Here is a 225042-nt window from a genome sequence, read left to right as displayed (position 1 = left end):
TCCCTGGATGTCGATTGAGACGATGTTTTCGGCCTTGGAGTCTTCCAGACTGGCAAGGACTGTCTTGATGGCGAGGGAGGCAGCATCGCTTCCGCTGATCCCGGCCGGCGAAGGCACGATATCGGCCTTCTTCCGCAGTGCTGTTCTCAGTGTGTTTCCTTTCCCAATAAGAACAACCAAATCACCCGGCAAATCAGGTGACCCTGCTTAGATAGGCAGAGTTCCATTGCAGTTTCAAGACGGGCGCACGCTCAGGCCAGCCGTCTGTCGGTCGCGACAGGCTCTCGGAAGCTGAAAAGAGCGGAACCCCTGCGCGCCGCACGGGTTATCGGCACACCGGACAAGGGGATTCCCAACCATGCCAATCGACCCGCAGAGCGCCCTCATCACGATTCAGGCCGGGCTTGCGCAGCTCAGCTCGCTGATAGTCTCCTATTCCTTCTCGGCAATCGGCGCCGTGATCCTTCTGGTTGTCGGCTACCTCGTTGCCGGCCTTGCCGAGCGATCGATCTATGCCGGGCTCGGTCATATTCACGGCTTTGACGAGACGCTACGCCACTTCTTCTCCCAGGTCGTCCGCTACGCCATCCTGATCCTGGTCGTTATCATGGTGCTCGGCCAGTTTGGCGTGCAGACGGCTTCGATCATCGCCGCCATCGGCGCTGCCGGTCTGGCGATCGGCCTTGCACTGCAAGGCACGCTGCAGAACATCGCCGCCGGCATCATGCTGCTTGCGCTGAGACCCTTCCGCATCGGCGAATATGTGGAGGTCGGCGCGATCGCCGGCACGATCGAGGAGATCGGCCTGTTCGCGACCAAGCTGCGCACTGTCGAAGGCATCTACATCCTGGCGCCCAACCAGACGCTGTGGAATCAGCCGGTGCGCAACTTCACCCGCAACGGCGTCAGGCGCACCGATATCAGCTTGAGCATCGGTTCATGGAACGACATCGATCGCGGGCAGAAGACGCTGCTTGCCATCGCCAGTGCCGAGAAGCGCATCCGGCGCGAGCCGGCGCCGATCGCCTTCATCGCAGGGCTTGGCGAGAGCACGGTTGCACTGACCCTGCGCTACTGGACTTCGGCGGCCGACTATTTCGCCACCCAGATCGACATGACCAAGCGCGCCAAGCAGGCCTTCGACAACGAGGGCATTTCAATCCCCCTGCCGCCGCCCGAGGTACCGTCCCCGGAAGTCCGCAGGCAATAATCTCGTCAGTCCTTGGCCGGCTGTGTCGGCTCCTCCGGCGCGAAGGCAAGCTCCACCGGCAAGGGTGTCTGCGCCGACATCGGCGCGAAGCTGCCGGTTGCGGCAGCGGGCATTGGTCGCGCCGCAAACACCCGCCACAGCACGAACAGGCAGAACGCGGAAGCGATGACGATGCCGACATAGATGAAGGTGTCGGTGCCGAAGACGGCGGAAAGCGCCGTCACCATGCCGGGGACGATGAAGCCGGACAGCGACCAGGCAAAGAGCAGCGAGCTCGACAGCGCCAGCAGCTCTTCCTTCCTGGCGCGGTCGGCGGCGTGGGCGCTGGACAGCGAATAGATCGATTCCGATGCGCCGTCCCAGATCAGATAGATCACCACCAGCGCCATCAGAGCCCCGCCGTCGAAGGCGATGGCGAACAGGCTCGCCGCCACCGCCAGCGCCGCCGCGCCCGCCAGCACATAGCGCCGGTCGGTACGGTCCGAGAGCCAGCCGAGCGGTATCTGCAGGATCAGCGTGCCGACCGGCATCGCCGACAAGAGCAGCGCCACATCTGCCTGGCTGTAACCCTTGGCGGTGGCATGGATCGGCGCGAAACCGGAAATGATCATCGACAGGCCGCCCACCGCCAGCATCCCAACGACGCCGACTGGCGAGATCCGCCACGCTTGGCCGAGCGCCACCGAAGCGGCCTGCGGCGCAGGCGGCTGGGCAAGCCGCGTCATGCCCACCGGCAGGATGGACAGCGCGGTGAAGGCGATGCCGATCAGCGGCGCCGCCGCCGTCTGGATGTCGATCGCGGCGAGCGTCGCATAACCGACGCCCAATCCGGCGATATAGGAGACGTAGAACACGGCCATCACCCGGCCGCGTATGGCGTTCGGCAGCGCATCGTTGAGCCAGCTCTGCGCGACGATGAAGAGGCCGCATATGGCGAAGCCGTAGAGCGCCCGTGCTGCGATCCACAGCAGCGGCATCGGTCCGGCGCCGATCGCGACGTTGGAGAGGGCGATCAGCGCCGAAAGCACCATGAACGCCCGGGCATGGCCGACCCGGCGCACCAACGGTCCGGTCAGGATGCAGCCGGCAAGCCCGCCGGCCGAAAGGCCGGTGACGATCAGTCCGGCCCAGGTCGGATCGAAACCGTCGGCGCCGAGCCGCACGGGAATGAACGCGAACATCAGCCCATTGCCGATGGCGATCAGCGCCATCGACACGATGACGCTGGCAATGGCAATCAGTGGCGCCGATTGCGCGCCCGGATCGGTCTTGGTGCGGCTCTTCTCCAGCATGCCTTGTCAGCATCGCTTACCGGACGGCAAAAGGCCGCCGTAAAAGCGACATCGCGGGGCCCTTGTGGGAGAAGGAAGGCCTCAGCCCTTCGCAGCGTTGCGGATCGCCGTCGAGGAAAGCGACGAGCGCGGGCCATGGATGAAGGTCCAGGCAGGCGCCCGCATGCGGGCAAGCAGCGGCGCGTCGCCTTCGTCGACGCGGGCGTAGTCGAAGGTCTTGGCGACGACCGAGGACAGGAAGGAGAGCGTGGCGCCCGGCCGGTCGATGACCGCGATCGGGAAGGTCAGCACGATCTCGCGCCAGCGCTGCCAGCGATGGAAGTCGCGTAACGAATCCGCGCCCATGATCCAGACGAAGTCGACGCCCGGATTGCGCGCCTTGACCAGCGCCAGCGTGTCGGCGGTGTAACGGACATGCTGCGCCGCCTCGAAGGCAGTGACCTTGATTTTCGGATTCCTGGCGATCTTTTCGGACAGTACGACGCGCTCGGCGAGCGGCGCCAGCTCGCGCGCGCTTTTCAGGGGATTGCCGGGCGTCACGATCCACCAGAGCTGGTCGAGGGCCAGCCTTCTCAGCGCAATCTCGGCGACCAGCGCGTGGCCGGCATGCGGCGGGTTGAACGAGCCGCCGAACAGGCCGACCGCCAGCCCTTTGCCAGCGTGGGGCATACGAAGGTACGAGGCGGGGACGAGTTGCTCAGGCTGGGAAAGCATGGTGCTTCAGGCCCTTTGGGCAAGCAGCATCAAGGCCTCACCTGTCCCGACCCGCGCACGCGATACTTGAACGAGGTCAGTTGCTCGACGCCAACCGGTCCGCGCGCATGCATCTTGCCGGTGGCGATGCCGATCTCGGCGCCCATGCCGAACTCGCCGCCGTCGGCGAACTGGGTCGAGGCATTGTGCAGCAGGATCGCCGAGTCGACCTCGTTGAAGAATTTTTCGACCGCTTGCGGATCCTCGGCGACGATCGCCTCGGTGTGATGCGAGGAGAAGGTCTCGATATGCTCGATCGCGCCGGCGACGCCGTCGACCAGTTTCACCGCGATGATGGCATCGAGATATTCCGTCACCCAGTCGGCGTCGGTCGCCGGGCTGGCGTCGGAAAAGGCCTGCATGACTTCGGTATCGGCATGGATCTCGCAGCCGGCCGCGTGGAGCGCTTCGAGGATCGGCACCAGATGCGTGGAAGCCACCGCACGGTCGACCAGCAGCGTCTCGGCCGCGCCGCAGACCCCGGTGCGCCGCATCTTGGCGTTGACGGCGATCTTCACCGTCATGTCGAGCTTCGCTGAGCGATCGACATAGAGGTGGCAGAGGCCTTCGAGATGGGCAAAGACCGGCACGCGCGCCTCGGTCTGCACGCGCCCGACCAGGCTCTTTCCGCCGCGCGGGATGATGACGTCGAGATTGCCGCTTAGGCCTTTGAGCATCTCGCCGACCGCGGCGCGATCGGTGGTCGGCACCAGCTGGATGGCGTCCTCAGGCAGGCCGGCTGCCTTCAGCCCTTCGACCATGCAGGCATGGATAGCCGAAGACGAATTGATCGAATCCGAGCCGCCGCGCAGGATCACCGGATTGCCGGCTTTCAGGCAGAGCGCGCCGGCATCGGCCGTCACGTTCGGGCGGCTTTCATAGATGACGCCGATGACGCCGAGCGGCGTGCGCACGCGCTCGATATGAAGGCCGTTCGGCCGGTCCCATTCGGCGATCACGTCGCCGACCGGATCCTTGAGCGCGGCGATCTCGCGAATGCCGTCGGCCATGGCCTTGATGCGCGACGGCGTCAGCTTCAGCCGGTCTATGAAGGAGCCGGACAGCCCGGCTTCCTCGCCATTCGACATGTCGATGGCGTTGGCCTCGAGGATCGCCTGCTCGTTGTGAAGAATGGCGTCGGCCATGGCGGCCAAGGCGTTGTTCTTGGCGTTGGTCGAAGCGACGGCCAACGGTCGGGCAGCGGCGCGGGCGCGGCGGCCGATATCGGCCATCAGCGCCACCGTGTCCTCCCCGGATTTGTCATGCAGCTTCAGCATGGTTCATCCTCCGCTGGGTCATTCGTCGGCCAAAACTTGGTCGGCCAATACTTGATCACTGGATTGGCTTACCACAAGGTCGTCGCGATGGATCATCGCGGAGCGCGCCTCGTAGCCGAGCACGTTTTCGATCTCGGCCGTCTTCAAACCCGCGATCCTTACGGCATCGGCGGCGTCATAGGCAACCAGCCCGCGCGCGATCTCGCGGCCCTCGGGCGACAGGATCGCCACCGTGTCGCCGCGAGCAAAATTGCCGCTGACGAGTTTCACCCCGGCCGGCAACAACGACTTGCCCGACTTCAGCGCGCCGATGGCGCCGGCGTCGACGGTGAGCCGCCCTGCCGGTTCCAACTGCCCGGCGATCCAGGTTTTATAGCCTTTCACCGGATTGGCGCTCGGCTTGAAGAAAGTCGCGCGCTCGCCGCGCTCGATCGCCATCAGCGGAGACAACCTGGTGCCGGCGGTGATGATCATCGCCGTGCCGGCGGCGGTGGCGATCTTGCCGGCGTCGAGCTTGGTGCGCATGCCGCCGCGCGACAGCTCTGAGGCCGCCGCTCCAGCCATCGCCTCGATGTCCGGCGTAATGCGGTCGACCACCGGGATGAATTTTGCTCCCGGATCCTTGGCCGGCGGCGCCGTGTAGAGCCCGTCGATATCGGAGAGCAGCACCAGGAGATCGGCGCCCATCATCGTCGCCACCCGCGCCGCCAGGCGATCATTGTCGCCATAGCGGATTTCGGAGGTCGCCACCGTGTCGTTCTCGTTGATGACCGGCACCGCCTTCATCTTGAGCAGCGTTGAGATCGTGGCGCGGGCGTTAAGGTAGCGGCGGCGCTCCTCGGTATCGCCGAGGGTCAAAAGAATCTGCCCCGATTTGAGCCCGTCCTTGCCGAGCGCATCCGACCAGGCGCCCGCAAGCGCGATCTGGCCGACCGCGGCGGCGGCCTGGCTCTCCTCCAGCTTCAGCGCGCGCTTGCCGAGCCCGAGAATGGTGCGGCCGAGCGCGATGGCGCCCGAGGAGACGACCAGCACCTCCGCGCCGGCATTGGCGAGCACCGCGATGTCCTCGGCCAAAGAGGTCAGCCAATCGCGCTTCAAGCCGGTCGCGCGGTCGACGAGCAGCGCCGAGCCGATCTTCACGGTGATGCGCCGGTATGATTTCAGCGATCTCATGGGTTTTGCCGCCAGCGCGTATCGACAGGGCCGGGCACGGCATCGCGCGCCTCGGCGACCACCGCCATCAGCGCGCGCAGCACAGCCTCGACGCCTTCGCCGGTGACGGCCGACAACAGTATCGGCGCGCGGCCGGCGGCGCGCTTCAGGGACGCGGCTTTCTTCTTGCGGGCGTCCGCGTCGAGGATGTCCGCCTGGCTGAGCGCGACGATCTCAGGCTTGTCGGCCAGCCCATGACCATAGGCTTCGAGCTCGCCGCGCACGGTCTTGTAGGCCTTGCCGGGATTTTCCTCCTGCGCCGAGACGAGATGGAGCAGGACGCGCGTGCGCTCGACATGGCCGAGGAAGCGGTCGCCGATGCCGACGCCCTCATGTGCGCCCTCGATCAGGCCGGGGATGTCGGCCAGCACGAATTCGCGGCCGTCGATGCGGGCGACGCCGAGACCGGGATAAAGCGTGGTGAACGGATAGTCGGCAATCTTCGGCTTGGCGGCGGTGACAGCCGCCAGGAAGGTCGACTTGCCGGCGTTGGGCAGGCCGACAAGGCCGGCATCGGCGATCAGCTTGAGCCGCAGCCAGATGCTCAACTCCTCGCCCGGCTGTCCGGGATTGGCGCGGCGCGGCGCCTGGTTGGTCGAGGTCTTGAAATGCTGGTTGCCGAAGCCGCCATTGCCGCCCTTGGCGAGCAGGAAGCGCTGGCCGACCACGGTCAGGTCGCAGATCAGCGTCTCATTGTCCTCGGCGAAGACCTGGGTGCCGGCCGGCACTTTCAGCGTGATGTCGGCGCCCTTGCCGCCGGTCATGTTGCGGCCCATGCCGTGCATGCCGGTCTTCGCCTTGAAATGCTGCTGATAGCGGTAGTCGATCAGCGTGTTCAGCCCGTCGACCGCTTCCGCCCAGACATCGCCGCCGCGGCCGCCGTCGCCGCCGTCCGGACCGCCGAACTCGATGAATTTCTCGCGCCGGAACGACACCGAGCCGGCGCCGCCGTCGCCGGAGCGAATGTAAACCTTTGCCTGGTCGAGGAATTTCATCGGATGTTCAGGTTTCTGCTATTGCGCTTGCGGGATTGCTCTAAACCAAGGCGGAGCCAAGGGCGAGGCCCGTTTGCAACTAAAGCGCCGGATGTACTTTAGCCAGAGGCGCGGTAGCACTGTTCGCGGGCGAGACCGGGAGGCGCGGGAATGAAGCTTGTCACCTACAACATCCAGTACGGCATCGGCCTCGACGGCAAATACGATGTCGGCCGCATCGCCGACGCGGTGCGCGGCGCCGATGTCATCGCCCTGCAGGAAGTCACCCGCAACAACCCGCGCAACGGCGACCGCGACATGGTGGCCGAGATCGGCGAGGCGCTGCCGGACTATTTTGTCGCCTATGGCAGCAATTTCGAGGTCAATATCGGCTCGCGCCTGGATGCCGGCCGCGCCGTCACCTGCACCTTCCAGCTCGGCAACATGGTGCTGTCGAAGACGCCCATTCATCTGTCGCGCAATCTCCTTCTGCCGCGCAGCCGCAGTCTGGAGCGGATGAACTTCCAGCGCGGCGCGCTGGAGGCGCTGATCGAGACGCCGCTCGGCTTCATCCGCTTCTACTCCACCCATCTGGACCACCGCAGCCCCGTCGAGCGTCAGAGCCAGATCCGTTTCCTGCGCCAGCGCCTGCTCAATTACGCGCTGGAGGGCGGCGGCCTTTCCGGTATTCCCGAAATCGGCCTGCCGGACCTGCCCTATCCGGAAGCCTTCATCGTCATGGGCGACTTCAACATGCTGCCCGGATCGCCCGAATATGTCGAACTCGCCGGACGTCCTGACCATGAATTCGGCATGCCGCTCACCGCCGATCTCGCCGTCGATGTCGCCCAGCGGCTCGACGTGTCCGGCCTCGTCACCTGGATCGACCCCAATCGCCCCAACGATGCGGGCCGCCACAAATGCATCGACTACGTCTTCACCAGCGCTTCGCTCGCCGGCTCGCTGAAGCGCCTATGGGCCGACCGGCAGGCGCGTGGATCCGATCACCTGCCGGTCTGGGTCGAATTGAACTGAGCGGCTTTTTGACCTCTTCCTCGAGGGACCGGCGCTTAGGCGGCTAAAAGTGGACCCAGTTCCGCAGGCTGGTCCAGGTCTTGCGGTCCAGCCGGTAGCGCTCGACCGGCACCTGACCGGCGACGATCGAGTTCAGCATGCCCTGGCCGGCATACTGGAAGCCGCACTTGTGGATGACGCGGCGCGATGCCGGATTGATGACCCTGGTCGAGGCATGCAGCACCTGTGTCGAGGTCTTCTGGAAGGCAAGGTCGACCAGCGCGTGCGCCGCCTCGGTCGCATAGCCGCGCTTCCAGTAAGGCTCGCCGATCCAGTAGCCCAGCTCCAGCCCGCGATCGGTGGTGTTCAACCCCGCGCAGCCGACGAAAGTGCCGGTTCCGGCAAGCGTCAGCGCATAGACGATGCCGGCGCGGCGCGACGAAGCCATGGCGAGGAAGGCGCGGGCCTCGGCTTCGCCGTAAGGATGCGGCATGCGGGCCAGCATTTCGGCGACGTGTCGGTTGTCGGCCAGAGCGGCGAGTTGCTCGAGATCGCTCCCGCGTGGCGCACGCATGACCAGCCGCTCGGTGGCGAGCACCGGGCAATCTATCGCGTAACTTTCGTCTTCGGTGTCTTCCGCTTCGGCAACCATTTTAGTCCTCCAGGGCATGGAAAAATGAAAAGGAGAGATGGAAGCCCATCTCTCCTGATCCTTTCCTGGCCTGGCCAGACACCGGTTCCCGAGATGGGCGCCGGTGTTATGGTGCGGAACCGGCTACTCCGCTGCTTTGGTAATCGGGTTCACCGACACGTAGGTTCGGCCGTTGGCTTTTTTGTTGAAGGCGACTGCGCCGGCTTCGAGCGCAAAAAGGGTGTGGTCCGTGCCCATGCCTACATTGGTGCCCGGATGCCATTGCGTGCCGCGCTGACGAATGATGATGTTGCCGGCGACGACGGCTTCGCCACCGAACTTCTTCACGCCGAGACGCTTGGAGTGCGAATCGCGACCGTTGCGCGACGAACCGCCAGCTTTCTTGTGTGCCATCTTACTAACTCCGATGCGCCCTGAGGCGCTTGAATGGTCTTATGAACGCGTTCGCGTTCCGTTTCAAGTCCGTACCGGCGACGATTATCGCCGGCCGTCCTTACTTCTTCTTCGCCAGTTCCTTGGCCTGCTCGCGCCAGTCCTTGATCTGGTCGGCGCTGAACGGCATGTGCTCGTCGATCTTGGCGACATCCTTCTCGGTCAGCTTGGCCAGCTGCGCGAAGGTGACGATGCCCTGCTCGGCGAGATCCTTCGCCGCGACGGGGCCGATGCCCTTGATCACGGTCAGATCGTCCGGCTCGCCCTTCGGCGCCTTGAACAGCGGCGCGGCCTTGGCCTCTTCGCTGGCGGCAGCCTCCTTGGGGGCGGCCTCTGCCTTGGCTTCCTTCTTGGCCTTGGTCTCCTTCGGAGCGGCTTCGGCCTTCGCCTCGGCGGCGACTTCTGCCTTGGCTTCGGGCGCCTTGGCCTCAGCCTTGGCGGTGCCCTTCTTCGACGGCTTGGCGCCGCCCAGCAGGATCTCGGAGATCCTGACGGTAGTCAAAAGCTGGCGGTGGCCGATCTTGCGGCGCGAATTCTGGCGGCGGCGCTTCTTGAAAGCGATGACGGTGCGGTTCTTGCCCTGCTCGACGACTTCCGCCGTCACCAGAGCGCCATCGACGAACGGCGCGCCGAAGGTGACGTTCTCACCCTCGCCATGCGCCAGCACCTGGCCGATCTCGACGATCTCGCCGACCTGGGCTTCGAGTTTCTCGATCTTGAGCAGATCGTTGGCGGCGACGCGATACTGCTTGCCGCCCGTTTTGATGACTGCGAACATTTTTTGCCTTTCGCTGTTCGGTCGGCCTCGATGAACCGCCTCAGGCGGTTCGGCCGTCTTTTTGTCAGTCTGCGGGTTCAAAAAACAAGCGGCGCGGAGAAGCCCCACGCCGAATGCGGGCTGTCCCTAACCGAAGGTCGCGCGGAAGTCAAGGCAAGCGGCCCGTGGAGATATGCTGAGCGACGCTGCCGGCAACATCAGCCTGTCGTTCGCCGAACGCTTTTCCAAGAAGCGGGAAATCGCTCGACTAGGGCCTTGTAACTGCAGCGGTCAACCGTTATCTAGTGCGCCGCGCCGGCAACGGCCGACCATGACCTCGCGGAGAGGTGGCAGAGTGGTCGAATGCACCGCACTCGAAATGCGGCATACTCGCAAGGGTATCGGGGGTTCGAATCCCTCCCTCTCCGCCATCCTGCTTCTGTGTACAGCCCGGAGACATAGGTAACGTATCGTACCTAAGACATGGGTGACAATCTCGTGCCGAACGGATTGTCGATGGTCTGCAAGGTCCTCTGTTCCAGATCGATATAGCCGAGATCATAGTGCATGAAGGAGACGAGCCAAATGCCTTCGTCCACTTCCTTGATGCCGAGCTTTTGGCCTGCCAGCACATGCGAGATATTGATGCCGCTTGCGATGCATGCAGATGCGACCGCAGTGGGTAACGAGAACATCGCGGTCTTGGAATGGGTAGTGCACCTCGTGCAGGCCGGCATAGGTTCTTGAAGAGGGAGCATAAAGGTCCGCCGTCGCCTTCATCTCCAGCGCCTCGTGCGGCCGTTCGGTGTTGAATTCCTTGACGAAGCCGTCGAATCTTACCTGCTGTTGAAGGATGTTGGCGCCAGCGGTCTGGTTGTCTCTGCCTTCAGCGTCCGGTGCATTCGCTCGTGGCGGCCGTTTTGCTGTGGCTTGCCGGGCTGGATGCGCTCGATGGCAATACCAAGCCTGAGCCAGAAGACAGAGAGCCTGGAGAGATTGTAGAGGCCATTGGGCGAGGCAAAAGGCAGGCCGTTGTCGGAGCGTATGGCGGTGGGCAGGCCGCGCTCTTTGAACAGTCGCGCGAAGACCTGGATGACCGGCACCTCCTTTGTCGACTCAAGCGCTTCACAGGCGAGCAGATAGCGCGAAGCCTGGTCGGAGACGGTCAGTGGGTAACAATAGCGGCCATTGCCGAGCTTGAACTCGCCCTGAAGTCAACGCACCACAGATCGTTGGGCAAGAGCGCCTGCGATAGCTCGGTCCCCTCAGCTTTGTAGCGATGCCGGCGGCGCGCATGGGCGACCAGGCCGTGGCGGTCGAGCACCGCATGCACCGTGCTCCTGGCCGGAATGCGGATATCGCCGTCCAGCTTGCGAACCAGCAGCTCGCGTATCTTTCTGGCACCCCAATGCGGCTTATCCTTCTTGGCCGTCACGATCATCCGCTCGATCGGGTCCGGCAGGTGGTTGGCATAACGCACCGGCCGGCGCGAGCGATCGCAAAGCGCCTCGAGCCCCTCTTGCCGGTATCGGTTGAAGATCTTGTAGCCGGTCTTGCGCGAGATGCCGAACTCCCGGCAAACATCGCTCATGCTTTCACCGTCAAGAAGACGACCGACGAAACGAACCCGCTCGTCCATCACCGAACACTCCTTCCACGGCATCAACACCTCCCGCAAAGCGAAAAGTGTTACCCATGTGTCCGGTACGTTTCGTCACCTATGTCTCGGGTCGTTCATTCGCGCTGCGCGCTTCGCAGGACGAGCCCCAAATGCCTCTCAGCGCGAAGCAGGATGCCCCCGTAGCCTTGGCGAAGGAGGGCCGAAGCGCCTCTTTAATGACGCTCGCTCTCAGCAATATCCGAAATAGGCCATCAGCTCCTGGGCTTCACCCGCCTCGAAGCGCGAGGCGACGTCCGCGGGCAGCTTCGATCGCCAGCCGCCCCTGTAGTCGGTGATCGGCTGGTTGACCTGCGCCGAACGGCGAGCCGAATGCGCCGTGCGAACTCTTCTTGCCCTTCCCCAGACGACCGGCTGCCGGTGATAGTCCAGGATGGCAGCATCGAAAGCCACACCCATGAAGCGGCATAGCCGTTCGATGGAAAGCGCAGGCGACTCGATAAAGTCCTCGTAGCGCCACAGCATGCCTCCGCCCCTCTCGACACAGAGCATCGAGGCCCTGCTGTCGGCGACCCACCTTTGGAAAGCTCTGTCGAAATCGCCCTCGTAGCGCTGCCCGAGCGATGTCACCACATCGCGGCCATCGCGCGTCACCACGATGAAACGGGCGTCCGGAATCGTCTCGAGTATCTGACGGGTGTAATGAATATGCCCGGGGGTTTTTTCGACCCAGACGCTCCGGCGCGAAATCGCCGCCTCAAGCAAAAGCAAGCTTAGCTTGGTCCATCTGGCGCCTTTGTCCGAGACAAAAGCGCTTGTCTCCCGCGGGACACTGAAGACATCCGGATGTGCTGCCAATATCCGGGCGAGCAAGGTCGAACCGGTATGACCGCAACCACAGATGAATATTGAGGCCCTCGGCTTTGGAATAAGCCGTACCACACCCCTGTTCACAATTTTTGATCCCCCGCAGAGACTTATTCGAACTGTTTACCTCGAGGATTGCAACAGGAATGTTTCCACAGGAACGGCGCGGATCCACCGATCCGCGCCGTTCACATTTCAGCGTCTTACCCCCGGTGATGCGCCGCGAGCATTCACTGTCTCGACCGGCCCTACCGACATTCCAAGGACCGCGCCCGCTGCCGCCTTGCTGCATGCAGAGGCGGCATTCGGGCAGATGCCCCATTGCCGGCTGCAGACGCCGGTGATCCGGCAATCCATTTTCATATCCTCGACGAGCGCGCTCATGCAGCCAGCCTCTGCATGGCTTCGGCCATCTGAGCCGAGACACGGCGGTCGTAGTCGTCGGCAAGCGCCCGCAGGGCCGCGGCACCATCGCCTGAAAATGAGGGGCCGTGCATGAGCGCCAGCGTGCGCGGCGCGAGCTTGGCGAGATCACGGATCGTCGCTCCCATGCCGGGATTGAGGGCCGCGTATTTGAACAGATCCTCGGCAGCGATCGCCGGCCCGACAACATCGCCGTCGGTCAGCGCGCGGTCGTTGCCGAGTTGCGTGAACAGATCCCCGCAGAGCAGCGTGCCGGTCGATTCCTCGTACATGACGCCGGCGTCCCAGCCGTGCGGGGTATGGGGTGTATCGATGAAGCGCACGCGCTTGCCGCCACCGAGGTCGATCACATCGCCATCCTTCAGCACGCGAGGGGCGCGATCGGCGAAATCGTTGAGCGACACGTAGACGCCTGTCTGTCCGTGCGCGGCCGTCGCCTGCGGCGCAACGGCGAGCCACTCGTTCATGGCGCCGCATTCGTCGGCCTCGAAATGGCCAAATCCGATCCAGCGCAGGCGTTCCGGCGTGATGATGCGGGCGAGCGCGTCGCGGTTGAGCGCGAACATCTTCCGCAAGCCGGTGTGGAACATAAGCGGCTCATCACCGAGGACGAGGAACTGGTTGAAAGTGAAGCCGGCGGGCGGCGCAATGTCAGGCACATAGGTCGAGAGGCGGTAGATGCCGTCAGCGATTTCGTTGACCTTCGTTTCCATGGGTTCTCCTGCAAAATAGGGCTTGCGTTTCCCTCCTCCGGTCGATCCGGGGCTGGACTTCGGCGAATTCGAAGTACATATATGTGTAGTGAAATACGAGAGCCCTGTCAATAATGGATGCACACGCGTGTGCAGTCGAAATATGACCCGCAAATACACCCTTAAGCGCCGGGCCGAGCAGCAGGCCGAAACCCGGCGGCGCATCGTTGAAGCCGCGATTGATCTCCACGGCAGCGTTGGCCCTGCGGCGACGACCTTTAGCTTGGTTGCCGAACGCGCTGGGGTTCAGCGTCACACGCTCTACGCCCACTTTCCCGATGAGCGCAGCCTGCTGCGCGCCTGCTCGAGCACACACATGGAAGCCAATCCGCTACCGAGCCCGGAGTCGTGGCGTGAGATAGCTGAACCGCGCCACCGGACCGAAAGTGCGCTGCTGGCAATCTACGAATGGTATGGGCGCAACGAAGGGCTGGTCGCCAGCGTGCTGCGTGACGCCGAGCATCACCCGCCAACCCGGGAGGCTGTCGAGACGAGCATCGGGCTGTATTTCGAGGCCTGCCAGGAGGTGCTCGGCCAAGGCCTCGACGGCAGCCAGCGCTCGATGCTTCAGCTGGCGTTGAGCTTCTTCACCTGGCGCACCTTGGTGCGCGAGGCCGGCTTGCAGCCCTCGGAAGCTGTAAACGCTATGGTCGGGTCTATCCACGGCGCAGCTTGAGAGCGGGCGCCGGCTGCGGGCGACTACATCGTTTGAACGCGAATGATCCGCCGTAGGTTGGGCCGGAAGAGCGTGATGCGCCGGCCGATTGTGCCTCAACCTGATTCGCCGCATTGGTGCGCTGCAATCGCGCTCAAGAACACCTCGCCGAATTCTTTAAGCTTGGCTTCGCCGACGCCGTTCACCTCGGCGAAGGCATCGAGGTCGCCCGGGCGGCGCTCGGCCATGTCGATCAGCGTGCGATCGGAGAAAACGACATAGGCCGGCACCTGGCGTTCCTTCGCCAGGCGCAGCCGCAGCGCCTTGAGTGTGGCGAGCAGCGCGGCATCCAGGTCTTCGGCGCCCGCCGCGGCCTGGGCCGAACGCGCCTTGTTGCGCAGGGAACGATGCCGCGTCTCGACGCGATACTCGAAGGCGATCTCGCCGCGGCCGAGCGCGCGGCCGCTCTCGGAAATGGCAAGGCCGCCATAGCCGTCCGGGTCCGGCATCAGGAACCCGCCCGCCACCAGCTGGCGGATCAGCGACAGCCACGCAGGTCGCTTGTGCGCCGTCCCGGTGCCGAAGCTGGCAAGCGTCTGATGGCCCCTTGCCAGCACTTTCTCGGTCTCCTGGCCGAGCAGGATGTCCACGATATGGGAGGCGCCGAACCGCTCGCCGGTTTGCGCAACGGCCGAAAGGATGATGCGCGCCTCGATGCTGCCGTCCGCGCGCGGCGCCTAGCTGAGGCAGTTGTCGCAATTGCCGCAAGGCGACGCGCCTTCGCCGAAATAGCCAAGCAGCACCTGGCGCCGGCACTGCGCCGTCTCGCAATAGCCGATCAGCGTGTCCAGCCGGCCATGCGAGCGCCGCTTGTGCTCCGGCGAGGCATCTTCGTCGTCGATGAACAGGCGGCGTGTGCGGATGTCGCCGAGGCCGTAGAGCATGTGTGCCTCGGCCGACCGACCGTCGCGGCCGGCGCGGCCGATCTCCTGGTAATAGGCCTCGAGGCTCGCCGGCAGGTCGGTGTGGAAGACATAGGCCACGTCCGGCTTGTCGATGCCCATGCCGAAGGCGATCGTCGCCACGATGACGACGCCCGACAGCGTCATGAACGCGTTTTGATTCGCTTCCCGCGCGTCCTTGCTCATGCCGGCATGATAGGTCAGCGCGGTGACGCCGTTCTTTTCGAGGAAGGCCGCCATCTCCTCTGTCTTCCGGCGCGACAGGCAATAGACGATGCCGCTCTTCCCCGCATGGCGTTCGACGAAACGCAGCAGCTGGCGCTTGCTGTCCTGCTTCGGCTCGATGGCAAGGCTGATGTTGGGCCGGTCGAAGCCCAGCACCAGCGTGTCGACGCGATCGGCAAACAGCCGTGCCGATATGTCGGTGCGCGTCGTCTCGTCCGCGGTCGCCGTCAGCGCGATGATCGGCACTTTCGGAAAGAGGTCGCGTAGGCGCGCAAGGTCCTCATATTCGCGCCGGAAGGCTGGCCCCCATTGCGAGATGCAATGCGCCTCGTCGACGGCGATCAGCCGGATGTCGAGCCTGGCCAGCGCGTCGAGCATCCGCTCGGTCATCAGCCGCTTCGGCGCCAGATAGAGCAGGCGCGTCTGGCCCGACGCGACGCGGCGCCAGGCGGCGACATTGGCATCGCGGTCGAGTGAGGAGTTGATCGTATCGGCGGCGACGCCGGCGAGCCGCAGTGCCGCGACCTGGTCCTGCATCAGCGCCACCAGCGGCGAGACGACGATGGTGAGCCCGCCAAGGACCAGCGCCGGAACCTGGTAGCAGAGCGATTTGCCGGCGCCGGTCGGCATGACCGCCAGCACGTGGCGGCCGCACAGCAGCGCCTCTATCACGTCGGCCTGACCGGGTCGAAAATCGTCGAAGCCGAACACGTCCTTCAGCACGCGCCGCTTCGGATCGCGTCCCTCCGCCGCAATGCCCGCCACCGATGCCCGCTCCGCCATCGAGTTTTGCATTGAGAGTGATTCCCGGTTTCGGCTGAGGCTACGTTCTTAAGGCGCAGATCGCCCGAATGCCATCGCAACCCACGCGCTCCGCTCCTTCCTGCGCAACCCGGCGTGGCAGGTCGGTCGGCAGTGTCCACTGCGTCCCGGGCGTGCGGCTCGCGCTGCGGTAGCGCTGAGCGAAGGTTCGCAAAGGGAGGGCGGCGTTAGACTCCGAGCCGGCTCCATAGATTCGCGATCGATCTTCGCAGCCCAGCAGCCCTGGGTTCCCCCGGTCGGATTTCGGCCAGCGCAATGCCGCTCTCGCCCGCGATGGCATAGAGCAGCCAGGTCCGGCCATCCTCCTCGAAAATGGCCGGATCGCGCAGCCCGTTCTCCTTGCTTCTTGCCACGCCCGCCTTGCTGCGGCGAACCGGCAGGCCGGCGCCCTCGTAGTCGGTGCCGGGTCTCAGCAATTCGGTCCTGCCGCGCACGACCCAACGCCGCCAATCCTTGCAAAGGTCGATGCTGCCGTAAATCACGCGCTCCGGCGCGTCGCCCTTGCGCGTATAATAGACGATCAGCGAATCCCCGCTCTTCTGCACTGCCACATGCCGTGGCCGAACCCGGCGCGAGCCCGGCAGCACGACCGGCCCCTCCTCGAAACCGGAAAGACCCTCGATTGATCGGCGAAGTCTGACGGTGCCGGTGCCGAAAAGCCCGTACCACCAGCCGTCGTGCCGAAAGATCCGCGCATAGAACGGCCCTAGCGCCCGGGGACTGGGGTTGAAGTAAAGGCCGTCGACCGATGTGGCCGCGAAGGTCGTCTGCTCGCGGGCACGTCGCTCGGGGCCGTGAAAATACATGACGATGCGCCGGGTTTGCTCGTCCACATGCACGTCGGGAGAGGCGATGTGATCCCTCAGAAAAGGACATTCGCCAAGCGAAAGCACGCCGCCCGGGTGGATCCGCCAAGGGCCTTGCAGCGTATCTGAATAGGCTAGGCGGATGTAGGTGCCGTTGTGATGCGCGAAATACAGGTGATACGTTCCTAGCCGGCCGGTCGCCCAGGCCGGCATCTTGACCATCGATGGGCCGTTTATGCTGGCTCCCTCATCGCCCGGCAGCATATCGGGAGTAATCAAAGGTCCGCCCCGTTCGGCTGAAAGACCGAGCATCAACGTCATGCGTTTGCCCACTCCGGCATGTCATAGTCGAACTCCTCACAGAACCCTCTCAGCCGGGCGAGGAACGCCGGGGGCAGGGCTTTGATATAGCACGGTATTCCTCGTTCCGTTCCCACTTCTTGAGCGATGTTGCCCGTATCGGGTTACCGGCATCCTCGCTGAAGCGGATACGCGGCCTGAGGTCGAATGCTCGCGCGATCCTCTCCTGGACCTCGTCCGGCCGAGCGATCATGTCCTCGTAGCGGACATAGACGATCGCGCGGTTCGGCTGCGCCTTTCTCAGCCGCAGCAAAGCTTCGTATTCGGCCAGCCACCGTTCGGAGGTGACATGGAACCGGCGCTCCGCCCTGCTTTCCGGATGCGAGCTGGTGAGCACGTCGTAAGGATGGCGAACGCAATAGATCAGGCCAATGGCGGCGGGCAATTTCGCCAGATGCGCATGACCCCGATCGGTGCGCTTGACGACAAGGTTGGATTCGGGGCGGTCCAACATATCCAGCCGGGTATATTTCGCTTCGGCTCGATTGACGAAGGTGTCCTCGAAACACCCCATCAGGCGCTGGGTCAGCGTCGTTCCGCTGCGCGCACAGCCGGCAATGAATATCTTCTTGTAAGGCGCAGAGCGTCGAGCAAACCAAAGCCGCCACAGCCGCTTCACATCCAGCGCCAAGCGCCGGACCTCTCTGATCGGCCGCCTGATTGCCTTGCGCAAAAAGGCTTCTGATTTTTGTACGACGTCCATTTCGACTTCCGCTCCCGGGGACTTAGTTCATCCGTTGCCAAAGCCGGCACCCGGAGCCGAATGATGGATCTGCGGCGCCGTCTCTTTGGCCGATATGCCGGCAGACTGCCAGTCCTCTTCGTTAAATCTATCTTCACCATGTTGCGGCACCGTTGTCGTCCTGCGGCAATGTTTGAGTACCGCGGCGGCGCCACGAGCGCCCAGGCAACAAACCCGCGTCTTACGGCGCGGGTTTTCCTTTAGAGCAGTACATAAGCTGTCTCCTCAGGCGAGGAAGTCGGCCCGATAAGGCGCAAAACTGTCGACCAGCCTCCCCGCTTCCAGCGCCTTGACGCCGTGCACGAGGTTGGAGGGCACGATAAAGCTACTTCCCGCTGCCAGAATCTCCGACCGGCCGGCGATCGTGACCTCGAACCGGCCTTCGGCGACATAGCTTGCCTGGACATGCGGATGCGAATGCAGTGCACCGACGCCGCCCTTGTCGAAGGCGAATTCGACCATCATCAGTTCGGCCGTGTGCACCAGCACGCGCCGTCCGTTGCCGTCCGGCGTCGGCTCCCACGCTGTTTCGCCGACATGTGAAAAGAGATGGGTCATCGCGAGCTTCCATTCAGCTTGAAATGGTCACCGTGCCAGCCAGCCGCCGTCCACGGGTACGACGGCGCCATGCATGTAGTCCGACGCAGGCGCGAGCAGGAAGACGGCTGCATCGCCGATATCGCCGGGCTGGCCCCAGCGCCCCGCGGGAATACGCCCGAGGATGGCGGCGCTGCGGTCGGGGTCGGCGCGCAAGGCCTCGGTGTTGTTGGTCTGGATATAGCCCGGCGCGATACCGTTGACGTTAATGCCTTTCGCCGCCCATTCGCAGGCGAGCAGCCTCGTGAGGCCAAGCACGCCATGTTTCGAAGCGGTGTAGGAGGCGACACGGATGCCGCCCTGGAAGCTGAGCACGGAGGCTATGTTGACCACCTTGCCGCGCCGCCCGGGCTGCGCCAGCACGCGTCTGGCAAAACTCTGGCAAAGCCGGAAGACCGTCTTCAAATTGATGTCCATCACGTCGTCCCAGTCGGCCTCGGTCAGATCGACCGCGTCGGCGCGTCGTATGATGCCGGCATTGTTGACCAGGCCGTCGAGCGGTCCCTTCTCGTCCCATATCCGGTCGAGCATTACGGCAGCCGCGGCAGGATCGCCGAGATCGGCGGCCACGGTTTCGAACTGGCCACCCCTGGCCGCGATCTTCTCCGCAGTTTCATCCATCGCCGAGCGGCCGACGGCGATGACCGCGCCGCCGGCGCGCGCGACCGACACGGCAATGCCCTGGCCGATGCCGGTGTTGGCGCCGGTGACGAGGATGCGCTTGTCGGCGAGGCTGAAGGCGGAGAGATCGGGCTCGGTCTTGGTCAAGATGTCCCCCGTGTCTGTCATCGATGGCCGAGCCCCATGAACGCGTCAGAGCCGGTAGGCTTTTTTCGCCAGCGCATAGGTCAGCTCGCTTGCCAGCTCATGTGCTTCGTCCTCGCGCAGCCTGTGCTCGGCGACGAGCCGTGCCAGGAAGGCGCAGTCGACGCGGCGGGCGATGTCGTGGCGCGCCGGGATCGAGGGAAAGGCGCGTGTGTCGTCGTTAAAGCCGACGGTGTTGTAGAAGCCGGCCGTCTCCGTTGTCATCTCGCGGAAGCGGCGCATGCCTTCCGGGCTGTCGTGGAACCACCAGGCCGGCCCGAGCTTCAGCGCCGGATAGACGCCGGCCAGCGGCGCCAGTTCGCGCGCGTAGCTGGTCTCGTCCAGGGTGAAGACGATGACGGCAAGGTCGGGCTCCAGCCCGACGCAGTCGAGCAGCGGCTTCAGCGCGTTGACATAGTCGGTCCGGGTCGGAATATCGAAGCCCTTGTCCCGGCCGAATTTCTGCAAGATGGCCCGGGAATGGTTGCGCGACGAGCCCGGATGGATCTGCAGGACGAGGCCATCGTCACGGCTCATCTTGGCCATCTCGGTCAACATTTGCGCGCGAAACAGTTTCCGCTCGCGCTCATCCTGCGAGCCGCGGCGAATGCGGTTGAACAATTCCACGGCCGCGGCGTCCGAGAGATTGGCGGTCTCGGCCGTCGGATGGCCATGATCGGATGAGGTCGCGCCGAACCCCTTGAAGAAGGCGCGGCGTTGCCGGTGCGCGTCGAGATAGCCGGACCATGTGCCGGTGTCGCGGCCGGTGATCTCGCCGAGGCGATCGAGATTCGCCAGGAACCCTTCGGAGTCCGGATCGACGACGGCGTCCGGCCGGTAGGCGGTGACCACCCGCCCCTGCCAGTCGCTGTCGCGGATTATCTGGTGCCATCTCAGATCGTCGAGCGCCCCCTCGGTGGTCGCGATCACCTCGATGTTGAATCGCTCGAACAGCGCCCGCGGGCGATAGTCGTCCCGCTGCAGCAGCGTGGCAATCGTATCGTAGTGGCGATCCGCCGTGCTGGCATTGAGCGGCTTGTCGATGCCGAACAAATGCGACAGCACATGGTCGAGCCAGAGCCGCGTCGGCGTGCCGCGGAACAGATAATAATGCTCGGCAAAACGCCGCCATATCGCCCGGCCGTCGGTCTCGACCGGCGACCCATCGAGCCTCGGCACGCCGAGTTCCTGCAGTCGCACGCCTTGGCTGAACAGCATGCGGAAGATGTAATGATCCGGCACGATCAGCAATTGCGCCGGGTCGGGGAACGGCTCGTTGAGCGCATACCAGCGCGGATCGGTATGGCCGTGTGGGCTGATGATTGGCAGGTCTTTGATGCCGGCGTAGAGCGCGCGGGCGAGCGTGCGCGCGGACGCTTCGGGCGGGAACAGCAGATCCGGATCGGTCAGAGCGATCATGGACATAGCAGCTCCTCCAGGGTGGGCTATCGGTAGGATCGCCAACGCATCATGTCAACGTTTGCCGACCGCACGCGGCTGTCCTTGCAGCAGCGGGAAACAGGTGTTACGCCGGGTCCGATCCATGACACGGGACACCGACATGCCGCTCCGCCGAAACCCCTCAGCCGTTTTGGCGCCATGACCCGCGGCCGTCTCTCCAACGGAACCCTGCGGTCCTTGCCGGCGGCAGTTTCAGTTCCCGCCTTTGATCGGGATCGGGTCGCGCCCGGCATCGTCCATCTCGGCGTCGGCGCCTTCCATCGCGCTCATCAGGCGGCTTATGTCGACGCCTGCCTGGCTGGTGGCGAGACGGGTTGGGGCATCATTGGCGTCTCGCTGCGCAGTCCCGATACACGCGACGCGCTGGCACCTCAGGACGGGCTCTACACGCTGGCGGTGAGGGAAAGCGCCGGCGAGCAGTTGCAGGTCGTGGGCTCGATCCTCTCGTTGCTGGTGGCGCCCGAAGATCCGGACGCCGTGCTTACCGCCCTCACCGATCCGCGCACCCGCATCGTCACGCTGACCATCACCGAAAAGGCCTATCTAAGGGCGGCCGATGGCAGTCTTGACGAAACCCATCCCGATATCGTCCACGATCTGGGGAACCCTGGATCGCCGAAGACGGCGCATGGTTTCCTGGCCGAGGCGCTTGCGCGCCGCCGCGCCGCCGGCACCCAACCCTTCACCGTGCTCTGCTGCGACAACCTTCCGGCCAACGGCGCCACGCTGCACAAACTGTTGGTCGAGTTTGCCAAGCTGCGCGATGCACGGCTCGCCCGACAGGGCGATGCCGAACTCGCCCGCCATGTCGCCAACGAAGTGGCCTTCCCGTCGAGCATGGTCGACCGCATCGTGCCGGCGACCACCGATGCCGACCGCGCCCGCATCGCCGGCGAGCTCGGCCTCGAGGATGCCTGGCCGGTGATGACCGAGCCTTTCTGTCAATGGGTGATTGAGGATCGTTTCCCCACCGGGCGGCCGGCCTGGGAGAAATTCGGCGTCACCATGGTCGAGGATGTCGGTCCCTTCGAGGACATGAAGCTGAGACTGCTCAACGGCGCGCATTCGTCCCTTGCCTATCTCGGCCTGCTCAGCGGCCACGCCACCGTCGACCGCGCCTTCGCCGACCCGTCCATCCGACGGTTTGTCGACGCATTGTGGGCCGAAGCCGTCCCGACGCTGCCTCAGGCTGCAGGCCTTGATACGGCTGCCTACACGGCGGAACTCGCTGAGCGGTTTTCCAACACCGCGCTTGCCCATCGCACGGCGCAGATCGCCAATGACGGCAGCCAGAAGCTGCCGCAGCGGATCGTCGCCTCCGCCCTTGCAAGGCTGGATGCCGGGTTGCTTCCAGAGCACCTGTCGCTGGCAGTCGCCGCCTGGATCGCCGCATGCGCGGCGCGTGGCGGGACCTTGCCCGAAGGCCATTTCACCGACCCGCTCGACGCCGCCCTCCGCGACATCTTCGCCCGGAATCTGCCGACGGCGGAAATGACAACGGCCGTGTTTGATCTTGCTGGCCTTGCCAAGGGCCATCCCCAGCGTCAAACCCTGATCGAGGTCGTCGCCACCCACCTCGTCCATCTCAGGGAAGGCGGCCCGGCACTTGCGCTGGGCGCGCTTGGCATCGGCGGCGAGCGCGGAAAAACCGAATAGCCTCTGCGCGTCACCTATCTGGCCGCGTTGATGACCTGGCGTGAGGCATAGTCAACGCCGTTTGAATTCCAGAACAGGCGCACTGCCTTGCCGACGAGGTTGCCGTACGGCACCGTACCCATGGTGAAGCGGCTGTCGGCCGAGTTATCGCGGTTGCCGCCGAGCATGAAGACAGAGCTCTCGCCGTTTGCATGAAACGGCAAGACGCCCTGACAAGCGGGCGGACTGTCTCCCAAACGAGAAAGCCGGGCAAACAAAAAAGCGGGGCAAGCCCCGCCGCCGTCAGGCCGGCAGCAGCGCGCCTTCCAAGGTGGTGAGCTGGCTGAGAAACTGCTCGGCCTTGCTGCGGGCCTCGTCGTCCTTGGCGTCCGCGGCGTCTTCCCTGGCTTCCTGGATGCGGCGGGCGAGGTCGGCGCGGTCGATGTCGCCGACGGCGACTGCCGATTCGGCCAGCAGCGTGCAGCCGGAAGGCAGGATGTCGGCGAAGCCGCCGAACACGACGTAGCGCTCTTCCTTGCCTGCCGCGGTCTTCACCGTGACGACGCCGGGCTTGATCGTGGTCATGACCGGAGCGTGTTGCGCCATCACGGTCATCTCGCCTTCGGCGCCCGGGATGACGACGGACTCGACCTGCTCGGAAACGAGCAGCCGCTCCGGCGAGACCAGTTCGAACTTGAAAGCTTCAGCCATGATCAATCTAGCGAATGGTGAATGGTGAATGGTGAACGGTCCAAATGACCTTCACCCAGCCCGATTTCCGATCCGCTACTCCCTTATTCACCATTCACTATTGACCATTCACCAGCTTACGCCGCTTCAGCCGCCAGGCGCTGCGCCTTTTCGACCGCTTCCTCGATGCCGCCGACCATGTAGAAGGCAGCTTCGGGCAGATGGTCGTAATCGCCGGCGCAGAGGCCCTTGAAACCCTTGATGGTGTCGGCGAGGTCGACCAGCTTGCCGGGCGAGCCCGTGAACACCTCGGCGACGAAGAACGGCTGCGACAGGAAGCGCTCGATCTTGCGGGCGCGGGCAACCGTCTGCTTGTCCTCTTCCGACAGCTCGTCCATGCCAAGGATGGCGATGATGTCCTGCAGCGACTTGTAGCGCTGCAGGATCGACTGCACCTGGCGGGCGACCTGGTAGTGCTCCTCGCCGACGACCATCGGGTCGAGCATGCGCGAGGTCGAGTCGAGCGGATCGACGGCCGGGTAGATGCCCTTTTCCGAGATGGCGCGATTGAGCACGGTCGTGGCGTCGAGGTGGGCGAAGGACGTCGCCGGCGCCGGGTCGGTCAAGTCGTCGGCCGGAACGTAGATGGCCTGCACCGAGGTGATCGAGCCCTTGGTCGTGGTCGTGATGCGCTCCTGCAGTGCGCCCATGTCGGTGGCCAGGGTCGGCTGATAGCCCACGGCCGACGGGATGCGGCCGAGCAGCGCCGACACTTCCGAGCCCGCCTGGGTGAAGCGGAAGATGTTGTCGACGAAGAACAGCACGTCCTGGCCCTGGTCGCGGAAATACTCGGCGACGGTGAGGCCGGTCAGGCCTACGCGGGCGCGCGCGCCCGGCGGCTCGTTCATCTGGCCGTACACCAGCGCGGCCTTCGAGCCCTGGCCGCCGCCCTTCTTGTTGACGCCCGATTCGATGAACTCGTGATAGAGGTCGTTGCCTTCGCGGGTGCGCTCGCCGACGCCCGCGAACACCGAGAAGCCGCCATGCGCCTTGGCGACGTTGTTGATCAGTTCCTGGATCAGCACGGTCTTGCCGACGCCGGCGCCGCCGAACAGGCCGATCTTGCCGCCGCGGGCGTAAGGCGCCAGCAGGTCGAGAACCTTGATGCCGGTGACCAGGATCTGCGCTTCCGTCGACTGGTCGACATAGGCCGGGGCCGGCTGGTGGATGGCGCGCATTTCGATGCCGTCGACCGGGCCGGCCTCGTCGACCGGCTCGCCGATAACGTTGATGATGCGGCCGAGCATGCCCGGGCCGACCGGCACCGAGATCGGTCCGCCGGTGTCATAGACATCCTGGCCGCGGACGAGACCTTCGGTCGAGTCCATGGCGATGCAGCGCACGGTGTTCTCGCCGAGATGCTGGGCGACTTCGAGGACGAGTCGGTTGCCGACATTGTCGGTTTCCAGCGCGTTCAGAATGGCCGGCAGATGATCTTCGAACTGCACGTCGACGACGGCGCCGATGACCTGGCGCACCTTGCCGGCGGCGCCGACCCGCTTCGCAGCGACGCTGGCCGCCTTTGCCGGAGCCGCTGCTGCCTTGGCCGGAGCGGCCGCCTTCTTGGCCGGAGCGGCATTCGCGGCTGCCGGAGCCTTTGCCGCCTTGGGGGCCGGTGCCGCCTTGGCGGCGGTCTTCGGGGTAGCTGCTTTCGCCATCGTCTTTGCCCTTTTCGTCTATCTGTTGCTCACGCCGTCCGCCGCGAGGTGGTGGCCTCGGCGGCGGGGCGCGCCTAGAGCGCCTCGGCGCCCGAAATGATTTCGATGAGTTCCTTGGTGATCTGCGCCTGCCGCTGGCGATTGTAGGTGATCGACAGCCTGTTGATCATGTCGCCGGCGTTGCGCGTCGCATTGTCCATCGCGCTCATCTTGGCGCCCATCTCGCCGGCCGCGTTTTCCAGCAGCGCGCGGAAGATCTGCACCGCGATGTTGCGCGGGATGAGGTCGGAGAGGATCTCGCCCGGCTCCGGCTCGTATTCGTAGACGGCTGTGGCTCCGTTGCCCGTCTCGGCAGCGGTGGAAGCCGGAGCCGCCGGGATGATCTGCTGCGCCGTCGGGATCTGGCTGATCACCGACTTGAACTGCGAATAGAACAGCGTGCAGACGTCGAAGCCGCCCTGATTGAACAGGTGGATCACCTTGCGCGCGATCGCATCGGCATTGACGAAGCCGAGCGTCTTGACCTCGCGCAAATCGACGCGCTCGAGGATCAGCGAGCCGTACTCGCGGCGCAGGATGTCAAAACCCTTCTTGCCGACGCAGATGATCTTGACCTGCTTGCCGTCGGCGAGAAGCTTACGAATATGCTCGCGAGCCAGGCGCGCGATCTGCGAATTGAAGCCGCCGCACAGGCCGCGCTCGGCGGTGCAGACGATGAGCAGATGCACGTCGTCCCTGCCGGTGCCGGTCATCAGCGCCGGGGCATCGCCGCCGCCGCCGATCGCCTGGGTGATGTTGGCCAGCACCGCCCCCATCCGCTCGGAATAGGGCCGCGCCGCTTCCGCCGCTTCCTGCGCGCGACGCAGCTTCGCCGCGGCGACCATCTGCATCGCCTTGGTGATCTTCTGCGTCGCCTTGACCGAGGCGATACGGTTACGAAGGTCTTTTAACGAAGGCATGCTTCAAACCTGATCCCGTGCGTCCGGCTGCTCGTCAAGCGAAGGTCTTGGCGAAGGCGTCGATCTCGGCCTTGAGCTTGCCGCGCAGGTCGTCCGACAGCGCCTTCTCCTTGCGGATGCCGTCGAGCACGTCCTTGCCGGCCGAGCGCATGTGGCTGAGCAGGCCATGCTCGAACTTGCTGACCTGGTTCAGCGCCAGCTTGTCGAGATAGCCGTTGACGCCGGCGAAGATCACCGCGACCTGCTCTTCGGTCTTGAGCGGCGAGAACTGCGGCTGCTTCAGGAGCTCCGTCAGGCGCGAACCGCGATTGAGCAGACGCTGCGTGGCGGCGTCGAGGTCGGAGCCGAACTGCGCGAAGGCCGCCATTTCGCGGTACTGCGCGAGCTCGCCCTTGATCGAGCCGGCGACCTGCTTCATCGCCTTGACCTGCGCCGAGGAGCCGACGCGTGACACCGACAGGCCGACGTTCACCGCCGGGCGGATGCCCTGGAAGAACAGGTTGGTCTCGAGGAAGATCTGGCCGTCGGTGATCGAGATCACGTTGGTCGGGATATAGGCCGACACGTCGTTGGCCTGCGTCTCGATGATCGGCAGCGCGGTCAGCGAGCCGTTGCCATTGTCGTCATTGAGCTTTGCGGCGCGCTCCAGCAGGCGCGAGTGCAGGTAGAACACGTCGCCCGGATAGGCTTCGCGGCCCGGCGGGCGGCGCAGCAGCAGCGACATCTGGCGATAGGCGACGGCCTGCTTCGACAGGTCGTCATAGCTGATGAGGGCATGCATGCCGTTGTCGCGGAAATACTCGCCCATGGTGCAGCCGGCGAACGGCGCCAGGAATTGCATCGGCGCCGGATCCGACGCGGTGGCGGCGATGATGATGGAGTAGTCGAGCGCGCCGCGCTCCTCCAGCACCTTGACGAACTGCGCGACGGTCGAGCGCTTCTGGCCGACGGCGACGTAGACGCAGTAGAGCTTCTCCTTCTCCGGGCCGTTGTCGTGCACCGACTTCTGGTTCAGCATCGTGTCGAGGATGATGGCGGTCTTGCCGGTCTGGCGGTCGCCGATGACCAGCTCGCGCTGGCCGCGGCCGACCGGAATCAGCGCGTCGATGGCCTTGAGGCCGGTCGACATCGGCTCATGCACCGATTTGCGCGGAATGATACCGGGCGCCTTGACGTCGACGCGGCGGCGTTCGGTCGCCTGGATCGGGCCCTTGCCGTCGATCGGATTGCCGAGCGCGTCGACCACGCGGCCGAGCAGGCCGGGACCGACCGGAACGTCGACGATGGCGCCGGTGCGCTTGACGGTGTCGCCTTCCTTGATGTCACGGTCGTTGCCGAAGATGACGACGCCGACATTGTCGGCTTCGAGGTTAAGCGCCATGCCGCGGATGCCGCCCGGGAATTCGACCATCTCGCCGGCCTGGACGTTGTCGAGGCCGTAGACGCGGGCAATGCCGTCACCGACGGACAGAACCTGGCCGACTTCGGAGACCTCGGCCTCCTTGCCGAAATTCTTGATCTGGTCTTTCAGAATTGCGGAAATTTCCGCGGCGCGGATGTCCATCAGCCGACCTCTTTCAGTGCAAGCTTGAGCGAATTGAGTTTGGTTTTGAGCGACGTATCGATCTGGCGCGAGCCCATCTTGACGATCAGACCGCCGAGCAGCGACGGGTCGACGGTCATGGCGATGGCCACGTCCTTGCCGGCGATGCCCGTCAGCGTCGTCTTGAGTTCGGCCTGCTGCGCATCCGTCAGCGCATGCGCCGAGGTGACTTCGGCGGACGCCTCGCCGCGATGGTCTGCGGCAATCTGGCGGAACGCCTTGATCATGCCGGGCACGGCGAACAGGCGGCGGTTGCGGGCGACGACGCGCAGGAAATTACCAACGAGGCCGGTGATGTTGGCCCTGGAGATGATCGCGCCGATCGCCTTGGCCTGATCGTCGCTGGAGAACACCGGGCTGTTGATCAGCCGGGCAAGGTCGGCGCTGCCGTTCAGCATCGCCTCGAAATCGTTGAGGTCGGCCTCGACCTGGGCGACCGAATTTTCCTGCAGCGCGAGCTCGAACAGCGAGCTTGCATAGCGCTCTGCGACAGCTGAGATTGGCGATGACGATTGGGCCACGGACCGTCTTTTCTCTTGTCTGACAGGCCGCAGATTGTTGGCGCGAGCGAAAACTCTGGCTAAATCTTTGACCTTACTGCGATTTTTCCAAGCACGGAGGGATGGCTTCCGCTATCCCCGGCCGAAAGTCGATTGCCGTCTAGCACAGGCCTTTTGAGACCGCAATGCATCGTCCGGCATGCTTTTCAGGCACTTTTGTCGCATCAGGCGGCGAAGTCCGGGCCTGAGCGCCGGATTAGTCACGAATTCACGGCACGAAGCCGAAGGCGAAGGCCAGCGGCAGCGCCGCCAGGGCCAATTCAACCACGATGGAAGCCCAGTTGAAAGGTGTGTTGGCGCCGTCCGACATCATCGACAAAAGTCGGCCGAACGCGGTGAACAGCCATGAGAAGCCGAGCGCCATGTAGAGCAGCGGCTGCGCGAGCAGGATGCAGCACAGGCTGACGCCGAGATAGAAGCCCGACATGCGGCCGCGCCCTTCGGCGATCGCCGCCGCTTTCTCCGGCTTCGCCTGCAGGCGCAGGATGCGGAAGGCGAGATTCGGCGCCAGGAACAGGATGAGGCCGATGAGCAAGGTCACGACGGCGCTCGACCATGCCAGCCATTCGCCCTGGCTCGACGGCCACGGAAACGCGAATTCCATCTGATCCCCTCGTAAAGTCTTGTTCTGAAATTACCGGCATTCTAGCCGAGGAAAATCCGGACGCCAGATGGGCGCCGGCACTTTAGAAAGACGCAAGAGAAGACGCGTCAGAAGAGCGCCCCATCAGGACAAGGCGAAGTCGACCGCGGCCTCGGCATGGATGCGCGTGGTGTCGAACACCGGGATGTCGAAATCGGGCTGACCGATCAGCATGGTGATCTCGGTGCAGCCCATGATGAGGCCGTCGATCATTTCGTCGCGCCGCAGACGGCCGACTTCCTCAACATAGGCGGACTTCGAGTCGGCTTTGACGATGCCCTGGCAGAGCTCGTCATAGATCACCCGGTGCACCATGTCGCGGCCGGCCTGATCGGGCACTACCGGCTGCAGGCCGTATTTGCCGGCAAGCCGGCCCTTGTAGAAATCCTGCTCCATGGTGAAGCGCGTCGCGAGCAGCGCCGGACGCTTCACGCCTGCCTCAACGATGGCACCGGCCGTGGCATCGGCGATGTGGATGAGCGGTATTGACACCGCCGCCTGCACATCGTCGGCGAGTTTGTGCATGGTGTTGGTGCAGATCACCAACCCTTGCGCCCCGGCCGCCTCCAATCCCCGCGCCGCCTCGACAAGCAGCACGCCAGCGCCGTGCCAGTCGCCGGCGTGTTGTCGCTCCGCGATCTCGGCGAAATCGAACGACCAGAGCAACAGCTTCGCCGAATGCAGGCCGCCGAGCCGCTCGCGCACGATCTCGTTGAGCAGCCGATAATAGATCGCCGTCGATTCCCAGCTCATGCCGCCGAGCAGGCCCAAGGTTTTCATTTGCAAATGCTCCAGCCTTGAAGGGTCTCACAAGAAACTCTGCGGGTCGATGTCGACCTGCACGCGCACCGAGCCCCGCAGCTTCGGCCCATCCGCCAGCATAGCCCGAATAAAGCCCTGCATGTCGGCGCGCCGCTCGCCTTGCACCAGCAGCCGAAAGCGGTGGCGGCCGCCGATCAGCGACAGCGGCGCCTCGGCCGGTCCGAGCACGAAGAGATCGGAGGCTGTAGGTGCCGCGCGCCGCAAGCCCCGCGCATGGGTTTCGGCCTCGGCGCGTGTCGCGGCACTGACGATGATGCCGGCGAGCCGGCCGAACGGTGGCAGTGCGGCCCGCTCGCGCTCGGCGATTTCGCGCGCGTAAAAGGCTTCCGAATCGCCGGAGACGATCGCCCGCATCACCGGATGGTCCGGCTGATAGGTCTGTAGGAGGCCGAGGCTCTTCTTGCCGGTGCGGCCGGCGCGCCCGGTCACCTGGCTGAGCAGCTGGAAAGTGCGCTCGGCAGCGCGCGGATCGCCATTGGCGAGACCGAGATCGGCATCGACCACGCCGACCAGCGTCATGCCGGGGAAGTTGTGACCCTTGGCGACGAGCTGCGTGCCGATGACGATGTCGGCCTCGCCATTGGCGACGGCCTCAAGCTCGAGCCGCAGCCGGCGCACACCGCCCAAGAGATCGGACGACAATACGATCGTGCGGGCTTCCGGGAAATGTGCCACCACTTCCTCGGCGATGCGCTCGACGCCCGGCCCGCAGGCGACCAGATGATCGAGCGTGCCGCATTCCGGGCAGGCCTCCGGCCGCCGCTCATTGTGCCCGCAATGATGGCAGACGAGCTGGCCGCGAAAGCGGTGCTCGACCAGCCACGCCGAGCAGACCGGGCAGCCGAAGCGATGGCCGCAGACGCGGCAGAGCGTCAGCGGCGCATAACCGCGCCGGTTGAGGAAGAGCAGCGACTGCTCTTGTCTCTCCAGCGTGCGCTGCATTTGCTCCAGAAGGACAGGCGACAGGAAACCGCCGCGCGCCGGCGGCGAGCGCCGCATGTCGATCGATTTCAGGTCGGGGAGCGCTGCCTCGGCAAAACGCGACGACAGCACCGCTCTGGTGTAGCGGCCCTGGCTGGCGTTGACCCGGCTCTCGACCGACGGCGTCGCCGAGGCGAGCACGACCGGGAAAGCGCCGATATGGCCGCGCACCACCGCCATGTCGCGCGCGTTATAGAAGACGCGGTCTTCCTGCTTATAGGCCGGGTCATGCTCCTCGTCGACGACGATCAGCCCTAGCTCCTTGAACGGCAGGAACAGCGCCGAACGCGCCCCGGCGACGACGCGCACGCCACCCTCCGCCACCTGTCGCCAGACGCGTTCGCGCATCCTGGGCGGCAGGTCCGAATGCCACTCCGCCGGTTTGGCTCCGAACCGGTCTTGGAAGCGTTCGAGGAAGGCGTGCGTCAGCGCGATCTCCGGTAGCAGGATCAGCACCTGCTTGCCCTTGTCGAGCGCCGCCGCCACCGCTTCGAAATAGACTTCCGTCTTGCCCGATCCGGTGACGCCGTCGAGCAGGGTGACATTGAAGGCGGTCGCCGCGACAGCGGCGCGGAGCTTTTCGGCTGCCGCCTTCTGGTCCGGCATCAATTCGGGCACGGCGTGGCCGGGATCGGGCGCCGCGACCACCGGTCTTGGCGGGATCATCACCGTCTCGAACACGCCTTGCGCCCGCAAACCGTCGATGACGGTCGAGGAGACGCCCGCTGCATGGGCGAGACCGGAACGCGTCCAGGCAAGGCCGCCTTCGGCCGTCGCCAGCACGCGGCGCCGCGCATCGGTCAACCGGTCGGGCTCGGCAAGCGTGCGCTGCAGGCCTTCGATCCACGGCTCCGGGTCGAAGGCTTCCGGCGCCCTCAACAACATGCGCGCCACCATGCCGGGGGCCGACAGCGTGTATTGGGCGATCCAGTCGACGAAACGGCGCATGGCCTTGTCGATCGGCGGGCAGTCGAAGACCTCCTCGATCGGCCGCAGCTTTTTCGGATCGACGGATTCGACGACGACGTCCCAGACGATGCCGGCGACCTGGCGCGGCCCCAGCGGCACGCGCACGATCGAGCCCGGGACCACGCGCATGCCTGGCGGCACGGCATAGGTGTAGGGCCGTTCGGCCGGCATCGGCACCAGCACCGGCGCGGCCGCGACAAAGGGCGAATCTTCGATCATCGGGCGTGACCTTGCCCCGACTTTGCTCTAGATCAAAGGGGACCCTCGCATCTGCCTGGCCGGCGTCAGGCATTCCCCAAGGAGACAGCCATGAAGTTTTTTGTCGATACCGCTGACATCAAGGAAATTAAGGAGCTGCACGATCTGGGGCTGCTCGATGGCGTCACCACCAACCCGTCACTGATCCTGAAATCGGGCGGCAAGATCTCCGAGGTCACCAGGCAGATCTGCGACATTGTCGAAGGCCCGGTCTCGGCCGAGGTTGTGGCGACCGAGTACAAGGAGATGATGGCCGAGGCCGAGGTGCTGGCCAAGATCGCGCCGAATGTCGCCATCAAGGTGCCGTTGACGCTGGATGGGCTGAAGGCCTGCAAGACGATCCGCACCGAGATGAACCGCATGGTCAACGTCACTCTCTGCTTCTCGGCCAACCAGGCGCTGCTTGCCGCCAAGGCCGGCGCCTCCTTCATCTCGCCTTTCGTCGGCCGCATCGACGACACCGGCTCGGACGGCATGGAGCTGATCTCGGAAATCCGCACCATCTACGACAATTACGATTTCAAGACCGAGATTCTGACGGCCTCGGTGCGTACGGTGAACCACGTCAAGCAGGCGGCTTTGATCGGCGCCGATATCGTGACCGCGCCGCCGGCGACGTTGAAGGCGCTGGTCAACCATCCGCTCACCGACAAGGGCCTCGCCGCCTTCCTCGCCGACTGGGCCAAGACCGGCCAGAAGATTGGCTGAGGCCGGAGATCAGACAACAAAAAGGCCGGGTCACCTCGGCCTTTTTTCTTGGCAGAGTGCCTGCCTTGGCAGATCGCATGCCTTGGCGATTGGCCGGAACGGCGATCGCGATCGTCATCCCAGGGTCTCCGCGACGCCGCTTCGCGGCTGCTCCGCCCAGGGATGACGAGGTTGGCAGGCTTTAGCCAATCCCCGGCGGTGAACTAGGCCTTCTTGCCATTCTTGGCCAGGTCCTGGGCGATCGCCAGCCTGAGCAGGTCGGCGAGCTCGCGAGCGGCACGGTTCTCGGCGTCGATCTGCGCCCGGTAGGCTGCGAACTCCTGGCGCGGCCGGTCGAAGGAGGACGGGATAGAGCGCTTGCCGAGCGCGACCACCGTGCCGGTTGCGGCGTCTCTGAGCACATAATTGGCCGTGAGGGTCACGGTGCCCGCCGTCGGCTCGTCCTCTTCGGTCTGCACCTGAACGATGGCCGCCGACTCCACAAGCTCGGTGACGCCGAGGTCGAGCGTATAGGCAGGCGACGCCGGCTCGCCCGAGCCTTGGCCGAAAGCGAAGATCAGGTTGTTGCGCACCTGCTGTGCAGGGCGGGTGCCGACCGGCTTGATCGAGATCGAGGCCAGCTCGGCGGCGGCTCCGACCTGCGAGCCGGCGGTGAGCGGCGCGCTGGAATAGAGCGGCCGCACGGTGCAGGCGGAGACCAGGGCCAGCGAGGCGACCAGGCCGCTGAGAGCAGCGCGGCGCAGCAAACGCGCCGCCTGTGACTTTTCCGGATCAGGCAACGACATTGACGATCCTCTGCGGGACGATGATCACCTTGCGCGGGGCTTTACCATCGAGCGCTTTCTGCACGAAGTCGAGAGCCAGCACCGCTTTTTCGACGGCACCTTGATCCGCGTCGCGGGCAATTGTCAAATCCCCGCGCTTCTTGCCGTTGACCTGCACCGGCAGCATGATCTCGTTGTCGACGACCAAGGCCGGATCGTAGGCAGGCCACGGTCGTTCGGCGACCATCTCGGTGCCGCCTAGCGCCTCCCAGCATTCCTCGGCCAGATGCGGCATCACCGGCGCAATCACATGCACCAGGATCTCGACGGCCTCGCGGCAGGCGCCCTCCAGCGCCGTATCAGCCTTGCCTTCGGCGACGTCGTTGAGCGGCACGGTCAGCGCATTGGCAAGCTCGTAGATGCGGGCGATGGCCCGGTTGAAGCCGAGCTTCTCGATGTCCTCGCCGATCGCCTTCAGGATCTTGTGCGCGGCCTTGGAGACGACACCCGCCTCGCCTTCGCTCGCCGCGGACGGCTTCACGTCGCAAAGCTGCTCGGCCGCGATCTGCACCAGGCGCCAGACGCGCTGCACGAAGCGATGCGCGCCGGCGGCACCTTCGTCGGTCCATTCGACGTCGCGCTCGGGCGGTGAGTCCGACAGCATGAACCAGCGTGCGGTATCGGCACCGTAGCCGTCGGTGATCTCTTCCGGACTCACCGTGTTCTTCTTCGATTTCGACATCTTCTCGAGCGCGCCGATCGTCGCTTCCTCGCCGGTCGCGGTCTCGATGGCGCGGCGCTTGCCGCCGGCATCCTCGATGCTGACCTCGCTCGGCGACAGCCAGCGCCCATTCGTCGACGGACCGCCGACACGGTAGGTCTCGTGCACCACCATGCCTTGCGTGAACAGGCCTTTGAACGGCTCGGCGAGGTTCAAGTGGCCGGTCTCGCGCATGGCGCGCGTGAAGAAGCGCGAATAGAGCAGATGCAGGATCGCGTGCTCGATGCCGCCGATATACTGGTCCACGGCCAGCCATTCGTCGGCCGCCTTCGGCTCGGTCGGCTCGTTCGCCCACGGCGCGGTGAAGCGCGCGAAATACCACGACGAATCGACGAAGGTGTCCATCGTGTCGGTCTCGCGCCGCGCGTCGCGCCCGCATTGCGGGCATTTCACGTGGCGCCATGTCGGATGCCGGTCGAGCGGATTGCCCGGACGGTCGAACTCGATGTCGTCAGGCAGTTTCACCGGCAGATCGGGCTTCGGCACGGGCACGACGCCGCAGGCTTCGCAGTGGATCATCGGGATCGGGCAGCCCCAGTAGCGCTGGCGCGAGATGCCCCAGTCGCGCAGGCGGAAGTTCACCTTGCGCTCGGCCATCGGCCGGCCGCCGATCGTCTTCTGTTCGAGCAGCTCCGCCACCTCGTCGAACGCGCGCTGCGGCTTCATGCCGTCGAGGAAGCGCGAATTGATCATCACGCCGTCGTCGACATAGGCCTCCTCGGTGATCTGGAAGCTTCTTGCGTCCGCACCTTCCGGCATCACAACCGGGACTACCGGCAGGCCGTATTTGTTGGCGAACTCGAGGTCGCGCTGATCGCCCGACGGGCAGCCGAAGATGGCGCCCGTGCCATATTCCATCAGCACGAAATTGGCGACATAGACGGGCAGCGTCCAGCTGTCGTCGAACGGATGGACGACGCGGATGCCGGTATCGAAGCCCTTCTTCTCGGCCGTCTCCAGCGCCGCCACCGAAGTCCCCATATGGCGGACCTCGTCGATGAACTTGGCCAGCGCCGGATTGCTCTCGGCGGCTTTCCTCGCAAGCGGATGGTCCGCCGCGACCGCCATGAAAGAAGCGCCGAAGATGGTGTCCGGCCTGGTCGTGTAGACTTCCAGCTCGTGCATGTCGCCGAGCGGGGCCGCCAGCGGCCAGCGGATCAGCAGCCCTTCCGAGCGGCCGATCCAGTTATGCTGCATCAGCTTGACCTTTTCCGGCCACTCGTCCAGCAGGTTGAGCGACTCCAAGAGGTCCTGCGCGAAATCGGTGATCTTGAAGAACCACTGCGTCAACTCGCGCTGCTCGACCAGCGCGCCCGAGCGCCAGCCGCGGCCGTCGATGACTTGCTCGTTGGCGAGCACCGTCATGTCTGCCGGGTCCCAGTTGACCTTGGAGGATTTGCGCGTCACCAGCCCCTTCTCGACGAAGTCGAGGAACAGCATCTGCTGGCGGTGGTAGTAATCGACGTCGCAAGTCGCGAATTCGCGCGCCCAGTCGAGCGACAGGCCCATCATCTTGAGCTGCTCGCGCATGACGGCTATGTTTTCGTAGGTCCAGTCCTTGGGGTGGACCTTGTTCTGCATCGCCGCGTTCTCGGCCGGCATGCCGAAGGCGTCCCAGCCCATCGGGTGCAGCACGTTGAAGCCCTTGGCCCGCTTGTAGCGCGCCACGACGTCGCCCATCGTATAGTTGCGGGTGTGGCCGATATGGATCTTCCCCGACGGATAGGGAAACATCTCGAGCACGTAGTATTTCGGCTTCGGGTCCTCGTTCCTGGCCTCGAACAGCTTCTTTTCGGCCCAGGCCTTCTGCCATTTGGGCTCTGACGTGCGCGGATTGTATCGTTCGGTTGCCATCGGATGTTTTTCACTTAAAAGCGGATGCGCGGGCGCTGGACTAAGGCGTGTTGATATTCAGGTCAGGCCTAGCCGAAAATGGCGGGTTCCGAGAACCGGAGCGGAGCGTACTTGAAGTACGTGAGCACCGGAAGCGCAGGAAACCGGCATTTGCAGGCCGGCATCACCTGAATATCAAACACGCCTAGGCCGGCGGCCGAGACTATGTCGTCGCGGTGTTCACCATGGATTGCCAGACCCGTCAACTGTGGCGATCCGGCGTTGGTGCTAAAACTATAGGCAGGATATGGGCATGACGAGCGCCGTCGAACAGCTTCGCGCGGTCAAGGCGAAGATCGCAAGCGCCGAACGCGAGGCAAAGCGTGAGCCCGGCGCCGTCATGCTGGTCGCGGTCTCGAAGACCTTCGCGGCCGAAGATATCCGCCCGGTCATCGAGGCGGGCCAGCGCGTTTTCGGCGAGAACCGCGTGCAGGAAGCTCAAGGTAAATGGCCCGCGCTGAAAGAGGCGTTTCCCGACATCGAGCTGCACCTGATCGGGCCGCTGCAATCCAACAAGACGAAGGAAGCGGTGGCGCTTTTCGATGTCATCGAGACCGTCGATCGCGAAAAGATCGCCGCCGAACTTGCCAAGGAGACCGCCAGACAAGGCCGATGGCCAAAACTCTATGTCCAGGTCAACACCGGCTCCGAGCCGCAGAAGGCCGGCATCGAGCCGCGCGAGGCCGTCGCCTTCGTAAAGCGTTGCCGCGAGGTGCACGGCCTCGCCGTTGAGGGCCTGATGTGCATTCCGCCGGCGGACGAGAATCCCGGCCCGCATTTCGCGCTTTTGGACAAGATCGCCCGCGAGGCCGGCGTCGCAATGCTCTCGATGGGCATGTCAGGCGATTACGAGACCGCGATCGCCTTCGGCGCGACCAGCGTCAGGGTCGGCTCGGCGATCTTCGGCAGCCGCTAAGCGCCTCGACACCCCCCGTAACGATGTTGTTACCGACCCGCCAATCGAACGATAACGCCTACGCCGGCGCTTGAAACGAAACGGTGCGTTCCTATTTCCCTGTCGTCGTCCAATCCTTCTCTCGGGGAAATACCACCATGCGCTACAACCAGCTTGGCAACACTGGCCTTTTCGTTTCGGAACTCTGCCTCGGCACCATGACCTTCGGCGCCGCCGGCGAGAACGCTCAATGGGGCCTGATCGCCAGCCTCGACCAGAAGAGCGTGAACGACATCGTCGGCCGCTCGATCGCCGCCGGCGTCAATTTCTTCGACACTGCCGACGTCTATTCATTCGGCCAATCGGAGCGGCTGCTCGGCCAATCCTTCAAGGACCTCGCCATCAAACGTTCGGACGTCATCATCGCCACCAAGGTGCATGGCGTCATGGGCGAAGGTCCGAACCAGCGCGGCTCCTCGCGCGGCCACATCATGGATTCGATCGACGGCAACCTCGAGCGGCTGCAGACCGATCACATCGATCTCTATCAGTTGCACGGCACCGATACGGTCACGCCGATTGACGAGACGCTGCGGGCACTCGACGATCTCGTCGCCAGCGGCAAGGTCCGCTATGTCGGCGTTTCCAACTGGCAGGCCTGGCGCATCGCCAAGGCGCTGGGCATCGCCGAGCGCAAGGACTATGCCCGCTTCGAGACGGTGCAGTCCTACTACTCCATCGCCGGGCGCGATCTCGAGCGCGAGATCGTGCCGTTGCTCAACGAAGAGAAGCTCGGCCTGATGGTCTGGTCGCCGATGGCCGGCGGGCTGCTCTCCGGCAAATACGGGCCCGGCGCGCCGGGCAATGGCGAAGGCCGTCGCGCCAATTTCAATTTCCCGCCGGTCAACGAGGACCGCGCCTGGGCGGCGGTCGCCGTCATGCGCGAGATCGCCAGGAAGCACGATGTCAGTGTCGCCACGGTGGCGCTGGGCTATGTGCTGGCCAAGCCCTTCGTGATGAGCGTCATCATCGGCGCCAGCCGCATGGACCAGCTCGAGCAGAACCTCGCCGCCACCGGGCTGAAGCTCGACGCCGATGATCTCGCCAAGCTCGACGAGGTCAGCGCGCTGCCTTCCGAATATCCCGGCTGGATGCTCGAACGGCAAGGCGCCGGACGCCGGCCCGCGCCCTTCGTGCCAAAGGCATAGTCCGTCTTCGAGACAAGCCGGCCTTTCGGGAGCCGCGTGTCCTAAGACGCGCGGCTTGTCCCGTTTCAGAGACGAACGGTTTCCGCGAGAAAGTCGAGAAAGGCGCGCACCCTGGCCGGCAAATGCTTGCCCTGGCCGACATAGACCGCGTGTGTCCGCTCCTCATCGCCCGGATTGAACTCCTCCAGCAGCGGGATAAGGCGCCCGGCGGCAATATCGGGCGCGACATGCCAGCGCGCCAAGCGCGCGATGCCTGCCCCGGCGAGCGCGGTCAGCCGCATCGCCTCGCCGTCGCTGACCGCGGCGTTGCCGCTGATCGGGACCATGACCGGCGCGCCCTTCGCGTCCACGAATGGCAGGCCGTCGATATGCCGAGCGAAGCCGAAGGCGAGCAGATTGTGACGGTCGAGATCGGCGGGTTCGCGCGGTGTGCCGTACGCTTCCAGATAGGCGGGCGCGGCAATCACCACCATCCGGCTCTGGCCAAGTTTGCGCGCCACCAGCCGTGACTCGCGCAGCGGCCCGGCGCGGATGGCGACATCGGCGCGTTCTTCCATGAGATCGATGACGCTGTCGGTCAGCACTGCCTCGACCGAAACCTCCGGATAGCGTTCGAGGAAGCGCGGCAGCAGCGGCATCAGCCGGTGCTGGCCGAAAGGCACATAGGCGTTGACCCGCAGCCTGCCGCGCGGCGCCGCACCCGCCGCAGCTTCGCGCTCGGCGGCATCGAGGTCGGCGAGGATGCGCATGCCGCTGTCGTGGAAGGCCGCCCCTTCCGGCGTCAATTGCAGCCGGCGCGTCGAGCGGCTGACGAGCCGGGCGCCGAGCCGCGCCTCCAGGCGCGCGATCAGCTTGCTTACCGCTGATGGCGTTATCCGCAACACGCGCGCCGCAGCCGAGAAGCTGCCCGCCTCGACCACGCGGACGAACACTTCGATCTCGCCGGAGCGATTGATTTCGGGCCTAGCCATTCGTGAATCTATTTCACAGAAAATATGCCCGATGCAAGGCTGGTTCACAGCTTGGCGGAACACGATGTTCGGGGCCGGGGCGGGACACTGGCGTCCCTGCTGACCAGAACGGACCACCGCCATGCCTCTTGCTCTTTATCCTTGTGCCGATTGCGGGACTCGCCGCGGTGTTTCTGACGCTAGGCCTGGAGCGTAGCGGCGCTATCGGCGTGCCGGTCACCGCCCCGGTGCTGACCAGCCCAAATCAGCCCTCGACATTACAAGGAGCAAAGATCATGGAATATCGACATCTCGGCGCCTCCGGCCTCAAAGTGCCCGCGCTTTCATTCGGCGCTGGAACCTTCGGTGGCTCCGGGCCGCTGTTCGGGGCTTGGGGCAACAGCGATGCGAAAGAAGCACGCCGGCTTGTCGACATCTGCCTGGAGGCGGGCGTCAATCTGTTCGATACGGCCGACGTCTATTCGAACGGTGCCTCGGAGGAGGTGCTGGGCGAAGCACTCAAAGGACGCCGCGATGCGGTGTTGATCTCGACCAAGACGTCGCTGCCGATGGGCGACGGGCCGGCCGACTCGGGCTCGTCCCGTTCGCGGCTGATCCGGTCCGTGGACGCGGCGCTGAAGCGCCTCGGCACCGACTATATCGACCTCCTGCAGCTTCACGCCTACGACGCCGCAACGCCGGTCGAGGAGGTGCTGTCGACGCTGGACGACCTCGTGCGCGCGGGCAAGCTGCGCTATGTCGGCGTCTCCAACTTCTCCGGCTGGCAGGTGATGAAGTCGCTCGGCCTAGCCGATAAGCATGGCTATCCGCGCTATGTCGCCCATCAGGTCTACTATTCGCTCGTCGGTCGCGACTATGAATGGGAACTGATGCCGGTCGGCCTTGACCAGGGCGTCGGCGCGCTGGTCTGGAGCCCGCTCGGCTGGGGCCGGCTGACCGGCAAGATCCGCCGCGGCCAGCCGCTGCCGGAAAAGAGCCGGTTGCACGACACCGCAAGCTTCGGCCCGCCTGTCGAGGACGAGCATCTTTATCGGTGGTCGATGCGCTCGAACGCGTCGCCGCCGAAACCGGCAAGACAGTGCCGCAGGTCGCCATCAACTGGCTGCTGCAACGCCCTACAGTGTCGTCGGTGATCATCGGCGCGCGCAACGAGGAGCAACTGCGCCAAAACCTCGGCGCCGTTGGCTGGGCGCTGACGCCTGAGCAGATCAAGGCGCTCGATGAATCAAGCGAGGTGACGGCGCCATATCCCTACTTCCCCTATCGGCGGCAGGAGGGTTTCGCCCGGCTCAACCCGCCGGCCGTGTGACTATGTGACGACCATCTTTATCAGGGCGAGCGTGCCCCTCCGAGCTTCGTCATCCTCGGGTCTGCGCCGCGTCGCTTCGCTCCTTGCTCCGCCCGTTGATGAGGAAGTGATGGCGTTCCCCCAAGCATTCGACGCCCAGAGAACCTCTGCGCGCTCAGTGAACCAAAAACTCCCCGTCCACTTTCCGCCACTCGTTCGGCGCGATCAGCTTCTGGTGCGTGTAGGTCACTGAATGCAGCGGGCCGTCGAGCTTGGTCTTCCAGAATTCGATGAAGCGGATCAGCACCGGAAACTCCGGCGCGATGTCGTAATCCTGCCAGATATAGCTTTGCAGCAGATGTGGATGGTCTGGGAAGTGATAAAGGATCTTGGCCGTGGTCAGCCCATAGCCGCTGAGCATCAGGTTCATTTCGAGATGATGGCGCATTGCCGTCCTCAGTTGATTCTCCTTTCCTCCCAACGCGAAACTCTGAGCCTCGTTGCTTAACCGTCTATTGATTTTCGCACATCAGAACCAAGTTTTCCATCGGAGAAACAGTCGCTTAGCAGCCGTATGGCGAGAGTGCTGACAGGCGTTTGCACTTGCCCCTGCGTCATCCGGCCGCGCGAATCCAACGTCTAATATTGCCGTCAGGGCGGAACTGTTAATAATGCCGCGAATTCGCGGCTGCTTCGCCGTGATGCCGCCGGCACATCAAGCCGGCGGGACGGTTCCGGAGGAAAGCTAAAAAATGTCCGATGTCCATGTCCACCGCGTCCAGCCGGCGTGGAAGAAAAACGCGCTGATCGACAACGACACGTACCTCAAATGGTACGGCGACAGCGTCAAGAACCCGGACAAGTTCTGGGGCAAGCACGGCAAGCGGATCGACTGGTTCAAGCCCTTCACCAAGGTCAAGAACACCTCCTTCGACGGCAAGGTCTCGATCAAATGGTTCGAGGACGGTCAGACCAACGTTTCCTACAACTGCATCGACCGGCATCTGAAGAAGCGCGGCGATCAGACCGCCATCATCTGGGAAGGCGACAACCCTTACGATGACAGGAAGATCACCTATAACGAGCTCTATGCGCATGTCTGCCGCTTCGCCAATGTGCTGAAGAAGCACGGCGTCAAGAAGGGCGACCGCGTCACCATCTACATGCCGATGATCCCGGAAACGGCTTACGCGATGCTTGCCTGCACCCGTATCGGCGCCATCCATTCGGTCGTCTTCGGCGGCTTCTCGCCCGATGCGTTGGCCGGCCGCATCGACGACTGCAAGTCGACCATCGTCATCACCGCCGACGAGGGCCTGCGCGGCGGCAAGCCGATCCCGCTGAAGGACAACACCGACAAGGCGATCGACATCGCGGCCAAGGCCGGCACCAAGGTGGAAAAAGTGGTGGTGGTGCGCCGCACCGGCGGCAAGACCGGCTGGGTGCCGGGTCGCGACGTCTGGTACCATGAGGAGGCCGCGACCGTTAAGGCCGACTGCAAGCCCGAGAAGATGAAGGCGGAGGACCCGCTGTTCATCCTCTACACCTCGGGCTCGACCGGCAAGCCGAAGGGCGTGCTGCACACCACCGCGGGCTATCTCGTCTATGTCTCGATGACGCACCAATATGTCTTCGATTACCATGACGGCGACATCTATTGGTGCACCGCCGATGTCGGCTGGGTCACCGGCCACAGCTACATCGTCTATGGCCCTTTGGCCAACGGCGCCACGACGCTGATGTTCGAAGGCGTGCCGAACTACCCGTCGCAGTCGCGCTTCTGGGAAGTTGTCGACAAGCACCAGGTCAACATCTTCTACACCGCGCCGACGGCGCTGCGCGCGCTGATGGGCGCCGGCGATTCTCATGTGAAGAAGACCTCGCGCAAGTCGCTGCGCGTGCTGGGCACGGTCGGCGAGCCGATCAATCCGGAAGCCTGGGAGTGGTATTTCAACGTCGTAGGCAACGCCAAGGTGCCGATCGTCGACACATGGTGGCAGACCGAGACCGGCGGCATCCTGATCACGCCGCTGCCGGGCGCCACCGACCTCAAGGCCGGCTCGGCGACACGGCCCTTCTTCGGCGTCAAGCCGCAGCTGGTCGACGGCGACGGCAAGGTGCTAGCAGGCGCGGCCGACGGCAATCTCTGCATCACCGATTCCTGGCCCGGCCAGATGCGCACCGTTTATGGCGATCACGACCGTTTCGTGCAGACCTATTTCTCGACCTACAAGGGCAAATACTTCACCGGCGACGGCTGCCGCCGCGACGCCGACGGCTATTACTGGATCACCGGCCGCGTCGACGACGTCATCAACGTTTCCGGCCACCGCATGGGCACGGCGGAAGTTGAATCGGCGCTGGTCAGCCATGACAAGGTCTCGGAAGCCGCCGTCGTCGGCTATCCGCACGACATCAAGGGTCAGGGAATCTATTGCTACGTCACGCTGATGGCCGGCACGGCGTCGAGCGAGGATCTGCGCAAGGAGCTTGTCGCCCACGTGCGCAAGGAGATCGGCGCCATCGCAACGCCCGACAAGATCCAGTTCGCGCCCGGCCTGCCCAAGACGCGTTCAGGCAAGATCATGCGGCGCATCCTGCGCAAGATCGCCGAGGACGATTACGGCGCGCTCGGCGACACCTCGACGCTCGCCGATCCGGCCGTGGTCGACGATCTCGTTGCCAACCGGCAGAACAAAAGGGCCTGATGAACGCCCAGGCCGCACTCGGCACCGTCAGCCAGCTCTGGCGCTATCCGGCGAGCTCGCTCGCCGGCGAGCGGCTGGACGCCATCTCCGTCGGCACGTCGACTGTCGACGGCGACCGGCTGTTCGGGCTGGTCGATGCCTCCGACGGCGAGATCGCCAGGCCGGACCGCGGACCGAAATGGCACAAGGTGCCGCTGATCCGCACCCGGCTGACCGAAGACCGCCGGCTCGAAGTGGCCGTGCCCGGCGGCGACTGGCTGCCGGCGCCCGACCCGGAAAGCGACCGGGTTCTTTCCGGATTTCTTGGCTTCGACGCCTCGATCCGGCCTTACTTCCGCGAGCACGCGCCGGGCTATGCCGGCCCGCTGACGGTCGAGCGCTACAGCAGGACGCCGATCCATCTGCTCACCACCGCCTCGCTGGCGCGTCTGAAGGCGCTGCATCCGCAAGGCGTGCCCGACCCGCGCCGCTTCCGCCCCAACATCGTCGTCGACATGGAGCCGGTCGAAGGCTCCTTTCCGGAGACGGAATGGCTCGGCCGCAAGCTCGCGGTCGGCGATCTGCTGCTCTCGATCTCCGAGCCGTGCCGCCGCTGCGGCTTCACCATCATCGCCCAGGACGGCTTCGACAACGACCCCGGCATCCTGCGCAACCTGGTCCGCTACAACGCCCATAATCTCGGCGTCTATTGCACCGTCGACCGGCCGGCGCGCGTCGAGATCGGCGCAGAGGTGCGGTTCGTCTGACCTGCCTTCGTCCCTACCGGTACAAATCCTCACGCGTCGGCGGCAGGCCGCTTGGTCCCCGCGCGCGCCTGGTGGCGACGGTCTGGAAAATCTGCGCCGAGGCGCGTTCGAAGGTGATCGAGCAGCCGGTGAGATAGAGCAGCCAAAGCCGCGCTTTCGCCTCGCCGACCTCGGCGATCGCCTCTTCGAAGCGCGCATGGAGACGCTCGGCCCACAGCCGGCAGGTGCGCTGATAATGCTCGCGAAGGTTCTCGACATCATGGACGAGGAAGCCACGCGCCTCGAGATTGCCGAGCGTCATGCCGATCGTGTCGAGCTCGCCGCCGGGGAAGATGTATTTGATCAGCGCCTTGTATTCGGGGCCCTTGCGCAACGTCCTGCGCATGTCGCCCTTGCTGCGCCTGGTGATGGCGTGGTGCAGATAGATGCCGCCGGGCTTGAGCAGACGATGGACGGCCGAAAAGTAAGCGTCGTGATTGGCGATGCCCAGATGCTCGAACATGCCGATCGACGATATCTTGTCGAACGTGCCGGAAAGCTCGGCGTAGGATTTGATTTCGATGGTGATGCGGTCCTCGAGACCCTCGGCGCGGATGCGCTCGCGCGCAAGTTCCGTCTGGGCCCGCGACAGCGAGACGCCATGGCCGACGACGCCGTAATGCTTCGCCGCATGGATCAGCATCGCGCCCCAGCCGCAGCCGATATCAAGCAGCCTTTCGCCGGGCTTCAGCCTGAGCTTGCGGCAGATATGGTCGAGCTTGTCGACTTGCGCCTGGTCGATGCCGTTGGCGAAATCCTTGAAATAGCCGCAGCTATAGACCATGCGCTCGTCAAGGAAGAGCCTGTAGAAGGCATTCGAAATGTCGTAGTGATGCTGGATCGCTTCCTTGTTCGACCCGCCGGCATAGGGGTTGCGGCCGGAGAGGTCGCTGCGCGCCGTCATCTGTTTTCGCGAAAACAGCACCGCCGGCAGGTCGCGCAGGATCTCCAGCTTGGGCAATGACCTGAGCTTCGTCTTGAGCTTGCCCTGCGAGGGCACGGCGTAGAAGTCGAACAGCGTGCCGTCTTCGATGTCGACGGTCTTGGAAATCCACATCTCGACAAGCGTCGAGAAGGCAGGACGCCGCACCAGTTGCCAGACGATGTCCTGATCGTTTATGGCAAGCACCGGACCGCCGGCGGGCCCGATCCGCTCGCCGGTCCACAGCCTGACCGCAAAACCCGGCTTCAGCGTGTCGACGACTGTTCGCACGATCCGCGCGGCTCTGTCGGCGGCGTCCATTCCCACCTCCCAATGCGGCGCAACCTCTTACGGCGCCGACATCCGGATTATGTCGGGAGCTCAACGAAATTCAAAGGCCGGGGAGACGAGAGAGATAGTTGACCGCCGGATCGGCGCCCAACTGAAGTTCCTTGGCGCAAGACATCCCTGCTCGCTTTCGGCAAAGCTACGCAACGCAGATGCCGGACACCGCAACCTTCTGAAACAGGTGCGGGGAAGCCGCGGCTGAGGACGGATAGGCCGAGAGCTTCGCCCTGAACTCCGGATGCATGAACGCTGCCTTGAAATCAGCCGTCGATTCCCAGACGGCGTAGTTGAGGTAGGTCGGGCTGTCGCCCAGGGCCCGGTGAAGCTGGGTCGAGATGAAACCCGGCTGCCGCTTCATGAAATGCGCGTCAGCCTCCCAGGCATTGAGGAAGGTCTGCTCGTCGGCCTTGTCGAGCGTGAAGACGTTGACGAGCACGACGGGGGAAGCGTCGACGGCGATCTGGCGTTCGATCGGGAAGGCAGGGTCGAATGGGCGCATTTGCGGCATGACAAACTCCGTTCGATATGGTTTCATGATGTCAATTTGGTGCGATAGAGCCAATATACCTATTTGACATCATGATGTCAATATCATTGTATGGTGACAGATATGCATGGAATCAAGCGAACCAAGGCCGCCACCGCGTTGACCGGTCTCTTTCTCGATCTGTTCAGGCTCAATAACCTCGTCATCACCTCGGGCGACAGGCTCGTCGCGGAGCTGGGCCTGACGAGCGCCCGCTGGCAGGTGCTCGGCACCATCGTCGCGGCGGACCGGCCGCAGCCGGTCGCGTGGCTGGCGCGCGACATGGGAGCCAACCGCCAGAACGTCCAGCGCATCGCCAACGATCTGGCAGAAGAGGGACTTCTCGCGTTCAAGCCCAATCCGCACCACCGGCGGGCGCAGCTCGTGGTGCTGACGGACGCGGGGAAAGAGGCGTTCGACGCCGCCATGCGCCTGCAGGCGCCCTGGGTGAACGGGCTCTCGGAGGGGATCGAGGTCGGTGAATTGGAGACCACACACTCTGTCGTGAAGGCGCTTCGCCGGAAACTGGAAGGAGAAGCAGAAGAACAGGCGTGACGTGGCGCGGCTAGGCTCTGAAGGTGGCGACATTGGCGGAGGCATTGCTCCCTCAGCCGCAATCCCGATCTGTTGCGCAAAAACATCGCCGGAGGAGGATTTTCCCGCCCGGGGCAGGGCCATTCCGTCTCGTCATCTTGTCTTTTGCCGCGACGCACCCCATCATTTGGCTGTGTTCAACAAACCGAAAGGAGGTGATCCGATGTCGAGTGATTTCGTTTTCCATAACGTGAGCTCAGCGGATTGCACTTCCGGGAAGCAGTCTTCCCGTTAAGGCGCGAGACGCGCGGCAGGTGGCCCGAAGGGGTCGCCGCCAGGAGCCGCGTCATGAACGGAAACACGGAAGGCCGCCTGCTTCGCCAAGAAGCGGCGGCCTTTTCCGTTCTGCGGTCTGCCCTGTGCGGTCAGCGATTGATGGTGAGCTTCTCGATGTTGCGGGTGATCTGATCGAAGGCATCTGATAGTTCGGCGCCCGTGGCGGCCTCGTAAAAATGCTTCAGCGACGACGTCTCGTCGGTCGCACAATCCTTCAATACGGATCTCGCTTGATCCCTCTCGGTCGTCGTCATCGACGGATCGTTGAGATCGAAGCCGATGGTGAAGACCTCGATGCCGTCGTGCTTCATATTCTCGCAAACGGCTTCGGCATTGGCGCGCGACCTCTGGCCCTCGTCCTGGGCCGCGGACGTGCCGCGCCCGCGGGCAAAGGCGGTGTTGAACTGGCCATCCGTCATCAGGATGGCGATCTTGGCCACTTTCTTGGGATCGAAATTCGCCGGACCGGCGCCCAGGCGGGCATCGGTGATGGCCGAACGCCAGGACGGCGAAAGCATGTAATAGCCCCATTGCGCGGCAATGCCACCTGCCGTCACGCCCGCAGCTTGGAAATGATCGATGGCCGTGAGCAGCTTGTTCTGATCGGCCGTCAGCGGAACCAGAGCCGCGGATGGACACACTTTCATGCGGTAGTCGCGGTTGACCTTGGCCTGATAGGTCCTGCCATTGTTGTCCTGCCGCAGCGTATACGGGCCGTCGGACGAATAGTCGGCATAGCCGTCCTTGTCCTTGCGCTCGGTGGCGCATTTGTCAGGCGCGGTCGTCACGGAAACGGAAAGCGGCGCATCGATCGGCGGCGGCACCTTCGGTCCGGCCGACCTCTCGACGAAGACGGTGTCGCCGAGGCCGCCAGTGTTGACGGCCTCGGCATAGGGGACAATCGCCACCCGGACCCGAGGCTCGCTGGGATCCCGATTCTGTCCCAGGAGATCCTTGACCGTCTGCGACGCAGCCGCCTGCAGGTCGCCGATCTTATTGGTCTTGGCGCGCTTGTTGGCCGCCATCGAGCCGGTGATGTCGAGCATCATCGCCACCTCGATCTTCTTGTCCGAATAGAGCGCGGTGGTCGAGGCGCCGACGCGCTGCATACCGCCAACGCTGAACAGCGGAAAATAGAGGCCGACATCGGCATGCGCATTCACCTGCACGGTCTTCGCTGTCCTGTCGATCGTGAGCTTGTCGAGCACGATCTGGTTGGCCTGCAGGATGCCGGCCGTGCTGTTGGCGTCGAGAAATGCCTGTACGGATGCGTTGGCATCGGCTTCCTTGATGACGCCGAGGGTGAGATCGCGTGCCGTCGAGGTCACAGCCGCATCGACGACGCTCTGCAGACTCGATCTCGCATTGTAGACCTGCGAGATGTTGACCGCGAATCCCACCCCCAGCGCCAGTACCGATGCGGCAGCGCCGAACAGAACCGCGAAATTGCCTCCGCGATCCCGGGCAAAGCCGTCCACCCCGCGAACGAGACCTTTCAACTGTCGCATTCTCACCCCCGCTTGTTGCGGCTTCGATGCCGCTCAACGGAAGCGCTGCAGGATTTCGGCCAGCCACGGCCACCGTCCCTTCGAAGGCGTGTAACGATAGGCTAACTCATTGTTTTTGCTCGATTGCGGCAGACAGGAAGGTGAATGGCGGGTAAATGGAAACGCAATAGGGAAATGCCGTTCATAAAGCGCTTACCACGAGTGGCGGAGCGATTGCGGCCCTTCCCGCTTCGGCACAGCGCACCCTGTGCCGAAGCGGGTCAGCATAGGTGCTGGCGCCGCAGTGAAACAGCCGCCTTCCTTACGCGAGCATCTGGGCGCTCGCGGTCTTGTCGATGCCGTGATGCGGCGGCTTGAACAGGTTACCTTCCTGCTCATAGGTCCACACCTTGAACAGGGTAAGCCGATGCGGGCCGAAGCTGTGCAGCAGCGGCACGTCGGTGGCGTCGCGGCCGCGCGCGATCACGACGCGGCCGATCCTTGGACGATTGTGGCGCGGATCGAACGCGTACCATTTGCCGTCGAGGAAGACTTCCATCCAGGCCGAGAAGTCCATCGGCGCCGGATCGGCCGGCACGCCGATATCGCCGAGATAGCCGTTCACATAGCGCGCTGGAATGTTCATCGCGCGGCAGAGCGCGATCGCGAGATGCGCGAAGTCGCGGCAAACGCCGACGCGCTCCTCATGCGCCTGCGCCGCCGTGCGGGTGGCGCGGGCATAGCCGTAGCCGAACGAAAGCCGGCTATGGACATAGTCGACGATCGCCTGCGCGCGCGCCCAGCCGGGCGGCAGGTGGCCGAAAAGTTCCCAGGCGAGGTTGCTGAGGTGGTCGGTTTCGCAGTAACGGCTGCCGAGCAGGTAGACGAGCGCCTCGTCCGGCAGCTCCGCCACCGGCGTTTCGCGCGCCAGCGTGTTGACCTCGTCGGCCTCGCCGCTGTCCTCGACCACCCCATCAAAGAGGATGCTAAAACCGCCGGCCGGCGCCGTGAAGCGGCGGCAGATATTGCCATGGCTGTCGCGATAGGTGGTGGTCGGCACAGAAGGCGAGGTGAGAAAGCGCGTCTGCCGCTTGATCTCGGCATGGCGATCCGGGTGGATGTCGAGAAGCGAGATGATCGGCGTCGCGGCATCGCATTCGATGGCGATTTCGTAGCCGAGCCGGATCAGCATCACTTCCCCTTGTTGGTGGTCTTGCAAGACTGGTTGGAGAACGCCGCAATGAGGAGCGTTGTTCCGGCGGCGAGTCGAAATGCCGGCATGCGCCTTTGCAGGCTCCGCTTCGGAGGGTAGGATAGCGGCGCGTTTCGCCCTCCCCGAAAACGATTCCCCAGGATTTCCGATGTTGCCAGGCAGAAAGTTCGCCGCCTTCCTTTTCGACATGGACGGCACGGTCCTCAATTCGATCGCCGCGGCGGAACGCGTGTGGACCAAGTGGGCTCGCCGCCAGGGCCTCGACATCGCGAGCTTCCTGCCGACGATTCACGGCAAGCGCGCGATCGAGACCATCGCCGCGCTGAAGCTTCCCGGCGTCGATCCCGTGGTGGAAGCCGATGCGCTGCTCAAGGCAGAGGCGGCCGACCTCGAGGGCATCGTTCCGATTCCGGGTGCCGTGGCGTTTCTCAAGTCGCTGCCGCCGGAGCGCTGGGCGATCGTCACCTCGGCGCCGCGGGAACTCGCGCTGCTGCGTATGGCGGCGGCCGGCATTCCGGTGCCCGCCGTCATGGTCTCGGCCGAGGACGTCACCCGCGGCAAGCCGGCGCCCGACTGTTTTCTTTTGGCGGCAAAGCGTCTCGGCGTCGAGGCGGGCGATTGCCTCGTCTTCGAGGATGCCCCGGCGGGCATCGCCGCGGGCGAAGCCTCCGGCGCCTCGGTGATGGTGATTAGCGCCACGCATGTCCATCCGGTCGTGACGCAGCACGCCAGCATCGCCGCCTACGATGCGCTCGGCATCGCCACGGACGACAATGGCTGGATGATCATCGAGCCGCAGCGCGACGCGGCCTGATGCATGTCGCGACAAAACTGTGCGGCGGTTTTGCGAAAACGACATGCACAAAAACAAGAGTTTAAGGCGCGTGGCCCCAATCCGTTTCAGCGCGACGCGCTCTGAGTCTCTTTAAAAATCAGTGGCGAGACCCTTCACCTCCCAGTCGCCGTAGCGCCCGGGTTCCTTGCCGCCGCGGCCGCCGAGTTCTTTCGGCAGGCGGGCTTCCGCCTCGCGGTATGCCTTTCGCCTGGCTTCGGCTTCCGCCAATGCGCGCTGCGCCTCAGGCGCCAGCGTCCTTTGCGGCTTGGCGCCTTCTACGGTTTCGGATTTGTTGGGTTGTTCGGTCATGCGGTGCTTCCTGCCGATTGAAACGGGGACCGGCCTTTCCCATCATATAGCCATGACAATGGCAGGATCGACCCCTGTTCACCACTAGGCCAGACGGAAGAGACGATGAATACGCTTCGCACCGCCATGCTTCTTGCCGCGATGACCGCGCTGTTCATGGGCGTCGGCTTTCTGATCGGCGGCACCGGCGGCATGGTGATCGCCTTGTTGTTCGCCGCCGGCATGAACCTGTTCAGCTACTGGAATGCCGACAAGATGGTGCTGTCGATGAACCGCGCCATCGAGGTCGACGAGAAGAACGCCCCCGAATATCATGCGATCGTTGAGGCGCTGGCCAAGCAGGCCGGCCTGCCGATGCCGAAGACTTACCTGATCGACAGTCCGCAGCCGAACGCCTTCGCCACCGGCCGCAATCCCGAAAACGCCGCGGTGGCCGCGTCGACCGGCCTGCTGGAGCGGCTCAGCCACGAAGAGGTCGCGGCGGTGATGGCGCATGAGCTTGCCCATGTGCAGCATCGCGACACGCTTACCATGACGATTGTCGCCACGCTCGCCGGCGCGATCTCCATGCTCGGCAATTTCGCCTTCTTCTTCGGCGGCAGCCGCGAAAACAACAATCCGCTCGGCCTCGTCGGCGTGCTCGTCGCCATGCTCGTCGCGCCCTTTGCCGCCATGATCGTCCAAATGGCGGTGAGCCGCACTCGCGAATACGAGGCCGACCGGCGCGGCGCCGAAATTTGCGGAAACCCGTTGTGGCTCGCCTCGGCGCTCGACAAGATCGCGCGCGGCGCCGAGCGCATTCCCAATCCGGATGCCGAGCGCAATCCGGCGATGGCGCATCTGTTCATCATCAATCCGTTGCACGGCGAGCGCATGGACAGTCTGTTCTCGACCCACCCGAGCACCGAGAACCGCATCGCCGCCCTGCATCAGATGGCGCGCGACATGGGCGGTGCCGCCCAAGCCGCGCGGCGCGAAGCCCCGCCGCCAGGCCAACCGGACGAGCCGCAGGCAGGGCCATGGAGCAAGCCGGCCGAGCCGGAGCGGCCGAAGCCCAATCCCTGGGGTCGCAACCCGACCGGCCCCCGCGGCGCAGGACCCAAAGGTCCGTGGTCGTGAGCGGAGCGAAGCGCCGACCACACGCCCAAGGCAGACGTGACGCAAGCGCGGGCGAGGCGATCGCCGGCCTTGCCGCGCGCAAGGCGGCCGCCCGCCTGCTTGCCGCCGTCATCGATGCCCATACCCCGCTCGACGGTCTGACCGACAACGAGCACGGCCACCCGCAATACAAGGCGCTCGACCAACGCGACCGCGCATTGGTGCGCGCCATCCTGGTCACGTCACTGCGCCACCGCATGACCATTGCCGGACTGCTGGCAAGGCGTCTGGAAAGGCCGTTGCCCGCCAACGCCACCGCGCTCTCGCACATCCTGCACGTGGCCGCGGCGCAAATCCTGTTTCTCGACATCCCCGACAGCGCCGCCGTCGACCTCGCCGTCACCCACGCCAAGTCCGACCCACGCACGCTGCGTTTTTCCGGTCTCGTCAACGGCGTGCTGCGCTCGCTGGCGCGTGCCAAGGACGCCGAGCTGGCGCCGACGCTAGCCGCGACCAGCGAGGCACCCCAGTGGTTCGCAGACCGACTGGCCGCGGCCTATGGCGCCGACAAGGCGCAGGCCATTCTTGCCGCCCATCGCCATGAGGCGCCGATCGATTTCACGGTTAAAACCGATCCTTCGCTCTGGGCGGAGAAGCTGGGCGGCATCGTGCTGCCGACCGGCACGGTGCGCGTCGAGAAGCTGCAGGCCGGCGTCACCGATCTGCCCGGCTTCGCCGAGGGCGCCTGGTGGGTGCAGGATGCGGCGGCAGCCCTGCCCACGCACCTGTTCGGCGACGTCGAGGGACAACGCATCGCCGACCTTTGCGCCGCGCCCGGCGGCAAGACGGCGCAGCTCATCCTCGCCGGCGCGAACGTCACCGCTGTCGACAGTTCAAAGAACCGGCTGACCAGGCTGGGTGAGAACCTGAAGCGCCTCGGCCTGTCGGCCGAACTGGCGCAGACCGACCTGCTCGACTACCGGCCGGCGGAGCCGTTCGACGCCGTGCTGCTCGACGCCCCCTGCTCCTCGACCGGCACCGTGCGCCGGCATCCCGACGTGCCGTGGACAAAATCCATGGCCGATGTCGAGAAGCTCGCCGCGCTCCAGCGCAAGCTGCTCGCCCACGCCATCACTCTTGTCAAACCGGGCGGACGGATTGTTTTTTCCAATTGCTCGCTCGACCCGATCGAGGGCGAGGAGCTTTATCGCGCTTTGCTTGCCGGCCCTCCCGGCGTGATCGCCGACCCGATCCAAGCGGGTGAGTTCGCCGGCATCGATCCCTTCCTCACGCCCGGTGGCACGCTGCGCACTACCCCCGCCGACTTGGTGCTGAATTCACCGGGGGTTTCGGGCCTCGACGGCTTCTTTGCCGCCCGGATGAGAAGGCCGGTTTAGGACGTTATTGCATAAATATTGCCGCCTTTTTTAGGGACCACCCGGCCATGGCCGCGTGAAGGGGTTCACTTCGGCGAAATCCGCCTTCGCATAAGTTCTTGAATCATATAAGCTTGTGCTTTGGGGCTGAGGACTATCAGGAGGGGTTTTGGCACTTGCTGCCGGCAGCACGACGCGTCTTTGGACGCTTGTCGCGAGGGAGTTCTGGCGCAAAACGCGCCGGCGCCTTCGTGCCGGTCCTATCTATCGCTGGCGTTATTCCGGCCGCACGCCCGAGCGCGTCCTCATCGCGCCGCCGGATCTGAGGCTCGCCGACCCGCAGATTGCGCTTGAAATCTACTATGGCCGCTATCCGCTGTCCGGCCACATGGTCGAGACCGGCGGCAAATCGCCCTTTCAGATCAACGTGCCCAACCGCGGCTGGCAAAAGTCGTTGCACGGCTTCCGCTGGCTGCGCCACATGCGCGCCGCCGGCACCGAGCTCGCCGCCGCCAATGCTCGCGCCCTGGTCTCGGACTGGATCGTCATGCACGGCAACCAGATATCGGGCGTCGCTTGGGAGCCTGGCACGACGGCCAAGCGGGTGATTGCCTGGCTGCAGCATTCCTCGGTCGTGCTGCAAGGCGCCGAATTCCCGTTCTACCGCGCCTTCCTCAAATCGCTCGCCATGCAGATCCGTTATCTCAGATCGATGGCGCGCGAGATGCCGGACGGCAAGGACAGGCTGCGCGCTCGCATCGCGCTGGCCTTCGCCACCCTGTCGCTGCCCGCGGCAGCCTCAGCGCTGCGCACCGCCACGCGCAATCTCGCCGGGGAGCTCGACCGCCAGATCCTGCCGGACGGCGGCCACATCTCGCGCAACCCGATGACGGTGCTGGAATTGCTGGCCGACCTTCTGCCGCTGCGCCAGACCTATGCCAACCAGGCCGAGGCGCCGCCGCCGGCGCTGATCAACGCCATCGACCGCATGCTGCCGGCGCTGCGCTTCTTCCGCCACCAGGACGGCAGCCTTGCCCGCTTCAACGGCATGGGCGCCACCATCCACGATCGCATCGCCACCATCCTGCGTCATGACGACACGGTCGGCGCGCCGCTGCTGCACGCGCCGCATTCCGGCTATGAGCGGCTGTCGATGGGCGGCGTCACGGTGATCGCCGACACCGGCCTGCCGCCGCCCGTCGACGTCTCCAACGCCGCGCATGCCGGCTGCCTCGCCTTCGAGCTTTCCTCCGGGCGCCAGCATTTCATCGTCAACGCAGGCATCGACACCTATGGCGCCGCCGAATTCCGGCCGCTCGCCCGCGCCACCGCCGCGCATTCGACCGCCACCGTCAACGACTCCTCCTCGGCGCGCTTCAGTCACTCCTTGCGGGTCAGCGACCTGCTCGGCTCGCCGCTGATCGGCGGCCCGCAGCACGTGCCCTGCAAGCGCATCGACCAGAAGGGGGTGCACGGCTTTGTCGCGCGCCACGACGGCTATGCCGCGCGCTTCGGCTTGCTGCACGAGCGGGAGCTCAAGCTGATGGAGAACGGCAATGTGCTGACCGGCCGCGACCGCTTCCTGCGCCCGGGAGGTGCCGCGATCCGCAACAATGGCCGCGACTTCGTCACCGTGCGCTTCCACATCCATCCCGACATCGGTCTGCTGCACGACGAGCAGGACCGCCTGACCCTGGCGGCCGCTCAGGGCGACACCTGGGTGTTCACTTGTGCCGCAGTGGCGCCGGAGATCGAGGAATCGATCTATTTCGCCGGGCTCGGCGGGCCGCGCCGCAGCCGGCAGATCGTGCTTGCCTTCAAGGCCTCGGAGATCGCCGAGGTGCACTGGCAGCTGACGCGCGCCGCCTTGGCCGGCTATCCCGAGAACAAGTGATTCGCGGCGAGGAAACCGACTCGCGCGCTTGATTTCCGAGCCTCATATGCTACGGCCCGCGGACGTCCCCCAACCAGCCTTGAAAGGCCGCCAGCCATGGCCGTCCCCGCCAAAAACATTCCGGCGCCCGACCTCGTTCCGATTCGCCGCGCGCTGCTTTCTGTTTTCGACAAGACCGGTTTGATCGACTTTGCCAAAGCGCTTGCCGCCGCCGGCGTCGAGCTGGTCTCTACGGGCGGCACCGCGAAGGAGATCGCCGGGGCCGGCCTTGCCGTCCGCGATGTTTCGGAGCTGACGGGCTTTCCCGAGATCATGGACGGCCGCGTCAAGACCTTGCATCCCTCGGTGCATGGCGCCCTGCTCGGCGTGCGCGACGACCCCGAGCACGCGAAAGCGATGCACGACCACCGCATCCAGCCGATCGACCTCGTCGTTTCCAACCTCTACCCGTTCGAGGAGGTCCGCCGCTCCGGCGCCGGCTATGCCTCGATCGTCGAGAACATCGACATTGGCGGCCCGGCGATGATCCGCGCCTCGGCCAAGAACCACGCCTATGTCGCCATCGTCACCGACCCTGCCGACTACGCCGCGGTGCTCAATGCGCTCGAGATGAATCTCGGCTCGCTGTCGCTCGATTTCCGCAAGAAGCTGGCGGCGAAGGCCTTTGCCCGCACCGCCACCTATGACGCGGCGATCTCCGGCTGGTTTGCCGACACGCTTGAGATCGAGCATCCGACCTGGCGCGCCTTCGGCGGCCGTCTCGACCAGGTGATGCGCTATGGCGAAAACCCACATCAGGGCGCCGGCTTCTATCTCTCCGGCGACAAGCGGCCGGGCGTCGCGACGGCGAGGCAGCTGCAGGGCAAGCAGCTTTCCTACAACAACATCAACGACACCGACGCGGCCTTCGAGCTGGTCGGCGAATTCGATCCGGCCCGGTCGGCGGCGATAGCCATCATCAAGCACGCCAACCCGTGCGGCGTCGCCGAGAGCGCGACGCTGAAGGCGGCTTACGCCAAGGCGCTGGCCTGCGATCCGGTCTCGGCCTATGGCGGCATCGTCGCCATGAACCGCGCGCTCGACGCCGAGGCAGCGGAAGAGATCGTGAAGACCTTCACCGAGGTCATCATCGCGCCCGACGCCACCGATGAGGCCGCGGCGATCATAGCGGCGAAGAAGAACTTGCGCCTTCTGGTCACCGGCGGCCTGCCCGACCCGCGCGCCGCCGGCACGGTCGCGAAATCGGTTGCCGGCGGGCTGCTGGTGCAAAGCCGCGACAATGCGGTGGTTGACGACGTCGAACTGAAAGTGGTGACCAAACGCGCGCCGACGCCGGCCGAGATGGCCGACCTTAAATTCGCCTTTCGCGTCGCCAAGCACGTCAAGTCGAACGCCATCGTCTACGTCAAGGACGGCGCCACCGTCGGCATCGGCGCCGGCCAGATGAGCCGCGTCGATTCCTCGCGCATCGCCGCTCGTAAGGCGCTCGATGCTGCCGAAGGAGCTGGCCTTGCCGAGCCGCTGACCAGGGGTTCGGTCGTCGCTTCCGACGCCTTCTTCCCCTTCGCCGACGGCCTGCTGTCGGCCATCGAGGCCGGCGCTACGGCCGTGATCCAGCCCGGCGGCTCGATGCGCGACGACGACGTGATCGCCGCGGCGGACGAGCATGGCATCGCCATGGTCTTCACCGGGGTGCGACACTTCAGGCATTGAGTGCTGCTTCGGCGCAGAGATGGTTCGAGAATTTCGCTCCGCTGAGTCGACTGGTGTGGTTTTCGAGAACCGGAGCGGAGCGGACATTGAGGTCCGTGAGCACCGGAAGCGCAGAAAACCGCGGCAGGCGGCCAGCGGAGTAGAATTATCGAACCATCTCTACTCCACCGGCTTGTCCGCCGGGTATGGCGTCCTGAGCAGGATCGCCATGCCGATACCGAGAAAGAGTATGATTACCGCCATGCCGAGCCGCGAAGAGTCGGTGAGGTAACTGATCGTCGCGAGCAGGAACGGCGCCAGGAAACTGGTCGCCCGTCCCGACAGCGCGTAGATGCCGAAATAGCGACCCGATTCGGCGGCTGTGACGCTCCGCGCCATGTAGGAGCGCGATGAAGCCTGGACCGGCCCGAAGGCGAGGCCGATCAGCAACCCATAGAGGATATAGGCCTTCTCGGCCGCGGTGCCGAACAGACCGCCGGGGTCAGCCATGGGGAGCTGTATCAGGCCGAGCAGCGTGAAGCCCGGTCCGGTCGAGATGATTCCGGCGGTAGCGACGGTCAACATCACCAGCGCGATCATCACCACGGCCTTCGAGCCGAGCGCGGTGTCGAGGCGCGCGGCGATCCAGCAGCCGAAGATGGCGACGACGTTGAGAATGATGCCGAAGATGCCGATCTCGGTGATCGACCAGTGGAACATCGCCGCAGCGAACACGCCGCCCTGTGTAAGCAGCGCGTTGACCCCGTCCTGGTAGATCATGCGGGCGACGAGGAATCGGAAGATCCCGCTGCGCTTCCGTGCCTCCGCCAGCGTCGATTTCAGCTCCGACAAACCCTCGCGCACTGCCGGTCCGATCGGTATGCCCTTGGCTGCGTCCGGGGTGAAGAAGAACATCGGCAGGATAAAGAGAAAGTACCAGCCTGCCGACATTGGCCCGGTGGCGCGGGCATCTTCGCCGAGCTTCGGGTCGAGCCCCAGGATCGGATCGAGGCCGATGATCGTTTTGCCGGTTTCCGGATTGCCGGCCATGAACAGAATGACAAAAATGAGCGCGATCATGCCGCCGAGATAGCCGAGCCCCCAGGCGATGTTCGAGATCCTGCCGATCTCCGCCTTCGGCACCAGCCGCGGCATCATGGAATCGTTGAAAACGGTCGAGAATTCCGCGGCCACCGAGGCCAGCGAGAATAATGCCACGATCAGGAATACGCTCGAGCCGGGCGCGGCGAGCCAAAGCAGCGTCAGGCTAATGATCTTGATCGCTGCAAACGAGGCGATCCAGGGCTTGCGTGGGCCGGTCTGGTCGGCGATCGAGCCCAGTATGGGCGAAAGCACGGCAATGACCAGCCCGGCTGCGGCAATGCCCCAGGCCCAGGCGGCCTGACCCACGACCGGATCGCTGACCATGCGTGAGGCGAAGTACGGCCCGAAGATGAAGGTGGTGACGACGGTGAAGAAGGGTTGCGCTGCCCAGTCGAAGAACATCCAGCCCCAGATGCCGCGCCCCGACGCCCGCTGCACTGTCTCTACCGCCATGATGATTCCCCCGGCTCCGCCTGCGTCGGGCGCCATGTCTGCATGTTTTCAGGCGGTGATGCAAATGAACAAGCGCCGGCTCCTGACCCCCACGCAGTGGGGAGAGGTGGCTGGGCTAAGCCGAGACGGAGAGGGGAATGCGCCGACCTATGATAGGTCGGTATTCAAAGAAGGACTCCGCTCTACGAAACCCTCTCCGACCGCTTCGCGGCCACCTCCCCCCTCGGCGGGGGCGGGGAACCAAGCCTTCCGAAGCTTCACATCCCAGTCAGGTCGCTCATCAGTCCGGACGCCACCGACAGCCGAGACACGGTGATGTCGCCGCCTTCGGTCAGCGCCTGCAGCCGCTCGCGGATGCGCCCGACCTGCTCACCGCCGGCTTCCAGCCAGGCCGCAACCGGATCCGCCGCGTTGCCGTGGGCGGTGAGCGCCGCGACCGCGATGCCGCGCCTTGCGGCGCCGATCGTGTCGGTCGCGCGCGACAGCGCCAGCTGGTCGTAATAGTCCGGCGGCATGATCGAGCGCGCCGCCTCCTCGACGCGTGGAATGCGGAAGGCGTCGCTGACGGCGAAGAAGGCCCTGGCGGCGCTCACGATGTCGGCATTGGCCGTGCGTGCGGTGAGCGCGATGTCCGGGATCAGGTCGCCGACCTCGGCCAGCGCCAGCTTTTCGGCGAGTTTCTCGGGCGCGCCGCCCTCAAACAGGTCATGCCGCCGCGCCTCGATCCGCTCGCGCGAGAAGGCCGGCAGCAGCGAGATGAGCTTCGGCTCCAAAGCCTTGCGCGCTTCCTGCAAGTCGGCGATGCGCTGGCCGAGCGGCGCCGCGGAGAGGTCGTTCTTCAGGTACCAGCCGCTGGTCATGAAGATGAGCCGGCTGACTGCCTGGTAGAGATCGAGCTGCGTCTGGCCGTCGATCTGGTTGTCGAGCGTGTCGATCTCGCGATAGAGCGCCGGCAGCGCGAAACCGTCGCGCACCAGGGCGAAAGTGCGCACGACGGCGCCAGCGGTGCGGCCCGTCGCTTCCTGCAGTCGGTTGACGAAGGACGGCCCGCCGCGATTGATGAGATCGTTGGCGACGACGCGCGCGATGATCTCGCGCCGCAGCCGGTGGTCACGGATCTCGCCGGCGAATTTCTTGGCCATGCGCTCCGGGAAATAGCCCATCAGATCGCGGTCGAAATGCGGATCGTCCGGCACGTCGCTGGCGACGATGTCGGAGAAGAGCACGATCTTGGCATAGGCAAGCAGCACGCCGAGCTCGGCCCTGGCCAGCGGCTCGCCGCGCGCCTCGCGCTCGGCGAGCGCCGCCGGCGAAGGCAGCGTCTCGACGGCGCGGTCGAGCAGGCCGCGCGCTTCGAGCGCCGTCATGAAGCGCGCCTGGTGCGCGATGTCGGCCAGCCCGCGCTTGCGCGCCAGCGACAGCGCCAGCGTCTGCTGGTAGTTGTTGGACAGTACCAGCGTGCTCACCTCGTCGGTCATCTCGGCAAGCAGCTTGTTGCGCGCTGGCCGCGCCAGCGAGCCTTTGCGCATGGCGGACGCCAGCGCGATCTTGATGTTGACCTCGACGTCGGAGCAGTTGACGCCGCCCGAATTGTCGATGGCATCGGAATTGCAGCGGCCGCCCTTCATGCCGAACTCGATGCGCGCCCGCTGCGTGACGCCGAGATTGGCGCCCTCGCCGATGACCTTGGCGCGCACGTCGAACGCGGTGACGCGGATGGCGTCGTTGGCGCGGTCGCCGACATCGGCATTGGTCTCGCCGGAGCCCCGGACATAGGTGCCGATGCCGCCGAACCACAAAAGATCGACAGGCGCCTTGAGGATGGCGTTCATGATCTCGACCGGCGTCGCCGTGGTCTTGGCGAGGCCGATCGCAGCGGCCGCCGCCTGCGGCAGCGTAATCGACTTCAGGCTGCGCGAGACGATGACGCCGCCTTCCGACAGCTTTGACTTGTCGTAGTCCTGCCACGACGAGCGCGGCAGCGCGAACATGCGCTGGCGCTCGGCAAGCGAGGCCGCCATGTCCGGGTCGGGGTCGATGAAGATGTCTCGGTGGTCGAAGGCGGCGATCAGCCTGGTCGCCGGTGACAGGAGCATGCCGTTGCCGAACACGTCGCCCGACATGTCGCCGACGCCGACGACCGTGAAGGGCTCGGTCTGGATGTCGCGGTTCATCTCGCGGAAATGCCGCTTCACCGCTTCCCAGGCGCCCTTGGCGGTGATGCCCATCTTCTTGTGGTCGTAGCCGGCCGAGCCGCCGCTGGCGAAGGCGTCGTCGAGCCAGAAGTTGTGTGTCTCGGAAATGGCGTTGGCTGTATCGGAGAAGGTCGCCGTGCCCTTGTCGGCGGCAACGACGAAATAGGGATCGTCCTGGTCGCGCCGCACCACGCCGGCCGGCGGGATGACGCCGTCGACACCGATATTGTCGGTGATCGAGAGCAGGCTGGAGACGAAATTCTTGTAGGCCGAAGTGCCGGCCTCGAAGATGGCGTCGCGGCCGGCGCTCATCGGCAGTTTCTTCGGATAGAAGCCGCCCTTCGCGCCGACCGGCACGATGACCGCGTTCTTGACCTGCTGCGCCTTGACCAGACCCAGCACCTCGGTGCGGTAGTCCTGGGCGCGGTCAGACCAGCGCAGGCCGCCGCGCGCGACCGGGCCGAAGCGCAGGTGCACGCCCTCGACCTCCGAGCCGTAGACGAAGATCTCCCGCCAGGGCCGCGGCGCCGGCAGCCCGTCGACAGCCTGCGAATCGAGCTTGATCGCCAGCGACTGTCCTTTGTCTTTCGTATCGGCAACGAAATGATTGGTGCGCAGCGAGGCTTCGATCAGGTTGAGGTAACGGCGGATGATAGTGTCGTCATCGATGTTGGGCACCTCTTCCAGTGCGTCCTTGATCTTGGCCTTGAGGTGCTTGGCGGCGACCACGCCCTCGCTCTCGGCGGTCGGGCCAAGGCGGGCAACGAACAGCTGATGCAGGCCGCGCGCGATCTCCGGATAGCGGTTGAGCGCGGCGGCGATGAAATCCTGGCTCTGCGGGATACCGGCCTGCTGCAAATAGCGGCCGTAGGCGCGCAGGATCGTGATCTCGCCCGACCAGAGACCCGCGGTCTGTGCAAGGCCGTTATAGCCGTCATTGTCGACGTCGCCGCGCCAGACCGACAGGAAGGCATCCTCGAACAGCGCGCCGTCGCCGAGGTCGATCGGCTTGCCGTAGCTGTTCTCCAGCTCCATGTCGTGGATGAACACCATGCCGGAGGCTTCGTCGCCAACCTCGAACGTGCGCTCGCTGATCACGCGGAAGCCGATGTTCTCCAGCACCGGCACGCGCCGCGACAGCGCCACCGGACTGCCGTGGTGATAGATCTTCAGCGCCGCCTGGTGCGGCTTCTGGTCGGCATGGCGATAATAGTCGATGGCGATCGGATTGGCAGCATCGATCCTGGCGATGCGTCCGGCATCGGCCAACGCCACGGCCGGCGAGAACGAATCGCGATAGCTTTCCGAAAAGCGCGAGGCAATGGCCGTGAGCGTTGCATCCGCGCCGGATTCCGACACTGCTTCGCGCAGCGCATCGTCCCAGGTGCGCACGATGTCGCGGATCGCTGCCTCTATCGTTGCCGGCTCGACCTTCGGCGTCTTGCCGCCGGAGCGGCCGATGATGAAATGCACGCGCGCCAGCCCGCCTTCCGGGAAGGCCGGATAATATGCCGACAGCCGGCCCTGAAACACCGTCTTCAGGTAGGTGCCGATCTTCTCGCGCACGACGCTGTCGTAGCGGTCGCGCGGCACGAAGACGAGAATCGAGACGAAACGGTCGAACTGGTCGACCCGAACCAGGGCCCTGACGCGCGGCCGTTCGATCAGCCCGAGGATGGCTTCGGCGTGCTTCCTGAGGATCGGCACCGGAACCTGGAACAGCTCGTCGCGCGGATAGCTCTCCAGCACGTTGATCAGCGCCTTGCCGGAATGGTCATGTGGATTGAAACCGGACTTGGCGATGACCGTCTCGGCTTTCGAGCGCAGATAGGGGATCTTCATCACCGAACGCGTGTAGGCGGTCGAGGTGAACAGGCCGACGATGCGCAGTTCGCCTGAAAGCACGCCCTTGGCGGTGTAGGTTTTGATTCCGATATAGTCGAGATAGATGCGCCGGTGCACCAGGGACTTGGCATTGGCCTTGGTGACGATCAGCGGTTCCGGCCCATGCAGGAAGGCGCGGATTTCCGGCGTCGTCGACACCGCCTCGGTGCCGCGCCTGAGAACCAGGACGTCGGGATCCGCGAGGATGCCGAGGCCGGGTTTGTCGGCGCGCTCCAGCATGCCGCTCTTCTCGCCGCCGGTGTAGTTGAACTCGCGCATGCCGAGGAAGGTGAAATTGTCGTCGCGCAGCCATTCGAGGAAGGCGATCGCCTCGGTGACATGCGCCTTGTCGAGCGGCACCGGAGCGTAGCGGAATTCCGAGATGGCCTGATCGAGCCGGGCAAGCATCGGCTTCCAGTCGGCGACGGCGGCGCGCACCTGGTCCAGAAGCTTCTTCAGGCGGCCGGCCAGGGCTTCGGCCTGATCGGCCGAAAGACGGCCGATATGGACGTGGACGACGCTCAGCCGGTCATGACTGGTTTCGCCCTTGACGGAGCCGCCGTCGCCGAGGATCTCCTCGATGCCGCTCTTGCCGTGCCGGACGACGATGACCGGATGGGTGACCAGAAGCGGCTCGCCGGCGCTCTCGGTGATCTCGCCGAGGATGGAATCGAACAGGAACGGCATGTTGTCGTTGACGACGGTGATGACCGTCATCGGCCGGCCCTGGCGCGTCACGCCGGAATCCACGTCTATGGCGACGATGCAATCGCCCTTTCTGTGCCTGGCGACCGCGCGGCCGGCGAGATCGGCGGCGCGTTCGAGGTCGGCGACGTCATAGGCGGCGATGTCTTCGGCCGGCGTGCGGGCGAGGAGATAGTCGGCGAGCCTGCCGGGCTTTTCGCCTGCCCTTGCCGCGCCTCCTTTTGCCGGACTGGTCTTTTTCGGCTGGCTTGCGGTTTTCAGGCTGGCCATGATGTGAAGTCCCTCCCGTCACATGCTTTTGGGTCTATGGTAGCAGATGAGCGCTATTTGGCGACAAAGGTTTGACGACGCTTTAAGAAAATCGAACCGACGCTCAGCCTGCGAGGAGAACGGATATGACCGACAGGATTACGGCGCTGGACCTAGCCAAGGCGGAGCTGAGCGAAGCGACGAAGGCTTATTTCGCCAAATGCGAAGAGAAGCTCGGCCTCGTGCCCAACGTGCTTCTGGCCTACGCCTTCGACGAGAAGAAGCTGCGCGCCTTCACCGACATGTACAACGACGTGATGCTGGGCGAGTCCGGCCTGTCGAAGCTGGAGCGCGAGATGATCGCGGTCGCCGTTTCCTCGATCAACCATTGCTACTACTGCCTGACCGCGCATGGCGCGGCGGTGCGCCAGCTTTCCGGTGAGCCTGCGCTCGGCGAGATGATGGTGATGAATTTCCGGGCCGCCGGCTTGCCCGAGAGGGAGACGGCGATGCTGGAATTCGCGGTCAAGCTGACGGAGGAGCCGGCCAAGATCGTCGAGGCTGATCGCGCCGCGTTGCGACAGGCGGGCTTCAGCGATCGCGACATATGGGACATCGCTTCGACCGCCGCCTTCTTCAACATGTCGAACCGGGTGGCGGCAGCGGTCGACATGCGGCCGAACCCCGAATACCACGCCATGGCAAGGTGACGCTCGCCGGCCTCACATTAGCAACTTCGAATTTTTCGTTGCCCGCCCCGCCGTTTGGGTCGATGATCAACGATTGCGGCGTAGCCGCATATCGGATTGCGGCTAGCCCGCATATCAACGATTGCGGCATGGCCGCATACCGCCAGGCGGCGCTGCCGCATCCCGGCTCGACGCTGCCGAACTAGGGAGGAGAACATGGCGAAATTTCTCTATGTCTATCACGGCTCCGGCAAGATGCCGACCGAGGAGGCCGAGCGCAAAGCCGCGATGGATGCCTGGACCGGCTGGTACGACAAGCTGGGTGCGGCAGTCATCGACGGCGGCAATCCAGTCGGCATGTCGAGAACGGTGCTGCCCGGCGGCGCGGTCGAGAACAACGGCGGCAGCAATCCGACCGCCGGCTACACGATCATCGAGGCGAAGGATATCGACGATGCCGTCGCCAAGGCCAGGGATTGTCCGATCCTGATGAACCCGGCCTTCAGCGTCGAGATCGCGCCGATCATCGAGATGACGTAGCGCCAAAGCGCCCGAAGTCGCCACAGTGAAAGAAGGCGGGCGGCATACTCTTGCCCGCCCGCCGTCGCACGGCTAGAAGGGCCGATCCTTTCCCGATTTCGAGTTTCACTTTGCCTCAGTAACCGCCGGTCTCGTCTACTCCCGAAAGCACCGCAGGCGCAGCTTTGGCGGCACCTGTATCATTTCATGTGTTCTTCAGGCGGCGGTTCGAGACCGGTTTGGCATTGCTGAGCCGCCGTCGCGCAACCGCGCAGGCGCCTGATTCCAACCACTACAGCCTTTCGCCACACCGTGCCCGCATGGGCATGATCCCGAACAGAGGGTCCGCGCCAGCGACAAGCGGTATCCGGCTTTCGGAAGATTATGCTGAAGTAAAGAGGGCATCTCGACATCGCCGGTCTGAGGGACTTCCCGACGGGAAGGCCCTATCGGCATGTCTCAACTGTTGCGTATTCGCTGGGCGATCGCGTCCGCAATCGCGCCTCGACCTGTTATCAACTGCAACCGCTGCGGCGGCGTCAAACCTTATCGATGCAGCGGAAAATTCCGTGTCAACGCCAACGGCAAGCGCATCGATGCCTGGCTGATCTATCGCTGCACCGACTGCGACAATTCCTGGAACCGCACCATTTTTGAACGCTGCAATCGCCGCGACATCGCACCGACGCTGCTTGCGGCGCTCGAGCGCAACGATCCGACGCTCGTCCGACACTATGGCTTCGATGCCGTGGCGCTCAGAAATCGGGTCGGACGGATCGAGGAATGTCCCGAAGTCACGGTGCGAAAGGAGCCGCTGGATGGCAGGCCGGAATGCGCGACGGCGCTTTGGCTTGAGCTTCGGCTCGATGCCACAACGCCCTTGCGGCTTGACCGCTTGCTCGCCGGCGACCTCGGCATCTCGCGGTCGAGACTGCAGGCCTGGGAAGAGCGGCGATTGCTCACCGTCGAACCGGGCGGCGCCAAAGCCCTGCGCAGGCCGGCGCGCGACGGCATGGTGATCCGCATCGATCTTTCCGGCCAAGCCGATCGCGACGCAATCGTCTCGTGTGCGCGCGGCTGAAATGAAAAGGGAGGCAGCAACAGCTCCCTCCCCCAATGACTGCTTGCTAAAAAGGCTTACGCCGCGCCCATTACCTTGGCCGACTTCTCGAAGCGTTTACGCTCGTTCGGGTCGAGATAGAGCTTGCGCAGCCGGATGGTCTTCGGCGTCACCTCGACCAGCTCGTCGTCCTGGATCCAGGCCAGCGCGCGTTCCAGCGTCATGCGGACCGGCGGCGTCAGCTTCACCGCCTCGTCCTTGCCGGCGGCGCGGATGTTGGTGAGCTTCTTGCCCTTCAGCACGTTCACTTCCAGGTCGTTGTCGCGGGAATGGATGCCGATGATCATGCCCTGATAGACCTTGACGCCCGGATCGATGATCATCGGGCCGCGGTCTTCCAGGTTCCACATCGCATAGGCGACCGACTCCCCCTGTTCGTTGGCGATCAGCACGCCATTGGTGCGGCCGGGCAGCTCGCCCTTGTACGGCTCATAGGCATGAAACAGCCGGTTCATCACGGCGGTGCCGCGCGTGTCGGTCAACAGCTCCGATTGGTAGCCGATCAGGCCGCGGGTCGGCGCATGGAAGACAAGGCGCTGGCGGTTGCCGCCGGAGGGGCGCAGCTCGACCATCTCGGCCTTGCGTTCCGACATCTTCTGCACGACCACGCCGGCGTGCTCCTCGTCGACGTCGATGACGACTTCCTCGACCGGCTCGAGCAACTGGCCGTCATCGCCCTTCTGCATGACGACGCGCGGGCGCGACACGGCGATCTCAAAGCCTTCGCGGCGCATCGTCTCGATCAGCACGGCAAGCTGCAACTCGCCGCGGCCGGAGACGAAGAAGGAATCCTTCTCCGGCGATTCCTCGATTTTGAGCGCCACATTGCCTTCGGCCTCGCGCAGCAGCCGGTCGCGGATGACGCGGCTGGTCACCTTGTCGCCCTCGGTGCCAGCGAGCGGACTGTCGTTGACGAGGAAGGACATGGTCACCGTCGGCGGGTCGATCGGCTGCGCATGCAACGGCTCGGTCACAGCCGGATCGCAGAACGTATCGGCGACGGTGCCTTTCGACAGGCCGGCGATGGCGACGATGTCGCCCGCCTGGGCCTCCTCGATCGGCTGGCGCTCGAGGCCGCGGAAGGCGAGGATTTTCGAGATACGTCCGGTCTCAATCTGCGTGCCGTCATGGTGCAGCACCTTGACCGCCTGGTTGGGCTTCAGCGAGCCCGACTCGATGCGGCCGGTGATGATGCGGCCGAGGAACGGATTGGCCTCGAGGATGGTGCCGATCATGCGGAACGGACCGGGATGCACGGTCGGCGCCGGCACGTGCTTGACGACGAGATCGAACAGCGGCGCAAGGCCCTGGTCCTTCGGACCTTCCGGATTTTCCGACACCCAGCCGTCGCGGCCCGAGCCGTAGAGGATCGGGAAGTCGAGCTGCTCGTCGGTGGCGTCGAGCGCCGCGAACAGGTCGAACACCTCGTTGACCACCTCGATGTGACGGGCGTCCGGGCGGTCGATCTTGTTGATGACGACGATCGGCCGCAGACCTACCTTGAGCGCCTTGCCGACGACGAACTTGGTCTGCGGCATCGGCCCTTCGGCGGCGTCGACGAGCACGATCGCCGAATCCACCATCGACAGGATGCGCTCGACCTCGCCGCCGAAGTCGGCGTGTCCGGGCGTGTCGACGATGTTGATGCGGGTGCCCTTCCAGTCGACCGAGGTCGCTTTGGCCAGGATGGTAATGCCGCGTTCTTTTTCGAGGTCGTTGGAGTCCATGGCGCGCTCGGCGACGCGCTGGTTGTCGCGGAAGGCGCCGGACTGTTTCAGGAGTTGGTCGACGAGCGTGGTTTTCCCATGGTCGACATGCGCGATGATCGCGATATTGCGGAGGTTCATTGTCTGGTCTCGGGAGCGTTGCAGGCAGCAAGCCCAAAAGCGCCGCCTTTTTCGGTTGCGCGGCTCATACAAGGTTTTTCGCAATTGCGAAAGGGGAGGCCCCACCCCAAATACATGGTCACTGATTCTTAAACGTCTTGGTGTGAGATGATTCTGTTAACCAAGGCGGAACCTTTGAGGGGCCGGGCAGTTCGATGTTCATGACCGATCAGATGTCCAGATTGCGTCCGGTTTTTGCGTGGGCAGCGCTTGGTGTGCTTGTCGCGGCTGGCGCCGCGCAGTCGGCGGCTGCCCTGAGAGAAGCTGACCCCTCGCCCCCTGATGCCAAAACCGCGCAGCAGATGTTTGCCGACGCCCCGGACGGGGTCGACCCGATCGTCACCGGCCCGGTCAGCGCCGCCTTCAAGCAGCGCCAGAAGGCAGCCAACTGCGACACCGCCGTCTGGCCGAACATTCCCGCGACCTGCTATCCGGATTGACGCTCTTCATCGCATTCCGAGCTCAGCTTTGAAGCTGCTGGCCCAGTGTGTGTTGAGATTCAGGTCGGGCCGAGCCGAGAACGGTGGTTACCGAGAACCGGAGCGGAGCGTACTTAAAGTACGTGAGCACCGGAAGCGCAGGAAACCATCGTTCGCAGGCCGGCATCACCTGAATATCGACACAGCCTATGCAGACCGCACCGGATCGAGCGTGACCTTGTAGAGTTCGCTGTCGTCGCGATCCATCAGCCGCACGGTAAGCTGCTCGGTGGCGCCGGAAATGTCGACCAGGCCGAAGAACTGCAGGCCGGCCGACGGCGGCAGGTTCTGGCCCTGCTCGGCGGTCGGCGCTTTGATGAACTTCAGCTCGGGCCCGAAGGTCATGTCGAGATCGTTGGGGCCGAATGTGCCGGCGTGGATGGGGCCGGAGACGAATTCCCAGAACGGGTTGAAATCCTGGAACTGCGCCTTGTCCGGATTGTAGTAATGCGCTGCCGTGTAGTGGACGTCGGCGGTCAGCCACACCGTGTTGGTGATGCCGGCGTTCTTGATGTAGCGCAGCAGGTCGGCGAACTCGAGCTCGCGGCCCTTCGGCGCGCCATTGTCGCCATTGCTGACCGCTTCGGCGCCGGCCTTTTTGGCCGCGTCGTTCCAGACGACGAGGCCGAGCGGCATATCGGCGGCGATGATCTTCCAGGTCGCCTTGGAATTCGCCAGCTCCCGCTTCAGCCACTGCGTCTGCTGCTCGCCGAGCATGCGCGACTTCGGCGTCAGCGTGTCCTCCATGTCCGGGCCGTTCGGGCCGCGATAGGAGCGCATGTCGAGGAAGAACACGTCGAGCAGCGGCCCGTGCGCGATCTTGCGATAGACGCGTCCCGGTTCCGAAGGCTCGTAGCGGATGGTCGTCATCTCATGGAAGGCGCGCGCCGCGCGGGCCGCCAGCACATGGATGGATTTTTCCGTGTAGCGGTTGTCGGCGGCGAGGTCCTTCGAATCCGACCAGTTGTTCACTACCTCGTGGTCGTCCCACTGGTAGAATGTCGGGCAGATGGCGCTAAGCGCGAGCACGTGCTTGTCCATCATGTTGTACTTCCACTGGTCGCGGTATTCGTCCAGCGTTTCGGCGACCTTGCGCTTGCCGTCGATCATGACGACGTTCTTCCACTTGCCGCCGCCGGGCAGGTCGACCTCGTCCTTCATGGCGCCATCGGCATAGATCGTGTCGCCGGAATGCAGGAAGAAGTCAGGCGTGTGCTTGGCGATGGTGGAGTAGGTCTTCATGCCGGTCTCGTCGATGCCCCAGCCCTGGCCGGCGGTGTCGCCCGACCAGGCGAAGCGCACGTCGCGCTTCGACGCCGGCGCGGTGCGGAAACGGCCGGTGATCGGCTCGGAGACGGCGTTGATGTCGGAAAGATCGGCGGCCGTCATTCGGTAGAAAATGTCCTGGTCGGCGGCGAGGTCGGTGAGCAGCCGCTTCACCGTATAGTCGCTGGCGGGCGAGGTATCGAGCGGCGCCAGCCTGACGGCGTCGGCGAAGCTTTCGGTCGTCGACACTTCGTACATCACGCGCGCCGGCCGGTCGGTGCGGGTCCAGACCATGCCGGAAGTGGCGTCGACATCTCCGGACTGCACGCCGTGGGTGAAGGCCGGGCGCTGATTGGCGCGGGAATAGTAAGGCAGCGCGAGACCGGAGGCGCCGACAAGGCCAAAGGCGGTGGCCGAGGTGACGAAGGCGCGGCGGGTTAACGAGAGCTTGTTCATGGCTGTCTCCGGATGGCGTTGAACGGGACCGCCAACCTCCAGCCTCAATGTTTCAAGCGCATATCGGAACCATGAAGTTTTGATAACAGTGAACAGCTGATCTCCCTTGCGGGGAGATTAAGCCATCTCAAGCCGCCTGCGGCTCCGGCTCAAACGCGGGCTTGCTCGTGTTGATCAAGAGCGAAATGCAGGCCGCCGCGATGCCGGTCATGCCGGCGATCAGGAAGGCAAGCTCGTAATTGCCCTGCAATTCGCGCATCGTGCCGCCGAAGGCCGCCGCCGCTGCGGCGCCCACCTGGTGGCCGGCGACGATCCAGCCGAACACGATCGGGCCGCTGCGGTCGCCGAAGGCTTCGTTGGCGAGCCTCAGCGTCGGCGGCACGGTGGCGATCCAGTCTAGCCCATAGAGCACGGCGAAGATGATCAGGCTGACGGCCGAGAAGCCGGAATAGGGCAAATAGATCAGCGACAGGCCGCGCACGGCATAATAGACGCCAAGCAGCTTGCGCGGATCGAAACGGTCGGTGAGCCAGCCGGACAGCGTCGTGCCGATCAGGTCGAAGATGCCCATCATCGACAACAGCCCGGCTGCCTGCACCTCGCCGATGCCCATGTCGCCGCAGAAGGCGATGAGGTGTGTGCCGACGAGGCCGTTGGTGGTGAACCCGCAGACGAAGAAGGTCGCGAACAGGTACCAGAACACCCTGGTTCCCGCGGCACGGCGGAGCGTGTTCAGTGTGTGCGCCAGGAAATTGCCTTGCGCGGCCGGCGATACCGGCGGCACGTCGTCGGCATCGGCGCCATAACGCACCTGGCCGATGGAAGCCGGGCGCTCCGGCACCAGCAGAAGGACCAGCGGCACGAGAGCCGCCGTGGCTATGGCGATGGCAACGGCGACCGGCTTCCAACCTCCCGACTGAGCCAGCGAGGCGAGCAGCGGCAGGAACACCAGCAGGCCGGTCGCGCTGGAGGCAGACATCAGCCCCATCACCAGGCCGCGATTGGTCTTGAACCAGCGATTGACGATCGTGGCGCCGAGCACGGTCGCGACCGCGCCCGAGCCGATGCCCGAAAATACCCCCCATGTGATCAGCAGATGCCACGGCTTGGTCATCAGCAGGCTGAGCGCGGTAGAGCCCGACATGATCAGCAGCGCGGCAAGCAGTGTGCGGCGTAGGCCGATCCGCTCCATCAGCGCCGCGGCAAACGGCCCGGTGAGGCCATAGAGGAAGATGCCGACCGCGGCGGCAAGCGAGACGACATCGCGCCGCCAGCCGAAGCTCTCCTCCAGCGGCAGCATCATGACCGCCGGCGCGGAACGGAGCCCGGCGGCGATCAGCAGGCAGAAGAAGATGACTGCGACGACGACGAAGGCGTAGCGCTGGCCAAAGGGACGGGAATGAGCTATCATGTTACTGACCGGTACGTTGCAATGGAGCGGTGCCATTCATACGTACCGGTCAGTAACATTGTCAAGCGAGTTTGTTGAATGCCATCGGACAATAAAATTGAAGCGTCGATTAGCGGAGCCGGCACGGCGCCGGCGCCGAAGGCTGCCGACAAGATCCTCGACGTGGCGCGCGACCTGTTCTATCGTGAAGGCATCCGGGCGATCGGCGTCGACGAGATCGTCAGGCGCGCCGGCGTCACCAAGCCCAGCCTGTACCGGACCTTCCCGTCCAAGGACGAACTCGCCGCTTCCTATCTGCGCAAGTACGACCTCGAATTCTGGCAGCGGTTCGACGAGGCCGTGGACGCGCATCCTGGCAATCCGCGCGCGCAGATCATCGCTTTCCTCACCCGCGTCGGCAAACGCACGCAGCGGCCGGACTATCGCGGATGCGGCATGACCAATGCGGCGGTCGAATATCCCGAGCACGGCCATCCTGCGCGGGTCGTCAGCGAGAACAACAAGCAGGAATTGCGCCGGCGCCTGCGCGCCATGGCGGCGGCGATGGGCGCGGCCGACGCCGACACTCTCGGAGACGGGCTGCTGCTGCTGATCGAGGGCGCCTATATCAGCGGCCAATTGTTCGGCCTCGGCGGACCGGCGGCATCGGTCGCCCGTAACGCCGATCTGCTGATTGAAGCCAGCTTGAACTAGGCCTTGTAATCGACCCCAGCCGCAAGCACTGTCCAGTTGATGAGCGGTTGCGAATTGACGGTAGCGATTTGAACCTTGCCCAGACGCTCGTGGACGATCTCAAGAAGATGTTCCTGATCCACTATGTGAGGCAGGGCAATCGGGGGATTATCAGCGAGCAAGAGAAGAAAGACGTTGTCACGGTCCTCAACCTAAACGAGTTCGCGGTCAAGGAAGCAGTGCTGCGCAGAGTACTTTTCCTGTTTCTGATCTCGTCGGTTGCGAATTACTTCATTGGCAAGGCACACAACACCAGCCCAACGGCAAGCATTCTGACGGCATCAATATGTACGGTCGCTTTGGTGTTTTTATATCTGGACGTTTTTGTCCCGTTGGTCCTGCTTGCCGCTTGGCTGTCACTGCTCGCAATCTGCTGGATGGACTATCAAGCATTCCTCGCATCCGCTTTGTTTTCCGCGTTGTACGCCCTGTATTTTTTTGCGAGGCTTCGGGCGAATTAGGAACGGTTCAAAGGGGATGGTCCGTCATGCGTGCGCTTCTAATCCCGCTTGCCCTCGCCGGTCTCTGCCAGGCGGCTCAGGCCGGCGACATTTCCAGCGCCTACACCGATCTCGACTGGAAGAAGGACTGCGTAACCTACGCGCTATCGGAAGAAGGCGACGGCGACTGGGCGAGCCTCGCCTGCGCCGGCTATCGCGGCTATCCAGTGCTGATCGGCTACGACGACGCTCGCGAGTCCGTTTATTACGGCTTTCCCTCCGACGACATGACCGCCGTCTGGGAGAGTTTCTCCGGGCTCAACACCGCGGGTCCGAAGGTCGAGTGGCGTATCGAAACCAATGGCGACAAGGCGGCGCCCTTCGCCGTCATTCATCGTCGCGAGATCAGCAATCCCGAAAACGAAGACAAGCCGACCGAGGTGCTGGTCGTCGCCAAGGTCGCGCAGCCTGAAGAGCATGAGGGCTGCACAGTCGGGCTCGTGCTCGCCACCGGCAACCCTCAGGCCAATGACCAGGCCCGCAAGCTCGCCGACGAAAAGGCGAAGGGTTTTGCTTGCGGCAAGGACAAGCGCGAAGTGATCGGCAACGTCCCCGACTTCGGCCGGGTGGATAACTGATTACTTGCTGGCCTTCGCTCGTTCGATCGCCTCGACGATCATCTTCTTGGCATATTCGGAATCGTGCCAGCCCTCGATCTTGACCCATTTGCCGGGTTCGAGATCCTTATAATGCTCGAAGAAGTGCTGCACCTGCTGGCGGGTGATTTCCGGCAGGTGCGTGTATTCGGTGACGTTCTCGTAGCGCAGCGTCAGCTTCGGCGAGGGGACCGCGATCACCTTCTCGTCCTGGCCGGCATTGTCTTCCATGATCAAGACGCCGATCGGCCGCACATTGATGACGCAGCCCGGCACCAGCGCACGCGTGTTGCAGACGAGCACGTCGATCGGGTCGCCGTCGCCCGACAAAGTGTGCGGCACGAAGCCGTAATTGCCGGGATAGCGCATCGAGGTGTGGAGGAAGCGGTCGACGAACAGCGTGCCGGCCTCCTTGTCCATCTCATACTTGATCGGCTCGCCGCCGATCGGCACCTCTATGATGACGTTGATGTCCTCGGGCGGGTTCTTCCCTGCCGATACGGCTTCGATGCGCATGCTCAAATCCCTCTCTCGATTTGTGAGATCGATAGCGGGCGGCGCTTCATGGTGCAATGCGGCGAATAGCACTGGACGCTAATGGAAGCGCACAGTTTGTGATGGATTGTAACCCAATGCATGTCGCCCAAAACTGCGCGGCGGTTTTGGGCGAACGATATGCATCAAACAAAGACTTGAAGCGCGTCACCGCAACACGTTTTAAGTTGCGGCCTTCATTCCCAGACGAAAGCGACCTTCTTCAGCGCCTTCTGCTCGAAGACCTCGACGCCTTCGGCAACGTCGCGGCCGCCGTTGCCGGCATAGAATGACAGCGCGTTGTAATTGTCTTCCAGCGCCCATACTACCAGGCCTTTGAGGCCGTGGTCGGCAAGGCGCGTCCGTGCCGCCTTGAACAGCCTGCTGCCAAGGCCGATGCCCTGATATTCCGGACGCAGGTAAAGCTCGTAGATCTCGCCCTGCTGCCTGAGCTCGCGGGCGCGGTTCCTGCCGATCGTGGCATAGCCGGCGATCGTGCCGCCGATCTCGACCACCAGCACGGTTGCCGCCTTGCGAATCGCGTTCGCCCACCAGTCAGGGCCGCGGCGGTTGATCATGGCCGTCAGCGTGCGGTGCGGGATAATGCCGGAGTAGGCGCCGCGCCATGCCTCCTGGTGCACGTCCGCGATGGCCATTGCATCGCGAGGGTCGGCTTTCCGGATGTCGATCGTCAACGTCTTCATGATTTGTTAATCATAAACCCGCTTGGCCCGACTGCAAAGAGTCCGCGCTGTCGCGCCCGCGCTTTCACACAATTGAGCTTGGGGGCATCGGAGGCGCCGAAAACCAGCCCTCACCCGTCCCCGGCAGAGCAGATTTTCAGCCAGTTCCGTCAGATCTCGACGAGATGGTCATCCAATTCATTGCTGTCGCCGGCGGTGACCGGAAAATGCTCGGCGAGCACCGCGCCGACCGATTCGATCGCCTTGGCGAAACCGTCGGCGAGTCGGTCGTCGCCGGCGTGGTTTGTGAGGTCCCGCACCACGCCGTCCCAGACATGCTGGCCGACCTTAGCATCGATGCCGCTGTCGGCAACGACCTCGGCATAGCGCTCGGCGATGGAAACGAAGATCAGCACGCCCGTCCTCGCCTGGGTGCGGTGGACGTTGCGGGCGAGGAATTGCTTCATCCCATTGGCATGCGCCGCCTGGTAGCGCAGCCGTTTCGGCACGAGGTGAATGCGCAAGCCGGGCCACAGCCACAGCAGGGCGAGCATCGAGGCCAGCGCCAGCAGCTCGGCCAACACAAAATGCGGCAGCCGTATCGTCAGCCACCACGCCTCAAGGCCGCAGGCGACGATGAGACTGGCGACGAGCATGCCGATCGTCGCCAGGAAAGCAGCTGGGAAGAAATAGCTGTCGCTGGACCGCGCGACGACGCAGTATATCTCGCCGTCGGTCCTGGCTTCCGCAGCACGGATCGCCTCGGCGATGCGGTCATGGTCCTCGGGGCCGATCGGTCGCGTTGCCATGGTCCCTCACCAGCTCCCCGAAGAGCCGCCGCCGCCCGACGAACCGCCGCCGCCGGAAAATCCGCCACCACCGCCCCCGGAGGACCAGCCTCCGCCGCCCGACGACCAGCCGCCACCGGACGACCATCCGCCGGAGGATCGCCGGCTGGGCTCGAAGGTCATGCCGAGCCAGCGGTAGCGGCCGGGCCCGATCTTCTGGCCGAAGATCGGCGGCAGCACCGTCAGCGCGATGCTGCCGAAGAAGATCAGCACCCAGATGGTGATGAAGATGGCGAAGAACAGGTCGTCGGAGTTGAACGGCGCCTGCTCGTTGCGCTTGCCGCGCGCCTCGAGCTCCTCCGGATTGCCCTCCAGCACCATGATCATGTCGTCGACGGCCTTGCGGATGCCGCCGGAGAAGTCCCCGGCGCGGAAGGCCGGCACCATGTCGTTCTCGATGATCAGCTTGGTGTGCAGGTCGGTCAGCGTGCCTTCCAGCCCATAGCCGACCTCGATGCGCATCTTGCGATCGTTCGGCGCAACCAGGAGAAGGACACCATTGTTCTCTTTGGCCTGGCCGAGCTTCCAGAAGCGGAACAGCCGGTTGGCGTAGGGCTCGATCTCCTCGCCGCCGAGGGTGGGGATGGTCGCGACGACGATCTGGTCGGAGCCTTTCTTCTCGAAATCGGCGAGTTTCTGGGTCAACGCAGCGCGCGTGCCGGCATCGATAATGCCGGCATTGTCGACCACACGGCCGGTGAGCGGGGGCAGGTCGGCGGCAGGGGCAGCGAGGGGGAGGAGGAGAAGCGCTAGCAAAACGCCGACGAAGGCGCTCCGGCACATCCCCCTCTGGCCTGCCGGCCATCTCCCCCGCAAGGGGGGAGATTGGACGTCGCCTTGGCCTTCGCCAATCGCCCACGTCGCAGGAGAGGCGCCGTCAATGAAACTGCCGATCTCCCCCCTTGCGGGGGAGATGGCCGGCAGGCCAGAGGGGGGTGCGACGGAACTCAAGGCTTGTAAGCTCGGTAGACCCAGAGGGCTCACCCGCCCTGCTTCGTGCCGAAATCCACCTTCGGCACCTGCATCTTGTCTTCCTCGACGGTGAAGTTCGCAAACGGCTCGTTGCCGCGGAACCAGAATGTCGCCCACAGCACCGACGGGAAGGTCCTCAGCGTCAGATTGTACTCCCTGACCGCCTGGATGTAGTCGCGACGCGCCACCGCGATGCGGTTCTCGGTGCCCTCGAGCTGTGCCTGCAGCGCGAGGAAATTCTGGTTGGCCTTGAGGTCGGGATAGTTTTCCGAGACCGCGATCAACCGCGACAGCGCGCCCGTCAGCCCGGCCTGGGCATCCTGGAATTTTTTGAGGGCTTCCGGATCCTTCAGCGTCTCCGGCGTCACCGTGATCTGCGTCGCCCTGGCTCGCGCCTGGACGACCGCGTCGAGCGTGTCCTTCTCGTGCGAGGCATAGCCCTTCACCGTCTCGACCAGGTTCGGGATCAGGTCGGCGCGGCGCTGATACTGGTTGAGCACCTCGCTCCAGGCCGCCCTGGCATTCTCCTCCGCCGTCGGGATGGTGTTATAGCCGCAGCCGGCAAGCAGCGGCAGCACGAAGGCCATCATCAGCAAGGCCTGCAAATTGCGGAAAGCGGACGGTGGAAGAAGGCGCTCGGCTAACATGATTGGTCCCCTCGACAGACGTTGCGTGCGAAGCATTACCACAATCCGTGCGCAAGAAAATGACCCGGTCGTGGCAGCGCTCTGGTCTGCGGCGCGAGCCTCTGTGAATGCGTGCCCGGACAGGCTAAGCTCCGTGCTGGAAGGGACATTTGCCATGGCGCAGCGCCGGGACGACGAGGAAGAGAAGGAATCGCGCCGCATCCTCGAGCGCGTGGCGCGCGAAACGACGCCGGGCGGCGCATCCTTCGTCGCCCGCACCGCGAAGGACGCACGCGACCACGTGACCGCAGCGGATGCCGACCGCTCCGATCCGATCGAAGTTTGGGGCACCCGCATTGGCCGAACGCTCGGCCTCATCATCGCCATTGGGCTGTTGGTCTGGCTGGTGTATGCCGCCACGCAGGGTGGCTAGGAAGCGAACTCCATGATTGCTGAAAAAACCGACGCGCCGCGCGCGGTCATCGTCATCTCCAGCCATGTCGCCCGCGGCTCGGTCGGCAACCGCGCCGCGGTATTCGCGCTGGAGACGCTGGGGTTTCCGGTCTGGGCGGTGCCGACCGTCATCCTGCCCTGGCACCCAGGCCACAGCCGCGCCACCCGCATCATGCCGCCGCTCGACCAGTTCAAGGCGCTGCTGGCCGATCTCGAGCGCGCGCCGTGGTTGGGCGAGGTGAGCGCGGTGCTCTCGGGCTACCTCGGTGAGGCCGGCCAGGCGGAGGCCGTCGCTTCGCTGGTTGCGGCCGTCAAGGCGAGGACGCCGAATGCCCTTTATGTCTGCGACCCGGTGATGGGCGATTCGGGCGGGCTTTATGTGCCGGAACCGACGGCCGTCGCGCTGCGCGACAGGCTGATGCCGATTGCCGACATCGCCACGCCGAATCGCTACGAGCTCGAATGGATGGCCGGGGCGCCGCTGCCGGACATCAAGTCGGTGACGGCGGCGGCGCTCCACGCAGGCCCTTCGACCATGCTGGTCACCTCGGCACCCTCGATGATGGCGGGCGGCACCGGCAACTTCCTGCTCGACGGCCGCCAGGCGCTGCTTGCCGAGCACCGCCTGATCGAGAAGCCGCCGAACGGGTTGGGCGACCTGACTGCCGCCGTCTATCTCGCCCGCATCCTTTCCGGCCAGCCGGCGGCCAAGGCGCTGCAGTCGACCACCGCCGCCGTCTACGAGATTCTGGCGCGCACGGCGAAACGCGGCGGCGACGAGCTGCAGCTCGAGACCGACGCGCAGAGCCTGTCGCATCCGATGGCCATGGTGCAGCTTCGCCATCTCCTCCACCCCGGGCGGGACAAGCGGGCGTGAAGCCAGGCGGCAGCGTCCTGGCCGGCGTCGACGGCTGCAAGGTCGGCTGGATCGCCGTCCATCGCCAGCCTGGCGCGCCGCCATCGGCGTCGGTCTTCGCGACTTTCGAGGCTCTGCTGCACGCCCTGCCCGATGCCACGATCGCCGTCGACATGCCGATCGGCTTGCCGGATTTTTCCAGCCGCGGCGGCCGCGGGCCGGAAGCACTGGTGCGGCCGCTGCTCGGAGCACGGCAGTCGAGCGTCTTTGCCATACCATCGCGCGCGGCGCTCTACGCCGATACCGGCAACTTCACCACGGTCGAGGCTTGGTATGCGGGTCACCGGCGGGCAAGCGAGGTGGCGATGACGACTTCCGATCCGCCGCGCGGCGTCTCCATCCAGGCGTTCGGTATTTTTTCGAAGATCCGCGAGATCGACCAGCTGTTGATCGCGCGACCGGACTTGCGCGGCCGCATCTTCGAATCGCATCCGGAAGTCGCCTTCTGCCGGCTGAACGGCGGCACCGCGATGATGCTGCCCAAGAAGATCAAGGGCGCTATCAACCCGGCCGGCATGGAGGAGCGCAAGGCGCTGCTTTGCCGGCACGGCTACGACCAGGCCTTCCTCGACCAGACGCCGCCGAAAGGTGCCGCCAGCGACGACTTCCTCGACGCGGCGGCCATGATGCTGATCGCCGACCGCATCGCAAGCGGCGAAGCGCGGCCCTCGCCCGATCCGCCGCTTACCGACCGCTTCGGCCTTCAGGTCGCCATCTGGGCATAACGATGGGTGCGGCCCGCACACGCGTTTGCGACGCCGCCATCCGCAATTCGGCATTGCCCGCGACCGGCTTTTGCCGCTAGAGGCTTTCTCGATCGCAACGAGCTGCCGCCCCAAACCCTCGGAAAGGCTCTAGCCGCCCATGCCTCACCTTCCCGAACATCTGCTGACTGGCTATCGCAACTTCATGAGCGGCCGCTATCCCGCCGAAAGCGACCGCTACCGCTCGCTGGCGCGCGAGGGCCAGGCGCCCGAGACCATGATCGTCGCCTGCTGCGATTCCCGCTCGGCCCCCGAAGCGATCTTCGATGCCGGGCCAGGCGAGCTCTTCGTGCTGCGCAATGTCGGCAATCTCGTGCCGCCCTATGAGCCGGACGGCGAGTTCCACTCGACCTCGGCCGCGCTCGAGTTCGCCGTGCAGAGCCTGAAGGTGAAGAACATCGTGGTGATGGGCCATGGCCGCTGCGGTGGCATCCGCGCCGCGCTCGACACCAACTTTGCTCCGCTGTCACCCGGCGATTTCATCGGCAAATGGATGAGCCTTATCGCGCCGGCTGCCGAGACCGTGTCGTCCAGCACCTTCATGACGGCGACCGAGCGCCAGACGGCGCTGGAGCGCATCTCGATCCGCTATTCGATCGCCAATCTCAGGACCTTCCCTTGCGTCTCGATCCTCGAGGGCAAGGGCAGGCTTACCCTGCACGGCGCCTGGTTCGACATCTCGACTGGCGAGCTCTGGGTGATGAACAAGGAGACCGGCGATTTCGAGCGGCCGGAGCTTTGATGGAGGGCTGATGGACCGGATCTGGTGTAGGTTTTTCCTTGCGGCAGCGCTGCTGCTGTCCGCGACGATCAGCGCCAGCGCCGATGACAGCGCCGTCATCGACCGTTGGTATTCGGCGCTCCTGGTCGCCGACCGCACCGAACTGTCCGAATTGCTTTCCGAAGACGTGCACATGAAGCTCGACGATGTCGGCGTCGTCCAGGACAAGCAGGAATTCCTCGCTTCGATCGACGAATGGCAAGGCGCGGTTGCCGGCGCCGCCATCCGCCATCGCATTGAGAAGAGCGAGAAGGGCGAGACCACCGTGCTCGCCTGCTACGATTTCCCCGAGAACGACACGCTGATGCGCGAGACCTTCACCGTCGTCGGCGGCCGCATCACCGCCAGCACCCAGACGGCGGTCGCGCAGGACTGCAGCGCCTACTGATCCTGTTGTTGCGCGGTGCCGAACACCGCCCTACATCGGGATAACCCGCCAGCATTCAGCCCCACCAAAAGCGCCTAATGGATTCGCCCATGTCAAGAACCGTCGACCTCGCCGCCCATCCGCTGACGCTCTGGCAAGGTCCGCTCGGCCTGCCCGATTTCACCCGCATCAGCGACAATGATTTCGGCCCGGTCTTCGACGCGGCGCTGGCGGCGCACCAGGCCGAGATCGACGCGATCGCCGGCAACAGCGAGGCGGCAACGATCGAAAACACGCTGGCAGCACTTGAGCTCGCCGGCGAGCCGCTCGACCATGTCTCGTCGATCTTCTGGTGTCGTGCCGGCGCCCACACCAACGACACCATCCAGCAGCTGGAGCGCGAGATTTCGCCCAAGATGTCGCGGCACTTCTCCGCGATCTCGATGAACGAGAAGCTGTTTGCCCGCATCGACGACCTCTACCAGCGCCGCGACAGCCTGAGCCTCGATCCCGAGACGTTGCGTGTGCTGGAAAAGACTTGGAAAGGCTTTGTCCGCTCCGGTGCGAAGCTCGATGCGGAAGGCAAAAGGCGGCTGTCGGCAATCAACGAGGAACTCTCCTCGCTCGGCACCAAATTCGGCCAGAACGTGCTGGCCGACGAACGCGACTGGGCGCTGTTCCTCGACCAGGCCGATCTCGTCGGCCTGCCGGATTTCTTGAAGAGCTCGATGGCCGAGGCGGCGGAGATGCGTGGCCAGAAGGGTCGCTATGCGGTGACGCTGTCGCGCTCGATCTACGAGCCGTTCTCGACCTTTTCGGAGCGCCGCGACTTGCGCGAGATCGCCTTCCGCGCCTTCATCATGCGCGGCCAGAATGGCGGCGCCAGCGACAACACCGATGTGGTGGGCGACATGCTGAAGCTCCGCGCCGAGAAGGCGAAGCTGCTCGGCTATGAGTCTTTCGCGGCGCTCAAGCTCGACGACACGATGGCGAAGACGCCGAAGGCGGTGCACAACCTGCTCGATCCGGTCTGGGAAAAGGCGCTGGAAAAGGCGGCCGCCGATCAGAAGGAGCTGGAGCGGCTGGCCACGGAAGCCGGCAGCAACGAAAAATTCGCCGCCTGGGACTGGCGCTTCTACCAGGAGAAGCTGCGCGCCGAGAAATTCGCCTTCGACGAGGCCGAGCTGAAGCCCTACCTGCAGCTCGAGCGCGTCATCGACGCCTGCTTCGACGTCGCGACAAAACTGTTCGGCATCAGCTTCGAGGAGAAGAAGGGCATTGCCGCCTGGCATCCCGACGCGCGCGTGTTCGTGGTCAAGAACGCGGACGGCAGCGAGCGCGGCCTGTTCCTCGCCGACTATTTCGCGCGGCCCTCGAAACGCTCCGGCGCCTGGATGAGCGCGCTGAAATCCGGCTACAAGCTTGGGGAAGGCGCGAAGCCGGTCATCTACAACATCATGAACTTCGCCAAGCCGCCGGCCGGCGAGGCAGCGCTTCTTTCCGTCGATGAGGCGAAGACGCTGTTTCACGAATTCGGCCATGCGCTGCACGGCATGCTGACCGACGTCACCTGGCCGTCGGTCTCCGGCACCTCGGTCAGCCGCGACTTCGTCGAACTGCCCTCGCAGCTCTATGAGCATTGGCTGACGGTGCCGGCGGTGCTGGAAAAGCATGCGCTGCACGTCAAGACCGGCAGGCCGATGCCGAAGGAGCTGCTCGACAAGATGCTCGCCGCCCGCACCTTCGGCGCCGGCTTCGCCACGGTCGAGTTCACCGCCTCGGCGCTGATCGACATGGCTTATCACGCAAGGTCGGACGCGCCGGCCGAGCCGCTTCGGTTCGAGGCCGAAACGCTTGAAAAGCTGCATATGCCTGACACCATCGCCATGCGCCACCGCACCCCGCATTTCGGCCATATCTTCGCGGGCGAGGGTTATTCAGCCGGCTACTATTCCTACATGTGGTCGGAGGTGCTGGACGCCGACGCCTTTTCCGCCTTCGAGGAGACAGGCGACCCCTTCAACGCGGAATTGGCCGAGCGGCTGAGGAAGAATATATACGCCGCCGGCGGCTCCAGGGATCCGGAAGAACTCTACACGGCTTTCCGCGGCAAGATGCCTTCGCCCGAGGCGATGATGGTGAAACGGGGCCTGGTGTGATTAGCCAATCTGCCTCCTTGTGGGGAGATGGCCGGCAGGCCAGAGGGGGGCGCTGTCCCGCCGACGTCTCAATCAATACTGCCGATCCTTCGCTTGGCTCCTGGCCCCCCGAAACTAAGCAAGGTCGCGATCCTTCGCGCCCCCCTCTGCCCTGCCGGGCATCTCCCCCACAAGGGGGGAGCTTGGCAGCTTCCACGGATCCTTCACCCTCGGCCATATCGGCCTCGTCAGCTTCCTGTACTCCGTCACCGCCGGATTGCTGGGATAAGAACTCGGTGCCGCGACATAGATGACCTCGGCGGCGATCGGCGCGAAGCCGGCGTAGAAATGGTTGGTCGACTTGACCAGCAGGATGTCCTTCGACATCGGATCGACGCCGATATTGGAAAAGATGTCCGGCTCGAAGGTCTGCGTGCGGTTGGTGTTGAGGATGACGTCGACCTCGGTGCCCTCGATGCGAACCACCGCAGCCGGCCCGAGCGTCACCCGGCTCGGCCCGAAGCTTTGCCAGCCCTCGCTCACCGCCTTCAGCACCGTGACGCGCGCGTCGATCGGCTCGCCGGCCTGCGGCCCGGCCTTGCCGCCGAAGCGCAGGTCGATGACCGCGCCCTCGCCGGCCGCCTGGCAGAAGGTCACCGCGATCGGATCCCAGATCGTGGCGACGCCGACCTTGTCGATCCCATGCGCCAGCAATTCGCGCAGCACGATGGTGCCGTCGCCCGGCACGCCGCCGCCCGGATTGTCCCAGATGTCGGCGATCACTACCGGCTTGTCCTTCTGAGCCGCCCGCAGGGCAAGCGACCGCTCGATGCCGGCGGAGGCGGAGAGCATCGTCATCGCCGTCTTTTCGCGCAAGGCGTAAAGCTCGCGCCCTAGCGTCTCGGCGAGCTTGTCGCCCTTTGCCTTGTCGTTGTCGGTGACGACCAGGATACGCGTGCCCATTTCCGGCACGTCGGCGGCCATGAAGCCGTGGATGACCGAGACCGACAGCACGCCGTCCTTGCCGTGCAGCGCTTTGATCTTGTCGACGAAAGAGCGCATCGGCTCGCGGCTGGTCGGCAGCACCTGGATCATACGGCAGTCGAAGGTCGAGATCACCGGTTTGATTTCGCCCCGCGCCGCGGCGAGACCGAGCTCGACCACATGCTCGCCGCGCTCGTAAAAGTCGGTGTGCGGGAATTCGAGGAAATAGGCCATGATGTCGGATGCCGCGACGCGCTTCGGCGTCAGATGGCTGTGCGGATCGAATTCCGAGGCGATCACCACCTTCGGCCCGACGATTGCGCGCACACGCTCCAGCAGGTCGCCCTCGCAGTCGTCATAGCCCTGCGCCACCATCGCGCCGTGCAGGCCGAGGATCACTGCATCGACCGGCAGGGCAGCCTTGAGCTGGTCGAGGATCTCGTCGCGCAGCGCCTCAAAAGTCTGCCGCTGCACCAGGCCGCCGGGCTCCGCCCAGGTGGCGGTGCCTTCGATGACGGTCAGGCCTTCGCTGGCCGCACGCCGGCGCAGCGCCACGGTCGGCGAGGAGCACAGCGTCGGCGTCTCCGGATGTTTTCCCGGACCGGCATAGAAGGCCATCTCGAACGACGCCCGGTCGGTCGGCACCGGCGAGAAGGTGTTGGTTTCCGTCGCCAGGGAGGCGGTGAAGATGCGCATCAAAACTCCGTGGACTCTCTGTCTTCGCAATTCCGGACTTTTCCTGGAATTGCCGGGATTGCTATTTGACCGCTCCTAACGCCAGCCCGCGGACGAGGTAGCGCTGCAGCCAGATGAACAGGATCGCCACCGGCAGGGTCGCAAGCAGCGTGGCCGCCATGACATGGTGCCACTCGATCGTGTAGCGGCCGGCGACCAGCGAAAACACCTGGATCGGCAGCGTGTAGCTTTCCTGGCTGCGCAGCATGGTGAGCGCGACGACGAATTCGTTCCAGGCGTTGATGAAGGTGAAGATCGCCGTCACCGCAATCGCCGGCAGGCAGAGCGGCAGGAACACTTTTCGCAGCGTCAGCCAGCGGCCGGCGCCCTCCATCCAGGCCGCCTCCTCGAGGTCGCGCGGAATGGTGTCGAAATAGCTCTGCAGCATCCAGACGGTGAAGGCGACGTTGAAGGCCATGTAGATGAAGCCGAGCGCCGTCGTGCTCTCGACCAGCCCCCAGGCGGCCATCAGCCTGAACAGGCCAAGCACCAGAACGATCGGCGAGATCATCTGGGAGATCAGAAGGAACTGGCGGAACGCGCCATAGCCGGCAAAGCGGAAGCGCGACATGGCATAGGCCGCCGGCACCGAGATCAGGATGGCGCCGATCGTTGCCAGCGCCGAGACATAGAGCGAGTTGAGAAGCGCCTGGCCGAAGCCGGTCGCCACCCACATATCGGCAAAATTCGACCAGCGGAACTCGCTTGGCCACCATGTCGGCGAAAGCACTTCCGGCCGCGGCTTGACTGCAGTGAGGAACATCACGGCGAAGGGAAAGATCGTCACCACGATCAACGGCGCAAGCAGTAGCCAGGCGATGATCGAGCGTTTCAGCTTGCCGTTCCTCATGCGCGTTGCTCCCGCATGGCGAGCCGCACGTAGATCATGGTGAAGATGAGCAGGATGATGAACATCACCAGCGACACCGCCGAAGCCTCGCCCAGCTTGCCGATGCGGAAGGCGAGCTTGTATAGATGCGTGACCAGTATGTCGGTGGAGTTCGCCGGCCCGCCCTGCGTCATCACCCAGATGATCGGGAAGGAGTTGAAGACGTAGATCGTGTTGAGCACGATCGCGATGTTGATGAACGGTTTTAGAAGCGGGAAGGTGATCTCGCGGAACTGCTGGAAGGGCGTCGCGCCCTCCAGCGCCGCAGCCTCGTAAAGATCGTCAGGGATCGACGACAGGCCGCCGAGGAAGATCGTGGTGGTGAACGGCACCGTCACCAGTATGCCGATCAGCACCTGCATCGGGAAGGCGGTCTCGGCGCTCGCCAGCCACTGGATGTTCTGGCTGATCAGGCCGAGCTTCATCAGCCCCGAGTTCAGCATGCCGCTTTCGCCGTTGAGCGCCCAGCGCCAGACCACCGCCGTCATGGTGAGCGACACCGCCCAGGGCAGCATGATGATGACGCGGGCCAGCCCTCGGCCGTAGAAGTCGGTGTTGAGGATGATCGCCACCGGGATCGACAAGAGCAGCGCGCCGCCGACCACCAGCACGGTCCATAGGCCGGTGCGCCACAGGGCGGCGACAAAATCGGGATCGGCAGCAAGCGCCCAGAAATTGGCCAGGCCGCTGAAGGCGCGCAGCTGGCCAAAGCGATTCACGTCATGCGTCGAGATCTGCACGAGATCCCAGACCGGCCAGAAGATCACCACCGCCGCCAGCAGCAGGCTGGGGAGCGTCAGCAAATAGGGCAGGACACGGCTTTGCATCAGCTGGCTGAACCGGGCTACGTGGACCTCAGTAGCGGCATTGGCGCTCAAGATGCGCTCCCACATTGGAATTTCGCTGAAGTGCCAGCTTGGCTCTCGTTCTTTCCAGGAGGCTGCTTCAGGAATTTGCATTCCTTGCCGGCGTCGGCGGCGCCGACATCAATTGTCCTTGTCTGAACCGAGCCCGGTCCTTCTTCCGCAAATCTGACGGAAAACCGCGCCGGTCTCCTGGGATTGCCAAGCCGGAAAGGATGTGGCGCGCCCCGACGGGGTGGGGCGCGCCACGGGCGCAGGGAGATACGCCCTATTTCTTCAGCACGCCGTTGGCCTTGTCCGCCGCCTCCTTCAGAACGGCCTCCGGCTCGGCGCTGCCGAGATAGATCTTCTGCATGGCGTCGGAAGTGATCTGGGCGATTTCTTCCCAGCCTGGGATGACCGGCGCGAAGCGAGCGTCGGGCAACAGCGCGGTGAAGGCGGCGAGGTCGGCGTTGTTGACGTAATAGTCCATCTTCGCCTCTTCCTTGTTCACCGGCAGGAAGCCTTCGCCCTGCGTGAACTTGGCGCGCTGTTCCTTGGTGAACAGAAAGTCGAGCAGCTTCCAGGCCTCGTCCTTGTTCTTGGAGTTCTTGAACATGATGATGGAATCGGTGACGCCGTAGGTGCCGCGCGCGCCGGTCGGACCGGCGGGAATGGCGGCAACGCCATATTTCAGGCTCGGCGCCTCTTCCTTGATCTGATTGGAGAGGAAAGGCGCGGTGATCATCATGCCGACCTTGCCCTGCTTGAACAGGTTCTGCACGTCCTCGCGGTTGTTGGAGGTCACGCCAGGCTCGGTCAGGCCCTCGTCGATCATCGACTTATAAAGCTTGGCCGCTTCAAGCGCGCCCGGCGTGCTCAAGCCGGACGTGCCGTCCTTGTTGAGGATCTCGGTACCAAATGACCACATCGCGTAGTAGTAATAGACGTCGGTCTCGATCTCCTTGCCTTGCAGGCCATAGCCGAAGGCGCCGACCGCCTTGATCTTGCGGGCGTCCTCCTGCAGCTCGGTCCAGGTTGCCGGCGGCTTGGCGATGCCGGCCTTCTCGAACAGCTCCTTATTGTAATACATGGCACGCGCCGAGGCGGCGATCGGCAGGCCATAGGTATGACCATTCATGATCGAGGGCTGCAGGAAGGTGTCTATGAAGCGGTCCTTGAACTCGGGCTTAATGTAGCTGTCGAGCGGCTCGGCGACATCTTGCTGCACGAAGTCGATCAGCCAGCGGGTGCCGATGATCGACAGATCGGCATTGGTGCCGGCAGTGATGTCGGTGGTCAGCTTCTGCAAGAGCACGTCCCACGGCACCACTTCATATTTGATGGTGATGCCGGGATTGGCCGCCTCGAACTCCTTCTTCACCTCTTCGAAATAGGGGCCGGTCTTGGCGCTGTATTCGGCGACGGTGACACGCACCTCGCCCGCATCGGCGGGCGCCGCAAGCGCCAGCATGCTCATTCCGGCCAACAGGCCGACAGTCCACTTCGCAAGGCTCATCTGATCTCCTCCCATGATGCGCATTCGCGCCTGGCCCGTGGGCACAGGATTTATGTTACTTTCCTACATTATCGATGGTTTTCGGGGAAGCAAGTAGTTTATCATGTTGCTTAATTACATTTCGTTGAGTAGCGTTCTCTTCCTGTCTGAAGTGGCGAGGAGCACTGATCGTGGTGTCGAAGGGCGATTTCGAGGGCAAGACAATTGTCGTCACCGGCGCCGGCGGCGGTCTTGGCTCGGCGATCGTAGCGCTGATGGCCGACCGTGGCGGCCGGATCGTCGGCTGCGACCTGTCGGCCGCGGCGCTGACCAGCCCGCACATCGCCTCTCGCCACGTGTTCAACCTGCTCGACCGCGCCTCGATCGAAGCGGCGATCCCAAGCCTGCTCGACACCGACGGCGTCCCGGACATCCTGATCAACAATGCCGGCTGGACGCGCTCCGAGACGCTGAAAGCGCTGACGCCGGACAGAATAGAACAGGAGCTCGACCTCAATCTCACCGGCGTGATGAATTTCGCCGATCCGCTGGTCAAGGCGATGGCCTCGCGCGGCTCGGGCAGCGTCGTCTTCATCTCCTCGGTCAACGCCATCGCGCATTTCGGCAATCCGGCCTATGCCGCCGCCAAGGCTGGCATCAACGCATATGCCAAGTCGATCGCCGTCGAGCTTGGCCGCAGCGGCGTGCGCGCCAATGTCGTCTGCCCAGGCTCGATCCGCACCGCCGCCTGGGATCATCGCCTGGCCAAGGATCCCGAGATCCTCGGCCGGCTGAAGCGGCTCTATCCGCTCGGCCGCATCGTCAACGCGTCGGAAGTGGCCGAGGCCGTGGCTTTCCTTGCCTCCGACCGTGCATCCGGCATAACGGGCGCTGTGGTGCCGGTGGACGCCGGACTGACAGCCGGCTACTTGCCTTTCATCGACGACATTTTGGGAGCGTGACCATGACCGATGTCCAGTTTCGCAACCTGTCGAAATCCTTCGGCCAGCATAAAATCCTCGAGGACATCAACCTCGAGATCAAAAGCGGCGAGTTCGTCGTGCTGGTTGGTCCGTCCGGCTGCGGCAAGTCCACGCTCCTGCGCATGCTGGCCGGATTGGAGACGATCTCCTCCGGTGATCTCGTGATCGGCGGCACCCGTGCCAACGACCTGCCGCCGCAGAAGCGCAACATCGCCATGGTCTTCCAGTCCTATGCCCTGTTCCCGCATCTGAAGGCCGCCGACAATATCGGCTTCGGCCCGAAGATCCGCGGCGAGACGCGCGCCGCGATCGACGACAAGGTGAAGAAGGCGTCCGGCGTGCTGAACCTCTTCTCCTATCTCGACCGCTATCCCAGACAGTTGTCTGGCGGCCAGCGTCAGCGCGTCGCCATGGGCCGCGCCATCGTGCGTGAGCCCTCCGCCTTTCTGTTCGATGAGCCGCTCTCCAATCTCGACGCGCAGCTGCGCGTGCAGATGCGCACCGAGATCAAGGCGCTGCACCAGCGGCTGAAATCGACGATCGTCTACGTCACCCACGACCAGATCGAGGCCATGACCATGGCCGACCGCATCGTCGTGATGGATCGCGGCCGCATCCAGCAGGTCGGGCAGCCGCTCGAGCTTTACGACCGGCCGGCCAACAAGTTCGTCGCCGGCTTCATCGGCTCGCCGTCGATGAGCTTTGTTTCCGGCGCCCTGAAGACCGCCGATGCCAAGTCCTGGTTCGAGACCAAAGGCGGCGGCCGGCTGGCGCTTGCCGGCAAGTCAGCGTCAGGCGGCGACACGGTCGAGGCCGGCATCCGCCCCGAGCATTTTGTCATCGGCGCGACGGACGATGCCATCGCCATCGACGTCGACGTGGTCGAGCCCACCGGCTCGGAGACCCATGTCTATGGCTCGATCGGCGACGAGACGGTGCGCGCCGTGTTCCGCGACCGGCTGCAGGTCAAGCCGGGCGACCGGCTGCCGGTGAGCGTCGACCCGCGCAACATCCATCTCTTCGACAAGGCGACGGGCCTGCCGCTGTGAGATGAAAGGATGAAAACCCCGGCCGACATCATCACCCGCCTGCAATTGATGTCGCAGGACGGCACCAAGTCGGACCGCCGGCTGGCCGGCTTGGTGCTTTCCGATCTCGATTTCGCCTCCAAGGCGGCGATTTCGGAGATTGCCGCGCGTGTCGGCGTCAGCGAGCCGACCGTCACCCGCTTCTGCCGCAATCTCGGCTGCGAGGGCCTGCGCGATTTCAAATTCTATTTGGCGCAGGCGATCGCCATCGGCGGTCAGTATCTGTCGCCGGAACCGCTCAGCCGCGACGCGCGCGAGCAGCGCATCGCTTCCGCCATCACCGAATCGGCGATCGCCGCCATACAGCGCGCCAGCGAAAATCTCGACATGACGACGCTGATGGCTGTCGGCGCCCGCATCGCCGGTTCCGGCAACGTGCTGTGCATCGGCTCCGGCGGCATCTCCTCGATGATGGCGACCGAGATGCAGAACCGGCTGTTCCGGCTGGGGCTCTCGGCGCTCGCCCAAGTCGACGGCCAGTTACAGCGCATGTATGCGGCGGTCGCGACACCGGAGACGACGCTGGTCGCCTTCTCGGTCTCGGGCTATGCCCGCTCGGTCATCGAAGCGGTCGAGGTCGCGCAGCAATATGGCGCAGCCACCGTCGCCGTCACGGCGCCGGACTCAGCCCTTGCCAAGGTCGCCGACACGGTCATCCTGTTGCAGTCTTTCGAGGACGGTAACATCTACAAGCCGACCTCGTCGCGCTACGCCCTGCTTGCCATTCTCGACATGATCGCCACCACAGTGGCGGAATCGCGCGGGCCGAAGGTGCTGGAGAACCTGCGCCGCATCAAGCAGAGCGTGAACACGCTGAAGGTCGACGATCCGAAGCTGCCGCTGGGCGATTGAGGGGCTGCTCCTGGTGCAGCCTGGCACCCCGCTCTGCCCTTCCGGGCATCTCCCCCGCAAGGGCAGGGGAATCGCATATGGCGATTTTCTTGGTTTTCCAGGTACTTGGCCGGGTGCCGAGAAAATCGTCGACGCGGGCAGTTCGCGCTTTGATTCTGGTCCGTTCTCGGTCCGATTCCGTCTCAATACAACGATCGAACGCCCGCAAATGTGTCTTGCGACGGCTAAACTGTTGCAAAGACTCGGCAATTCCATATGCGATTGCCCTGCCCGCAAGGGGGAGATCGGCCGTCATCTCCGCTTTCGCCAATCTCCAACGCCTGAAAAAGGAGAGGCGGCGCCAAAGCTGTTAATCTCCCTCCTTGCGGGGGAGATGTCCGGCAGGACAGAGGGGGGTGCTGTCCCGCCAAAGTCTCAAATTTTCGGATCCCTGGAAAGCGCCTCAACGCTTTCCGCCAACGTCGCCGCATCACCCCATATCCGCAGCGTCTTCAGCCGGGACGTCCCCCCGGCAACCACCGAAACCGCCGACCCGGGCACGCCAAGCGCCTTCGCCACCATCCTCTCCAGCGCCGTATTTGCGGCGCCGTTCTCTGGCACGGCGCGCACACGGATCTTGAGATGGCTGCGCCCGTCGGCGGCCGCCTCGACGCCTTCGATCCGATCCACCGCCGCCTTCGGCGTCAGCCGCACGAAAACGTCGATGCCGTCGTCGTGCGGGCGGAACGGCGAGCCCATGGATCAGCCTTAAGCGACCCAGGACCAGACCGTGGTGATCAAAAACTGGCGGATGAAGAAGATGATCAAAAGAAGAATGATCGGCGAGATGTCGATGCCGCCAAGATCGGGCATGTAGCGGCGGATCGGGCGCAGCGCCGGCTCGGTCAGGCGGTAAAGCATATTGCCGACGGTGCCGACGAACTGGTTGCGCGAGTTGACGACGTTGAAGGCATAGAGCCAGGAAAAGATCGCCGAGGCGATGATGATCCACCAGTAGATATCAAGCGCCATGACGATGGTTTGAATAAGGGCGATCATGCCGGTCTCCAAATTGTCGCCGACATGTAGCCATTGCGCGCGGAACCGGCAAGGCCCGGCCGTTTCGGCGCTCGATGCCGGGCAGCGTTTCGCCTTGACATCAAACCGCCGCGACCGATACAAGCCGATCCGCTGGAACGGGGCTGTAGCTCAGCTGGGAGAGCGCATCGTTCGCAATGATGAGGTCAGGGGTTCGATCCCCCTCAGCTCCACCAGCGGAAAGCAAGAGCGGGTTCTGGGCCCGCCGATCGCTCAATCGTCCCAATCATCCCAATTGCCTTCATCCTGCCGCGGATAGCTGGGGATGATGCGGACAATCGGCCGTTCGCGCTCGTAGCGCCAGTAATACTCGTCCGACGGCTGCGGCTCGTAGGTGCGATAGATCGGCCGGTAGTGCCGCTCGCGCTTCCAATGCTTGTGCTTCTTGTGCGGTCGCACGCAATAGCCGTCTTCGGTCAGGTACGCGCATGTCACATGCGCCTGCTGCACGAGGCCGGCTCCAGCCGGGATACCGATCATCGGCGCCGCCTGAACCGCGGACGCCAGCGCCAGCATGGTGCCGGCAAGGGTAAGGACGGACAATTTCATCGACCTCTCCATCGTCTCGAATTGGGCGGCCGAAAGACCTTCGAATTCGGGGCGATTTGCGGCGACCAGCGATCACTTTTGTTTCCCGCCGCACATATGAGCGTCAGATCATGTTTGCGCTGGCATCCTGCCTCCCGGGCGCCGGACTGCTCTTTTCCAGGTCACGAATTGGAAACGAGAAGCCATCTTCTGCGCCATTCCTACGAAACAGACGGGGAGCATTGGGTTGGGCGTCCCGCCGCCGCCATATCCGCCATCTCAACGGAGGAAGTACCAATGTCAGTGGTCGGAATCCTGCTCCATCTCGGCCGTGCCATCATCCAGGCGCACAACAACGCCAAGGTCAGGAACCTGATGGACGCCTCGCCGCCCGAAACCCGCAGAGACATGGGCCGGCAAGTTTCACCCGCCACGCCTGAAGAGAGGACCGGTGGCCGTTCATCCCGGCGGACGCTGACGCAAACGGTCACCCGGCCGGAATAGACATCACCAACCCGCAGCTGCTCAATCTATCGCTGAACCGGATCGGCGGCAGGCGTGCGAAATTCTAAGCCGCTTGTGGATCGGGATCTGAACCACATGCCGCCACCTATTCAGACTGGGCTAAACGTGCTTCACATGGCCCTTATCTGGGAGGGGCGAAATGAAGATTAAATACGTTGTTGCAGCAACTGCGATTTTTGTTCCGGGGCTGCCTTCCGTTGCTTCGGCCGGACAGGGAGAACAGCAAAACATCAACTTCCTGGCTCAAATGCCCGATGCCAAGTTAAATCTGGCCGCTAAAATGGCAGGTGATCTGAACGGCGTGATGCAGAGATGTCGGTTGAGGCCGACCGAGGATGGAAAAGCCATCATTGCTGTCCCAGTCCTTTTGTACGACGGGCGGGATAAACACCTGACGCCCAATCCACGCAAGTTCCAGAGGGCCATCCACACCTATGAGAGAGCTTACGCCATGGCGGTTCAGAGGGCAGGAAATTGCCAAACCGAGAAGGCCAAGTACCCGAAACTCTACCGGTAGTGCCGCGCTTGTGATTTGGCTTCTAAGGCCATGCTTGTCATTTCTGCCGAGACTTACGACCAGGATGCGGCAACGATGACCCTGACGGAACGCATCATCCACGCGCTTTTAGTTGGTGTAGGCATAGTCGTCGCAAATCACGCCACTTATGCTTGGTATTGGCGGATAGCCATTGTTGTGATTTCCGTTGCAGTCGCAGACAGAATTATCTTAGCGGCCCGATGGGCACGAGCACCACGAAACAAGTGAGGCCGCTTAGCGCCTTTGTCGCTCCTGGTAAATCGCGGCTTTGTCAAATAAATAATCGCCGTCTGCGGGCTGCTTCTTTGTAGCTGTCAGGAAAGGGGCAGAACCTTGCGAAAACGAGGGATACTCATTCTCGCTGGCATCGCCACAATTCCTTTGGTGGTAGTTGCTGATCAGACGTTCGGGAAGGGACTTTCTTGGCAAGAAATGGACTTGGGACGGTGATGGCCACACCTCGTTGGCAGAGTTCTTTCACACATTTGACGTAGGATCGCACCGAGTGCATGCGCTCGGGAGAGAATGCAGGGAAAATCTATCTCTTGAAGGATGGAATGCTGATTAAAGGTGCTGTGCCCGCGACAAGGGTTTCGCTCACCGCTTGCCAGAGAGAGGAATCGAAACTGCCAGACTGGGCAGTCTGCTGGGGGTGTTTATGATAATAATGACCAAACTCTTTGGGGCCGCCCTTCTTGGTGCCTGCCTGGTCTGTCTGCCCCCGAGATCCGAGGCCTCCCAGGGGTCTAATATAGCTCCTGAAGAACAGAACCCTGAATGCAACCCTCTCAAGGAAGCGAACGAATGGGTCATTAAAGTTCCGGTTCTTGAGATGACGTCCCGATTCGTTAGGTTTGGCGACCAGCCCAGATTTGTGCACCAAGAAATAATCTACACCCAAGACGCAATGTATTCACGGGAGGGGCCTTACGGACGCTGGACTGCGAAGACAATCCCCAAAAAAGAAGCCGTGCCCAGAAATGACGACGGTTCGCTTGTTAACACAAATTGCCATCGCCTTTACAACGCCGTGTTGGACGGAGTTAAGACCATTGTCTTTCAATATGACAAGACGCTAAAGGCAGATAAGCAGTGGTACCGCTGTAATATATGGGTTGAATCACCAAACTACAGACCGCTAAAGGCAATCTGTGAGGGGCCTTTTGAGTGGACGAGACGTTGGTTCTATCGGTCCGACGTAAAAATTCCCGTGCCCAAACAGGGCCTTTAAGCTCTGGCTCGGCGCCGCGTCACCATTGCGTCTATTCTTCAACCGCGCGACCGACGTTCCGGTCAAAAGAGACAGCCGCGTTCATCACTGCAGCGCCAAAATGTCAGTGGTGGGAATCCTGCTCCATCTCGGCCGTGCCATCATCCGTGTGCACAAACAACGAAGGTCAGGAACCTCATGGACGCCTCGCCGCCCGGAACCCGCAGAGACATGGGCCGGCAAGTTTCACCCGGCGCCTCCGAAAAGGAGCCCGGCGCCATTCATCCCGGCGGATGCAAAGCAACTCCAGGAGAAGTGTGAATGGACGCTCCGCGAGGCCGGCATTACCCGCTCACCTGGAGACCGCCGTCGCTTTGCGATTGCGCTGTCGCGCATAGGCCACGCAGGCGTCGACCGTGCTGACGCAGAGCGCATCGATGCTGTTGGGCAAATTGTTGTCGCCGGCATAGGTCACTTCCGCGACACGGCCGCCGAGCATGCGAATCTGCGTGTTGCAATACCCGCCGGGCGCGACGTTGACGGACCCTCCAACCGCGGGAATCGCGCCCAGGGCCATGGTCGGCACCGCGATGTTGAGATTGCCGCGTTGCACGCTGCGCTGATAGGTCCAGATCTGGCCGGAAGGTCCCACATCGGCGGTCGCGGTCGGAAAGCCGGCGCACATGCGAACATCGGCCTCGCTGAGGCCGACCATTTCCCTGCGGGCGGCGGCCGTGGTGGCATCCTCTTTCGCGACCCGCGACGTATCGTCGGGGATGACGCAGGATGACAGGATGGAGAAGCCTGCCGCAACAAGGGCAAGTTTTCAAATGCGCAAAGATGTCATGCCGTCGGTCGGAGTTGCGTGCCGCCCCAGCGCCTCTTGCCTACCTAGGTAGGCGGGCAAGGGCGTCAACCCGTCGAGGGGCAGCGAACTCCGGGCGAATGAGGGCGCCTACCGCCCCATGCGCTCACGCCACCCGCAAATAGCTCGTCATGCCCGTCTTCTGGTGCTCGATGATGTGGCAGTGGAGCAGCCAGTCGCCGGGATTGTCGGCGACGAACCCCAACTGCACCTTCTCGTCGGGCTGGATGAGATAGGTGTCGGAGATGAGCGGCTGGACCGCGCGCGTCGAGGACGACAGCACCTTGAAACTCATGCCGTGCAGGTGGATCGGGTGCGCGTGCGGTGTCAGGTTTTCCATGTCGATGATGTAGCTTTGGCCGAGTTTCAGCTCGGCCAGCGGCGCGGTCGGGTCCGGCGTGTCGCCCGGCCACGGCACTTTGTTGATGGCCCAGAAACTATAGCCGAGCGAGCCGCAGATGCTGTCGGCTGCGACATTTTCCGCCGTGGCGCTCAACGCCAGCGGAATGCGCTTGGCGCCGGCGAGGTCCACCTCCGCCACCGGATTGGCCTCGAGCGGGCCGAGATCGCGAAGATCGCGCTTGAGCGATTGGCCGACCGCACGCAGCGTCGCCAGAACCTTTGGCTTTGTGCCCCTGACATCCCGCAGGCTGACAATCGCGCCTTCGTCGTCGGGCATGCGGATGGCAAGCTCCACGCGCTGTCCGGGCCCGAGTTGCAGGGCGTCGGGCGCAAAACGTTGCGGGACCGGATTGCCGTCGAGCGCGATGACGGCGGCCTCGGCGCCGTCGACGCGGAAGCCATAGATGCGCGTGACGTCGGTGATGGCGGCTCGCAGCCGCACCAGCCCGCCGGCCGGCGCGTCATATTGCGGCTGGTCGAGCCAGTTGGCCGTTCGCACCGTTCCGTAGGTGCCGCTACGCGCCGCATCGCGCGGCCGGAACTGCGCGATGAACTGGCCGTCATCGCCGAGGCGCCAGTCGCGCAGATTGAGCACCACTTCGGCATCGAAGGCGGGATCCTTCGGATTCTCGACCACGATGACGCCGGTCAGCCCGTGGCCCATCTGCTCAAGCGTGTTGCAATGCGGGTGATACCAGAAGGTGCCGGCGTCGGGCGGCGTGAAGGCGTAGTCGAAATGATCGCCCTGATAGACATAGGGCTGGATCATGAACGGCACGCCGTCCATCTTGTTGGGAACGCGCACGCCATGCCAGTGGATGGTCGTCGGGTCGTCGATGCCGTTGACGAGCCGCGCGACGAACGGCTCGCCTTTCTTCATCCTGATGACCGGCGGCGGACCTGCCTCGCCATAGGTCAGGACATTCTTCGTTGGCGCGCCGGCCATCAACTGCGCTGCGATGCCTGCGGTCTTCAAGATCAGCGGTTCGGGCTTCGCCGCCGCCCAGCCGGCAAACTTGCCGGCGGTCGAGAGGCCGATGCCGGCCGCGCCGGCCGCCGCGGCGCCCTGCAGGAGTTTGCGGCGTGTGAGGACCGACATTGAGATTCCGAATGGTGAGTGGCGACTTCAGGCTCTACCATCATTCGCGCATATCCCGAAACGGACAGATCGCCGCTCCCCAAAGCCAAAACGAATGCCAGGCTGAATGCGGCAGGCCGCGGGCCTGATCAATCTCCGACGGCGGCGAAATGTCCGCCGCCGAAATCTTTGAGCACCAGTTTCGGCACGCTCTCGCCGATCCGGCGCGTCGCGCTTGGAATTTCCCGCTCGAGACGGGCAAAGCGTGTCCGGCGCAAAGACGGATCGGGAACCGGCACCGCCTCGATGAGCCGCCGCGTATAGGGATGGCGCGGATTGGAGAACACCTGGTCGCGACTGCCGATCTCGACGATCTGGCCGAGATACATGACGGCCACCCGATCCGAGACGTTCTCGACCACCGCCATGTCGTGCGAGATGAAGAGGTAGGCGACGCCGAATTCGCGCTGCAGCTCCTTCAAGAGATCGAGCACGCGCGCCTGCACCGAAACGTCGAGCGCCGAAACGCTCTCGTCGGCGATGATCAGCTTCGGCCTCAGCGCCAGCGCCCGCGCGATGCAGATGCGTTGGCGCTGGCCGCCCGAGAATTCATGTGGATAGAGCTCCATCTGCTCAGACGACAGACCGACCCGCTCGAACAGCGCTGCCACGCGCTCCCGCCGTTCTTCCTTCGAACCGATGCTGTGGATCAGCAGCGGCTCCGCCACCAGCTCGCCGACGCGCATGCGCGGGTCGAGCGAGGCATAAGGATCCTGGAAGACCATCTGCACGTCGCGCCGCACCGCCTTGCGCTCGTCGCGCCCGAGGCGGGACAATTCGCGTCCGCCGATCGTCACGCGGCCGCTATAGGGCACAAGGCCGGCCAGCGCCTTGGCGGTGGTCGACTTGCCGCAGCCGGATTCGCCGACCAGCGCCAGCGTCTCGTTCGGCGCGATCGAGAAGCTGATGCCTTCGACAGCGTGCACCCTTCGGTTGACGCGGCCGAAGAAGCCGCCGCGCAGGTCGAAGCGGACTTGCAGGTCCTTCACGACCGCCACCTTGTCCTGCATTGCCGCTCCGTCGGACTCACCGGAAGCCCGGCGTCGCGCGCCCGAGCCGATGCGCGGAACGGCGGCAAGAAGCTCGCGCGTATACGCGGCTTGCGGCCTGGCAAAAATAGCCGCTGTCGTCCCCTCCTCGACCATGCGGCCGTTGCGCATGACGATCACCCGATCGGCCATTTCGGCGACGACGCCCATGTCGTGGGTGATCAGGATCACGCTGGTGCCGTGCTGGCGCTGCAGGTCGCGCAGCAGTTCCAGCACCTCGCCCTGCACCGTCACGTCGAGCGCCGTCGTCGGCTCGTCGGCGATCAGCACGTCGGGTTCGAGCGCCAGCGCCATCGCGATCATCACCCGCTGGCGCATGCCGCCCGACAATTCGTGCGGAAATTGTTTCAGCCGGCTTTCGGCCTCGGAGATGCGCACCGCCTTCAGCGCCGCGACTGCGCGCAGCTTGGCCTCCGTCTGGGAGACACCGGTATGCGCCTCGATCGATTCGGTGAGCTGCCGGCCGATCGACAGCACCGGATTGAGCGAGGTCATCGGCTCCTGGAAGATCATGGCGATGCGGTCGCCGCGAATGTCGCGCATGCGCCGTTCGTCGAGCACCGTCAGCTCGACGGCACTGCCATCCTCGTCGCGAAGCCGGATCGTGCCGCCGGCGATGCGGCCGGCCGGCTGCGGCAGCAATTGCATGATCGCCAGCGCGGTCATCGACTTGCCGGAGCCGGACTCGCCGGCGATGCACAGCGTCTCGCCGCGTTTGAGAGAAAGCGACAGGCCGGATACCACCTCGCGCTCGCCGTCCTCGCCGCGCACGCTGACGCTGAGGCCGGCGATTTCGAGCACCGCCTCACCGGCCAGCGCTGATGGAACTTCGCGAAGGCTTTGACTCATTGCTTTCCCCGAGCAAGTCGGACCGCCGACCTCCACCCGGACCTTCGGTCCGACCTCCCCACGAGGGGGAGGCAGGGCGGTGCCGGCGTTTCACCCTCCCCCTTGTGGCGAGGGTCGCTGCGAACCAGCGGGGCGGGGATGAGGCGCCGACCTCTCATTCAAACACGCAGCGCGGGAAGTAGAACGACACCACCCAGTTCGGCATGTCGACGATCTCACTGATCCTGAGATCGCCGCAGACAGAGACAAGCATGTAGGCGTCGACCGGGTCGAGCTTGTATCGGCCGGCAAGCAGGTCGACCATCTGACTGACGGCCTCTTTGGCCCCGGTCATCAGGTCGGGCCCGATGCCGGTCGTCACCTCATAGCCCTTGGCGTCGAGATGCCGCGTCACCGGCCCCGGCGTGGTGAAGCGCGGCGTCTTCAGCCGCGCGTCCTTCACCAGGTCGAGCTTGAGCACGACATCCATCGGACTCTCGATCGCAGTGCCGCAGACTTCGCCGTCGCCCTGCGCGGCATGCGTGTCGCCGACCGAGAACAGCGCGCCGGCCACTTCCACCGGCAGATAGAGGGTGGTGCCGGCGGCAAGGTCTCTTATGTCGAGGTTGCCGCCGACGCGCCGCGGCGGCACCACCGAATGGTGGCCCATCGCACCCGGCGCGTTGCCGATCGTGCCGGCAAACGGCTTCAGCGGCACGCGGCCTTGTCTGCCGAACAGCGCCGGCTCGATCGAGCCGGCGTCATATTTCCAGATGTTGAGTGCCGGCTCCTTGAAGTCGTCGGCAAGCAGACCGAAGCCCGGAATGTTCGCCGTCCAGCCGAAGCCGGACGGCTTGAACATTTCGATCGTCACCTTCAGCGCGTCGCCGGGCTCGGCGCCCTCGACGAAGATCGGCCCGGTCACCGGGTTGATCATGCCGAAATCGAGGCTGGCGATATCGCCGACGGTGCTGTCGGCCTTGAGCTGCCCGCCGGAGGAATCCAGGCACTGGAACTCGATCGTCGAGCCAGGCGCCACGCGCTCGGCCGGGGCAAAGGAATTGTCCCAGCCGAAATGGTGATGGCGCCCGTGGATGGTGTAGTCGCAGTTACTGCACATCTTTCACATACACATTGTCGTAGTTGATCGGGATATGGACCGGGTCGACATAGAGATTGTCGGCGCCGCCCATGCGGGCCGACTTCAGCGTGAAGCGCTGCTCGTTGAACACCGGCGCCCAGGGCGCGTCCGCCATGATCTTGTCGTAGATCGCGCTCCACATCTTCTCGCGATCGGCGGACTTTGCCGGATCGACGACGGAATCGGCCTCGGCCGCCTTGGCGTCGAGATCCTTGTTGCAGTACCAGGACCAATTCCAGCCGCCCGGCACTGCGCCGGCGCAGCCGAGGATCGGTCCGTAGAAGTTGGACGGATCCGGGAAATCGGCAATCCAGGCCATGCCGCCCGACCAGATCATCGGCGCCCCGGACTTGTCGCCGCCGGCGGCAATCACGTTGGCCTGGGCGAGCGACTGGATGCTGGCCTTTATGCCGATGGCCGCCAGATCCTGCTGGATCGCCTGCGCGATACGCGGATTGGGATCGGTGTTCATGGCGAACAGCTGCGTTTCGAAGCCATCGGGGTGGCCGGCCTCGGCAAGCAGGGCCTTGGCCTTGGCGACGTCATAGGCGTAGCCCTTGAATGCCTTGTCGTAGCCGGGCATCGACGGCGGCAGCGGCTGGTTGGCCGGCACCGCGCGGTTGTTGATCATCTGGACGATGCGGTCCTTATTGATCGCCATGTTGACCGCCTGGCGCACCTTCACATTGTCGAAGGGCGGCATGGTGGTGTTCATGGTGATGTAGCCGGTGTGCAATTGCCCGCCCACCACGACGCGGGCCTTCTGCTCCGGATCGTTCATCACCTCCTGGAACTTGGCCGGCGGAATGCCGTCGCCGGGCACGTCGATCTCGCCCTTCTGCAGCCGCAGCAGCGCCACGATCGGCTCTTGGCCGATCTCGAAGGTGATTTTGTCGAGATGCGGCAGGCCCTTGTGCCAGTAGTCGGGATTGCGCTCGAAGACGATGCGCTGCCCGAGTGTCCATTCGGCGAGTTTGAAGGCGCCGGTGCCGACCGGATGCTTGCCGAAGTCGGCGCCGTATTTCTCGACCTCCTCCTTCGGCACCACATGCGAGAAATTGATGGCCATGACATGCAGGAAGGTGGCGTCCGGGCGGGTCAGCTCGAACTTGATCGTATAGGGATCGACCGCGGTGACACCGGAGAGGCTGTTGGCTTTGCCGGCAGCGACGTCGTCATAGCCTTTGATCGAGCCGAAGAAGCCGGCGCCCGGGCTCTGCGTCTTCGGATTGGTGACGCGGTCGAGCGAGTATTTGACGTCGTCGGCCGTCATCTCGCGGCCGTTGTGGAACTTCACGCCGTGGCGCAGCTTGAAGGTGAAGGTCTTGCCGTCCGGCGAGATCTCGTAGCTTTCGGCAAGGTCGGGCTTCAGCTTGGTGGTGCCGGGCTCATAGTCCATCAGCCCGTCGAACAAGCTCTTGATCATCGACCAGTTCTGCCAGTCGTAGCCGATCGCCGGATCGAGCGTCGCGACATCGTCCTTGTAGGTGATGGTGATGGCCCCGCCCTGCTTGGCGTTAGGGTCGACCGCGTCGTCGGCGCGCGCGCTTGCGATGCCGAGCATCAGCGCAAGCGCCGAGGCCGCCACGGTGGATGCCAGAAATCGTCTCATGTCACTGTTCCCTTTCTCTGGTTGTCTTTTTCATCTGAGTTTGATTCGGGGGTCGATGAAGGGCGCGATGATGTCGGCCAGCAGGTTGCCGAGCACGATGGCGAAGGCCGAGACCAAGGTGACGCCCATGATGATCGGGATGTCGACGCGCTGGATGGCCTGCCAGGCGAGCTGACCGATGCCGGGCCAGCCGAAGACGCTTTCGACCACCACGATGCCACCCATGAAGACGCCGATGTCGATGCCGATCATGGCGACCACCGGCAGGATGGCGTTCGGCAGCGCATGGCGGAACAGGATGGCGCCGCGCGCCAGGCCCTTGGCGCGGGCGGTGCGCATATAGTCCTGGCGCAGAACGTCGATCATCGACGAGCGCATCATGCGCGCATACCAGCCGGCGCCGAGTATGCCCATGGTCAGCGAGGGCAGCACAAGATGCCGCCAGCTGCCGTAGCCGCCGATCGGGAACCAGCCGAGCCGGACGGCGAACACGTAGAGCAGGAGCAGGCCAACGACGAATTGCGGCGCCGAGACGCCGACGAAGGAGGCGACCATCAAGGTCTGATCGGTGGAGGTGCCGCGCTTGACGGCGGCGATCAGGCCCATCGTAAGCCCGATCGCGAGCTCGCACAGGATGGCGCCGACCATCAGAAGCAGGCTCGCCGGCAGCCGCGAGACGATGAGCTCGGTGACTTCCGAGCGCTGGATGTAGGAGCGGCCGAGATCGCCGCTTAGCAGCTTTGTGAGATAGTGCCAGTACTGGACGATGAAGGGCTGGTCGAGGCCGAGCTGCCTGCGGATGTTTTCCACCGTGTCGGGCGTCGCGCTGCGGCCGGCGATTTGGCGCACCGGGTCCGCCGGCAGCAGATAGAGCAGCGCGAAGGTGATCAGCGAGACACCGAGCAGGATGAGCAGCGACTGGATCAGACGTCGGCCGAGATAGGCGATCATGCCCGGCCCCGCTGCGTCGGGTCGAGGATGTCGCGCAGCGCGTCGCCGATCAGGTTGAAGGCAAGCGCTAGCGCCAGGATCGCGGCGCCGGGGAAGAACACCAGCCAGGGCGCCGCCTGGAAATAGGTCTGGTTCTCGAAGATGATGTTGCCCCAGGAGGCTGTCGGCGGCTGCACGCCGATGCCCAGATAGCTGAGCGTGGCTTCGAGCAGCACCGTGGTCGAGATGCCGAGCGTGCCCCAGACGATGATGGTCGGCAAAAGATGCGGCAGGATATGGCGCAACAGGATGCGCGGGGCGCTCGCCCCGATCGTGCGCTCGGCATCGATGAACTCGCGCTCGGACAGCGACGAGGTTTCGGTGTAGATGACGCGCGCGGTCTGCACCCAGTTGACCAGCGCGATCACCATGGCAACGATCCAAAGGCTCGGCTCGAACACCGCCGCCAGGCAGATGGCGAGAAGAAGTGCCGGGAAGGCCATCATCAGGTCGGTGAAGCGCATCAGCGCGCTGCCGATCCAGCCGCGGAAATAGCCGGCCGTGACGCCGACCAGCGTACCGATCAGAAGCGCGACGCCATTGGCGACGATGCCGATGATCAGCGAGGTGCGGGCGCCGAACAGGATGCGGGTCAACAGGTCGCGGCCGAGCAGGTCGGTGCCCAGCCAGAACTTGGCGTTCGGCGGCAAGGGCGAGCCTTCGAGCGTCAGCCCGTCGAACATCTGCTCGTTTGGATCGTAGCCGGTCAGCCACGGCGCCAGGATGGCGCCGGCGAGCACGATGGCGACGATGAAGAGCCCGAGCAGCGCCAGCGGCCGCTTGAGCAGCCGGCGCCAGACGCCGGCGCGCGGCTTGACCGGCATTCGGCCCGCCGCCGGGAGATCAGGCGCGATGGGATTGGTCACCGCCGTCCTCGTCTTTCGTCATCGCCACGATCCGCCGGGCCGCTTCCTCGACGCTGATTTGCCAGCTCATCGCCAGCGACCGCAACTGCGCATAGGCGCGATTGTCGTCGCTGCCCTTCGACAGCGCCGCGACCGCGCGCACGATGGTCTGGCGCTCGCCGACGCGCTGGCGCAGCGACGCGATCTCGTCGGCCAGCCGTTTCCTCGCCTCGAAGCTCTGCCGGGCAATCAGCAGCGCGCTGTACACGCCGGCATTGCCGACCGGTTTCAGCAATTGCGCGTCGGCTTTGTGCGACAGCGCCCATTCGATGCGGCCCGGCGCTTCCGAACCGATCAGCGCCACCAGCGGCATCGGCGCCTCGCCCGGCTGCCACGGGAACTGCTCGTCGAAGCCGAGATCAGCGTCGAAGAAGACGAAATCCGCGGCGAGCGCCTCTGCCGGCGGTCGCGGCCAGCACTCGACCGCCTCAAGCCCGATCGCCGACAGCTGCCTGGTGATCGCCTGCACCGTCGCGTGCGGGCGATGCAGCACGAAAGCTCGCGCGCCGCCGAGATTGGGGATGCGCGCGGCCCGGCTCACGACACCACCCTGAGCCGCGGACGGCCAAAGGTATTCGCCGGGTCGTAACGCGACAGATAGGGATCGGGCGCCACCTCTTCCTCGCGGCTGACGACTTCGAAAAATCCATCGGCGATGCGCCCGATGATCACCGGCAGGGTTGCATGCTGCGTGTGCGGATCGATGGCGATGGGCCCGAGGCGCGTCGCGAAGCGGCGCTCGGCGAAGGCCTTTGAGAACGCCGCCGGGCCGGCATCGGGATCGCCGGAAAGCACGTCCGCCATCACTTGCACCGATGCATAGGCGGACGCTTCGAAGGACGAGGCGAAGGCGGCCGGACGCGGCGCGAAATAGGGTCCGGCCGACAAATGGCCCCTGCCCGTTTCGCCGATCGCCGGCAACTCGCCCTCGGTGAGATTGCAGGATATGACCGGGCAGATATCGGCCTTGAAGGCCGCATTGTCGCGTCCCAAGTCGCGATATGCTGCCAGGAAGGCATAGGACGAGGTGCCGATGAGGTTGTTGAGGATGAAATTCGGCCGCGTGACGCGGATTTCATCGATCAGGCGTGAAACGTCGGTTTCGCCGATGCGCAGGTAGCGCTCGCCGAGCACCTTGCCCGCAGCGTCGGCGATCAGGTCGCGCGCGACGCGGTTCATCTCCCAGCCCCAGATATAGTTCGAGCCGAGCAGGAAGCCGTTGGCGCCGAAACGCGGCGCGACATGAGCCATCAGCGGAACCAGATGCTGGTTCGGGCAGGCATGCATGTAGACGACATGCTCGTTGGCCTCGAACCCCTCATAGGGGCAGGCATACCAGAGCATGCCGCCCGCCTTCTCCAGCACAGGGATCGTCTCTTTGCGGCTCCAGGAGGTAATGCAGCCGATCACATGGCGGGCGCTGCTGGTCCGGAAGATATCCTCGCAAAGCATGGCATAGCGGTCGGCATTGCTTTGCGGATCGCGTTCGACCGGCACCAGCTCGATCCCGCAGCCGCGGTCGGCATTGATGTCGGCGATCGCCCGCATCGCGCCCGTGCGGCACGCGTCCGAGACAAGCTGGTAGCTGCCGGATCGCGAATAGAGGACGCCGATCTCGATACGCCGTTTCAAACAATGCCCCAAAAATGAAAAAACCCCGCAGCCGCCGCCGACAGGCGAGGCATACGAGGCATTCTTGCCGTCCGGCGACCGAGGCCGATATGTTCGCAGCTACCCTATTCCCTACCGCCGGCCAGTCAAGCCTCAAAGTTGCATGGCGCGGCGGGCAACTAATCGCGCAGGCTGAAGACAAACGGCGCCGTGCGTGTGACGCGCGCGCCGAGCTCCGCCGGCGGCGCCGGCACCGACGCGCCCTGCAACGCGGCGAGCGCGGCGCGATCCAAGTCCGCGTCGCCGGACGACCGCGCCAGCTGGGCAGAGACCACCCTGCCGGAGACGTCTACCGTGAAGGTCACATTGGGCGTGCCCTCGGCGCGCCTGGACTTTGCCGCGCTTGGATAACGCGTGTGCCGCCTGATCCAGGCCGCCAAGCTGGCATTCCAGCGCGATGGGCTGACGCTCGATCGCGACGCCGCGTCGGAGGATTGCGGCGCGGCGGCCTTCGCGTCGACCTTGGCCTCGACGCTGGCAGTGGTCACCGACTTCGGCGGCGCCGTCTTTTCCTTTTTCGTCCGCGGCTTCGGCTTTTCGACGGGCTTCTTTTCAGTTTTTTTCTTCGCCTCGACGGGTTTGCTCTTCGGTTGCACCTCGACAGGCTTTGGCTGCGGCAGCGGAACAACAACGTCGGGCGCCACTGTCTCGACAAGGTCGGGCACCGCCTCGTCCAGCGGCTGTTGTTCGTTCAGCGCCGCCGCGGCCTGCTCCGCCGGTTCGGCCTCCGCCTTGCCGGAATCGACCGGCGGCTCAGCGACCGGCTCGCCCCTTTCCACGACCGGCGCCGGATCGGTCACCGGTTTCACTTCGGCGGGCCTTTCCGTCTCCTCCGCCGCATCTGGCTGGTCCGGCGTGACCTTATCCAGCATGGCCGCCTCTTCCGGAACGGCGGGCGTGGTCGGCAGCGGCGCCATCTCGACCGCCAGGGCCGGCGGCAGCCCGCCGTCGGGCACCTCGGCGAAGCTCAGGTTCTGCACCGCATAGGCGGCCGCCACATGCCCGGCGAGAACGATCGCGGCCGCGCTTGTCCACAGACCGGCTTCGCGGAGGCCGAAGCGTGGCTGGGCGGACAAGGCGGCGATCGCTTGCGTCATGGCGCCGGACTTCTGCTTGCCGTGGGCGCGGCGCTTCCCACGGCCGGTGCCGCACTGCCGCCCGATGCCGCCTCCAGGCCCACCAGCGCGACTTTCAGATAGCCCGCGGCGCGCAGCAGATTCATCACCTCCATCAGCTCGCCATAGCCGACATTTCTGTCGGCGCGCAGGAAGATGCGCGTCTGCTTGTCGCCCTTGGTGCGGCTGTCGAGCACGGTGGCAAAGCTCGGGCGCGTGACGGCGTCATTGCCGACCGCCAGAGAAAGATCGCTTTTCAGCGTCAGGAACAGCGGTGTCTCGGGCCGTGGCGCCGGCGTCGCCGTCGACCCGGGCAGGTCGACATCGACGTCGACGGTCGCCAAGGGTGCCGCGACCATGAAGATGATCAAAAGCACCAGGATGACGTCGATGAACGGGGTGACGTTGATCTCGTGGCTTTCCTCGAGATCGTCGCCGGCCGTCTCACGAATCCGCGCCGCCATGGTCGCTCACTCCGCTGCCAACGCGGTTGCCGGCGGCACCGTGCGGAAGTCGAGGTCGCGGCTGACCAACCGCTCGACGCCGGCAGAAGCGTCGGCGAGGATCTGCCTGTAGCCGGCTATCGAGCGCGCGAAGACGTTGTAGATCACCACCGCCGGAATCGCAGCTACCAGGCCCATTGCCGTGGCGAGCAGGGCTTCGGCGATACCCGGCGCCACCACCGCCAGATTGGTGGTCTGCGCCTGCGAGATGCCGATAAAGGCGTTCATGATGCCCCAGACGGTGCCGAACAGGCCGACGAATGGCGCCGTCGAGCCGATGGTCGCCAGCAGGCCGGTGCCGCGCGACATACGCCGCGACGCTGCCGCCTCGATGCGCGACAGCCGCGAGGTGACGCGCTCCTTCAGGCCGTCGCCCGAGATGTGATCCAACGCGCCGGCCGAGAGCGCGCGCTCTTCCTCCGCCGCCCGCACCAGCAGCGCGCCCGGCCCCCCGCTGTGGCCGAGCGCGCGGCCGGCTTGCATCAGCGTCGCGGCATTGCCGATCGCGTTCGCCGCGCGCCGGGCCCTCAGCTTGCCGCCGAGGATCTCCAGCGACTTGGCGAGCCAGATCGTCCAGGTGACGACAGAAGCGAAGGCAAGTCCGACCATCACGGCCTTCACCACGATGTCGGCGTTCAAGAACATGCCCCAGGGCGACAGGTCATGCGGCAGCGTCAGCGCCATGGCGGAAGGCTCTTTGCCGCCGGCAGTGCGCGGCGCCGGCTGAAAGAGCGGTTCGGTCGGCGGGGCGGGCGTTGGTGGCTGTGTCACGGGAGCTTGCGCCGCCGCGGCCGGAGCCTGAGGACCCGGCTCGAGCGGTTCCTGCACGGCTGCCGGAGCTGTCACGGGCTGCTGCGCAGGCGCTTGTGCGGCGGGTGCCGCCGGCTTCTGCGCCGCCGCGATGTCGGGAAGAATGGAGCCGGCCGCAAGAATGGCGGACGCGGCCAGCAGCGCAAAAAAGCTGTTCCGGGACAAGGCTGGTCCTCGCTTCATCATTGCACGTAACCGAGCAGCGTGCGCTGGCCGACGGCAAAGCGAACCGCGTCGACACGAAAGGCTGTCTGGGCACCTGTTGCGGTCAACATCCGTCTCCCAGGCGGCCGCTGCCTCACGCTGTCGCTGGGCCGCCAATGCCGTTTGACTAGAAAACATGAGTTATCGAGTCAACTATAAAGGTGACTCCATCATCAACAAACATCCCGGTCGGCCCCTCGGTAGCCCGGGACGCCGCGAGGTCTGGACTGCGACGCCGTCGCCGGGCCACCATGCCAGCCGCAACCGAGGCAGCACGCGATGATCAAGGCGACCCCGTTCGACTTCCCCTATGACGGCCGGCTGGTGCCGCAAAGCACCGCCCTGCTCGTGATCGACCTGCAGGAGGATTTCCTGTCGCCGACAGGCTATTTCGCCAGGACAGGCTATGATCCTTCGCCGCTGAGAGCCATCCTGGCGGCGGTCAACCGGCTGATTGCCGCGGCCCGCGCCGCCGGCCTCACCATCATCCATACAAGGCAGGGCTACCGCGCCGACATGGCCGATATGACGCCTTACGAGAAATGGCGTCGCAAGCGGGCGGGACTGGACGGCACCGACATCCTGCTGCGCTCCAGCCCAGGCTTCCAGATCGTCGCCGACATAGAAACCAGGCCCGAGGACATCATTATCGACAAGACCTGCAACGGGGCCTTCACCTATACCGACCTCGAGCTGGTCCTGAGGGCACGCGGCATCACCCATCTCCTTTTCACCGGGTGCACGACCGATGTCTGCGTGCACACCACCTTGCGCGAGGCCTGCGACCGCAATTTCCAGTGCCTGACGATTGCGGACGCCTGCGCCAGCGGCGACAGACAAGCGCACGAGGCCGCCCTGCACATGGTGACGGTCGAGGACGGCGTCTTCGGCGCGCTGGCGGACTCGGAGGCGGTCATCGCCGCGCTGTCGCGGATCGCAGAAGAACGGGATTGATATCGGGTTCCGGGATCACAAGAATTTGCCGGTCGCGAATCTTTTTGCGTGCACCGTTCCGTTTCCAGCATCGCTTTCGTCTTCACGGTTGTGACGATTGCGGAAGCCACAATGGCCGCCGCCACCAGGACAGACGGAGCCAAGCCATGTCGACCGCAGTGACCTTGATCAATGTCTTCACCGCCAATCCCGGCAAGCAGCAGGATCTCGTAAGGGCGCTCGCCGAAGGGACGCGCAACTTCTTCAGCAGGCAGCCGGGCTCGCTCGCGTCGTCGGTGATCGTCGGCGGCGACGGCTGCAAGGTCGTCAACATCTCGCAATGGCGCTCGGCCGAAGACATCGCCGCCTTCCGCAGTGCTCCCCGCTTCGCCGAATATGTGAAGACGATCATGGCGCTTGGAACCGGTGAGAGCCTGATGGGCCATACGAGCTATTCCCACACCGCCGGCGTGGAGAACTAGAGCAATTCCAGGAAAAGTGTGTAACGGCTTTCCGTCCGGAGTTGCCTAAAACAAAGAGATAGAGGCCGCGTGACCGGTTCGCACGACCATCCCGCCGCGACGACCGAAGCCAGGCTTCGCGCCTTCGAGCGCGAGGCCGCCGGCTTGAGAGCCAAGTTGCACCGTTATTGCTCGCGGATGGTGGGATCGGTCATCGATGGCGAGGACATTGTCCAGGAGGCTTTGGCCAAGGGTTTCGTGGCGATCAGGAATGGCGACATGCCCGAAAAAACAGAGTCTTGGCTGTGGCGCATCGCGCACAATTCTGCATTCGATTTCCTGCGCAAGCGGGCCCGCTCGCGCATAAATGAATGCGAGGTCGAGCTCGATACGATCGCCGACGAAGATTCGCCCATCGATGCGCGTATTGCCGCGGAGGCGAGCCTCGCCGAGCTGATGCAATTGCCGCCGGCGCAAAGATGCACGGTCGTGCTGAAGGACGTGCTCGGCCACAGCCTGGAAGAGATCGGCGAGATTCTCGAAACCACCGAAACCGCGATCAAGGGCGCGTTGCAGCGGGGGCGCCGGAGCCTGCGCAAGCTCGCGGCCGCTCCGCGGCCAGCATCGCCGCGCCCGTCCCTCAACCGCCAGGAGATGCGGCGCCTCGGCGACTATGTCGCGGCCTTCAACGCCCGCGATTTCGATGCCTTGCGCGGCCTGCTCGCCGACGACGTGAAGCTGGAACTGGTCAATCGGCTTCGCGCCGAAGGCAAGGAATATGCCGGCAATTATTTCGGCCGCTATTCCGACGAGACGCATTGGCATTTCACCATCGGCCTTGTCGAAGGCCGTCCCGCCATCCTGGTCACCAGCCCGGATCGTCCGCATGGGCCGCCGCGCTATTTTATCCTCATCGATTGGGAGAATGGCCGGATTGCCGGCATCCGCGATTTTCTCTTCGCCGACTATGTCATGGATGGCGTCGACTATGTCCCGTCTTGATGAAACCGGCTGCCGCAACGCCCGGTCTCACCTCGATCCGCGATTTCAACGAACGCGTGCCTCGGTGAACGGGCGCAACGCGAACGTTCCCGGCGGTAGAGTGTCGGCTTCGCGCCGCGCCAGCGAATTCGCGATCAGCGTGACCGTCTCACGCCCGATCCGCGCGATCTCGCTGGGACGGTCGATGCCGCCGATCATGAATTCCTCGATGCCTAGCGCGGCATAGGGCAACAGCGAGAGCGCAAGCCGCGCCGGCGGCCCCGCGACCTCGATCGCCTTGTGGTCGGAGGCGCCCGACCAGCCTTCGGGGCGAATGCGGACGGGAAGCGCGAAGCGCAGCCTGCCAGCGCGGCCATGCTCGGCGGCGGCGCCGCGCACACGCTGCATCAACTGCGCAACCTCTTCGGGCGAACCAGCGGCCAGCTCGAAGACATCGGCATGCTTTCCGGCGACCTTCAAGGCGGTGCCGGACTGCCCGCCGAGGCGGATGGCGAGGTCGGCGCCATGCGGGCCCTTGCGCGGCACGTAACCGCCTTTGACGCTGTAGAAGGCGCCTTCGTGATCGAAGGGCTTGTCGTTCGACCACAGCCGCTTCAGCAGCACCAGATATTCGTCGATGCGCTGCCACACCACGCTGTGGCCGACCGGCCGCGCCTCGGCATCGCTGTCCTGGAGCGGCTCGCTCAGCATCCTGAGCGACAGGCGGCCGCCGCCTCTGCGGTCGAGCGCGGCGAGCTGCCTTGCCGCCACCGTCGGCTCGACCACGCCGGCCCAGTGCGTCAGCACCACTTCCAGCGACGAGGTGCGGTCGATCGTCTGCGCGGCGATGTCCATATTGCTGAGCAGGCCGGCCGGATCGTCGATCACCAGCTTGCGGAAACCCGAATCCTCAATCAGCGACAGCTTGGTCGCCGTCTCGGCGAAATCGTAGAAGAAGCTGCCATTGGCACCGGGAACATGCGTGAACTCGATCGGCATTGCCATCTCCTCCATCACGTTGGATTGCCCCGCTCTACCCTCGAACAAAATCAGGCGCGCCAACGCGCTCTAGCGCTCGGCCAGTCATCTTCTCCGATCACTCAACTCAGATTTTTGGACGGCAGGGTCGTAGGCGCGGCTCTGTCAGGGGATGATCCCAAGCACCACAGCGCCGGTGAACACAAATGCCAGCGCGAAGACGAGGTAGGCGAAGGTTCCGCCATAGGCGGGCCTCCAGCTCTGGTCGGCGGTCAGCCTCTGGCCCTTGCGCTGATCATTCTGCATGTAGGTCATGGTCGAGCCTCCGTCTCGCCCTTAATCTATAAAGTTAGTAGACTTTGTCGATTGCTATTTTTCGGCGATTTTTGGAAGAACGTCCTCGGAAACGGCAACTCGACGGCCGTTTATTCTCATGCGAGATCGAAAACGTGCGGGGACCGCCAACGGAGGATCCGACAAAATGCATGTAGCTCCGGCTTTCGGCGGCAACCTGCCTCGTTCAAGCGCTTGGCTATTCGGTACGCGAGGGGATAGCATCAAAATAGTCTCACAGGATTCAGGGAGAACAAGAATGGGTGGAAGACTGGCGGGCAAGGTCGCCATCATCTCGGGCGGCGCGACGGGCATGGGTGGGGCGGCATCCGAGCTGTTTGCCGCCGAAGGCGCCAAGGTGGCGATCATCGACCGCAATGGCGACGCGGCGGCCGCAACCGCCGCGGCGATCCGGGCGCGGGGCCATGTCGCCGAGCATTTCGTCGCCGATGTTTCGGACGAAGCCCAGGTCGAGGCGGTCGCGAAGGCCGCAGCCGACGAATTCGGTCCGGTCACCGTGCTATTCAACCACGCCGGCACGATCGTCATAAAGCCCTTCCTGGAGACGACACTGCAGGAATGGGATTGGCTGCATGCCGTCAACGTACGTTCGATGTTCCTGATGACGCGCGCGGTGCTTCCCGGCATGATCGCAGCCGGCGGCGGCTCGATCGTTTGCACCTCGTCGATCTCGGCTGTCGTGGCGACGCCCAACGAAGTGCTCTACGACACGACAAAAGGCGCCTGTCACATGTTCGCCCGCGCCATCGCGGTGGAGTTCCGCGACCGCAACATCCGCTGCAACGCCGTCTGCCCCGGCTTCATCCGCACGCCGCACGGAATGCGCGAGGTCGCCGATCTCGGCAAGCTCGGCGTCGATGTTTCCGACGCCGCCATGGCCGCGCAGCAGGGGCGCATCGGTGAGCCGGAGGAGGTGGCGAAGGCCGCGCTGTTTCTGGCCAGCGATGAATCGAGCTTCGTCAACGGCGCGCATCTCTTCGTCGACAACGCTTTCACGGCGATCTGAATTCTTTTCCTCGCCCCACGAAAGTGGGGAGAGGTAGCTCGGCGAAGCCGAGACGGAGAGGGGGTCGGGCTCGACCTTCGCGAAGGTTCAGCGAAATCACCAGCCTCGCAGCCCCTCTCCGACCGCTTCGCGGCCACCTCTCCCCCGCCGATGGCGGGGGCGAGGAAATCTTTGCTACCGCTCCTCCCGTCGAAATGGCTTCAGCAGCGCCGAAGGCGCGACCGCGTTGCGCGACATGAACGCCATGGCGACGATGGTGAAGATGAACGGCAGCATCAGGAAGGCTTCGTAAGGGATGTGCCCGAGGCCGCTGGCCTGCATCCTGAGCTGCAGCGCGTCGACGCAGGCAAAGAGCAACGCCGCCCCCGCCGAACGCCACGGGTCCCAGCGGCCGAACACCACCAGCGCGATCGCCACCCAGCCGCGCCCCGACACCACGCCGAAGGTGAAGGCGTTGAACTGCGCCATGGTGAGGAAAGCGCCGCCGAACCCCATCAGCGCGCCGCCGAGGATCACCGCCTGGAAGCGCGTGGCGATCACGCTGACGCCGGCGGAATCCGCCGCGCGCGGGTTCTCGCCAACCATGCGCACCGACAGCCCCCAAGGCGTGCGGTAGAGCACGAAGGCGGCGAGCGGGACGGCGATGATCGCGAGATAAACCAGCGTGAACTGGTTGAACACCGCCGGACCCAGGATCGGAATTTCCGACAGCAGTGGAATCGGCGCCGGTTGGAAGCCCTTGATGCTGGGCGGCACCGACTGCTGGCCGAAGATCAGCCGGTAGAGAAAATAGGCGAGCCCGGAGCAGAACAGCGTCACGCCGATGCCGCAGACATGCTGGCTGAGGCCTAATGCCACCGTGAACAGCGCATGCAGCGCGCCCATCGCCGCGCCGACAAGCACGGCCACCAGCACGCCCAGCCACAGGCTGCCGCTCAGGCTCGCGGCGGTGAAGCCGGCCATGGCCGCCAACAGCATGATGCCTTCGATGCCGAGATTGAGCACGCCGGCGCGCTCGGAAAACATTTCGCCGAGCGTGGCGAAGGCGAGCGGTGTGGCGATGCGGATGATGGCGGCGAGGAAGCCGACCTGAAAAATCTGCTCGAACACCGCGCTCATGCGGGCGCCCCCACACGGCGGATGCGGTAGGCGGTGAAGAGCAGCGCCACCAGCATGGCAAGCAGCGCCGTGCCTTGGATGACCTCACTGAGAAAGGCCGGCACGCCGGTTGCGCGCGACATCGCCTCGGCGCCGGTCATGACCGCGGCAAGGAAGATCGCGGCGGGCACGACACCGAGCGGATTGAGCCTGGCGAGCATGGCGACGACGATGCCGGAATAGCCGTAGCCCGGCGAGATGTCGCTCATCACCTGGAAATGCACGCCGCCGACCTCGCCGACGCCGGCAAGCCCGGCCAGCGCGCCGGAGAGCAGCGCGGTGGAGAGCAGCACGCGCTCCACATTGATGCCGCCATAGCGGGCGGCTTCCGGATTCTCGCCGGTAACGCGGATGCGGAAGCCAAGCGTGGTGCGCGCAATCAGGAACCAGCAAACGGGCGCTGCGATCAGCGCCACCACGACGCCGATATGCAGCCTTGTGCCTTCGATCAGCACCGGGAAATTGGCGGAGTCCTCGATCGGCGGCGAGATCGGGTAGCCGGAAAAGGTGTCCTTCCACGGCCCCTCGATCAGCGCCATCAGCGCGTAATAAATGACCGAGTTGAGCAGGAGCGAGCTGACCACGTCGTCGACCTTGAATTTGACGCGCAAAGTCGCCGGCACCAGCGCGATGAGAGCGCCCGCAGCCGCGCCCACAACCGCCATCAACAGCATGGCGAGATAGCCCGGCATGGGTATCGCGCCGACCAAGCAGCTCGCCACGGCGCCGGCGAGCAGCTGGCCCTCGGCGCCGATGTTCCAGAATTTGGCGCGGAAGGCGATCGCGACCGCCAGGCCGGTGAAGATCATCGGCGCGGCGCGAACCAGCGTCTCGGTGATGGCATAGCTGTCGCCGAGCGAGGCCGAGAGCATCACGCCATAAGCCTCGATGACACCGGCGCCGGCTACGGCGATGAGACCGCTGCACAGGACAAGCGCAACCGCGATGGCCACGAGCGGCAGCGCGAGATTGAACCAGGCGGGGGTCGACGTACGGGCTTCGAGCCGGAACATCAGGCGTGCTCCTCCGCTCGCCGGATGTCGGCGCCGTCCCTCATCCGCCTGCGGGCACCTTCTCCCCGTATAGTGACGGGGAGAAGGGGGCTGGCTGCAGCCGTCATACCCTTCTTGCAACGCTGGCTGTTGGCGACACCGTCGATGAGAGCGCCCCTCTCCCCGTCCCAATACGGGGAGAGGATGCCGGCAGGCAGGTGAGGGGCGGCGCCGACGTCCGGCGTCAGAGGCAGTTCCATAGCTTTACGCCCTCCCCTCCGCGCCGGTCATCAGCAGCCCAAGCCTTGCGACGGTGGCGTCGGCGCTCGAGAGCGTGCCGGCGACGCGGCCTTCATACATCACCGCGATGCGGTCGCAGAGCATCAGCAATTCCTCGAGATCCTCGCCGATGACGATGATGCCGCAGCCCTTGGCGCGCATGGCGAGGAATTTTTCGTGGATGAACCGTGCAGCGCCGATGTCGAGGCCGCGCGTCGGCTGGGAGACGATCAGCACCTTCGGGTCGAAGGCGAGCTCGCGCGCCAGAAGCGCCTTCTGCAGATTGCCGCCGGAGAGCGCGCCGGCGCGCGTCATCGGCCCGGGACAGCGTATGTCATAAGCCTTGATCTGCGCCTCCGCGAATGCGCGGATCGCCGCCGGATCGAGCAGTCCCTTGCGGCTGAAGGCCTCGGTGCCGATGCGCGGCAGCACCATGGAGTCGGCTAAAGGCAGGTTGGTGACCAGCCCGGTCGTCATCCGGTCCTCCGGAATGCGGCCGAGGCCGAGCGCCTGCAGCTCGCGCGGCGAAAATTGCGCAACTGCTTTGCCGGCTATCGTCATCGAACCGGCACTGGGCGACAGCATGCCGGAGATCACATCAGCGAGCGCCCGCTGGCCGTTGCCGGAGACGCCGGCAATGCCGAGGATCTCGCCGGCGCGGACGAAGAGCGAGACCTCGCGCAGCGGCGTGCCGCCATGGCCTGAGGTCGAAACGCCATCGAGCGTCAGCACGGGCGCGCCAGGCGTCGAGACCTCCTTGATCGGCGGCATGATTTCGTGGCCGCACATCAGCTTGGCCATCTGGGCCGAGGTAGTTTCTGCCGGATGGTCGACGCGGCCGGCGACCTTGCCATGCCGAAGCACGACGCAGCGATGGGTGAGCGCCCTGACTTCGTTGAGCTTGTGCGAGATGAAGATGATGCCGAGCCCTTGCGCCGCCATAGAGCGCAGCGCGGCGAATAGCCCGTCGACCTCGGTCGGCGCCAGCACCGCCGTCGGCTCGTCGAGGATCAGCAGCCTTGCGCCGCGAAACAGCGCCTTGATGATTTCAAGCCGCTGCTGCTCGCCGACCGACAGCGCCGAGACCGGCAGGTCGGGATCGAGGTTTAAGCCATGCTGGCGGCCGATCTCATTCAGCCGCGCCAGCCCGCCCGCGCGATCGATGCGGCCGAACTTGCCGGGAATGCCGATCAAGAGGTTTTCCAGGACCGTAAGCCGGGGCGCCAGATGGAAATGCTGATGCACCATGCCGATGCCGGCGGCCAAGGCATCGGCCGAGTTGTGGATCGCAGCCGGCCTGCCCTCGATCAGGATCTCGCCGGCATCCGGCGCATAAGCGCCGAACAGCACGTTCATGAGCGTCGTCTTGCCGGCGCCGTTCTCACCGAGCAGGCCGAGGATCTCGCCGGGGGCGACGCTGAGATCCACGGAATCGTTCGCCTTGACGGCGCCGAAGCTCTTGGTGATGCCGCGCATTTGGATCAGAGGGGCGGACAAGGGATACTCCTGGTATCCCTCCCCCTCGAGGGGAGGGTGCCGAGCGAAGCGAGGCGGGAGGGGTCACCTCAACCGCCTCGACCTATGACTTAGCAAGCTGGAGCGCGTCGCGGGCGACCCCTCCCGGCCCTGCGGGCCACCCTCCCCTCGAGGGGGAGGGGATCTCGGCTCTAATCCGACACCGGCGTGTTCTCGTCGACGTCGACGCGGAAATTGCCTTCCAGGATCTCGGCTTTCTTCTTGGCGACAAGGTCCTTGACCTCGGCCGGCAGCGTCTTGTCGAACTTGTGATAGGGGGCGAGATCGGAGCCGCCCTTGGCCATGCGCGAGAAGTCGCCATAGTCCTGCGCGGTGAAGACGCCGGCCTTGACCAGCTTGATCGCCTGCTCGACCGTCGGATACATGTTCCATACCGGGCCGGTGATGACCGTGTCGGGTCCGAGGCTCGACTGATCGGACATGTTGGAGATGGCGTAGATCTTCTTTTCGACCGCCGCTTCGATGACGCCGAAACGTTCGGCATAGATGACGTCGACGCCGGCATCGATCTGCGCGATCGCGGCCTCCTTGGCCTTCGGCGGATCGAAGAAGGAGCCGATGAAGGCGACCTTCCTCTTGACGTTCGGGTTGACCTCCTTGGCGCCGGCGAAGAAGGCGTTGACCAGCCGGTTCACTTCCGGAATGCCCATTGCCGCGACAGCGCCGACGGTGCCCGACTTCGACATCTTGCCGGCGATCAGCCCGGAGAGATAAGCGGGCTCGTGGATCCAATTGTCGAAGACCCCGAAATTGGGTTCCGCAGGCCCTGCGCCGGAGCCGAACAGCCACGCGGTCTTCGGGAATTGCTTTGCCGTGCGCCGCGATTCGCGCTCGGCGGCGAAGGCGTCGCCAAGCACCAGTTGGTAGCCGCCTTGGGCATATTCGCGCATCACGCGGCTGAAGTCGGCCGTCTGCACCTTCTCCGACCATTTGTATTCGATGCCGAGCTCCTTCTCGGCCTTCTGCAGGGCCACATGGATCTGGTTGTCCCACGGCTCCTCGATCGGCGTGGCGAAGATCGCCGCCACCTTCAGCTTCTTGTCCTTCGCGAAAGCCATGCCAGGCAGCGCCGCCAGTCCGAGCGCGCCGAGTTCCAGGACGTTGCGCCGCGACAGGCCGGCGCGTTGCGTTTTGCGATGATCGTTTTCCATTGAAATCCCCTCTGCTCGACGGCCGTGTCGAGCCGGCCGTTCAAAACATGTCAGACAGGATGACTATGGAACGGCGCCCGACCTTTGTCCACATGGTCAAATTTGGCTGCGGCGACCCCGGAAAACGACCCTCTCCTCGCGACTTGTCACCGCACAGCCTTCTCGCCACCCGCCGCCGTGATCACCCCGACGATGATCAGCCCGGTCAGCACCAGCCGCACGCCGGCGCTGACGCCGAAGGTGTTGAGCATGGTGAGCAGCAGCACCAGGAACAGGCCGGCGCCCCAGACGCCGGGCACGTTGGCCTTGCCGCCGGCGACTGAGGTGCCGCCGATGACGACGACCGCGATGGAGGCGAGCAGATATTCATTGCCGATATCGACATTGGCGCCGCGGAAATAGCCGGCAAGCAGCGCGCCGTCGATGCCGCCCAGCGCACCGCAAAGCGTGTAGGTGAGGAAGCGGATGCGGCCGACATTGACGCCGGCCAGCCAGGCAGCGCGGATGTTCTGGCCGATCGCCAGCACCGAGCGGCCATAGATCATGCGCTGCAGCGCCAGCGCCGCGGCGACGGTGAAGACCACCGTCAGCATCGCCAGCACCGGGATCCCCATCACCTGCCAGTTGGTGAAATCGGCAAAGCCCGGCGGCGGTTTGATCTGCAGGCCGCGGCCGTAGCTGATGTCGACCGACTGGATGATGAAGCTTGCCGAGAGTGTCGCGATGATCGGCGGGATCCTGAGCGCCCAGATCAGCAGATAGTTGATGGCGCCGATCGCCGCGCCGCAGGCGAGCGCCGCGAGCAGCCCGACGACGATCATTGAATCGCTGCCGCCCATAGCCTTCATCGCCACCGCGCTCGCCAGTCCGATATTGGCGGGCAGCGACAGGTCGACATTGCCGGGCCCGAGCGTGATGACGAACATCTGGCCGATACCGACGATGACGGTGAAGACGGCGAGCGAAAGTGCCGCCGTGACCATGCCGCCGGCACCATAGCCGCCGGTGAAGGCGACGGTCGCGACCCACACGAGAACGGCCCCGACGAAGGACCAGAGCCAGGGTTTTTCGAGCAGCATCCGTACAGAGGCCATTGCTCACCTCTCCCTGCGGCTGATCAGCACCCGCGCCGCCAGCACGATGATCAGGATCGCGCCATTGGCAGCGACCTGCCAATCGGGCGGGATGTGCATGAAGGTCAAGAGCGGCGATGCGGCCAAAGCCAGCGTCAGCGCGCCGATGACCGCGCCGATCGGCGACACCCGGCCGCCGACGAACTCGCCGCCGCCAAGGATGACGCCGGCAATCGAAAGCAACGTGTAGCCGTTGCCGATATTGGCGTCGGCCGAAGTGGTGATGCCGATCAGCGCCATGCCGGAAAGCACGCCGAACAGGCCGGTCAGCGCGAAGAGCACGATCTTTGTCTTGAGCAGCGACCAGCCGGCGCGCCTGAGCGCCGCGGCATTGCCGCCGGAACCGCGCAGGATGACGCCATACGAAGTGCGCATCAGGCCAAAATGCACTATCGCCGCGATCAGCAATGCCGCCAGAATCGGGAACGGGATGTAGGGCGGCTTGAAGGACATGATCGCCAAAAGCCAGTCCGGTGCCTTGCCGCCGGGCTTAGGCAGGATGAGGATGGCCAGCCCCTGCCAGACGAAGCTCATGCCGAGCGTGACCACGATCGAGGGCAGGTTGCGCAGATGGATCAGCGCGCCGAGCAGCGCGTAGACGCCGATTGAACCGAGCAGCACCGCGACACCGATGAGCGGCGCATCCCTGAGCCAGGTTGCGGTGACGCAGCCGACGAAGCCGACGAAAGTGCCGATCGACAGATCGAGCTCATTGCCGGCGATGACGAACATCTGCGCGATCGTCGCCAGCGCGATCGGGATCGCCAGGTTCAGCATCAGGTTGAAGCCGAAATAGCTGATGGCGCGCGGGTTAAGCCAGGCGATGGCCATCAGCACCAGCGCCAGCGACAGGGCCGGCAACAGGCTGCGCAGCATGCGTGCGCGGGCGGCGTTGCCGCGCGGCGAAGATTTCGGGAGCGTGCCGGGAGCGAGCGCCGTCATCTCAGACCGTGTCGCCGAACGAGGACTGGATGATCTTCTCCTCCGTCAGCTCGTCGCGCCCGAGATTGGCGACGATCCGCCCATTCTTGAAGACATAAACATGATCGCAGTTATCGAGCTCTTCGGTTTCCGTCGTGTACCAGAGGAAGGTGCGGCCCTTGGCGGCCTCCTCGCGCAAGAGGTCGTAGACTTCGAGCTTGGTGCCGATATCGACGCCGCGCATCGGATCGTCCATCAGCACGATCTCGGCATCGGAGCCGAGCGCGCGCGCAAACAGCGCCTTCTGCTGATTGCCGCCCGAGAGCGAATAGATGTTGTTGTTCATGTCCGGCGTGCGGATGCCGATCTTCTTCTTCCAGAATTCCGCCAGCTCCGCCTCGCGCTGCGGCGAGATCAACAGGCCGTCGCGCAGGCGCTGAAGCGAGCGGATGCCGATGTTCTGCGCGATCGACCATTGCGCGAAGATGCCGTCCGCCTGGCGGTCGCCGGCGACCAGCGCCACCGGCGCCGTCACTTCGACGCCGGCTTTCGGGCGCGAGGCGGCTGAGAAGATCGCTAGCAGCAGGTCGGTCTGGCCATGCCCGGCGAGCCCGGCAAGGCCGATGATCTCGCCGGCGCGAGCGGCAAGCTCCTTGCCATCCTGCTGCCGCGCCGGGCGCGCCCGCACCCTGAGTGCCCCGACCGCGACCTTGCGGGTCTCGGCGGTGGCCTTCTGATGTTCCCCGGCGCCGCCCATCGCGGCGACCAGCTTGTCCCGGTCGAACGCGCCTGCGGCGTCGGCGGTGACCACCTTGCCGTCGCGCATCACCACGATGCGGTCGGCATTCTGCAGCACCTCGCCCAGCACATGCGAGATCAGGATGCAGCTGCCGCCCGCGGCGACGAAGCGGCGCACGAATGAAAGCAACTGGCCGGCCGTATGCGCATCGAGCGACGAGGTCGGCTCGTCGAGGATGACCAGATGCAGCGGCTCGCGGGTCAGCGTGAAGGCGCGCGCCACCTCGACCATCTGCCGGCGTCCGATCGAAAGATCGCCGGCAATGTCGTCCGCCGCGATGCCGTGGTCGGGAAAGATCTCGTCGAGCTTGGCCCGGATGAGATCGGCGGCCTTGCGGCGCCAGCCGAGACCGGCGAGCGAGGGATGGTTGATGCGCGTGTTCTCGGCGACGCTGAGGTTTGGGCAGAGCGACAGTTCCTGGAACACGCAGCGTATGCCGAGCTCGAGCGCGCGCGCCACGGAATAGCTCGCTTCCTGATTGCCGCGCACCGCGATCTGCCCGCCATCGGGCCGCAGCGTGCCCGCAACCATATGCATCAGCGTCGATTTGCCGGCGCCGTTGTGCCCGACTAGCCCCACGCATTCGCCGGCGCCGACATGGAAGTCGACGCCGTTGAGCGCGCGGACGGCGCCGAAGTGCTTTTCGGCGCCGTCCAGCCTGACGATGTCTGCAATAGCCTGGAGCATCCTCAACGATATCCGGTTGGCGATGCGGCTGGCAATGTCGCCGCTATTGCTTGATGTTGGCCTTGATGGCCGCGATCGCGTCTTCCTGGGTGTATTCGTGGGTGGCGACGCCGCCTTCCTTGATCTTCGGCAGCGCGGCCTCGAAATCGTCCTGGGTGAAGGCGAGATAGGGCACCAGCAGATCGTGCGGCACGTCCTTGCGGCCGTCGAGCACCTGCTGCGCCACCCAGAAGGCGAGCGTCGACACGCCGGGCGCGATCGAGGCCGACCAGGTCTTGTAGCCGTCCTTTTCCTTCTGCTCCTTCCACCACTTCAGCTCGTCCTGACGGTTGCCCATGATGATGGTCGGACGCGGCTTGCCGGCGGCGGCAAACGCTTGCGCGGCGCCATAGCCGTCGCCGCCCTGGTCGACGACGCCGACGATCTCCGGCAGCGACGGCAGGATGGTCGCCACCGCCTTCTGCGCCGTGGTCTGGTCCCAGTCGCCGGTCACCGAGCCGACGATCTTGAACTCGGGATGGGCGGCGACGCCTTCGAGGATACCGGCATGGATGGCATCGTCGATCGAGGTGCCTGCCAGCCCGCGGATTTCCAGCAAATTGCCGCCCTTCGGCTGGAACTTGGCCATCTGCTCGACTTCCTGCTTGCCCATGTCCTTGAAGTCGACGACGACGCGGTAGGCGCAAGGCTCGGTCACGATGCCATCGAAGGAAACGACGACGATGCCGGCATCGCAAGCCTGCTTGATGGCGCCGTTGAGCGCATCCGGCGAGGCGGCGTTGATGACGATGGCGTCATAGCCTTGCAGGATCAGGTTCTGCACCTGCGCGGCTTGCGTCGGCACTTCCTTGTCGGCGGTGGTGAAGACATCCGCCGCCGCCACCACCTTGTCCTCGACCGCCTTCTTGGTGACGATGGCGTAGCTGTCGAGCATTGCCTGGCGCCACGAATTGCCGGCGTAATTGTTGGAGAAGGCGATCTTCTTGCCGCTCGTGTCGGCAAGCGCGGTGCCCGAGGCGAGCATCGCTGCAAAGGCGCTCAAGACCAGTAGTTTCTTCATGTCATTATCCTCCCAGATGTGTTGACTGCTGCACTTCCCACCGGCCCTCCGAGCCAGCTTCATTCATGTCAATTCGGGCGCCGGCACTCAAAACAGCCTCAGCCCCGGCACGCGCACCCTCAGCCGGTAGAGCGACGTCGACGCGGCTATGTAGAGGCTCCTCAGATCGTCGTCGCCGAAGGTGAAATTGGCACAATATTCCGGAGTCGCAATGACGCCGAGGACATCGCCGGAGGCATCGAAGACATGGATGCCGCCGGGCCCGGTGCAATAGAGATTGCCCCGGCTGTCGATCTTCATCCCGTCCGGCGACCCCGACTCGTCGCCTTCCGTGACCGCCCACACCGCGCCGCCGTTGAGATCGCCATTCGCTTCCACGCCGAACACCCTGATGTGGCCGCGCTCGGTATCGTTGACGAAGAGCCGCGATTCATCGAGCGAGAAGCAGAGCCCATTAGGCTGCGCGAAATCGTCGGCAAGCAACGTTAGCCCGGCGCCATCGCCGTCGATTCGGTAGACGCCCTGGTAGGACAGTTCCTGGGGCCTCGGCACGCCGTAGAATTCCGCTCTGCCGTAGGTCGGATCGGTGAAATAGATCGAGCCTCCGGTGGCCACGACAATGTCGTTCGGGCTGTTGAGCTGCTTGCCTTGGTAGTGGGTGGCGAGAACGGTCTTCGTGCCGCTCGGCTCGGCGCGGGTGACGCGGCTGCTGGCGTGCTCGCAGGTCACCAGTCGTCCCTGCCGGTCGAGCGTGTTGCCGTTGGCCATGTGGCTCGGATTGCGGAACAGCTCGATCTCGCCGGAAGCGCCGCGCCGGTACATCCGGCTTTGCGGAATATCGGAAAAGACCAACCATTTCTCATAGGGATGCCACACCGGACCTTCGATGAAGCCGTAGCCGGTGGCGAGCCGCTCCATCGCCGCATTGCCGACGACGTCATCAAAGCCGGAATGACGGGCGCGCGCCGGGATCGACATCACGGGCTCTTGGGTTCCCGCACCGGCTTGCCGGCTACGAACCAGTCGCTGCCCGGCACGTCCTCGATCACCACCCAGATCGCTTCCATGGGCAGTTCGGCGACCTCGCTGATCGCCTCAGCGACGCGGCGCGAGATCTCGTTCTTGCGCTTTTGCGAATGACCCTCGAGTATCCGTATGCTGACGAACGGCATGAGCGTTTCCCCGGGCTTTTTATTTTGTAGGACAAAAGCCTAGTCGGGACGCGGACCGGGCGATAGCGGTCTAAGCGCAGCACCGACTGTGGTTTTGCACAGTGGGCGCGTCCACGGCTGCAGACAGGAGAACGATTGGTGCAGAGAGTCGCGGCAGGCCGATCGTGCGGATTGCGGAACTGGAGATCGGCGCCTTCCAGCTCGCCGAAGAGATCGAGGCCTCGGTGCAGAACGAGGCCAGGCGTGTTGTTCCTGCACGCGGGTCTCGATAAAGGGTTCGCCCAAAATGGTGCGCGTCATCGAATGCTATGCCGATCATTCCGCCTACCAAGCGCACCTGACCCGCCGCACTTTCTCACCTACAAGGCGCAAACGGCTGACATGCTCAGGTCGCTTCGATTGATCGAAACCGAGCCGATCGTTGTGAGCGCCAAGAGCACTCAGACTTCAAGCTGAGCTATTCGGATGCAGGGCGGAACCTAATGATCCTGCAACGGCGTTGCCTGCGCGAGCCAGGCGTCGAGCTGCTCCTGCTCGCGTCGCAGCGCGTCGATGTTGATCAGGCCTCGCGCCATGGCCAGATAGATCGCGCGGGTGCGCGAATTGAACACCGACGCTTCGACGGTGCCCTCCTCCGGCGGCACTATTCCCAGCTTGTCGTAGACATGCTTGATGCGGCTCTGCGCGCCTCGGATTGACAGGCCGCGCCTCGCCGCGATCGCTCGGTCGGTTAGGCCGAGCGCGATGTCGATCAGGCTTTCATACTCGCCGTCGGTAATGCCCTCGAACCGGTCCTGGACACGGTGCTGGATGCCGCGGATCTCGCGGTCGATGATGCAATGCCCCTCGCGGAACACGCCGCGCAGCGCCGAGCGCATGCCTTCTTCCGTCGCCGATTTCAGCACATAGCCATAGACCGACCCCGGCGGCACGATGCGTGCCACGCCGCGCACATAGGCCTCGTCGGCGAAGTTCGACCAGAACAGGATATGCGTGCCGGCGCGCTGGCTCCAGATGGCGCGCGCCACCTCGATCCCGGTCGCCTTGGGCAGCTGCAGGTCGAGCACGACATGCGGCGGCTGCCGTTCCGCCGCAAGATTGATGGCGTCCTCGCCGTCGCCGGCTTCGATCACCTCGACATCTCCGGGCCACAATTGCTCGACGGTCCGCCGTGCGAAGGTGCGGTGCAGCCCGTCATTTTCGGCGATCATGACCAGCATCAGACTGCCTCCGCCACCGGCTGAGCTTCGGTTATCGCGGTGCTGCACGCCGCCGCCTTGGCCTCGGCGGACTCGCGGTCGATCTCGATGACGACCCTGGTGCCGCCCTTGCGGTCGGCCGGCTCGAAACGCAGCCGCGCCCCGACAAGGGCCGCTCGCGTATGCATGTGGCCGATGCCGCCTTGGGCGGCGGGATCGACGGCGCCGCAGCCATGCCCGTCATCGGTGACCGTCACGCTGAATGTGGTTGTGGTCGACGCCAGTTGCACCTCGATGCGGCTTGGCGCAGCATGGCGGACCGCATTGTTGATCGCTTCCTGCACGATACGGTAGAGCGCCGTGCGCAGCGTTTCCGACAGGCTGTCGGCGCTGCCGCCGCTGGTATCGGCGATGCGCACCGCGATCGGCGGCTTGGCTCTCGCCACGCTGCGGTTGAGATGCGCCTCCACGGCGTCGCGCAGGCCGAACAGCTCCAAGACGCTCGGCCGCATGTCGTCGACGATGTGGCGCAGCTCCGCCAGGCAGCCCGCCACCTCCTGCTCGAGATCGGCAAGCTGGGCCGTCCGGGCCACGCCGCGGCTGCGGAACGCAGAAACCTGACGTGCGATGCGGGCAAGGTCGGCGAGCGTCTGGTCGTGCAGGTCCATGGCCATGCGGCGCCGCTCGCGCTCCATGCCCTCGGTCAGCTGCGAGGCGCCGACTCTCAGCAGTTCAGCCCGGTTGCGCGCCTCGCTTTCGGCGAGCATGGCGCGCCGCGCTTCCTCTGTCTGGATCAGCGCGAACATATAGGGCCCGATGAGGTCGGCGCATTGCTGAGCGACCTCGACGTCTGCTTGCGTGTAGCAGCCGGCCTTGTGCCGGCTGATGTTCAGCGCGCCGATCACGCTGCCGCGTGCCCGCAGCGGCACGATGATGCGGCTGCGCAGCTTGGCGGCGAAGATTGGCCCGTCGAACGCTCCCTCGAAGTGGAATCGGTCGTCGAGAAGCGCATTGTCGGTCAGAAGATAAGGCGTGTTGCCCCACAGCACGCGCCGGATCGGGCTGCCCTCGACCGGATGCTGCGCCAAATCGCTCCAGCTAGTATGGAAGCCGGCCTCGTAGCAGGCATGCATGCGCCCATCGAGCGACAGCACCGCCAAGTCGATATGGTCGTGCGGGATGAGCGTGCCGATTTCGATCGCGGTCGCGCGGAACGCGGAGCCCGGATCGATATGGCCGGCGAGCGCCCGCGAGATTGCGAGCAGCCGATCGATCAGCTGGGGAGATACCTCCGACATGTCTCCTCCCTTTTCGCCCTGATGAATGCCGTGGACGACAGCCAAGCCGCGCTGCACCGCGCGGCCTCGATCCTGTTTTCCGCAGTTCCTCCCTGCCCGAGAAATAGTGAGCGCTTGACGGCGCCGCTGTCAACGATGGGTCACGCGACCCGAGCCCGATCAACTTCGGGTGCGTCGATTGAAAAGCCGCCGGCTCCTGGTCTAGGAACGATGCCAGGAGGCCAATTGATGGCAGTGACGCCGACCGTTGCTCAGGGCGCCCCGGGAATTCCCGCGCGCTGGACATCAAGCGCCAAGAGCGGCGTCGGCACCGCGCTTTCAGCGAAAAGCCCGCTCTGGTTCACCATCAGTCACGGCATATTGAACGAGGTCTATTATCCGCGCCTCGACAGCGCCTGCACGCGCGACATGGGGCTGATCATAACCGGTCCCGATGGCTATTTCTCGGAAGAGAAACGCGATGCCGCCCACCTTATCGAGCCATTCGAAGCCGGCGTGCCCGGCTACCGACTTGTCAACACGGCGGTCACGGGCTCCTATCGGATTGAAAAGCGCATCGTTACGGATCCGAAACACCCCGTTCTGCTGCAGGAAATCACATTCGCGGCGCTCAAAGGCTCGGCCTCGGACTACCAGGTCTACGCGCTGCTCGCGCCGCATCTCGTCAATCGCGGCATGGGCGACACCGCCTGGGTCGGCGAGCACAAGGGGCAGCGTATCCTCTTTGCGTCAGGCCGCGGCGTCTCGGTGGCGCTTGCCGCCTCGCTGCCCTGGGGCGCCTGCTCGGCCGGCTATGTCGGTTTCTCGGACGGCTGGCAGCAGCTGCGGAAAGGCGGCGCGCTCGATCCTGCCTTTGAGCGCGCGGAGGATGGCAATGTGGCGCTGACCGGCGAGATCGGCTTCTCGCCAGGCAAGGGTACCGCATTGCTGGCGCTCGGCTTCGGCGCCTGGCCGGAGGAGGCGGCAGAGGTCGCGCTGGCCAGCCTGAAGGACGGTTTCGATGCGGCCGCCGAAACCTATGCCGCCAACTGGCGGAAATTTCAGTCCGGCCTGGAGAAGCTCGACAGGCAAGCCGCCTCTGGCCGGAACACCTACCGCGTCAGTACCGCGGTGCTTGCCTCGCATCTGTCGATCGCCAGGCCTGGAGCCGCAGTCGCCAGTCTCTCGATCCCATGGGGCTTCAGCAAGGGCGACGACGATCTCGGCGGCTACCATCTGGTCTGGCCGCGCGACCTGGCCGAAACGGCGGGCGGCTTCCTTGCAGCCGGCGACGCCAGACAGGCGCTCGATATCCTCACCTATCTCAGCTCGATCCAACAGCCGGACGGTCATTGGCCGCAAAACTGCTGGTCGAGCGGCACGCCCTACTGGTCTGGCATCCAGATGGACGAATGCGCCTTTCCGCTGCTGCTTGCCGACACGCTCCGCCGCGCCGGCCATCTGCCGCGCGCGAAGCTCGACGATTTCCTGCCCATGATCGAAAGCGCGGCTTCCTATGTGGTGCGCAACGGCCCGGTCACCGCCGAGGACCGCTGGGAAGAGGATGCCGGCTACAGCCCGTTCACGCTGGCCGTCGAGATCGCGGCGCTGCTTGCGGCGGCTGACATGCTGGATGCTTGCGACAAAAAAGAGCCGGCAAACTATCTGCGGGAGACCGCCGATTGCTGTAACGACCAGATCGAGCGCTGGACCTATGTCACCGGCACCGAACTCTGCGCCAGGGAGGGCATCGACGGCTACTATGTCCGCATCGCACCGCCCGACGGTGGCGGCGCAGCTTCTCCGAAGGACGGTTTCGTGCCGATCAAGAATCGGCCGCCCGGCGATAGCCATCGGCCGGCCGAGGCCATCATAAGTCCCGACGCGCTGGCGCTGGTCCGCTTCGGACTGAGAGCCGCCGACGATCCGCGCATCGTGAACACCATCAAAGCCATCGACGCGCTTTTGGGCTGCGACCTGCCGCAGGGTCCGCTCTGGTACCGATATAGCGGCGACGGGTATGGCGAGCATGAGGACGGCTCGCCTTTCGACGGCACCGGCCGGGGCCGGCCCTGGCCGCTGCTCGCCGGTGAGCGCGCGCATTACGAGCTGGCCGCCGGGCGACCCGGCAAAGCGGCGGAACTGCTCGAAACGTTCGAGCGTTCGGCCGGACCCGGCGGCCTGCTGCCGGAACAGGTCTGGGACAGACCCGACCTGCCGGAGCACGAATTGCGGCTCGGCGCGCCATCGGGCAGCGCCATGCCGCTGGTCTGGGCGCATGCCGAGCATATCAAGCTGTTGCGCTCGCTGCGCGACGGCACGGTTTTCGACATGCCGCCGCAAGGCCTCGAGCGCTACATCAAGCGCAAAACCGTATCGCCGTTCAGGACATGGCGCTTCAACAACAAGATCCGCTCTCTTCCCGCCGGCAAGCTCCTGCGCGTGGAACTTGCGGCGCGCGGGGTGGTTCACTGGAGTAGCGACAAGTGGCTGACGATGCGCGACGACAACACGGTCGAGAACGCCTTCGGCGTTCACCTGGTTGACCTGGATGTCGCCGACCTGCAGCCGGGATCGGCGGTCGTCTTCACATTTTTCTGGCCCGAAGCTAGCCGTTGGGAGAATGTCGACTTCACCGTCGGCATCGATCCTTCGGATAGCCAGTAAGGTTCTTTCCTCAAGCTATTAGGATAACACCATGCAGATCGGAATGATGGGACTGGGCAGGATGGGCGCCAACATGGTGCGTCGCCTGATGCGCGACGGCCACGAATGCGTCGTCTACGACATCAATTCGGCAAGCGTCGCCGGCATGGTCAAGGACGGTGCCATCGGCGCCGCCTCGCTGGAGGAGTTCGTCGCCAAGCTCGCCAAGCCGCGCTGTGCCTGGCTGATGCTGCCGGCGGCGATCACCGGCAGGATCGTCGACCAGGTGGCGGCTCTGATGGAGCCGGGCGATATCATAATCGACGGCGGCAATTCCTATTATCACGACGCCGTCGACCAGGCGGCGAAGCTGGCGACCAAGGGCATCAATTTCATCGATGTCGGCACCAGCGGCGGCGTCTGGGGGCTGGAGCGCGGCTACTGCCTGATGATCGGCGGCCCCGACGACGCCGTGAAGCACCTGGATTCGGTCTTCGCCACGCTGGCGCCGGGTGCCGACCCAGGCTCCAGTCCGTCGAAGGACGCCGGAACCGCGCCTTACGGCTATCTGCACTGCGGGCCGAGCGGCGCCGGCCATTTCGTCAAAATGGTTCATAACGGCATCGAATACGGCGTCATGGCCGCTTACGCCGAGGGCATCAACATCCTGAAATCCGCCAATGCCGGCAAGCGCGCCCGCACGGCGGACGCCGAAACCAGCCCGCTCGAAAGCCCGCAATACTACCAGTTCGACATCGACCTGCCCGCCGTGGCCGAGGTCTGGCGGCACGGCAGCGTCATCGGCTCCTGGCTGCTCGATCTCACCGCCGGCGCGCTGAAGAACGATCCGTCGCTCGCCCAGTTCGGCGGCCGCGTCTCCGATTCCGGCGAAGGCCGCTGGACCTTGAAGGCCGCGATCGACACCGGCGTTCCGGCGCCGGTGCTCTCCTCGGCGCTGTTCGACCGCTTCTCCTCGCAAGGCGAATCCGCCTTCGCCGATAAGCTCTTGTCCGCCATGCGCTACGCTTTCGGCGGCCATGTCGAAAAGCCGAAGGCGTGAGAGCGGGAGCGACGGGATGAGCCAGGAGAGGTCCGACACGCTGGTGCTTTTCGGAGCGACCGGCGACCTTGCGCACAAGAAGATATTTCCGGCGCTCTATCACATGGTCTCCAAGGGGGCGCTGAGCGAGCCGGTGATCGGCGTCGCCTTCGATCCTTGGGATCTCGCGAAGCTGGTGGACCGTGCCCGCGACGGCATCGTCAATACGCTGGGCGCCGTCGACGACAAGGTGTTCGCCAAGCTCGCCTCGCTGCTGCGCTATGTCAGCGGCGACTATCGCGACCCGGCGACATTCGAGAAATTGAAGGCGGCGCTCGGCTCGGCGCAGCGGCCGCTGCATTACATGGCAGTGCCGCCCACGATGTTCGAAACCGTCGTCCAGGGCCTCGAGCAATCCGGCACCGCGCGGGGCGCCAGATTGATGGTCGAAAAGCCTTTCGGCCACGATTTGCAGTCGGCCCGCTGGCTGAACCGGGTGTTGCACCTGGTGTTCGACGAACAGTCGATCTTCCGCATCGACCATTATCTCGGCAAGGAAGCGATCCAGAACCTGCTCTATTTCCGTTTCGCCAACGCCTTCCTCGAGCCGATCTGGAACCGCAACTTCGTCGAGAGCGTGCAGATAACCATGGCCGAGGATTTCGGCATCGAAGGCCGCGGTAAATTCTATGACGATGTCGGCTGCATCCGCGACGTCATCGAGAACCACCTGCTCAACATCCTGTTGCTTTTAGCCATGGAGCCGCCGGTCGGCCGCTCTGCCGACGATTTGATCGACGAGAAGGTGCAGGTGCTGCGCGCCATCCGCACCTTGACCAAGGACGATGTCGTGCGCGGCCAGTTCGACGGCTATCTGGCCGAGCCGGGCGTGCGGCCGAACTCGCCGGTCGAGACCTTCGCCGCGGTGCGCTTCTTCGTCGACACTTGGCGCTGGCAGGACGTGCCCTTCTTCATCCGCGCCGGCAAGAACATGCCGGTGCATGCGACAGAAGTGATCGTGCGGCTGAAGCGTCCGCCGCTCGACGTCTTCGATCCGATCAAGCCGGGCGACGCCAACTATGTCCGTTTCCGTATCGATCCGCAGGTGGCGATCTCGATCGGCGCCCAGCGCAAGGTAGCCGGCGACGACATGATCGGCGAACAGGTGGAATTGACCGCGCTCGACGACACCAAGGGCGACATGCCGCCCTATGAGCGGCTGATCGGCGACGCCATGAACGGCAACGGCCAGCTCTTCACGCGCCAGGACGCGGCGGAGCTTGCGTGGCGGATCGTCGGACCGGTGCTTGGCGACACCACGCCGCCTCCGATTTACGCGCCGAAGACCTGGGGGCCCGCCGACGCCATGAACGGCTTCGGCCCGCCCAATGGCTGGATCAATCCGACGAAATAGCTTCTCGGGGGATGGGATGGCGAAAGCAACAGAACGGGCTCCGACGAAGGACGGGCAGGTCGTCCTCACCATAGACGTCGGCGGATCGCGTGTGAAAATTCTCACCAGCGCCGGCGGCGAGATGCGCCGCACCGAGTCCGGGCCGGGCCTGACACCTGAGCAGATGGTGGCTTCGGTGAAGAAGCTGGCCGAGGGCCTGGATTACGACGTCATTTCGATGGGCTATCCGGGCCCGGTCAGGGACAACAAGCCTTCGCTCGATCCCTTCAATCTCGGCAAGGGCTGGAACGGCTATGATTTCGCCGCCGCCTTCGGCAAGCCGGTCAAGGTCGTCAACGACGCGCTGCTGCAGGCAATCGGCAGCTATGACGGCGGCCGTATGCTGTTCCTCGGCCTCGGCACCGGCTTGGGCGCCGCCATGATCCTCGACAATGTCGGGCAGCCGATGGAGCTTGCTCATCTTCCTTACAAGAAGGGCGGCAGCTTTGAGGACTATGTCGGCGAGCGCGGCCTGGAAAAGCATGGCAAGAAAAAATGGCGCAGGTACGTTTTCGATGTCGTCAACCGGCTTCGCGCCGCCTTGCAGCCTGACTATGTGGTCATCGGCGGCGGCAATGTCGACAAGCTCGATGAATTGCCTGAAAAATCCAGGCGCGGCGACAACACACGCGCCTTCGAAGGCGGATTTCGACTGTGGCGCGACAAGGCGCTGATCGTCTGATATTTTTACTTTTCAGTATAGTTGTTCAAAATAACGTGTAGTCGCACGACCTGTCGTTGCGCCGCGCAGATTTGCCGACTAGGAATCCGCCGGCCTGCCGCACATGCGCCTGCCTTGGCGCGCCAAGGGCGCGGCAGCGCGCTGATTTTACATCCCGATTTGCAGCCGTGCGGCATAGAGGAGGAATGACGTGGACGAGGACACCAATACAGCCAAGGAAGATGTCGACCTGCTCGAGCTCACCGCCCACATCGTGTCGGCCTATGTCGCCAAGAACCGGCTGCCTGCTTCGGGCCTGGGCGAGCTCATCGCCAGTGTCGCCTCCTCGATCGGCGGGCTGAACCAGCCGCCGACCCCGCCGGCACCGCCGCCCGTTCCTGCCGTCAATCCCCGGCGCTCGGTGACGCCGGACTACATCATCTGCCTCGAGGACGGGAAGAAGTTCAAATCGCTGAAGCGTCATATCGGCGTGCATTTCGGGCTGAGCCCGGAGGCCTACCGGACCAAATGGGGCCTGCCGGCAGACTACCCGATGGTTGCGCCCAATTACGCGGCGTCGCGCTCCGAGCTCGCCAAGTCGATCGGCCTCGGTCGCAAGGCGGAAGCCGAGCCGGCGAAGCCCGCCAAGGCCCGGAAGGCCAAGGCCCCCGCCTAAACGATATCGGCCCTGTGCCAATGATTTGAAGAAGCCTGCCAAGGAATCCGCCTTGGCAGGCTTCCTGCTTTTATGGCTTGGATACGCCGGATTACTTCGGGAGCTGCCATGAACTACGCAAGGATGGTGATCGAGAAGGAAGCGCCGGAGGAATACGGCTACGATCGCATCCGCTTCAATCTCTCCGAAAGCTCGATCGCCGACCAGAAGCTTTCCGACATCGGCCTGTCGCTGCCCGACCTCACTTTGTTCTACGGCGAGCATCGCGGCGACAAGGAATTGCGCGCGCTGATCGCCGGGCAGGACAAAGGGCTTTCCGCGGACGACGTGCTGGTGACCGCCGGCGCTGCCGGCGCCTTGTTTATCATCGCCAGCTCGCTGCTTTCAGCCGATGACCATCTCGTCGTCGTGCGGCCGAACTATGCCACCAACATCGAGACGCCCAAGGCAATCGGCTGCGCCATCAGCTATGTCGATCTCGATTTCGACGAGGGCTTCGCCGTCGATGTCGCGCGCGTCGCGGCGGCTGTGCAGCCGAACACCAGGCTGATCAGCGTCACCTGCCCGCACAACCCGACCGGCACGATGATGACCCGCGCCGATCTCGATGCGCTGGTCGCCCTTGCGGAAAGTCGCCGCTGCCGGCTTCTGGTTGACGAGACCTATCGCGATCTCTCCTATGGCGAGCGCCTCCCCTCCGCGGCATCGCTCAGTCCACGCGCGATCAGCGTCTGTTCCCTGTCAAAAGCATTTGGCATTCCGGGCATCCGGATCGGCTGGCTGGTCAGCAAGGACAAGGGTCTGCAAGAGACGTTCCTCGCCGCCAAGGAGCAGATCGGCATCTGCGGCAGCGTCATCGACGAGGCGATCGCACGCTCCATGCTCGAGCGCCGCGATACTTTCCTTGCATCGTTGCTGCCGCAGATGGCCAAGCGTCGCGATATCGTCCAGGCCTGGATCGACGGCGAGCCGCTGGTCGACTGGGTGCGGCCGCAGGGCGGTGTGGTCGGCTTCCTGCGGCTGAATGTCGATGCGGGTTTCGACCTCGACCGATTCTACGCGCGGCTCCTGGAAGAGCACGGCACTTATGTCGGTCCCGGCCATTGGTTTGAAATGCCGAAGCGATTCTTCCGCGTCGGCTTCGGCTGGCCTAACGAGGCGGGATTGCGCGGCGGGTTGCAAGCGATCTCTGCCGCGCTGAGAGGCTGATCCTCTTTCCACCGCGAACGATAAATCCGAAGTTCCTTCGTCCGGCGCCGATTTTTTGCGCGCGCGACGAGGCGAACTGGGCTAAGGGTCTCCGGCCGGACCAGCGCCCACCGTGGAAGTGCCCCGCCGGCCGATGTCACAACGGGGCCTTGAACCATGTCTGTCGAATCAACGTCACCCGACCAGCGTTACGCCGCCTTCCGGCACCGCCCGTTCCTCAGCTACTGGACGGCGCGGTTCCTCACCACTTTCGCAACCATGATCGTCTCGGTCGCGGTCGGGTGGCAGGTCTATGACCTGACGCGCAACCCCTTCGACCTCGGCATCGTCGGCATCGTCCAGTTCCTGCCGTCGCTGCTGTTGGTGCTGGTCACTGGCGTGGTCGCCGACCGCTTCGGCCGCCGGCTGATCATGACGCTGTCGTCGCTGGTCGAGGCGGCATGCGCGCTCGCCCTTCTGTTCCTGACGCTGCGCGGCCTGACCGACGCGCTGCCGATCTTCGCCGTGCTTGCCCTGTTCGGCGTCGCGCGCGCATTCTACGGGCCTGCCTCCTCCTCGCTCTTCGCCAATCTCGTGCCGCAGGAGGATTTTGCCAACGCCATCGCCTGGAATTCGTCCGCATGGCAGACGGCGACCATCGTCGGCCCGGTCGCCGGCGGCCTGCTCTACGGCCTTTCGGCGGAGATCGCCTACGCCACTGCGGCGATCCTGATGCTTGTCGCCGCGCTGCTCGTCTTCACCATCCCCAAGCCCGCGCAGCAGACGGCTACCGACAAGCCGACGATGCAGACCCTGTTTGCCGGCTTTCGTTACATCTGGGGCGAGAAGATCGTGCTCGGCGCGATCTCGCTCGACCTGTTCGCCGTGCTCCTCTCCGGCGCCTCGGCGCTGCTGCCTGTCTATGCCCGCGACATCCTCGAACTCGGGCCCTGGGGTCTCGGCCTGCTGCGTTCGGCGCCCGGCATCGGCGCCATCGCCGTGGCGGTCTGGCTCGCCGGCCATCCGATCCGCGACCATGCCGGCAAGATCATGCTCGGTTTCGTCGCCTTGTTCGGCGCCTTCACCGTGCTGTTCGGCGTCTCCACCATCACCTGGCTGTCGATCGCGGCGCTCGCCATGCTCGGCGCCACCGACATGTTCAGCGTCTATATCCGCGAGACGCTGATCCAGCTCTGGACGCCCGACGAGGTGCGCGGCCGCGTCAACGCCGTCAACCAGGTCTTTGTCGGCGCCTCCAACGAAGTCGGCGAGTTCCGCGCCGGCACCATGGCCGCACTGATCGGCACCGTGCCGGCGGTGGTGATCGGCGGCATCGGCGCGATCGCCGTTGCGGGGCTATGGGCCTGGCTGTTCCCGGCGCTGCGGCAGGTGCGGCATTTGAACAGCCGCAACTAGCTCTCGGCGCAGGAATCTTCGTCACGGAGACCCTGGAATGAAGAGGTTGAGAGGCTTCGGCTATTCCCCAGGGTTTGCGCTGTCTCGAAACCTTAATCGCAATCCAGGAGAAGAGCGCAGCGGTTTCCCTCTACAATGGCGGCAAAAAACTCACCCTACGGCCGGCTTGCCGAAGATCAGCTGCAAAAATTCGCCGAGCCAGCGCTTGAGGTGCATGTCCCAGATCAGCCGGCCGCCGAGATGATCGCGGCCGGGCTGCGCGCCGGGCAGTTCGAAGCGATGCGCGCCGCGCACCACCCAGCGCTGCATCATCACCCTGGTCAGCTCGCCATGGAACTGGATGCCCCAAGCATTCTCGCCATAACGAAAAGCCTGGTTGGGATAGGTATCGGCGGTCGCAAGCAGCGTCGCGTCCTTCGGCAGCGAAAAGCCCTCGCGGTGGAACTGGTAGACCATCTCCGGCCAGTGCAGCAGTTTCTTGCCGGCCTCGGTCGGCTTCAGCGGATACCAGCCGATCTCGACCAGTCCTTCGCCATGGCCCTCGACCCTGCCGCCGAGATGCCTGGCGAGCATCTGCGCGCCGAGGCAGATCCCGAGAAAGGGCCGGTTCTCCTTGAGCGGGATTTCGAGCCAGTCGGTCTCACGGCGGACGAACTCGTCCTGGTCGTTGGCGCTCATCGGCCCGCCGAAGATCACCGCCCCGGCGTGGCCGTCCAAAGTGCAGGGCAGCTCTTCGCCAAGCGGCGGCCGGCGAATGTCGAGATCGAAACCTTCTTCCAGAAGCATATGGCCGACGCGGCCGGGGCTCGAAGTCTCCTGATGCAGCACGATCAGGATTTTTGGTCTCGGCCTGGGTCTGGGTGGCATGGAAGAAGAAAGGTCCAGCTATTCGTCGCTCGATGTGCCCCGCGCGCCCGGCGCCTCGGCCGCCGCCTTACGGCGCGCCTCGATCCGGTCGTGGCGCTCGACGCCGATCAGTTCGGCGACGCGCCAGACGGTGTTGTCCTCGAGCTCGTGCAGCTCGCCGTCGGCATAGACGATCTCCCACATCAGGCCGATGAAAGCCTTCCGCGCCTCGGCATCGAGATGGCGCTTGAGCACGCTGGTGAAGGCATAGAGGTCGATCGCCTCGTTATCGGCACGCTCGCCGGCGGCGGCCAGCGCGTCGAGCTCGTCGCCGCTGATCGAATAAGTCTCGGCCAGGATCTCCTTGAAGCGCTCCCACTCGACATCCTGGCGCACGCCGTCGGCGTTCATCACGTGGTAGAGCAGCGCCGAGGCCGCGACGCGCGGATCGTCCGCGCTTGGCTTGCTCGCGCCCGCAGCAGGCAAATCCCTCAGGAAGGACAATACGCGTTCGAACATCGATGCTTTTTCCCTGTCCGCCAAGCCGAGCCTCAAAACAAACGAAACCGGCGCGGCGATTTTTCCGCCTCGTCTTCCGGCGTCACGCCGGGATCATCCGGCAAGCGCGGCAACTCCGGCGCCTGCTCGACCACTGTGTCGTCGGCAGCGGCGACCGCGCTTTCCCTCTCCACGCCGTTCGGCGCCTCGGCGGCCGGCTTCTCGGCCGAACTTTCGGGCTCAAGGTCGATCGCTCTCTCTTCAGCCTGCAAAGCGGGCGCCGATGCAGCGATCGCGGGAACCGCCTCCTCAACCTCGCTGTCGATCAGTTGCCCGAGCCGCTCCATCGGCGCGCGCCAGGTGAACGCGTCGAGTTTGCCGGTAATCGGCGATACCGGCGCCCAGCGCTCCGAGACGACACCGTCCGCCACCCAGGCCGGATCGCGCGGCGCGCGCACAGCCTTGGACAGCAGCTGCCGCACCTTGCCCTGGTCGCCGCTGTCGGCCTCCTCGATGTCGGCCAGCAACAGATAGGCGCCTTCGCGGCGATCCATGCGGATTGCGGACTCCGCCTCGCGTCTGGCGGTGGCGAAATCCTGCGCGTCGAGCGCGGCGCGCGCCACGGCCATCGACGATTCGGCATGGTTCTTCTTCAATTCCTGCAGCTTTTTCGCCCGGTTGAGGCGATCGAGCACGGCATCGCCCGGCCTCGCATGGATGTAAAGCTCGGCAATGTCCGGATGCGGCTCGGCTCGCCAAGCGGTCTCCAGTATCTTGGAACCCTTGCGCACATCGTTCTGCTTAATCAGCAGGTTGGCCGCGATCACCGCGGCCGGCGCGAAATCGGGCGCCAGCTTGTTGGCTTCGAGCGCCGCGGTCCGGGCAGCGTTCGGGTCGCTGTCGACCAGCGCCTGCGCCTTGGCGGTGAGCAGCACGGCGCGGCGGCGGTTGGCGGCATCGCGTTCGATTTGCCGGGTCGACTTCTGCGCCTCGACCAGCTTCAACGCGCCGTCCCAGTCGCCGCGCTCGGTCAGCTCCTCCAGGGTCGATTCCGCCGCCCAGGCAAGCTGCGGTGCCACAGCTGCGGCGCGGCCGGCATAGTGGCGCGCGGCGTTGCGGTCGCCCAGCCGTTCGGCTTCGAGATAGAGCCCGCGCAGGCCGAGCAGCCGCATCTCCGGATCGTCGAGCATGCGCTCGAATTTCTCCCGCGCGCCTTCATGGTCGCCTTCGAGCAGCGAGGCCTGCGCATCGAGCAGGTTGATCAGCGGCTCCTGGTCGGAGCTGATCAGCTTGGCTGCCTCCTTGGTCTTCTTGCGCGCCAGCGCGCCGTCGCCCGCTCCGGCCGCGATCATGCCCGTCGACAGCGCCTGGTAGCCACGGTCGCGACGGCGCACCCGGAAATAGCGCGAGATCGCATAGGGGCTGTTCCACAGCGACTTGATCAGCCACCAGACGATCATCACCGCGGCAACCACGGCGACGATCGCCACCGCCGCCACCATCAGCGTGACCTGATATTGATAGCCGTTGAAGGTGACGATCATCTCGCCCGGGCGGTCGGCCAGCCAAGCAAAGCCGAGCCCCAGCGCGAAGACGACGGCGAGGAAGACAAGGATGCGGATCATTTTACGGTCCTCACGCCTTGGTCGCGCCGGCAATCAGCGTTTCGATCTGCCTTTCGACCTCGAGCCGCGCCTTCAGTTTGCCGGCGAAATCGGCGCCGGCCGCCTTTGAAGCATCAGGCAGGGTATCGTATTCGGCGACAGCCTTGGCGTAGTCGCCCTGGTTGACTGCCACTTCAATGCGCGCGACCGTTTCCGGCACGCCCTTGCCTTCGACGGCGCCCACCGGCCGCACCTGCACCAACGATTTCGCACTCGACACCAGGCTTTGGAAGAAGCCGGCATTCCGGTCGACCGGCGTCGCCGCCTCGACCATGGCGTTGGCGGCGGCGTCGGCTTCGGAAGCGATGGTGGCTCGCGTGGGCACGCCTTTTTCCGCATAGCCGCGCAGAACATTAAGCTCGGGCGCGTTGGGGGCAATCGCCGCGAAGGTGTCGAGCTCGGTCGCGAAGGGCGCGCCGCGATCGAGCGCCGCCTTCAGCGCCGAAGCGGCAATTGCCAACGCGATCTTCGGCTGTGAGGCCTGCGCCTCGACCTTGCCCGAGAGCTGCGACACCGACTGCTCCAGCGTCGCGATCCGGCTGTCCGCCGCCTTTGCCGCGTCGCCGGCGGATTTGACCAGCGCGTCGAGCCCGGCAAGCTTCTCGTTGAGCGGCGCGAGATCGACCGGTGCAGCACTTCCGGCCTTCTGCAGGTCGGCAACCGACGTCTCGATCTGGCCGACCTTGTCGGTGAGCGCCTTGAGCGCGGCGCCGTCGCCGCTCTGTCCGGCCGAGGATTTCAGCGCCGCGATGTCCGACTTCACCTGGTCGAGCGCCGAGGACAGGCCGTCGACCTTGGCCGAAGCGCCGGTATCGCCCGTCTCCTTGAGCGCGGCGATTTGACTTCTCAGCGACGCGATCTCGCCAGTGACGCCGTCCGGCGAGATGCCGACCGAAGTCGGAGAGCCGAGCAGCCCTACCGCTTGCAGAAGACCGGCGCCGGCAAGCGCGACAACGCCGCCGATCACGCCGGCGGCAATCATGTTGACGCCTGAGCGCCTGGCGGCCGGGAAGTCGCGATCGTCGCTTCGGTTTTCGCTCGGCTTCGACGCCGAGGCGGCAGAACTGGTCTTGGCTGCCGACGCATCCTCGAAACTGTAGCCGAAGCTTTTCGGCTCGCTCCTCGGAGCCTCTTCGCTGCCCGGATAGGGTGCTTCCGTCCCATCCTTGTTGGTTCCAGGCTGGTCAGCTCCGCCCCGCGCCGCGTCGGCGTGTTCCCACGGCTCGATGTCGGCCTGTTCGGCATGGATCGGCTCTTCGGGAGCTTCCGGCTGCGAAGCAGCAGCCCCTTCCTCCGCCTTCGCCTCGTCGGTCCGTGCCGTATTGGTGTCGGTGTTGGCGGCATCCCCGTCGGTGATTCGCGAGACGGCGCCGGGTTCGAGCTCGATGGTCACCGGCTCGCGCCGGCTCTTCGAATGTCGCACCTTAGGCGTCTTGACCATGCTTGGGCTCCGCAAATTGGCTTGAGGATGGTTCAAAGGGTCTAGAGCTCAAGGATGCTCTACCACATCACCAAGCGGTGAAAAGGGGCGGTGTGATGACGCGGCTCAGCCCGGCAGCGACAAAAGCTTGAGCAGCGCGTCCTCGTCGGGTTGGGAGGCAATGCGAACCTTTTGCGCGTCAATCCCTCGCAATGCTTTGGCGATTCGAGCGGAAAGGGCCAAAAACCTCGCCCTTTCAAAGAGATGTCGTAGCGTTGGGCGCATGGCCAGGCCAGCCATCGCAGGCGCCGCCTTGGTCGAATAGAGCAGCACTGCCTCGACCGGCATGCCTGACAATCGGGCAACGACGGCGTCGTCGCGATAGTCCAATTCGCTGGTGTCGTAGGTCTCGACAGGCCGGACACGCACCCCGGCCACCGCCAGCCGTTCTTCGAACACCGGAAAGCGCACCCGGCCGCAAAGATAGATCATCTCCTTGCCCGTGAGTTCGCCAATTATCGCGCCGGCCAGTGCTTCGGCATCGCCTGGGCCTTCAGAGACGGACGTAAATCCAGCCGCACGGCAGGCTTCAGCCGTCCTTTTCCCGACCGCATGGCAAGTCAGGGCGGCAAGCGCGGCGACCAGTTCCTTGGGCGCGTGGCGCACTGCGTTGGCGCTGGTGACCGCGACCGCGGCAGCGGCGGCGAAGACGCCGGCCTCGACCGGCAGCGCCACCGTTTCCGTCAGCGGCAGCAGGATGGGCTGAAACCCCTGGGCTTCAAGGCGCCGGGCGGTGCGGGAGGCGCCCGGTTCCGGCCTCGTCACCAGGACGCGGACCATATCAGGCCCAGCCGTCGAAGAATTTTGCGCCGGCCTTGGCGCGCACTCTCCGCGCGGCTTCCGCGCCGATGTTCGCCGCGTCCCTGGCCGGGCCGTCCAGTTTGACCTCATGCGACTGGGTGCCGTCGGGCGAGATGATCAGCCCGGCAAAAGACAGGTTTTCGTCCGAAACGATCGCATGGCCAGCGATCGGCGTGCGGCAGGAGCCGTCGAGCGCTGCAAGAAAAGCGCGCTCGCAGGTCAGCGCCTGGCCGGTCGGCACGTCGTGAATGGCCGCCAGCATTTTTTCGACCGCGCCGTCGCCGATGCGGCTTTCGATGCCGATCGCGCCCTGCCCCGGCGCCGGCGGAAAGACATCCAGCGGCATCAGATCGGTGATGACGCTCTCCAGCCCGAGCCGCTTCAGCCCGGCATAGGCGAGGATGGTGCCTTCGGCCACGCCCTCATCCAGCTTGCGCAGTCTGGTCTGCACATTGCCGCGAAACATCACCACATTGAGATCCGGGCGCATCCGGCGGAGCAGCGCCTGGCGCCGGAGCGACGACGAGCCGACGGTCGCGCCATGCGGCAGATCGGCGATCCGCTTCGCGGCCTTGCCAATGAAGGCGTCGCGCGCATCCTCGCGCGGCAGGAAGGTGGAAAGCTCCAGCCCGTTGGGCAGCACCGTCGGCATGTCCTTCGAGGAATGCACGGCGATATCGATGCGGCGGTCGAGCAGCGCTTCCTCGATCTCCTTGGTGAACAGGCCCTTGCCGCCCGCTTCAGACAACGGCCGGTCCTGAATCCGGTCGCCGCTGGTCGAGATCGGCACCACTTCGAAGGCCTGCTCGGGAAGACCATGCGCCTGCATAAGCCGCACCCGCGTTTCATGCGCCTGGGCGAGCGCCAGCGGGCTGCCGCGTGTTCCGATTTTCAAGGTTGTTTGCATGGCGCGCGGTCCGTGATAACCCCCGAAGCGATTTCGAGGTCTGCCGAGATTTCAGGTCAGGCCGAGCCGAAAATGGCGGATTTCGAGAACCGGAGCGGAGCGTACTTTTCGGTACGTGAGCACTGGAAGCGCAGAAAACCGCCATTTGCAGGCCGGCATCACCTGAATATCGACAGACCTCCTATATAGGAAAGGTCGGAGACACAATCTTCGAGGACAGCGACGAATTGATCCGCGTTCTGGGCATTGAGACAAGCTGCGATGAGACGGCCGCCAGCGTGGTGGCGCTGGACGGCGGCTCCGCGCCCGAAATCCTCTCCAACGTGGTGCTCAGCCAGATCGAGGAGCACGCCGCCTTCGGCGGTGTCGTGCCCGAAATCGCCGCGCGCGCCCATGTAGAGGCGCTGGATGGGATCGTCGAGGCAGCGCTGACCGATTCGGCTGTGTCCCTCGACGAGGTCGACGCCGTCGCCGCGACTGCCGGGCCCGGGCTGGTCGGCGGGCTGATCGTTGGCCTGATGACCGCAAAGGCGATTGCCGCCGCCGCGAACAAGCCGCTGATCGCCATCAACCACCTCGAAGGTCACGCGCTGACCGCCCGGCTGACCGAGGGGCTCGACTTTCCCTATCTGCTCTTGCTGGTGTCCGGCGGCCATACCCAGATCGTCGCGGTGCGCGGGGTCGGCGACTACCAGCGCTGGGCAACGACCATCGACGATGCGCTGGGCGAAGCCTTCGACAAAACAGCCAAGATGCTTGGCCTGCCCTATCCGGGCGGGCCGAATGTCGAAAAGGCAGCGGTCGGCGGCGATGCGAGCCGCTTTGCCTTCCCGCGTCCGATGAAAGGCTCCGCGCAGCCGGATTTCTCCTTCTCCGGCCTGAAGACCGCTGTGCGCCAGGCGGCAACGGCAATCGCGCCGCTCAGCGACCAAGACGTCGCCGACATCTGCGCCTCCTTTCAGGCGGCGGTGGCCGATGCGCTGGGCGACCGTGTCGCGCGGGCGCTCGCCCGTTTCCGCAAGGAATTCCCCGACAAGGCAAAGCCGGCGCTGGTCGTCGCCGGCGGCGTCGCCGCCAACCGCACGATCAAGACGACATTGGAGGCACGCTGTTCCAAGGCCGGCTTCGCATTCGTCGCGCCGCCGCAAAAGCTTTGCACCGACAATGCCGCGATGATCGCCTGGGCCGGCATCGAGCGGCTGCGCGCCGGGATCGCCGACGAGAGCGCCGCCGACTTCGTGCCGCGCTCGCGCTGGCCGCTGGACAGTGTTTCCGCCCCCTTGGTCGGCTCGGGCCGTCGCGGGGCAAAGGCATGACTGACACGGTCACGAACGGCGCACAGGCCAAGGCGCCCAGCGGCTGGCGCGTCGCCGTGCTTGGCGGCGGCGCATGGGGCACGGCGCTGGCGCTCGCGATGCTGCGCGCCGGCCATTTTGTCCGCCTCTATGCCCGCGATCCCGAAACCGTCGCTGCGATCGACCGTGGCGAAAACCCGCGTTATCTGCCCGGCATCGCGATCGAGCCTGGCATCGTCGCCACCAGCGATATCGCTGCTGCGCTCGACGGTGCGAATTGCGTGCTGGCGGTGACGCCGGCGCAGTCGCTGCGCACGGTGCTGACCGCTGCTGCCGGCCATGTGCCGCCCGGCGCGCCGCTCGTCCTATGCGCCAAGGGCATCGAGCGCGGCACCGGGGCGCTGCTGTCCTCGATCGTCGAGGAAAACCTGCCGGACAATCCGGTCGCGGCACTTTCCGGTCCGAGCTTCGCCACCGACGTCGCGCGCGGCCTGCCGACGGCGGTGGTGGTTGCCGCCCGCGACGGAGAACTGGCGGCCGATCTCGCCGCCCGCTTCTCGGCCGAGAACCTGCGCTGCTATTCCAGCGACGATCTGATCGGCGTCGAGATCGGCGGCGCGCTGAAGAACGTCTTCGCCATTGCTGCCGGCGCCGTCACCGGAGCCAAGCTTGGCGCCAGCGCCCAGGCCGCAATGGTGACGCGCGGCTTCGTCGAGCTGCGCCGCATCGGCGCCGCCTTCGGCGCCAGGCCGGAAACGCTGATGGGGCTCTCCGGCCTCGGCGACCTGCTGCTCACCTGTTCCTCGGCGCAGTCGCGCAATTTCGCCTATGGCCTGGCGCTGGGCCAGGGCAAGCCGCTTGCCGGCCTGCCGCTCGCCGAAGGTGTGCCGACGGCCGGCATTGCCGCCCGCATCGCCGCCGAGCGCGGCATCGAAGCGCCGATCATTTCCGCTGTCGCCGCCATCCTCGATGGCAGGGTGACCATCGGCCAGGCCGTGACGGCGCTGATGACAAGGCCGCTCAAAACCGAAACCGACATCTGAATTCTCGGAGTTTGAAACATGCTGTTTGCGTTGATTTGCAAGGACAAGCCCGGCAGCTTGCAACTGCGCGCCGACACAAGGCCGGCGCATGCGGCGTTCCTGGAAGGCCTGATCAGCGAAGGAAGACTTGCCTTTGCCGGTCCCTTCCTCGACGCCGACGGCAAGCCCGACGGAAGCCTGGTGATGATCGAGGCGCCCGATATGGCTAGCGCGCAAGCCCTGGCGGCCGCCGACCCTTACGCGAAGGCCGGCCTGTTCGAAAGCGTCGAAATTCGTGCATGGAACTGGGTTTTCCAGAAGCCCGCCGGCGCGTGACCGCTCGCTTGTGCTCCCCTCTCCCCGCGAGAACGGGGAAAGGATAAGGGTAGCAAGAGCGCCGACGCGTCATCGTGGCGAACCGGCAATGGCAAGGGGACAACTGAGATGAACTACTGGCTGTTCAAGTCCGAACCGTCGGTCTTTTCCTTCGAGGCGCTGAAGGCGAAGGGCAAGGCCGGCACGCAGTGGGACGGCGTGCGCAACTACGCCGCGCGCAACAACATGAAAGCCATGCAGATCGGCGACCTCGGTTTCTTCTATCATTCCAATGAAGGCCTCGACATCGTCGGCATCGCCGAGGTCTGCGCGCTCGCCCACCCCGACACCACCACCGACGACCCGCGCTGGGAATGCGTCGACATCCGCGCCTGGAAGGACGTGCCGAAGCCGGTGACGTTGGAACAGGTCAAGGCCAATCCGAAACTGGCCGACATGGCGCTCGTTCGGCTTGGCCGGCTTTCCGTGCAGCCGGTGACGCCGGCAGAGTGGAAAGAGGTCTGCCGCATGGCCGGCCTCGACCCGGCGCCGTGATCAGGCTCACCCCGAAAAACGCGAAGACCTTCATCCTCGACAATACGGCGCTGATGGCGCCGCCGCATGTGCCGGAAGTGCTGCTGCACCTGGCCGACGAGGCGCACGACCTGTGGCTGCGCACCGAGGAGGAGCTGGCCGAGATCGGCCTGCCGCCGCCCTTCTGGGCTTTCGCCTGGGCCGGCGGCCAGGGCCTCGCCCGCTATGTGCTCGACCATCCGGCGGCGGTGCGGGGGAAACGCGTGCTCGACTTCGCCTCCGGCTCCGGCATGGTCGCCATCGCTGCCTTGAAGGCCGGCGCGGCTGAAGTGACCGCGGCCGATATCGATCCCTTTTGCGCGACGATTATCACCCTCAACCTGGAAGCCAATGGCGTAAAGGCCGAATTTCTCGACAGAGACTGCATCGGCACGGATGACGGCTGGGACGTCGTCCTCGCCGGCGACGTCTTCTACGACAAGCCTTTGGCGGACAGGCTGACGCCGTGGTTCACGAGCCTCAGGGCGCGCGGGGCCGACATCCTCGTCGGTGATCCCGGCCGCGCCTATCTGCCGAAGGCCGGCCTGCAATCGCTCGCCTCCTACCAGGTGCCCGTGACGCGCGTTCTGGAGGATGCCGAGGTCAAGCGCACGACCGTATGGCGATGGGCTTCGACCGCTTCGGCTTGACGCGGCCGGCGAACAGGGCTTCCATCGCTCATCTTTCGGGAGGGGATTCTATGGATTTCTCAACGGTGAACTGGCTGGCGGTGATCGTCGCCGCCGTCGCGGCCTGGCTGTTCGGCGCCGCCTGGTACATGGGCCTGAGCAAGCCCTGGCTGAAGGCGGCAAAGCTCGATCCGGCGACGATGAAGCGCTCGGCCGTTCCGTTCATCGTCAGTTTCGTCGCCGAGCTCGTCATGGCGCTGGTCATGACGCTGGTGGTCGGCGCGATGACCGGCGGCGAGCCCAACCCGCTCGCCGGCGTGATCTTCGGCTTTGTGCTCTGGTTTGGCTTCGTCGCCACCACGCTGTCGGTCAACCACCGCTATGAGGGCTTCGGCTGGGACCTCACGCTGATCGATGCCGGCCATTGGCTCGGCGTGCTGCTCATCATCGGCGCCGTGATCGGTTGGTTCGGCGCGCCGGCCGCGCCGGCAGGCTAGAGCATCCAGGAAAAGTGAAACGGTTTCCGTCCGAATTGCGCCAAACAAAGAGATAGAGCGGTCCGGAGCTGCTACCCCGCATCTGCGTCTTTCGTGACTTCGTCGAGAAGCCATTCGCGGAAGGCGACGATGCGCGCGTCGTCCTTCATCGCTTCCGGATAAACCAGGAAATAGGCGAATTCCGGCGCGACCTTGATGCCGAGCTCGAAGGGCCGGATCAGCCGCCCTTGCGAAAGGTCGTTGGCCACCATGGCGAAGTCGGCAAGCGCCACCGCATTGCCGTCGGAGCGCCGCCTGCGCGGCATCGGTCGAGGACCCGAAGACAAGGGTGCGGCTGTCGTCGAAATCTTCGACGCCTGCCGCGTGCATCCACATGCTCCAGTTCGGCCAAGTGACGCCCTGCCGGGACCATTCGATATGCGCAAGCGTATGGTGGAAGAGATCGCGCGGCTCCTTCAGCGGCGGGCCTGAGGCGAGCAGCGCCGGGCTGCAGACGGGGATGATGATGTTCTCGAACAGCCGGTGAGCGCAGAGCCCGGGATATTTGCCGGCGCCGAAACGAATGCCGATATCGACATCGTCCCGCTCAAAATCCCTGACTTCATAGGTAATATCGAAGCGCAACTCGACACCCGGCTTCTGCCGGCGGAAAACGTCGACGCGCCGCATCAGCCACTTGGTTGCGAACTGCGCGTCGAGCGTCACTTTCAGCAGCGCCGTGCCTCTCGTCATCTTGCGCGCGCGGGTAACGGCGCGGCCAAGCAGGTCGAGCGCATCGACCGAGGCTTCGAACAGAACGTTTCCCGCTTCGGTTAGCCGGATGGTGCGGCTGGTGCGCGTGAACAGCATGAGGTCGAGCTGATCCTCTATTTCCTTGATCTGGTGGCTGACCGCCGCCGGCGTCAGGCCAAGCTCGTCCGCGGCACGGGTGAAATTGAGGTGCCGGGCCGCCGCCTCGAACGTCCTCAACGCACGCGTTCCGGGCAGCAAGCGGGCCATCCGATCTCCAAATAAAACTTTATGATCAGACAAGAACTACTCGTTTCCCGTTTGTTTTTCAATCCGGCAAGATGGCTGCATCGATCAACCATCAAACCGGATTTGATATCCGGAGAACACGGATAGAGCCATGACCGAGATCGTCCTGAAATCTCACGCCGCCCAGAAATCCGACTCCGGCATCACGCTTTGGCTGCGTTCGGCATTCGATTGGCTGCGCCAAGCCCGGGTCGCCGCTCGGCTTTCCGACGAATCCGTCGAGAATCTCTCCGATCGCCAGTTGCGCGACATTGGCGCCGAGCGCAGGGACATCGCAAAGGCGATGGACCGGGAGTTTGGCCGGATCGGATTGCTGGATACGGGTTGGCAGCAGCCTGCGCGGCACTAAGGGAAGAAGGGAGTAGGGGAGTAGGAAGGTAGGGAATCTCGGTTCGGTGGACCTGCGTCCGGCGTGACATCCCCTACTCCCCTACTCCTACCTCACCACCTTCACCACCGTCCGGTCCGACAGCATCGGAAGCAGCCTCGCCATGGTGCGCGCCGTCACCGCGACGCAACCCTGCGTCGGCGTGAAGCCGGGGCGCGCCAGATGGAAGAAGATTGCGCTGCCGCGCCCGCGCCGGCGCGGCGCGATGTTCCAGTCCAGCACCAGGCACACATCATAGAGCTGGTCGGCGCGCCGCATCCGTTCATGGCTGGCGCCATAGGGGATCTTCACCGGCCGATTGTAGTTGCGGTCTTGCGGCACCTCGCACCAGCCGAGATCCGGGCCGATCGGCGCCATCGCCAGCCTCGTCCGGCGCCCGCCGGGAAACTGGTCGTTGCGGAAATAGCCTGACAATATCCGCATCGCAGCCAGCGGCGTCGCGCCGTCGCCCTCGCGCTTGCTGGCGGAAATGCCGCCGCGCCCGAGGGCGCAGGGAAACACCGTCTTGCCGGCTTGCAGAAATCCCTGCGCAGGGTTGCCGGGCCTCGCGCGCACAACCAGGACCTGCAGGCCTTTCGGCAAAAATGCGCCTGCCGCATTGCGCGCACGTTTTTTCTTGTATGATTGTCTCACGGAACAAATCACTGTGATCGACTGTTGCGCCGGTGAGCTTCCGCATAAATGGGGGGAGGTCAACTGAATATTCTTTTTAAAACAACGGATTGATCATGACATCACGCACCATTCTGATCGTTGACGACGACGACGACCTGCGAGCCACCCTCGTCGAGCAACTGGCGCTTTACGAGGAATTCGACGTCCAGCAGGAAGCCTCTGCCGCAAAAGGCGTTGCCGCGGCGCGCGGCGGCCTTGTCGATCTGCTCATCATGGACGTCGGCCTGCCCGACATGGACGGTCGCGAGGCGGTGAAAATCCTGCGCAAGGGCGGCTATAAGGCGCCGATCATCATGCTGACCGGCCACGACACCGATTCCGACACGATTCTGGGGCTCGAGGCCGGCGCCAACGACTACGTCACCAAGCCTTTCCGCTTCGCCGTGCTCTTGGCCCGCATCCGTGCGCAGTTGCGCCAGCACGAGCAGAGCGAGGACGCCACCTTCTCGGTCGGCCCCTACACCTTCAAGCCCAGCCAGAAGCTTTTGATCGATCCGCGCGGCGCCAAGGTGCGGCTGACCGAAAAGGAAGCCTCGATCATCAAATATCTCTATCGCGCCGACCAGAAGGTGGTAACGCGCGACGTGCTGCTGGAAGAAGTGTGGGGTTACAACTCCGGCGTCACCACCCACACGCTGGAAACCCATGTCTACCGGCTGCGCCAGAAGATTGAGCGCGATCCTTCCAATGCCGAAATTCTTGTGACAGAAAGCGGCGGCTACAAGCTGGTTCCTTAAACATTTCATGATCTAATGCGCGGTCGGGCGGGACTGCCTCGGGACGATCCTGGTGCTGGAGGGTGATGGATCGGCTCGCTGCACGCATCGCACGTTGCGTGATTGAAAGTTGGAGTGCGCGCTCCCGGAAGGAGGCGGCGCTCCAAAGGAGGGACTGGACTGACCGCTCGGGGACACAGCTAGCATGGCGCTGGATGACGACATCCGCATCCTGTCCGCCGTGAAGCTTTTTCAGGGCTTCACGCAGGAACAGTTGCGCCTGCTCGCCTTCGGCGCCGAGACCACTTTTCTGCAGGCCGACCACAAGCTCTACCGCGAGGATGACGTGGCCGACTCGGCCTATATCGTGGTCAGCGGGCGCATCGTGCTCTATCGCGAGCAGGGCAGCGGCGAACGCGTCCCGATGGGCACGGCAGGCCCCGGCGCCATGCTCAGCGAACTGGCCCTGATCGCCGACACCAACCGGCTGACCAGCGCCTCGGCCGCGGTCGATTCGGAAGTGATCCGCTTGAGCCGCAAGATGTTCCGCCGCATCCTGGAGGAGTATCCGGAGCTGGCGGTGCAACTGCACGAGCGCATCCTGGAGGAATTCCAGGAGATGATCGCCCGCATCGAGGAGCTGGCGCCGCGGTTTACGGAATAGACGCCCCCTAGGGCCTCAGCCGATTGAGCGCTCAATCCAATTGAAACTTCGCGATGACCGGCACATGGTCCGACGGCTTCTCCCAGCCGCGCGCCGCCTTGAGAATCTCGTAGCCGGCAAAGCTCGGCACCAGATTGGCGGACGACCAGATATGGTCGAGCCGCCGGCCGCGGTTCGATGCTTCCCAGTCCTTCGCGCGGTAGCTCCACCAGGTGTAGAGTTTTTGCTCGGCCGGCACGTTGAGCCGCATCAGATCGACCCAGCCGCCGGCCTGCCGCATCGCCTCGAAGTGTTCGGTCTCGACCGGCGTGTGGCTGACGACGTTGAGCAATTGCTTGTGCGACCACACGTCATGCTCCTGCGGCGCGATGTTGAGGTCGCCCACCAGGATCGAGGCATCGTCCTGGCTCGCCGGCACGCTGTTCATCTCGTAGACGAAATCGAGCTTGTGGCGGAATTTCCGGTTGATCTCCGGGTCCGGCTCGTCGCCGCCGGCCGGAACGTAGAAATTGTGCAGCAGGATCGACCTGCCACCGGCCTGGACCTTGACCGAGAGATGCCGGCTGTCGTCGATCTCGCAGAAACGCCGCTTCTCAACCAGCTCGATCGGCCGGCGCGCCACCGTCGCCACGCCGTGATACCCTTTCTGGCCGTGGAACAGGATGTGCTCGTATCCCGCCTTGCGGAAAGCCTTTTCCGGAAACAGCTCGTCCGGAACCTTGGTTTCCTGCAGGCAGAGCACGTCGGGCGCCTGCTCCTTGAGCAGCCGCTCGACGATCGGCATGCGCAGACGCACCGAGTTGATGTTCCAGGTGGCTATGGTGAAGGGCATCTAGGGAGGTCCGGCAAAAGATCGCCGATCTACTGCCAGCCACGCGCCATAAAGACAAGCCGGCCCGCGTTGCCGGCCGTCCCTGCCTGAGCAGGGGCGGATCTACCGCGTCTTGGTATTGAGCTCGCGGTTCGCCGTATAGTCGATGGCGAAGGTGTCGTCCGGGATGGAGACGCCTTCCTTGACGTTGAAGATCATCACCGTCGTGTCCTTGCCCTGCGCGTCGGTGATCGTCCACTGGCGCAGTTCGTAGGTCTTCGGATCGAACATCATGGTGATCTTGGCGTTGCCGAACACCGACTTGTCGGAGAGTTGGATGGTGGTGAGGTCGTCTTCTTCCTTGACGGCCTTCACGCGCCCGCCCGAGAGGTCGATCCGGTCGTCGAGCAAAAGCTTCAAGGGCGTCTTCGACAGCGGATAGAGGTCGGAGGTGTTCAGCTTCTTGTTGAGGATGACGACCGACTTGCCGTCGGAGATCACCCGGAAATTCGACGATCCGTCATAGTTGAAACGGATCTTGCCGGGACGTTCGAGGAAGAACTTGCCGCCGGTCTGCTCGCCCTTCGGGCCGAACTGCACGAACTCGCCGCTCATCGATTTGACCGAGGAAAAATGGTCGGCGATCTTTTGCGCCGCCGGCGGCACCGCGGCCTGCGCCAGGGCCAGAAGTTGGAAGCCCGGCACGACATTGATGGCGGCGGCGCCCGCGAGCACCAGGCCAAGGCCGAGCACCTGTCGGCGGGTCGGAGCGAAATCTGTCTGGGTCTTCATGCCGGTCACTTCCTGTGATTTGCCTTGGTCGCTGTCTCTGGACCCCCAGTTGGGCCTAAGTTTGGCGGGTCGCACGGCGCTTGGTCGCATCAACGCGCCAGAAGGTTCAAAGTTGCCGGCCGCCTCCTGCGGGCCTCGCCGGGCTAGAACTTGTCGTCCTCGGTGGGAACGAGAATCTCGCGTTTGCCGGCGTGGTTGGCCGGGCCGACGATGCCCTCCTTCTCCATCTTCTCGATGATCGAGGCCGCGCGGTTGTAGCCGATGCCGAGCCGGCGCTGGATGTAGCTGGTCGAGGCCTTTCCGTCGCGCAGCACCACGGCCACCGCCTGATCGTAGGGATCGTCGGAATCCTCGAAATTGCCGCCACCGCCGCCGCCGGAACCGCCCCGGCCCGAGGCGCCGTCCTCGTCGTCTTCCTCGTCATCCTCGGTGATAGCGTCGAGATATTCCGGCACGCCCTGCAGTTTGAGATGGCCGACGATCCGCTCGACCTCGTCGTCCGAGACAAAGGGACCGTGGACGCGCTGGATACGGCCGCCGCCGGCCATGTAGAGCATGTCGCCCATGCCGAGCAGCTGCTCCGCCCCCTGCTCGCCGAGGATGGTGCGGCTGTCGATCTTCGACGTGACCTGGAAGGAGATGCGGGTGGGGAAATTGGCCTTGATGGTGCCAGTGATGACGTCGACCGACGGGCGCTGCGTCGCCATGATGACATGGATGCCGGCGGCGCGCGCCATCTGCGCCAGGCGCTGCACCGCGCCTTCGATGTCCTTGCCGGCCACCATCATCAGGTCGGCCATTTCGTCGATGATGACGACGATATAGGGCATCGGCTCGAGGTCGAGATCCTCGGTCTCGTAGATCGCCTCGCCGGTCTGGCGGTCGAAGCCGGTCTGCACGGTGCGCGAGATTTTCTCGCCCTTCTTCTCGGCCTGGCTGACGCGTGCGTTGAAGCCGTCGATGTTGCGCACGCCGACCTTGGACATCTTGCGGTAGCGGTCTTCCATCTCGCGCACCGTCCATTTCAGCGCCACCACGGCCTTCTTCGGATCGGTGACGACGGGCGTGAGCAGGTGCGGGATGCCGTCATAGACCGAGAGCTCGAGCATCTTCGGATCGATCATGATCAGCCGGCATTCCTGCGGGGTGAGCCGGTAGAGCAGCGACAGGATCATGGTGTTGATGGCGACCGACTTGCCCGAGCCGGTGGTGCCGGCGACCAGCACGTGCGGCATCTTGGCGATGTCGACGATGACCGCTTCGCCGTTGATCGTCTTGCCGAGCGCCAGGGCTAGCTTCGCCTTGGTGGTTTCGAAATCGCGGCTCGCCATGATCTCGCGCAGATAGACCGTCTCGCGCTTGGCGTTCGGCAGCTCGATGCCGATGGCGTTGCGGCCGGGCACGACCGCGACGCGGCAGGCGATCGCGCTCATCGAGCGGGCGATGTCGTCGGAAAGGCCGATGACGCGCGAGGATTTGATGCCGGGCGCAGGTTCCAGCTCATAGAGCGTGACGACCGGACCCGGGCGGACATGGATGATCTCGCCCTTGACGCCGAAATCCTCGAGCACGCCTTCGAGCAGCCTCGCGTTCTGCTCCAGCGCGTCCTTCGACAGGCTTGGGTCTTTCGCCACGTTCTTCGGTTCGGACAGGAAATGCAGCGACGGCATCTCGAACGTGCCGGAGCCGATCAGCGAGGTCTGCGCCTCGCGCTGAACGCGTGCGCCTTGGACCGGGCGCGGCGCAGGCGCCTCCACGCGCGTCGCCGCGTCCGAGCGGAAGTTGCGCACATTGGTGCGGCGTTGGACCGGCTCCTCGTCGTCGAAGTCGTCGAGATCGGCTTCCTCGTCGTCGAAGACATCGTCGTCCACCGGATCGACCGAAGCGCTGCGGTCGTTGACCATTGCGGCGAAGAATTCCGGCTCGACGCGGGCACGGCCGCCGGGGCTCATCCTGGATTCGGCGTACTCGGCCGATTCGACCCGTTCGGCGGCGCGGCGCCAGGCGCTGGCCCGCGGCTCCATCTGAGGCTCGAACTCGTCACGCTCCTGCCTGCGCCGCGCGGCACGGCGGTGCATCCATGCGCGGAAGGACAGCCACCAATGGGTGATGGCGCCGAGCGCAAGAATGCCTTCGTCGCCCTCGTCTTCATCCTCATCGAAGAGCAGATCGTCCTGCTCGCGCGGTTCCGGCTCGGCGGCGCGCTCCATGACGGCAAAGCCGTTCTTGCGCGCGATCAGCGCCGAGCCATAGGCGAACAGCCAGAGCGCCGGCGTGGCAAGCACAACGGCGATGATGGTAGCGAAAAGGCCCTTCGGATAGCCGCCGACGGCGATGCCCGGGATCTTCAGCACCATGTCGCCGAACACGCCGCCGAGACCGGTCGGCAGCGGCCAGGTGTTGGGCGGCGTGACGCAGCCGACGATCGCCGCGGCAAGCAGCGCGAAGCCGAACCAGGCAAGCCCGCGCTTGCCCAGCCTGTCGACGCTGCGGGCGGAGAAGAGCAGAAAACCCCAGATCACCGCCGGCACAAGCCCGGCGACGGCGGCAAGGCCGAAGAACTGCATGGCAAGGTCGGAAAACACCGCGCCCGCATAGCCCATGGCGTTGGTGACGATGTTGTTGGTGGCGTGCGAAAAGCTCGGATCGGCGACGTTCCAGGTAGCGAGGCTGGCGACGCCGAAAGCGGTGAACACGAACAGCCCGGCGCCGACCAGGCGCCCGACCTGCCGCCGCGCGAACGCCTGGATGCCGTGCTCCGTATCGGTCAGCGCGAGCGGTGCTGAAGCGCCTGAACGCATGCCTCTTCCCCGTGTGTCGATGCCTGGCCGGATGCGTGACGCATGCCGGGAGATTCGTCTCCCAGACTATCGGCGGGAAGGTTAAGGCCGCATTAACCATGGCCTTTTACCGAGATGCTCCCGGAAAGGGATGGCGGGCCCATGAAGCTCGCCATCCTTCGTTGGCAACGACGAAACGATCAGGCCCGTAAGGACCCGATCTGCCGCACATTACTTGTGACCGGCGTACTGCATCAGGTTGGCGCAGAATTCGGCGTGAGGCTTGCTCATCGCCGCGTCCTGGCACTCCTTCATCATCGCGTCCTGTTTGTCCTTTGCCGTCGTCGCCCAGGCGGCCTTGAAATCGGCCTCGGACTTCATGGTCTTCATGCTGGAATCGGTGAAGAACGGGGCCATGTTGTCGGGCGAGTCGAGCGCGCCGGCAAGTGCAACACCGCTGACCATCGACACAGCCATTGCTCCCAGGAAGATATTCTTGCAGTTCATTGGTCGGTTCCTTCCCTGATATTTGGCGACACCACGATGGCGGTCGCAATCCCAGTACGGAACCGGAAGGGCCGACGTTTCACACAGGCGCGATCAAGTGAACGTGATCGAAACGCTGCATGCTCATATCGGAGAAAAAAGGAGGCCCGGAATGTCTTCCGGGCCTCAAGGCGTGAGCCCCTTTCGAGAGCATCACGACGGGATCTTGGGAGTAAATCGGGAAGGCCGCGCCGCGGCTTTCCTTGATATCCGGGCCGGCGGGAGGAGGATCCGCCGGTCCTTGGCAGGGTTCGGCCTTATGGCACGACTTCGCCGTGCTGGGTGACGTCGAGACCCTCGACCTCCTCCTGGGTGCTCGGACGCAGGCCGACCAGCGCCTTGACGATGTAGAGGATCACCAAGGTGGCGACCGCCGTCCATACGATGGTGACAGCGACGCCGTATGCCTGCTTGGCGAGCGAGGCGCCCGACGACAGGCTGTTGATCGCCGGATCGGCGAGCACACCGGTCAGCAGTGCGCCGACGATGCCGCCGACGCCATGGACGCCGAAGGCGTCGAGCGAGTCGTCATAGCCCATGGCATGCTTGAGCTTGACCGCCGACAGGTAGCAGACGACGCCGGCGATGATGCCGACGAAGAAGGCACCGGTCGGGTTGACGAAGCCGGAAGCCGGCGTCACCGCGACCAGGCCGGCGACGGCGCCCGAGATGATGCCGAGCACCGACGGCTTCTTGGCGACGATCCATTCGGCGAACATCCAGGCCAGTGCCGCCGCGGCGGTGGCGACCTGCGTGTTCAACATCGCAGCGCCGGCGAGGCCGTCGGCCGCCAGTTCCGAACCGGCGTTGAAGCCGAACCAGCCGACCCACAGCAGCGAGGCGCCGATGACCGAATAGACCAGGTTGTGCGGCGCCATGTTGGTGGTGCCGTAGCCCTCGCGCTTGCCGAGAACGAGCGCGCAGACCAGGCCCGCGACACCGGCATTGATATGGACGACGGTGCCGCCGGCGAAATCGAGCACACCGGCGGTGGCGAGGAAGCCGCCGCCCCATACCCAGTGCGCGACCGGCGCGTAGACGACCAGCAGCCACAGGCCCATGAAGATCAGGAGCGCCGAGAATTTCAGGCGCTCGGCGAAGGCGCCGGCGATCAGCGCCGGCGTGATGATGGCGAAGGTCATCTGGAACATCGAGAAGACGAACTCGGGGATGTTCGCCACGCCGGGCGCCCACAGCGAGGAAGTGGTGATGCCGTGGTGGAAGAATTTCGAGGCACCGCCGATAAACTTGTTCATGCCGCCGCCGTCGGAGAAGGCCAGCGAATAGCCGAACATGAACCACAGCACCGTCACCAGGCAGGTGATGGCGAAGCTCTGCATGATGGTGGCGAGCACGTTCTTCTTGCGCACCATGCCGCCGTAAAACAGCGCTAGGCCCGGAATGGTCATCATCAGCACCAGCGCCGTCGACGTCAGCATCCAGGCGGTGTTGCCGGTATCGAGTGCGGGCGCCGGCGCGGCCGGCGCAGCGGCGGTGGCTGCCGGGGCGGCCTCCTGCGCGAAGGCGGCGGCGGTGCTGAACGCTACGAGAGCGAGCGCAGCGGCCGCGCGTCCCGTCGTCTTCAAGGAGGAAGGAATATTCATTGAACTCTCCGTTGGAATGGCTGGTCGCCGCTTAGAGCGCGTCGGTGTCTGTTTCGCCGGTGCGGATACGCACCGCCTGGTCGATGCCGAAGACGAAGATCTTGCCGTCGCCGATCTGGCCGGTCTTGGCGGCGGAACTGATGGCTTCGACGGCCTTGTCGACCATGTCGGCGCCGACGGCGACCTCGATCTTGATTTTGGGCAGGAAGCTCACGGCGTATTCCGCGCCGCGATAGATTTCCGTATGTCCTTTCTGACGCCCGTAGCCTTTGACTTCGGTGACGGTCAGGCCCTGGATGCCGACGGCGGTGAGCGCTTCGCGCACCTCGTCGAGCTTGAACGGCTTGATGATTGCCATCACGATTTTCATAAGGTTTCACCCTTTGCTGTTGCGGTCCCCCGCGTTTGCACACCTTCACCGATCCCGAGGAGAGCCGGAGAGTGCACAACAGGATTCAAGCTCCGTGCCAATTGCCGAAGCAGGGCATTAACCTGTTGTAAACAAAGGTGATCAGCAGCCCTTGCACAACAAACATGCGCAGCGGCGAAATGGCTCGTGATTAAAAAATGGGCAAAATTTGGAAAATGCCTGCTTTCTAGGCCTGCCTCGAAGCCGGCTTAGCGTTTCAGCCGGATCAGGCCTTCCTGCGCGACCGAGGCGATCAGCGTTCCGTCGCGCGCGAACAGCGATCCGCGGGTGAAACCGCGCGAGCCTTGCGTGGAGGGGCTGTCCTGCGTGTAGAGGATCCAGTCGTCCAGCGAATGACTACGGTGGAACCACATGGCATGGTCGAGGCTGGCCGCCTGGATGTCGCGATCGAAGATGGCGCGGCCATGCGCGAAGGTCGAGGTGTCGAGCAGCGTCATGTCCGAGAGATAGGCAAGCACCGCCGCCTGCGTGGCGCGGTCTTCCGGCACCGGGCCCGTGGTGCGGATCCAGATATTCTGCTCCGGCTCCAGCTTCTCGCGGCTGGTATAGTGCTTGAGCATCACCGGCTTCATCTCGATCGGCCGGTCGCGCTCCCAGTAGCGTCTGATGCCTTCCGGCACCGCCTCGCCGAACTTGCCGAGCAGCTCGCGCTGCGACAAAAGGGTGTCGGGCGCCGGCACGTTGCGCGGCATCGGCAGCTGATGCTCCAGGCCGACCTCGTCCTGCTGGAACGAGGCTTCCAGCGAGAAGATCGCCTGCCCATGCTGGATCGCCACCACCCGGCGCGTGGTGAAAGAGCCGCCGTCGCGGATGCGGTCGACCTCATAGACGATCGGGACCTTGGTGTCGCCGGGCCGCATGAAATAGCCGTGCAGCGAATGCACATGGCGCGCCGGCTCGACCGTACGCTGGGCGGCGACCAGCGCCTGGGCGATCGTCTGGCCGCCGAACACGCGCTGCCAGTCGAGCTTGGGGCTGCGACCACGATACAGGTTGTGTTCGAGCTGCTCGAGGTCGAGAATGTCGAGAAGCTCGTCCATGGCCACCGTCATGTTCAACGTCCTTCAAAGATGTGTCATGGCCGGTTTCGGGCAGGAGAGCCGGGCAGTCAAGCTGCAACGGCCGCCGCGGCGGCCGTAGGTCGCGAAAGGAAAGTGCCATGGTCGACCGCAAGGCGGATGCAGCGGACAAAACCTCGGTGGACGTGCTGGTGGCGGGCGCCGGCTATGTCGGCCTTGCCGCGGCCGTGTCGCTGAAGCAGGCGCGACCGAGCCTTGCTGTCGCCATTGTCGATGCGGCACCTGCCGGGCTCTGGCAAAAGGACGGCCGCGCCTCGGCGATCGCCGCCGCGGCCTGCCGCATGCTGGAGCAGCTCGGCGTCTGGGACGAGATCGCGCCGGAAGCGCAGGCGATCACCGAGATGATCATCACCGATTCGCGCGCCGCCGATCCGGTGCGTCCGGTGTTCTTGACTTTCGACGGCGAGGTGGCGCCCGGCGAACCCTTCGCCCATATGGTGGCCAACCGGGTTCTCAACGGCGCGCTGCGCCGCCGCGCCGAAAAACTCGGCATCGACATCATCGAAGGCATGGCCGTCAGCGCCTTCGACACGAACGGCGCCGGCATCACCGTGCATCTGGCCGATGGCGCCGCGCTCAAGGCCTGCCTGCTCGTCGCCGCCGACGGCGTCAATTCGAAGCTGCGCGACATGGCCGGCATCAAGACGGTGAAATGGGAATACGGCCAGTCCGGCATCGTCTGCACGGTCGCCCATGAGCGCCCGCACAATGGCCGCGCCGAGGAACATTTTTTGCCCGCCGGCCCCTTCGCCACCTTGCCGCTGAAGCCCGAAGAGGACGGCACCAATCGCTCCTCGATCGTCTGGGTCGAGCGCACGGAAGACGCGCAGAGGCTGGTCGAGGGCGACGAGTTCGTCTTCGAGCATGAGCTGGAGCAGCGCTTTGGGCTGAAGCTCGGCGAGATCCGCGTCGCCGACAAGCCGCGCGCCTGGCCGCTCGGCCTTATCCTTGCCCGCGCCTTCGTCGTGCCGCGCATCGCGCTCGCCGGCGATGCCGCGCACGGCATCCATCCGATCGCCGGTCAGGGCCTCAATCTCGGCTTCAAGGATGTCGCAGCACTTGCCGAAGTGGTGGTCGAGGCCGACCGGCTCGGCCAGGACATCGGCGCGCTCGACGTGCTCGAGCGCTACCAGCAATGGCGCCGCTTCGACACGTTGCAGATGGGCGTCACCACCGACGTGCTGAACCGTCTGTTTTCAAACGACATCGGCCCGCTGCGCGCCGTGCGCGACATTGGCCTCGGCCTCGTCGAGCGCATGCCGAAGCTCAAGGACTTCTTTATCCGCCAGGCCTCGGGCCTGTCAGGCGACACGCCGCGGCTGTTGAAGGGCGAGGCGATCTGATCTGGGAGGAGTGCAGAGGTTCAGGAGGGTCCAGAACGGACGCGAAGTGATCGAAGACGCCAATCGGCGCAACGTCGGCGAAACCGCCGACGAGAGCGCCCCTCTCCCCGTCACTACACGGGGAGAGGATGCCGGCAGGCAGGTGAGGGGCGGCACAGACGCCCGAGATTGGTTTAATATCCGAAGCTGACTGCCCGCAGGCTTCAATTGACCTCGAAGCCGAGCTTCTGCCGCAACCGCAAAATCCGCTGGTCGGCGATCCGCAGGCGTTGCTCGCCGCCCTGTGCCACCCGGTTCAGCATGCTGAGCAGATCGTCCCTTTCGTGCGGGTCGAGGCGCTCGCGCAACAACGGCGCCAGCTTGTCGATGACGATCGTGGTATCGTCGATCTGCGAGGCTGCCCATTTGGCGTAGACGACGGCCACGTCGGTCTTCTTAGGATTGCCGGCAATCTGCGCGATCACCTCGCGGATGACGGCCTCGCGCTGCGGCAGGATGGGGCCATGTTCCGCAACGATCGCGGTGATCAGCGTCGCGGCGGCCACGACCGGATCGTCGATCGCCGTCAGCGGCGAAAGTGCCGCCTGTTTGCGCAGCTTCTTGCGGCGGATATTGCCCTGCACGCGGCCGATAACGTCGGCGACCTCGCTGGCCGCCTCGTTCATCGCCTTCAGCCGGTACCACCAGATGGCCGCTGCGCCGAGCAGGCCAAGCATCGCGAGCAGAAAAGGCATGCTGAATTCCCCCCGAAATCCACGCAACGATAGAAGAAGTACAGCATCGCTTCAACTCGCGACAATTGCGGCGATGAACAAACCGCTAATAGCTCTCGATCATGACCCCGGTATGTCGTAGACCGCCCTGACCTCGACGGTGCCGAGCTCGGCCAGCGGAATGCCGTCTGCGATCGCCATCGCCTCGTCGAGATCAGCGGCCTCGACCATGACGAAGCCGAGCAGCTGTTCTTTCGTCTCGGCGAACGGCCCGTCGGTGACCAGCCGCTTGCCCTTGCGCCGCCTGAGCGATTTCGACATCTTCACCGGCTGCAGCGCCTGCGCGATGATCAGCTTGCCTCGTCGATCGAGTTCCCTGTCGTAGGCGAGCGAGTCGGCGTCGAGCTTGGCGGATCTTTCCGGCGTGAGCGCGAAGAGGTCCTTTTCCTCGCCGTAGACCAGCAGGACATATTTCATTGTCAGTTCCCTTCCTGTGATGAACCATAGGAGGCGACGGCGTTGCTGTCAGCCTTGCTTCTGACGGCCGCATGATCGAGCAGGCATGCCGCCATCCCGATTATGGCCACGGCCGCCACCAGCCGGCCGAGGCCGGAGGGCGGCGGATCCAGCCAGAAGTCTTCCGGTCGTTGCACCCTTCGGCCGGGACGCCTCCAAAGTGCGAAAAACAGATTGTCCATCTCAACCTCCTTCGGCCCCTAACTTCGTGGCCGCCCGCAGGACGGTCCGGCCGCCGGGAAGTCGACATTTTTGCAGGCGCTTTTTTTGAGAATTTTTTCGCGGGCGCCGACTTCGCGGGCGCAATCGCGCCATGGTCTTCCGGCGCGCTCGCGCTATAGTTCAGGGGAACGCCGGCGCCCGCCGGCGCGAACCCCGACAAGCCAGGAGGACTTCATGGACCGCACCGCAAACGCCGTCTGGAAAGGCAATCTGAAAGAGGGCAAGGGCACGCTGGACACGCAGAGCGGGACCCTGAAGGGCATACCCTATTCGTTCAGTGCGCGCTTCGAGGATGAGAGCGGCAAATCCGGCACCAATCCGGAAGAGTTGATCGCCGCCGCCCATGCCGGCTGCTACGCCATGCAGTTCTCGCATTTCCTGGCCGAGAACGGCACGCCCGCCGATCAGCTCGACGCCAAGGCGGTGGTCACGCTGGTGCCCGGCACCGGCATCACCGGCAGCGCTCTGACGGTGGTCGGCAAAGTGCCGGGCATCGACGCGGCAAAGTTCCAGGAGCTGGCCGAGAAGGCCAAGGCCGAGTGCCCGGTCTCAAAGGCGCTCGGCGCCATCAAGGTGTCGTTGGACGCCAGGCTGGGGTGAAAGCCGACGCCGCTTTGCAGGGCTGCTCACGATAAGGGTTGGCGCCGCCCCTCACCTGCCTGCCGGCATCCTCTCCCCGTATAGTGACGGGGAGAGGGACGCTCTCGTCGGTGATTTCGCCAATCCTCATCTTTGCAAGAATGGCGCCGAGGGTGCGCCCAGCTTCTTTCTCCCCGTCACTATACGGGGAGAAATGCCCGGCAGGGCAATGAGGGGCAGCGCAAACTTCGGCGATGATTCGAAGCGAAGGCTGAAGCGGGCTATTACCCGCCCAGCGCTTCGATCTTCGCCCGCAGCGCCGCGACCTCTTCCTCCAGCGCCTTCACGCGGGCCTCGAGATCGAAATCCGAAGATGTCGCCGGCGGCTGCCACGGCGCCGCCACTGCCGACACCTCCACCGGCCCGCTCAGCAAATGCACATAGCGCTCCTCGCGCTGGCCCGGGGCGCGTTCGAGCAGTTCCACGAGCGGCGGACGGCGGCCGATCATGAGGTCGAGATTGTCGCGAAGCTCTTCGATCGACCCGAAGCGCGCCATGCGCTCCGAACGGGCGAGCAGCTCATGCGCCGTCTGCGCGCCGCGCAGAAGCAAGAGGCCGATCACCGCGATCTGCGGCGTGGTCAGAGAAAAGCGCTGCGCCATCAGATGCTCGTAGCGCTCGACGCGCGAAGCAAAAGCCTGGCGCACCAGACGCTTCTGTTCGAGCGAGCTGAGCGCCCGCCTGACCTCGGTCAGCTCCAGCGCCATCACCGGCTCGCGCGCCGTCTTCTGGTTGGCGGCGGCATGCGCACCGTTCAGCGTCAGCGGATAAACGTCCGGCGTCAGCTCCTTTTTCTCGATCAGTGAGCCGAGCACGCGGGCTTCGATGGAAGAGAGGATTGGAAGGTCTTCGCTCATTGGGGTGGCTATCCTTTGAAGCTGGAGGGACAGCACCCCCCCTCTGGCCTGCTGGCCATCTCCCCCGCAAGGGGGGAGATCAGCAGCTTATGCGTTCGTCCATTCTTACGACGTTTAAGACTAGCGAAAGCGGGAATGACAGCCAATCTCCCCCCTTGCGGGGGAGATGTCCGGCAGGACAGAGGGGGGTGTGACGGAACGCGGCGTTCGAGATCGCCACGAAACCGCGAACCCTAAACCCTTCTCTCCACCATCATCTTCTTGATTTCCGCGATCGCCTTCGCCGGGTTCAGCCCCTTCGGGCAGGTCTGCGCGCAGTTCATGATGGTGTGGCAGCGATAGAGCCGGAACGGATCCTCGAGATTGTCGAGCCGCTCGCCGGTCGCCTCGTCGCGACTGTCGATCAGCCAGCGATAGGCCTGCAGCAGCGTTGCCGGGCCGAGATAGCGCTCGCCGTTCCACCAGTAGCTCGGGCACGAGGTCGAGCAGCAGGCGCACAGGATGCATTCGTAGAGCCCGTCGAGCTTCTCGCGGTCCTCATGGCTTTGCAGCCATTCCTTGGCGGGCGTCGGCGAAACCGTCTTCAGCCACGGCTCGATCGAGGCGTGCTGGGCGTAGAAATTGGTGAGGTCGGGCACCAGGTCCTTGATCACCGGCATATGCGGCAGCGGATAGATCTTCACCGCGCCGGAAATGTCTTCGGCGCCCTTGGTGCAGGCGAGCGTGTTCGAGCCGTCGATGTTCATGGCGCAGGACCCGCAAATGCCTTCGCGGCAGGAGCGGCGCAGCGTCAGCGTCGGGTCGATCTTGTTCTTGATCCACAACAGCGCGTCGAGCACCATCGGCCCGCAATCGTCCATGTCGACGAAATAGGTGTCCATGCGCGGGTTCTCGTCATCGTCCGGCGACCAGCGGTAGATGCGGTATTCGCGCAGATTGGTTCCGCCATCCGGCTTCGGCCAGATCTTGCCCTGCTGGACTTTGGAATTCTTCGGAAGCGTGAGTTCGACCATTACCTGCGGTCCTTTCGGATGACGAGCTTCAGCCCGGACCAGATTTCGTTCACGGCGGCGACCTTGACGTCGACAAGGTCCCGCTTGAGCGCCTCGGCGCGGATGACGTCCTCGGTGACGTCGGTCGGCACTTTCGAAGCTTTCTTCGGCCAGGAGACCCAGACCATTCCGTCGCGCTTGATCGCCGTCTCGATGCCGGCAAGGCCGTCCTCGATCTCGGCGCGCTGCCGGGTGAAGGCGTGCACGGCATCGTATTTCCGGTTGCCGGAGATCGCCGACCACCTGGGCAGCCGATCGACCCCGGCAAACGCGACGGCCCCAGCCAACTCGTCGAGCTCCGGCGGCAGGGCGATGAAGGCGGCGACCATGCCGTCCTTCAGGCCGAGCTTGGCCGGAAGGGGCGTGCCGGAATATCCCGCGGCCGCCAATGCCATGGTCAGTAGACCCTGGCCTTTGGCGCGATCTTGGCCAGGCTGATGCCGCCATCCTTTTCCGCCAGCAACGGTTCGGTGTGCACTGGTCGATAGCTGAGCGTCACCTTGCCGTCCTCGCTGACATGGGCCAGCGTGTGCTTGCGCCAGCTGGCGTCGTCGCGCGCCGAGAAATCTTCCCGCGCGTGCGCGCCGCGGCTCTCCTTGCGCGCTTCGGCGCCGTAGACCGTGGCGATGGCGTTGACCATCAGGTTTTCGAGCTCCAGCGTCTCGACCAAATCCGAGTTCCAAATCATCGAGCGGTCGAAGACCTTGACGTCCTTGAGCTCGCTCCAGATCTGCGAGACGCGTTTGCAGCCGTTTTCCAGCGATTCCTGCGTGCGGAACACCGCCGCGTCTTCCTGCATCGCCCGCTGCATCTTTTCGCGCAGCGCCGCGGTCGGTGTCGAGCCGCTGGCGTGGCGGAGCTTGTCGAACCGGTCCATGATCTTGTCGACCGATTCCTGATTGGGCGAAGCAATCGACGACTTGCGATCGATAACCTGGCCGGCGCGGATTGCGGCTGCGCGGCCGAACACGACGAGATCGATCAGCGAGTTGGAGCCGAGCCGATTGGCGCCGTGCACCGAGGCGCAGCCAGCCTCGCCCACCGCCATCAGGCCAGGCGACACCCGGTCCGGGTTGTCGAAGGTCGGGTTGAGCGCCTCGCCCCAATAATTGGTCGGCACGCCGCCCATATTGTAATGGACGGTCGGCAGCACCGGGATCGGCTCCTTGGTCAGGTCGACGCCGGCGAAGATCTTGGCTGATTCCGAGATGCCCGGCAGCCGCTCGTGCAGCACTGCCGGATCGAGATGGTCGAGATGCAGGAAGATGTGGTCCTTGTTCTTGCCGACGCCGCGGCCTTCGCGGATCTCCAGCGTCATGCAGCGCGAGACCACGTCGCGCGAGGCGAGGTCCTTGGCCGACGGCGCGTAGCGCTCCATGAAGCGCTCACCTTCGGAATTGACGAGATAGCCGCCCTCGCCGCGCGCGCCTTCGGTGATCAGGCAGCCGGCGCCATAGATGCCGGTCGGATGGAACTGCACGAATTCCATGTCCTGCAGCGGCAGCCCGGCCCGCGCGGCCATGCCGCCGCCGTCGCCGGTGCAGGTATGCGCCGAAGTGGCGGAGAAATAGGCGCGACCATAGCCGCCGGTCGCCAGCACCACCATCTTGGCCGAGAAGCGGTGGATGGTGCCGTCGTCGAGATTCCACGCCACCACGCCGGTGCACGTGCCGTCCGGCTCCATGATCAGGTCGAGCGCGAAATACTCGATGAAGAACTGCGCGTTGTTCTTCAGCGACTGGCCGTAAAGCGTATGCAGGATGGCGTGGCCGGTGCGGTCGGCGGCGGCGCAGGTGCGCTGAACCGGCGGGCCGTCGCCATAGTTCATCATGTGGCCGCCGAACGGCCGCTGATAGATCTTGCCCTCTTCGGTACGCGAGAACGGCACGCCGTAGTGCTCGAGCTCGTAGACGGCGGCCGGCGCCTCGCGCACCATGTATTCCATGGCGTCGACATCGCCGAGCCAGTCCGAACCCTTGACGGTGTCATACATGTGCCACTGCCAGGAATCCGGGCCCATGTTGGAGAGCGACGCGGCGATGCCGCCTTGCGCCGCGACCGTGTGCGAGCGCGTCGGGAATACCTTGGTGATGCAGGCGGTGCGCAGCCCCTGCTCGGCCATGCCGAGCGTGGCGCGCAACCCGGCGCCGCCGGCGCCGACGATCACCACATCGAATTTGTGATCGACAAAGGTGTAGGCCGAAGCCGTGCTGGCTGTATTTGCGCTGGCCAAGACGTCAGCCTCCGAATGCGAGTTTGAGCAGAGCGAAGAGCGAGGCGACGCCGACTGCAATTGAGAAGAACGTGTTGAGGGCGATCAGCGCCAGCTTCATGGCCTCGCCATGCACATAGTCCTCGATGATGACCTGCATGCCGATCCGCATGTGGTAGAGCGCGGAAATCAGCACCAGCGATAACACCAGCGCCACGAAGGGGTTCGCGAGCGATGCCCGCACTTCCGTATAGCCGTGGCCGTTGAGGGCGATCAGGAAGCCGACGAAGAACAGGATGAGCGGGATGTTGGCCACCGCCGTCAACCGCTGGCGCCAGAAATGGCCTGTACCCTCACGCGCCGAACCAAGGCCGCGAACCTTGCCGAGCGGCGTGCGCATGTCCGAATTTTTTGCGGTCATCAGAGTGCTCCCCGCGCAATGTAGCCCGCGATCCAGATCAGCAGCGTCAGCACGATCGAGCCGGCGAGCGTTGCCCATGCGATCTTCGAGGCGGTGTTTTTTTCGAGCCCGGCGCCGGTGTCCCAGACGAGATGGCGCAGGCCGCCCAGCATGTGGTGCATCAGCGCCCAGGTGTAACCTAACAGGACCAGCCGGCCGAGCCAGGAGCCGAAGGCCCAGTTGACCCAGTCGAACGCGGCCTGCGAACTCGACGCAGCGATCAGCCAAGCCGCCACCAGGAGCGTGCCGAAATAGAGGGCGCCGCCGGTGATGCGATGGATGATCGACATCGTCATCGTGATCGGCGGCCGATAGATGGTCAGGTGCGGCGAGAGCGGCCGTTCACGTCTGGCGACTGCGCGGGTGGCTGGTGATTTGCTCATGGCTCCCCCAGATCGGCGTTCCTGAGCCGTGAAGGATGCGGCTTTTGCCGCCTCGACATAGGGCCTCGGATAGCGGGTTTCTAATGCGCTTTTTGCACCGCGTCAAAGCCGGAAAATCGTTTTGGAAACGTCATTTAGTCTGACAAAACGGGGAAATTCTGCTTCAATCGATTAGCGGTCGATCTGCAGCCGGCGCAACGTCGCTGCAGTGCAATAAGATACGTCATCTTTTGCAGCTCTGCGGCGTGGACCCCTTCTTCATGACCAGCGCCTCGCGACCGTCGATCACGATTGCGTCATGCGTTGCCGCTTCCTGGTAGCGGCTGGTCTGATTGGCGGGCGACGCTGGAAACACTTGGGCCGAGCCATCCGGCCCGAGCACACGCAGCGACGAGCCGAGATTTTGGATGGTGATCATGCCGCCATTGCCGCATCTGTAGGTGGCCGTTCCGACGCCGGCTCGCGGCATGGTCAAGTCGGTGGTGATTTTGGTTGCAGGTGGCGCAGCTGCTGCGGGTGTCTTGGGCGTTGCGGCAGCTCCGGCCGCGGGAGCGACGGGTTGGCTGGTTGGAATGGGCGAGACTGCTGGCGATGCCGTATTCGCCGCCTTCGGCACGCCGTCCTGCGGCACGCAGGCGGTAACCGCAAGAAGCAGCGGAACAGCGAGCGACACCCAAATCGCGCGGCCAAACGTCATGTGCTGCCCCTTTCGTGCGCGGCACGCTAGCCACGCAATGTGCCAAGATCAAGTTCGCCTGGGTCAGCTGGGCCGGGACGGGCGGCGCGACAGGCGGAGCCAAGGCGCCGAAATTAACCATGTTCATTAAGTTCCGGTCCTGATGCCCGTCTGCCCACTTAACAAAGGTTAAGAAAAGGTTAATTTCCGATTCGCACGACGTTTGCAGGGCGATCCCGAGGGTCGCACCGTCCAAGGGAGAGCGACATGCGTTGGAATTCAGTGCGGGCAAGCCTGGCGGCCGTTACGCTGACGGCACTCGCCACTGCAATTGCTGCGCCGGCCGAAGCCGGCTTGCGCCATCACGACCGCGTCTATGCCGATTCCTTCGGCAACCTCGTCATCGACAGCGCCGCCGGCTACAAGCGCATCATCGTCGGCGAGGGCAGGCACGCCAAGCAGCTCTCGAACTTCACCGGCGCCGGCCAGCCCGACGTCAGCTACGATTCCGACGCTGCCGGCGCCCCGGGCTGCTACCAGCCGCCGGTCTTCATCAAGGGCCGCTCTTATATGTACGGGCTCTCCGACGGCGAGATGCCCAACCTCAGCCCCTGCCGCTGACCGCCGCCGGGAACTGCCGGCGCGCGGTCCCGACCGAAAGGCGCACGCAGTCGCGGCCGCCATTTTTGGCCGCGTAAAGCGCTTCGTCGGCGCGCCGCAGCAGACCTGAAAAATCCTCGTCCACACTAAGCTCGGCGACGCCGAAGCTGGCGCTGCAGCGGTGATCGGCGGGCAGGCCCTCGATCGGCAGCCCGCCGAAGGCGCTGCGCGCGCCTTCCGCGAACAATCGCGCGGCAGCAAGGTTGGTGCCGGGAAGGATGATGGCGAATTCCTCGCCGCCGATGCGGCCGGCGACGTGATGCTCGGCCGCTGCCTCGCGCAGCAAGCCTGCGAAGGTCTCGATGACGCGATCGCCGCAGGCATGGCCGTAGCTGTCGTTGATCCTCTTGAAGTGGTCGAGGTCGGCGATGACCAGCGCCAGCGATACGCCCCGGCGCACCGCATCCCGCAACGCCAGCTCGGCATGGCGTTCGAAACCGCCGCGGTTGAGGAGCCGCGACAGCGTGTCCGTCTCCGATTTCGACATCGCCTCGGCCAGCACGTCGCGCACCAGGATGGCGAGCGCGAGCAGCGCCAGCGCCAGACCGAACACGGTGCCAAGCGACTGCGACACGAGCGCATAACCCGTCTGCACATAGGATTGCGGATTGGCGCCCCAGCCGCCCAGCGCGCCGGCGATCAAAGGCTTTGATGCGAACTGCAGGGCGCTTGCCGCGAGCACGAGCATCAGCAGGTGATCGAGCCGCTCGAGCCGCTGCCTGGAGGACAGTACGATGCCAAGAGCGGTGAACTGCATGGCCGCATAAGGAAGCTGATAGGTCAACATGCGGGTGAGCGAGTATCGCGGCAGGTCCTGCACCAGATAGACGGCGGCCGAGGCCACGGCCAGGAAGCCCAACATCGGCGCCCAGGGCGGCGCCACGCCATATTTGTGGGCAAGCCCGCCGTTGAAGGCGATGGTTGCGCCGAGGAAGACAGCGAAGGCCATGACAACCGGCAGCCGGGCATCGGCAAAAGCGGGGATGCTGAACTCGATGGCGAAATAGGCCATCCCGAGCAAATAGCCGAAAGCCAGCCAGCGCGCCGACAGACGCCCGACGTCGTGGACGGCGATCGCCGCGAAGGCCGCCGCCAACAGCCCGGCGACGAGCAGATTGATCATCAGGATGAAATCAGCGCTGCCCATGTTCCCTTCGAAGCCGGCCCAGGCAGAAAACCATCGACCGGCGAAAAACACGTTAACGCCGCACGCCTTCGGACAGTGATGTTGGCTGGTCAGCTGCTCTGGACGGGTTAGCCTGCGATTTCAGCCGACGCTCACCGCTTCAGGCACGAAGGCGGTTTCGGGGCGCTCGTAGGAAAGGCGGACGCTGTCGCGGCCATTCCTCTTGGCTTTGTAAAGCGCCTCGTCGGCGCGGCGCATCAGCGGCGCCAGCCCTTCCACGCCGCTGCGGGCCGCGACGCCGAAGCTCGCTGTCACCCTGGTGCCGGGCGGCAGGCCGTCAACGGCTCCGGCCGAATAGAAGGTGCGGATCGCTTCGGCGAACAGGCGCGCCGCGGCGAGATCGCTGAGCGGCAGAAGCACGGCGAACTCCTCGCCGCCGATGCGGCCCGCAGCGCCGCGCGCGCCGGTGGCAAAGCGCAGCTTGGCAGCGAAGTCGGCAATCACCCGGTCGCCCGCCTCATGTCCGTGCTGGTCATTGAGCGCTTTGAAGTGATCGAGGTCGGCAAGCACCAGCGCGACGGGAAACCCGGCCTTGGCGCATTGATCGAGCAGAGCTCCCGCCCGTTCCTCGAAGCCGCGGCGGTTGAGGAGGCCGGACAGCGGATCGGTATGGGTTTCGGCCTTGAGCGCCTTCATGACATCGAGCGCGGCCGCGGTGAACAGGCAGAGCGCGATCAAGAGGGAGAGAAGCGCATGCGAGAGCAGCGCCGTCGTCCAGTAGGACGAGCCGTAGAAGCCGTCATAGCTTGGGAACGGTCCATGAGCGATGACGACGATCAGGGTACGGGCGGTGAAGTTCAGCGCGGAAAGCAGGGCCAGCGTGAACAGGATTTTCTCAGGCCCATTGTTGCGCACTGTCCTGAGCTCGGCGGCGACGAGCAGGCTCAGGCCGCCGAAGCCGAAATTCATGCTGAGCACGCGCCAGGTAAGATCCGGCTCGACGAACATGAACCATGCGAAGGCGGCGAGCCCGCCGACGGCCATGATGCCGATGCCGAAATAGGGCACGCGCCGGCCGTAGCGCGCGATGATCGCGCCGGAAAGGCAGCAGGCGGCTATTGTGAAACATATGTTGGAGATCAGCTTGGTCGCCACGATGCCGAGCGGCAACGTGAAATATTGCAGCAGGAAACCTGACGCCGACAGGCAGTAGCTCGCCGCCAGCACCGCCAGATACGGACGATGGCGCTGATAGAACCACAGCACGAGGAACGCAGCGCCGAGCGCCAGCGCTATCGTCGGATTGAGCAGCGCTATGAGCAGACCGGTGTCCAACGGACCGTGACTTCCCCAAGTTACCCAAAGGGAGATGCTAGTCCGGAAGCACAAACAAGCGGTTAAGCGACGGCACGGAACAGCTCCGGAACAGCAGCGTTCTCAACAAAACAGGAGAACTCCGATGGCCGGTACAATCACCCTGACCGAGCACGATGCGATCCGTTCCTGGGCAGCGGCGCGCGCCGGATTTCCGGCCATCGTCGACATTTCGCCCGAGGCCGGCACGCAACCCATGCTGCGCCTGGTTTTTGGCCAGAACGCCTATGAGGACGACGACCGCCCGGAGCGGCCTCCCAACGCCGGCGGCTACGAACTGGTCGAATGGGACGAGTGGTTCAAGATTTTCGACGAGCAGAAACTGGCGCTGATCGTCGCCGCCGATGAGCCTGGCCGACGTGAGGAGTTTCACGAGATTACCCGGCTCGGCGACCGCTGACCGAAAAAAGGCCCGGATCGCGGTGCGCCGGGCCTTTGATCGCGTCAGCAGCGGGCCGTTACTTCCAGTCGCGAATATCGACGAAATGGCCGGCGATCGCCGCCGCCGCCGCCATGGCCGGCGAGACCAGATGGGTGCGGCCCTTAAAACCCTGCCGGCCCTCGAAATTGCGGTTCGAGGTCGAGGCGCAGCGCTCATGCGGCTTCAGCCGGTCGTCGTTCATCGCAAGGCACATCGAGCAGCCGGGCTCGCGCCAGTCGAAACCGGCGGCGACGAAGATCTTGTCGAGCCCTTCGGCTTCGGCCTGCTCCTTCACCAGGCCGGAGCCCGGCACGATCATGGCATTGACGCGCGGATTGACTTTCTTGCCCTCGACCACCTTGGCGGCGGCGCGCAGGTCCTCGATGCGGCCATTGGTGCAGGAGCCGATGAAGACGCGGTCGAGCGCGATGTCGGTGATCTTGGTTCCGGGCGTCAGCCCCATATAGTCGAGCGCGCGCAGCTTCGAGGAACGCTTGTTCTCGTCGGCGATGTCGGCCGGATTCGGCACGAAACCCTGTACCGACACGACATCCTCGGGCGAGGAGCCCCAGGAGACGATCGGCGGCAGTTTTTGCGCATCGAGCACGACCACCTTATCGAAATGCGCACCTTCGTCGGAATGCAGGGTCTTCCAGTAAGCAAGCGCGGCGTCCCAGGCGGCGCCCTTCGGCGCGCGCGGCTTGTCCTTCACATAGGCGAAGGTGGTCTCGTCCGGCGCGATCAAGCCGGCGCGCGCACCGCCCTCGATCGACATGTTGCAGATCGTCATGCGGCCTTCCATCGACAGCGAGCGGATCGCCTCGCCGGCATATTCGATGACATAGCCGGTGCCGCCGGCGGTGCCGATCTCGCCGATGATGGCGAGGATAATATCCTTGGCGGTGACGCCTTCCGGAAGCTGGCCGTCGACGCGCACCAGCATGTTCTTGGCCTTGCGCTGGATCAAAGTTTGCGTCGCCAGCACATGCTCGACTTCCGAAGTGCCGATGCCGTGCGCCAGCGCGCCGAACGCGCCGTGCGTCGAGGTGTGGCTATCGCCGCAGACAATGGTCATGCCGGGCAGCGTGAAGCCCTGCTCCGGCCCGATGATGTGGACGATGCCCTGGCGGACGTCGTTCTCCGAATAATATTCGATGCCGAAATCCTTGGCGTTCTTGGCCAGCGCCTCGACCTGGATGCGGCTTTCCTCGTTCTTGATGCCGAACTTGCGCTCGGGCGAGGTCGGCACGTTGTGGTCGACCACGGCGAGCGTCTTCTCAGGATGGCGAACGTTTCGGCCGCTCATGCGCAAGCCTTCGAAGGCCTGCGGGCTGGTGACCTCGTGGACGAGGTGGCGGTCGATATAGAGCAGGCAGGTGCCGTCATCCTGGCGGTCGACGACATGGTCGTCGAAGATCTTGTCGTAGAGGGTGCGCGGTGCGCTCATGTGCGTAAATCCGTCGATATGAGAATGGGAAAAGCTGGCGCCGGGGCTTCTGACCGGCGAAGCGACTGGATCAGTCGGCCTCAGCTAAGTCGGCTCGTGAGGGCGCCGGACACGCGCGCGGCAAATCGCGACGGCAGGCGCTTCCTGTCCTGCAGCACGAAACCTTTATAGGCCGGATCGCCGAAAAGCTCTTCCATGGCCGGGTAGATAGCAATGTTTTGGCCTTTCGGCAATTGCGACAAGAACCTGGTTCCTCGCCCCACGAAGTGGGGAGAGGTGGCCCGGCGAAGCCGGGACGGAGAGGGGCCTGCGCGGCGTCCGGAGTTTAGGGCCGGTGGGCGCCTTGAGCCTTCAGTCTCGCGCCCTGTTCGTCACCGGGTTTTGGCGTCGCGAATGTCGCCCCCGCTCCGTCCCGGCTTCGCCGGGCCACCTCTCCCCCGCTTTCGCGGGGGCGAGGAATGGCGCCAGGTTTACCCGCTCACATCACTTCGAACACGAAAGTCTTCACCAGCGCGTCCGGGTCGCCGATCGCATAGCAGCGGAACCACGGGCTTTCCTCGACCGGCCGCCATCTCCTTGCCTGCCTGAGCTGGTCGAACACCGCCTGGAAGCCACCGCTCTCAAAGACCTGGTCGCGCACGGTGAAGATGGCGTGGCCGCCGCTCTTCGTGATGCGCACCAGTTCGTGCAGGCCCTCGGCCGGCGCGTGGCCGATCGTAAAGACGCCGGTCGAGAAGAAGGCGCGGAAATGGTCGTCCGGCCAGGGCAGCGGGTCGCCGAGCATTGCCTTTTTCAGCTCGCTGTAGGCGGGCTTGCCGTTGGCTTGGCGGCTGCCTGCGATCTTCAGCATGTCGTCGGAAAGGTCGAGACCGGCGATGTCGCCATAGCCCAGGGCCTTGAGCGACGGCCCGGACAGGCCGGTGCCGCAACCGGCGTCGAGCAGCGGGCCTTCGCCCGCCGGCACATGCCGCGCCACCCAGGCGGTGATGAGGAAGGGCAGCAGATAACCGAGCGAGGCGGTCTCGCTGTCATAGGTCGCAGCCCATTCGGCATAGGCCTTGGCGAGCGCCTCCGGCGTCTCGGCCGAATAGACGGAGTCCAGCGCCGCATTGGCCTTGTCGAAAGTCATGGGTCAGCTCCTGGACGTTACCAACCCAGGAAGCGTAACGCGCTCTTGGTCCGGCGGCTATTGCTCATGCTGCCGTTCGCAGCCGTTTCTCAAGCGCCCGCAGCGCCAGCGACAGGCCGACCGTCAAGATCAGATAGATATAGGCGACGATCGAATAGGTCTCGAAAAAGCGGAACGAGCCGGCGGCATAGACCTTGCCGATCTGGGTGATGTCGGCAACGCCCAGCACAGAGACCAGCGAGGAATCCTTGACCATGGCGACGAAATCGTTGCCGAGCGGCGGCAGGATGGTGCGGATCGCCTGCGGAAAGACAATCAGCCGGAAGCGCTGCACACGCGTCAGCCCGAGCGCCTTTGCCGCCTCGATCTGACCCTTCTCGACCGACAGGATGCCGGCCCGGAACACTTCCGAGATGAAGGCCGAATAGCCGATGGTGAGCGCCATGATGGCGCGCCACAGAAGCGAAACGTCGCGCACCAGGAGCTCGCCGATCAAGCCGGCGCTCTGCAGCGGCGCCGTGAGCGCGTTCCATGCCGCGACGAATGCCGGTGCCCCGGCAAAAGCGATCCAGAACAGCAGCACCAGGATCGGCACGCCGCGGATGATCTCGACATAGAACCGCGCGATCTGGCGCAGCCATTGTGAGCCGGACAAGGCCATCAGCGCGATGCCGAGTCCAAGCGCGGAGGCCAGCGCGAAGCCGACGACTGTGACGAAGACGGTGATGCCGATGCCCTTGGCGACGGTGGCGAAGACCTCGGCATAAAGGTCGCTCGCGGCGATGGCCAGCGCCGCGGCGAGCGCCAGGATGGCCGCTGCGGCCAGCCACCAGGGGAACTCGGATTTGGCGGTGGAGGGTGCGGCGGACATCAGGCGATGCCGGCAGCATAGCTGCGAAGGCCGCGTTCCGGCACACCCGCCTCTGCCCTGCCGGGCATCTCCCCCGCAGGGTGGGAGATCAGCAGTTTTGTCGCAGGCGCTCTTCTTGCAACGTCAGCGATTTGCGAAAGCGAAGCTGACAGCCGATCTCCCCCCTTGCGGGGGAGATGTCCGGCAGAACAGAGGGAGGTGGGAAGGAATGAGGCTTTCGCGGTTTTCCGCCCGCCGCCGTCGCGCATCATTCGCAGCAAAGGAGCCTACTGCCCCATCTTGTAGTCGAGGAACCACTTCTTGTTCAGCGCGTCGAGCGTGCCGTCTGCCTTGAGCGCGGCGATCGCGGCGTTGACCGGCTTCACCAGCTCGGAGCCCTTGGGGAAGATGAAGCCGAAATCCTCGCTGCCGAGCGGGCCGCCGATGAGCTTGAGCTTGCCTTCGGATGCGTCGGCATAGCCTTTGCCCGCCGTGCCGTCGGTCAGCACCACGTCGACATCGCCGGATTTCAGCGCCTGCACGCTGGCGCCGAACGTCTCGAACAGTTTTATGCGCGGGTTCTGCTCATTGCCGTCGAGCACGCTGTAGACGGCGGTATAGAAGGGCGTCGTGCCGGCCTGCGCGCCGATCAGCCCGTCCTTGAAGGCGGCAAAGCTCTTGGCGTCGGTGAAGCGGCTCTCGTCGCCGCGCACCAGCATGAACTGTTCCGAGCGCATGTATGGGTCGGAGAAATCGACCTTCGCCTTGCGCTCGTCCTTGATGGTGATGCCGGTCATGCCGATATTGTACTGGTTGTCGGAAACGGCCTGGATCATCGCGTCCCAGGAGGTGTTCTGGTACTCGACCTTGAAATTCAGCCGCTTGGCGATCTCGTCCATCGCGTCATACTCCCAGCCGATCTGCTTGCCGGTCTTCTTGTCGATGAACTGCAGCGGCGGGTAGGCGTTTTCCGTAACCACAACAACCTTTTTGCCACCGAGATCGGGCAGTGTGTCGGCAAGCGCCGCGACGGGCGCGAGAAGACAGGCCAGCAAGGCGGCCAGCAGCAGTTTCGACTTGGTCATGACAAACTCCCGAACCTGAACGGCGGCGCTACGCTCGCCCCAACAGAAAAGCCGGCGCCGACTTTAGCTTTCCGCAAGCGCCTTGCAAGCCGATCCGCTGCATCGATGAGCGCCAAAGCGGATTCCCATGCTCTGATCGGCACGGTTCCCGAACGCAGCCATGCGACGGACTATTCCGCGGAATCCGCGACCGCTTGGCGCAGCCCCGCGACCAGCCGGGTGAGAGTGCCATGCAGGGCTTTCAGCTCGGCGCGTTCCAGCGGCATGCTGCAGGCAAGCGCCGCCTGCACATCCTTCATGTTCGACCGCAGCGCCTGGCCCTTGGCTGTCGGCTCGACCAGCACCCTGCGCTCGTCGGCGCTGTCGCGACGGCGGGTGACCAGGCCGCCCGCTTCCATGCGCTTGATCAGCGGCGTCAACGTCGCCGAATCCAGCCCCAACGCCTCGCCGAGCTCGCCGACCGTCGTCGGCGACCGCTGCCACAGCGCCAGCATTGCCAGATATTGCGGATAGGTGAGGCCGAGCGGGTCGAGCAGCGGCCGGTAAAGCTTGGTCATCAGCCCGCTTGCGGAGTAGAGCGCGAAGCAGAGCTGCTGGTCGAGACGCGGAACGGCGATCGTCCCGACAGAGCTATCCGCCGGGACATCGCTGGATCTCGTTTCGATCTTGGTCGTCATGCCGCCTTTGCCGCGAGCGCTGCCGTGGAAAGCGCCACATCGATATTGCCCCGGATGGCGTTGGAATACGGGCAAATCTGATGCGCCTCGGATACAAGCGCATCCGCTGCCGCCTGATCAAGACCCTTGATCTCCGCCGCCAGTGCCACGCCCAGCCTGAAGCCGCCTTGGTCGTTGGGGTATAGGCTGACGGTCGCCGTCACCACCGCATGCTCGAGCGGCAACTTCTTTTTGCGCGCGACGAAGCGGATCGCGCTTTCGAAGCAGGCACCATAGCCTGCCGCGAAAAGCTGCTCGGGATTGGTCGCACCACCCTGCCCGCCGAGCTCCTTCGGCATCGCCAGATCGAGCTTGAGCAGGCCGTCGCTGGTCTCGGCATGGCCCGCGCGGCCACCAACGACGCGAGCCTCGGTGGTGTAGAGTGCTGACATTTAAACTCTCCATTTTATCCTGTGCACGATTATTTAGTGTACAAGATAAATGGATGTCAACCGATTTGTCATCCGCGGGCGGAGCAAGGGAGCGGAGCGACGCAGCGCAGACCCGAAGGCGACGTTGCGTACCGCCAAACGAAAAAGGCGGCCGAAGCCGCCTTTCCAAAACGATCTGCAGAAGCGCCTTATTCGGCCGACGCGGATTCGGCAGCCTTCTTCTCGGCGGCGTCCTGCGCGGCTTTCTCCGCGGCCAGCGCCTCGGCGGCGGCGACCTTCTCGGCCTCGATGCGGGCGCGCTCGGCGTTCAGCGCATCACGCTCTTCATCGTTCAGCTTGCGGGCGCGCACGCCGGTATTTTCCGAAATGCGGGCCGACTTGCCGCGACGGTCGCGCAGGTAATAGAGCTTGGCGCGGCGCACCTTGCCGCGACGCACGATCTCGACGCCTTCGACCATCGGCGAGTAGACCGGGAACACGCGCTCGACGCCTTCGCCGTAGGAAATCTTGCGGACGGTGAAATTCTCCTGGAAGCCGGACCCGGAACGGGCGATGACGACGCCCTCATAGGCCTGGACGCGGGTACGGCTGCCTTCTGTGACGCGCACCTGGACGCGCACGGTGTCGCCGGGCTGGAATTCGGGCAGCTTGCGCTTGGCTTCGATCTTGGCGGCCTGCTCGGCCTCGAGCTGACGGATCAGATCCATCTCAAATATCCACTTCTTGTTCTTCCGACAGCCAGAGCGTCCTCGACTCGCCTTGCAGTTCCAATGACCGCTCGGCTATGTCCTTTGCCCAGACATTCAAATCGGGGGCATCGGACAGGGACGGCTACACCGCCATTCGTTGACGGGTCCGGAAGATCGTTCTTCCGGTTCGGGCGGCGACATACAGCTATTTCGGCGCTTTGTCACGCCTTTGACGCCTAATTTTTGAAATCTATGGCCCCATCATATTGCCGTCGTGCCGGGTTGCGCGCGCCATCCAAGCTTTCTAAGCCGGGAAAGCGTATTTCCCGGGCCGCCCCTCGATGACATTCTTCGATGCCCTCCTGCTCTTCCTCGCGGGCTTTGTCTCGGGCGCGGTGAACGCCGTCGCCGGTGGCGGCACTTTCGTCACCTTTGGTGCTATGACGCTGGTCGGCCTGCCGCCGATCGTCGCCAACGCAACGTCCTCGGTGACTCAGTTTCCGGGCTACATCACCTCGACGCTCGCCTATCTCAACGACATCAGGCATTTCTGGCGCCAGGCGCTTGTGCTCTGCGTGATATCCGGCTTTGGCGCGCTGGTCGGCTCGCTCATTCTGCTCGCGCTCTCCAACACGTCCTTCCGTGCCCTCGTGCCCTGGTTGCTCATTGCCGCGACCGCCCTGTTCGCGGCCGGTCCATGGCTGAAGCCGGCGGCCGGACCGGACCACCAGGCCTCGGTCGGCTCGCTCGCCGGATCGCTGGCGCAGTTCCTGACGTCGGTCTACGGCGGCTTCTTCGGCGCGGGCATGGGCGTGATGATGCTTGCTACCCTTGGTCTGACGCAGGCCGGCGACTACCACAAGCTCAATGCGCTGAAGAACATGCTGGCGGTGGTCATCGCGGCAATCGCCATCCTGGTTTTCGTTTCGGGCGGCGTCGTCGCCTGGCCACAGGCGATCGTCATGATCCCCGGCGGGGCGCTGGGCGGCTATGCCGGGGTTTGGATTGCCAGGCGCGTGCCGCAAGGGGTCGTGCGCGGCTTCGTCGTCGGCGTCGGCCTTTTTCTGGCCTTTTATTACTTCACCAAGGGCTGAGCACCCGCCAGCAGATCGGGCCGGCGTTCCCGCGTCAGCTTCTCCGCCTCGGCGCGACGCCACTCGGCGATCTTCTTGTGATTGCCGGAGGTCAGCACTTCGGGGATTTGCCTGCCCTCGAATTCCTGCGGCCGCGTGTAATGCGGGTGCTCGAGCAGGCCGTTCTCGAAGCTTTCTTCCTCGCCCGAGACGGCGTTGCCCATCACCCCGGGCAGCAGCCGCACCACCGCATCGAGCAGCACAAGTGCGGCCGGCTCGCCGCCCGACAGGATGAAATCGCCGATCGACACTTCCTCCAGGCCACGCGCCTCGATCAGCCGCTGATCGACCCCCTCGAAGCGGCCGCACAGGATGACGGCACCCGGCCCGGCGGCGAGTTCGCGCACCCGCGCCTGCGTCAGCGGTTTTCCACGCGGGCTCATCAGCAGCCTTGGACGTTCATCGCCCAGCGGCGAAACGTGGTCGATGGCCCTGGCCAGCACGTCGGCGCGCATCACCATGCCGGCGCCGCCGCCCGCCGGCGTATCGTCGACGGTGCGATGCCGGTCGGCGGCGAAATCGCGGATCTGGATTGCTTCCAGGGACCAGGTGCCGGCTTCCAGCGCCCGGCCGGCGAGCGAAATGCCAAGCGCGCCCGGAAACATCTCCGGATAGAGCGTCAGCACCGAGGCGGCAAAGCTCACCGGTTGCCCCCGGCGTCCTTCGGTCCGCGCGGCCGCCCCTTTGGATCGAAGCCGGAACGGCCGGGCGCCTGGCTCTCCTCGTCATCGACCAGCCCTGCCGCCAGCGGATCGACCTGAACGAAGCCGTCGGCGATCGACACATGCGGCACCGCGGCTTGCGTGAACGGGATAAGCACGCCCTTGCGGCCGGCGAGCGTGACGTCGAGTATGTCGCCGCCGCCGAAATTGTGCACGGCGACGACCCTGCCGATGACGCCGGTGTCGTCCCTGACCTCCAGGCCGATGAGGTCGGCATGGTAGAACTCGTCCTCCTCGCCATCGTCCGGCAGCACCGAACGATCGACGAACAGCTCGGTGCCGGCGAGCGCCTCGGCGGCGTTGCGGTCGCCGACGCCCTTGAAGCGCACGACGACCACCGTGCCGGCCGGCCTGATGTCGAGGATCTGGAAGGCGCGACCATCCTTGGCGTAGAGCGGCCCGTAGTCGGCCAGCGCCAGCGGATCGCCGGTGAAGGTTTTCACCCGCAATTCGCCCTTGATGCCATGCGCGGCGCCGACAACGGCCATCTGTACGGGGTTTTCGAGCTTCGACATCGGCGTACTTTCCTTTGCCCTGCTCTAATCCTCTGAAGCCGTCATTTCAATGATCGCCTCTTCACCGCTTCCTAACTTCGCTGCCCGAAAATGCCGGCATGCAGGAATTCCTCATCCCGGCAAAACCCGACCTCCAGGCGGCGCGCGCGAGCTGGCTCAAGATGCTGGCGCGCGAGCGCCGGCTGTCGCCCGAAACGGTCGAAGCCTATGAGCGCGATACCCGTCAGTTCCTGCATTTCCTGACCGGGCATTGCGGCGGCCCGCCCGGCATTGCCGACATCGCCGACCTGCGGCCGGCCGACCTGCGCGGCTTCCTCGCCGCGCGCCGCAACGGCGGCGCCGGCGCCCGCACGCTCGGCCGCGGCTTGGCCGGCATCCGGTCGCTGCTGCGCTTTCTCGAAAAGCGCGGCCTCGTCAACGCGGCGGGTGCGGCCGCCCTGCGCGCGCCGCGCCAGCCGAAATCGCTACCGAAACCGCTGACGGCGAGCGATGCCAAGCAGGTCGTGACTGTCGAGGGCCAACTCGCAGAGGAACCCTGGATCGCCGCCCGCAACGCCGCCGTTCTGACGCTGCTCTACGGCTCCGGCCTGCGCATCTCAGAAGCGCTGGGCCTGACCGGGGCCGATCTCGCCACCGAGGCTGACACGGTGCTGCGCATCAACGGCAAGGGCGGCAAGACAAGGCTGGTGCCGGTGCTGCCGGTGGCGCTCAGGGCGGTCGCCGAATACCGGCGGCTGTGTCCCTTCCACATCGATCCGAAACAGCTGCTGTTCCGCGGCGCTCGCGGCGGCCCGCTCAATCCGGCCATCGTCCAGCGCGAGATGGCGAAGCTGCGCTCGGCCCTCAACCTGCCGGAAACCGCGACGCCGCATGCCTTGCGCCATTCCTTCGCCACGCATTTGCTCGGCCGCGGCGGCGACCTGCGCACCATCCAGGAACTGCTCGGCCATGCCAGCCTGTCGACCACCCAGATCTATACCGGCGTCGACACGGCAAGGCTGCTCGACATCTACGACCGGGCGCATCCAAGGGCGTGAAGCGTTTGACGGAGCCACCCCGCCTTCCTCGTCCAAGGCGGAGCAACGGGCGAAGCGAACCCTGAAATCTTGGCTGCAGGTCGAAATCGGCGCCGGCGAGCTACAGCCTTCCCCGGCCTTGGCATTCTTCGAAAGGCGGCCGCCTGTTTGCCGGCGGCCGCCTTTCGAATCAACGTCGATCAGCGCATCACATAGACGATGCGCCGCGTGCCCGGATCGACCAGCGCCGGCTGGTTGTTCACATAGACATAGCGGTAGTTGTAATCCGGAATCTCGCGCAGCTCGACCGTGTCGGGCAGCACCGCGCCGGTCACCACTTCGCCCTCAAGATAGACCGGCTCGACCCGGTGCGTGGTGACATAAGTGCCTACCTCGGCCGGCGGCCTGGCGATCGGCTCGATTGCGTCGTCGCCGGAAACGATAGCGCCGGTGTAGGTGTCCGTGGTGTAGATATCATCCGTCGGCGGAGCGACTACGGCAATGCCGGCATCAGCCGGCCGGCGCGTCACGACAACACGGCTGCCGCCGAATTCGGCAGTCACATAGTCGGAATAGACCCAACCTTTGCCGCCGGCTTCGGCGATGGTGCACCATTTGCTGCCTTCGATGCAGCCTCTAAGCGTCGCCGACTGGCCGGCAGCCAGCACGCCGATAACGGGATATTGCGGGCCGGGGCCGGCGCGGACATTCAGATCCGTCACTGCCGAGACAGGCGTGTCGGCAAGCGCCGCGCCCGACATGGCAAGCAGCGCACCGGCAAGTGCCGGAAACAAGAGGCTTTTCATGGTTTCTCTCCGTTCTCAACTCCCTCGGCCTCGAAAACGAACCAAAACCTTATGCGTTCCGGCTAAAGTGCCGTCGCCTGCTCACGAATTGTTCCATCTGCTTTGGGCAAGTCGGTCAAAAGCTGGTGAACGAAGGCCAGTTTTTGCGCCGTCATCTCCGAAATGACGAAGGGATAAAGGTCGGGCAGTCCCATGCAGCGGTTGATCGAATTGGAGGCCTCCGACAGCACCAGCCAGCGGACGAGGATCCGTTCGAACGGTACCGGCGCCGGATCAGGTTCGGCGGGCGCCGGACGCGAATGCCCGCCCGTATCGCCAGGCGGCAGGTCGTTGGCTTCCACCGTCTCCAGCCGGCCGAGCGGAAAATTCAGCGCATGCACCATTTCCAGTGTGTCGGTGATGTGCAGGTGGTGCGCCCAGGTCTCGGCCCAGTCTTCCCAGGGGTGGGACGTCGCATAGGCCGAGATGTGGCGCTGCTGCCAGTCTGGCGGCGCGCCGTTGGCGTAGTGGGCCTTCAGCGCTTGCTCGTAGTCGGTCCGCTCGTCGCCGAACAGAGCGCGAAAGCCTGAAAGCCGCTCAGGATCGTCGCGGATCAGCCGGTCCCAGTAATAGTGGCCGAGCTCGTGGCGGAAGTGACCGAGCAAAGTGCGGTAGTTCTCGCCCATCTCGACGCGCCGCCGCTCGCGCTCGGCGGAATCGGCCTCGGCGACGTTGAGGGTGATCCTGCCGTTGTCGTGACCGGTGAGGATGCGCTCGCCGCCTGGTCCGCCGCCGATCGGATCGGCGAGGAAGTCGAAAGCGAGCCCGGCCTCGTCCTGCGGTCCGGCCTTGGGCGCGACCGGCAGGCCGAAGGCGAGCAGCGAATAGACGGCGCGTTTCTTCGCCGCCTCGACGCGGATCCAGCGACGGCGGTTGCCGTCCACCGAAAGGTCGGGGATCAATTGGTTGAGCGCGCAAGCGCGGCAGAAAATCCTGCCCGGCTCGGCCTGCCAGTTGCAGGCGCACTCGTCGGCATTTCCGCATGGAACGGCGTCGCCGCCGGAAAGCACGAAACACGCCCGCTCCGGATCATAAAGCACCAAGCTCGAACAGTTCAGGCATTGCGCGTTCTCGAAATAGAGACGGTGGCCGCAATGAGGGCAGTCGAACAGCTTCATCGGTCATCGAACCGCGGGAAAAAGGTCAACGGAGTTGGGCATCGCCCAAACGCCAGTCGCCGGCCCTCGTTCCGTCGCATTTCGTCGCGAGCAGGGCGACGACCCGCCTGGCCACGCTTTCGCCTGACAATCTCGCGCTGCCACAAGTCTGGATGAGCGGTCTGGCGACATGCTCGCCGGCGAAGAAGATCTTCTCCGCCACCGGATGCATCAGTGTGGCGCGCTTCGGAACAGCCGGGATGGGCTGCCGCATAGGCGAGCCTGCGCCAATGATCACAACATCGGCGTCTTGCTTCAAGACACGCCACAATAAATCCTTGCGCCATAATTTATGCTTGATCGTGGGCAAATTCCCCGGCATTCGCCAGCGTCAAGCGCCGCGCAGCCCGCGCGGGCGGTGACAACCGGGCGCTTCACTGGCAAATTCGCAACCGGGACGTGATTCAGGCAACCAGGAGAACGATATGGCATTTTTTGCCAAGGGCAGGATTTTCATGGCCGCCGTTGTGGCGGCTTTCGGGCTGACGACAGGCGCGCAGGCTGCGGCCAGCTGCGGCAAGAACGGCGCCGGCTTCGAGGCATGGAAACAGCAGTTTGCCGCGGAAGCACAAGCCGAGGGCGTGGGCCAGAGGGGTCTATCCGCGTTGGCCGGCGCGACTTACGCGACAAGGACGATCGCTGCCGACCGCGCGATCCACAAGGCTTTCAGCGGCTCGGTGGAAGCGTTCATGCAGCGTCGTGGCGGGGCCGCCATCATTTCCAAGGGCCGTGCGTTAAAGAAGCAGAACGCGGCGATGTTCGACAGGATCGAACAGACTTACGGCGTGCCGCCGGGCGTCTTGCTCGCGATCTGGGGCATGGAGACCGGCTTCGGCGCCTCCATGGGCAACCAGAACACGGTCTCCGCCATTCTAACGCTGGCCTATGATTGCCGCCGCCCCGATTATTTTACCCCGCATGCCATCGCAGCCCTGAAGCTGGTCGATCGCGGCGCGCTGAGCGCCTCCTCGGTCGGCGCCATGCATGGCGAGATCGGCCATACGCAGTTCCTGCCCGGAAATGTTCTGAAGTATGGCGTCGGTAACGGAAATCTGCGCGACCGGAACACGGCGCTGGCTTCCACCGCCAACTTCCTCAAAGCCCATGGCTGGCAGGCCGGCGCGGGCTATGAGGCGAATATGGGCGCCATCGCCGGCTGGAATTCGGCAAGCGTCTATCAGCAGGCCATCGCCCGCATCGCCGAGGCGATCGATAACAACTGACGGAAATCTCCGCTCCGACGAGAAGCCCGGCCTATGCCGGGCTTTTTGTTGGCTTGCAGATTGGCGAAAGCCGGGATGATGGCCAATTTCCCCCCTTGCGGGGGAGATTAGCAGCTTCAGCGACGGTTCCTTGCCGCAAGCGTCCTCAGCCTCAGTGCATTGAGACGGATGAAACCGGCGGCGTCCTTCTGGTCGTAGGCGCCGCGATCGTCCTCGAAGGTGACAAGCGCATCGGAATAAAGCGTCTTCTTCGACTTGCGGCCGGTGACGATGACGTTGCCCTTGTAGAGCTTCAGCCGCACCGTGCCTTCGACGTCTTCCTGGCTCTTGTCGATCATCGCCTGCAGCATCACGCGCTCGGGCGAGAACCAGAAGCCGTTGTAGATGAGCTCGGCGTAGCGCGGCATGAACTCGTCCTTGAGGTGGGCAGCGCCCCGGTCGAGCGTGATCGATTCGATCGCCCGGTGGGCGGCGATCAGGATGGTGCCGCCGGGCGTCTCGTAGACACCGCGCGACTTCATGCCGACGAAACGGTTCTCGACCAGGTCGAGACGGCCGATGCCGTTGTCGCGGCCAAGATCGTTGAGCGTCGCCAGCATGGTAGCCGGCGACAGCTTCTTGCCGTTGAGCGCAATGGGATCGCCCTTCAGGAACTCGATCTCGATCTCGGTGACGGCGTCGGGCGCGTCCATCGGCGAGACGGTGCGCTGGTGGACGAATTCCGGCGGCTCGCTCCACGGATCCTCCAGCACCTTGCCTTCCGAGGAGGAATGCAAAAGGTTGGCGTCGACCGAGAAGGGCGCATCGCCGCGCTTGTCCTTCGGCACCGGGATCTGGTGCTGCTCGGCGAAGTTGATGAGATCGGTGCGCGACTTGAACGACCAGTCCCGCCATGGCGCGATGACCTTGATGTCGGGGTTAAGCGCGTAAGCCGAAAGTTCGAAGCGGACCTGGTCGTTGCCCTTGCCGGTGGCGCCATGCGCGATGGCGTCGGCACCGGTTTCTTTGGCGATCTCGACCAGATGCTTGGAGATCAGCGGCCGGGCGATCGAGGTGCCGAGCAGATAGGTGCCTTCATAGACGGCGTTGGCGCGGAACATCGGGAAGACGAAATCGGAAACGAATTCCTCGCGCACGTCGACGATGCGGATGTCCTTGATGCCCATCATCTCGGCCTTGCGGCGCGCCGGCTCCAGCTCGCCGCCCTGGCCGAGATCGGCGGTGAAGGTGACGACCTCTGCGCCGAGCTCGGTCTGCAGCCATTTCAGGATGATGGAGGTGTCGAGGCCGCCGGAATAGGCAAGCACGACTTTCTTGACGTCTTTGGTCTTGGACATTGTTGGCGGTTCCGCGGGTAAAAAGCTTCGGGGGGCGAGTATCACGGCGTTTCCGGGCGATGCAAGAGACCAAGGCGCGCAGGCGGCGGCACAGGCTGGGCCAGACGTTCATGCCTGCAGTTGCTGGCGGAACGGATATGGCTGCGCTAAAGGGTCCGCCACCCATCTCGCAAGGGGCGAGCGATGTCCTTCATTCCCGACACCACCACGCTGATCCAGTTCGCTGTCGCGACCGTCATCCTGGCGATCACGCCGGGACCCGACATGACGGTGTTCGTGTCGCGCACGCTGAGCCAGGGCCGCGCCACCGGCTTCGCCTCGATGGCAGGCGCGCTCTGCGGCACGCTCATCCACACCACGCTGGTGGTGGTCGGCGTCTCGGCGCTGATCGTGGCCTCGCCCATGGCCTTCTTCGTGCTGAAGATTTTCGGCGCCGGCTATCTGGTGTTTTTAGCCTGGCAGGCGGTGACCAAAGGCTCGGCCTTTTCGCCGGAGAAGAAGACGGGACCGCAAATCTCGCTGTTCCGCAGCTGGGCGGCCGGGCTCGGAGTCAATCTCCTCAATCCGAAGATCATCCTGTTCTTCATGACGTTCCTGCCGCAATTCGTCTCCGCCCATGACCCGAACGCGCCCGGCAAGCTGTTCTTCCTCGGCGTCACGTTCATCGTGCTGTCGATCCCGGTGACGGCGCCGATGGTGCTGGCGGCAGAGAAATTCGCGGCGGCGATGAAGGCGAGCCCCCGCGTCACGCGCGCGGTCGACTATCTGTTTGGCGGCGTGTTCTCAGCCTTCGCGCTCAAGATCCTGACGGCCCAGGCGAAGTAGAGCCCGCGTCGAGCTCAGGGCTCCAGGTCCGGCAACGGCTCGCGTCGCCAACTGCCGGCCCAGCGGCCGGCGGAGAGCCAATAGAAGATGCCGCCGACGATGCCGCTGCCGATCAGCGCGAGCCTGACATTGTTGTCGGTCACATCGAAATCGCCGTCACCGATGTTGTGCGCGAAGCCGAGGAAGACGACGGCGATGACGGCGCCGCCAAGCGCATAGAACAGCCAGTCGCGGCGGCCGAGCATTTCGGCAATCAGGATGACGATCGCCGCCGGCATGAAGCCGAAATAGGCGACGAACAGCGCCAGGAAAGGCACCGAAAAATAGAGCGCGGGCGCGATCGTCGGATGTCCGGGCTCCGGCGCATAGCCGAAATAGCCGAGAAACAGCACGTTGAGAAAGGCGCTCGCCGCCAGCGAGGCGATCAGATAGCCGATCAGGATGGCGGCGAAGCGGAGGAGGTAGGCGATGATACGCCTCACGCCTCGCCGTGCCCCGCAATCATCATTGCTTCCAGCGCCAGCCGGTCGACCTTGCGCATGCGTTCCGATTCCGACTTGAGCTGGCCGCAGGCGGCGAGGATGTCGCGGCCCCGCGGCGTGCGGATCGGCGAGGCATAGCCGGCATTGTTGATGTAGTCGGCGAACTTCTCGATCGTCTCCCAGTCCGAGCACTGATAGTTGGTGCCGGGCCACGGGTTGAACGGGATCAGGTTGATCTTGGCCGGAATGCCCTTGAGCAGCTTGACCAGCGCTTTGGCGTCGTCGAGCGAATCGTTGACGTCCTTCAGCATCACATATTCGAAAGTGATGCGGCGGGCGTTGGAGAGGCCGGGATAGGCGCGGCAGGCAGCGATCAATTCCTTCAGCGGGTATTTCTTGTTGATCGGCACCAGAAGATCGCGCAGGTCGTCATTGGTAGCATGCAGCGAGATCGCCAGCATGACGCCGATCTCCTCGCCGGTGCGGGCAATCTCCGGCACGACGCCCGAGGTCGACAGCGTGATGCGGCGCTTCGACAGGGAGAGGCCGTCGCCGTCGGAAGCGATCAGCAGCGCCTTCTTCACCGCCTCGAAATTGTAGAGCGGCTCGCCCATGCCCATCATGACGATGTTGGAGACTTTTCTGCCCTCGGCCGGCACGATGGCGCCGTCCGGCGTGTCGCGGTCGGGGAAGTCGCCCAGCCGGTCGCGCGCGGTGAGCAGCTGCGCCAGGATTTCTTCCGTCGTCAGATTGCGCACCAGCTTCTGCGTGCCGGTGTGGCAGAAGGAGCAGGTCAGCGTGCAGCCGACCTGCGAGGAGATGCAGAGCGTGCCGCGGCCTTCCTCCGGAATATAAACGGTCTCGATCTCGACCGGACGACCGGCGCCGCGCGGCGGAAACCGAAACAGCCATTTGCGCGTGCCGTCGGAAGAGATCTGCTCCTCGACGATCTCGGGCCGCGCCACGGTGAAATGCTTGTCGAGCTCGGCGCGCAGATCCTTGGAGATGTTGAACATATGGGCGAAGTCGGAGACCCCGCGCACATAAATCCAGTGCCACAGCTGCTGGGCGCGCATCTTCGCCTGGCGCTCCGGCACGATGCCGGCGTCAACCAGAGCGGCGCCAAGCTCGGCGCGCGTCAGGCCGATCAGCGACGGCTTTTCGGCCGGCGTGGCGCGGGCGCGCAAGGCGTCGCGAGCGCCTTCGGCAGTCAGATCGAATGAAAGGGTCATGGTTGCGCCAATATAAGCGGTTTGCGGCCGATTTCAGCATCGTGCCTGAAATGAAGCGCGGCGCATAGCATAGCTTGCGGCCGGAGTCATGTAGGCGGCACAGGCGGCCGGTGTCGCCATTCCGACCCTTTAACAGATCACATATTCGTGTTGGCGTAACAGCTCGAAGCGCACCCGCGAACCTCAAAAGGGCGACTATGCCCTTGCAGAAATGGGAGTACGCGGAATGCATTCATGCATGCTTGTTGCCATTGCCGGTCTTGCAGGCCTTTTTGCCTCGCAAGCCTTTGCCGAGGATACGATGGGCACGATGACCATGATGAAGGGTGGGCAAGTGACGGCGATCATGCCCGACGGGCATATGGGCACCATGATGCCCGACGCCAAGATTAGCGCCGAAATGATGAAGATGGCGAAGCCGATCAAGCATTGCGTGATGATGATCACCGACGCCAAAGGCATAGCCTACATGATCGACACGTCGACCAAGAAGGCCCAGGCCGAATGTGAAAAAATTGCGATGTGAGAATAGTCGGACTCGCCAACCCTGCTGCCCGCCGGCGCAAGCCGGCGGGATATGCAAAACCGCTTTCCTGCCCTGGCTCCTCGATCTGCAATTTCCTCACCCGCCTCGACCTGACCTGACCTCGCAGGCTTGATCCTCCCCCTCAGTGTGCTAGGGCGGGTCATCACCCAGAGGACAGGCATGGCCGGCATATCGCGTAGATACCCGATGCTGCGGCGCTCGCAGGCTATGTGGGCGTCGCGCCGCGTCTGGCAGCCACGCCTTGTGTTCTGGGCCGGCGCCATCTCGATCGGGTTGATCAGCGTGCTGCTCGCCATGCTGGCTGACCGCGCGCAGGCGCTGTTTCACGTCGTCACCGGTGGCGATAGCGGCAGCTGGCGCTTCTATCTGCCGCTGGCCATAACGCCCTCGGGCTTCGTGATTTGCGCCTGGCTTGCCCATTCCTTCTTTCCGGGATCGCAAGGCAGCGGCATTCCGCAGGCGATCGCCGCCCGTCACCTGCGCAACGACGAGGATCGCGGCCATCTTCTTTCGCTGCGCCTGGCGGCGGGCAAGATTGCGCTTACCGTCATCGGTCTCGCCTGCGGCGGATCGATCGGCCGCGAGGGCCCGACGGTACAGGTCGGCGCCTCGCTCATGCTTCAGGCGGCGCGCTGGGGCGGCATGGCGCAGGCGCGCGGCCTGATCCTGGCCGGCTCGGCTGCCGGCGTCGCCGCTGCCTTCAACACGCCGCTCGCCGGCATCGTCTTCGCCATCGAGGAGATGGGCCGCGCCTATGAATCGCGCACCAACGGGCTGGTGCTGACGGCGGTGATCCTCGCCGGCCTCGCCTCGTTAGGGTTGCTCGGCAATTATACCTATTTCGGCATTGCCAGGGGCACGGTGGCCTTCGCCAGCGACTGGCCGCTGGTAGTCGCCTGCGGCGTCATCGGCGGCGGTTTCGGCGCGCTGTTTTCGCTACTGGCGCTGAAGATCACGCGGCGCATCCGGCGCTGGAATGGCCTGCAGCCATTGCGCCGCGCCCTGCTCGTGGCGGGCGTCTGCGGCCTGGCGGTGGCAGTGATCGGCCTCGGCTCAGGCGGCCTCACCTTCGGCACCGGGTACGCGCAGGCCCGCGGCGCCGTCGAAGGTGCGCCGCTGCCGGCCTTCTTCTTCCTGGAAAAATTCGCCGCCGGGGTGCTGTCTATGGTGTCGGGCATTCCGGGCGGCATCTTCGCGCCGTCGCTGGCGGTGGGCGCCGGTCTCGGCAGCACGCTGGGGCTGGTCCTCGGCGCCAGCACGGGCCTGGCCGCGTTGCTCGGCATGGCCGGCTATTTCGCCGGCGTGGTGCAGGCGCCGATGACGGCCTTCGTCATCATCCTCGAAATGACCGGCAATCACGATAACGTCATTGCGCTGATGTGCGCGGCGATGCTGGGCTATGGCACAGCGCGCCTGATCTCCAACGAGCCGCTATACCATGCGCTGTCACGCGTCTTCATCGCCGAGGCGATCAGGCGGCGCAGGGCTGGGGAAGCAGAACAGCATCCCTGAAATGGAAAGGCCAGAGCTTGCGCCCCGGCCTTCCGTCAGGTGTTGAACTTGCCTATTTGCATTTGGCAATCGAGGCCAGCGCGGCCGAGATGCCCTTCAGCGAAAAGACATACGAGGTCGGATTGCCGCGGCCGGACTTCGCCTGCACCTTCATGTCGGTGCCGGTCTTCATGGCGGCGATCAGCACCGGCTCTTCCGCCGCGTTCTCGACCCAGGCCGACTTGCCGCGGGTGAACATCGAGAACGACTTCTTGTCGATGGTGACGGTAGCCTTCGAGCCTTCCTGGAAGTTGTAGCCGGCAATGAACTGCGGCTCGTAGGAGACCTGCTGCCCGGGCCGCTGGCTGACGAAGAAGAACATGTCGCCATGGTCGAGCGTCGTCGGCTGCTTGTCGGTGGGCACCGTCAGCACGTAACAGACCTTGCCGCCCGTCGACTGATAGCTGTAGGTGCCCCAGGCGTTGTGCTGGCCGATCTTGGTCGCCTGCTGCGCCAGCGCCGGCGTCGCGAAGGCGGCCGCCAGGACCAGGCTGGAAACTGTAGCAATCAATCCGCGCATCGTTCTTCCCGTATTCCGAAATGGTGCGGAGGCGGGCCGCGTGGCGTCCTGCCGTCGCTTCATTTTGATTTAATCAGGGTTACCAAACGGTGAATTTTCCCCAAGAAAAGGAACTCACCCCAGGAAACCGCCGCCATTCGCGCCGCCGCTTCCACGCGGCGGTCGCGATGTCCCGGCGCGAACTTGGAGGGCACGAAAGCGGCAAGAGTTTGTCTTTTCGCGCGGGCGATTTCGCGGTCTCGTTGTGGCGAAAAGTCAGCCGGGATCAACCTTTGTCGGCCAAGGCCTCCCTGGCGGCCTGCCGGTGCGCCGGCGTGATATGGGCGCTGACGGTGGTGATCGCCGCGGTCAGCACGGCAAGGTCATCGGTGAACCCGAGACCGAGCACGAAGTCGGGGATGAAATCCACCGGCAGCACGAAATAGCCGAGCGCGGCAAGCAGGGTGCCCTTGGCGCGTAGCGGCGTGTCCTTGTCCATGGCGCAATAGTAGGCGGCGACCACCTCTTCCATGAACGGGATCTGCCGGGCAGCCATCTTGGCGGTGCGCCAGAACTTCTCGCGCACCTCGCCATCGCCGGCGAGCCTGTCGCCGAAGCCAAAGAAATCGAAACGGGATTCCTGCGCCATCAATCTCTCCTCCGCCGCGCGCAACCTTGGGTGCCGGCCACCGCGAGAAATGTGGTGAAAGCGGCACCCCGCTGCAAGAGTCTCCACCGTTGCCGGCCTGGAAAACCGGAATCGGACTAATCGGCAGTTGTCAGCCGAAATAGCGGTTCATCCGCTTCGCCAGTTCGATGTCTAGGGCCGTGACGCCACCGGCGTCATGCGTGTTCAGCGTGACGTCGACGGTCTTGTAGACGTTCGACCAGTCGGGGTGGTGGTCCATCTTCTCGGCGGCCAGCGCCACGCGGGTCATGAAGGGAAGGCCTCGGAGAAGTTCTTGAAGCCGAAGCTGCGCTTGATGGAGGCGCCGTCGGCGGCCAGCGACCAGCCTTCGAGTTCCGCCAGCGCCGCGGTGATCGCTTCCCTGTTGAGTTTTTCCCTGGTCATGACGGGTTCCTGTGCTATTCGGAGCTAATCCAACCATAGCGCCGGATCGATGAGCGCAAAGCCCATAAAATCCATTCTGTTCGTCTGCCTCGGCAACATTTGCCGCTCGCCGCTAGCTGAGGGTGTTTTGGGCGCCGTCCTGGCCGAGCGCGGAATGGGCCGCGACATCGTGCTCGATTCGGCCGCGACCGGCGGCTGGGAGGTCGGCTCCGCGCCCGATCCGCGTTCGATCGCGGTTGCCGCAAGCCACGGCATCGACATTTCCGCGCAAAGGGCGCGCAGGATAGCGCCGGGGGATTTCTCGCGCTTCGACCTGATCCTCGGCATGGACCGGGCGAATGTGCGGAACCTGAAGGCGTTGGCGCCGCAGGCCGCGCGCGACCGCATCCATCTCTTCCTGGAGTTTGCCAGCGGAAATGCGCGCGATGTGCCGGATCCCTATTACGAAGACCGGCAGGCCTTCGTTTCGGTCTACCGCATGATCCGCGAGGCGTCGGAGGCGCTGGCGAAGCGGCTGGAAGCGAGCGGATCGGCGCCGACCAGCGGCCAGGCTTCCTCGACGATGTAGGGGCCGCCGCCGACCGAATCGCGCGACGACATCAAGACGAAGCGGCCGACCCGGAAGGGCAGCGTGGAAAAGTTGCCGCGCGCCGACAGATATTGCGCGACATCCGCCGGGCTCGAATTGCGCAGGCGCGCGAGCGTCACATGCGGCGAGAATTTGCGCGGATCGGCCGGCAGGCCGAGCCGCTGGCAGATGCGGTCGATCTCGCCCTGCAGCGCCACAAGGTCCGGCGAGGCGGACACACCGGCCCACACGGCGTGCGGCTTCTTGCCGCCGAAAGCGCCCACGCCGGAGAGCGTCAGGAGGAAGGAGGGACGGTTGATGCGATCGAGCGCGTTGGCGATCTCGTCGGCGACATGGCCCTCCACATCGCCGATGAAGCGCAGCGTCAGATGATAGTTTTCAACGTCGATCCAGCGGGCTCCGGGCAGGCCGCCCCGGAGCAGCGAGAGTGAAAGCGCAGCATCACGCGGAATTTCGAGGGCGGTGAAAAGACGTGGCATGGGAAGCCTCCTGTCCTCGAATCGAAACTCTCGCCCCTAGCGAATCATCGATAGCCATGCGGGGCAAGCGGTTTGTTGTCCACAAGCTTCCCCCCGGGGAAACCGTGGCGTTTTGATCTCATCACGCGCCGCCCTTGGCGGCGATGGCCTGTTCCACGACCGGTAGAATGCCCTCGACCATGATGTCTATTCCCTTCGGGTTGGGATGAAGACCGTCCTCCAGCTGCATGGCCGGGTGGCCGGCGACGCCGTCAAGAAAGAACGGATAGAGCGGAACGCGGTACTTGGCGGCAAGCTTCGGGTAGATGGCGTCAAAGGCCTTCTGGTACTCGGCGCCGAGATTGGGCGCCGCACGCATGCCCGCCAGGAGCACCGGGATATTCCGCTGCTTCAACTTGGCCAACATCGCGTCGAGATTTCTCTCGGCGATCTCGGGCGACACGCCGCGCAGCATGTCGTTGGCGCCGAGCTCGAGGATGACGAGCCCGGTGCCGTCGGGCACCGACCAGTCGAGCCGTGCCAGGCCGCCGCTTGTGGTGTCGCCGGAAACTCCGGCATTGCCGACGGCGACGTCGAGGCCTTTTGCCTTCAGGGCCGCCTGCAATCTATCGGTGAAGCCCTCATCCGGGCCTAAGCTGAACCCCGCCATCAGGCTGTCGCCGAAGCCGACGATCTTGAACGTATCGGCGGGCGCCGGCGAAATGGCGCCGCAAACCGCAAGGAGAAGAGTGAGGGCTGCGGCAGCTGAGTGTTTGAAAGCCATGCTGCGACCCCCATATGACCCACACGATTCATGCAAAGGAGACATTTTTTGCCTCCTTCTCCCACCATATAGGGCGCATTCATTGTGACAGAAGCCGTCATCGCATTGAGGGATGTCTCGCTGACGCTCGGCGAGGGCGCCTCCTCCGTCCATGTGCTGAAGGGCGTCAGCCTCGATGTGGCCGCCGGCGAAGCCACCGGCATCGTCGGCCCGTCGGGATCCGGCAAGTCCACCTTGCTGATGGTTCTGGCGGGCCTGGAAAGGGTCGATTCGGGCACGGTGCGGATCGCCGGCGAATTGCTCAACGGCAAAAGCGAGGATCGGATTGCTTCGTTTCGGGGACGAAACATCGGCATTGTCTTCCAGTCCTTTCACCTCATCCCCAACATGACAGCGCTCGAGAATGTCGCGGTGCCGCTGGAGCTCGCCGGCCACGCTGATCCGTTCGGGGTGGCCGCGGAGGAGCTCGCGGCGGTCGGCTTGAGCGACCGCGTGACGCACTATCCAGGAGAGCTTTCGGGAGGCGAGCAGCAGCGCGTGGCAATCGCCAGGGCGCTGGCGCCTTCGCCGCGCATCCTCATTGCCGACGAGCCGACCGGCAACCTCGACCAGGCGACGGGAAAGCAGATCGCCGACCTCCTCTTCGCCGAGGCGGCCGAGCGCGGCATGACGCTGGTGCTGGTCACGCATGATCCGGCGCTTGCGGCCCGCTGCTCGCGTCAGGTGTCGATGCGCTCGGGGCGCATCGAGGACGCGCCAAAACAGGCGAAGGTGCCGGCCTGATGCGGACTTTGAGGCTAGCCCTCCGCTTCTCGCTGCGCGAGATGCGCGGCGGCCTGTCCGGCTTCATGATCTTCCTCGCCTGCATCGCGCTTGGCGTCGCGGCGATCGGCGGCGTCAATTCGGTGGCGCAGGCGATTACTGCCGGCGTCGCCAACCAGGGCCAGACGCTGCTCGGCGGCGACCTGCGCTTTCAGATCAACCAGCGCGGCGCTTCGGACGCCGAGCTCGGCTTCATCAAGAGCCTCGGCACGGTCTCGCTGAACTCCGGCATGCGTTCCATGGCGCGGCTCGAGGACGGCTCCGACCAGGCGCTGGTCGAAGCCAAGGCGGTCGATGGCGCCTATCCGCTCTACGGCACGCTGGAGACCGATCCGCCGCTGCCCACGAATGAGTTGTTCGGCGAGAGATCCGGTATTTTTGGCGCCGCCGCGCCCGATCTCTTGTTCGATCGCCTCAATCTGCATATCGGCGACCGCTTGAAGCTTGGCGGCACAACGTTCGAGCTGAGGGCCAGATTGATCAGCGAGCCCGACGCGATTTCCGACGGTTTCGGCTTCGCGCCGCGGCTGATGATCTCGAGCGAAGGGCTTGCCGCGTCGGGCCTGGTTCAGCCCGGCAGCCTGGTCGAGAACGCCTATAAGGTCCGACTGCCCGATGGGGCGAGCGAAGCGCGGATCAAGGACATTCAGGCCCTGGCGGCGAAAGACTTTCCGCAGGCCGGCTGGTCGATCCGCACGCGCAGCAACGCAGCGCCGGCGCTTTCCGCCAACATCCAGCGCTTCTCGCAGTTCCTGACGCTGGTCGGGCTGACGGCGCTTGTGGTCGGCGGCGTCGGAGTGGCGAATGCCGTGCGCGCCTATCTCGACGGCAAGCGCGGCGTCATCGCCACCTTTAAGAGCCTCGGCGCCTCAGGCGGCTTCGTTTTCACGGTCTATCTGGTGCAGATCCTTTTGATTGCCGGCCTCGGCATCGTGCTCGGCCTGATCCTCGGTGCCGCAATGCCGTTCGTGGCGAGCGCGCTCCTGCAATCGGTCATTCCGGTGCCGGCTCAAGGCGGCTTTTATCCCGGCGCGCTTGCGATCGCGGCGCTGTTCGGCCTCTTGGTGACGCTGGCCTTCGCGCTGCTGCCGCTCGGCCGCGCCCGCGATGTGCCGGCAACGGCGCTGTTTCGCGAAATGGGGTTCGAAAGCCGCGGCCTGCCGCGCCTGCCCTATGTCGGCGCCGCGCTGGCGATCGTGCTCGCGCTGGCGGCGCTCGCAATCCTTTCCGCCGACGATCGGCGCATCGCCTCGATCTTCGTCGGCGCCACCATCTTTGCCTTCCTGGTGCTGCGGCTGGTGGCGGCGCTGGTGCAATGGCTGGCCCGGCGGAGCCCGCGGGTGCGCTCGGTCTCTCTCAGGCTGGCGCTCGGCAATATCTACCGGCCCGGCGCGCTGACGCCATCGGTGGTGCTGTCGCTCGGGCTCGGCCTGACGCTGCTGGTGACGCTGGCGCTGATCGAAAGGAATCTCAGGCGCCAGATCTCCGGCAGCCTGCCGGAGCGGGCGCCGAACTTCTTCTTCGTCGACGTCCAGAGCAGCGATGTCGATGCCTTTGCCGGCCTGGTTGAAAAGCAAGCGCCGCGAGGGATGCTGGTCAAGGTGCCGATGCTGCGCGGCCGGATCATGGCGCTCAACGGCATCGACGTCGACAAGGTGAAGGTCCCCGCCGACGGCGCCTGGGTGCTGCGCGGCGACCGCGGGCTGACCTATGACGCAAAGCAGCCGGAAAACGCTACGCTGACCGAAGGCACGTGGTGGCCGCAGAACTATTCCGGCGAGCCGCTGGTGTCGTTCTCGGCCGAGGAAGGCAAAGCGATCGGGCTGAAGCTCGGCGACACCGTCACCGTCAATGTGCTCGGCCGCAACGTAACGGCAAGAATAGCCAGTTTCCGCCAGGTCGAGTGGGAAACCATGGGCATCAATTTCGTCATGATCTTTTCGCCCAATACGTTCGCCGGCGCGCCGCATGGCTGGCTGGCGACGCTAACCGACAGAAAAGCCACCACGGCAGACGACGCGCGGCTGCTCAACGCGGTCACCCGGGCCTTTCCAGCGGTGACGACGGTGAGGGTCAAGGACGCGCTCGACATCGTCAATCGGCTGGTCGCGCAGCTCGGCACTGCGATCCGCGCCGCCGCCGGCGTGGCGCTGATCGCCTCGGTGCTGGTGCTCTCCGGGGCTTTGGCCGCGGGCAACCGGGCGCGCATCCATGACGCGGTGGTGCTGAAGACGCTCGGCGCGACAAGGAGGACGCTGATTGCGGCCTTCTCGCTGGAATATGTGCTGATCGGTCTTGCGACCGCGCTGTTCGCGCTTGCCGCGGGCGGCGTCGCGGCATGGTTCGTGGTGGCCCGCATCATGACGCTGCCGTCGCACTTCATGCCGGAAGTAGCGGTGGCGACGATCCTCGTCTCGCTCGCCGTCACCGTCGGCATCGGCCTCGCCGGCACCTGGCGGGTGCTCGGCCACAAGGCGGCGCCGGTGCTGCGCGAGCTTTGAACGGCAAGGCCCTCGGTGGCCTGTCTGTGTTAAATCTTGGTAAGAATGCCGGCGCAAAAAGTTGAAAATAGGGCTTTTGCTTTCTCACGAAGCGTTACCCCTCGTTACCGTCTTGTTCTTGACGTCGAGAACGCTCATATTTCGCACTAGGCATGCTGGAGCCCCGCCAGCGGCGCCTGGTCCAAGGAGGGTCACTCCAAGGACCTGTCACCGGACGGGGCAGAAGCAACAGAGGACTTCCAATGGCTGATCCCATTCGCAACTACCAGACGTCCGCCGCCCCCGGCGTGCGCGTCGATATCGATCAGGGCCTGCGGGCCTACATGATCAAAGTCTATAACCTGATGGGGCTTGGCCTGCTCATCACCGGCCTTGCCGCCTGGGGCGCGTTCCAGTTTGCCGTCACCGGCGACGGCCAGCTCACCGCCTTCGGCCAGCTCATCTATGCTAGCGCGTTCCGCTGGGTCGTCATCCTGGCGCCTCTCGCTGCCGTGATGTTCCTGTCCTTCAGGATCCAATCGATGAGCGTGGCTGCGGCGCAGACCACGTTCTGGGTTTATGCCGGCCTTGTCGGCCTGTCGCTGTCGACGATCTTTCTCGTCTACACCGGCACCAGCATCACCCAGACCTTCTTCGCCACGGCCGCGGCCTTCGGCGGGCTGTCGCTCTACGGCTACACGACCAGGCGCGACCTGAGCGCGTTCGGCTCGTTCCTGATCATGGGCGTGATCGGCCTGCTGCTCGCGATGGTCATCAACATCTTCCTGGCGTCGTCGGCGCTGGCCTTCGCCATCTCGGCGATCGGCGTACTGGTGTTCGCGGGCCTGACCGCCTACGACACGCAGCGCATCAAGGAGATGTATTTCGAGGGTGACGTCGCGGATGTCGCAGGCCGGAAGGCGATCATGGGCGCGCTGCAGCTCTATCTCGACTTCATCAACCTGTTCATGTTCCTGCTGCAGTTCATGGGCGACCGCCGCTAAACGGTAGCCGTCCGGCTGGACCATAGACTTCGGAAAGGGCGGCCCAACGGCCGCCCTTTCCTTTTGTGCGTGCCTCTGCTGTTATTGAGGCAACAGAAAGAACTGCACAAATTATGAGCAATATTGCGATCAGAGCCGCTACCGCGGCCGACCTCGACCGAATCACCGAAATCTATGCGGACGCGGTCACGCACGGCACCGCGAGCTACGAGCTGGAGCCGCCCAGCCGCGCCGAGATGGGCAACCGATTCGACAGCTTGGCAGCAGGCGGCTTTCCTTATCTTGTGGCTGAAAAGGACGGCGTCGTGCTCGGCTACGCCTATGCCGGACCGTTTCGGCCTCGCCCCGCCTATCGCTTCGTCATCGAGGATTCGGTCTATGTGGCCCCCGAGGCCAAGGGCCAGGGCATCGGCCGCCTGCTGATGCTGGCGCTCATCGAGGCGGCGCGCCTGGCCGGCTTTCGCCAGATCATCGCGGTGATCGGCGACGGCCATGCCGACAGCGCCTCGGTGCGACTGCACGAGAAGCTCGGCTTTCGCCACTCCGGGCGCCTGGAAGGCTCGGGCTACAAGCATGGGCGCTGGCTGGACACGGTGTTCATGCAGCTGCCGCTCAACGGCGGCGCGGAACTACCGCCCGATCCGGAGTCACTGCCGGAGCGGAGATTTCGCGGCAAATTGGATAGTTAAGCTTCGACCAGCTTCAGCTTGGGATCGAAGACGCCGAGCACGCGGCCGAGTTCCTGGCCGCGCTTGAGGATGCGTCCGCCAGCGGCGATGACGGCGAAAGCGCCCTGTCGGCGCGCCAGTTTCGGATCCTTGACGATCTGGAACAGCGGCACTTCGCTGGCGCGGCGGAAGACCGAAAACACAGCGCGATCGGAAAGATGATCGATCGCATAGTCGCGCCATTCATTGGCTGCCACCATGCGTCCGTAAAGCCTTAGGATCTGGTCGAGCTCGCGCCGGTCGAAGCGCACCGGCTGGTCGAGGCGTGCGTTGCGCGCCTCATGCAACGGGATCAGTATTCCGGATGCTTCCCCATCCTCCATCCCGCTGCTGTGATCGGTCATGCCTCGATCCTTCGATTGAATCTTGCGCCGGCCAAGGTTCGCGCTTTCGCGTCCGAATTGCAAGGGCCGGCGAAGCAGGCTTGCGCCCCGCCATTTCCGAAAGGTCCAGTCACGTTTGCAAAACGCGTGTTGGAATTGGTGATGCTCCGCCACATTGTTGCCACAAATTATCCGCGCTCATGCCCCAATGTCCGACGAGTTTACCGGCGTTGCCTGAGACGGTTCGGTCCGGCACCGGCTCGTAAACCCCAAGCCCCCCGCCCACGGGTCAGCGTCGGATCGAACCAACCTCGGTTTTTCCTTGGAAAAATCAGGTGCGACGATCCCAAAACCTGAATAACCGGCGTCAGAAGCAAGCTGACGCCGGTTTTTTCATGCCTGTCCGCCCTGGCGCGCCCGGACCCTGTCTCACGGCCAGGCGGGCGTCATCACAATGCACCGTCAGGGAATGAGAACTGGAACCGCTGCGCTGGATGAGCGACCAGTCCTAAGGAGCGCATACAGGATTTCATTCGCGCCAGATCTCGCCACGAAGATGCGCCTGCGTCAGTTCAGGGCCGAGGACACTGGTGCGATGCACGAATGCCCCGGCCGGCTTTCATCAGCGATCGGGTCTTGTCCGTGCAGCCGTCAGAGCCGGTCAGGCTTGCGGATGAAGGCGGCGCCGAGAATCGGTCCCGGGACGCCGTCCTTGCCGACGGACTGCAGCAGCACGGCGCAGCCGCCCTTCTTCGCAATCTCCGTCATCGGCAGTTCGTAGCGCTGCGCCTTGCCGTGCCACATGCCGGCGGTCTGGATGTCGGAGACGGCGTTCCAATAGGTGAGGTTGCGGCCGCTGTTCTCGCCCTGGCCGATCTTCACCATTTGCGGCGGATCGAAATAGACGATCACCACATGGGCGTCGGTCGGCCCATTGCCGGCGTCGCCGGCGTCGATCATGACCCGATCGCTGGTGCGGCTTACCTTGATGCCGACCCGCATGCCCTCGCCGGTCCTGTCCATGCGGGCCAGCGCGCCGTCGACCTCCTTGCGGTTGGCGCCGTTGACATGGCTGCGGCCGTTGATGACGGCTTGCGGGGTGTAGACCGAACGGCTGCCGAAGGCGCGCATATAGTCATACTGCCGCTCGGTGTTTTCTTTGTTGCTCAGCGTATCCTGCCAGCCCAGATAGTCCCAGTAGTTGACGTGATAGGCGAGCGCGATGATGTTTTCCTTGGTCGCCAGCTCGGCGAAGAATTCATCGGCCGGCGGACAGGAACTGCAGCCCTGGCTGGTAAACAATTCGACCACGCCCAAAGGCTTTTCAGCCTGCGGCTTGCCGGTCGCGGCTTTCTCAAGCTCGGCTGCCAGGGTCACGCGGCTCAACGCCGTGAGGACCAGCGCAACTGCCGTAAGCCGCAATGGTCCTCGCAATGCCATGACCGTTCCAATTCCCGCCGGTCACGCCGGCCTTGTTCTGGTTGCTAAAATATGTGGCAGAACGGACAGTCAACGGGAAGTCACGTTGCGGTGAAATTTTGTCGCCGCGACCGCAGGTAAGGCGGCGACAGCAGGGGGCACTGCATTTTTCGACGCGGTTCGATTTTGGAACCGCATCGCCGCGAAGGGGTGAGTTTGCTGTTGCCCGACGATTTCTATTGCGCGCGAATCGGACTTGGACTTTGAGCCGGGCCGGCGAATGCTTGGCCGGCCGCAGTTTGACTAGAACGTCAGCCAGTCGGCAGTAAGCAGCAGGGGGATCTTCCCCCACTGCCTATGCCCTTCGGCCTATTCCCTGCTGTTACGCAGCCAAATCGCGCAGCACGTATTGCAGGATGCCGCCGTTCTTGAAGTAGTCGAGCTCGTCAAGCGTATCGATGCGGCAGATGATCGGCACGTTCTTCAGCGTACCGTCGCCATAGGTGACCTTCGCCACCATCTTCTGGCGCGGCTTGATGGCATCCAGGCCGTCGATCTCGACCAGCTCATCGCCTTTGAGGTTGAGGGAAGCCCATGAGGTGCCGTCCTCGAAGACGAAGGGGATGACTCCCATGCCGACCAGGTTCGAGCGGTGGATGCGCTCGAAAGACTGGGCGATGACCGCGCGGACACCAAGGAGGTTCGTTCCCTTGGCCGCCCAGTCGCGCGAGGAGCCGTTGCCATATTCGACGCCGGCAAAGATGACCAGCGGCACGCCTTCCTTCTTGTATTCCATGGCGGCATCGTAGATCGACATCTCCTCCTTCGAGGGATAGTGGATCGTGTAGCCGCCTTCGCGGCCGTTCTCGCCCAGCATGTGGTTGCGGATTCGAATGTTGGCGAAGGTGCCGCGCATCATCACCTCATGGTTGCCGCGCCGCGTGCCGTACTGGTTGAAGTCGGCGACGCCGACGCCATGCTCGGTGAGGTACTTGCCGGCCGGCGAAGCTGCCTTGATCGAGCCAGCCGGCGAGATGTGGTCGGTGGTGATCTTGTCGCCGAAGAGACCAAGCACGCGCGCGCCCTTGATGTCGCCCACCTTGCCGAAGGCGCGGCCCATGCCGGCGAAATAAGGCGGGTTCTGCACATAGGTCGAATGATCGTCCCAGGCATAGGTCTGGCCTTCCGGCGCCTTCACCTTCTGCCAATATTCGTCGCCCTTGAACACATCGGCATATTTACGGGCGAAAAGTTCGCGCGTGACGTTCTTCTCGATGAACTCCTGGATCTCGGACGAGGTCGGCCAGATGTCCTTGAGATAGACCGGCTTGCCGTCGCTGCCCTCGCCGAGCGGCTCGGTGGTGAGGTCCTTGGTGACGGTCCCGGCCAGCGCATGCGCAACCACCAGCGGCGGCGAGGCGAGATAGTTCGCCTGGACGTCCGGAGAAACCCGGCCTTCGAAGTTGCGGTTGCCGGACAACACCGCGGCAGCAATCAAGCCTTTGTCGTTGATGGTCTTGGAAATCGGCGCCGGCAGCGGGCCGGAATTGCCGATGCAGGTGGTGCAGCCGAAGCCGACCAGGTTGAAGCCGATCTGGTCGAGTTCCTTCTGCAGGCCGGATTTCTCGAGATATTCGGCAACCACCTGGCTTCCCGGCGCCAGCGAGGTCTTCACCCACGGCTTCTGCTTCAGGCCGCGCCGGTTGGCGTTGCGAGCCAAGAGGCCGGCGCCGATCAAGACGCTCGGGTTGGAGGTGTTGGTGCACGACGTGATGGCGGCGATCACGACGTCGCCATGGCCGAGATCGTGATCGGTACCCTCGACGGCGTAACGCTTCGAGATCTCCACGGCCTTTTTGTACTCGGTCTCCATCGCCTTGGCGAAGCCGGCGGGAATATCCTCCAGCGCAACGCGGCCTTCCGGGCGCTTCGGGCCGGCCATCGACGGCACGACGTCGCCGAGATCGAGCTCGAGCAGGTCGGTGAAGACCGGATCGGGCGAGCCGGCGTCGCGCCACATGCCTTGCGCCTTGGAATAGGCCTCGACCAGCGCGATGCGGCTTTCCTCGCGGCCGGACATCGTCAGATAGCGGATGGTCTCGCTGTCGACCGGGAAGAAGCCGCAGGTGGCGCCATATTCCGGCGCCATGTTGCCGATGGTGGCGCGGTCGGCCAGCGTCATGTTGGAGAGGCCTGGGCCGAAGAACTCGACGAACTTGCCGACGACGCCCTTCTTGCGCAGCATCTGGGTGACGGTGAGCACCAGGTCGGTCGCGGTGACGCCTTCCTTCAGCCTGCCGGTGAGGCGGAAGCCGATCACCTCGGGCAGAAGCATGGAGACCGGCTGGCCAAGCATCGCGGCCTCGGCCTCGATGCCGCCGACGCCCCAGCCGAGCACGCCCAGGCCGTTGATCATGGTGGTGTGCGAATCGGTGCCGACACAGGTGTCGGGATAGGCTGTGGTCTCGCCGTCTTCCAAGTTGGTCCACACGACCTGCCCCAGATATTCGAGATTGACCTGGTGGCAGATGCCGGTGCCGGGCGGCACGACGCGGAAGTTGCGGAAGGCCTGCTGGCCCCATTTCAGGAACTTGTAGCGCTCCTCGTTGCGCTCATATTCGAGCTCGACATTGCGGGCGAAGGCCATCGGCGTGCCGAATTCGTCAACGATGACGGAGTGGTCGATGACGAGATCGACCGGCACCAGCGGATTGATCTTTTCCGGATCGCCGCCGAGCGCCCTGATGCCGTCGCGCATGGCCGCGAGATCGACCACGGCCGGAACGCCGGTGAAATCCTGCATCAGCACGCGGGCCGGGCGGTAGGCGATCTCGACGCCGGCAGTGCCCTTGTCGGTGAGCCATGCCGCGACCGCCTGGATGCTTTCCTTGGTGACCGAGCGGCCGTCTTCGTTGCGCAGCAGGTTCTCCAGCAGCACCTTCATCGAATAGGGCAGCTGGGCAATGCCGCTAAGGCCGTTTTTCTCCGCCTCTGCGAGGTCGAAATAAACATAGTCCGCGCCACCCACGGTCAGGGTGCGGCGGCAGTTGAAACTATCGAGGGATTTGGTCACGGCGATCCGTCCTTGTCTGTTCAGCCTGAAAGGGAACGGACGCCGTTGGCATGCAATCACGCGCAAAGGTGCGGGTACGGCCATTTCCGCTGTCCGCTCCCGAGCAACCCGAGCCGTTCAAGGCGGCGCGTGCGCTGGTTCGGCGCTAATTCTGTTCCCGCACCGACCGCTGGCACGGATGAACCGCATATAGAGAATTTCCTGGAATAGTTCTAGACAGTCGAAAAGCAAATTTGTGCGATGCGGCGGCGGCTGCGAAACGGTGCTTTCGGGACGGGCAAGGATGCGGCTGATCGCCGAAAACCTGAGCGGCGAGCGCGGCGGCGAGACCGTCTTTTCCGGCATCGGTTTCGCCCTCGAAAGGGGCGAGGCGCTCGTCGTCACCGGGCCGAACGGCGCCGGCAAATCGACGCTTTTGCGGGTCGTCGCCGGCTTGCTGCCGGCGGCCGAAGGCATAGTGAAGGTCGAGGGCGGCGGCGACGAGTTTCCCTCGGTCGCTTCGGCCTCGCACTATCTCGGCCATCTCAATGCGATGAAGACCGCCCTCAGCGTCGAAGAAAACCTGGGCTTCTGGCGCGCCTTCCAGGGTGAGGCGGGTTTGAGCGTGGGGCAGGCGCTGGAGACGGTCGGATTGGACGGCCTCGGCCACCTGCCGTTCGGCTATCTTTCGACCGGGCAAAGACGGCGCGCGTCGATCGCGAAGCTCCTGGTCAGCCGCCGGCCGGTCTGGCTGCTCGACGAACCGACCGCGGGGCTGGACAAGGCGTCGGAGGAACGATTCGCGGGATTGATGGAGGGGCACTGCCGAGAGGGAGGCATCATCGTGGCGGCCACGCATTTGCCGCTCGGGCTGGAAGGGGCGAAGGCGCTTCAAATGAAGGTAGCCGGTTGATGTCGGCGCTCTACGGCGCCCCCCTCTGCCCTGCCGGGCATCTCCCCCACAAGGGGGGAGATCAGCCGTCGCCGGCGATTTCGCCAATCACACACGTCGGAGGGACGAGCGGGGCGCCGAAACAGCCGATCTCCCCCCTCGTGGGGGAGATGTCCGGCAGGACAGAAGGGGGCGCGAAGGAACGCCCACCTAAAAGAAGGGCCGTCTCATAATGCGGTCCCTCTTCCTGCGCGACATCCGCCTTTCCATCCGCGCCGGCGGCGGGGCGCTGATCGGCGTCATCTTCTTCCTCGCCGTCATCGCCACAATCCCGTTCGGCGTCGGGCCCGACCTCAACCTCTTGTCGCGTATCGGTCCGGCGATCCTGTGGATCGCCGCCCTGCTCGCCTGCCTGCTTGGGCTCGATCGCCTCTTCCAGGCCGACCGCGAGGACGGCTCGCTCGATCTTCTGGTGCTCAACAGCGACCGCCACATGCTGGCGTTGACGGTGCTGACCAAGTGCCTGGCGCATTGGGCGGGCAGCGTGCTGCCGCTGGTGATCGCGGCACCTTTGCTCGGCCTGTTCATGAACATGGAGCCGCTCGGTATCGGCGCGACCGCGTTTACGCTTCTTGTCGGCACGCCGGCCATAACCTTCATCGGCGCTGCCGGAGCGGCCGTGGCTGTGGCGCTGCCGCGCGGCGGGCTCTTGATCTCCGTGCTGGTGCTGCCGCTCACCATCCCGGTGCTGATCTTCGGCGTCTCGGCGAGCTATGGCGCGGTGGCCGATCCCGCGCCGTTCCTGCAGCCCTTCCTCATTCTTGCCGCGCTGACGCTATTTCTTGCCGTGGTCGGGCCGCTGGCCGCGGCGCTGGCGTTGCGGCACGGGACGGATTGAGCTCCGGGGCGTTTTCCAACTGCGGCGCCGCGCCTGATTGCGCAGCCCATGATGCAAGGTTAAGGGAAGGCATGATCGAACGGATTGTCATGGCAAGCTCGCGGATGGAGCGGCTGATATGAGCGCGCATGCTCTCTATGTCGCCGCCGCCTATGCCATCACGGCGATTGTGCTCGTCGGGCTGGTCGGCTGGATCCTGCTCGACCAGCGGGCGCGCAAACGTGAGCTCGCGGCGCTCGAAGCGGTCGGCGTGCGGCGGCGCTCCGACAAGGCCGGGACGGGGAAGCCGTGAGCACCGAGACCGGATCACCGGCGTCGCCCCGTCGCCGCCTGTTCGTGCTGCTGCCGCTGCTGGTTTTCCTGGGCTTGGCGGGGTTGTTCCTGTCGCCGCTTTTGTCCGGCCGCGACGAGTCTGAAATTCCCTCGGCTCTGATCGGTCTGGCGGCGCCACAGACGAGCCTGTCGCCGCTGGAAGGCTCGAACCTGCCGGGGCTGGACTCGAAATCCTTCGCCGGCAAGGTGACGCTGGTCAACGTCTTCGCATCATGGTGCGCGCCGTGCCGGGAAGAGCATCCGGTGCTTTTGGCGCTGTCGCAGGACAAGCGCTTCAAGCTGGCCGCGCTGAACTACAAGGACGAGCCCGCAAACGCCCGGCGCTTCCTTGGCGATCTCGGCAATCCCTACCAGGCGATCGGCGTCGATCCGGCCGGCCGCGCGGCGATCGACTGGGGCGTCTACGGCGTGCCGGAGACCTTCGTCATCGGCAAGGACGGCAAGATCGCCTACAAGCATGTCGGACCGCTGACGCCGGAGTCGGCGAGGGATTTGCTGTTGCCGCAGATCGAGAAGGCTCTGGCGGCTTCGGGTTAGGCGGCACCTTGCGTCGTCAGGGCGAAGCAAGGAGCGAAGCGACGCGGCGCGTAGGCCGGCTCGACCGGCCTCAGACTCAGCCGTAGATCTGCTTGTGGATCTGGTAGAGCATCTCCGAGCGGTCGGCGCGCAGATCGGCGAGATCGCGGCTCGACAGGTTCTCGATTTCGGCGACGAGACGGTTGTACTGGCGGCGCTTGGCAATGTTGCTGCGGGCGCGTGAGACGATGTTGTCGAAGATCATGACGAGGTTCCTTTGCTGCCGCATCACGCGGCGTGTTGTTCCTCCCTGATCGATTGTGAGCATGACATAGGAATATTGCGTTGCAAAAAGAAGATGTTGCAATGCACCATTGCAGCCAGCGCATAGCCGGTTACGGCGTCCTAGTGCCTCCAGGCTGGCCTCAACATGCCGTGAGAGCCATCGCCGATCTTGCCTTCTCCGCCGCGTGCTGGCTTGATCGCGCGTCATTTGATTGCCGGAGGGAAAGCATGACGGCCGCTGACTATGAACTGCTCGATCCGCGTTTCTCGCGGCTGTTCAACGCCAATGAGCGGGTGGAGAAGCTGTTCACCGGATGCCGCTGGGCGGAAGGTCCGGCCTGGTTCGCCGCCGGCCGCTATCTCGTCTGGTCCGACATCCCCAACAACCGCATGCTGCGCTATGACGAGACCGACGGCAGCGTCAGCGTCTTCCGCCAGCCGTCCGGCAATTCCAACGGCAATACCGTCGACAGGCAGGGCCGGCTTCTTACCTGCGAGCATTCGGGCCGCCGCGTCAGCCGCACCGAACATGACGGCTCGGTCACCACCATCGCCGACAAATGGCGCGGCAAGCGGCTCAACTCGCCCAACGACGTCGTCGTTCGTTCCGACGGCTCCATCTGGTTCACCGATCCGACCTACGGCATCGACAGCGACTATGAAGGCGATCATGCCGAGAGCGAGATCGGCGCCTGCAATGTCTACCGCGTCGACCCCGGCACGGGCGAAATCGACGCCGTCATCACCGACATGGTCAGGCCCAATGGGCTCGCCTTCTCGCTCGATGAAAGCCTGCTCTATGTCGCCGATACGGGCCGAACGCACGGCGCCAAGAACCCGGCGCATATCCGCGTCTTCAATGTCGGCAAGGCCGGCAAGAAGATTTCCGGCGGCAAGGTCTTCGCCGACTGCACCGCCGGCCTGTTCGACGGCTTCCGGCTCGACGAAAGCGGGCGCATCTGGACGAGTGCCGCCGACGGCATCCATTGCTACGACCCGGACGGCACGCTGATCGGCAAGGTCAAGGTGCCGGAAGTCGTCGCCAATTGCGTCTTCGGCGGCGCCAAGCGCAACCGCCTCTACATCTGTGGCACCACCTCGCTCTATGTGGTCTGGCTGATGGTCAACGGGGCGAAGACGTATTGACCGGCAACGGCGTCAGCGGGCGCGTATAAAAGCGGCGAAAGCCTGAAGCGCCCCGCGCATTGCCTGCCGGTTGGCCGGCTCCGCCAGGATCGCCTCCACCTCCGGCGGCTTCTTGCCAAGCAAGGCAATCTCGAGCATCACACCCTCGCAAAGCGCGAAGGACATCGTGCGCATGATCTCGGCAAGTGCCGCGCGCGCATAGAGCGAGCGCGGCGAGGCATGCACCAGCATCGCCGGCTTGCCGACGGCGGCATCGCGCGACACCAGCCAGTCCAACGCGTTCTTCATGCCGCCCGGCACGCCATGCGCATATTCGGGACAGGAGACGATGACGCCGTCGGCGCGGGTGACGGCATCGATCAGCTCCCCGGCCCCGCGCGGCGTCCGCTCGCCCTCGTCGTCCGCGTTGAAGATCGGCAGCCGGCCAAGCCCGTCATAGACGGTGACACGGCAATCCGCGGGCGCGTTGGCGGCTAAAGCGGCGATCAGCGCCGAATTCGTCGAGGCGGCGCGCAGGCTGCCGGAAATGGCGAGGAGGTTCAGCAAGGGCAACGGGGGCGGTTCGGACGAATCGTGTCCGGGCGAGCCTACCACATGGTCTGCCGGTAATCGTCGTCGAGCTCGCGGTCGATCTCGCCGGCGCTCTCGGCGAGCGCCAGCTGGTCCCGGATGATCTGGCCGAGCGTCGGCAGGCTCGCGCGGTCGTGCCAGGTCTCCGGCTTCCACAGTTCGGAGCGCATGAAAGCCTTGGCGCAGTGCATGTAGGCGGCCTTGACCGTCACCACGATGACGCTCAGCGGCTCCTTGCCGTCGACAGCCAGACGCTCACGCAGGCCGGCATCGACGGTGATGCGGGCATCGCCGTTGTCGCGCAGCGTCTCGTTCATGCCGGGAATGAGGAAGAGCAGCCCCACCGACGGGTTGCGGACGATGTTTTCCAGCGTGTCCAGCCGGTTGTTGCCGGGACGGTCAGGGATGGCGATGGTGCTGTTGTCGAGGATGGCGGTGAAGCCGGGCTTGTCGCCCTTCGGCGTCACGTCGGCATTGCCGGCGCCGTCGGAGGAGCCGATCAGCACGAACGGGCTCTTGCCGATGAAGGAGCGGCAGTGGCCGTCGAGCGCCTTGAGTTCCTTGCGGATCGACCCGTCGGTCGGCCGCGGCGTCTTATAGATCGTCCTCAGCTCGTCGCGCGTGGTGAGGAATTCCATGCCGTCCCCTCCCGGAATTGCCCGGTTTGTCTCGCCGCAATTCGGCCGGAAAACGGCTCCGCGCTTTCCTGAAATTGCTCTACTTCCCGGCCTGCTCTTCCTTGGCTTTTTCCTCCAGCGAATGACGCATGATCAGCGGCATCTGGCTGAAGGTGAAGAGAAGCGTGATCGGCATGATGCCCCAGACCTTGAAGGTAACCCAGGCATCGGTCGAAAAATTCCGCCACACGCCTTCATTGACGAGGGCCAGGAAGAGGAAGAACAGGCCCCAGCGGAAGGTGAGCTTGCGCCAGCCTTCGGCATCGAGGCTGAAAGCCGAGTCGAAGACATAGCCAAGCAGCGACTTGCCGAAGAAAAGGCCGCCGAGCAGCACGCCGCCGAACAGCGTGTTGACGATGGTCGGCTTCATCTTGATGAAGATATCGTCCTGCAGATAGAGCGTCAGCGCGCCGAAGATAAGGACGACGACGCCCGACACCAGCGGCATGATCGGCAAGGTGCGGGTGAGCAGCCAGGAGGCGATCAGCGCCAAGGCGGTGGCGGCCATGAACAGGCCGGTGGCGACGAAGATCGAGCCGCCGAGCTCGGCCAGCGCCGGAAATTTCTGCGCCAGCCATTCGCCGCGCGCATTGGCAAAGAAGAAGACCAGCAGCGGCCCGAGCTCCAGCACCAGCTTGAGCGGCGGGTTGATGCCCTCCTTCTTCTGTTTCTGCGGGTCGGACGGATCGCGTTCGAGGATGTTCATGAAAGTCCTTGTTGTCCCGAAAGTCGGCGCTTTTGGGATCGTTCAAGCCACGCCGGCGATCGCCCTGGCGAATTCGCTGGCCGAGAAGGGTTCGAGGTCGTCGACTTGCTCGCCGACGCCGATGAAATAGACCGGCAATCTATGCTTGGCGGCGATCGCCACCAGAATACCGCCACGCGCCGTGCCGTCCAGCTTGGTCATGACCAGGCCGTTGACGCCGGCGACGTTGCGGAAGATTTCGACCTGGCTCAGCGCGTTCTGGCCGGTGGTGGCGTCGACGGTCTGCAGCACGGTGTGCGGCGCCTCCGGATCGAGCTTGCCCAGCACGCGCACGATCTTTTCCAGTTCCGCCATCAGCTCGGTCTTGTTCTGCAGGCGGCCGGCCGTATCGATGATCAGCACGTCGGAGCCTGCCTCCTTCGCCTTCTCGAAGGCGTCATAGGCGAGGCCGGCGGCGTCGGCGCCGAGCTTGGTGGCGATGACCGGCGACTTCGTGCGTTCGCCCCAGATCTTCAGCTGCTCGATCGCGGCCGCGCGGAACGTGTCGCCGGCAGCCAGCATCACCGAAAGCCCGCCTTCGGTCAGCTTGGCCGCCAGCTTGCCGATGGTCGTGGTCTTGCCGGTGCCGTTGACGCCGACGACCAGGATGACATGCGGCTTGTGGCTGAGGTCGAGCTCGAGCGGCTTGGCGACCGGGGTGAGGACTTTTTCGACTTCCGCCGCCATGACGGCGCGCACTTCCGAGTCGGAAACGTCCTTGCCATATCGGCTTGAGGCGAGAGAATCGGTGACGCGCAGCGCCGTCTCGACGCCGAGATCGGCGCGGATCAGCACATCCTCCAGGTCCTGCAGCGTGTCTTCGTCCAGCTTGCGCTTGGTGAAGACGCCGGCGATGTTGCCGGTGAGCTCGCGCGAGGAACGGGCAAGCCCGTCGCGCATGCGCTGGAACCAGGAGCGCCGCGGCGCCGGCTCCGGCGCCTTCTGCGGCTCGGCCTTCTGTTCGATCTTTTTGGCGACCGTTACCTTGCCGGCGGACGGCGCGGGCCTTGGCTGTGGCGCGGGGAGGGCTTCCGGCTCGGGCGCAATCTCGGCAAGGATCCGCTCCGGTTCGACCGGCGCAGGCTGGCGAATGGGAGGAGGGATTTCCGCCGGCGGAGCAGGCTCCGGTGGCGGCAAATCCTCCGCAGGCTGGCGCTGCCCCTCGCCCTTACCCTCTCCCCGTGAAGGACGGGGAGAGGGGGTCGCCGGCGCTGGAGCTTCCTCCTTCTCCCCGTCACTATACGGGGAGAAGGTGCCGGCAGGCGGATGAGGGGCGGCGCGAGCCTCTGAGGATGACTGCGCAGTAGATGGATTCGCCGGCGGGATCTCGGGCATCGGCGTCTCGGACGGAACCTCGCTCGGCGTCGTCGGCACTTCGACGGGCGCCGGCACCGGCTGCGGCTCCGGACGCGAAGGTTCGATCTCCGGCTCGGCCGGCGCGGGTGCCGGCACCTCCTGCGGCGAGGGCTTGGGCGCAGGCTGCGGCTCCGGTTGGGCCGGCGGCACTTCCTCGGGCGCAGGAGGCTCGGGCTTCTCCGGGGCAGGTTGCGGCTCTTCCTGCGGCTGGGGCTGCGGCAGCGGCTCCGGCTCGGATGGAACGACCGGCGCCGGTGCCGGCGGGATGACGGGTTCCGGCGCCGGCGGAATGTCCGGTGCAGGTTCGGGCTTCGGCTCCTCGGGAACCGGTTGGGGCTGAGGTCCTACCTCCCCCTCGATGGAGGAGGTCCCGAGCGCAGCTCGGGGGTGACTGGCGCCGGCGTCGGCGCTGTCGCCCCGCCCCGCCACTTCGTCGCGACCCTCTCCATCGAGGGGAGGGTGGGGAGCCTGCTCGGCCGCCGGTTTCAGCGCCTCGAGCGCGTCCCATTTGATCGGCGGCAGGGGCGCGGTCTCGTCGACGCGCTCCTCGACGACTTCCTTCTTGCCGAACGAAAATATCTTCTTGAAGAAACCAGCCATACGTCTTGCTGTCTCAGGCTGCTTGGGCGGCGAGCGGCGCTGCGATCAGCCGGGCGCCGTCATGGCCGGTGACAACCGCCTCGACGATCTCGCCCGGCTGTCCAACGGCGATTGCGGCAAGCGTGAAACCTTCGGTGCGGCCGAGCCCGTCGCGCTCGACCAGGATCGACTGCCGCGTGCCGGCAAGGGCGGCCAGATGGCGGCGATAGGCGGCCTCGCCGGCGGCACGCAGCCTTGCGGCGCGCTCTTTCACCACCTCGCGGCGCAGCTGCGGCATGCGCGCGGCGGGCGTGCCCTCGCGCGGGCTGAACGGGAAGACGTGAAGATGCGTCAGGCCGCATTCCTCGACGATTTTCTCCGAGTTTTGGAACATCGCTTCGGTCTCGGTCGGGAAGCCGGCGATGATGTCGGCGCCGAAGACGATGCCAGGACGAAGCTTCCGCACGTCCTCGCAGAAGCGGATCGACTGATCGCGCAAATGCCGGCGCTTCATGCGCTTCAGGATCATGTCGTCGCCCGATTGCAGCGACAGATGCAAATGCGGCATCAGCCGCGGCTCGGTGGCGATCGCATCGAGCAGGTCGTCATCGGCCTCGATCGAATCGATCGAGGAGAGCCGCAAGCGTTCCACCTCGGGCACCTGGCGCAGGATCGTCTTCACCAGCTTCCCAAGTTTCGGGCTGCCCGGCAGGTCGGCGCCGAAGCTGGTCATGTCGACCCCGGTGAGCACGATCTCGGCATAGCCGTTGCCTGCCAGACGCTTGACCTGCTCGACCACGGCGCCCATCGGCACCGAGCGCGAATTGCCTCGGCCGTAAGGGATGATGCAGAAGGTGCAGCGATGGTCGCAGCCATTCTGCACCTGCACGAAGGCGCGCGCCCGGCCTTCTATGGCATCGACCATGTGGCTCGCCGTCTCGCGCACCGAGAAGATGTCGTTGACGCGCGCCTTCTCGGTATCGTTGACGCCGAAGTCCGGCAGCGCGCGGTAGGAGTTCGCCTTGAGCTTCTCCTCATTGCCGAGCACAAGGTCTACCTCGTCCATGGCGACGAAGTTCTGCGGCCCGGTCTGCGCGGCGCAGCCGGTGACGATGATGCGCGCCCCAGGGTTCTCGCGACGGGCCTTGCGGATCGCCTGCTTGGCCTGGCGCACGGCTTCGGCGGTGACGGCGCAGGTGTTGAAGATGACGGCGCCGCCTTCCAGCGCGCCGAGGCCGGCGCTTTCGGCCTCACGGCGCATCACCTCGGATTCATAGGTGTTGAGGCGGCAGCCGAACGTGACGACGTCGACGCCCTTTTGAAGAGCGGACATCAGGCGGCGCTTTCGGTGTCGCGGGCCCAGGCGCCGGTCGAAGGGTCGAAGCTGCCGGAAAACTCCCATTCGGCGGCGCCGGTCAAAATGACGTGATCGTCGTCGCGCCACTCGACATTGAGCTCGCCGCCGCCGGGCGTGACCAGCGACACGCTGCGGCCGGTGCGCTTGGTGCGGGCGGCCGCCACCACGGCAGCGCAGGCCGCCGAGCCGCAGGCCTTGGTGAGACCCGCGCCGCGCTCCCAGGTGCGGATGATCATCGTCTCGGGCGAGGTGACCTGGGCGATGGTGATGTTGGCGCGCTCGGGAAAGATCGGATGGTTCTCGAGCAGCGGACCGAATCGGCCGAGCTCGTAGGACCAGACGTCGCGGTCGACCCAGAATATCGCGTGTGGATTGCCCATCGACACGACCGAAGGCGAATGCAACACCGGCGCATCGATCGGGCCGATCTGCAATTCGATCGTGCGAGTGTCACGGAACTCCTCGGCAAGCGGGATCTCCTGCCAGCCGAAACGCGGCTTTCCCATGTCGACCGAAATCGAGCCGTCGGCATGTTCCTGAGCATTGAGGATGCCGGCGCGGGTTTCGAAGATGAAGGTCTTCTGGCCGGTCTCAGCCGCAAGCGCCTGCACGACGCAACGCATGCCGTTGCCGCAGGCCTGCGCACCGGTGCCGTCGGAATTCAATATGTCGACATAGTAAGCGGTGCCGGTCGTGCGCGCATCATGGATCGCCATGATCTGATCGAACTTGGTCGCCGCGTCGGCATTGAGGGCAATCGCCGCGGCTGCCGTCACCTTGTCGGCACGGCCGCGCATATCGGCGACGATGATCTCGTTGCCGATGCCGTTCATCTTGGCGAAGGGGGCAGTGCCTGCCATCTAACCGGTCGTTCCAATTCCGTTTGGCGCTATATGGCGGAAACGGGCGGGAATTACCAGTCCGGCGCGACTCCCGGCCAGGACGAGGCTCTGGCCTGCCACGGCGAATATGCGAGCTAAGTCACGGCGAACACGCCGAGCACGATCAGCAGGAAGATGATCAGCACAATGCCGATCAGGATGCGGGCACCTGTGGCGGCGGCGCCGGCCAGCGCAGGCATGCCGAGCAGGCTTGCCGCAGCGGCAACAATCAGAAGGATGATGATCCACTTGATCATGGAAGGCTCCGAGGCGGATTTGCGTTGTGCAACCAACGCGTTTACCCGGGCTGGGTTCCTTAGCCAGGCTGCGGCACATCCCACACTTCGCCCGGGCGCATGGCGCGAAAACGCGCAGGCGATATGCCTTCGGCGGCCAATGCCTCGGCGAGCTTTTGCGCCGGCTCCTCGATCGATTCGTCGGTGAGCTGAAAGGTGCCCCAGTGGCAGCCGGCAGCATGGACGGCGCTGCATAGCCTCATGCCCAGGACGGCTTCCGCCGGATTCTGGTGCTGTGGGGCCATGAACCAGCGCGGCTCATACGCGCCGATCGGCAGGATGGCCAGCCGAAAGCCGCCATGCTTTTGCGCCATCCGGCGGTAGTTGGTCCCGCCATGGAAGCCGGTGTCGCCGGCGAAATAGATCTTGCCGCCCGCCGTCTCGACGACGAAGCCCGCCCACAGCGCCATGCGGCGGTCGCGCCCGCCGCGCGCCGACCAGTGATGCACCGGCTCGATGTGGATGATGCCGCCGCTGGCGACTTCGACGCTGTCGCCCCAATCCTGTGCCGACACTCGCATGCCGGGCACGGCAGCGCCGATGATCGCATCGTTGCCGAGCGGCGTGATCACCATCGGGTCGTGGCTTTGCTTCAGCCGCTTGAGCGTGGCGAGGTCAAGATGGTCGTAGTGGTTGTGGCTGAGCAGCACCAGGTCGATCGGCGGCAGGTCGGCGAAGGCGATCCCCGGCGCATTGACCCGCTTCGGTCCGGCGAAGCCGAAAGGCGAGGCACGCTCGGACCAAACCGGGTCGGTCAGGATATTCAGGCCCGCTGTCTGGATGAGCAGCGACGCATGACCCACCATGGTGAGCCGAAGCGCAGCGCCTTCGATCCGTTGTTCGGGCTTCGCCTGCGGATATGGGCTCGGCCAAACCGCCGGCCATTTCGAGCGCCCACCGCTCAACTGCCATTTCAAGAGGTCAGTGAAGCGCGCTGGCGGCCTGCCGTTGGGATTGAAAAAGAGGCTGCCGTCGAAATGGTCGCTGGGCGGGCCGCTGTAGTAGCGGTTGGCTGCTCTTGTTCTTGCGGCCATCGTTTCTCCGCCCACTCTCTGTCGCTAGTCCTGGAATAACGACGCCGCCGCCTGGCGCAAGCATTTTGCTGGCGAATACCAAGGGCCTACCGTTCGCTTCGATTAGGATCGACGATGCGGAGGGACAGCACCGTGGCGAAGAAGCGGACCAAAACGCCGTGGATGAAGGCCGAGGATTTCGGTCGCTCGCTGCCGCATGGGCTGGGCGTCAACTTGCTTGTCACCGACATGGCGGCGATGGAGGCTTTCTGCCGCGATGTGCTGGGCGCGCGCATCATCTACGCCGACGAGGATTTCGCGGCCATCGAGCTGCTGGGCTCGATCTTCATGCTGCATGCCGATCATTCTTATCTCGACAATCCGATGACCGGCGTTTTTGTCGGCACCGAAACGCGTGGCGCCGGCATCGAGCTGCGCCTCTATGGCGCCGATCCGGATGCGGTCGAAAAAAAGGCGGCAGCACTCGGCCACATCGTACTGGCCGGCTCGATCGACAAGCCGCATGGTTTGCGCGAATGCTATATCGTTGGTCCGGACGGATATGTCTTCGTGCCCAGCGCGCGGCTGCAAGCCTGAAATTTCAACGCGTTACGGTCCAACTTCTCGGCTGGCCCCGGGTGAGGAAGGCCGTCGCGACAAATTTGCAACACCAGCTCCGAAAACCCTATTTTAACCATATCGGGTTGAAATTCTGCCACCTTCGCCATCTTGGTGAAGCGAGTGTTTACGCGGACGGCGCCCCCCACCGGATCCGACGGAGGTTGGAATGACTTTTTCGAAGACTGGCCTTTTGGCCGTATCGCTGGCCGCACTCGTTGCGAGCGGCTGCTCGACCTCGCGCTTCTCATCGATGGACGATCAGCAGCCGGCGCCGCTCACGCCGGCGCCGTCCGGCACGGTGACGCAGAACCAGCTGCCGCCGCCGGCCGCTCCGGGCACCACCGACCCTTCGCAGTTCCCGACCGCGCCGAAGAACAGCCAGGTCGCGTCGCTGCCGCCGGACGGTTCGGCGCCTACGGGCGCCGCGGACCTTACCGCGGCCAGCGTCGCCGGCGTCTGGAATGTCAGTGTCTCCGGCCAGAGCTGCAAGGTGGCGACGCCGCAGACCAAGTTCGGCGCCGGCTACCGCGCCGGTCCGCTGCATTGCCCGGCTCCGATCGACGGTATCAAGTCGTGGAACGTCGCCGGCAAGCAGCTGACGCTCTACGACGAAAACGGCGGCACGCTGGCCAGGCTCTATTCGTCCGGCGGCGAAAAGTTCGACGGCCAGACTTCCAACGGCCAGCCGATCTCGCTTACAAGGTAGGGCGGACCCTTCCGCTATTGTTTCACGCAGTTTCGGGCGGCAAGCCGCTTTCCCGGAATTGCCCGAGAACGACGTGACCTATGCATCTGCGTGACGGCCTTCAGACGCATGCGACCGTCAGGCAGCGCTACGATCATCTGGTGGAAACCGGCGTGGTTGAACGCGATCCGGCGCAGGAGCGCGTCGTCGCCGCGCTCGACCGGCTCACCGACGAGATCTCCGCGAAGCGGCTGGCGCAGAAATCGAGCGCGCTGGGCTGGCTGTTCGCGCGCAGCAACAAGCCGCGGGAGGTCGTCAAGGGCCTTTACATCCATGGCGGGGTCGGGCGCGGCAAGACGATGCTGATGGACATGTTCTTCGAGCTCCTGCCGGCCAGGCGCAAGCGCCGCGTCCATTTCAACGATTTCATGGCCGACGTGCAGGACCGCATTCAAAAACACCGGGCGGCGCGCAAGAACGGCGATGTCAAGGAAGACGATCCGATCCCGCCGGTGGCGCGGGCGCTGGCCGAGGAGGCCTGGGTGCTGTGCTTCGACGAGTTTTCGGTCACCGACATTGCCGATGCGATGATCCTGTCGCGCCTGTTCTCGGCGCTGTTTTCCAATGGCGTCGTGCTGGTCGCCACCTCCAACGTCGCGCCCCAGGACCTTTATCGAGACGGCCTCAACCGGCAGCTTTTCGTGCCCTTCATCGGCCTGCTCGAGCGCAGTGCGCATGTGATGACGCTGGATGCCGAAAAAGACTACCGGCAGGAAAAGCTCAACCGTTTGCCGATTTATGTCACGCCGGCCGACGCCGCGGCCGACCGCGCGCTCGACGACGCTTGGAAGACGATGACCCATGGCAGGCCGACCGAGGCGATTACGCTGACGCTGAAAGGGCGTCAGCTGGGGGTGCCGCGCGCCGCCGGCGATGCCGCCCGTTTCTCCTTCGCCGATCTCTGCGAAAAGCCCCTCGGCGCGCGCGACTATCTGGCGATCGCCGACCGCTTCTCGACCGTCTTCATCGACCATGTGCCGGTGCTCGGCGAAGGCAAGCGCAACGAAGCCAAGCGTTTCATTCTGCTCATCGACACGCTTTACGACCACCACATGCGGCTGGTGATGAGCGCCGAGGCGCCCCCCGATCGGCTCTACACCGCCAGGCGCGGCGCGGAAGTCTTCGAATTCGAGCGCACCGCCTCACGGCTGATCGAAATGCAGAGCCGCGACTGGCTGGAAGGCTGGGCGGAAAGGCGGCAAGTTGGGGCGGAACCCGCGGAGGCAAGGCAGGCCTAGGGTTAGGATATCGTTTCGCCGCGCTCCTGTGTGGTTGGAGACTAGCGAAAGCCGTCGCGAGAAAAGCGACGGCGATCTCCCTCCTTGAGGGGGAGATGGCCGACAGGCCAGAACGGTCGGTTCGACCGGGCTCGGCGTAGATGCGTCGGCGCTTTACGCGCGAGGACCCCCTCTGCCGCCTTCGGCGACATCTCCCCCTCGAGGGAGGAGATTTGGCGCCTGCATCACAACGGCGTCATCGCCGGGATGAAGCCCTTCTGCTTTCATCATTCATCATGCAAATATTCCTCAGTTAGCTCGAAAATTTTGACGTTTACGTAATTCCCGATCCATCTAACCGATTGAAAACACTAGGCACAGAAAAACCGTTTGAATTTTTTCCGTGCCGGAGCTATTGGGTTCGGCGAAATCCCGCGGTTTCCCGCATTCCTCCCGGCCCCCGTCACGGCACCGTCACAGACAAAGGGAAAACATCCTGACATGGCACGCAACAAGATAGCGCTCATCGGCTCGGGCATGATCGGCGGCACGCTCGCCCATATGATCGGCCTGAAGGATCTCGGCGACGTGGTGCTGTTCGATATCGCCGAGGGCATTCCGCAGGGCAAGGGTCTCGACATCGCCCAGTCCTCGCCGGTCGACGGGTTCGACTCCAGACTGACCGGGGTCAACGACTATGCCGGCATCGAGGGGGCGGATGTCTGCATCGTCACCGCCGGCGTGCCGCGCAAGCCCGGCATGAGCCGCGACGATCTTCTGGGCATCAATCTCAAGGTCATGGAACAGGTCGGCGCGGGTCTCAAGAAATACGCGCCGAAGGCCTTCGTCATCTGCATCACCAACCCGCTCGACGCCATGGTGTGGGCGCTGCAGAAGTTTTCGGGCCTGCCGACCAGCCATGTCGTCGGCATGGCCGGCGTGCTGGACAGCGCCCGCTTCCGCTACTTCCTCGCGGAAGAGTTCAAGGTCTCGGTAGAGGACGTCACCGCCTTCGTGCTCGGCGGCCATGGCGATTCGATGGTGCCGATGATCCGCTATTCGACCGTGTCCGGCATCCCGCTGCCTGACCTCGTCAAGATGGGCTGGACCTCGAAGGAGAAGCTCGACCAGATCGTGCAGCGCACCCGCGACGGCGGCGCCGAGATCGTCGGCCTGTTGAAGACCGGCTCGGCCTATTACGCCCCGGCGGCCTCGGCCATCGCCATGGCCGAATCGTACCTGAAAGACAAGAAGCGCGTGCTGCCCTGCGCGGCGCACCTGTCCGGCCAGTATGGCGTCAAGGGGACCTATGTCGGCGTCCCCGTGGTGATCGGCGCCGGCGGTGTCGAGCGCGTCATCGAGATCGACCTTTCCAAGGCCGAGCAGAAGATGTTCGACAACTCGGTGGCGGCCGTTCAGGGCCTCACCGAAGCCTGCACCAAGATCGCCCCGCATCTCGCCGGCAAGTAACCGTCCCACTCCGGAGACCAAGCGCATGAACATCCATGAATATCAGGCCAAGGCGCTGCTGAAGTCGTTCGGCGCGCCGGTAGCAAGCGGCGTTCCGGTGTTCAAGGCAAGCGAGGCGGAAGCTGCCGCCAAGGCACTGCCCGGACCGCTCTATGTGGTGAAGAGCCAGATCCATGCCGGCGGCCGCGGCAAGGGCAAGTTCAAGGAACTGCCCGCCGATGCCAAGGGCGGCGTTCGGCTGGCGAAGTCGGCGGCCGAAGTGGTCGCCAACGCCAACGAGATGCTCGGCCATACGCTGGTCACCAAGCAGACCGGACCCGCCGGCAAGCAGGTCAACCGCCTCTATATCGAGGACGGCGCCGATATCGACCGCGAGCTTTACCTGTCGATCCTGGTCGACCGCTCGGTCGGCCGCATTGCCTTCGTCGTCTCGACCGAGGGCGGCATGGATATCGAGGCGGTCGCGCACGACACGCCGGAGAAGATCATCACCGTCGCCATCGATCCGGAAAAGGGCGTGACGGCCGATGATGTGAAGAACCTCAACGCCGCGTTGAAGCTCGACGGCGATGCGGCGAAGGACGGGGGCACGCTGTTCCCGCTGCTCTACAAGGCCTTCGTCGAGAAGGACATGAGCCTGCTCGAGGTCAATCCGCTGATCGTCATGAAGAACGGCCGGCTGCGCGTGCTGGACGCCAAAGTGTCGTTCGACAACAACGCGCTGTTCCGCCATCCGGACGTGATGGAGCTGCGCGACACCACCGAAGAGGACGAGAAGGAGATCGAGGCGTCGAAATACGACCTCGCTTATGTCGCGCTCGACGGCAATATCGGCTGCATGGTCAACGGCGCCGGCCTCGCCATGGCGACGATGGACATCATCAAGCTCTACGGTGCCGAGCCGGCCAACTTCCTCGACGTCGGCGGCGGCGCCTCGAAGGAGAAGGTGACGGCCGCGTTCAAGATCATCACCAAGGACCCGGCGGTCGAAGGTATCCTGATCAACATCTTCGGCGGCATCATGAAGTGCGACGTCATCGCCGAAGGCGTGATCGCCGCGGTCAAGGAAGTCGGGCTGAAGGTGCCGCTGGTCGTGCGTCTCGAAGGCACCAATGCCGAGCTCGGCAAGAAGATCATCAACGACAGCGGCCTCAACGTCGTCTCGGCGGACGACCTCGACGACGCGGCCAAGAAGATCGTCAAGGCGGTGAAGGGCTAAAACGGATGCCTCCGCGCAAGATAAATCTGGTCGAGGCGGCGGATCGAACGATTACCAAGGTCTTCGATCCACACGTTGCCGGCGACGTCAACGATGCCCAGGCGAAGGTCGCCAAGTTCGGCGAGGCCTTCGACTGGCATGCGCATGACAATGAGGACGAAGCCTTCCTCGTGCTGCGCGGCAGGATCGCCATCGATTTCCGCGACGGGCCGGTCGAGCTCGGCGAGGGCGATTTCATCGTCGTGCCGCGCGGCGTCGAGCATCGGCCGCGCTCGCTGACCGCCGAGCCGGTGGTGCTGATGTTCGAACCGGCGACCACCCTCAACACCGGCAATGCCAAGAGTGACCTCACCGTCACCGATCTGAAGCGGCTCTGAGCCATGAACGCGGCGCCTTTCTCTTCCCTCTCGGACGGCCACCAACGCCTGCAAGCGTTGGTCTGCACATGGCGTGGCGAGGAAGAGGTCGCGGCGACGCAATGGACCGATGCCGGCACGGCGACCTCGGAGGTTCAGGCCGAGGCGCAGTTCGGCGGCCTGTTCGTGGTGCAGCGCTATCGCCAGCGCCGCGACGGCACGGTTTCGTTCGGCGCGCACAATGTGTTCGGCTTCGACCAGCCGAACAGCCTCGTCACCATGCATCAGTTCGACTCGATGGGCTTTGTGCCGGCCTCGCCGGCAACGGGCACTTGGAGCGGCAACGAGCTGGTGCTGGAACGGTCGTCGCCGCGCGGCTCGGCTCGCGTGACTTACAGCTTTGACGGCACTGATACCTATCGCATGAAACTTCAGTTCAAGCCCGCCGGCAGCGATGCCTGGCAAGACATGGTGAGCGGCCTCTACCGGCGCGTTTCGCCTTCCGAGGAAGGCTAAACTGATGAAGATCGCCGCCAGGACGCTTGAAGGATTACACATAATCACACATATTTCCCCTGTGTATTTATGTGGAGATGGTCAATGAAGAACGTCACTCTGGCGATGGACGAGGCCTTGCTTGAACAAGCGCGCGGTCTTGCCGGGCGCCGCAAGACGACGCTCAACGCTCTCATCCGCTCGCTGCTTGAACATGAGGTCGAGCAGGAAGACCGCATCGCCTGGGCAAAGGCTGGGATGAAACGACTGATGGACGAGGCGGCGAAACGAAGCGATAGCGCAGACGCCCCCTACAAGTGGGATCGAAGGGACGCCTATGCCGACCGGGAAGATCGACTGCTTTCTCGACACGAACGTCCTGATCTACGCCGCTTCGGGGAAGAATCGTGATCCGCACCGCGCGCCAATCGCCGAAGAACTCATTTCGCGAACCGTCTTCGGCGTTTCGGGGCAGACCTTGGCTGAATTCGTCGCCGTGGCGCGAGGAAAATCGCTCGTCGGCGACGATCTGCTCGACCAATGGCTGGTATTTCTCGGAACCTGCCCGTTGGCGCCTGTCGATGAAGGCTATGTCCGCGCGGGACTGCACCTCGCGCAGCGCTATCGCATTCACTACTACGACGCCGCGCTGCTCGGAGCGGCGGAATATCTCGGCGCGCCGATCTTCTACACCGAGGATCTCAATCACAACCAGGTTTATGGCTCGGTCCGGGCCGTCAATCCTTTCCTCTAATCGCTGAAGTCAGGGGCGTTTCCACCCATGTCCATTCTCGTCGACAAGAACACCAAGGTGCTGGTTCAGGGCCTGACCGGCAAGACCGGCACCTTCCATACCGAGCAGGCGCTGGCCTATCACGGCACCAAGATGGTTGGCGGCGTCCATCCGAAGAAGGGCGGCGAGACCTGGACCGGCGCCAACGGCGAGGCCCTGCCGATCTTCGCCACGGTCGCCGAGGGCAAGGAGAAGACCGGCGCCAACGCCTCCGTCATCTATGTGCCGCCGGCAGGCGCGGGCGAAGCGATCATCGAGGCGATCGAGGCCGAGATCCCGCTCATCGTCTGCATCACCGAGGGCATCCCGGTTATGGACATGGTCAAGGTCAAGGCGCGGCTCGACCGCTCCTCCTCGCGGCTGATCGGCCCGAACTGCCCGGGCGTGCTCACCCCCGACGAATGCAAGATCGGCATCATGCCCGGCAACATCTTCCGCAAGGGTTCGGTCGGCGTTGTTTCCCGTTCGGGAACACTTACCTATGAGGCGGTCTTCCAGACCAGCAATGTCGGTCTCGGCCAGACCACTGCCGTCGGCATCGGCGGCGACCCGGTCAAGGGCACCGAATTCATCGACGTGCTCGAGATGTTCCTCGCCGACGACGAGACCAAGTCGATCATCATGATCGGCGAGATCGGCGGCTCGGCCGAGGAAGACGCCGCGCAGTTCTTGAAGGACGAGGCAAAGCGCGGCCGCAAGAAACCGATGGCGGGCTTCATCGCCGGGCGCACGGCGCCGGCCGGTCGCACCATGGGCCATGCCGGCGCGGTGATCTCCGGCGGCAAGGGCGGCGCGGAAGACAAGATCGCGGCGATGGAATCGGCCGGCATCAAGGTCTCGCCGTCGCCGGCGCGGCTCGGCACGACGCTGGTGGAAGCGATCAAGGGTTAGTGCGACGTAGGAGGGCCAAATTGGCCTTATGAAGCAGTTGGTTGGGTTCGCTGAAAATTATTCCTTGGAAGGGCTCAGAAACGCCGCGATGCGTGACATCGAGGCATCGGTAGCGCGCTTGCGTCGGTTTGGCTCGTCCTCGGAAGAGGATACCGAACTGTCCTCCTTGTTTCTTGCGATGGAATGGATAGCTGCCACTGAAACCAAATTTGAGGCGATCGATCACCTGCTGACGGCGTCGGGCTGGGCAAGGCAAAACGATCAGGATTTGAGTAAGCAATTCCTGGAATACTCTGCCTTCAGCACAATGCTACGATCCGAGCCGATCCTGTGGTCCGAATTGCCGCAAAAAAATCCCCTCTCACAGGGATTCTTGAAAGCAAAATCTGATACCGAACGCCAGTTTACGTCGAACCAATACACCGGCCAAATTGGTGAGAATTTCTACTTTAGCCGCCGCGGAAAAAACGCTGTGCGCCTTTGGGGATGTCTCGAGTCCAATGCGCTGTCGTTTAAACTGAGCCTGCAGGCGGTTCTCGATGCGGCGTCCGGCGGTCAAGTCATTGATTTCTGTCGGACGGACAGAATGGCACGGCAGTTCGTTGACGCGAAACAGGGGCCTAATCGCTGGAGGTTTCTGAGGTCGATCGATCCGATATGGAGCGTCGATGCATACAGACATTACGGTGGGCGCAGCTCGTTCGATTTATGGTTTTCAGCAATGGAATTTGGAGAGAATAGCCGGGAAGCATCGAAATGGAAAATACCCGAGATTTTCATATCGATTTCACGAGATGACTCCAACCCTTAAGCGCTTCCAAGGAAGCTGACAGGTACACCCAATGGCACGACAAGATCAAAGCAACGACCAATTCTCGCTCACCTCGTTCCTCTATGGCGGCAATGCCGACTATATCGACGCGCTCTATGCCGCCTATGAGGACGACCCGGGCTCCGTCGATCCGGAATGGCAGGACTTCTTCGCCGCGCTGAAGGACGATGCCGGCGACGTGCGCAAGAACGCCAAGGGCGCTTCCTGGGCGAAGCCTTCCTGGCCGATCCAGGCCAATGGCGAGCTGGTGTCGGCGCTCGACGGCAATTGGGGCCTGGTCGAAAAGCACATCGAAAAGAAGGTCAAGGAGAAGGCGGTCGTCAACGGCGCAACCCTTTCCGATGCCGATGTGCATCAGGCGACGCGCGATTCCGTGCGCGCCATAATGATGATCCGCGCATACCGCATGCGCGGCCACCTGCACGCCAATCTCGATCCGCTGGGCATCGCCAAGCCGCTCGAGGACTATAACGAGCTGTCGCCGGAAAATTACGGCTTCACCGCAGCCGACTACGACCGGCCGATCTTCCTCGACAATGTGCTGGGGCTCGAATTCGGCACCATCCGGCAGATGCTGGATATCCTCACCCGCACCTATTGCTCGACGCTCGGCGTCGAGTTCATGCACATCTCCGACCCCGAGGAGAAGGCCTGGATCCAGGCGCGCATCGAGGGCGCCGACAAGGAGATCACCTTCACCGCCACCGGCAAGAAGGCGATTCTTTCGAAGCTGATCGAGGCCGAAGGCTTCGAGCAATTTATCGACGTCAAGTACAAGGGCACCAAGCGCTTCGGCCTCGACGGCGGCGAGTCGCTGATCCCCGCGCTGGAGCAGATCCTCAAGCGCGGCGGGCAGCTCGGCCTCAAGGAGATCGTGCTCGGCATGGCTCATCGCGGCCGCCTTAACGTGCTCAGCCAGGTGATGGCCAAGCCGCACCGCGCCATCTTCCACGAGTTCAAGGGCGGCTCGGCAGCGCCCGACGAGGTCGAGGGCTCGGGCGACGTGAAGTACCATCTCGGCGCTTCGTCGGACCGCGAGTTCGACGGCAACAAGGTGCATCTGTCGCTGACCGCCAATCCCTCTCATCTGGAAATCGTCGACCCTGTCGTGATGGGCAAGGCGCGCGCCAAGCAGGATCAGTTCGCCGGCCGCGAGCGCGGCGAGATCGTGCCGCTGTCGGAGCGCGCCAAGGTGATGCCGCTGCTGCTGCACGGCGACGCCGCCTTTGCTGGCCAGGGCGTGATCGCCGAGATCCTCGGCCTCTCGGGCCTGCGCGGTCACCGCGTCGCCGGCACGCTGCACGTCATCATCAACAACCAGATCGGCTTCACCACCAATCCGCGCTTCTCGCGCTCCTCGCCCTATCCGTCGGATGTGGCCAAGATGATCGAGGCGCCGATCTTCCACGTCAACGGCGACGACCCGGAAGCGGTGGTGCACGCCGCCAAGGTTGCGACCGAGTTCCGCATGAAGTTCCACAAGCCGGTGGTGGTGGACATGTTCTGCTACCGCCGCTTCGGCCACAATGAGGGCGACGAGCCGGCCTTCACCCAGCCGATCATGTACCGCAACATCCGCACCCATAAGACGGTGGTGCAGGTCTATGCCGACCGGCTGATCGCCGAAGGCCATATCACCCAGGCCGAGGTCGACAAGATGCGGGCCGACTGGCGCGCGCATCTCGAGGCCGAATTTGAAGTCGGCCAGTCCTACAAGCCGAACAAGGCCGACTGGCTGGACGGCGCCTGGTCGGGCCTGCGCACGGCCGACAACCAGGACGAACAAAGGCGCGGCAAGACCGCCGTGCCGGTGCGTACGCTGAAGGAGATCGGCAAGAAGCTGACCGAGGTGCCGAAGGATTTCGAGGCGCACAAGACGATCCTGCGCTTCCTCGAGAACCGCCGCCAGGCGATCGAATCCGGCGAGGGCATCGACTGGTCGACCGCCGAGGCGCTGGCCTTCGGCGCCATCCTGCTCGACGGCAATCCGATCCGGCTGTCCGGCCAGGATTCGGAACGCGGCACCTTCTCGCAGCGTCACTCGGTGCTCTACGACCAGCGCGACGAGAACCGCTACATCCCGCTCAACAATCTGTCGGCGGCGCAGGCCGGCTACGAGGTCATCAACTCGATGCTCTCGGAAGAGGCGGTGCTCGGCTTCGAATATGGCTACAGCCTTGCCGAGCCCAAGGCGCTGACGCTTTGGGAAGCACAGTTCGGCGATTTCGCCAACGGCGCCCAGGTGGTGTTCGACCAGTTCATCTCGTCCGGCGAGCGCAAGTGGCTAAGAATGTCGGGCCTCGTCTGCCTGCTGCCGCACGGCTATGAAGGCCAGGGGCCGGAGCATTCCTCGGCGCGCCTCGAGCGCTTCCTGCAGCTCTGCGCCGAGGACAACATGCAGGTGGCGAACGTCACGACGCCGGCTAACTATTTCCACATCCTGCGCCGGCAACTGAAGCGCGACTTCCGCAAGCCGCTGATCCTGATGACACCGAAGTCGCTGCTGCGCCACAAGCGGGCGGTGTCGACGCTGTCGGAGATGGCGGGCGAAAGCTCGTTCCACCGTCTGTTGTGGGACGATGCGCAGCTCTTGGCCGACCAGCCGATCAAGCTGGTCAAGGATTCCAAGATCCGCCGCGTCGTGCTCTGCTCCGGCAAGGTCTACTACGACCTCTATGAGGAGCGCGAGAAGCGCGGCATCAACGACATCTATCTGCTGCGCGTCGAACAGCTCTACCCGTTCCCGGCCAAGGCGCTGATCACCGAGCTGTCGCGTTTCCGCAACGCCGAGATGGTGTGGTGCCAGGAGGAGCCCAAGAACATGGGCGCCTGGTCGTTCATCGATCCTTATCTCGAATGGGTGCTGGCGCATATCGACGCCAAGCATCAGCGGGTGCGCTATACCGGCCGGCCGGCCTCGGCCTCGCCGGCGACCGGGCTGATGTCGAAGCATCTCAGCCAGCTTTCCGCCCTGCTCGACGACGCGCTGGGTGAATAAGCAGACCCGGACGAAACAGACCTCAAGAAGACAAGAGAACGGACAGGCACAATGGCTACCGAAATCCGCGTCCCCACTCTCGGCGAATCCGTCACCGAGGCGACCGTCGGCAAGTGGTTCAAAAAGGTCGGCGACGCGATTGCCGCCGACGAACCGCTGGTCGAGCTCGAAACCGACAAGGTGACGGTGGAGGTGCCCGCCGCGGGCGCCGGGACGCTCTCCGAGATCGCCGTCAAGGAAGGCGAGACGGTCAATGTCGGCGCGCTGCTGGGCTCGATTTCGGCCGGCGGCGCAGCCGCCGCTCCCGCCACCAAGCCACAGGCGGTGGCGCAGGCTTCCAGTCCGGACGCCGCATCCACGACCAAGCAGGCCGCCGCCGAAACCGCCAAGATGGCCGGCGACGCCGGTCCGGTCGAGCCGCGCACCATGCCGCCGGCGCCGGCCGCGGCCAAGCTGATCGCGGAGCACAATCTCTCGGTCGAGCAACTGACCGGCTCCGGCAAGCGCGGCCAGGTGCTGAAGGGCGACGTGCTCGATGCCATCGCCAAGGGCGCGCCCTCGCAGCCGGCCGAGACGCCAAAAGCGGCTCCTGCTCCCGCGCCTGTCGCGGCCCGCGCGCCGTCGACGGCCGACGATGCCTCGCGCGAGGAGCGCGTGCGCATGACCAAGCTCCGCCAGACCATCGCGCGCCGTCTCAAGGAAGCGCAATCGACCGCCGCCATGCTGACCACCTTCAACGAGGTGGACATGAGCGCGGTGATGGCGCTGAGAGCCAAGTACAAGGACGTGTTCGAGAAGAAGCATGGCGTGAAGCTCGGCTTCATGGGCTTCTTCACCAAGGCGATCACGCATGCGCTGAAGGAGATCCCGGCGGTCAACGCCGAGATCGACGGCACCGACATCATCTACAAGAACTTTGCCCATGTCGGCGTCGCCGTCGGCACCGACAAGGGCCTTGTGGTGCCGGTGGTGCGCGATGCCGACCAGATGTCGATCGCCGAGATCGAGAAGGAGATCGGCCGGTTGGGCCTCGCCGCGCGCGACGGCAAGCTTTCAGTCGCCGACATGCAGGGCGGCACGTTTACGATCTCCAACGGCGGCGTTTACGGCTCGCTGATGTCGACGCCGATCCTGAACGCGCCGCAGTCCGGCATCCTCGGCATGCATAAAATCCAGGAGCGGCCAATGGTCGTCGGCGGCCAGATCGTCGTTCGTCCGATGATGTATCTGGCGCTCAGCTACGACCACCGCATCGTCGACGGCAAGGAAGCGGTGACCTTCCTGGTGCGCGTGAAGGAAAGCCTGGAGGATCCCGAGCGGCTGGTGCTCGATCTGTAAGGTGGAGCATGAAGGCTCGCGGGCGGGGCGGCGAGTGAAGACCCGTTGGCTCAGCACCGCGAGGCTGGTAGCGCCTGCCGCCGCTGCGGCTCTCGTAGCTGCCGATGCCCAGGCCGCCTGCCCGTTCCAGCTCGCCGTCTATGGCGAGGCGAAGAG

220 protein-coding genes, 2 tRNA genes and 8 pseudogenes (2 of these 230 only partly in view) are annotated in these 225042 nt (G+C 64.6%); 91 read left to right on the top strand and 139 right to left on the bottom strand.

Annotated features, from left to right (window positions below; genetic code table 11):
* Positions 1 to 117: the beginning of a ribosome silencing factor gene (gene rsfS, locus CK220_RS01765; protein ID WP_059189846.1), read on the bottom strand. It extends 261 nt beyond the left edge of the window; only the first 117 of its 378 coding nucleotides appear in the window; it begins with the start codon at positions 115 to 117; its stop codon lies beyond the left edge, outside the window.
* 241 nt (positions 118 to 358) lie between these two features.
* Here rsfS and CK220_RS01760 point away from each other — a divergent pair, with 241 nt between their 5' ends.
* Positions 359 to 1210 carry a mechanosensitive ion channel domain-containing protein gene (locus CK220_RS01760; RefSeq protein WP_095809901.1) on the top strand — a complete coding sequence of 284 codons (852 nt, stop codon included), beginning with the start codon at positions 359 to 361 and terminating at the stop codon, positions 1208 to 1210.
* A gap of 5 nt (positions 1211 to 1215) precedes the next feature.
* Here the strand turns inward: CK220_RS01760 and CK220_RS01755 are convergent, their stop codons facing one another.
* The 5 genes from CK220_RS01755 to obgE all read right to left on the bottom strand — a co-directional run bounded on the left by CK220_RS01755 (position 1216) and on the right by obgE (position 6739).
* Positions 1216 to 2502 carry an MFS transporter gene (locus CK220_RS01755; RefSeq protein WP_095809900.1) on the bottom strand — a complete coding sequence of 429 codons (1287 nt, stop codon included), beginning with the start codon at positions 2500 to 2502 and terminating at the stop codon, positions 1216 to 1218.
* 81 nt (positions 2503 to 2583) lie between these two features.
* Positions 2584 to 3171: a nicotinate-nucleotide adenylyltransferase gene (locus tag CK220_RS01750; RefSeq protein WP_095809899.1), complete on the bottom strand. Its 588-nt coding sequence runs from the start codon at positions 3169 to 3171 to the stop codon at positions 2584 to 2586.
* Positions 3172 to 3245: 74 nt separating this feature from the next.
* The gene (locus CK220_RS01745; protein WP_095809898.1) at positions 3246 to 4532 is read right to left on the bottom strand and encodes a glutamate-5-semialdehyde dehydrogenase; all 1287 of its coding nucleotides are present in this window, start codon (positions 4530 to 4532) and stop codon (positions 3246 to 3248) included.
* An 18-nt stretch (positions 4533 to 4550) separates the two neighbouring features.
* Positions 4551 to 5705 carry a glutamate 5-kinase gene (gene proB / locus CK220_RS01740; protein WP_095809897.1) on the bottom strand — a complete coding sequence of 385 codons (1155 nt, stop codon included), beginning with the start codon at positions 5703 to 5705 and terminating at the stop codon, positions 4551 to 4553.
* Positions 5702 to 6739, bottom strand: a complete 1038-nt coding sequence (gene obgE / locus CK220_RS01735; protein WP_095809896.1) for a GTPase ObgE — start codon at positions 6737 to 6739, stop codon at positions 5702 to 5704. Before obgE ends, proB begins: the two co-directional genes overlap by 4 nt.
* Before the next feature lie 150 nt (positions 6740 to 6889).
* Between obgE and CK220_RS01730 the strand changes: the two genes are divergently transcribed.
* Positions 6890 to 7753: an endonuclease/exonuclease/phosphatase family protein gene (locus CK220_RS01730; protein ID WP_095809895.1), complete on the top strand. Its 864-nt coding sequence runs from the start codon at positions 6890 to 6892 to the stop codon at positions 7751 to 7753.
* Positions 7754 to 7796: 43 nt separating this feature from the next.
* Here the strand turns inward: CK220_RS01730 and CK220_RS01725 are convergent, their stop codons facing one another.
* The 3 genes from CK220_RS01725 to rplU all read right to left on the bottom strand — a co-directional run bounded on the left by CK220_RS01725 (position 7797) and on the right by rplU (position 9594).
* On the bottom strand, positions 7797 to 8384 hold the full coding sequence (locus CK220_RS01725; protein WP_095809894.1) for a GNAT family protein: 588 nt from the start codon (positions 8382 to 8384) through the stop codon (positions 7797 to 7799).
* A gap of 123 nt (positions 8385 to 8507) precedes the next feature.
* Complete coding sequence (gene rpmA / locus CK220_RS01720; RefSeq protein ID WP_059189273.1) at positions 8508 to 8777, bottom strand: 50S ribosomal protein L27; 270 nt, start codon at positions 8775 to 8777, stop codon at positions 8508 to 8510.
* A gap of 100 nt (positions 8778 to 8877) precedes the next feature.
* The gene (rplU, locus tag CK220_RS01715; RefSeq protein ID WP_095809893.1) at positions 8878 to 9594 is read right to left on the bottom strand and encodes a 50S ribosomal protein L21; all 717 of its coding nucleotides are present in this window, start codon (positions 9592 to 9594) and stop codon (positions 8878 to 8880) included.
* 320 nt (positions 9595 to 9914) lie between these two features.
* Here rplU and CK220_RS01710 point away from each other — a divergent pair.
* Positions 9915 to 10004, top strand: a tRNA-Ser gene (locus tag CK220_RS01710).
* A 45-nt stretch (positions 10005 to 10049) separates the two neighbouring features.
* On the opposite strand, the pseudogene CK220_RS01705 reads toward CK220_RS01710, so the two are convergent.
* From CK220_RS01705 to CK220_RS01695, 3 genes and pseudogenes are all read right to left on the bottom strand, one after another.
* Positions 10050 to 11236: pseudogene (locus CK220_RS01705) on the bottom strand (IS481 family transposase).
* Between the two features lie 186 nt (positions 11237 to 11422).
* Complete coding sequence (locus CK220_RS01700; protein WP_245428958.1) at positions 11423 to 12133, bottom strand: sulfotransferase; 711 nt, start codon at positions 12131 to 12133, stop codon at positions 11423 to 11425.
* 305 nt (positions 12134 to 12438) lie between these two features.
* The gene (locus tag CK220_RS01695) at positions 12439 to 13194 is read right to left on the bottom strand and encodes an MBL fold metallo-hydrolase (protein ID WP_095809891.1); all 756 of its coding nucleotides are present in this window, start codon (positions 13192 to 13194) and stop codon (positions 12439 to 12441) included.
* 142 nt (positions 13195 to 13336) lie between these two features.
* Here CK220_RS01695 and CK220_RS01690 point away from each other — a divergent pair, with 142 nt between their 5' ends.
* Positions 13337 to 13909, top strand: a complete 573-nt coding sequence (locus tag CK220_RS01690; RefSeq protein ID WP_095809890.1) for a TetR/AcrR family transcriptional regulator — start codon at positions 13337 to 13339, stop codon at positions 13907 to 13909.
* A gap of 95 nt (positions 13910 to 14004) precedes the next feature.
* Here CK220_RS01690 and recQ read toward each other — a convergent pair.
* The 6 genes and pseudogenes from recQ to uxaC form a co-directional block, all read right to left on the bottom strand.
* Positions 14005 to 15858 (bottom strand): annotated as a pseudogene (recQ, locus tag CK220_RS01685) (DNA helicase RecQ).
* A gap of 206 nt (positions 15859 to 16064) precedes the next feature.
* Positions 16065 to 17024, bottom strand: a complete 960-nt coding sequence (locus CK220_RS01680; protein ID WP_141245081.1) for a hypothetical protein — start codon at positions 17022 to 17024, stop codon at positions 16065 to 16067.
* A gap of 49 nt (positions 17025 to 17073) precedes the next feature.
* Positions 17074 to 17766: a sulfotransferase gene (locus tag CK220_RS01675; RefSeq protein WP_245428910.1), complete on the bottom strand. Its 693-nt coding sequence runs from the start codon at positions 17764 to 17766 to the stop codon at positions 17074 to 17076.
* A gap of 264 nt (positions 17767 to 18030) precedes the next feature.
* Positions 18031 to 18363, bottom strand: a complete 333-nt coding sequence (locus CK220_RS01670) for a cupin domain-containing protein (protein ID WP_095809888.1) — start codon at positions 18361 to 18363, stop codon at positions 18031 to 18033.
* A gap of 27 nt (positions 18364 to 18390) precedes the next feature.
* A complete protein-coding gene (kduD, locus tag CK220_RS01665; protein WP_095809887.1) occupies positions 18391 to 19191 on the bottom strand; it encodes a 2-dehydro-3-deoxy-D-gluconate 5-dehydrogenase KduD in 801 nt (266 codons plus the stop codon).
* 24 nt (positions 19192 to 19215) lie between these two features.
* Positions 19216 to 20625 carry a glucuronate isomerase gene (uxaC, locus tag CK220_RS01660; RefSeq protein WP_095810251.1) on the bottom strand — a complete coding sequence of 470 codons (1410 nt, stop codon included), beginning with the start codon at positions 20623 to 20625 and terminating at the stop codon, positions 19216 to 19218.
* 180 nt (positions 20626 to 20805) lie between these two features.
* On the opposite strand from uxaC, the gene CK220_RS01655 reads away from it, so the two are divergent.
* Positions 20806 to 22323, top strand: coding sequence for a mannitol dehydrogenase family protein (locus CK220_RS01655; protein WP_095809886.1), 1518 nt, complete (start codon positions 20806 to 20808; stop codon positions 22321 to 22323).
* Between the two features lie 14 nt (positions 22324 to 22337).
* Here CK220_RS01655 and CK220_RS01650 read toward each other — a convergent pair.
* The 9 genes and pseudogenes from CK220_RS01650 to CK220_RS01610 all read right to left on the bottom strand — a co-directional run.
* Positions 22338 to 22493, bottom strand: a pseudogene (locus tag CK220_RS01650) (S26 family signal peptidase); the annotation flags it as partial.
* A 112-nt stretch (positions 22494 to 22605) separates the two neighbouring features.
* Complete coding sequence (locus CK220_RS01645) at positions 22606 to 23013, bottom strand: F0F1 ATP synthase subunit epsilon (RefSeq protein ID WP_067001534.1); 408 nt, start codon at positions 23011 to 23013, stop codon at positions 22606 to 22608.
* Between the two features lie 116 nt (positions 23014 to 23129).
* A complete protein-coding gene (gene atpD / locus CK220_RS01640; RefSeq protein ID WP_176478960.1) occupies positions 23130 to 24710 on the bottom strand; it encodes a F0F1 ATP synthase subunit beta in 1581 nt (526 codons plus the stop codon).
* Positions 24711 to 24784: 74 nt separating this feature from the next.
* Positions 24785 to 25669: a F0F1 ATP synthase subunit gamma gene (locus CK220_RS01635; RefSeq protein ID WP_095809885.1), complete on the bottom strand. Its 885-nt coding sequence runs from the start codon at positions 25667 to 25669 to the stop codon at positions 24785 to 24787.
* Positions 25670 to 25703: 34 nt separating this feature from the next.
* On the bottom strand, positions 25704 to 27233 hold the full coding sequence (gene atpA / locus CK220_RS01630; protein ID WP_095809884.1) for a F0F1 ATP synthase subunit alpha: 1530 nt from the start codon (positions 27231 to 27233) through the stop codon (positions 25704 to 25706).
* Positions 27233 to 27793 carry a F0F1 ATP synthase subunit delta gene (locus CK220_RS01625; protein WP_095809883.1) on the bottom strand — a complete coding sequence of 187 codons (561 nt, stop codon included), beginning with the start codon at positions 27791 to 27793 and terminating at the stop codon, positions 27233 to 27235. Before CK220_RS01625 ends, atpA begins: the two co-directional genes overlap by 1 nt.
* Before the next feature lie 247 nt (positions 27794 to 28040).
* Positions 28041 to 28436, bottom strand: coding sequence for a DUF4345 family protein (locus tag CK220_RS01620; protein WP_095809882.1), 396 nt, complete (start codon positions 28434 to 28436; stop codon positions 28041 to 28043).
* Positions 28437 to 28559: 123 nt separating this feature from the next.
* Positions 28560 to 29255, bottom strand: a complete 696-nt coding sequence (locus CK220_RS01615) for an aspartate/glutamate racemase family protein (RefSeq protein ID WP_095809881.1) — start codon at positions 29253 to 29255, stop codon at positions 28560 to 28562.
* Between the two features lie 27 nt (positions 29256 to 29282).
* On the bottom strand, positions 29283 to 31466 hold the full coding sequence (locus CK220_RS01610; RefSeq protein ID WP_095809880.1) for a primosomal protein N': 2184 nt from the start codon (positions 31464 to 31466) through the stop codon (positions 29283 to 29285).
* Positions 31467 to 31556: 90 nt separating this feature from the next.
* Between CK220_RS01610 and fsa the strand changes: the two genes are divergently transcribed.
* A complete protein-coding gene (fsa, locus tag CK220_RS01605) occupies positions 31557 to 32213 on the top strand; it encodes a fructose-6-phosphate aldolase (protein WP_095809879.1) in 657 nt (218 codons plus the stop codon).
* Positions 32214 to 32416: 203 nt separating this feature from the next.
* Here fsa and lptE read toward each other — a convergent pair whose 3' ends face one another.
* Complete coding sequence (lptE, locus tag CK220_RS01600) at positions 32417 to 32998, bottom strand: LPS assembly lipoprotein LptE (protein WP_095809878.1); 582 nt, start codon at positions 32996 to 32998, stop codon at positions 32417 to 32419.
* A complete protein-coding gene (leuS, locus tag CK220_RS01595) occupies positions 32985 to 35612 on the bottom strand; it encodes a leucine--tRNA ligase (RefSeq protein ID WP_095809877.1) in 2628 nt (875 codons plus the stop codon). Before leuS ends, lptE begins: the two co-directional genes overlap by 14 nt.
* 292 nt (positions 35613 to 35904) lie before the next feature.
* Here leuS and CK220_RS01590 point away from each other — a divergent pair, with 292 nt between their 5' ends.
* Positions 35905 to 36567 (top strand): YggS family pyridoxal phosphate-dependent enzyme, encoded by a 663-nt coding sequence (locus CK220_RS01590; protein ID WP_095810249.1) that lies wholly within the window; start codon positions 35905 to 35907, stop codon positions 36565 to 36567.
* Between the two features lie 137 nt (positions 36568 to 36704).
* Complete coding sequence (locus tag CK220_RS01585; RefSeq protein ID WP_095809876.1) at positions 36705 to 37754, top strand: aldo/keto reductase; 1050 nt, start codon at positions 36705 to 36707, stop codon at positions 37752 to 37754.
* Positions 37755 to 37819: 65 nt separating this feature from the next.
* Here CK220_RS01585 and CK220_RS01580 read toward each other — a convergent pair whose 3' ends face one another.
* Positions 37820 to 38725, bottom strand: a complete 906-nt coding sequence (locus CK220_RS01580) for a LysR family transcriptional regulator (protein ID WP_095809875.1) — start codon at positions 38723 to 38725, stop codon at positions 37820 to 37822.
* Between the two features lie 275 nt (positions 38726 to 39000).
* Between CK220_RS01580 and CK220_RS01575 the strand changes: the two are divergent.
* Positions 39001 to 40034, top strand: a pseudogene (locus CK220_RS01575) (aldo/keto reductase).
* 154 nt (positions 40035 to 40188) lie between these two features.
* Here the strand turns inward: CK220_RS01575 and CK220_RS01570 are convergent.
* Complete coding sequence (locus CK220_RS01570) at positions 40189 to 40461, bottom strand: aspartate-semialdehyde dehydrogenase (protein WP_095809874.1); 273 nt, start codon at positions 40459 to 40461, stop codon at positions 40189 to 40191.
* Positions 40462 to 40765: 304 nt separating this feature from the next.
* On the opposite strand from CK220_RS01570, the gene acs reads away from it, so the two are divergent.
* Both acs and CK220_RS01560 read left to right on the top strand, forming a co-directional pair.
* Positions 40766 to 42721, top strand: a complete 1956-nt coding sequence (gene acs, locus CK220_RS01565; protein WP_095809873.1) for an acetate--CoA ligase — start codon at positions 40766 to 40768, stop codon at positions 42719 to 42721.
* Complete coding sequence (locus CK220_RS01560) at positions 42721 to 43467, top strand: MOSC domain-containing protein (protein ID WP_095809872.1); 747 nt, start codon at positions 42721 to 42723, stop codon at positions 43465 to 43467. The genes acs and CK220_RS01560 overlap by 1 nt, the downstream gene beginning before the upstream one ends.
* 13 nt (positions 43468 to 43480) lie before the next feature.
* Here the strand turns inward: CK220_RS01560 and CK220_RS01555 are convergent, their stop codons facing one another.
* Both CK220_RS01555 and CK220_RS01550 read right to left on the bottom strand, forming a co-directional pair.
* On the bottom strand, positions 43481 to 44749 hold the full coding sequence (locus CK220_RS01555) for a cyclopropane-fatty-acyl-phospholipid synthase family protein (RefSeq protein ID WP_095809871.1): 1269 nt from the start codon (positions 44747 to 44749) through the stop codon (positions 43481 to 43483).
* 166 nt (positions 44750 to 44915) lie between these two features.
* On the bottom strand, positions 44916 to 45284 hold the full coding sequence (locus tag CK220_RS01550; RefSeq protein ID WP_095809870.1) for an antibiotic biosynthesis monooxygenase family protein: 369 nt from the start codon (positions 45282 to 45284) through the stop codon (positions 44916 to 44918).
* Positions 45285 to 45386: 102 nt separating this feature from the next.
* Here CK220_RS01550 and CK220_RS01545 point away from each other — a divergent pair, with 102 nt between their 5' ends.
* The gene (locus tag CK220_RS01545) at positions 45387 to 45857 is read left to right on the top strand and encodes a MarR family winged helix-turn-helix transcriptional regulator (RefSeq protein WP_095810248.1); all 471 of its coding nucleotides are present in this window, start codon (positions 45387 to 45389) and stop codon (positions 45855 to 45857) included.
* 404 nt (positions 45858 to 46261) lie between these two features.
* Here the strand turns inward: CK220_RS01545 and CK220_RS01540 are convergent, their stop codons facing one another.
* Positions 46262 to 47680 (bottom strand): pilus assembly protein, encoded by a 1419-nt coding sequence (locus tag CK220_RS01540; protein WP_095809869.1) that lies wholly within the window; start codon positions 47678 to 47680, stop codon positions 46262 to 46264.
* A 301-nt stretch (positions 47681 to 47981) separates the two neighbouring features.
* Complete coding sequence (locus CK220_RS01535; RefSeq protein WP_095809868.1) at positions 47982 to 48851, bottom strand: transglutaminase family protein; 870 nt, start codon at positions 48849 to 48851, stop codon at positions 47982 to 47984.
* Positions 48852 to 49020: 169 nt separating this feature from the next.
* Between CK220_RS01535 and CK220_RS01530 the strand changes: the two genes are divergently transcribed.
* The gene (locus CK220_RS01530; protein ID WP_095809867.1) at positions 49021 to 49686 is read left to right on the top strand and encodes an HAD-IA family hydrolase; all 666 of its coding nucleotides are present in this window, start codon (positions 49021 to 49023) and stop codon (positions 49684 to 49686) included.
* A gap of 111 nt (positions 49687 to 49797) precedes the next feature.
* Here CK220_RS01530 and CK220_RS01525 read toward each other — a convergent pair whose 3' ends face one another.
* Entirely contained in the window at positions 49798 to 50016 is a 219-nt protein-coding gene (locus tag CK220_RS01525) for a DUF1674 domain-containing protein (RefSeq protein WP_095809866.1), read from the bottom strand.
* A 105-nt stretch (positions 50017 to 50121) separates the two neighbouring features.
* On the opposite strand from CK220_RS01525, the gene htpX reads away from it, so the two are divergent.
* The 4 genes from htpX (at position 50122) to purH (ending at position 56097) form a co-directional block, all read left to right on the top strand.
* Positions 50122 to 51135: a zinc metalloprotease HtpX gene (gene htpX, locus CK220_RS01520; protein ID WP_095809865.1), complete on the top strand. Its 1014-nt coding sequence runs from the start codon at positions 50122 to 50124 to the stop codon at positions 51133 to 51135.
* Positions 51126 to 52511 carry an RsmB/NOP family class I SAM-dependent RNA methyltransferase gene (locus tag CK220_RS01515; RefSeq protein ID WP_245428908.1) on the top strand — a complete coding sequence of 462 codons (1386 nt, stop codon included), beginning with the start codon at positions 51126 to 51128 and terminating at the stop codon, positions 52509 to 52511. Before htpX ends, CK220_RS01515 begins: the two co-directional genes overlap by 10 nt.
* Before the next feature lie 148 nt (positions 52512 to 52659).
* The gene (locus tag CK220_RS01510) at positions 52660 to 54384 is read left to right on the top strand and encodes a heparinase II/III family protein (protein WP_095809863.1); all 1725 of its coding nucleotides are present in this window, start codon (positions 52660 to 52662) and stop codon (positions 54382 to 54384) included.
* A 96-nt stretch (positions 54385 to 54480) separates the two neighbouring features.
* Positions 54481 to 56097: a bifunctional phosphoribosylaminoimidazolecarboxamide formyltransferase/IMP cyclohydrolase gene (gene purH, locus CK220_RS01505; RefSeq protein WP_095809862.1), complete on the top strand. Its 1617-nt coding sequence runs from the start codon at positions 54481 to 54483 to the stop codon at positions 56095 to 56097.
* Between the two features lie 159 nt (positions 56098 to 56256).
* Here purH and CK220_RS01500 read toward each other — a convergent pair whose 3' ends face one another.
* Positions 56257 to 57633: an MFS transporter gene (locus tag CK220_RS01500; RefSeq protein ID WP_095810247.1), complete on the bottom strand. Its 1377-nt coding sequence runs from the start codon at positions 57631 to 57633 to the stop codon at positions 56257 to 56259.
* 257 nt (positions 57634 to 57890) lie between these two features.
* Positions 57891 to 62687 (bottom strand): NAD-glutamate dehydrogenase, encoded by a 4797-nt coding sequence (locus CK220_RS01495; RefSeq protein ID WP_095809861.1) that lies wholly within the window; start codon positions 62685 to 62687, stop codon positions 57891 to 57893.
* A gap of 125 nt (positions 62688 to 62812) precedes the next feature.
* On the opposite strand from CK220_RS01495, the gene CK220_RS01490 reads away from it, so the two are divergent.
* The 3 genes from CK220_RS01490 to CK220_RS01480 all read left to right on the top strand — a co-directional run bounded on the left by CK220_RS01490 (position 62813) and on the right by CK220_RS01480 (position 64955).
* The gene (locus CK220_RS01490) at positions 62813 to 63376 is read left to right on the top strand and encodes a peroxidase-related enzyme (protein ID WP_095809860.1); all 564 of its coding nucleotides are present in this window, start codon (positions 62813 to 62815) and stop codon (positions 63374 to 63376) included.
* 195 nt (positions 63377 to 63571) lie between these two features.
* Entirely contained in the window at positions 63572 to 63895 is a 324-nt protein-coding gene (locus CK220_RS01485) for a YciI family protein (protein ID WP_095809859.1), read from the top strand.
* Positions 63896 to 64328: 433 nt separating this feature from the next.
* The gene (locus tag CK220_RS01480; RefSeq protein WP_095809858.1) at positions 64329 to 64955 is read left to right on the top strand and encodes a DUF1062 domain-containing protein; all 627 of its coding nucleotides are present in this window, start codon (positions 64329 to 64331) and stop codon (positions 64953 to 64955) included.
* Positions 64956 to 65011: 56 nt separating this feature from the next.
* On the opposite strand, the gene typA is transcribed toward CK220_RS01480, so the two are convergent.
* Positions 65012 to 66841 carry a translational GTPase TypA gene (typA, locus tag CK220_RS01475; protein WP_095809857.1) on the bottom strand — a complete coding sequence of 610 codons (1830 nt, stop codon included), beginning with the start codon at positions 66839 to 66841 and terminating at the stop codon, positions 65012 to 65014.
* Between the two features lie 212 nt (positions 66842 to 67053).
* On the opposite strand from typA, the gene CK220_RS01470 reads away from it, so the two are divergent.
* Positions 67054 to 67320, top strand: a complete 267-nt coding sequence (locus tag CK220_RS01470) for a hypothetical protein (RefSeq protein WP_245428906.1) — start codon at positions 67054 to 67056, stop codon at positions 67318 to 67320.
* Between the two features lie 186 nt (positions 67321 to 67506).
* Here the strand turns inward: CK220_RS01470 and CK220_RS01465 are convergent, their stop codons facing one another.
* Entirely contained in the window at positions 67507 to 69081 is a 1575-nt protein-coding gene (locus tag CK220_RS01465) for an alkaline phosphatase (protein WP_095809856.1), read from the bottom strand.
* A gap of 127 nt (positions 69082 to 69208) precedes the next feature.
* Complete coding sequence (locus CK220_RS01460) at positions 69209 to 70492, bottom strand: MFS transporter (RefSeq protein ID WP_095809855.1); 1284 nt, start codon at positions 70490 to 70492, stop codon at positions 69209 to 69211.
* 78 nt (positions 70493 to 70570) lie between these two features.
* Here CK220_RS01460 and CK220_RS01455 point away from each other — a divergent pair, with 78 nt between their 5' ends.
* The 3 genes from CK220_RS01455 (at position 70571) to CK220_RS01445 (ending at position 72302) form a co-directional block, all read left to right on the top strand.
* Complete coding sequence (locus CK220_RS01455) at positions 70571 to 71185, top strand: TetR/AcrR family transcriptional regulator (RefSeq protein ID WP_095809854.1); 615 nt, start codon at positions 70571 to 70573, stop codon at positions 71183 to 71185.
* Positions 71186 to 71253: 68 nt separating this feature from the next.
* Entirely contained in the window at positions 71254 to 71685 is a 432-nt protein-coding gene (locus CK220_RS01450; protein WP_095809853.1) for a hypothetical protein, read from the top strand.
* Positions 71686 to 71711: 26 nt separating this feature from the next.
* Positions 71712 to 72302: a hypothetical protein gene (locus CK220_RS01445; protein WP_095809852.1), complete on the top strand. Its 591-nt coding sequence runs from the start codon at positions 71712 to 71714 to the stop codon at positions 72300 to 72302.
* Here the strand turns inward: CK220_RS01445 and ppa are convergent, their stop codons facing one another.
* The 5 genes from ppa to CK220_RS01415 form a co-directional block, all read right to left on the bottom strand.
* A complete protein-coding gene (ppa, locus tag CK220_RS01440) occupies positions 72303 to 72836 on the bottom strand; it encodes an inorganic diphosphatase (protein ID WP_095809851.1) in 534 nt (177 codons plus the stop codon).
* Between the two features lie 215 nt (positions 72837 to 73051).
* A complete protein-coding gene (locus CK220_RS01435; protein WP_095809850.1) occupies positions 73052 to 73558 on the bottom strand; it encodes a GNAT family N-acetyltransferase in 507 nt (168 codons plus the stop codon).
* Between the two features lie 149 nt (positions 73559 to 73707).
* Positions 73708 to 74346, bottom strand: a complete 639-nt coding sequence (locus CK220_RS01430) for a TPM domain-containing protein (RefSeq protein WP_095809849.1) — start codon at positions 74344 to 74346, stop codon at positions 73708 to 73710.
* Positions 74347 to 74352: 6 nt separating this feature from the next.
* A complete protein-coding gene (locus tag CK220_RS01425; protein ID WP_176478959.1) occupies positions 74353 to 75168 on the bottom strand; it encodes a YgcG family protein in 816 nt (271 codons plus the stop codon).
* A gap of 197 nt (positions 75169 to 75365) precedes the next feature.
* Entirely contained in the window at positions 75366 to 76004 is a 639-nt protein-coding gene (locus CK220_RS01415; protein ID WP_095809847.1) for a LemA family protein, read from the bottom strand.
* Positions 76005 to 76158: 154 nt separating this feature from the next.
* Between CK220_RS01415 and CK220_RS01410 the strand changes: the two genes are divergently transcribed.
* From CK220_RS01410 to CK220_RS01385, 6 genes are all read left to right on the top strand, one after another.
* Entirely contained in the window at positions 76159 to 76416 is a 258-nt protein-coding gene (locus tag CK220_RS01410) for a hypothetical protein (RefSeq protein WP_095809846.1), read from the top strand.
* A 12-nt stretch (positions 76417 to 76428) separates the two neighbouring features.
* Positions 76429 to 77313 (top strand): pyridoxal kinase PdxY, encoded by an 885-nt coding sequence (gene pdxY / locus CK220_RS01405; RefSeq protein ID WP_095809845.1) that lies wholly within the window; start codon positions 76429 to 76431, stop codon positions 77311 to 77313.
* A complete protein-coding gene (locus tag CK220_RS01400) occupies positions 77310 to 78077 on the top strand; it encodes a DUF429 domain-containing protein (protein ID WP_095809844.1) in 768 nt (255 codons plus the stop codon). Before pdxY ends, CK220_RS01400 begins: the two co-directional genes overlap by 4 nt.
* Before the next feature lie 139 nt (positions 78078 to 78216).
* Entirely contained in the window at positions 78217 to 78858 is a 642-nt protein-coding gene (locus CK220_RS01395) for a carbonic anhydrase (protein WP_095809843.1), read from the top strand.
* Between the two features lie 10 nt (positions 78859 to 78868).
* The gene (locus CK220_RS01390; RefSeq protein ID WP_095809842.1) at positions 78869 to 79285 is read left to right on the top strand and encodes a hypothetical protein; all 417 of its coding nucleotides are present in this window, start codon (positions 78869 to 78871) and stop codon (positions 79283 to 79285) included.
* Between the two features lie 89 nt (positions 79286 to 79374).
* Entirely contained in the window at positions 79375 to 81423 is a 2049-nt protein-coding gene (locus CK220_RS01385) for a M3 family metallopeptidase (RefSeq protein WP_245428904.1), read from the top strand.
* A 114-nt stretch (positions 81424 to 81537) separates the two neighbouring features.
* Here the strand turns inward: CK220_RS01385 and CK220_RS01380 are convergent, their stop codons facing one another.
* From CK220_RS01380 to CK220_RS01365, 4 genes are all read right to left on the bottom strand, one after another.
* Positions 81538 to 83082, bottom strand: coding sequence for a M81 family metallopeptidase (locus CK220_RS01380; protein WP_095809840.1), 1545 nt, complete (start codon positions 83080 to 83082; stop codon positions 81538 to 81540).
* 61 nt (positions 83083 to 83143) lie between these two features.
* Positions 83144 to 83971: a carbohydrate ABC transporter permease gene (locus CK220_RS01375; protein ID WP_095809839.1), complete on the bottom strand. Its 828-nt coding sequence runs from the start codon at positions 83969 to 83971 to the stop codon at positions 83144 to 83146.
* Complete coding sequence (locus CK220_RS01370) at positions 83968 to 84837, bottom strand: sugar ABC transporter permease (RefSeq protein WP_095810246.1); 870 nt, start codon at positions 84835 to 84837, stop codon at positions 83968 to 83970. The genes CK220_RS01375 and CK220_RS01370 overlap by 4 nt, the downstream gene beginning before the upstream one ends.
* Positions 84838 to 85141: 304 nt before the next feature.
* Entirely contained in the window at positions 85142 to 86371 is a 1230-nt protein-coding gene (locus CK220_RS01365) for a sugar ABC transporter substrate-binding protein (protein WP_095810245.1), read from the bottom strand.
* Positions 86372 to 86541: 170 nt separating this feature from the next.
* Between CK220_RS01365 and CK220_RS01360 the strand changes: the two genes are divergently transcribed.
* From CK220_RS01360 to CK220_RS01350, 3 genes are read left to right on the top strand one after another with little or no spacing between them, the layout of a single operon-like run.
* Positions 86542 to 87312 carry an SDR family oxidoreductase gene (locus CK220_RS01360; protein ID WP_095809838.1) on the top strand — a complete coding sequence of 257 codons (771 nt, stop codon included), beginning with the start codon at positions 86542 to 86544 and terminating at the stop codon, positions 87310 to 87312.
* A 2-nt stretch (positions 87313 to 87314) separates the two neighbouring features.
* Entirely contained in the window at positions 87315 to 88382 is a 1068-nt protein-coding gene (gene ugpC / locus CK220_RS01355) for a sn-glycerol-3-phosphate ABC transporter ATP-binding protein UgpC (protein WP_095809837.1), read from the top strand.
* A gap of 9 nt (positions 88383 to 88391) precedes the next feature.
* Positions 88392 to 89273 carry a MurR/RpiR family transcriptional regulator gene (locus tag CK220_RS01350; protein ID WP_095809836.1) on the top strand — a complete coding sequence of 294 codons (882 nt, stop codon included), beginning with the start codon at positions 88392 to 88394 and terminating at the stop codon, positions 89271 to 89273.
* 414 nt (positions 89274 to 89687) lie between these two features.
* Here the strand turns inward: CK220_RS01350 and CK220_RS01345 are convergent, their stop codons facing one another.
* On the bottom strand, positions 89688 to 90011 hold the full coding sequence (locus CK220_RS01345) for a DUF167 family protein (RefSeq protein ID WP_095809835.1): 324 nt from the start codon (positions 90009 to 90011) through the stop codon (positions 89688 to 89690).
* A gap of 9 nt (positions 90012 to 90020) precedes the next feature.
* Positions 90021 to 90311: a YggT family protein gene (locus CK220_RS01340; protein ID WP_095782652.1), complete on the bottom strand. Its 291-nt coding sequence runs from the start codon at positions 90309 to 90311 to the stop codon at positions 90021 to 90023.
* Positions 90312 to 90450: 139 nt separating this feature from the next.
* Between CK220_RS01340 and CK220_RS01335 the strand changes: the two genes are divergently transcribed.
* Positions 90451 to 90526, top strand: a tRNA-Ala gene (locus CK220_RS01335).
* Between the two features lie 37 nt (positions 90527 to 90563).
* Here CK220_RS01335 and CK220_RS01330 read toward each other — a convergent pair.
* A complete protein-coding gene (locus CK220_RS01330) occupies positions 90564 to 90899 on the bottom strand; it encodes a hypothetical protein (protein WP_141245080.1) in 336 nt (111 codons plus the stop codon).
* A 276-nt stretch (positions 90900 to 91175) separates the two neighbouring features.
* Here CK220_RS01330 and CK220_RS01325 point away from each other — a divergent pair, with 276 nt between their 5' ends.
* Together CK220_RS01325 and CK220_RS31770 are read left to right on the top strand one after the other, a co-directional pair.
* The gene (locus CK220_RS01325) at positions 91176 to 91382 is read left to right on the top strand and encodes a hypothetical protein (RefSeq protein WP_095809833.1); all 207 of its coding nucleotides are present in this window, start codon (positions 91176 to 91178) and stop codon (positions 91380 to 91382) included.
* A 160-nt stretch (positions 91383 to 91542) separates the two neighbouring features.
* Positions 91543 to 91920: a hypothetical protein gene (locus CK220_RS31770; protein ID WP_176478958.1), complete on the top strand. Its 378-nt coding sequence runs from the start codon at positions 91543 to 91545 to the stop codon at positions 91918 to 91920.
* 1583 nt (positions 91921 to 93503) lie between these two features.
* Here CK220_RS31770 and CK220_RS01310 read toward each other — a convergent pair.
* The 12 genes from CK220_RS01310 to exbB form a co-directional block, all read right to left on the bottom strand.
* Positions 93504 to 93866 (bottom strand): hypothetical protein, encoded by a 363-nt coding sequence (locus CK220_RS01310; protein WP_245428901.1) that lies wholly within the window; start codon positions 93864 to 93866, stop codon positions 93504 to 93506.
* A 256-nt stretch (positions 93867 to 94122) separates the two neighbouring features.
* Entirely contained in the window at positions 94123 to 95517 is a 1395-nt protein-coding gene (locus CK220_RS01305) for a multicopper oxidase family protein (RefSeq protein ID WP_095809830.1), read from the bottom strand.
* A 128-nt stretch (positions 95518 to 95645) separates the two neighbouring features.
* Positions 95646 to 97454, bottom strand: a complete 1809-nt coding sequence (locus tag CK220_RS01300; protein ID WP_095809829.1) for an ABC transporter ATP-binding protein — start codon at positions 97452 to 97454, stop codon at positions 95646 to 95648.
* Positions 97455 to 97608: 154 nt separating this feature from the next.
* The gene (locus CK220_RS01295; protein WP_095809828.1) at positions 97609 to 98553 is read right to left on the bottom strand and encodes an acetamidase/formamidase family protein; all 945 of its coding nucleotides are present in this window, start codon (positions 98551 to 98553) and stop codon (positions 97609 to 97611) included.
* Complete coding sequence (locus CK220_RS01290; protein ID WP_095809827.1) at positions 98543 to 100186, bottom strand: ABC transporter substrate-binding protein; 1644 nt, start codon at positions 100184 to 100186, stop codon at positions 98543 to 98545. Before CK220_RS01290 ends, CK220_RS01295 begins: the two co-directional genes overlap by 11 nt.
* A 30-nt stretch (positions 100187 to 100216) precedes the next feature.
* Positions 100217 to 101137, bottom strand: a complete 921-nt coding sequence (locus tag CK220_RS01285; RefSeq protein ID WP_095809826.1) for an ABC transporter permease — start codon at positions 101135 to 101137, stop codon at positions 100217 to 100219.
* A complete protein-coding gene (locus CK220_RS01280; protein WP_176478976.1) occupies positions 101134 to 102000 on the bottom strand; it encodes an ABC transporter permease in 867 nt (288 codons plus the stop codon). The genes CK220_RS01285 and CK220_RS01280 overlap by 4 nt, the downstream gene beginning before the upstream one ends.
* A gap of 19 nt (positions 102001 to 102019) precedes the next feature.
* Positions 102020 to 102622, bottom strand: coding sequence for an ANTAR domain-containing protein (locus CK220_RS01275; protein ID WP_095809824.1), 603 nt, complete (start codon positions 102620 to 102622; stop codon positions 102020 to 102022).
* Positions 102619 to 103713 (bottom strand): transporter substrate-binding protein, encoded by a 1095-nt coding sequence (locus tag CK220_RS01270; protein ID WP_095809823.1) that lies wholly within the window; start codon positions 103711 to 103713, stop codon positions 102619 to 102621. Before CK220_RS01270 ends, CK220_RS01275 begins: the two co-directional genes overlap by 4 nt.
* Positions 103714 to 103871: 158 nt before the next feature.
* Complete coding sequence (locus tag CK220_RS01265) at positions 103872 to 104849, bottom strand: energy transducer TonB (RefSeq protein ID WP_095809822.1); 978 nt, start codon at positions 104847 to 104849, stop codon at positions 103872 to 103874.
* Complete coding sequence (exbD, locus tag CK220_RS01260; protein ID WP_095809821.1) at positions 104846 to 105331, bottom strand: TonB system transport protein ExbD; 486 nt, start codon at positions 105329 to 105331, stop codon at positions 104846 to 104848. The genes CK220_RS01265 and exbD overlap by 4 nt, the downstream gene beginning before the upstream one ends.
* A gap of 6 nt (positions 105332 to 105337) precedes the next feature.
* A complete protein-coding gene (exbB, locus tag CK220_RS01255; RefSeq protein WP_245428898.1) occupies positions 105338 to 106345 on the bottom strand; it encodes a tonB-system energizer ExbB in 1008 nt (335 codons plus the stop codon).
* A gap of 318 nt (positions 106346 to 106663) precedes the next feature.
* Between exbB and CK220_RS01250 the strand changes: the two genes are divergently transcribed.
* From CK220_RS01250 to CK220_RS01240, 3 genes are all read left to right on the top strand, one after another.
* On the top strand, positions 106664 to 107338 hold the full coding sequence (locus tag CK220_RS01250; protein WP_095809820.1) for an isochorismatase family cysteine hydrolase: 675 nt from the start codon (positions 106664 to 106666) through the stop codon (positions 107336 to 107338).
* Positions 107339 to 107484: 146 nt separating this feature from the next.
* Complete coding sequence (locus tag CK220_RS01245; RefSeq protein ID WP_095809819.1) at positions 107485 to 107799, top strand: antibiotic biosynthesis monooxygenase; 315 nt, start codon at positions 107485 to 107487, stop codon at positions 107797 to 107799.
* Positions 107800 to 107868: 69 nt separating this feature from the next.
* The gene (locus tag CK220_RS01240) at positions 107869 to 108780 is read left to right on the top strand and encodes a sigma-70 family RNA polymerase sigma factor (protein ID WP_245428897.1); all 912 of its coding nucleotides are present in this window, start codon (positions 107869 to 107871) and stop codon (positions 108778 to 108780) included.
* 45 nt (positions 108781 to 108825) lie between these two features.
* Here CK220_RS01240 and CK220_RS01235 read toward each other — a convergent pair whose 3' ends face one another.
* Positions 108826 to 109758 (bottom strand): LLM class flavin-dependent oxidoreductase, encoded by a 933-nt coding sequence (locus CK220_RS01235; RefSeq protein WP_095810242.1) that lies wholly within the window; start codon positions 109756 to 109758, stop codon positions 108826 to 108828.
* Between the two features lie 144 nt (positions 109759 to 109902).
* On the bottom strand, positions 109903 to 110052 hold the full coding sequence (locus CK220_RS31765; protein WP_095809818.1) for a hypothetical protein: 150 nt from the start codon (positions 110050 to 110052) through the stop codon (positions 109903 to 109905).
* 277 nt (positions 110053 to 110329) lie between these two features.
* On the opposite strand from CK220_RS31765, the gene CK220_RS01225 reads away from it, so the two are divergent.
* A complete protein-coding gene (locus CK220_RS01225) occupies positions 110330 to 111097 on the top strand; it encodes an SDR family oxidoreductase (RefSeq protein ID WP_095809817.1) in 768 nt (255 codons plus the stop codon).
* 174 nt (positions 111098 to 111271) lie between these two features.
* Here CK220_RS01225 and CK220_RS01220 read toward each other — a convergent pair whose 3' ends face one another.
* The 10 genes from CK220_RS01220 to CK220_RS01170 all read right to left on the bottom strand — a co-directional run bounded on the left by CK220_RS01220 (position 111272) and on the right by CK220_RS01170 (position 121985).
* Entirely contained in the window at positions 111272 to 112216 is a 945-nt protein-coding gene (locus CK220_RS01220; RefSeq protein ID WP_095809816.1) for an ABC transporter permease, read from the bottom strand.
* Entirely contained in the window at positions 112213 to 113268 is a 1056-nt protein-coding gene (locus CK220_RS01215) for an ABC transporter permease (protein ID WP_095809815.1), read from the bottom strand. Before CK220_RS01215 ends, CK220_RS01220 begins: the two co-directional genes overlap by 4 nt.
* A gap of 243 nt (positions 113269 to 113511) precedes the next feature.
* Positions 113512 to 115023, bottom strand: coding sequence for an ABC transporter ATP-binding protein (locus tag CK220_RS01205; protein ID WP_095809813.1), 1512 nt, complete (start codon positions 115021 to 115023; stop codon positions 113512 to 113514).
* A gap of 170 nt (positions 115024 to 115193) precedes the next feature.
* Complete coding sequence (locus CK220_RS01200; RefSeq protein WP_095809812.1) at positions 115194 to 116213, bottom strand: BMP family protein; 1020 nt, start codon at positions 116211 to 116213, stop codon at positions 115194 to 115196.
* Positions 116214 to 116359: 146 nt separating this feature from the next.
* Positions 116360 to 117307, bottom strand: coding sequence for an ABC transporter permease (locus tag CK220_RS01195; protein ID WP_095809811.1), 948 nt, complete (start codon positions 117305 to 117307; stop codon positions 116360 to 116362).
* 3 nt (positions 117308 to 117310) lie between these two features.
* Complete coding sequence (locus tag CK220_RS01190; RefSeq protein ID WP_095809810.1) at positions 117311 to 118288, bottom strand: ABC transporter permease; 978 nt, start codon at positions 118286 to 118288, stop codon at positions 117311 to 117313.
* Position 118289: 1 nt separating this feature from the next.
* Entirely contained in the window at positions 118290 to 119753 is a 1464-nt protein-coding gene (locus CK220_RS01185; protein ID WP_095809809.1) for a sugar ABC transporter ATP-binding protein, read from the bottom strand.
* A gap of 43 nt (positions 119754 to 119796) precedes the next feature.
* Positions 119797 to 120813 (bottom strand): ABC transporter substrate-binding protein, encoded by a 1017-nt coding sequence (locus tag CK220_RS01180; protein ID WP_095809808.1) that lies wholly within the window; start codon positions 120811 to 120813, stop codon positions 119797 to 119799.
* 87 nt (positions 120814 to 120900) lie between these two features.
* The gene (locus CK220_RS01175; protein ID WP_095810241.1) at positions 120901 to 121791 is read right to left on the bottom strand and encodes an SMP-30/gluconolactonase/LRE family protein; all 891 of its coding nucleotides are present in this window, start codon (positions 121789 to 121791) and stop codon (positions 120901 to 120903) included.
* Positions 121791 to 121985 carry a 4-oxalocrotonate tautomerase family protein gene (locus CK220_RS01170; protein WP_066998377.1) on the bottom strand — a complete coding sequence of 65 codons (195 nt, stop codon included), beginning with the start codon at positions 121983 to 121985 and terminating at the stop codon, positions 121791 to 121793. Before CK220_RS01170 ends, CK220_RS01175 begins: the two co-directional genes overlap by 1 nt.
* A 134-nt stretch (positions 121986 to 122119) precedes the next feature.
* Here CK220_RS01170 and CK220_RS32330 point away from each other — a divergent pair.
* Positions 122120 to 122441: pseudogene (locus tag CK220_RS32330) on the top strand (antibiotic biosynthesis monooxygenase).
* Between the two features lie 23 nt (positions 122442 to 122464).
* Here the strand turns inward: CK220_RS32330 and CK220_RS01160 are convergent.
* Both CK220_RS01160 and CK220_RS01155 read right to left on the bottom strand, forming a co-directional pair.
* On the bottom strand, positions 122465 to 123205 hold the full coding sequence (locus tag CK220_RS01160; RefSeq protein WP_095809807.1) for a response regulator transcription factor: 741 nt from the start codon (positions 123203 to 123205) through the stop codon (positions 122465 to 122467).
* Positions 123205 to 124482, bottom strand: a complete 1278-nt coding sequence (locus CK220_RS01155; protein WP_095809806.1) for an ATP-binding protein — start codon at positions 124480 to 124482, stop codon at positions 123205 to 123207. The genes CK220_RS01160 and CK220_RS01155 overlap by 1 nt, the downstream gene beginning before the upstream one ends.
* A gap of 228 nt (positions 124483 to 124710) precedes the next feature.
* Here CK220_RS01155 and CK220_RS01150 point away from each other — a divergent pair, with 228 nt between their 5' ends.
* The 7 genes from CK220_RS01150 (at position 124711) to CK220_RS01120 (ending at position 133540) form a co-directional block, all read left to right on the top strand.
* Positions 124711 to 127128, top strand: a complete 2418-nt coding sequence (locus CK220_RS01150; protein WP_095810240.1) for a glucan 1,4-alpha-glucosidase — start codon at positions 124711 to 124713, stop codon at positions 127126 to 127128.
* Positions 127129 to 127159: 31 nt separating this feature from the next.
* Positions 127160 to 128167 carry a phosphogluconate dehydrogenase (NAD(+)-dependent, decarboxylating) gene (gnd, locus tag CK220_RS01145; RefSeq protein WP_095809805.1) on the top strand — a complete coding sequence of 336 codons (1008 nt, stop codon included), beginning with the start codon at positions 127160 to 127162 and terminating at the stop codon, positions 128165 to 128167.
* 16 nt (positions 128168 to 128183) lie between these two features.
* Entirely contained in the window at positions 128184 to 129560 is a 1377-nt protein-coding gene (zwf, locus tag CK220_RS01140; RefSeq protein WP_095809804.1) for a glucose-6-phosphate dehydrogenase, read from the top strand.
* Positions 129561 to 129576: 16 nt separating this feature from the next.
* Entirely contained in the window at positions 129577 to 130281 is a 705-nt protein-coding gene (locus CK220_RS01135; RefSeq protein WP_095809803.1) for an ROK family protein, read from the top strand.
* 190 nt (positions 130282 to 130471) lie between these two features.
* On the top strand, positions 130472 to 130936 hold the full coding sequence (locus CK220_RS01130) for a MucR family transcriptional regulator (protein WP_095809802.1): 465 nt from the start codon (positions 130472 to 130474) through the stop codon (positions 130934 to 130936).
* A 108-nt stretch (positions 130937 to 131044) separates the two neighbouring features.
* Positions 131045 to 132145 (top strand): pyridoxal phosphate-dependent aminotransferase, encoded by a 1101-nt coding sequence (locus CK220_RS01125; protein WP_095809801.1) that lies wholly within the window; start codon positions 131045 to 131047, stop codon positions 132143 to 132145.
* Between the two features lie 156 nt (positions 132146 to 132301).
* Positions 132302 to 133540 (top strand): MFS transporter, encoded by a 1239-nt coding sequence (locus CK220_RS01120; protein ID WP_095809800.1) that lies wholly within the window; start codon positions 132302 to 132304, stop codon positions 133538 to 133540.
* A gap of 150 nt (positions 133541 to 133690) precedes the next feature.
* Here the strand turns inward: CK220_RS01120 and CK220_RS01115 are convergent, their stop codons facing one another.
* The 6 genes from CK220_RS01115 to hemC form a co-directional block, all read right to left on the bottom strand.
* Positions 133691 to 134407: a glutamine amidotransferase gene (locus CK220_RS01115; protein ID WP_095809799.1), complete on the bottom strand. Its 717-nt coding sequence runs from the start codon at positions 134405 to 134407 to the stop codon at positions 133691 to 133693.
* A gap of 18 nt (positions 134408 to 134425) precedes the next feature.
* Positions 134426 to 134905 carry a TerB family tellurite resistance protein gene (locus CK220_RS01110; protein WP_095810239.1) on the bottom strand — a complete coding sequence of 160 codons (480 nt, stop codon included), beginning with the start codon at positions 134903 to 134905 and terminating at the stop codon, positions 134426 to 134428.
* A 32-nt stretch (positions 134906 to 134937) separates the two neighbouring features.
* Complete coding sequence (locus tag CK220_RS01105) at positions 134938 to 136509, bottom strand: heme biosynthesis protein HemY (RefSeq protein ID WP_095809798.1); 1572 nt, start codon at positions 136507 to 136509, stop codon at positions 134938 to 134940.
* 10 nt (positions 136510 to 136519) lie between these two features.
* On the bottom strand, positions 136520 to 137989 hold the full coding sequence (locus CK220_RS01100) for a mitofilin family membrane protein (protein WP_095809797.1): 1470 nt from the start codon (positions 137987 to 137989) through the stop codon (positions 136520 to 136522).
* A 105-nt stretch (positions 137990 to 138094) separates the two neighbouring features.
* Entirely contained in the window at positions 138095 to 138808 is a 714-nt protein-coding gene (locus CK220_RS01095; RefSeq protein ID WP_095809796.1) for a uroporphyrinogen-III synthase, read from the bottom strand.
* Position 138809: 1 nt separating this feature from the next.
* Complete coding sequence (gene hemC / locus CK220_RS01090; RefSeq protein WP_095809795.1) at positions 138810 to 139736, bottom strand: hydroxymethylbilane synthase; 927 nt, start codon at positions 139734 to 139736, stop codon at positions 138810 to 138812.
* 230 nt (positions 139737 to 139966) lie between these two features.
* On the opposite strand from hemC, the gene tsaD reads away from it, so the two are divergent.
* From tsaD to CK220_RS01060, 6 genes are all read left to right on the top strand, one after another.
* Positions 139967 to 141052, top strand: coding sequence for a tRNA (adenosine(37)-N6)-threonylcarbamoyltransferase complex transferase subunit TsaD (tsaD, locus tag CK220_RS01085; protein ID WP_176478975.1), 1086 nt, complete (start codon positions 139967 to 139969; stop codon positions 141050 to 141052).
* Positions 141049 to 142074: an NAD(P)H-dependent glycerol-3-phosphate dehydrogenase gene (locus tag CK220_RS01080; RefSeq protein WP_095809793.1), complete on the top strand. Its 1026-nt coding sequence runs from the start codon at positions 141049 to 141051 to the stop codon at positions 142072 to 142074. Before tsaD ends, CK220_RS01080 begins: the two co-directional genes overlap by 4 nt.
* A gap of 18 nt (positions 142075 to 142092) precedes the next feature.
* Positions 142093 to 142389, top strand: coding sequence for a YciI-like protein (locus tag CK220_RS01075; RefSeq protein WP_095809792.1), 297 nt, complete (start codon positions 142093 to 142095; stop codon positions 142387 to 142389).
* 108 nt (positions 142390 to 142497) lie between these two features.
* Positions 142498 to 142923 (top strand): EVE domain-containing protein, encoded by a 426-nt coding sequence (locus CK220_RS01070; protein ID WP_095809791.1) that lies wholly within the window; start codon positions 142498 to 142500, stop codon positions 142921 to 142923.
* Positions 142920 to 143591, top strand: a complete 672-nt coding sequence (locus CK220_RS01065) for a methyltransferase (protein ID WP_095809790.1) — start codon at positions 142920 to 142922, stop codon at positions 143589 to 143591. The genes CK220_RS01070 and CK220_RS01065 overlap by 4 nt, the downstream gene beginning before the upstream one ends.
* Before the next feature lie 50 nt (positions 143592 to 143641).
* On the top strand, positions 143642 to 144067 hold the full coding sequence (locus CK220_RS01060) for a DUF1761 domain-containing protein (protein ID WP_095809789.1): 426 nt from the start codon (positions 143642 to 143644) through the stop codon (positions 144065 to 144067).
* Between the two features lie 71 nt (positions 144068 to 144138).
* On the opposite strand, the pseudogene gcvA reads toward CK220_RS01060, so the two are convergent.
* Positions 144139 to 145066: pseudogene (gcvA, locus tag CK220_RS01055) on the bottom strand (transcriptional regulator GcvA).
* 130 nt (positions 145067 to 145196) lie between these two features.
* Between gcvA and CK220_RS01050 the strand changes: the two are divergent.
* A complete protein-coding gene (locus tag CK220_RS01050; protein ID WP_095809788.1) occupies positions 145197 to 145454 on the top strand; it encodes a hypothetical protein in 258 nt (85 codons plus the stop codon).
* An 87-nt stretch (positions 145455 to 145541) separates the two neighbouring features.
* Here CK220_RS01050 and CK220_RS01045 read toward each other — a convergent pair whose 3' ends face one another.
* The gene (locus tag CK220_RS01045; RefSeq protein ID WP_245428894.1) at positions 145542 to 146075 is read right to left on the bottom strand and encodes a L,D-transpeptidase; all 534 of its coding nucleotides are present in this window, start codon (positions 146073 to 146075) and stop codon (positions 145542 to 145544) included.
* 146 nt (positions 146076 to 146221) lie between these two features.
* On the opposite strand from CK220_RS01045, the gene CK220_RS01040 reads away from it, so the two are divergent.
* Together CK220_RS01040 and CK220_RS01035 are read left to right on the top strand one after the other, a co-directional pair.
* Positions 146222 to 146905 (top strand): response regulator transcription factor, encoded by a 684-nt coding sequence (locus CK220_RS01040; protein ID WP_095809786.1) that lies wholly within the window; start codon positions 146222 to 146224, stop codon positions 146903 to 146905.
* Positions 146906 to 147089: 184 nt separating this feature from the next.
* On the top strand, positions 147090 to 147548 hold the full coding sequence (locus tag CK220_RS01035) for a cyclic nucleotide-binding domain-containing protein (protein WP_095809785.1): 459 nt from the start codon (positions 147090 to 147092) through the stop codon (positions 147546 to 147548).
* Positions 147549 to 147579: 31 nt separating this feature from the next.
* Here CK220_RS01035 and xth read toward each other — a convergent pair whose 3' ends face one another.
* The 7 genes from xth to tesB all read right to left on the bottom strand — a co-directional run bounded on the left by xth (position 147580) and on the right by tesB (position 155563).
* Entirely contained in the window at positions 147580 to 148380 is an 801-nt protein-coding gene (gene xth, locus CK220_RS01030; RefSeq protein ID WP_095809784.1) for an exodeoxyribonuclease III, read from the bottom strand.
* Positions 148381 to 148482: 102 nt separating this feature from the next.
* Complete coding sequence (locus CK220_RS01025) at positions 148483 to 149151, bottom strand: outer membrane lipoprotein carrier protein LolA (protein WP_095809783.1); 669 nt, start codon at positions 149149 to 149151, stop codon at positions 148483 to 148485.
* Positions 149152 to 149294: 143 nt separating this feature from the next.
* Positions 149295 to 151952: a DNA translocase FtsK gene (locus CK220_RS01020; RefSeq protein WP_095809782.1), complete on the bottom strand. Its 2658-nt coding sequence runs from the start codon at positions 151950 to 151952 to the stop codon at positions 149295 to 149297.
* A gap of 210 nt (positions 151953 to 152162) precedes the next feature.
* Complete coding sequence (locus tag CK220_RS01015) at positions 152163 to 152438, bottom strand: hypothetical protein (RefSeq protein ID WP_095809781.1); 276 nt, start codon at positions 152436 to 152438, stop codon at positions 152163 to 152165.
* A 296-nt stretch (positions 152439 to 152734) separates the two neighbouring features.
* On the bottom strand, positions 152735 to 153916 hold the full coding sequence (locus CK220_RS01010) for an ammonium transporter (protein ID WP_245428955.1): 1182 nt from the start codon (positions 153914 to 153916) through the stop codon (positions 152735 to 152737).
* Between the two features lie 196 nt (positions 153917 to 154112).
* Complete coding sequence (locus tag CK220_RS01005) at positions 154113 to 154451, bottom strand: P-II family nitrogen regulator (RefSeq protein ID WP_066998360.1); 339 nt, start codon at positions 154449 to 154451, stop codon at positions 154113 to 154115.
* A 248-nt stretch (positions 154452 to 154699) separates the two neighbouring features.
* Positions 154700 to 155563, bottom strand: coding sequence for an acyl-CoA thioesterase II (gene tesB, locus CK220_RS01000; protein ID WP_095809779.1), 864 nt, complete (start codon positions 155561 to 155563; stop codon positions 154700 to 154702).
* A gap of 107 nt (positions 155564 to 155670) precedes the next feature.
* Between tesB and CK220_RS00995 the strand changes: the two genes are divergently transcribed.
* The gene (locus CK220_RS00995; RefSeq protein WP_095809778.1) at positions 155671 to 156933 is read left to right on the top strand and encodes a ubiquinone biosynthesis hydroxylase; all 1263 of its coding nucleotides are present in this window, start codon (positions 155671 to 155673) and stop codon (positions 156931 to 156933) included.
* A 203-nt stretch (positions 156934 to 157136) separates the two neighbouring features.
* Here the strand turns inward: CK220_RS00995 and CK220_RS00990 are convergent, their stop codons facing one another.
* The 3 genes from CK220_RS00990 to CK220_RS00980 all read right to left on the bottom strand — a co-directional run bounded on the left by CK220_RS00990 (position 157137) and on the right by CK220_RS00980 (position 158344).
* Positions 157137 to 157667 (bottom strand): hypothetical protein, encoded by a 531-nt coding sequence (locus tag CK220_RS00990; protein ID WP_095809777.1) that lies wholly within the window; start codon positions 157665 to 157667, stop codon positions 157137 to 157139.
* Positions 157668 to 157766: 99 nt separating this feature from the next.
* On the bottom strand, positions 157767 to 158123 hold the full coding sequence (locus tag CK220_RS00985) for a YciI family protein (RefSeq protein WP_095809776.1): 357 nt from the start codon (positions 158121 to 158123) through the stop codon (positions 157767 to 157769).
* A gap of 2 nt (positions 158124 to 158125) precedes the next feature.
* A complete protein-coding gene (locus CK220_RS00980) occupies positions 158126 to 158344 on the bottom strand; it encodes a hypothetical protein (protein WP_095809775.1) in 219 nt (72 codons plus the stop codon).
* 214 nt (positions 158345 to 158558) lie between these two features.
* Between CK220_RS00980 and CK220_RS00975 the strand changes: the two genes are divergently transcribed.
* Positions 158559 to 158984 carry an OsmC family protein gene (locus CK220_RS00975; RefSeq protein ID WP_095810238.1) on the top strand — a complete coding sequence of 142 codons (426 nt, stop codon included), beginning with the start codon at positions 158559 to 158561 and terminating at the stop codon, positions 158982 to 158984.
* A gap of 263 nt (positions 158985 to 159247) precedes the next feature.
* Here CK220_RS00975 and CK220_RS00965 read toward each other — a convergent pair whose 3' ends face one another.
* The 7 genes from CK220_RS00965 to CK220_RS00930 form a co-directional block, all read right to left on the bottom strand.
* Complete coding sequence (locus CK220_RS00965; RefSeq protein ID WP_095809774.1) at positions 159248 to 159880, bottom strand: DUF480 domain-containing protein; 633 nt, start codon at positions 159878 to 159880, stop codon at positions 159248 to 159250.
* 233 nt (positions 159881 to 160113) lie between these two features.
* Positions 160114 to 160893 carry a succinate dehydrogenase iron-sulfur subunit gene (locus tag CK220_RS00955; RefSeq protein WP_095809772.1) on the bottom strand — a complete coding sequence of 260 codons (780 nt, stop codon included), beginning with the start codon at positions 160891 to 160893 and terminating at the stop codon, positions 160114 to 160116.
* Positions 160893 to 161327 (bottom strand): DUF3052 family protein, encoded by a 435-nt coding sequence (locus CK220_RS00950; protein WP_095809771.1) that lies wholly within the window; start codon positions 161325 to 161327, stop codon positions 160893 to 160895. Before CK220_RS00950 ends, CK220_RS00955 begins: the two co-directional genes overlap by 1 nt.
* 2 nt (positions 161328 to 161329) lie before the next feature.
* Complete coding sequence (gene sdhA, locus CK220_RS00945) at positions 161330 to 163165, bottom strand: succinate dehydrogenase flavoprotein subunit (RefSeq protein WP_095809770.1); 1836 nt, start codon at positions 163163 to 163165, stop codon at positions 161330 to 161332.
* Between the two features lie 4 nt (positions 163166 to 163169).
* Positions 163170 to 163565: a succinate dehydrogenase, hydrophobic membrane anchor protein gene (gene sdhD / locus CK220_RS00940; RefSeq protein ID WP_095809769.1), complete on the bottom strand. Its 396-nt coding sequence runs from the start codon at positions 163563 to 163565 to the stop codon at positions 163170 to 163172.
* Positions 163565 to 163987, bottom strand: coding sequence for a succinate dehydrogenase, cytochrome b556 subunit (gene sdhC / locus CK220_RS00935; RefSeq protein WP_095809768.1), 423 nt, complete (start codon positions 163985 to 163987; stop codon positions 163565 to 163567). Before sdhC ends, sdhD begins: the two co-directional genes overlap by 1 nt.
* Before the next feature lie 223 nt (positions 163988 to 164210).
* Positions 164211 to 164684, bottom strand: coding sequence for a hypothetical protein (locus tag CK220_RS00930; RefSeq protein ID WP_095809767.1), 474 nt, complete (start codon positions 164682 to 164684; stop codon positions 164211 to 164213).
* Positions 164685 to 164930: 246 nt separating this feature from the next.
* Between CK220_RS00930 and CK220_RS00925 the strand changes: the two genes are divergently transcribed.
* Positions 164931 to 165284 (top strand): hypothetical protein, encoded by a 354-nt coding sequence (locus CK220_RS00925; protein WP_095809766.1) that lies wholly within the window; start codon positions 164931 to 164933, stop codon positions 165282 to 165284.
* Here the strand turns inward: CK220_RS00925 and CK220_RS00920 are convergent.
* Together CK220_RS00920 and CK220_RS00915 are read right to left on the bottom strand one after the other, a co-directional pair.
* A complete protein-coding gene (locus CK220_RS00920; RefSeq protein WP_095809765.1) occupies positions 165268 to 166470 on the bottom strand; it encodes a GGDEF domain-containing protein in 1203 nt (400 codons plus the stop codon). The genes CK220_RS00925 and CK220_RS00920 overlap by 17 nt on opposite strands.
* Positions 166471 to 166590: 120 nt before the next feature.
* A complete protein-coding gene (locus CK220_RS00915) occupies positions 166591 to 167784 on the bottom strand; it encodes a diguanylate cyclase (protein WP_095809764.1) in 1194 nt (397 codons plus the stop codon).
* A 124-nt stretch (positions 167785 to 167908) separates the two neighbouring features.
* On the opposite strand from CK220_RS00915, the gene CK220_RS00910 reads away from it, so the two are divergent.
* The gene (locus CK220_RS00910; protein ID WP_095809763.1) at positions 167909 to 168223 is read left to right on the top strand and encodes a hypothetical protein; all 315 of its coding nucleotides are present in this window, start codon (positions 167909 to 167911) and stop codon (positions 168221 to 168223) included.
* Between the two features lie 58 nt (positions 168224 to 168281).
* Here the strand turns inward: CK220_RS00910 and leuC are convergent, their stop codons facing one another.
* The 8 genes and pseudogenes from leuC to rplS form a co-directional block, all read right to left on the bottom strand.
* Complete coding sequence (gene leuC / locus CK220_RS00905; RefSeq protein WP_095809762.1) at positions 168282 to 169691, bottom strand: 3-isopropylmalate dehydratase large subunit; 1410 nt, start codon at positions 169689 to 169691, stop codon at positions 168282 to 168284.
* Positions 169692 to 169771: 80 nt separating this feature from the next.
* A complete protein-coding gene (locus tag CK220_RS00900; protein WP_176478951.1) occupies positions 169772 to 169933 on the bottom strand; it encodes a hypothetical protein in 162 nt (53 codons plus the stop codon).
* A gap of 236 nt (positions 169934 to 170169) precedes the next feature.
* Positions 170170 to 170820, bottom strand: a complete 651-nt coding sequence (locus tag CK220_RS00895) for a class I SAM-dependent methyltransferase (RefSeq protein WP_095809760.1) — start codon at positions 170818 to 170820, stop codon at positions 170170 to 170172.
* A 57-nt stretch (positions 170821 to 170877) separates the two neighbouring features.
* A pseudogene (locus CK220_RS00890) lies at positions 170878 to 171691 on the bottom strand (amino acid ABC transporter permease).
* A gap of 266 nt (positions 171692 to 171957) precedes the next feature.
* Positions 171958 to 172755, bottom strand: coding sequence for a transporter substrate-binding domain-containing protein (locus CK220_RS00880; protein ID WP_095809758.1), 798 nt, complete (start codon positions 172753 to 172755; stop codon positions 171958 to 171960).
* A 170-nt stretch (positions 172756 to 172925) separates the two neighbouring features.
* Positions 172926 to 173432: a MarR family transcriptional regulator gene (locus tag CK220_RS00875; RefSeq protein WP_095809757.1), complete on the bottom strand. Its 507-nt coding sequence runs from the start codon at positions 173430 to 173432 to the stop codon at positions 172926 to 172928.
* Positions 173429 to 173863 carry an organic hydroperoxide resistance protein gene (locus CK220_RS00870; RefSeq protein WP_095809756.1) on the bottom strand — a complete coding sequence of 145 codons (435 nt, stop codon included), beginning with the start codon at positions 173861 to 173863 and terminating at the stop codon, positions 173429 to 173431. The genes CK220_RS00875 and CK220_RS00870 overlap by 4 nt, the downstream gene beginning before the upstream one ends.
* A 188-nt stretch (positions 173864 to 174051) precedes the next feature.
* A complete protein-coding gene (rplS, locus tag CK220_RS00865; RefSeq protein ID WP_040974610.1) occupies positions 174052 to 174570 on the bottom strand; it encodes a 50S ribosomal protein L19 in 519 nt (172 codons plus the stop codon).
* 323 nt (positions 174571 to 174893) lie between these two features.
* On the opposite strand from rplS, the gene CK220_RS00860 reads away from it, so the two are divergent.
* The gene (locus CK220_RS00860) at positions 174894 to 175646 is read left to right on the top strand and encodes a sulfite exporter TauE/SafE family protein (RefSeq protein WP_095809755.1); all 753 of its coding nucleotides are present in this window, start codon (positions 174894 to 174896) and stop codon (positions 175644 to 175646) included.
* On the opposite strand, the gene trmD is transcribed toward CK220_RS00860, so the two are convergent.
* Both trmD and rimM read right to left on the bottom strand, forming a co-directional pair.
* The gene (trmD, locus tag CK220_RS00855; protein WP_095809754.1) at positions 175628 to 176329 is read right to left on the bottom strand and encodes a tRNA (guanosine(37)-N1)-methyltransferase TrmD; all 702 of its coding nucleotides are present in this window, start codon (positions 176327 to 176329) and stop codon (positions 175628 to 175630) included. The genes CK220_RS00860 and trmD overlap by 19 nt on opposite strands.
* Entirely contained in the window at positions 176326 to 176922 is a 597-nt protein-coding gene (rimM, locus tag CK220_RS00850; protein WP_095809753.1) for a ribosome maturation factor RimM, read from the bottom strand. The genes trmD and rimM overlap by 4 nt, the downstream gene beginning before the upstream one ends.
* A gap of 98 nt (positions 176923 to 177020) precedes the next feature.
* Between rimM and CK220_RS00845 the strand changes: the two genes are divergently transcribed.
* Positions 177021 to 177959 (top strand): tyrosine recombinase XerC, encoded by a 939-nt coding sequence (locus tag CK220_RS00845; protein ID WP_095809752.1) that lies wholly within the window; start codon positions 177021 to 177023, stop codon positions 177957 to 177959.
* A gap of 179 nt (positions 177960 to 178138) precedes the next feature.
* On the opposite strand, the gene CK220_RS00840 is transcribed toward CK220_RS00845, so the two are convergent.
* The 3 genes from CK220_RS00840 to CK220_RS00830 all read right to left on the bottom strand — a co-directional run bounded on the left by CK220_RS00840 (position 178139) and on the right by CK220_RS00830 (position 180262).
* Complete coding sequence (locus tag CK220_RS00840; RefSeq protein ID WP_066991818.1) at positions 178139 to 178744, bottom strand: DUF1236 domain-containing protein; 606 nt, start codon at positions 178742 to 178744, stop codon at positions 178139 to 178141.
* A gap of 62 nt (positions 178745 to 178806) precedes the next feature.
* Entirely contained in the window at positions 178807 to 179901 is a 1095-nt protein-coding gene (locus CK220_RS00835) for a putative zinc-binding metallopeptidase (protein ID WP_095809751.1), read from the bottom strand.
* Positions 179902 to 179926: 25 nt separating this feature from the next.
* Complete coding sequence (locus tag CK220_RS00830; RefSeq protein WP_245428892.1) at positions 179927 to 180262, bottom strand: FAD-dependent oxidoreductase; 336 nt, start codon at positions 180260 to 180262, stop codon at positions 179927 to 179929.
* Between the two features lie 103 nt (positions 180263 to 180365).
* Here CK220_RS00830 and CK220_RS00825 point away from each other — a divergent pair, with 103 nt between their 5' ends.
* Positions 180366 to 181163 (top strand): lytic transglycosylase domain-containing protein, encoded by a 798-nt coding sequence (locus CK220_RS00825; protein WP_095809750.1) that lies wholly within the window; start codon positions 180366 to 180368, stop codon positions 181161 to 181163.
* Positions 181164 to 181279: 116 nt separating this feature from the next.
* On the opposite strand, the gene CK220_RS00820 is transcribed toward CK220_RS00825, so the two are convergent.
* On the bottom strand, positions 181280 to 182500 hold the full coding sequence (locus CK220_RS00820) for an argininosuccinate synthase (RefSeq protein WP_095809749.1): 1221 nt from the start codon (positions 182498 to 182500) through the stop codon (positions 181280 to 181282).
* A 183-nt stretch (positions 182501 to 182683) separates the two neighbouring features.
* Here CK220_RS00820 and CK220_RS00815 point away from each other — a divergent pair, with 183 nt between their 5' ends.
* Positions 182684 to 183325, top strand: a complete 642-nt coding sequence (locus CK220_RS00815; protein ID WP_095809748.1) for a LysE family translocator — start codon at positions 182684 to 182686, stop codon at positions 183323 to 183325.
* Positions 183326 to 183339: 14 nt separating this feature from the next.
* Here the strand turns inward: CK220_RS00815 and CK220_RS00810 are convergent, their stop codons facing one another.
* Together CK220_RS00810 and rlmN are read right to left on the bottom strand one after the other, a co-directional pair.
* A complete protein-coding gene (locus tag CK220_RS00810; protein WP_095809747.1) occupies positions 183340 to 183807 on the bottom strand; it encodes a hypothetical protein in 468 nt (155 codons plus the stop codon).
* Positions 183804 to 185039 (bottom strand): 23S rRNA (adenine(2503)-C(2))-methyltransferase RlmN, encoded by a 1236-nt coding sequence (gene rlmN, locus CK220_RS00805; protein ID WP_095809746.1) that lies wholly within the window; start codon positions 185037 to 185039, stop codon positions 183804 to 183806. The genes CK220_RS00810 and rlmN overlap by 4 nt, the downstream gene beginning before the upstream one ends.
* Before the next feature lie 238 nt (positions 185040 to 185277).
* Between rlmN and CK220_RS00800 the strand changes: the two genes are divergently transcribed.
* A complete protein-coding gene (locus CK220_RS00800) occupies positions 185278 to 185565 on the top strand; it encodes a hypothetical protein (RefSeq protein WP_245428890.1) in 288 nt (95 codons plus the stop codon).
* A gap of 180 nt (positions 185566 to 185745) precedes the next feature.
* Positions 185746 to 187098, top strand: a complete 1353-nt coding sequence (locus CK220_RS00795; protein WP_095809744.1) for a chloride channel protein — start codon at positions 185746 to 185748, stop codon at positions 187096 to 187098.
* Positions 187099 to 187150: 52 nt separating this feature from the next.
* Here CK220_RS00795 and CK220_RS00790 read toward each other — a convergent pair whose 3' ends face one another.
* The 3 genes and pseudogenes from CK220_RS00790 to CK220_RS00780 form a co-directional block, all read right to left on the bottom strand.
* Entirely contained in the window at positions 187151 to 187657 is a 507-nt protein-coding gene (locus CK220_RS00790; RefSeq protein ID WP_095809743.1) for an invasion associated locus B family protein, read from the bottom strand.
* A gap of 265 nt (positions 187658 to 187922) precedes the next feature.
* Positions 187923 to 188285, bottom strand: coding sequence for a YkvA family protein (locus CK220_RS00785; protein ID WP_095810236.1), 363 nt, complete (start codon positions 188283 to 188285; stop codon positions 187923 to 187925).
* Between the two features lie 130 nt (positions 188286 to 188415).
* A pseudogene (locus CK220_RS00780) lies at positions 188416 to 188708 on the bottom strand (4a-hydroxytetrahydrobiopterin dehydratase).
* A 49-nt stretch (positions 188709 to 188757) separates the two neighbouring features.
* Between CK220_RS00780 and CK220_RS00775 the strand changes: the two are divergent.
* On the top strand, positions 188758 to 189276 hold the full coding sequence (locus tag CK220_RS00775) for a low molecular weight protein-tyrosine-phosphatase (protein ID WP_095809742.1): 519 nt from the start codon (positions 188758 to 188760) through the stop codon (positions 189274 to 189276).
* On the opposite strand, the gene thpR is transcribed toward CK220_RS00775, so the two are convergent.
* Positions 189180 to 189776, bottom strand: coding sequence for an RNA 2',3'-cyclic phosphodiesterase (gene thpR / locus CK220_RS00770; RefSeq protein WP_095809741.1), 597 nt, complete (start codon positions 189774 to 189776; stop codon positions 189180 to 189182). The genes CK220_RS00775 and thpR overlap by 97 nt on opposite strands.
* A 121-nt stretch (positions 189777 to 189897) precedes the next feature.
* A complete protein-coding gene (locus tag CK220_RS00765; RefSeq protein ID WP_095809740.1) occupies positions 189898 to 190539 on the bottom strand; it encodes an arylesterase in 642 nt (213 codons plus the stop codon).
* A gap of 84 nt (positions 190540 to 190623) precedes the next feature.
* Here CK220_RS00765 and CK220_RS00760 point away from each other — a divergent pair, with 84 nt between their 5' ends.
* The 4 genes from CK220_RS00760 to CK220_RS00745 all read left to right on the top strand — a co-directional run bounded on the left by CK220_RS00760 (position 190624) and on the right by CK220_RS00745 (position 195534).
* A complete protein-coding gene (locus CK220_RS00760) occupies positions 190624 to 191322 on the top strand; it encodes an ABC transporter ATP-binding protein (protein ID WP_095809739.1) in 699 nt (232 codons plus the stop codon).
* The gene (locus CK220_RS00755; RefSeq protein WP_095809738.1) at positions 191322 to 193862 is read left to right on the top strand and encodes an ABC transporter permease; all 2541 of its coding nucleotides are present in this window, start codon (positions 191322 to 191324) and stop codon (positions 193860 to 193862) included. The genes CK220_RS00760 and CK220_RS00755 overlap by 1 nt, the downstream gene beginning before the upstream one ends.
* A gap of 242 nt (positions 193863 to 194104) precedes the next feature.
* A complete protein-coding gene (locus CK220_RS00750) occupies positions 194105 to 194845 on the top strand; it encodes a Bax inhibitor-1/YccA family protein (RefSeq protein WP_095809737.1) in 741 nt (246 codons plus the stop codon).
* Between the two features lie 113 nt (positions 194846 to 194958).
* The gene (locus CK220_RS00745) at positions 194959 to 195534 is read left to right on the top strand and encodes a GNAT family N-acetyltransferase (RefSeq protein ID WP_095809736.1); all 576 of its coding nucleotides are present in this window, start codon (positions 194959 to 194961) and stop codon (positions 195532 to 195534) included.
* Here CK220_RS00745 and CK220_RS00740 read toward each other — a convergent pair.
* From CK220_RS00740 to acnA, 3 genes are all read right to left on the bottom strand, one after another.
* On the bottom strand, positions 195531 to 195917 hold the full coding sequence (locus tag CK220_RS00740) for a DUF2794 domain-containing protein (protein ID WP_095810235.1): 387 nt from the start codon (positions 195915 to 195917) through the stop codon (positions 195531 to 195533). The two genes, CK220_RS00745 and CK220_RS00740, sit on opposite strands and share 4 nt — an antisense overlap.
* A gap of 630 nt (positions 195918 to 196547) precedes the next feature.
* A complete protein-coding gene (locus tag CK220_RS00735) occupies positions 196548 to 197336 on the bottom strand; it encodes a thioredoxin family protein (protein ID WP_095809735.1) in 789 nt (262 codons plus the stop codon).
* 361 nt (positions 197337 to 197697) lie between these two features.
* Positions 197698 to 200388 carry an aconitate hydratase AcnA gene (gene acnA / locus CK220_RS00730; RefSeq protein WP_095809734.1) on the bottom strand — a complete coding sequence of 897 codons (2691 nt, stop codon included), beginning with the start codon at positions 200386 to 200388 and terminating at the stop codon, positions 197698 to 197700.
* Between the two features lie 283 nt (positions 200389 to 200671).
* Here acnA and ccmA point away from each other — a divergent pair, with 283 nt between their 5' ends.
* The 4 genes from ccmA to CK220_RS00705 all read left to right on the top strand — a co-directional run bounded on the left by ccmA (position 200672) and on the right by CK220_RS00705 (position 203027).
* Entirely contained in the window at positions 200672 to 201280 is a 609-nt protein-coding gene (gene ccmA, locus CK220_RS00725; RefSeq protein ID WP_095809733.1) for a heme ABC exporter ATP-binding protein CcmA, read from the top strand.
* 211 nt (positions 201281 to 201491) lie between these two features.
* Positions 201492 to 202157 (top strand): heme exporter protein CcmB, encoded by a 666-nt coding sequence (gene ccmB / locus CK220_RS00715; RefSeq protein ID WP_095809731.1) that lies wholly within the window; start codon positions 201492 to 201494, stop codon positions 202155 to 202157.
* Between the two features lie 118 nt (positions 202158 to 202275).
* Positions 202276 to 202449, top strand: coding sequence for a heme exporter protein CcmD (gene ccmD, locus CK220_RS00710; protein WP_095809730.1), 174 nt, complete (start codon positions 202276 to 202278; stop codon positions 202447 to 202449).
* Positions 202446 to 203027: a DsbE family thiol:disulfide interchange protein gene (locus CK220_RS00705; protein ID WP_095809729.1), complete on the top strand. Its 582-nt coding sequence runs from the start codon at positions 202446 to 202448 to the stop codon at positions 203025 to 203027. The genes ccmD and CK220_RS00705 overlap by 4 nt, the downstream gene beginning before the upstream one ends.
* Before the next feature lie 76 nt (positions 203028 to 203103).
* On the opposite strand, the gene CK220_RS00700 is transcribed toward CK220_RS00705, so the two are convergent.
* Complete coding sequence (locus CK220_RS00700; RefSeq protein WP_095810234.1) at positions 203104 to 203271, bottom strand: hypothetical protein; 168 nt, start codon at positions 203269 to 203271, stop codon at positions 203104 to 203106.
* Positions 203272 to 203519: 248 nt separating this feature from the next.
* Between CK220_RS00700 and CK220_RS00695 the strand changes: the two genes are divergently transcribed.
* Positions 203520 to 204437 carry an SMP-30/gluconolactonase/LRE family protein gene (locus tag CK220_RS00695; RefSeq protein ID WP_095809728.1) on the top strand — a complete coding sequence of 306 codons (918 nt, stop codon included), beginning with the start codon at positions 203520 to 203522 and terminating at the stop codon, positions 204435 to 204437.
* 12 nt (positions 204438 to 204449) lie between these two features.
* On the opposite strand, the gene CK220_RS00690 is transcribed toward CK220_RS00695, so the two are convergent.
* From CK220_RS00690 to CK220_RS00655, 8 genes are all read right to left on the bottom strand, one after another.
* Complete coding sequence (locus tag CK220_RS00690; protein WP_095809727.1) at positions 204450 to 204983, bottom strand: NADPH-dependent FMN reductase; 534 nt, start codon at positions 204981 to 204983, stop codon at positions 204450 to 204452.
* A gap of 41 nt (positions 204984 to 205024) precedes the next feature.
* On the bottom strand, positions 205025 to 205645 hold the full coding sequence (locus CK220_RS00685) for a pyridoxamine 5'-phosphate oxidase family protein (RefSeq protein WP_095809726.1): 621 nt from the start codon (positions 205643 to 205645) through the stop codon (positions 205025 to 205027).
* Positions 205646 to 205724: 79 nt separating this feature from the next.
* Positions 205725 to 206390 (bottom strand): septation protein A, encoded by a 666-nt coding sequence (locus CK220_RS00680; RefSeq protein WP_095809725.1) that lies wholly within the window; start codon positions 206388 to 206390, stop codon positions 205725 to 205727.
* A gap of 42 nt (positions 206391 to 206432) precedes the next feature.
* Entirely contained in the window at positions 206433 to 208385 is a 1953-nt protein-coding gene (gene ftsY, locus CK220_RS00675) for a signal recognition particle-docking protein FtsY (protein WP_095809724.1), read from the bottom strand.
* Between the two features lie 13 nt (positions 208386 to 208398).
* On the bottom strand, positions 208399 to 209697 hold the full coding sequence (gene mtaB, locus CK220_RS00670) for a tRNA (N(6)-L-threonylcarbamoyladenosine(37)-C(2))-methylthiotransferase MtaB (RefSeq protein ID WP_095809723.1): 1299 nt from the start codon (positions 209695 to 209697) through the stop codon (positions 208399 to 208401).
* Positions 209697 to 210581 carry a diaminopimelate epimerase gene (gene dapF, locus CK220_RS00665; RefSeq protein ID WP_095809722.1) on the bottom strand — a complete coding sequence of 295 codons (885 nt, stop codon included), beginning with the start codon at positions 210579 to 210581 and terminating at the stop codon, positions 209697 to 209699. The genes mtaB and dapF overlap by 1 nt, the downstream gene beginning before the upstream one ends.
* A gap of 116 nt (positions 210582 to 210697) precedes the next feature.
* Entirely contained in the window at positions 210698 to 210859 is a 162-nt protein-coding gene (locus CK220_RS00660; RefSeq protein ID WP_066991727.1) for a DUF1328 family protein, read from the bottom strand.
* 59 nt (positions 210860 to 210918) lie between these two features.
* Positions 210919 to 211932, bottom strand: a complete 1014-nt coding sequence (locus CK220_RS00655) for an MBL fold metallo-hydrolase (RefSeq protein ID WP_095809721.1) — start codon at positions 211930 to 211932, stop codon at positions 210919 to 210921.
* Between the two features lie 132 nt (positions 211933 to 212064).
* Between CK220_RS00655 and CK220_RS00650 the strand changes: the two genes are divergently transcribed.
* The 14 genes from CK220_RS00650 to CK220_RS00590 all read left to right on the top strand — a co-directional run.
* On the top strand, positions 212065 to 212508 hold the full coding sequence (locus CK220_RS00650; protein ID WP_245428888.1) for a VOC family protein: 444 nt from the start codon (positions 212065 to 212067) through the stop codon (positions 212506 to 212508).
* A gap of 190 nt (positions 212509 to 212698) precedes the next feature.
* Entirely contained in the window at positions 212699 to 213238 is a 540-nt protein-coding gene (locus CK220_RS00645; protein ID WP_095809720.1) for a protease inhibitor Inh/omp19 family protein, read from the top strand.
* Positions 213239 to 213318: 80 nt separating this feature from the next.
* On the top strand, positions 213319 to 214515 hold the full coding sequence (gene zapE / locus CK220_RS00640; protein WP_095809719.1) for a cell division protein ZapE: 1197 nt from the start codon (positions 213319 to 213321) through the stop codon (positions 214513 to 214515).
* 480 nt (positions 214516 to 214995) lie between these two features.
* Complete coding sequence (gene mdh / locus CK220_RS00635; protein WP_040996351.1) at positions 214996 to 215964, top strand: malate dehydrogenase; 969 nt, start codon at positions 214996 to 214998, stop codon at positions 215962 to 215964.
* 25 nt (positions 215965 to 215989) lie between these two features.
* The gene (gene sucC / locus CK220_RS00630) at positions 215990 to 217183 is read left to right on the top strand and encodes an ADP-forming succinate--CoA ligase subunit beta (protein WP_095809718.1); all 1194 of its coding nucleotides are present in this window, start codon (positions 215990 to 215992) and stop codon (positions 217181 to 217183) included.
* A 5-nt stretch (positions 217184 to 217188) separates the two neighbouring features.
* On the top strand, positions 217189 to 217560 hold the full coding sequence (locus tag CK220_RS00625; RefSeq protein ID WP_095809717.1) for a cupin domain-containing protein: 372 nt from the start codon (positions 217189 to 217191) through the stop codon (positions 217558 to 217560).
* 3 nt (positions 217561 to 217563) lie between these two features.
* Positions 217564 to 218055 carry a DUF1579 family protein gene (locus CK220_RS00620; RefSeq protein WP_095809716.1) on the top strand — a complete coding sequence of 164 codons (492 nt, stop codon included), beginning with the start codon at positions 217564 to 217566 and terminating at the stop codon, positions 218053 to 218055.
* Between the two features lie 84 nt (positions 218056 to 218139).
* Positions 218140 to 218445 (top strand): hypothetical protein, encoded by a 306-nt coding sequence (locus tag CK220_RS31255; protein WP_141245079.1) that lies wholly within the window; start codon positions 218140 to 218142, stop codon positions 218443 to 218445.
* Entirely contained in the window at positions 218372 to 218788 is a 417-nt protein-coding gene (locus tag CK220_RS00615; RefSeq protein WP_095809715.1) for a PIN domain-containing protein, read from the top strand. The genes CK220_RS31255 and CK220_RS00615 overlap by 74 nt, the downstream gene beginning before the upstream one ends.
* A gap of 27 nt (positions 218789 to 218815) precedes the next feature.
* The gene (gene sucD, locus CK220_RS00610; RefSeq protein ID WP_095809714.1) at positions 218816 to 219718 is read left to right on the top strand and encodes a succinate--CoA ligase subunit alpha; all 903 of its coding nucleotides are present in this window, start codon (positions 218816 to 218818) and stop codon (positions 219716 to 219718) included.
* Between the two features lie 28 nt (positions 219719 to 219746).
* Positions 219747 to 220529, top strand: coding sequence for a hypothetical protein (locus CK220_RS00605; RefSeq protein WP_095809713.1), 783 nt, complete (start codon positions 219747 to 219749; stop codon positions 220527 to 220529).
* Between the two features lie 31 nt (positions 220530 to 220560).
* Entirely contained in the window at positions 220561 to 223548 is a 2988-nt protein-coding gene (locus tag CK220_RS00600) for a 2-oxoglutarate dehydrogenase E1 component (protein WP_095809712.1), read from the top strand.
* Positions 223549 to 223599: 51 nt separating this feature from the next.
* Complete coding sequence (gene odhB, locus CK220_RS00595; RefSeq protein ID WP_095809711.1) at positions 223600 to 224886, top strand: 2-oxoglutarate dehydrogenase complex dihydrolipoyllysine-residue succinyltransferase; 1287 nt, start codon at positions 223600 to 223602, stop codon at positions 224884 to 224886.
* Between the two features lie 64 nt (positions 224887 to 224950).
* Positions 224951 to 225042: the 5' portion of a hypothetical protein gene (locus CK220_RS00590; RefSeq protein ID WP_095810232.1), read on the top strand. 391 nt of this gene lie beyond the right edge of the window; only the first 92 of its 483 coding nucleotides appear in the window; its start codon is at positions 224951 to 224953; its stop codon lies beyond the right edge, outside the window.

Source organism: Mesorhizobium sp. WSM3860 (assembly GCF_002294995.1).
In the GTDB taxonomy this organism is placed as follows: Bacteria; Pseudomonadota; Alphaproteobacteria; order Rhizobiales; family Rhizobiaceae; genus Mesorhizobium.
Note: the sequence above shows the minus strand (reverse complement) of the source record. Positions and strands in the feature narration are given on the sequence as shown.

Coding starts and splice junctions, on each gene's coding strand:
- CK220_RS00680 (WP_095809725.1), bottom strand. CDS start 206,390: ATGAACATCCTCGAACGCGATCCGTCCGACCCGCAGAAACAGAAGAAG.
- CK220_RS00800 (WP_245428890.1), top strand. CDS start 185,278: ATGCTTGTTGCCATTGCCGGTCTTGCAGGCCTTTTTGCCTCGCAAGCC.
- CK220_RS01670 (WP_095809888.1), bottom strand. CDS start 18,363: ATGACCCATCTCTTTTCACATGTCGGCGAAACAGCGTGGGAGCCGACG.
- CK220_RS01610 (WP_095809880.1), bottom strand. CDS start 31,466: ATGATCGAAGATTCGCCCTTTGTCGCGGCCGCGCCGGTGCTGGTGCCG.
- CK220_RS00755 (WP_095809738.1), top strand. CDS start 191,322: ATGCGGACTTTGAGGCTAGCCCTCCGCTTCTCGCTGCGCGAGATGCGC.
- rplS (WP_040974610.1), bottom strand. CDS start 174,570: ATGGATCTGATCCGTCAGCTCGAGGCCGAGCAGGCCGCCAAGATCGAA.
- CK220_RS01370 (WP_095810246.1), bottom strand. CDS start 84,837: ATGCAAAGCCGTGTCCTGCCCTATTTGCTGACGCTCCCCAGCCTGCTG.
- CK220_RS00875 (WP_095809757.1), bottom strand. CDS start 173,432: ATGACGACCAAGATCGAAACGAGATCCAGCGATGTCCCGGCGGATAGC.
- CK220_RS00975 (WP_095810238.1), top strand. CDS start 158,559: ATGGACCGCACCGCAAACGCCGTCTGGAAAGGCAATCTGAAAGAGGGC.
- thpR (WP_095809741.1), bottom strand. CDS start 189,776: ATGCCACGTCTTTTCACCGCCCTCGAAATTCCGCGTGATGCTGCGCTT.
- CK220_RS01060 (WP_095809789.1), top strand. CDS start 143,642: ATGGATTTCTCAACGGTGAACTGGCTGGCGGTGATCGTCGCCGCCGTC.
- CK220_RS01435 (WP_095809850.1), bottom strand. CDS start 73,558: ATGAAGACGTTGACGATCGACATCCGGAAAGCCGACCCTCGCGATGCA.
- CK220_RS01340 (WP_095782652.1), bottom strand. CDS start 90,311: ATGATCGCCCTTATTCAAACCATCGTCATGGCGCTTGATATCTACTGG.
- CK220_RS01560 (WP_095809872.1), top strand. CDS start 42,721: ATGAACGCCCAGGCCGCACTCGGCACCGTCAGCCAGCTCTGGCGCTAT.
- sdhD (WP_095809769.1), bottom strand. CDS start 163,565: ATGACCGCAAAAAATTCGGACATGCGCACGCCGCTCGGCAAGGTTCGC.
- CK220_RS01620 (WP_095809882.1), bottom strand. CDS start 28,436: ATGGAATTCGCGTTTCCGTGGCCGTCGAGCCAGGGCGAATGGCTGGCA.
- rlmN (WP_095809746.1), bottom strand. CDS start 185,039: ATGACCCTTTCATTCGATCTGACTGCCGAAGGCGCTCGCGACGCCTTG.
- CK220_RS00815 (WP_095809748.1), top strand. CDS start 182,684: ATGTCCTTCATTCCCGACACCACCACGCTGATCCAGTTCGCTGTCGCG.
- atpA (WP_095809884.1), bottom strand. CDS start 27,233: ATGGACATCCGCGCCGCGGAAATTTCCGCAATTCTGAAAGACCAGATC.
- CK220_RS00930 (WP_095809767.1), bottom strand. CDS start 164,684: ATGACGTTTGGCCGCGCGATTTGGGTGTCGCTCGCTGTTCCGCTGCTT.
- CK220_RS01385 (WP_245428904.1), top strand. CDS start 79,375: ATGTCAAGAACCGTCGACCTCGCCGCCCATCCGCTGACGCTCTGGCAA.
- CK220_RS01725 (WP_095809894.1), bottom strand. CDS start 8,384: ATGGTTGCCGAAGCGGAAGACACCGAAGACGAAAGTTACGCGATAGAT.
- CK220_RS01525 (WP_095809866.1), bottom strand. CDS start 50,016: ATGACCGAACAACCCAACAAATCCGAAACCGTAGAAGGCGCCAAGCCG.
- acs (WP_095809873.1), top strand. CDS start 40,766: ATGTCCGATGTCCATGTCCACCGCGTCCAGCCGGCGTGGAAGAAAAAC.
- CK220_RS00825 (WP_095809750.1), top strand. CDS start 180,366: ATGGCATTTTTTGCCAAGGGCAGGATTTTCATGGCCGCCGTTGTGGCG.
- fsa (WP_095809879.1), top strand. CDS start 31,557: ATGAAGTTTTTTGTCGATACCGCTGACATCAAGGAAATTAAGGAGCTG.
- CK220_RS00700 (WP_095810234.1), bottom strand. CDS start 203,271: ATGATCTTCGACAACATCGTCTCACGCGCCCGCAGCAACATTGCCAAG.
- CK220_RS01350 (WP_095809836.1), top strand. CDS start 88,392: ATGAAAACCCCGGCCGACATCATCACCCGCCTGCAATTGATGTCGCAG.
- typA (WP_095809857.1), bottom strand. CDS start 66,841: ATGAACCTCCGCAATATCGCGATCATCGCGCATGTCGACCATGGGAAA.
- uxaC (WP_095810251.1), bottom strand. CDS start 20,625: ATGATCGCTCTGACCGATCCGGATCTGCTGTTCCCGCCCGAAGCGTCC.
- gnd (WP_095809805.1), top strand. CDS start 127,160: ATGCAGATCGGAATGATGGGACTGGGCAGGATGGGCGCCAACATGGTG.
- CK220_RS01265 (WP_095809822.1), bottom strand. CDS start 104,849: ATGACGCAAGCGATCGCCGCCTTGTCCGCCCAGCCACGCTTCGGCCTC.
- CK220_RS00820 (WP_095809749.1), bottom strand. CDS start 182,500: ATGTCCAAGACCAAAGACGTCAAGAAAGTCGTGCTTGCCTATTCCGGC.
- CK220_RS00605 (WP_095809713.1), top strand. CDS start 219,747: ATGAAGCAGTTGGTTGGGTTCGCTGAAAATTATTCCTTGGAAGGGCTC.
- CK220_RS00870 (WP_095809756.1), bottom strand. CDS start 173,863: ATGTCAGCACTCTACACCACCGAGGCTCGCGTCGTTGGTGGCCGCGCG.
- CK220_RS00955 (WP_095809772.1), bottom strand. CDS start 160,893: ATGGTCGAACTCACGCTTCCGAAGAATTCCAAAGTCCAGCAGGGCAAG.
- mdh (WP_040996351.1), top strand. CDS start 214,996: ATGGCACGCAACAAGATAGCGCTCATCGGCTCGGGCATGATCGGCGGC.
- kduD (WP_095809887.1), bottom strand. CDS start 19,191: ATGACAGACACGGGGGACATCTTGACCAAGACCGAGCCCGATCTCTCC.
- CK220_RS00845 (WP_095809752.1), top strand. CDS start 177,021: ATGCAGGAATTCCTCATCCCGGCAAAACCCGACCTCCAGGCGGCGCGC.
- CK220_RS01035 (WP_095809785.1), top strand. CDS start 147,090: ATGGCGCTGGATGACGACATCCGCATCCTGTCCGCCGTGAAGCTTTTT.
- CK220_RS00740 (WP_095810235.1), bottom strand. CDS start 195,917: ATGACCGATCACAGCAGCGGGATGGAGGATGGGGAAGCATCCGGAATA.
- CK220_RS01535 (WP_095809868.1), bottom strand. CDS start 48,851: ATGCTGATCCGGCTCGGCTACGAAATCGCCATCGAATGCGATGCCGCG.
- ccmB (WP_095809731.1), top strand. CDS start 201,492: ATGCGGTCCCTCTTCCTGCGCGACATCCGCCTTTCCATCCGCGCCGGC.
- CK220_RS00745 (WP_095809736.1), top strand. CDS start 194,959: ATGAGCAATATTGCGATCAGAGCCGCTACCGCGGCCGACCTCGACCGA.
- CK220_RS01040 (WP_095809786.1), top strand. CDS start 146,222: ATGACATCACGCACCATTCTGATCGTTGACGACGACGACGACCTGCGA.
- CK220_RS00645 (WP_095809720.1), top strand. CDS start 212,699: ATGACTTTTTCGAAGACTGGCCTTTTGGCCGTATCGCTGGCCGCACTC.
- CK220_RS31255 (WP_141245079.1), top strand. CDS start 218,140: ATGAAGAACGTCACTCTGGCGATGGACGAGGCCTTGCTTGAACAAGCG.
- CK220_RS01195 (WP_095809811.1), bottom strand. CDS start 117,307: ATGGCCTCTGTACGGATGCTGCTCGAAAAACCCTGGCTCTGGTCCTTC.
- CK220_RS01430 (WP_095809849.1), bottom strand. CDS start 74,346: ATGGCAACGCGACCGATCGGCCCCGAGGACCATGACCGCATCGCCGAG.
- sucD (WP_095809714.1), top strand. CDS start 218,816: ATGTCCATTCTCGTCGACAAGAACACCAAGGTGCTGGTTCAGGGCCTG.
- CK220_RS00785 (WP_095810236.1), bottom strand. CDS start 188,285: ATGGCGCAGGAATCCCGTTTCGATTTCTTTGGCTTCGGCGACAGGCTC.
- CK220_RS01310 (WP_245428901.1), bottom strand. CDS start 93,866: ATGGTCGGCCTCAGCGAGGCCGATGTTCGCATGTGCGCCGGCTTTCCG.
- CK220_RS01500 (WP_095810247.1), bottom strand. CDS start 57,633: ATGGCGGTAGAGACAGTGCAGCGGGCGTCGGGGCGCGGCATCTGGGGC.
- CK220_RS01110 (WP_095810239.1), bottom strand. CDS start 134,905: ATGTTCGAACGCGTATTGTCCTTCCTGAGGGATTTGCCTGCTGCGGGC.
- CK220_RS01325 (WP_095809833.1), top strand. CDS start 91,176: ATGTCAGTGGTCGGAATCCTGCTCCATCTCGGCCGTGCCATCATCCAG.
- dapF (WP_095809722.1), bottom strand. CDS start 210,581: ATGGCAGGCACTGCCCCCTTCGCCAAGATGAACGGCATCGGCAACGAG.
- CK220_RS00835 (WP_095809751.1), bottom strand. CDS start 179,901: ATGAAGCTGTTCGACTGCCCTCATTGCGGCCACCGTCTCTATTTCGAG.
- CK220_RS00925 (WP_095809766.1), top strand. CDS start 164,931: ATGCGTTGGAATTCAGTGCGGGCAAGCCTGGCGGCCGTTACGCTGACG.
- CK220_RS00830 (WP_245428892.1), bottom strand. CDS start 180,262: ATGCCGGGGAATTTGCCCACGATCAAGCATAAATTATGGCGCAAGGAT.
- CK220_RS01425 (WP_176478959.1), bottom strand. CDS start 75,168: ATGTGCCGGAGCGCCTTCGTCGGCGTTTTGCTAGCGCTTCTCCTCCTC.
- CK220_RS01180 (WP_095809808.1), bottom strand. CDS start 120,813: ATGAAGAAACTACTGGTCTTGAGCGCCTTTGCAGCGATGCTCGCCTCG.
- CK220_RS01005 (WP_066998360.1), bottom strand. CDS start 154,451: ATGAAAATCGTGATGGCAATCATCAAGCCGTTCAAGCTCGACGAGGTG.
- CK220_RS01750 (WP_095809899.1), bottom strand. CDS start 3,171: ATGCCCCACGCTGGCAAAGGGCTGGCGGTCGGCCTGTTCGGCGGCTCG.
- CK220_RS01680 (WP_141245081.1), bottom strand. CDS start 17,024: ATGACGTTGATGCTCGGTCTTTCAGCCGAACGGGGCGGACCTTTGATT.
- CK220_RS01460 (WP_095809855.1), bottom strand. CDS start 70,492: ATGATAGCTCATTCCCGTCCCTTTGGCCAGCGCTACGCCTTCGTCGTC.
- CK220_RS01135 (WP_095809803.1), top strand. CDS start 129,577: ATGGCGAAAGCAACAGAACGGGCTCCGACGAAGGACGGGCAGGTCGTC.
- CK220_RS01690 (WP_095809890.1), top strand. CDS start 13,337: ATGACCCGCAAATACACCCTTAAGCGCCGGGCCGAGCAGCAGGCCGAA.
- zapE (WP_095809719.1), top strand. CDS start 213,319: ATGCATCTGCGTGACGGCCTTCAGACGCATGCGACCGTCAGGCAGCGC.
- CK220_RS01190 (WP_095809810.1), bottom strand. CDS start 118,288: ATGACGGCGCTCGCTCCCGGCACGCTCCCGAAATCTTCGCCGCGCGGC.
- CK220_RS01540 (WP_095809869.1), bottom strand. CDS start 47,680: ATGCGACAGTTGAAAGGTCTCGTTCGCGGGGTGGACGGCTTTGCCCGG.
- sucC (WP_095809718.1), top strand. CDS start 215,990: ATGAACATCCATGAATATCAGGCCAAGGCGCTGCTGAAGTCGTTCGGC.
- CK220_RS01150 (WP_095810240.1), top strand. CDS start 124,711: ATGGCAGTGACGCCGACCGTTGCTCAGGGCGCCCCGGGAATTCCCGCG.
- exbD (WP_095809821.1), bottom strand. CDS start 105,331: ATGGCGGCGCGGATTCGTGAGACGGCCGGCGACGATCTCGAGGAAAGC.
- tesB (WP_095809779.1), bottom strand. CDS start 155,563: ATGACGGTGGCCATGGACGAGCTTCTCGACATTCTCGACCTCGAGCAG.
- CK220_RS00895 (WP_095809760.1), bottom strand. CDS start 170,820: ATGACTTTCGACAAGGCCAATGCGGCGCTGGACTCCGTCTATTCGGCC.
- CK220_RS01025 (WP_095809783.1), bottom strand. CDS start 149,151: ATGAAGACCCAGACAGATTTCGCTCCGACCCGCCGACAGGTGCTCGGC.
- zwf (WP_095809804.1), top strand. CDS start 128,184: ATGAGCCAGGAGAGGTCCGACACGCTGGTGCTTTTCGGAGCGACCGGC.
- CK220_RS01185 (WP_095809809.1), bottom strand. CDS start 119,753: ATGCTCCAGGCTATTGCAGACATCGTCAGGCTGGACGGCGCCGAAAAG.
- CK220_RS01125 (WP_095809801.1), top strand. CDS start 131,045: ATGAACTACGCAAGGATGGTGATCGAGAAGGAAGCGCCGGAGGAATAC.
- CK220_RS01290 (WP_095809827.1), bottom strand. CDS start 100,186: ATGAGACGATTTCTGGCATCCACCGTGGCGGCCTCGGCGCTTGCGCTG.
- CK220_RS01470 (WP_245428906.1), top strand. CDS start 67,054: ATGTCCAGATTGCGTCCGGTTTTTGCGTGGGCAGCGCTTGGTGTGCTT.
- CK220_RS01645 (WP_067001534.1), bottom strand. CDS start 23,013: ATGGCTGAAGCTTTCAAGTTCGAACTGGTCTCGCCGGAGCGGCTGCTC.
- CK220_RS00775 (WP_095809742.1), top strand. CDS start 188,758: ATGAGCGCAAAGCCCATAAAATCCATTCTGTTCGTCTGCCTCGGCAAC.
- CK220_RS01530 (WP_095809867.1), top strand. CDS start 49,021: ATGTTGCCAGGCAGAAAGTTCGCCGCCTTCCTTTTCGACATGGACGGC.
- CK220_RS01570 (WP_095809874.1), bottom strand. CDS start 40,461: ATGCGCCATCATCTCGAAATGAACCTGATGCTCAGCGGCTATGGGCTG.
- CK220_RS01245 (WP_095809819.1), top strand. CDS start 107,485: ATGTCGACCGCAGTGACCTTGATCAATGTCTTCACCGCCAATCCCGGC.
- CK220_RS01745 (WP_095809898.1), bottom strand. CDS start 4,532: ATGCTGAAGCTGCATGACAAATCCGGGGAGGACACGGTGGCGCTGATG.
- CK220_RS01615 (WP_095809881.1), bottom strand. CDS start 29,255: ATGAAAACCTTGGGCCTGCTCGGCGGCATGAGCTGGGAATCGACGGCG.
- CK220_RS01295 (WP_095809828.1), bottom strand. CDS start 98,553: ATGTGCAGTAACTGCGACTACACCATCCACGGGCGCCATCACCATTTC.
- htpX (WP_095809865.1), top strand. CDS start 50,122: ATGAATACGCTTCGCACCGCCATGCTTCTTGCCGCGATGACCGCGCTG.
- CK220_RS01120 (WP_095809800.1), top strand. CDS start 132,302: ATGTCTGTCGAATCAACGTCACCCGACCAGCGTTACGCCGCCTTCCGG.
- CK220_RS00685 (WP_095809726.1), bottom strand. CDS start 205,645: ATGGAATTCCTCACCACGCGCGACGAGCTGAGGACGATCTATAAGACG.
- CK220_RS01490 (WP_095809860.1), top strand. CDS start 62,813: ATGACCGACAGGATTACGGCGCTGGACCTAGCCAAGGCGGAGCTGAGC.
- CK220_RS00750 (WP_095809737.1), top strand. CDS start 194,105: ATGGCTGATCCCATTCGCAACTACCAGACGTCCGCCGCCCCCGGCGTG.
- CK220_RS00840 (WP_066991818.1), bottom strand. CDS start 178,744: ATGAAAAGCCTCTTGTTTCCGGCACTTGCCGGTGCGCTGCTTGCCATG.
- CK220_RS01555 (WP_095809871.1), bottom strand. CDS start 44,749: ATGGACGCCGCCGACAGAGCCGCGCGGATCGTGCGAACAGTCGTCGAC.
- CK220_RS00615 (WP_095809715.1), top strand. CDS start 218,372: ATGCCGACCGGGAAGATCGACTGCTTTCTCGACACGAACGTCCTGATC.
- leuC (WP_095809762.1), bottom strand. CDS start 169,691: ATGAGCGCACCGCGCACCCTCTACGACAAGATCTTCGACGACCATGTC.
- rpmA (WP_059189273.1), bottom strand. CDS start 8,777: ATGGCACACAAGAAAGCTGGCGGTTCGTCGCGCAACGGTCGCGATTCG.
- CK220_RS00920 (WP_095809765.1), bottom strand. CDS start 166,470: ATGGGCAGCGCTGATTTCATCCTGATGATCAATCTGCTCGTCGCCGGG.
- CK220_RS01545 (WP_095810248.1), top strand. CDS start 45,387: ATGCATGGAATCAAGCGAACCAAGGCCGCCACCGCGTTGACCGGTCTC.
- CK220_RS01015 (WP_095809781.1), bottom strand. CDS start 152,438: ATGAACTGCAAGAATATCTTCCTGGGAGCAATGGCTGTGTCGATGGTC.
- CK220_RS00695 (WP_095809728.1), top strand. CDS start 203,520: ATGACGGCCGCTGACTATGAACTGCTCGATCCGCGTTTCTCGCGGCTG.
- CK220_RS01075 (WP_095809792.1), top strand. CDS start 142,093: ATGCTGTTTGCGTTGATTTGCAAGGACAAGCCCGGCAGCTTGCAACTG.
- CK220_RS01375 (WP_095809839.1), bottom strand. CDS start 83,971: ATGAGGAACGGCAAGCTGAAACGCTCGATCATCGCCTGGCTACTGCTT.
- proB (WP_095809897.1), bottom strand. CDS start 5,705: ATGAGATCGCTGAAATCATACCGGCGCATCACCGTGAAGATCGGCTCG.
- xth (WP_095809784.1), bottom strand. CDS start 148,380: ATGCCCTTCACCATAGCCACCTGGAACATCAACTCGGTGCGTCTGCGC.
- CK220_RS01215 (WP_095809815.1), bottom strand. CDS start 113,268: ATGTTCCGGCTCGAAGCCCGTACGTCGACCCCCGCCTGGTTCAATCTC.
- CK220_RS01410 (WP_095809846.1), top strand. CDS start 76,159: ATGGCGCAGCGCCGGGACGACGAGGAAGAGAAGGAATCGCGCCGCATC.
- CK220_RS01160 (WP_095809807.1), bottom strand. CDS start 123,205: ATGCTGGTCATGATCGCCGAAAATGACGGGCTGCACCGCACCTTCGCA.
- CK220_RS31765 (WP_095809818.1), bottom strand. CDS start 110,052: ATGACCTACATGCAGAATGATCAGCGCAAGGGCCAGAGGCTGACCGCC.
- CK220_RS01390 (WP_095809842.1), top strand. CDS start 78,869: ATGGACCGGATCTGGTGTAGGTTTTTCCTTGCGGCAGCGCTGCTGCTG.
- CK220_RS01095 (WP_095809796.1), bottom strand. CDS start 138,808: ATGGTCCGCGTCCTGGTGACGAGGCCGGAACCGGGCGCCTCCCGCACC.
- CK220_RS01755 (WP_095809900.1), bottom strand. CDS start 2,502: ATGCTGGAGAAGAGCCGCACCAAGACCGATCCGGGCGCGCAATCGGCG.
- CK220_RS00990 (WP_095809777.1), bottom strand. CDS start 157,667: ATGCCTTTTCTGCTCGCGATGCTTGGCCTGCTCGGCGCAGCGGCCATC.
- CK220_RS01155 (WP_095809806.1), bottom strand. CDS start 124,482: ATGTCGGAGGTATCTCCCCAGCTGATCGATCGGCTGCTCGCAATCTCG.
- CK220_RS01465 (WP_095809856.1), bottom strand. CDS start 69,081: ATGAACAAGCTCTCGTTAACCCGCCGCGCCTTCGTCACCTCGGCCACC.
- CK220_RS00980 (WP_095809775.1), bottom strand. CDS start 158,344: ATGGACAATCTGTTTTTCGCACTTTGGAGGCGTCCCGGCCGAAGGGTG.
- CK220_RS00985 (WP_095809776.1), bottom strand. CDS start 158,123: ATGAAATATGTCCTGCTGGTCTACGGCGAGGAAAAGGACCTCTTCGCG.
- CK220_RS01580 (WP_095809875.1), bottom strand. CDS start 38,725: ATGGCTAGGCCCGAAATCAATCGCTCCGGCGAGATCGAAGTGTTCGTC.
- CK220_RS01585 (WP_095809876.1), top strand. CDS start 36,705: ATGCGCTACAACCAGCTTGGCAACACTGGCCTTTTCGTTTCGGAACTC.
- CK220_RS00655 (WP_095809721.1), bottom strand. CDS start 211,932: ATGGCCGCAAGAACAAGAGCAGCCAACCGCTACTACAGCGGCCCGCCC.
- CK220_RS01455 (WP_095809854.1), top strand. CDS start 70,571: ATGCCATCGGACAATAAAATTGAAGCGTCGATTAGCGGAGCCGGCACG.
- CK220_RS00950 (WP_095809771.1), bottom strand. CDS start 161,327: ATGGCATTGGCGGCCGCGGGATATTCCGGCACGCCCCTTCCGGCCAAG.
- CK220_RS01590 (WP_095810249.1), top strand. CDS start 35,905: ATGACGAGCGCCGTCGAACAGCTTCGCGCGGTCAAGGCGAAGATCGCA.
- rimM (WP_095809753.1), bottom strand. CDS start 176,922: ATGTCGAAGCTCGAAAACCCCGTACAGATGGCCGTTGTCGGCGCCGCG.
- CK220_RS00910 (WP_095809763.1), top strand. CDS start 167,909: ATGGCCGGTACAATCACCCTGACCGAGCACGATGCGATCCGTTCCTGG.
- CK220_RS01100 (WP_095809797.1), bottom strand. CDS start 137,989: ATGGTCAAGACGCCTAAGGTGCGACATTCGAAGAGCCGGCGCGAGCCG.
- ugpC (WP_095809837.1), top strand. CDS start 87,315: ATGACCGATGTCCAGTTTCGCAACCTGTCGAAATCCTTCGGCCAGCAT.
- CK220_RS00600 (WP_095809712.1), top strand. CDS start 220,561: ATGGCACGACAAGATCAAAGCAACGACCAATTCTCGCTCACCTCGTTC.
- CK220_RS01445 (WP_095809852.1), top strand. CDS start 71,712: ATGCGTGCGCTTCTAATCCCGCTTGCCCTCGCCGGTCTCTGCCAGGCG.
- CK220_RS01730 (WP_095809895.1), top strand. CDS start 6,890: ATGAAGCTTGTCACCTACAACATCCAGTACGGCATCGGCCTCGACGGC.
- CK220_RS01760 (WP_095809901.1), top strand. CDS start 359: ATGCCAATCGACCCGCAGAGCGCCCTCATCACGATTCAGGCCGGGCTT.
- CK220_RS01655 (WP_095809886.1), top strand. CDS start 20,806: ATGACCCGCGGCCGTCTCTCCAACGGAACCCTGCGGTCCTTGCCGGCG.
- CK220_RS00735 (WP_095809735.1), bottom strand. CDS start 197,336: ATGGCATTGCGAGGACCATTGCGGCTTACGGCAGTTGCGCTGGTCCTC.
- CK220_RS01345 (WP_095809835.1), bottom strand. CDS start 90,011: ATGGGCTCGCCGTTCCGCCCGCACGACGACGGCATCGACGTTTTCGTG.
- CK220_RS01300 (WP_095809829.1), bottom strand. CDS start 97,454: ATGAGTCAAAGCCTTCGCGAAGTTCCATCAGCGCTGGCCGGTGAGGCG.
- CK220_RS00660 (WP_066991727.1), bottom strand. CDS start 210,859: ATGATCAAGTGGATCATCATCCTTCTGATTGTTGCCGCTGCGGCAAGC.
- mtaB (WP_095809723.1), bottom strand. CDS start 209,697: ATGTCCGCTCTTCAAAAGGGCGTCGACGTCGTCACGTTCGGCTGCCGC.
- sdhC (WP_095809768.1), bottom strand. CDS start 163,987: ATGAGCAAATCACCAGCCACCCGCGCAGTCGCCAGACGTGAACGGCCG.
- CK220_RS00965 (WP_095809774.1), bottom strand. CDS start 159,880: ATGAGCGAAGACCTTCCAATCCTCTCTTCCATCGAAGCCCGCGTGCTC.
- CK220_RS00620 (WP_095809716.1), top strand. CDS start 217,564: ATGAACGCGGCGCCTTTCTCTTCCCTCTCGGACGGCCACCAACGCCTG.
- rplU (WP_095809893.1), bottom strand. CDS start 9,594: ATGTTCGCAGTCATCAAAACGGGCGGCAAGCAGTATCGCGTCGCCGCC.
- CK220_RS00625 (WP_095809717.1), top strand. CDS start 217,189: ATGCCTCCGCGCAAGATAAATCTGGTCGAGGCGGCGGATCGAACGATT.
- CK220_RS01235 (WP_095810242.1), bottom strand. CDS start 109,758: ATGCCGATCGAGTTCACGCATGTTCCCGGTGCCAATGGCAGCTTCTTC.
- CK220_RS01395 (WP_095809843.1), top strand. CDS start 78,217: ATGCCTCACCTTCCCGAACATCTGCTGACTGGCTATCGCAACTTCATG.
- CK220_RS01285 (WP_095809826.1), bottom strand. CDS start 101,137: ATGATCGCCTATCTCGGCCGACGTCTGATCCAGTCGCTGCTCATCCTG.
- CK220_RS01330 (WP_141245080.1), bottom strand. CDS start 90,899: ATGAAATTGTCCGTCCTTACCCTTGCCGGCACCATGCTGGCGCTGGCG.
- CK220_RS01020 (WP_095809782.1), bottom strand. CDS start 151,952: ATGCGTTCAGGCGCTTCAGCACCGCTCGCGCTGACCGATACGGAGCAC.
- ppa (WP_095809851.1), bottom strand. CDS start 72,836: ATGCGCATCGAAGCCGTATCGGCAGGGAAGAACCCGCCCGAGGACATC.
- CK220_RS01635 (WP_095809885.1), bottom strand. CDS start 25,669: ATGCCTTCGTTAAAAGACCTTCGTAACCGTATCGCCTCGGTCAAGGCG.
- leuS (WP_095809877.1), bottom strand. CDS start 35,612: ATGGCAACCGAACGATACAATCCGCGCACGTCAGAGCCCAAATGGCAG.
- CK220_RS01070 (WP_095809791.1), top strand. CDS start 142,498: ATGAACTACTGGCTGTTCAAGTCCGAACCGTCGGTCTTTTCCTTCGAG.
- CK220_RS01480 (WP_095809858.1), top strand. CDS start 64,329: ATGTCTCAACTGTTGCGTATTCGCTGGGCGATCGCGTCCGCAATCGCG.
- ftsY (WP_095809724.1), bottom strand. CDS start 208,385: ATGGCTGGTTTCTTCAAGAAGATATTTTCGTTCGGCAAGAAGGAAGTC.
- CK220_RS00795 (WP_095809744.1), top strand. CDS start 185,746: ATGGCCGGCATATCGCGTAGATACCCGATGCTGCGGCGCTCGCAGGCT.
- CK220_RS01675 (WP_245428910.1), bottom strand. CDS start 17,766: ATGGACGTCGTACAAAAATCAGAAGCCTTTTTGCGCAAGGCAATCAGG.
- CK220_RS01170 (WP_066998377.1), bottom strand. CDS start 121,985: ATGCCGTTCGTCAGCATACGGATACTCGAGGGTCATTCGCAAAAGCGC.
- CK220_RS01080 (WP_095809793.1), top strand. CDS start 141,049: ATGACTGACACGGTCACGAACGGCGCACAGGCCAAGGCGCCCAGCGGC.
- CK220_RS00765 (WP_095809740.1), bottom strand. CDS start 190,539: ATGGCTTTCAAACACTCAGCTGCCGCAGCCCTCACTCTTCTCCTTGCG.
- ccmD (WP_095809730.1), top strand. CDS start 202,276: ATGAGCGCGCATGCTCTCTATGTCGCCGCCGCCTATGCCATCACGGCG.
- hemC (WP_095809795.1), bottom strand. CDS start 139,736: ATGCAAACAACCTTGAAAATCGGAACACGCGGCAGCCCGCTGGCGCTC.
- CK220_RS01225 (WP_095809817.1), top strand. CDS start 110,330: ATGGGTGGAAGACTGGCGGGCAAGGTCGCCATCATCTCGGGCGGCGCG.
- CK220_RS01380 (WP_095809840.1), bottom strand. CDS start 83,082: ATGCGCATCTTCACCGCCTCCCTGGCGACGGAAACCAACACCTTCTCG.
- CK220_RS01050 (WP_095809788.1), top strand. CDS start 145,197: ATGACCGAGATCGTCCTGAAATCTCACGCCGCCCAGAAATCCGACTCC.
- CK220_RS01495 (WP_095809861.1), bottom strand. CDS start 62,687: ATGGCCAGCCTGAAAACCGCAAGCCAGCCGAAAAAGACCAGTCCGGCA.
- CK220_RS01105 (WP_095809798.1), bottom strand. CDS start 136,509: ATGATCCGCATCCTTGTCTTCCTCGCCGTCGTCTTCGCGCTGGGGCTC.
- CK220_RS01305 (WP_095809830.1), bottom strand. CDS start 95,517: ATGTCGGTCCTCACACGCCGCAAACTCCTGCAGGGCGCCGCGGCGGCC.
- obgE (WP_095809896.1), bottom strand. CDS start 6,739: ATGAAATTCCTCGACCAGGCAAAGGTTTACATTCGCTCCGGCGACGGC.
- pdxY (WP_095809845.1), top strand. CDS start 76,429: ATGATTGCTGAAAAAACCGACGCGCCGCGCGCGGTCATCGTCATCTCC.
- CK220_RS00860 (WP_095809755.1), top strand. CDS start 174,894: ATGACATTCTTCGATGCCCTCCTGCTCTTCCTCGCGGGCTTTGTCTCG.
- CK220_RS01695 (WP_095809891.1), bottom strand. CDS start 13,194: ATGGAAACGAAGGTCAACGAAATCGCTGACGGCATCTACCGCCTCTCG.
- lptE (WP_095809878.1), bottom strand. CDS start 32,998: ATGTCGTTGCCTGATCCGGAAAAGTCACAGGCGGCGCGTTTGCTGCGC.
- CK220_RS00790 (WP_095809743.1), bottom strand. CDS start 187,657: ATGCGCGGATTGATTGCTACAGTTTCCAGCCTGGTCCTGGCGGCCGCC.
- purH (WP_095809862.1), top strand. CDS start 54,481: ATGGCCGTCCCCGCCAAAAACATTCCGGCGCCCGACCTCGTTCCGATT.
- CK220_RS01010 (WP_245428955.1), bottom strand. CDS start 153,916: ATGCTGACGTCGACGGCGCTGGTGCTGATGATGACCATTCCGGGCCTA.
- CK220_RS01115 (WP_095809799.1), bottom strand. CDS start 134,407: ATGCCACCCAGACCCAGGCCGAGACCAAAAATCCTGATCGTGCTGCAT.
- CK220_RS01200 (WP_095809812.1), bottom strand. CDS start 116,213: ATGGAAAACGATCATCGCAAAACGCAACGCGCCGGCCTGTCGCGGCGC.
- CK220_RS00995 (WP_095809778.1), top strand. CDS start 155,671: ATGGTCGACCGCAAGGCGGATGCAGCGGACAAAACCTCGGTGGACGTG.
- CK220_RS00880 (WP_095809758.1), bottom strand. CDS start 172,755: ATGACCAAGTCGAAACTGCTGCTGGCCGCCTTGCTGGCCTGTCTTCTC.
- CK220_RS01485 (WP_095809859.1), top strand. CDS start 63,572: ATGGCGAAATTTCTCTATGTCTATCACGGCTCCGGCAAGATGCCGACC.
- CK220_RS01415 (WP_095809847.1), bottom strand. CDS start 76,004: ATGTTAGCCGAGCGCCTTCTTCCACCGTCCGCTTTCCGCAATTTGCAG.
- odhB (WP_095809711.1), top strand. CDS start 223,600: ATGGCTACCGAAATCCGCGTCCCCACTCTCGGCGAATCCGTCACCGAG.
- ccmA (WP_095809733.1), top strand. CDS start 200,672: ATGCGGCTGATCGCCGAAAACCTGAGCGGCGAGCGCGGCGGCGAGACC.
- CK220_RS01175 (WP_095810241.1), bottom strand. CDS start 121,791: ATGTCGATCCCGGCGCGCGCCCGTCATTCCGGCTTTGATGACGTCGTC.
- atpD (WP_176478960.1), bottom strand. CDS start 24,710: ATGGCGAAAGCAGCTACCCCGAAGACCGCCGCCAAGGCGGCACCGGCC.
- CK220_RS31770 (WP_176478958.1), top strand. CDS start 91,543: ATGAAGATTAAATACGTTGTTGCAGCAACTGCGATTTTTGTTCCGGGG.
- CK220_RS01280 (WP_176478976.1), bottom strand. CDS start 102,000: ATGCCGGTCAAGCCGCGCGCCGGCGTCTGGCGCCGGCTGCTCAAGCGG.
- CK220_RS01550 (WP_095809870.1), bottom strand. CDS start 45,284: ATGCCGCAAATGCGCCCATTCGACCCTGCCTTCCCGATCGAACGCCAG.
- CK220_RS01365 (WP_095810245.1), bottom strand. CDS start 86,371: ATGAGCCTTGCGAAGTGGACTGTCGGCCTGTTGGCCGGAATGAGCATG.
- CK220_RS01220 (WP_095809816.1), bottom strand. CDS start 112,216: ATGAGCGCGGTGTTCGAGCAGATTTTTCAGGTCGGCTTCCTCGCCGCC.
- CK220_RS01250 (WP_095809820.1), top strand. CDS start 106,664: ATGATCAAGGCGACCCCGTTCGACTTCCCCTATGACGGCCGGCTGGTG.